The 182,803-nt window shown below is 45.4% G+C and carries 167 protein-coding genes, 9 tRNA genes, 3 pseudogenes and 1 riboswitch (1 of these 180 only partly in view); of the genes and pseudogenes, 57 read left to right on the plus strand and 122 right to left on the minus strand.

Features of this window, described 5'->3' with window-relative positions; genetic code table 11:
- The 4 genes from JJQ88_RS04920 to JJQ88_RS04935 form a co-directional block, all read right to left on the minus strand.
- Positions 1–42: the beginning of a fumarylacetoacetate hydrolase family protein gene (locus JJQ88_RS04920; protein WP_210364624.1), read on the minus strand. It extends 864 nt beyond the left edge of the window; the window shows 42 of its 906 coding nt (coding positions 1–42); it begins with the start codon at positions 40–42; its stop codon lies beyond the left edge, outside the window.
- A gap of 9 nt (positions 43–51) precedes the next feature.
- The gene (locus JJQ88_RS04925; protein ID WP_210364625.1) at positions 52–573 is read right to left on the minus strand and encodes a DNA topology modulation protein; all 522 of its coding nucleotides are present in this window, start codon (positions 571–573) and stop codon (positions 52–54) included.
- A complete protein-coding gene (locus tag JJQ88_RS04930) occupies positions 570–1,757 on the minus strand; it encodes a DUF418 domain-containing protein (RefSeq protein ID WP_210364626.1) in 1,188 nt (395 codons plus the stop codon). The genes JJQ88_RS04925 and JJQ88_RS04930 overlap by 4 nt, the downstream gene beginning before the upstream one ends.
- A 382-nt stretch (positions 1,758–2,139) precedes the next feature.
- Positions 2,140–3,732, minus strand: a complete 1,593-nt coding sequence (locus JJQ88_RS04935) for a long-chain-fatty-acid--CoA ligase (protein ID WP_210364627.1) — start codon at positions 3,730–3,732, stop codon at positions 2,140–2,142.
- A gap of 192 nt (positions 3,733–3,924) precedes the next feature.
- Between JJQ88_RS04935 and JJQ88_RS04940 the strand changes: the two genes are divergently transcribed.
- The 6 genes from JJQ88_RS04940 to JJQ88_RS04965 all read left to right on the plus strand — a co-directional run bounded on the left by JJQ88_RS04940 (position 3,925) and on the right by JJQ88_RS04965 (position 6,111).
- The gene (locus JJQ88_RS04940; RefSeq protein WP_210364628.1) at positions 3,925–4,146 is read left to right on the plus strand and encodes a spore germination protein; all 222 of its coding nucleotides are present in this window, start codon (positions 3,925–3,927) and stop codon (positions 4,144–4,146) included.
- Positions 4,147–4,161: 15 nt separating this feature from the next.
- A complete protein-coding gene (locus tag JJQ88_RS04945; protein ID WP_210364629.1) occupies positions 4,162–4,395 on the plus strand; it encodes a spore germination protein GerPB in 234 nt (77 codons plus the stop codon).
- 270 nt (positions 4,396–4,665) lie between these two features.
- The gene (gene gerPC / locus JJQ88_RS04950) at positions 4,666–5,283 is read left to right on the plus strand and encodes a spore germination protein GerPC (protein WP_246860940.1); all 618 of its coding nucleotides are present in this window, start codon (positions 4,666–4,668) and stop codon (positions 5,281–5,283) included.
- Positions 5,280–5,462: a spore gernimation protein GerPD gene (locus JJQ88_RS04955; protein WP_210364630.1), complete on the plus strand. Its 183-nt coding sequence runs from the start codon at positions 5,280–5,282 to the stop codon at positions 5,460–5,462. The genes gerPC and JJQ88_RS04955 overlap by 4 nt, the downstream gene beginning before the upstream one ends.
- Complete coding sequence (locus JJQ88_RS04960; protein WP_246860941.1) at positions 5,463–5,849, plus strand: spore germination protein GerPE; 387 nt, start codon at positions 5,463–5,465, stop codon at positions 5,847–5,849.
- Between the two features lie 43 nt (positions 5,850–5,892).
- Positions 5,893–6,111 carry a spore germination protein gene (locus JJQ88_RS04965; RefSeq protein WP_210364631.1) on the plus strand — a complete coding sequence of 73 codons (219 nt, stop codon included), beginning with the start codon at positions 5,893–5,895 and terminating at the stop codon, positions 6,109–6,111.
- Positions 6,112–6,345: 234 nt separating this feature from the next.
- Here the strand turns inward: JJQ88_RS04965 and addA are convergent, their stop codons facing one another.
- The 9 genes from addA to JJQ88_RS05010 form a co-directional block, all read right to left on the minus strand.
- Positions 6,346–10,110: a helicase-exonuclease AddAB subunit AddA gene (gene addA / locus JJQ88_RS04970; RefSeq protein ID WP_210364789.1), complete on the minus strand. Its 3,765-nt coding sequence runs from the start codon at positions 10,108–10,110 to the stop codon at positions 6,346–6,348.
- Position 10,111: 1 nt separating this feature from the next.
- A complete protein-coding gene (gene addB / locus JJQ88_RS04975) occupies positions 10,112–13,687 on the minus strand; it encodes a helicase-exonuclease AddAB subunit AddB (RefSeq protein ID WP_210364632.1) in 3,576 nt (1,191 codons plus the stop codon).
- 492 nt (positions 13,688–14,179) lie between these two features.
- Positions 14,180–14,512 carry a hydrolase gene (locus JJQ88_RS04980; RefSeq protein ID WP_210364633.1) on the minus strand — a complete coding sequence of 111 codons (333 nt, stop codon included), beginning with the start codon at positions 14,510–14,512 and terminating at the stop codon, positions 14,180–14,182.
- A 289-nt stretch (positions 14,513–14,801) separates the two neighbouring features.
- Positions 14,802–15,542 (minus strand): 3-oxoacyl-ACP reductase FabG, encoded by a 741-nt coding sequence (gene fabG, locus JJQ88_RS04985; protein ID WP_210364634.1) that lies wholly within the window; start codon positions 15,540–15,542, stop codon positions 14,802–14,804.
- A gap of 240 nt (positions 15,543–15,782) precedes the next feature.
- Positions 15,783–18,236: a YhgE/Pip domain-containing protein gene (locus tag JJQ88_RS04990; RefSeq protein WP_210364635.1), complete on the minus strand. Its 2,454-nt coding sequence runs from the start codon at positions 18,234–18,236 to the stop codon at positions 15,783–15,785.
- A gap of 408 nt (positions 18,237–18,644) precedes the next feature.
- Positions 18,645–19,202: a signal peptidase I gene (gene lepB / locus JJQ88_RS04995; RefSeq protein WP_210364790.1), complete on the minus strand. Its 558-nt coding sequence runs from the start codon at positions 19,200–19,202 to the stop codon at positions 18,645–18,647.
- Between the two features lie 31 nt (positions 19,203–19,233).
- Positions 19,234–19,845 carry a TVP38/TMEM64 family protein gene (locus JJQ88_RS05000; RefSeq protein WP_210364636.1) on the minus strand — a complete coding sequence of 204 codons (612 nt, stop codon included), beginning with the start codon at positions 19,843–19,845 and terminating at the stop codon, positions 19,234–19,236.
- A 162-nt stretch (positions 19,846–20,007) separates the two neighbouring features.
- Entirely contained in the window at positions 20,008–20,949 is a 942-nt protein-coding gene (locus JJQ88_RS05005; protein WP_210364637.1) for an LCP family protein, read from the minus strand.
- A 145-nt stretch (positions 20,950–21,094) separates the two neighbouring features.
- The gene (locus JJQ88_RS05010; RefSeq protein WP_210364638.1) at positions 21,095–23,083 is read right to left on the minus strand and encodes a S9 family peptidase; all 1,989 of its coding nucleotides are present in this window, start codon (positions 23,081–23,083) and stop codon (positions 21,095–21,097) included.
- A 216-nt stretch (positions 23,084–23,299) separates the two neighbouring features.
- Between JJQ88_RS05010 and JJQ88_RS05015 the strand changes: the two genes are divergently transcribed.
- Complete coding sequence (locus JJQ88_RS05015) at positions 23,300–23,686, plus strand: YhjD family protein (RefSeq protein ID WP_210364791.1); 387 nt, start codon at positions 23,300–23,302, stop codon at positions 23,684–23,686.
- A 62-nt stretch (positions 23,687–23,748) separates the two neighbouring features.
- On the opposite strand, the gene JJQ88_RS05020 is transcribed toward JJQ88_RS05015, so the two are convergent.
- A complete protein-coding gene (locus JJQ88_RS05020) occupies positions 23,749–24,330 on the minus strand; it encodes a competence protein ComK (RefSeq protein WP_210364639.1) in 582 nt (193 codons plus the stop codon).
- Between the two features lie 190 nt (positions 24,331–24,520).
- Between JJQ88_RS05020 and JJQ88_RS05025 the strand changes: the two genes are divergently transcribed.
- Positions 24,521–24,757, plus strand: a complete 237-nt coding sequence (locus tag JJQ88_RS05025) for an IDEAL domain-containing protein (RefSeq protein WP_210364640.1) — start codon at positions 24,521–24,523, stop codon at positions 24,755–24,757.
- 454 nt (positions 24,758–25,211) lie between these two features.
- On the opposite strand, the gene JJQ88_RS05030 is transcribed toward JJQ88_RS05025, so the two are convergent.
- The 7 genes from JJQ88_RS05030 to JJQ88_RS05060 form a co-directional block, all read right to left on the minus strand.
- The gene (locus JJQ88_RS05030) at positions 25,212–26,489 is read right to left on the minus strand and encodes a M48 family metallopeptidase (RefSeq protein WP_210364641.1); all 1,278 of its coding nucleotides are present in this window, start codon (positions 26,487–26,489) and stop codon (positions 25,212–25,214) included.
- Positions 26,490–26,969: 480 nt separating this feature from the next.
- Positions 26,970–27,275: an AzlD domain-containing protein gene (locus tag JJQ88_RS05035; protein WP_210364642.1), complete on the minus strand. Its 306-nt coding sequence runs from the start codon at positions 27,273–27,275 to the stop codon at positions 26,970–26,972.
- A complete protein-coding gene (locus tag JJQ88_RS05040) occupies positions 27,268–27,996 on the minus strand; it encodes an AzlC family ABC transporter permease (protein ID WP_481748281.1) in 729 nt (242 codons plus the stop codon). The genes JJQ88_RS05035 and JJQ88_RS05040 overlap by 8 nt, the downstream gene beginning before the upstream one ends.
- A 153-nt stretch (positions 27,997–28,149) precedes the next feature.
- Complete coding sequence (locus tag JJQ88_RS05045) at positions 28,150–28,926, minus strand: enoyl-CoA hydratase-related protein (protein ID WP_210364643.1); 777 nt, start codon at positions 28,924–28,926, stop codon at positions 28,150–28,152.
- A gap of 187 nt (positions 28,927–29,113) precedes the next feature.
- The gene (locus JJQ88_RS05050) at positions 29,114–30,664 is read right to left on the minus strand and encodes a fatty acid--CoA ligase family protein (protein WP_210364644.1); all 1,551 of its coding nucleotides are present in this window, start codon (positions 30,662–30,664) and stop codon (positions 29,114–29,116) included.
- Between the two features lie 167 nt (positions 30,665–30,831).
- Complete coding sequence (gene lplA, locus JJQ88_RS05055) at positions 30,832–31,821, minus strand: lipoate--protein ligase (RefSeq protein ID WP_210364645.1); 990 nt, start codon at positions 31,819–31,821, stop codon at positions 30,832–30,834.
- A gap of 15 nt (positions 31,822–31,836) precedes the next feature.
- Positions 31,837–32,571 (minus strand): MBL fold metallo-hydrolase, encoded by a 735-nt coding sequence (locus JJQ88_RS05060; RefSeq protein WP_210364646.1) that lies wholly within the window; start codon positions 32,569–32,571, stop codon positions 31,837–31,839.
- A 168-nt stretch (positions 32,572–32,739) separates the two neighbouring features.
- On the opposite strand from JJQ88_RS05060, the gene yhfH reads away from it, so the two are divergent.
- A complete protein-coding gene (gene yhfH, locus JJQ88_RS05065) occupies positions 32,740–32,874 on the plus strand; it encodes a protein YhfH (protein WP_210364647.1) in 135 nt (44 codons plus the stop codon).
- A 275-nt stretch (positions 32,875–33,149) separates the two neighbouring features.
- Here yhfH and JJQ88_RS05070 read toward each other — a convergent pair whose 3' ends face one another.
- The 7 genes and pseudogenes from JJQ88_RS05070 to hemE form a co-directional block, all read right to left on the minus strand.
- Complete coding sequence (locus JJQ88_RS05070; RefSeq protein WP_210364648.1) at positions 33,150–35,351, minus strand: YhgE/Pip domain-containing protein; 2,202 nt, start codon at positions 35,349–35,351, stop codon at positions 33,150–33,152.
- A gap of 73 nt (positions 35,352–35,424) precedes the next feature.
- On the minus strand, positions 35,425–35,997 hold the full coding sequence (locus JJQ88_RS05075) for a TetR/AcrR family transcriptional regulator (RefSeq protein ID WP_210364649.1): 573 nt from the start codon (positions 35,995–35,997) through the stop codon (positions 35,425–35,427).
- 1,757 nt (positions 35,998–37,754) lie between these two features.
- Entirely contained in the window at positions 37,755–37,982 is a 228-nt protein-coding gene (locus JJQ88_RS05080; protein ID WP_246860943.1) for a hypothetical protein, read from the minus strand.
- Positions 37,957–39,192, minus strand: a pseudogene (locus JJQ88_RS21800) (IS91 family transposase). Before JJQ88_RS21800 ends, JJQ88_RS05080 begins: the two are co-directional and overlap by 26 nt.
- 100 nt (positions 39,193–39,292) lie before the next feature.
- Positions 39,293–40,711 (minus strand): protoporphyrinogen oxidase, encoded by a 1,419-nt coding sequence (gene hemY / locus JJQ88_RS05095; RefSeq protein ID WP_210364651.1) that lies wholly within the window; start codon positions 40,709–40,711, stop codon positions 39,293–39,295.
- A gap of 26 nt (positions 40,712–40,737) precedes the next feature.
- A complete protein-coding gene (gene hemH, locus JJQ88_RS05100) occupies positions 40,738–41,676 on the minus strand; it encodes a ferrochelatase (protein WP_210364652.1) in 939 nt (312 codons plus the stop codon).
- Positions 41,677–41,767: 91 nt separating this feature from the next.
- The gene (gene hemE, locus JJQ88_RS05105) at positions 41,768–42,814 is read right to left on the minus strand and encodes a uroporphyrinogen decarboxylase (RefSeq protein ID WP_210364653.1); all 1,047 of its coding nucleotides are present in this window, start codon (positions 42,812–42,814) and stop codon (positions 41,768–41,770) included.
- A gap of 231 nt (positions 42,815–43,045) precedes the next feature.
- Between hemE and JJQ88_RS05110 the strand changes: the two genes are divergently transcribed.
- From JJQ88_RS05110 to JJQ88_RS05120, 3 genes are all read left to right on the plus strand, one after another.
- A complete protein-coding gene (locus JJQ88_RS05110) occupies positions 43,046–43,552 on the plus strand; it encodes an antibiotic biosynthesis monooxygenase family protein (RefSeq protein WP_210364654.1) in 507 nt (168 codons plus the stop codon).
- Positions 43,553–44,191: 639 nt separating this feature from the next.
- Complete coding sequence (locus tag JJQ88_RS05115) at positions 44,192–45,583, plus strand: hypothetical protein (RefSeq protein ID WP_210364655.1); 1,392 nt, start codon at positions 44,192–44,194, stop codon at positions 45,581–45,583.
- A 118-nt stretch (positions 45,584–45,701) separates the two neighbouring features.
- A complete protein-coding gene (locus JJQ88_RS05120) occupies positions 45,702–46,910 on the plus strand; it encodes a M20 family metallopeptidase (RefSeq protein ID WP_210364656.1) in 1,209 nt (402 codons plus the stop codon).
- A 394-nt stretch (positions 46,911–47,304) separates the two neighbouring features.
- Here the strand turns inward: JJQ88_RS05120 and JJQ88_RS05125 are convergent, their stop codons facing one another.
- Together JJQ88_RS05125 and JJQ88_RS05130 are read right to left on the minus strand one after the other, a co-directional pair.
- Positions 47,305–48,516 carry an ABC transporter permease gene (locus tag JJQ88_RS05125; RefSeq protein WP_210364657.1) on the minus strand — a complete coding sequence of 404 codons (1,212 nt, stop codon included), beginning with the start codon at positions 48,514–48,516 and terminating at the stop codon, positions 47,305–47,307.
- Entirely contained in the window at positions 48,509–49,249 is a 741-nt protein-coding gene (locus JJQ88_RS05130) for an ABC transporter ATP-binding protein (RefSeq protein ID WP_210364658.1), read from the minus strand. The genes JJQ88_RS05125 and JJQ88_RS05130 overlap by 8 nt, the downstream gene beginning before the upstream one ends.
- A 574-nt stretch (positions 49,250–49,823) precedes the next feature.
- Between JJQ88_RS05130 and JJQ88_RS05135 the strand changes: the two genes are divergently transcribed.
- From JJQ88_RS05135 to JJQ88_RS05145, 3 genes are all read left to right on the plus strand, one after another.
- Complete coding sequence (locus JJQ88_RS05135; RefSeq protein ID WP_210364659.1) at positions 49,824–50,255, plus strand: HIT family protein; 432 nt, start codon at positions 49,824–49,826, stop codon at positions 50,253–50,255.
- A gap of 114 nt (positions 50,256–50,369) precedes the next feature.
- A complete protein-coding gene (gene serC / locus JJQ88_RS05140; RefSeq protein WP_210364660.1) occupies positions 50,370–51,452 on the plus strand; it encodes a 3-phosphoserine/phosphohydroxythreonine transaminase in 1,083 nt (360 codons plus the stop codon).
- 121 nt (positions 51,453–51,573) lie between these two features.
- Positions 51,574–52,092: a tryptophan transporter gene (locus tag JJQ88_RS05145; RefSeq protein ID WP_210364661.1), complete on the plus strand. Its 519-nt coding sequence runs from the start codon at positions 51,574–51,576 to the stop codon at positions 52,090–52,092.
- 64 nt (positions 52,093–52,156) lie between these two features.
- Here JJQ88_RS05145 and yhzF read toward each other — a convergent pair whose 3' ends face one another.
- Positions 52,157–52,333 carry a membrane protein YhzF gene (gene yhzF, locus JJQ88_RS05150; RefSeq protein WP_210364662.1) on the minus strand — a complete coding sequence of 59 codons (177 nt, stop codon included), beginning with the start codon at positions 52,331–52,333 and terminating at the stop codon, positions 52,157–52,159.
- 185 nt (positions 52,334–52,518) lie between these two features.
- Here yhzF and JJQ88_RS05155 point away from each other — a divergent pair, with 185 nt between their 5' ends.
- The 3 genes from JJQ88_RS05155 to JJQ88_RS05165 all read left to right on the plus strand — a co-directional run bounded on the left by JJQ88_RS05155 (position 52,519) and on the right by JJQ88_RS05165 (position 54,343).
- Positions 52,519–52,872 carry a YtxH domain-containing protein gene (locus JJQ88_RS05155; RefSeq protein ID WP_210364663.1) on the plus strand — a complete coding sequence of 118 codons (354 nt, stop codon included), beginning with the start codon at positions 52,519–52,521 and terminating at the stop codon, positions 52,870–52,872.
- A gap of 234 nt (positions 52,873–53,106) precedes the next feature.
- Complete coding sequence (locus JJQ88_RS05160) at positions 53,107–53,682, plus strand: HTH-type transcriptional regulator Hpr (RefSeq protein WP_210364664.1); 576 nt, start codon at positions 53,107–53,109, stop codon at positions 53,680–53,682.
- Positions 53,683–54,151: 469 nt separating this feature from the next.
- Positions 54,152–54,343, plus strand: a complete 192-nt coding sequence (locus JJQ88_RS05165) for a hypothetical protein (protein WP_210364665.1) — start codon at positions 54,152–54,154, stop codon at positions 54,341–54,343.
- 77 nt (positions 54,344–54,420) lie between these two features.
- Here the strand turns inward: JJQ88_RS05165 and JJQ88_RS05170 are convergent, their stop codons facing one another.
- From JJQ88_RS05170 to JJQ88_RS05180, 3 genes are all read right to left on the minus strand, one after another.
- Complete coding sequence (locus JJQ88_RS05170; protein WP_210364666.1) at positions 54,421–54,510, minus strand: YjcZ family sporulation protein; 90 nt, start codon at positions 54,508–54,510, stop codon at positions 54,421–54,423.
- A gap of 74 nt (positions 54,511–54,584) precedes the next feature.
- The gene (locus JJQ88_RS05175; protein WP_210364794.1) at positions 54,585–54,668 is read right to left on the minus strand and encodes a YjcZ family sporulation protein; all 84 of its coding nucleotides are present in this window, start codon (positions 54,666–54,668) and stop codon (positions 54,585–54,587) included.
- Between the two features lie 92 nt (positions 54,669–54,760).
- On the minus strand, positions 54,761–54,841 hold the full coding sequence (locus JJQ88_RS05180; RefSeq protein WP_210364795.1) for a YjcZ family sporulation protein: 81 nt from the start codon (positions 54,839–54,841) through the stop codon (positions 54,761–54,763).
- 193 nt (positions 54,842–55,034) lie between these two features.
- Between JJQ88_RS05180 and JJQ88_RS05185 the strand changes: the two genes are divergently transcribed.
- A complete protein-coding gene (locus JJQ88_RS05185; protein ID WP_210364667.1) occupies positions 55,035–55,910 on the plus strand; it encodes a peptidylprolyl isomerase in 876 nt (291 codons plus the stop codon).
- A gap of 44 nt (positions 55,911–55,954) precedes the next feature.
- On the opposite strand, the gene JJQ88_RS05190 is transcribed toward JJQ88_RS05185, so the two are convergent.
- The 8 genes from JJQ88_RS05190 to JJQ88_RS05225 all read right to left on the minus strand — a co-directional run bounded on the left by JJQ88_RS05190 (position 55,955) and on the right by JJQ88_RS05225 (position 69,618).
- Positions 55,955–56,137 carry a sporulation YhaL family protein gene (locus JJQ88_RS05190; RefSeq protein WP_210364668.1) on the minus strand — a complete coding sequence of 61 codons (183 nt, stop codon included), beginning with the start codon at positions 56,135–56,137 and terminating at the stop codon, positions 55,955–55,957.
- Between the two features lie 214 nt (positions 56,138–56,351).
- Entirely contained in the window at positions 56,352–57,296 is a 945-nt protein-coding gene (gene yhaM / locus JJQ88_RS05195) for a 3'-5' exoribonuclease YhaM (RefSeq protein ID WP_210364669.1), read from the minus strand.
- 71 nt (positions 57,297–57,367) lie between these two features.
- On the minus strand, positions 57,368–60,373 hold the full coding sequence (locus tag JJQ88_RS05200; RefSeq protein WP_210364670.1) for an ATP-binding protein: 3,006 nt from the start codon (positions 60,371–60,373) through the stop codon (positions 57,368–57,370).
- A gap of 17 nt (positions 60,374–60,390) precedes the next feature.
- Positions 60,391–61,617: a metallophosphoesterase family protein gene (locus JJQ88_RS05205; RefSeq protein WP_210364671.1), complete on the minus strand. Its 1,227-nt coding sequence runs from the start codon at positions 61,615–61,617 to the stop codon at positions 60,391–60,393.
- 173 nt (positions 61,618–61,790) lie between these two features.
- On the minus strand, positions 61,791–65,903 hold the full coding sequence (locus tag JJQ88_RS05210; RefSeq protein ID WP_210364672.1) for a phosphodiester glycosidase family protein: 4,113 nt from the start codon (positions 65,901–65,903) through the stop codon (positions 61,791–61,793).
- A 491-nt stretch (positions 65,904–66,394) separates the two neighbouring features.
- Positions 66,395–67,099, minus strand: coding sequence for a Type 1 glutamine amidotransferase-like domain-containing protein (locus JJQ88_RS05215; RefSeq protein ID WP_210364673.1), 705 nt, complete (start codon positions 67,097–67,099; stop codon positions 66,395–66,397).
- Positions 67,100–67,475: 376 nt separating this feature from the next.
- Positions 67,476–68,726, minus strand: coding sequence for an ABC transporter permease (locus JJQ88_RS05220; protein WP_210364674.1), 1,251 nt, complete (start codon positions 68,724–68,726; stop codon positions 67,476–67,478).
- Positions 68,719–69,618 (minus strand): ABC transporter ATP-binding protein, encoded by a 900-nt coding sequence (locus tag JJQ88_RS05225; RefSeq protein WP_210364675.1) that lies wholly within the window; start codon positions 69,616–69,618, stop codon positions 68,719–68,721. The genes JJQ88_RS05220 and JJQ88_RS05225 overlap by 8 nt, the downstream gene beginning before the upstream one ends.
- A gap of 143 nt (positions 69,619–69,761) precedes the next feature.
- Here JJQ88_RS05225 and JJQ88_RS05230 point away from each other — a divergent pair, with 143 nt between their 5' ends.
- The gene (locus JJQ88_RS05230) at positions 69,762–69,947 is read left to right on the plus strand and encodes a YhzD family protein (RefSeq protein ID WP_210364676.1); all 186 of its coding nucleotides are present in this window, start codon (positions 69,762–69,764) and stop codon (positions 69,945–69,947) included.
- A gap of 101 nt (positions 69,948–70,048) precedes the next feature.
- Here JJQ88_RS05230 and JJQ88_RS05235 read toward each other — a convergent pair whose 3' ends face one another.
- From JJQ88_RS05235 to JJQ88_RS05250, 4 genes are all read right to left on the minus strand, one after another.
- A complete protein-coding gene (locus JJQ88_RS05235; RefSeq protein ID WP_210364677.1) occupies positions 70,049–70,840 on the minus strand; it encodes an enoyl-CoA hydratase in 792 nt (263 codons plus the stop codon).
- A 234-nt stretch (positions 70,841–71,074) separates the two neighbouring features.
- Entirely contained in the window at positions 71,075–72,592 is a 1,518-nt protein-coding gene (locus JJQ88_RS05240; protein ID WP_210364678.1) for a coproporphyrinogen III oxidase, read from the minus strand.
- Between the two features lie 415 nt (positions 72,593–73,007).
- The gene (locus JJQ88_RS05245; protein WP_210364679.1) at positions 73,008–73,880 is read right to left on the minus strand and encodes a Cof-type HAD-IIB family hydrolase; all 873 of its coding nucleotides are present in this window, start codon (positions 73,878–73,880) and stop codon (positions 73,008–73,010) included.
- Between the two features lie 338 nt (positions 73,881–74,218).
- Positions 74,219–74,578 carry a YlbF/YmcA family competence regulator gene (locus JJQ88_RS05250; protein WP_210364680.1) on the minus strand — a complete coding sequence of 120 codons (360 nt, stop codon included), beginning with the start codon at positions 74,576–74,578 and terminating at the stop codon, positions 74,219–74,221.
- A 181-nt stretch (positions 74,579–74,759) separates the two neighbouring features.
- Between JJQ88_RS05250 and JJQ88_RS05255 the strand changes: the two genes are divergently transcribed.
- From JJQ88_RS05255 to JJQ88_RS05280, 6 genes are all read left to right on the plus strand, one after another.
- Positions 74,760–75,881, plus strand: coding sequence for a YheC/YheD family endospore coat-associated protein (locus tag JJQ88_RS05255; RefSeq protein ID WP_210364681.1), 1,122 nt, complete (start codon positions 74,760–74,762; stop codon positions 75,879–75,881).
- Positions 75,878–76,963, plus strand: coding sequence for a YheC/YheD family endospore coat-associated protein (locus JJQ88_RS05260; RefSeq protein WP_210364682.1), 1,086 nt, complete (start codon positions 75,878–75,880; stop codon positions 76,961–76,963). The genes JJQ88_RS05255 and JJQ88_RS05260 overlap by 4 nt, the downstream gene beginning before the upstream one ends.
- Positions 76,960–78,327, plus strand: coding sequence for a YheC/YheD family endospore coat-associated protein (locus JJQ88_RS05265; RefSeq protein ID WP_210364683.1), 1,368 nt, complete (start codon positions 76,960–76,962; stop codon positions 78,325–78,327). The genes JJQ88_RS05260 and JJQ88_RS05265 overlap by 4 nt, the downstream gene beginning before the upstream one ends.
- Positions 78,324–79,538 carry a YheC/YheD family endospore coat-associated protein gene (locus tag JJQ88_RS05270; RefSeq protein WP_210364684.1) on the plus strand — a complete coding sequence of 405 codons (1,215 nt, stop codon included), beginning with the start codon at positions 78,324–78,326 and terminating at the stop codon, positions 79,536–79,538. The genes JJQ88_RS05265 and JJQ88_RS05270 overlap by 4 nt, the downstream gene beginning before the upstream one ends.
- Positions 79,539–79,575: 37 nt before the next feature.
- Positions 79,576–79,788, plus strand: a complete 213-nt coding sequence (locus JJQ88_RS05275) for a YheE family protein (protein WP_210364685.1) — start codon at positions 79,576–79,578, stop codon at positions 79,786–79,788.
- 63 nt (positions 79,789–79,851) lie between these two features.
- The gene (locus JJQ88_RS05280; protein ID WP_210364686.1) at positions 79,852–80,034 is read left to right on the plus strand and encodes a hypothetical protein; all 183 of its coding nucleotides are present in this window, start codon (positions 79,852–79,854) and stop codon (positions 80,032–80,034) included.
- Between the two features lie 82 nt (positions 80,035–80,116).
- On the opposite strand, the gene JJQ88_RS05285 is transcribed toward JJQ88_RS05280, so the two are convergent.
- Positions 80,117–80,377 carry a metal-sensitive transcriptional regulator gene (locus JJQ88_RS05285; RefSeq protein WP_210364687.1) on the minus strand — a complete coding sequence of 87 codons (261 nt, stop codon included), beginning with the start codon at positions 80,375–80,377 and terminating at the stop codon, positions 80,117–80,119.
- Between the two features lie 167 nt (positions 80,378–80,544).
- Here JJQ88_RS05285 and JJQ88_RS05290 point away from each other — a divergent pair, with 167 nt between their 5' ends.
- Entirely contained in the window at positions 80,545–81,444 is a 900-nt protein-coding gene (locus tag JJQ88_RS05290) for a PucR family transcriptional regulator (RefSeq protein WP_210364688.1), read from the plus strand.
- Between the two features lie 126 nt (positions 81,445–81,570).
- Positions 81,571–82,668, plus strand: a complete 1,098-nt coding sequence (locus tag JJQ88_RS05295) for an ABC transporter ATP-binding protein (RefSeq protein WP_210364689.1) — start codon at positions 81,571–81,573, stop codon at positions 82,666–82,668.
- Between the two features lie 51 nt (positions 82,669–82,719).
- Here the strand turns inward: JJQ88_RS05295 and JJQ88_RS05300 are convergent, their stop codons facing one another.
- The gene (locus tag JJQ88_RS05300) at positions 82,720–82,893 is read right to left on the minus strand and encodes a hypothetical protein (RefSeq protein ID WP_349237099.1); all 174 of its coding nucleotides are present in this window, start codon (positions 82,891–82,893) and stop codon (positions 82,720–82,722) included.
- A gap of 381 nt (positions 82,894–83,274) precedes the next feature.
- On the opposite strand from JJQ88_RS05300, the gene JJQ88_RS05305 reads away from it, so the two are divergent.
- A complete protein-coding gene (locus tag JJQ88_RS05305) occupies positions 83,275–83,478 on the plus strand; it encodes an alpha/beta-type small acid-soluble spore protein (protein WP_210364691.1) in 204 nt (67 codons plus the stop codon).
- Positions 83,479–83,549: 71 nt separating this feature from the next.
- Here JJQ88_RS05305 and fumC read toward each other — a convergent pair whose 3' ends face one another.
- From fumC to sigY, 6 genes are all read right to left on the minus strand, one after another.
- Positions 83,550–84,929 (minus strand): class II fumarate hydratase, encoded by a 1,380-nt coding sequence (fumC, locus tag JJQ88_RS05310; protein ID WP_210364692.1) that lies wholly within the window; start codon positions 84,927–84,929, stop codon positions 83,550–83,552.
- 946 nt (positions 84,930–85,875) lie between these two features.
- A complete protein-coding gene (locus tag JJQ88_RS05315) occupies positions 85,876–87,891 on the minus strand; it encodes an ABC transporter ATP-binding protein (protein WP_210364693.1) in 2,016 nt (671 codons plus the stop codon).
- The gene (locus JJQ88_RS05320) at positions 87,888–89,645 is read right to left on the minus strand and encodes an ABC transporter ATP-binding protein (RefSeq protein ID WP_210364694.1); all 1,758 of its coding nucleotides are present in this window, start codon (positions 89,643–89,645) and stop codon (positions 87,888–87,890) included. Before JJQ88_RS05320 ends, JJQ88_RS05315 begins: the two co-directional genes overlap by 4 nt.
- A 586-nt stretch (positions 89,646–90,231) precedes the next feature.
- Positions 90,232–90,438 (minus strand): sigma-Y antisigma factor component, encoded by a 207-nt coding sequence (locus tag JJQ88_RS05325; protein WP_210364695.1) that lies wholly within the window; start codon positions 90,436–90,438, stop codon positions 90,232–90,234.
- Positions 90,435–90,782 carry a YxlC family protein gene (locus JJQ88_RS05330; RefSeq protein ID WP_210364696.1) on the minus strand — a complete coding sequence of 116 codons (348 nt, stop codon included), beginning with the start codon at positions 90,780–90,782 and terminating at the stop codon, positions 90,435–90,437. Before JJQ88_RS05330 ends, JJQ88_RS05325 begins: the two co-directional genes overlap by 4 nt.
- On the minus strand, positions 90,751–91,299 hold the full coding sequence (sigY, locus tag JJQ88_RS05335; protein WP_210364697.1) for an RNA polymerase sigma factor SigY: 549 nt from the start codon (positions 91,297–91,299) through the stop codon (positions 90,751–90,753). The genes JJQ88_RS05330 and sigY overlap by 32 nt, the downstream gene beginning before the upstream one ends.
- Positions 91,300–91,502: 203 nt before the next feature.
- Between sigY and JJQ88_RS05340 the strand changes: the two genes are divergently transcribed.
- The gene (locus tag JJQ88_RS05340; RefSeq protein ID WP_210364698.1) at positions 91,503–91,826 is read left to right on the plus strand and encodes an HPr family phosphocarrier protein; all 324 of its coding nucleotides are present in this window, start codon (positions 91,503–91,505) and stop codon (positions 91,824–91,826) included.
- A gap of 425 nt (positions 91,827–92,251) precedes the next feature.
- Here JJQ88_RS05340 and JJQ88_RS05345 read toward each other — a convergent pair whose 3' ends face one another.
- Together JJQ88_RS05345 and JJQ88_RS05350 are read right to left on the minus strand one after the other, a co-directional pair.
- On the minus strand, positions 92,252–94,555 hold the full coding sequence (locus JJQ88_RS05345; protein WP_210364796.1) for a transglycosylase domain-containing protein: 2,304 nt from the start codon (positions 94,553–94,555) through the stop codon (positions 92,252–92,254).
- Between the two features lie 244 nt (positions 94,556–94,799).
- Positions 94,800–94,985 (minus strand): hypothetical protein, encoded by a 186-nt coding sequence (locus JJQ88_RS05350; protein ID WP_210364699.1) that lies wholly within the window; start codon positions 94,983–94,985, stop codon positions 94,800–94,802.
- 227 nt (positions 94,986–95,212) lie between these two features.
- Here JJQ88_RS05350 and JJQ88_RS05355 point away from each other — a divergent pair, with 227 nt between their 5' ends.
- Complete coding sequence (locus JJQ88_RS05355) at positions 95,213–95,731, plus strand: universal stress protein (protein WP_210364700.1); 519 nt, start codon at positions 95,213–95,215, stop codon at positions 95,729–95,731.
- 53 nt (positions 95,732–95,784) lie between these two features.
- Here the strand turns inward: JJQ88_RS05355 and JJQ88_RS05360 are convergent, their stop codons facing one another.
- The 4 genes from JJQ88_RS05360 to JJQ88_RS05375 form a co-directional block, all read right to left on the minus strand.
- The gene (locus tag JJQ88_RS05360; protein ID WP_210364701.1) at positions 95,785–96,246 is read right to left on the minus strand and encodes a helix-turn-helix transcriptional regulator; all 462 of its coding nucleotides are present in this window, start codon (positions 96,244–96,246) and stop codon (positions 95,785–95,787) included.
- Between the two features lie 497 nt (positions 96,247–96,743).
- A complete protein-coding gene (locus tag JJQ88_RS05365) occupies positions 96,744–96,905 on the minus strand; it encodes a FeoB-associated Cys-rich membrane protein (protein ID WP_210364702.1) in 162 nt (53 codons plus the stop codon).
- Between the two features lie 23 nt (positions 96,906–96,928).
- On the minus strand, positions 96,929–98,938 hold the full coding sequence (feoB, locus tag JJQ88_RS05370) for a ferrous iron transport protein B (RefSeq protein WP_210364703.1): 2,010 nt from the start codon (positions 98,936–98,938) through the stop codon (positions 96,929–96,931).
- On the minus strand, positions 98,938–99,168 hold the full coding sequence (locus tag JJQ88_RS05375; RefSeq protein ID WP_210364797.1) for a FeoA family protein: 231 nt from the start codon (positions 99,166–99,168) through the stop codon (positions 98,938–98,940). Before JJQ88_RS05375 ends, feoB begins: the two co-directional genes overlap by 1 nt.
- A gap of 590 nt (positions 99,169–99,758) precedes the next feature.
- Between JJQ88_RS05375 and JJQ88_RS05380 the strand changes: the two genes are divergently transcribed.
- Positions 99,759–100,889, plus strand: a complete 1,131-nt coding sequence (locus tag JJQ88_RS05380) for a histidine kinase N-terminal domain-containing protein (RefSeq protein WP_210364704.1) — start codon at positions 99,759–99,761, stop codon at positions 100,887–100,889.
- 71 nt (positions 100,890–100,960) lie between these two features.
- Here the strand turns inward: JJQ88_RS05380 and JJQ88_RS05385 are convergent, their stop codons facing one another.
- Positions 100,961–102,226, minus strand: coding sequence for a dicarboxylate/amino acid:cation symporter (locus JJQ88_RS05385; protein WP_210364705.1), 1,266 nt, complete (start codon positions 102,224–102,226; stop codon positions 100,961–100,963).
- A gap of 118 nt (positions 102,227–102,344) precedes the next feature.
- On the opposite strand from JJQ88_RS05385, the gene JJQ88_RS05390 reads away from it, so the two are divergent.
- A complete protein-coding gene (locus tag JJQ88_RS05390; RefSeq protein ID WP_210364706.1) occupies positions 102,345–102,914 on the plus strand; it encodes a GNAT family N-acetyltransferase in 570 nt (189 codons plus the stop codon).
- A gap of 359 nt (positions 102,915–103,273) precedes the next feature.
- Positions 103,274–104,623, plus strand: coding sequence for a hemolysin family protein (locus tag JJQ88_RS05395; RefSeq protein WP_210364707.1), 1,350 nt, complete (start codon positions 103,274–103,276; stop codon positions 104,621–104,623).
- A 342-nt stretch (positions 104,624–104,965) separates the two neighbouring features.
- Here the strand turns inward: JJQ88_RS05395 and JJQ88_RS05400 are convergent, their stop codons facing one another.
- From JJQ88_RS05400 to sugE, 6 genes are all read right to left on the minus strand, one after another.
- Positions 104,966–105,922 (minus strand): cation diffusion facilitator family transporter, encoded by a 957-nt coding sequence (locus tag JJQ88_RS05400; RefSeq protein WP_210364708.1) that lies wholly within the window; start codon positions 105,920–105,922, stop codon positions 104,966–104,968.
- Between the two features lie 293 nt (positions 105,923–106,215).
- On the minus strand, positions 106,216–108,012 hold the full coding sequence (locus JJQ88_RS05405) for a TIGR04190 family B12-binding domain/radical SAM domain protein (RefSeq protein ID WP_210364709.1): 1,797 nt from the start codon (positions 108,010–108,012) through the stop codon (positions 106,216–106,218).
- 670 nt (positions 108,013–108,682) lie between these two features.
- Positions 108,683–109,204 (minus strand): hypothetical protein, encoded by a 522-nt coding sequence (locus JJQ88_RS05410; protein ID WP_210364710.1) that lies wholly within the window; start codon positions 109,202–109,204, stop codon positions 108,683–108,685.
- Positions 109,197–111,932, minus strand: coding sequence for a DUF3289 family protein (locus JJQ88_RS05415; RefSeq protein WP_210364711.1), 2,736 nt, complete (start codon positions 111,930–111,932; stop codon positions 109,197–109,199). The genes JJQ88_RS05410 and JJQ88_RS05415 overlap by 8 nt, the downstream gene beginning before the upstream one ends.
- A 799-nt stretch (positions 111,933–112,731) precedes the next feature.
- Positions 112,732–113,091 (minus strand): hypothetical protein, encoded by a 360-nt coding sequence (locus tag JJQ88_RS05420; RefSeq protein ID WP_210364712.1) that lies wholly within the window; start codon positions 113,089–113,091, stop codon positions 112,732–112,734.
- 141 nt (positions 113,092–113,232) lie between these two features.
- Positions 113,233–113,556: a quaternary ammonium compound efflux SMR transporter SugE gene (sugE, locus tag JJQ88_RS05425; RefSeq protein ID WP_210364713.1), complete on the minus strand. Its 324-nt coding sequence runs from the start codon at positions 113,554–113,556 to the stop codon at positions 113,233–113,235.
- A 52-nt stretch (positions 113,557–113,608) separates the two neighbouring features.
- Positions 113,609–113,705, minus strand: a riboswitch (guanidine-I (ykkC/yxkD leader).
- Between the two features lie 125 nt (positions 113,706–113,830).
- Between sugE and JJQ88_RS05430 the strand changes: the two genes are divergently transcribed.
- The 4 genes from JJQ88_RS05430 to JJQ88_RS05445 all read left to right on the plus strand — a co-directional run bounded on the left by JJQ88_RS05430 (position 113,831) and on the right by JJQ88_RS05445 (position 116,349).
- Complete coding sequence (locus JJQ88_RS05430; RefSeq protein WP_210364714.1) at positions 113,831–114,109, plus strand: hypothetical protein; 279 nt, start codon at positions 113,831–113,833, stop codon at positions 114,107–114,109.
- Positions 114,110–114,297: 188 nt separating this feature from the next.
- Positions 114,298–115,020, plus strand: coding sequence for a F0F1 ATP synthase subunit A (atpB, locus tag JJQ88_RS05435; protein WP_210364715.1), 723 nt, complete (start codon positions 114,298–114,300; stop codon positions 115,018–115,020).
- A 17-nt stretch (positions 115,021–115,037) separates the two neighbouring features.
- Complete coding sequence (locus tag JJQ88_RS05440) at positions 115,038–115,424, plus strand: ATP synthase F0 subunit B (RefSeq protein WP_210364716.1); 387 nt, start codon at positions 115,038–115,040, stop codon at positions 115,422–115,424.
- A complete protein-coding gene (locus tag JJQ88_RS05445; protein WP_210364717.1) occupies positions 115,405–116,349 on the plus strand; it encodes a DUF3939 domain-containing protein in 945 nt (314 codons plus the stop codon). The genes JJQ88_RS05440 and JJQ88_RS05445 overlap by 20 nt, the downstream gene beginning before the upstream one ends.
- Before the next feature lie 109 nt (positions 116,350–116,458).
- On the opposite strand, the gene JJQ88_RS05450 is transcribed toward JJQ88_RS05445, so the two are convergent.
- On the minus strand, positions 116,459–116,827 hold the full coding sequence (locus JJQ88_RS05450) for a YidH family protein (protein WP_210364718.1): 369 nt from the start codon (positions 116,825–116,827) through the stop codon (positions 116,459–116,461).
- Positions 116,828–116,966: 139 nt separating this feature from the next.
- Here JJQ88_RS05450 and JJQ88_RS05455 point away from each other — a divergent pair, with 139 nt between their 5' ends.
- Both JJQ88_RS05455 and JJQ88_RS05460 read left to right on the plus strand, forming a co-directional pair.
- Positions 116,967–117,674, plus strand: a complete 708-nt coding sequence (locus JJQ88_RS05455; RefSeq protein ID WP_210364719.1) for a DUF421 domain-containing protein — start codon at positions 116,967–116,969, stop codon at positions 117,672–117,674.
- Positions 117,675–117,748: 74 nt separating this feature from the next.
- Complete coding sequence (locus JJQ88_RS05460; RefSeq protein WP_210364720.1) at positions 117,749–118,072, plus strand: ArsR/SmtB family transcription factor; 324 nt, start codon at positions 117,749–117,751, stop codon at positions 118,070–118,072.
- 60 nt (positions 118,073–118,132) lie between these two features.
- Here the strand turns inward: JJQ88_RS05460 and JJQ88_RS05465 are convergent, their stop codons facing one another.
- The 3 genes from JJQ88_RS05465 to JJQ88_RS05475 all read right to left on the minus strand — a co-directional run bounded on the left by JJQ88_RS05465 (position 118,133) and on the right by JJQ88_RS05475 (position 121,242).
- On the minus strand, positions 118,133–119,062 hold the full coding sequence (locus JJQ88_RS05465) for a cation diffusion facilitator family transporter (RefSeq protein ID WP_210364721.1): 930 nt from the start codon (positions 119,060–119,062) through the stop codon (positions 118,133–118,135).
- A gap of 373 nt (positions 119,063–119,435) precedes the next feature.
- Positions 119,436–120,839, minus strand: coding sequence for a SpoVR family protein (locus JJQ88_RS05470; protein WP_210364722.1), 1,404 nt, complete (start codon positions 120,837–120,839; stop codon positions 119,436–119,438).
- 82 nt (positions 120,840–120,921) lie between these two features.
- Positions 120,922–121,242: a DUF3889 domain-containing protein gene (locus tag JJQ88_RS05475; RefSeq protein ID WP_246860944.1), complete on the minus strand. Its 321-nt coding sequence runs from the start codon at positions 121,240–121,242 to the stop codon at positions 120,922–120,924.
- A gap of 186 nt (positions 121,243–121,428) precedes the next feature.
- Here JJQ88_RS05475 and JJQ88_RS05480 point away from each other — a divergent pair, with 186 nt between their 5' ends.
- The gene (locus JJQ88_RS05480) at positions 121,429–121,683 is read left to right on the plus strand and encodes a YhdB family protein (protein WP_210364723.1); all 255 of its coding nucleotides are present in this window, start codon (positions 121,429–121,431) and stop codon (positions 121,681–121,683) included.
- 1,124 nt (positions 121,684–122,807) lie between these two features.
- On the opposite strand, the gene JJQ88_RS05485 is transcribed toward JJQ88_RS05480, so the two are convergent.
- The 4 genes from JJQ88_RS05485 to JJQ88_RS05500 all read right to left on the minus strand — a co-directional run bounded on the left by JJQ88_RS05485 (position 122,808) and on the right by JJQ88_RS05500 (position 128,610).
- Entirely contained in the window at positions 122,808–123,443 is a 636-nt protein-coding gene (locus JJQ88_RS05485; RefSeq protein WP_210364724.1) for a response regulator, read from the minus strand.
- A 41-nt stretch (positions 123,444–123,484) separates the two neighbouring features.
- Positions 123,485–124,603, minus strand: coding sequence for a GAF domain-containing sensor histidine kinase (locus JJQ88_RS05490; protein WP_210364725.1), 1,119 nt, complete (start codon positions 124,601–124,603; stop codon positions 123,485–123,487).
- Between the two features lie 280 nt (positions 124,604–124,883).
- On the minus strand, positions 124,884–126,629 hold the full coding sequence (locus JJQ88_RS05495) for a phospho-sugar mutase (protein ID WP_210364726.1): 1,746 nt from the start codon (positions 126,627–126,629) through the stop codon (positions 124,884–124,886).
- A 442-nt stretch (positions 126,630–127,071) separates the two neighbouring features.
- Positions 127,072–128,610, minus strand: a complete 1,539-nt coding sequence (locus JJQ88_RS05500) for a bifunctional GNAT family N-acetyltransferase/carbon-nitrogen hydrolase family protein (protein ID WP_210364727.1) — start codon at positions 128,608–128,610, stop codon at positions 127,072–127,074.
- 190 nt (positions 128,611–128,800) lie between these two features.
- Here JJQ88_RS05500 and JJQ88_RS05505 point away from each other — a divergent pair, with 190 nt between their 5' ends.
- Together JJQ88_RS05505 and JJQ88_RS05510 are read left to right on the plus strand one after the other, a co-directional pair.
- Positions 128,801–129,238 (plus strand): disulfide oxidoreductase, encoded by a 438-nt coding sequence (locus tag JJQ88_RS05505; protein ID WP_210364728.1) that lies wholly within the window; start codon positions 128,801–128,803, stop codon positions 129,236–129,238.
- Position 129,239: 1 nt separating this feature from the next.
- Entirely contained in the window at positions 129,240–129,710 is a 471-nt protein-coding gene (locus JJQ88_RS05510) for a thioredoxin family protein (RefSeq protein ID WP_210364729.1), read from the plus strand.
- Between the two features lie 286 nt (positions 129,711–129,996).
- On the opposite strand, the gene JJQ88_RS05515 is transcribed toward JJQ88_RS05510, so the two are convergent.
- Entirely contained in the window at positions 129,997–130,395 is a 399-nt protein-coding gene (locus JJQ88_RS05515) for a YhcU family protein (RefSeq protein ID WP_210364730.1), read from the minus strand.
- Between the two features lie 170 nt (positions 130,396–130,565).
- On the opposite strand from JJQ88_RS05515, the gene JJQ88_RS05520 reads away from it, so the two are divergent.
- Entirely contained in the window at positions 130,566–131,486 is a 921-nt protein-coding gene (locus tag JJQ88_RS05520; RefSeq protein WP_210364731.1) for an RluA family pseudouridine synthase, read from the plus strand.
- A 314-nt stretch (positions 131,487–131,800) separates the two neighbouring features.
- Here the strand turns inward: JJQ88_RS05520 and JJQ88_RS05525 are convergent, their stop codons facing one another.
- From JJQ88_RS05525 to JJQ88_RS05535, 3 genes are all read right to left on the minus strand, one after another.
- Positions 131,801–132,058 (minus strand): GlsB/YeaQ/YmgE family stress response membrane protein, encoded by a 258-nt coding sequence (locus JJQ88_RS05525; protein WP_210364732.1) that lies wholly within the window; start codon positions 132,056–132,058, stop codon positions 131,801–131,803.
- Positions 132,059–132,441: 383 nt separating this feature from the next.
- The gene (gene wrbA, locus JJQ88_RS05530; protein WP_210364733.1) at positions 132,442–133,056 is read right to left on the minus strand and encodes an NAD(P)H:quinone oxidoreductase; all 615 of its coding nucleotides are present in this window, start codon (positions 133,054–133,056) and stop codon (positions 132,442–132,444) included.
- Positions 133,057–133,305: 249 nt separating this feature from the next.
- Positions 133,306–134,088, minus strand: a complete 783-nt coding sequence (locus JJQ88_RS05535; RefSeq protein ID WP_282597666.1) for an aldo/keto reductase — start codon at positions 134,086–134,088, stop codon at positions 133,306–133,308.
- A 431-nt stretch (positions 134,089–134,519) separates the two neighbouring features.
- Between JJQ88_RS05535 and JJQ88_RS05540 the strand changes: the two genes are divergently transcribed.
- Entirely contained in the window at positions 134,520–135,137 is a 618-nt protein-coding gene (locus JJQ88_RS05540) for a DUF47 domain-containing protein (protein ID WP_210364735.1), read from the plus strand.
- Between the two features lie 12 nt (positions 135,138–135,149).
- On the plus strand, positions 135,150–136,148 hold the full coding sequence (locus JJQ88_RS05545) for an inorganic phosphate transporter (RefSeq protein ID WP_210364736.1): 999 nt from the start codon (positions 135,150–135,152) through the stop codon (positions 136,146–136,148).
- 41 nt (positions 136,149–136,189) lie between these two features.
- Here JJQ88_RS05545 and JJQ88_RS05550 read toward each other — a convergent pair whose 3' ends face one another.
- Both JJQ88_RS05550 and JJQ88_RS05555 read right to left on the minus strand, forming a co-directional pair.
- Positions 136,190–136,573 carry a DUF302 domain-containing protein gene (locus tag JJQ88_RS05550; RefSeq protein ID WP_210364737.1) on the minus strand — a complete coding sequence of 128 codons (384 nt, stop codon included), beginning with the start codon at positions 136,571–136,573 and terminating at the stop codon, positions 136,190–136,192.
- A gap of 247 nt (positions 136,574–136,820) precedes the next feature.
- The gene (locus JJQ88_RS05555) at positions 136,821–137,000 is read right to left on the minus strand and encodes an H-type small acid-soluble spore protein (RefSeq protein ID WP_210364738.1); all 180 of its coding nucleotides are present in this window, start codon (positions 136,998–137,000) and stop codon (positions 136,821–136,823) included.
- A gap of 128 nt (positions 137,001–137,128) precedes the next feature.
- On the opposite strand from JJQ88_RS05555, the gene JJQ88_RS05560 reads away from it, so the two are divergent.
- The 3 genes from JJQ88_RS05560 (at position 137,129) to JJQ88_RS05570 (ending at position 141,053) form a co-directional block, all read left to right on the plus strand.
- The gene (locus JJQ88_RS05560; RefSeq protein WP_210364739.1) at positions 137,129–139,003 is read left to right on the plus strand and encodes a dihydroorotate dehydrogenase; all 1,875 of its coding nucleotides are present in this window, start codon (positions 137,129–137,131) and stop codon (positions 139,001–139,003) included.
- 95 nt (positions 139,004–139,098) lie between these two features.
- Positions 139,099–140,400 (plus strand): NCS2 family permease, encoded by a 1,302-nt coding sequence (locus JJQ88_RS05565; RefSeq protein ID WP_210364740.1) that lies wholly within the window; start codon positions 139,099–139,101, stop codon positions 140,398–140,400.
- Between the two features lie 86 nt (positions 140,401–140,486).
- On the plus strand, positions 140,487–141,053 hold the full coding sequence (locus tag JJQ88_RS05570) for a YitT family protein (protein WP_210364741.1): 567 nt from the start codon (positions 140,487–140,489) through the stop codon (positions 141,051–141,053).
- Positions 141,054–141,150: 97 nt separating this feature from the next.
- Here the strand turns inward: JJQ88_RS05570 and JJQ88_RS05575 are convergent, their stop codons facing one another.
- From JJQ88_RS05575 to ytvI, 4 genes and pseudogenes are all read right to left on the minus strand, one after another.
- Positions 141,151–142,539, minus strand: a complete 1,389-nt coding sequence (locus JJQ88_RS05575; RefSeq protein ID WP_210364742.1) for an L-cystine transporter — start codon at positions 142,537–142,539, stop codon at positions 141,151–141,153.
- Between the two features lie 504 nt (positions 142,540–143,043).
- Positions 143,044–143,268, minus strand: a pseudogene (locus JJQ88_RS21805) (glutaredoxin family protein); the annotation flags it as partial.
- 138 nt (positions 143,269–143,406) lie between these two features.
- Complete coding sequence (locus tag JJQ88_RS21450; protein ID WP_210364743.1) at positions 143,407–143,550, minus strand: ATP-binding protein; 144 nt, start codon at positions 143,548–143,550, stop codon at positions 143,407–143,409.
- Positions 143,551–143,769: 219 nt separating this feature from the next.
- Positions 143,770–144,801 (minus strand): sporulation integral membrane protein YtvI, encoded by a 1,032-nt coding sequence (gene ytvI / locus JJQ88_RS05590; protein WP_210364744.1) that lies wholly within the window; start codon positions 144,799–144,801, stop codon positions 143,770–143,772.
- A 172-nt stretch (positions 144,802–144,973) separates the two neighbouring features.
- Between ytvI and JJQ88_RS05595 the strand changes: the two genes are divergently transcribed.
- On the plus strand, positions 144,974–145,618 hold the full coding sequence (locus tag JJQ88_RS05595; protein WP_210364745.1) for a DNA-3-methyladenine glycosylase: 645 nt from the start codon (positions 144,974–144,976) through the stop codon (positions 145,616–145,618).
- A gap of 2 nt (positions 145,619–145,620) precedes the next feature.
- Positions 145,621–146,148, plus strand: a complete 528-nt coding sequence (locus JJQ88_RS05600) for a D-glycero-alpha-D-manno-heptose-1,7-bisphosphate 7-phosphatase (RefSeq protein WP_210364746.1) — start codon at positions 145,621–145,623, stop codon at positions 146,146–146,148.
- 142 nt (positions 146,149–146,290) lie between these two features.
- Here the strand turns inward: JJQ88_RS05600 and JJQ88_RS05605 are convergent, their stop codons facing one another.
- From JJQ88_RS05605 to JJQ88_RS05640, 8 genes are all read right to left on the minus strand, one after another.
- Complete coding sequence (locus tag JJQ88_RS05605) at positions 146,291–146,833, minus strand: 2-oxoacid:acceptor oxidoreductase family protein (RefSeq protein ID WP_246860946.1); 543 nt, start codon at positions 146,831–146,833, stop codon at positions 146,291–146,293.
- Complete coding sequence (locus tag JJQ88_RS05610) at positions 146,833–147,591, minus strand: thiamine pyrophosphate-dependent enzyme (RefSeq protein WP_246860947.1); 759 nt, start codon at positions 147,589–147,591, stop codon at positions 146,833–146,835. The genes JJQ88_RS05605 and JJQ88_RS05610 overlap by 1 nt, the downstream gene beginning before the upstream one ends.
- Positions 147,588–148,652: a 3-methyl-2-oxobutanoate dehydrogenase subunit VorB gene (locus tag JJQ88_RS05615; protein ID WP_210364747.1), complete on the minus strand. Its 1,065-nt coding sequence runs from the start codon at positions 148,650–148,652 to the stop codon at positions 147,588–147,590. Before JJQ88_RS05615 ends, JJQ88_RS05610 begins: the two co-directional genes overlap by 4 nt.
- Before the next feature lie 17 nt (positions 148,653–148,669).
- Positions 148,670–148,900: a 4Fe-4S binding protein gene (locus JJQ88_RS05620; protein WP_349237101.1), complete on the minus strand. Its 231-nt coding sequence runs from the start codon at positions 148,898–148,900 to the stop codon at positions 148,670–148,672.
- 14 nt (positions 148,901–148,914) lie between these two features.
- Positions 148,915–149,592, minus strand: a complete 678-nt coding sequence (locus tag JJQ88_RS05625; RefSeq protein ID WP_210364749.1) for a P-loop NTPase family protein — start codon at positions 149,590–149,592, stop codon at positions 148,915–148,917.
- Positions 149,593–149,730: 138 nt separating this feature from the next.
- Complete coding sequence (locus JJQ88_RS05630) at positions 149,731–150,051, minus strand: hypothetical protein (protein WP_210364750.1); 321 nt, start codon at positions 150,049–150,051, stop codon at positions 149,731–149,733.
- A gap of 604 nt (positions 150,052–150,655) precedes the next feature.
- Positions 150,656–151,564, minus strand: a complete 909-nt coding sequence (locus JJQ88_RS05635) for a Gfo/Idh/MocA family protein (protein ID WP_210364751.1) — start codon at positions 151,562–151,564, stop codon at positions 150,656–150,658.
- Between the two features lie 94 nt (positions 151,565–151,658).
- Positions 151,659–152,504, minus strand: a complete 846-nt coding sequence (locus JJQ88_RS05640; RefSeq protein ID WP_210364752.1) for a DegV family protein — start codon at positions 152,502–152,504, stop codon at positions 151,659–151,661.
- 718 nt (positions 152,505–153,222) lie between these two features.
- Between JJQ88_RS05640 and JJQ88_RS05645 the strand changes: the two genes are divergently transcribed.
- Complete coding sequence (locus JJQ88_RS05645; protein ID WP_210364753.1) at positions 153,223–154,581, plus strand: IS1182 family transposase; 1,359 nt, start codon at positions 153,223–153,225, stop codon at positions 154,579–154,581.
- A gap of 137 nt (positions 154,582–154,718) precedes the next feature.
- On the opposite strand, the gene JJQ88_RS05650 is transcribed toward JJQ88_RS05645, so the two are convergent.
- From JJQ88_RS05650 to JJQ88_RS05670, 5 genes are all read right to left on the minus strand, one after another.
- The gene (locus JJQ88_RS05650) at positions 154,719–154,946 is read right to left on the minus strand and encodes a thioredoxin family protein (protein WP_210364754.1); all 228 of its coding nucleotides are present in this window, start codon (positions 154,944–154,946) and stop codon (positions 154,719–154,721) included.
- Positions 154,947–155,199: 253 nt separating this feature from the next.
- Entirely contained in the window at positions 155,200–156,198 is a 999-nt protein-coding gene (locus tag JJQ88_RS05655) for a permease (RefSeq protein ID WP_210364755.1), read from the minus strand.
- The gene (locus JJQ88_RS05660) at positions 156,191–156,556 is read right to left on the minus strand and encodes an ArsR/SmtB family transcription factor (RefSeq protein ID WP_349237102.1); all 366 of its coding nucleotides are present in this window, start codon (positions 156,554–156,556) and stop codon (positions 156,191–156,193) included. Before JJQ88_RS05660 ends, JJQ88_RS05655 begins: the two co-directional genes overlap by 8 nt.
- A 125-nt stretch (positions 156,557–156,681) precedes the next feature.
- Positions 156,682–157,323, minus strand: a complete 642-nt coding sequence (locus tag JJQ88_RS05665; RefSeq protein WP_210364756.1) for a hypothetical protein — start codon at positions 157,321–157,323, stop codon at positions 156,682–156,684.
- Positions 157,301–158,743 (minus strand): SEC-C metal-binding domain-containing protein, encoded by a 1,443-nt coding sequence (locus JJQ88_RS05670; protein WP_210364757.1) that lies wholly within the window; start codon positions 158,741–158,743, stop codon positions 157,301–157,303. Before JJQ88_RS05670 ends, JJQ88_RS05665 begins: the two co-directional genes overlap by 23 nt.
- 159 nt (positions 158,744–158,902) lie before the next feature.
- Here JJQ88_RS05670 and JJQ88_RS05675 point away from each other — a divergent pair, with 159 nt between their 5' ends.
- Positions 158,903–159,733 carry an aldo/keto reductase gene (locus tag JJQ88_RS05675; RefSeq protein WP_210364758.1) on the plus strand — a complete coding sequence of 277 codons (831 nt, stop codon included), beginning with the start codon at positions 158,903–158,905 and terminating at the stop codon, positions 159,731–159,733.
- Between the two features lie 205 nt (positions 159,734–159,938).
- Here the strand turns inward: JJQ88_RS05675 and JJQ88_RS05680 are convergent, their stop codons facing one another.
- Both JJQ88_RS05680 and JJQ88_RS05685 read right to left on the minus strand, forming a co-directional pair.
- Positions 159,939–160,700 carry an NRDE family protein gene (locus JJQ88_RS05680; RefSeq protein WP_210364759.1) on the minus strand — a complete coding sequence of 254 codons (762 nt, stop codon included), beginning with the start codon at positions 160,698–160,700 and terminating at the stop codon, positions 159,939–159,941.
- Positions 160,701–160,716: 16 nt separating this feature from the next.
- Entirely contained in the window at positions 160,717–161,598 is an 882-nt protein-coding gene (locus JJQ88_RS05685; RefSeq protein ID WP_210364760.1) for a winged helix-turn-helix domain-containing protein, read from the minus strand.
- A gap of 175 nt (positions 161,599–161,773) precedes the next feature.
- Between JJQ88_RS05685 and JJQ88_RS05690 the strand changes: the two are divergent.
- A pseudogene (locus tag JJQ88_RS05690) lies at positions 161,774–162,574 on the plus strand (alpha/beta hydrolase fold domain-containing protein).
- A 488-nt stretch (positions 162,575–163,062) separates the two neighbouring features.
- On the plus strand, positions 163,063–163,821 hold the full coding sequence (locus JJQ88_RS05695) for a GNAT family N-acetyltransferase (RefSeq protein WP_210364762.1): 759 nt from the start codon (positions 163,063–163,065) through the stop codon (positions 163,819–163,821).
- A 161-nt stretch (positions 163,822–163,982) separates the two neighbouring features.
- Here JJQ88_RS05695 and JJQ88_RS05700 read toward each other — a convergent pair whose 3' ends face one another.
- The 6 genes from JJQ88_RS05700 to JJQ88_RS05725 all read right to left on the minus strand — a co-directional run bounded on the left by JJQ88_RS05700 (position 163,983) and on the right by JJQ88_RS05725 (position 171,723).
- Positions 163,983–165,197 (minus strand): NupC/NupG family nucleoside CNT transporter, encoded by a 1,215-nt coding sequence (locus JJQ88_RS05700; protein WP_210364763.1) that lies wholly within the window; start codon positions 165,195–165,197, stop codon positions 163,983–163,985.
- A 239-nt stretch (positions 165,198–165,436) separates the two neighbouring features.
- The gene (locus tag JJQ88_RS05705; RefSeq protein WP_210364764.1) at positions 165,437–166,384 is read right to left on the minus strand and encodes a sugar-binding transcriptional regulator; all 948 of its coding nucleotides are present in this window, start codon (positions 166,382–166,384) and stop codon (positions 165,437–165,439) included.
- Between the two features lie 221 nt (positions 166,385–166,605).
- Complete coding sequence (locus JJQ88_RS05710; RefSeq protein WP_349237103.1) at positions 166,606–167,175, minus strand: TetR/AcrR family transcriptional regulator; 570 nt, start codon at positions 167,173–167,175, stop codon at positions 166,606–166,608.
- Positions 167,172–168,587 (minus strand): efflux RND transporter permease subunit, encoded by a 1,416-nt coding sequence (locus tag JJQ88_RS05715; RefSeq protein ID WP_210364766.1) that lies wholly within the window; start codon positions 168,585–168,587, stop codon positions 167,172–167,174. The genes JJQ88_RS05710 and JJQ88_RS05715 overlap by 4 nt, the downstream gene beginning before the upstream one ends.
- Complete coding sequence (locus JJQ88_RS05720) at positions 168,574–170,076, minus strand: MMPL family transporter (protein WP_210364767.1); 1,503 nt, start codon at positions 170,074–170,076, stop codon at positions 168,574–168,576. The genes JJQ88_RS05715 and JJQ88_RS05720 overlap by 14 nt, the downstream gene beginning before the upstream one ends.
- Positions 170,077–170,205: 129 nt before the next feature.
- The gene (locus tag JJQ88_RS05725) at positions 170,206–171,723 is read right to left on the minus strand and encodes a glycine betaine uptake BCCT transporter (protein ID WP_210364768.1); all 1,518 of its coding nucleotides are present in this window, start codon (positions 171,721–171,723) and stop codon (positions 170,206–170,208) included.
- A gap of 499 nt (positions 171,724–172,222) precedes the next feature.
- Here JJQ88_RS05725 and JJQ88_RS05730 point away from each other — a divergent pair, with 499 nt between their 5' ends.
- Positions 172,223–173,137, plus strand: coding sequence for a diacylglycerol/lipid kinase family protein (locus JJQ88_RS05730; RefSeq protein ID WP_210364769.1), 915 nt, complete (start codon positions 172,223–172,225; stop codon positions 173,135–173,137).
- A 171-nt stretch (positions 173,138–173,308) separates the two neighbouring features.
- Here JJQ88_RS05730 and yhbH read toward each other — a convergent pair whose 3' ends face one another.
- From yhbH to queG, 7 genes are all read right to left on the minus strand, one after another.
- Entirely contained in the window at positions 173,309–174,475 is a 1,167-nt protein-coding gene (yhbH, locus tag JJQ88_RS05735; protein ID WP_210364770.1) for a sporulation protein YhbH, read from the minus strand.
- A gap of 219 nt (positions 174,476–174,694) precedes the next feature.
- On the minus strand, positions 174,695–174,871 hold the full coding sequence (locus JJQ88_RS05740) for a hypothetical protein (protein ID WP_210364771.1): 177 nt from the start codon (positions 174,869–174,871) through the stop codon (positions 174,695–174,697).
- 86 nt (positions 174,872–174,957) lie between these two features.
- Positions 174,958–176,853 carry a PrkA family serine protein kinase gene (locus tag JJQ88_RS05745; RefSeq protein WP_210364772.1) on the minus strand — a complete coding sequence of 632 codons (1,896 nt, stop codon included), beginning with the start codon at positions 176,851–176,853 and terminating at the stop codon, positions 174,958–174,960.
- A 418-nt stretch (positions 176,854–177,271) separates the two neighbouring features.
- A complete protein-coding gene (gene nfsA / locus JJQ88_RS05750) occupies positions 177,272–178,021 on the minus strand; it encodes an oxygen-insensitive NADPH nitroreductase (protein ID WP_210364773.1) in 750 nt (249 codons plus the stop codon).
- A gap of 64 nt (positions 178,022–178,085) precedes the next feature.
- Entirely contained in the window at positions 178,086–178,559 is a 474-nt protein-coding gene (trmL, locus tag JJQ88_RS05755) for a tRNA (uridine(34)/cytosine(34)/5-carboxymethylaminomethyluridine(34)-2'-O)-methyltransferase TrmL (RefSeq protein ID WP_210364774.1), read from the minus strand.
- Positions 178,560–178,626: 67 nt separating this feature from the next.
- Positions 178,627–179,502, minus strand: coding sequence for an amidase domain-containing protein (locus tag JJQ88_RS05760; protein ID WP_210364775.1), 876 nt, complete (start codon positions 179,500–179,502; stop codon positions 178,627–178,629).
- Positions 179,503–179,595: 93 nt separating this feature from the next.
- Positions 179,596–180,747: a tRNA epoxyqueuosine(34) reductase QueG gene (gene queG / locus JJQ88_RS05765; protein ID WP_210364776.1), complete on the minus strand. Its 1,152-nt coding sequence runs from the start codon at positions 180,745–180,747 to the stop codon at positions 179,596–179,598.
- Between the two features lie 108 nt (positions 180,748–180,855).
- Here queG and JJQ88_RS05770 point away from each other — a divergent pair, with 108 nt between their 5' ends.
- A complete protein-coding gene (locus tag JJQ88_RS05770) occupies positions 180,856–181,524 on the plus strand; it encodes a B3/B4 domain-containing protein (protein WP_210364777.1) in 669 nt (222 codons plus the stop codon).
- A 337-nt stretch (positions 181,525–181,861) separates the two neighbouring features.
- On the opposite strand, the gene JJQ88_RS05775 is transcribed toward JJQ88_RS05770, so the two are convergent.
- From JJQ88_RS05775 to JJQ88_RS05815, 9 genes are all read right to left on the minus strand, one after another.
- Positions 181,862–181,935, minus strand: a tRNA-Gly gene (locus tag JJQ88_RS05775).
- A gap of 40 nt (positions 181,936–181,975) precedes the next feature.
- Positions 181,976–182,057: transfer RNA gene (locus JJQ88_RS05780), tRNA-Leu, on the minus strand.
- Between the two features lie 52 nt (positions 182,058–182,109).
- A tRNA-Cys gene (locus tag JJQ88_RS05785) sits at positions 182,110–182,184 on the minus strand.
- An 8-nt stretch (positions 182,185–182,192) separates the two neighbouring features.
- Positions 182,193–182,267, minus strand: a tRNA-Gly gene (locus JJQ88_RS05790).
- Between the two features lie 3 nt (positions 182,268–182,270).
- Positions 182,271–182,345 (minus strand) — tRNA-Gln (locus tag JJQ88_RS05795).
- 40 nt (positions 182,346–182,385) lie between these two features.
- A tRNA-His gene (locus JJQ88_RS05800) sits at positions 182,386–182,461 on the minus strand.
- An 11-nt stretch (positions 182,462–182,472) separates the two neighbouring features.
- A tRNA-Trp gene (locus JJQ88_RS05805) sits at positions 182,473–182,546 on the minus strand.
- A 10-nt stretch (positions 182,547–182,556) separates the two neighbouring features.
- Positions 182,557–182,641: transfer RNA gene (locus JJQ88_RS05810), tRNA-Tyr, on the minus strand.
- Between the two features lie 84 nt (positions 182,642–182,725).
- Positions 182,726–182,801 (minus strand) — tRNA-Phe (locus tag JJQ88_RS05815).
- Between the last annotated feature and the right edge of the window lie 2 nt (positions 182,802–182,803).

A 182,803-nucleotide genomic window follows, 5' to 3' on the forward strand; every position in this document is an offset into this window, starting at 1 on the left:
GGTAAAAGTGCTTGATCCGTTTTGAAAAGTGGCGAATTTCATTTTTTCCTCCTAATCATTTATTGCCGAAAGCTGCTCAAATAATTGATCTGCTTCCCGCCTTGTCTTTAGATGATACACTTGTTTGCCCTCTTGCTGATAGCGTTTTAATTTTTCGCGGATGGCAGGAGCTTCTTTCCGCTTATACTGTGCGACCCATTTAATAAATTCCCAATCAAGCTTTTCTGGACAGCCAGATGCCATATCCGGCCTTCTTTTTCCATGGAATATGACCCTTCTTTTCAATATACCGAATAGGCATACAGACGTTGGGTAATCAAGAAAAATAATAGTGTCACAAGCTTTTGCCCTGATGTCCATACTACTTCCGAAATTGCCGTCCATGATCCAGGACTCTTTTTTGATTAGTCTAGAAAGGATTTCAAACCAAACTTTTTTGTCTGTCATTTTCCATCCTGGCTTCCAATAGAGGACATCAAGATGGTGCACCTCAACGCCCATCATCTTTCCCAGTTTCCTTGCCAGTGTCGATTTTCCGGCTCCTCCGCTGCCGATGATGATGATTTTTTTCATATCCGGCCGCCTCTCTTTAATGGCTGTTTCTTCATATATGTCCCGCTGCGCCACAGCCATTCGACCGGGCCGTAAAAAAACCTCCGGACCCACAAGCCGCTCGCTGCAAGCTGGATCGTGTAAATCCCGATTGCCAGCATCGTTCCTTCAAAAAGTGAAACCTTGCCAAAGTATCCGAGTCCATAACTGTAAAAGATCATAGTCGAAAAGACAGATTGAAATAGATAATGGCTGATCGACAGCCTGCCTGCTGCCTCAAGCGGCGCAAAGAGGCGATCCATCTTCCGGTTTTCTGATGCAAGCGCAATCCAAAGTGCATAGGAAACCGAGAGCAACGGTCCTCCAAATGTATCCTGCGCATAATCGGTCACAATGTTCCTCACTGTGAGATAAGGAATCACCTTTAACAGAAGTCCAGCTGCTGCCATGACGACAGCAAAGCTGGCCATTCCTTGCTTTTTTGAAGAAACGTTCTCGAAAAGCCGCCACTTGGCCGCTGCCGCTCCAATCAGGAATAGCGGCAGGATGGTGATCAGATAAAACAGCAAACCTGGGATATTATGATGTTCATCCCACTCTTTGATTCTTTGTTCCGTAATTTCCATGAAGCTACCGGTTTGATAGATTTCGATTGCCTGTTCCGCGGCTTCTCTGTCATATATCGAAAATGAAGCGTTTGGTTCGGCCAGTAAAGACAGCGTAAGCATCATAAGCAGGAGCAGGTTTGGGATAATATAGAGCGCCAGCCCTGCAAACAGCAGCCTTTTTGCACCCCAATCGATGAAAAACAGGAAAACAAATCCGCATATTGCATAGGTTATCAGGATATCGCCGGACCAAATCAGAAAAGCATGCACGATTCCAAACGACAGCAAAATCGAAAGCCTGCGGAATGCGATCGGATAAAATGGCATCCCTTTGTCAAGCGTCCTCTCCCTCAAAATGACAAGCCCATATCCAAACAGCATCGCAAACAGCGGGTAAAAGCTTGCCTGGACGAACAAATCGATAAGCTTATATGTAATCCGGCTGCTTGTCCCATCCCACCATGTTCCAGGATCGATATAAAAAAATGGGGAATGGAACGAAATCATATTGACGAGGAAAATCCCCAGTAAAGAAAAACCCCGCATCCGGTCAATGGAAACGATCCGATTTCCCCCCGGCCGATCATTTGCCTGCATACTCCCCCTCATTCCATCGTTTATTTTAGATTATCATACTACAAGAAACCCTCCGGAGGTAAGAGCATGGACCCTGGCCAATAAGAATGAGGATAAACCTCGCAGCAGGGCATTTTCGTTTCAATGATTGGCAAAAGCAGCTGGACTTTTCTCTTTAGCCATTCTTTCTCCAGGGAGCTTCACTGGCTGCTTTTCGGGTATTGAGGCTGCCAAAAAACACACAAAAAACGCTGATTTGGAAAATAGCATTTTTTGTGTGTTTCTATTCCCTATTATACTAAGCTGAATCTCTTAGTGCATTTGCTGGTACTGCCCCCGGATAGCCGCCATGCATAACCAAACCGGGAACGTTCGCAATAACTATTATTCTGTTCTTTTGCCGCTAATTTACGAATCTTCCTGCCGTTCCTTTTGACTCCCAATATTCATTGCGCAGATGGACTTTCTGGATTTTTCCAGATGCGGTCTTTGGCAGTTCTTTTACAAAGGTCACACCAGTGATGGCTTTGAAGTGTGCAAGCTTCTCCCTTGAGAAAGCGATCAAACCCTTTTCAGACACATTTTCATTTTCCCTGAGCACAACATAGGCATGAGGGGTTTCGCCCCATTTTTCATGAGGGACAGCGATGACCGCAGCCTCCAGGACAGCCGGGTGCTCATATAGTGCTCCCTCTACCTCGATGGAGGAAATGTTTTCACCGCCGCTAATAATGACGTCTTTTTTTCGGTCGACGATGTCAATGTTGCCGTACTGGTCGACTGTAGCCATATCCCCAGTGTGGAGCCAGCCATCCCGGATTGTTTCCATTGTCGCCTCTTCATTCTTCCAATACCCTTTCATGACACCATTGCTCCGTGTGACGACTTCCCCGATTTCCGTTCCGTCATGCGCGACCTCTTCACCGTAATCGTTCACTACTTTCACTTCACAGCCAATCATCGAGATTCCTGCTTTGGCTTTCATCCGGTATTGTTCATTTAGCGGAAGATCTTTCAGATGTGACCGGACTGTTGAAATTGTGCTCAACGGAGATGATTCCGTCATGCCATAAACCTGGATGAATTCCCAGCCAAGCTCTTTCTCGACTCTTGTGACAAAAGCTGGAGGCGGTGCGGATCCCGCAATGACAACCCTTACTTCCTGCTCAATCGCCGGCACATTCTTTTCATAATATTGAAGCAAGGAATTGAGAACTGTCGGCGCCATATGCATGATTGTTACTCCTTTTTTTTCAAGCGCATGAAAAATGGCTTCCGGTGTTGTCTTCCTCAGGCACACCTGTGATGAGCCATTGGCCGTGTAATAGAATGGCGAACCCCACCCATTCACATGGAACATTGGCAGGACGTGCAGAAGGACGTCTTCATCGCGAACCCGCAAATGATGCATTGTACTAAGTGCATGAAGGTAGTTATTCCGGTGGGTGAGCATGACGCCCTTCGGATTTCCTGTAGTCCCGCTGGTATACAGCAGGCTGCAGACATCGTCTTCCTCGAGCTTTTCCCGCTCGAAGGCATCTGGTGACTGAAGGGCTAGCCAGTCATCATATCCGGTTTCTGGAGTGCTTTCTTCCTTATAATGGACGATGATATGCTTGACGGTTTCGAGTTTGTCTTTAACAGGCATGATGAGATGGTACAAATCCTGGTCGACGAACAGTACCTTCGATTCGCTGTGGTTCAAAATGAACAAATAATCCTCCGGCTTCAGGCGGATGTTCAACGGAACCATCACTCCGCCTATCTGGAAAACGCCGTAAAAGCCTTCGAGCATTTCAATCGAATTTGGTGCTAGGTACGCAATCCGGTCTCCTTTTCCCGCCCCAAGCTTCCTCAATCCATCGGAAAGCCTGTTCACCCTTTCGTTCAATTCGGAATATGTAAACGCCCGGTCTTCTGAAAGAATAGCTTTCTTGTCCCCATAAAGGGAAACGGCCCGATCTAAAAATTGGTTCAGCAACAAAGGAACATTCATAAACTGTCTCCTCTCGAATAAATTTAAAATTCGGAATATATAGATATAGTATCACATTTTTGTTGCTGTTCTATATCTTTTTATCTGTTGTATAACAAATCTTGTTCCAGCCTTGCGGATATAGGCATTTTAATCACATTCTTCCCTTCGTCGCATACGATAAAAAAGAAACTCATGCAAAGGGTGTTGCTCATGCCGGCAATCGTTGGTGTTGCCCAGGTCGTCACCCTGGGGAATAGCGCAGTATTCCACATTGGAGATGTCTATAAAATCATGCCCGTTTCCAATGCAAAGACATTCTCTGGCGCAGGATCTTTCAATACCGGGGATGGGCTGACAATCTATAATAACCAAAGTTCTACGAATACCTTTGATAATGATGGCTTGGATCAGGGAAATTACTTTAATGCGTAACGCAGGTGATGGCGAATGAACTTTTATATCCAACAATCCATCCACATAAACCTATTGAAAATAGGCGGTGTGACCAACTCCTCCGTCCTGCAAATTGGCAGTGCCGGTATCATCAAGCCCTCTTCCCATCTATTCAATACCGGCGGATTCACTGAACCTGCCCCAGAGGCACAAGCGGGAGGCATTCCAAGTCCCGGACTCCTTTTATCCCCTGCTGTTCCGCTCCACCCTCCTGTCCGGAATGACTGATCGGTTTCTATCCGCTTGGGTGGGGTACGTGTTAGCTTCCGCCCCCTTGGGCTTTCACTTTCCATTTCCGGCGACTCATCTGTCGCCTGTCATGCCTCCGGGACCTAGGCAGGCACTAAGGCGGAAGCATCTGGCCTGCTGTTGCCATCCGCAAGAGAGGCTAACCGGGCTCTACACGGAAAAGAACAGGAATGGGAGTACGCCACCGCTTGCAACAAGGTTTACGAAAATTACCTTTTAAAAATACTGGTTTGATTCGAGGTGATTCGATTGTATGCTGGATTGTATCAATATTTAACCAGGCTGCATTTGTTTGTTGAACACCAGAATAATAAGATTGCCAGGCTGGAGAAGATGGTCCTCGCCCTTCAAGAAGATGTTCAAGCACTTAAAGAGCGGCCTCCAGTCCAAATTGGCAATATTGAATATAAATTTGACCAGTTGAAAGTAGAAACTCTTGAGGGAACCCTGAATATTGGCCTGAATCCTACTGACCTGGAGGATATTGACGACTTCAGTGTCGATCAAAAGACGATGAATGTACCCGTTCCGCCAAATCAGATTTTCAAAAGGACAATTAAGATCGAAACTGCCATCCAACAATATTTAGAAACTGACCTGGAGACAATTTACCGAGATGCCAAGGAAAAATTGGGCATCCAGGTCGAGGACTCCTACTTTGCCTTTATCAAAGAGGATATCAAAAAACAGCTATCCGGCAGGGTCGCTGCACATCTGAAGGATCAGCATGTCGCAGGGCGCAGTGAAGAAACGAGCAAGGAAGCTGATGACCAAATAATTGAATTGTTGAAGCAGGAAATCCAGAATGGGGTTTATCTATTCCTGAAAAACCTGCCCGACAATATGAAGGAAGGAAAGGAAGAATGAATTTTCACGTATACAATCGGGATGTTTGTGTCGATAATATCAGGATTATCGGTGTTTCCAGTTCTTCCGTTTTCATGGTAGGCGACGCCCAAACCATCCAGCTTGCAGCGATATTCGATACTCCAGCAGAATCATTGATCATCGGGCCGTTCGTCCCGCTTGCACCGGAAGTGAGATAAATGGTGCTGCAAAGAACATCTTGTGTCGATCATCTTAAAATCGACGCTGTCACTTTTTCTTCAATTTGCCAAATTGGTGATTCAGTTCAAATTTGCGGGTTTTCACGGGCACTTGCCGTACAAAGAGAAGCTGACGTTTTTTTCGGGAATGAAGGACACTTTGCCAATTACCCGATTTTTTCTGAAGAAATCCCTCTTTTGCCGATTACCGAAAGATTCGCCTCCTTCACCCATAACCTTAATCCTTTAATAAAAGTGAAAAACGTCGATATCATCGGTGTTTCCGCCTCTTCGGTAGTCCACATCGGGAACAGCTGCCAAATTTGCATGGAGGCAAGGGTAAAACACATCCGGCAGTTGCTGCCCCGTGAGGAACAAAACGATTAATCTCAACATATTGTTTAACAACAACAGAAAAAGGATGTTTTCAATGCCAGCAATTATAGGCCCGGTACAAATAGTGAATATCGGCGGCGGTACTGTACAGTTTGGAGACAGCCTGTACATAGCGCCAAAGGCTAATTCAAAAACCAACTCCGGCCAGGGTGCGTTCAATACAGGCGGCTTTATCATCACGAATAATGGCTTGAGTTCTAGCAATGTCCTGGATTGTAATGTCATCGACCAGCCGACAGTAGGGAATAATTAACACCTTCTTCGCCTGCTTCCATTCGATGCCGATATTTTTGTCAGCCTAGTTGAAGGCTGTTTTCTATTCCTCAAAAACCTTTGGATGTACAAATCGATCATGTCCTACGGATTTGCAGGACCTCCAACGCGGCTGGCCTTTTGATATTGCCAATCATACTTGATATGAAGTTCCACCTGCCATGGAAAAAACAAAAACCGGCCGGATTCCAGCTATCCGACCGGTTTTCTATTCCTATTCCTGGCCAAGCTCCAGAAGATGGCCACCATCGAAGAAATACAAATATTTCTCGCTGACCGGCTGTTTCCATACTTTTTCAATAGCTTTTGCATATAAGCCAATCTGGATCCGATACCTTCCTTCCAGGATTGGCTTTGCCTGTGCATAGCCGCCCTTGAAACGGTCCTGGATTCCATCTGTCTTGAAATCGAGGAGTACAGTGCCTCTTTCGTCCTCGAAGATACAATCTACCACCCCTTGGACAAAGAGAGGCTCGCTGCTGCCCTCCCAGTCAGGATACACTTCACTTGCTTGCAGGGAGAGATAGAATGGAACCTCCCGATTGACTGTTCTTGCGTTAAGAAGGCGCTGGCCGATTTCTGTTTCAAAAAATGCCAGGATCCACTTTCTTTCAACTGCATCCCTTTGTTCAGGGAATAGCAGCTCCCTTTCCACCATTTTTTCCAGCTGTACTTCAAGGCTTTGTTCCGTAACTGGCTGGGAGAGGTCGATATGCTGCATGACCATATGCATAGCGGTCCCCCGTTCCGCAGGGGTGAGCTTCTTTTCCTGCATGAATCTCGGCCTTCCAAGAATCGGCCTAGTCATCTGGCGGATGATTTGCGTCCCGCTTTCACCTTCCCTAGCTTCATGGTTCCGCTTCAGTTCTGACACCGATTGTTTCGAACGATGCGTGGCCGCTTCCGTGAAACCGTACTTCCAGGAAAGCTGATAACGGACTTTTTCTGACAGGGCTGATTCGATCTTGACAGGCTTGCCTGCCGCGACTGACTTCATCAAGTTTTCTTGTTCTACAACCGTATCCTCTATATACGAGGCGACTTCCTCAGCAGGAATCGCTGCAATTTTCCATCGGGATGGGTGGCAGGATATCTCATGTTCCAGAGCCTCGCTCTGCCCGCTGCCCTTCAATTGCTGGCAATCCTGATGGCGGATTACTGCCGGGCCAATCCAGTCGATATAGCCCATGGCTGACGCTCTCAAGTATTCGTCCAGAAGCCACCTGTCGTGACTTGCTGCATCTTCCCATTTGTTTATTGTTTTTTCCGAATCCTTCACGGTTCCAATCAAATACAGCTTTTCCTTTGCCCGGGTCAGGGCGACGTATAAGACACGCATTTCTTCAGCGAGCATTTCCATCTTATGCTTTCGCTTGAAGGCAAGCTGTGGAAGTGATGGGTATGAAATCCGCTTTTCAGGATTGATATATTTAGCCGCAAAACCGAATTCTTTATCAAGCATATAAAATTTTTTCAAATCCATCGTATTGAAACGCCTTGCTAGGCCCGCAACAAAAACAACCGGAAATTCCAAGCCCTTGCTGCTGTGGATCGTCATGATCCGGACAACATCCTCCTGCTCTCCAAGCGCCCTAGCTGCCCCCAGGTCATCCCCCCGTTCGCGCATTCTTTCGATGAAGCGCAAAAAACGGAACAAGCCCCGGAAGCTGGTCGACTCATATTGCCGCGCGCGGTCATACAGAGCCCGCAGGTTTGCCTGGCGCTGCTTTCCTCCCGGCATGCCGCCGGCAAAATCGTAAAATCTTGTGTCCCTGTATAATTGCCAGATCAAATCAGATACTGAACCTTGGCGCGCAGCCGTCCGCCATCCCTGCAAATTCTCAAAGAACATCCTTGCCTTCGCGTATATGGCTTCATGCTTTCCAGGCGGGTTCTGTTCGCAAAAAGCAGTCAGCGCCTCATAGAATGATCCCCGTTTCTGGCTTACCCTGATCACGGCCAGCTCCTCCTCATCCAGGCCGACAATCGGCGACCTGAGGATACCGGCAAGCGGAATGTCCTGGTACGGATTATCAATCACCTTTAGCAGCGAAAGCATGACTGCTACTTCGGTCGCCTGGAAGTAGCCTGTCGAGAGATTCGCGTATATTGGAATGCCCTGCTGCTTGAATTCTTCCATGATTTGCGGAGCCCAGGTCATCGAACGGAGCAGGATGACGATATCCCTGTAATTGACCGGTTTTGACTGCTTCAGCTTTGGATTGTAAACCCCCCGGCGCTCTTCTACCATCTCCCTGATTTGCTTCGCCATCAGCCTTGCTTCAAGCTGTGACTGTTCAAGGTCGTCGGCGTCGAATTCGGCGGATAACTTGCTTTCTTCCGATTCCTTTTCTGGCTCGTTTCCTGCCCCCTGATCGATCAGCAAAAGCTCCACTGGATATGGTTCATCCTCAGGGTAAGCGGCTCCTTTCTTCAGTTCCGCATTCTTGTCGTAATGGATTTCGCCAACCTCGATGCCCATGATTTGCTTGAACAAATAATTCGTGGCGTCAAGCACTTCGCTCCGGCTCCTGAAATTCTTCGCAAGATCGATTTTCAGGCCAGTCTGTCCCCCGTCTGAACTAAAGCGATTATACTTTCCGAGAAAAAGATTCGGCTCCGCGAGCCTGAAGCGGTAGATTGACTGCTTTACATCACCAACCATGAACAGGTTGCCTGCTGCCTCGCCATCGGCGGTCACCAGCTGGAGGATCGCTTCCTGGACCATGTTCGTATCCTGGTATTCATCCACAAGCACTTCTTTGAACTTCCTGCGGTATGAAACTGCCGCTTCTGACGGCCGGACATCACCAGATTGATCCCCGCTTGCGGACAGGATATCAAGCGTATAGTGTTCAAGGTCGGAGAAATCGACAAGGCCCCTTTCCTCTTTAACCTTTAAAAAGCGCCTTGAAAATTCCTTCACGAGATCGATCAGGACAGCAATCAAAGGCTTCATTTCCTGCATATCCTTCAGGAAGCTTTCCGGTTTCCTGGAAAACAATTCACTTTTCAGGTCCAGGACGATCTTCTTGGCCCTGTCCCTTAGCTTTGCCGCCTTGTCCACAAGCTCTTTATCATAATCTTCCCCCCTGCATGCCTTTGCCCGGCCAAAATCGGCTAGCTGCATGGCATCAAAAAGTGCAGTCCATGACTGTTCTTTGGCCTGCAGGAGGGTTTCGACCACATGCAAGTCATCTGTGAAATTGGCAGCTCGCGGCGCAGGGCCGCCTGGCATCCGCGTAAGTTCCAGGCCCTGCACTAGAAGCTGTTTCGCTCCCTGGAGCTGCAGTTCCACATCATCCACCAGCATTTTTATGAATGGCAGATCCTCGATGCCTGTGTCCCCTGAAACATCGTACATTAATACAATCGCATCCAGGTAAGCTTCAGGAGATGGATTCGACCTTGCAAAATCAAACAGGTCGACGATAATGTCCTTCAGCCCTTCATCGCTTCGGTCATTCGTGAACGCGTCAACCAGGTTGAAAAATGGCTGGTTGCCGGCCTTCCCGTATTCCTCTTCAAACAAGTCTTCAATCACTTCATCCCTTAACAGCTGGCCTTCTGTTTCATCGGCAATCCGGAAGCCGGGATCGACATCAATCAAGTAATAGTATTTCCTGATCACATCAAGGCAGAAAGAGTGCAATGTCGAGATCGAAGCCCTGTTCAACAGACTCAGCTGTTTTTTTAAGTGGATGGAATCCGGGTACTCATCAATCGCTTTTTCAAGCGCCTCCCCAATCCTGTGACGCATTTCCGCAGCCGATGCATTCGTGAACGTCACGACGAGCAGTTCATCGACATTGATCGGGTTGTGTTCGGATGTGATTTTTCTTATGATCCTCTCAACAAGGACAGCCGTCTTTCCTGATCCCGCGGCTGCAGCTACAAGGATATCCTGGCCGGAAGCCATGATTGCCTTCCACTGGTCCTCTGTCCATGTAGCCCCTTCAGGTACAGGTGGAATATTCATTTTAGCCAAGATCCTCATCCTCCTCTCCTAGTGATGACAGCAAGTCTTGTTTCTTGATCTCTTCCAATCTGCCAGATTTATTCGCAAATCCGTAAGAGGATTTAAGATTCTCATCCTGGCGGAGCGCCTCGAGCAAGTCTTCCTTCTTGATTGGAGGAAGTTTGCGGAAATCATTCGACTCCATTCCCTGGTCAAACTGGCAGACAGGTTTGAAGGAACAGAAAGTGCACGGTGCGCGTTCCTTTAGCTTGTATGGTGAAACATCGACGATTCCACTGATGATTCCATTGCCCGTTTCAATATATTTATGGCGTACAAACTGCCTTAGATTCTCGAAATCTTCCTTGCTTGCGACTTTCGAGCTCTTCAGCAGGCTTCCATCCTTCTTGAACCCCGCTGAGATGATTTGCGAGCTGCCTGTTTCGATGCTTCGGTCCATCATCCTGATCACATGCTCATCGTTCAGCAGCAATCCGTTCATTTTAAATCGTTTAAGGATTTCTTTCTCAATTTCTTCGATCGTCAGCATTTTTGAAGCCTGGATGATCGGGTTGTGGACATGGAAGTACAATACACCTGCAGGATCTGCTGGCCTCCCGACCAGTAGAGGCGAATGGGTGATGATGATATCGAGGTATGTGAGCATCTGGAGTGCGACTCCATAATACACCTCTGTCAAGTTGACGTCCTTCACGCTCGATTTGTAATCAACAACCCGCAAATACACACCATGGTCATCCTCTGCTTTATCGACGCGGTCGATCCGGCCCATCAATTCCATCCTCGCGCCATTTTTCAGTGAAAACGACAGTGGTGGAAGCTTTCCCTGGCGGCCAAAGCCAAGTTCAAGGCCCACAGGCGAGAAACCGCTGACCTTTGCATGTTCGCTCAATACGAGTGAAGCCCTGCTAATGATGCTTTGCAGCTTCTGCTTGATGTAATGGTGCCTGTTCGAGCTGAGCAAAATCTCGTTTTGCAATCTTGGAGCCAGCTTCTGGACGGCATCCCGAGCAAGCTCTTCCGCCTGGGTCTTCGTCAGGCTAGCCCAGTTCAAGTTGTTCTCCATGACCGTTTCCGCGATTTCCTTCAAAGCCGCATGGAATAACTCGCCGATATCAGGCGCCTCGAGCCGAAAAATCTGCCTGTCCCTCAATCTGAGGCCGTGCTGGGCATAATGGGAGAACGGGCAGCTGTTGAAAAGCTCCATCCTTGAGACACTCGCTTCGAGTTGTTCCCCATACAATTCCTTGGCAACGGATTCGGACAGCCGTTTGGTCCTGTTTTCGTAAAAAAGGCTCGAGAGCACTTTCCTGGCCGTATCCGCCCAGCGATGACTGTCAATATAGTGGTTATAGACATCCCACCAAAAGTCATAAACAGGATAATTGCGTTTCTTTAACTGCAGTTGGGCCGTCAAGTATGATAGGGCGACGTTTTCGCTAGCTACATATTCAAGCTGCTGACGCTCAGGAAGCTCAAATGGATCAGGAAGGAAGAAATGCTGCTGATGTCCTGGGAAAAGGTCGGCAATCCTTTTGATATAAGATGAAGGCATCAATGCCTTTCCTTCTTCATTGGCAATCGGATAGCTTATGTAAAGGCGCTCTGATGGCGTTACAAAAGCCTTATAGGCAATGAAGTTTTCATCCAGCAGCTTGGTACGGCTGTCTGGCGCAAGCTTCATTCCTCTTTCCTGTAAAATTTCCCTGTCATCGTCCCCGAAGATTCCTTCCTCCGAAACCTTCGCCGGCAGCACGCCTTCATTGACGCCAATCACGAATGCTACTTTGGTGTCAGCCAGCCTTGTTTTCTCGACATCCGCTACCAGGACCTGGTCAATCGCCGGTGGAATCAATGAAAACTTAAGAGATTCGAAGCCGGCATCTAGAATCGTGACAAATTTGCGCGGATCTACATTGAAGTCGCCAAGCATCTCAACAAATTGATCCAACAGGTCAATGATCCCATCCCAGGCCTGTTCATGTTCCCTTGCCTCGACAAGCCTGCCGTCTTCTTCTGCAGCCCTTCTCCAGATTTCAAGCTTTGCTGGTATATCAAGCTCCTCCATGAAAAGATAGACTGCTTCCGCAAGCTTCCTGCCGCTATCCGCCCTTTTCAGGCGGCGGGCCATCCGCAGCAACGGCGCGGTAATCAAAAGCCGCAGTTCGTTAAGTTCCTGCTCCATTTCTTTTTCTGCATCCGTCTGGACGGCATTGTCAAATTCAAGCCCCCTGATCCTCCGGTATTTCCAGCGCTGTTTCTTTGTCCATTTGTCTCCCTGGATCCCATAGGCAAGGACATAGTTTTCCAGCACATCCATTTGCTCACGCATTTTATGGATATCTGTTCCTGCCGGAAATAACAGGTCTGTTTTCACCGCCCTGAAAATCGGCTCATAACGCCAGTTGCCCAGCACCGTTTCCAGGCTTGAACGTATGAGTTCGACCAGCGGATGGTGGAGCATATCCTTCTTTTGGTCAATGAAATATGGAAGGTCATAGTCGCCAAAAATCGTTTCCAGCACTTCCCGGTATTCGCTTCCCCGCATGAGGACAGCAATATCACGATAACGGTAACCCTCTTCTCTTGCCAGGGACCTGATTTTCCGGGCAATCCCTTCAATTTCAGCCCTTTTGTTTGCCGCCTGGCAAATGTGGATGGATGCTTCACCTTGATACCTGCTGGCCGGCCTGGAATCGAATTCCCTCTCAAGATGCCGCAGCGACTCATCTTCCCAGCGCCTTTGCCCTTCCACAACAATTTCATCTTCCAATACGTAACGTTTTGTCCTGATGATTTCGTGAATATTCTTGCACGTTTCACCCGTCAGCCTGAACAGATGCAACTCATCCGGCAGTTCTTCCTTGAAATTCCGGTCGACCGGCAAGGCGATCGTCACTCTCCTGGCCGAGGCGATCAGCTGATCAATGATCATCAGCTCAAGCGGCGTGAAACTATAGAAACCATCTATATAAACCTCTGCATCTTTTAAATACTCAGAGACTGGAATTTTTTCGGCAAGGAGCCTGAAATAATCTTCGGAATCGATATACTTTCCGTACAGTTCATCCTCGAATTGGCGATAGACAAGCTCAAGGTCATGGAGTTTGTCCTGCAATACCTTGTGGCTTTCCGCCCCGCCAGCGATTTTATCCGCAAGCTCTTCAGGTTTGATGGCGTAGCGCTTGAATTCTATCAGCATCTGTTCCATTTGCTGGATGAATCCATTTTTGTCTGCGGCGCGCTGGAAAATCTTCAGCTCGTCCTTCTTATCCTCGATGATCTTGCGGATCATCATGCTGATTCCGACACTGTCAAGGTGCTGGCGCGTGAATCCGCCTGTTTCCTGGAGAACCCTCCAGGCAAGCCGAGGGAAACTGTACACCTGCGCCCTGATCATCCCCCCAATTTCAGGGTCGGTCGCAAGCCTGTATTCCGAAAGGAACGACATTTGTTCCGGAACCAGATAGACAACAGGTGCACCCTTTGGGTCTGCGATGAGCCTGTCCTTGATTTCACGGAGGATCAGCTCCGTCTTACCGCTCCCCGAGCGTCCCAATACCATACGTACGGACATCGAACTTCCCCTTTCTCCTGTCAAGAATCTTTATATGTCGATGATAGCATAATAGATTTATTGGACAAAATAGGCGCTGCACACGCGGCACCCAAACCAAACAATTGTTCTGCCCAATTTCATTATACCTTTTTTCCAGCCTGTTTTGTAAGGGCATCATTCGTTATTTTTTGGCATTACAAAAGCGCAAGCGCCCTGGTCAATCCCGTCAGGCATAAGAAGGATCGCCAAGGGCAGTTTCTCAGCCAGGCTGCAGTGCCTGAATAGGCTTCCTTGCAGCCTGGCGAGCAGGGCGGCTATAGCCGCCCGAGCAAACTTGCTCCTTCGATCAGCTTGGGTATGGCTTAGAGCTGCCCAAAATTAACGCTTCTTCGGGACATTCAAGGGAATGGATAAGGATTGCCCAGGCGCAGGAGCTGTTCATTTCTCGATGCAAATTTCCCGCTTTCTTATCGCATCAAAAAACCGCGGCCGGTTGCCGCGGTTCCTCCGCTATCTGTTTAGCTTGCTTTCATCCAATATTCCCATGCTGAGGACGTGGTTCTTCGCTTCCTGGTCACCCAACTCGTAAATCATCGCGTAGATTTCCTTCATGGTATTATCGTATTCAACATTCTCTTTATCTTTGTGGTATTCCTTGAATGGTATATGGGCGCGGCCGAATGTTTTCAGATCCGCTTGATAATTTTCCGCAAGGGACTCTCGCAAATGCTTGATTTCCTCTCCTGTGGCATAGAGAGTAAAATGGCCCTCTGGCTCTGCTGGTTCATCCAGGACCTCTCCGCTTTCTATGTTAAGGTAATACTTCCTTTTCTGTTCTTCCATTTGAAACACCTCATTCTTTTTTATTATCATTTACCACTTTCCTCATAGAGTTAACCTTTTAAAATGCGCCGACAGCGGTACAAAGGCGCTTCATTCCATGCAGACCAAGAAGCGAGGGAAAGCCCTGTTCTGAACCAGGAAGATGGCATTTATTTTTAAAAATCTAGGTTAATTGTTATTGGTAAAAAAATTTCAAATTCACGATAAGGTGTCGGAGCACCCTTAACCGGAAAAGCATGTGACATTTAAGGCTAAACAATAAAGAAAGCGCATATTCTGCGCTTTCCCATTACATCATGATTCCTCCGTCCACATGGAGGACGGTTCCATTCACATAATTCGATTCGTCTGAAGCAAGGTACAGATAGGCATTGGCTATATCTTCCGGCAAGCCTAGCTTGCCAAGCGGAACCAGCACCTTCATCTGCTCAATCAATTGTTCCGGTACCTTTGCAGTCATGCCTGTTTCGATGAACCCGGGAGCAACCGCATTTACATTGATTCCCTTCCTGCCAAGCTCTTTTGCCCATGTTTTGGTCATCCCGACTACACCAGCTTTGGCCGCGGCGTAATTCGTCTGCCCTATATTCCCGTACAAGCCTGATACAGACGATGTGTTGATGATTTTTCCAGCCCCCTGCTGGATCAATGACGGAAGGACAGCCTGCGTGCAGTTGAAAACCCCTGTCAGATTGACATCGACTACTTTTTGAAAATCCTCGACCGTTAGCTTATGGAGCATTCCATCTCTCGTAATTCCAGCATTGTTCACCAAAATATCGATCTTGCCAAATCTTCGAAGCACACTCTCCACCATTTTGTCCACGCTTGTCCTGTCGGCGACATCAACCTGGAAAAATCCTGTATCGCAGCCATCCCTGGATAATTCCGCGGCCTGCTCGTTCCCGGCTGCCTCATCAAAGTCCGCCATTGCAACCTTTGCACCTTCCCTGGCAAAAATCCTGGCAGCAGCCAGGCCAATCCCATTTGCGGCCCCAGTGATAATGGCGACTTTATCCTTTAACCTCATGATAACATCCTCCTGTTTTTAAAATCTTTTCTTGAGCATATTCAACATTTCTTTATAAAACCCTCTATTTTTCAGAAGCTTGCATTCTATGTCAGGGATGTTAGCAGGCAGCAGAATGAAGTTTAGCTACGAAAAAGAAAGCTGCTTCCAATCTTTCTTCATCCAAAAGGGACGATTCAGTAACCGGCTGTTTGATTCGCTAAAAAGACTCCAAAAGCAAGTGCTCTTGGAGTCTTTCGGTTATGTCTCGATGGTTCGGGAAGAATCTATTCCTCTCGATTTCACTATCGCCACTGCTGCTGTCAAGGCCAGCCCGATGATCAGGAAGATGCATAGAACCATGATATTTGCCCAGCCTTCTCCAGCGTTATTAAGGGATATAATCGACCTGAAGCTTTCTATTGCATAGGTCATCGGCAAGAAATGGCTTAAAGCGCGCAAGCCGGATGGCAGCATGTCTACCGGAAGGCTTGAACCTGTGGTTGAAAGCTGCAATACAAGGAAAGCCAGGGCAAGTAGCCGGCCGATATTCCCTGCGGCAGCCACCAGGAAAAATACGATCGCCAGGAAGGAAAGACTTGCGATCACCGAAAACAAGACCAGCAAAATGCTATGATACACCGTCAACTCCAGGAAGAACAGGACGAAGATACTCATAGCCAAAGCCTGTAGCACTGCCACTCCTGCCATCCGGGCAAACACATTCCCATACCAGGAGATCCCAGATACCATGCTGTCCTCCGGCTGCCTGATCTGGAACAGGACAGTCATAATCAACACACCAACAAACAAGGCAAGCGCAAGGATGTAAGGAGCGTTGGCATATCTGTACATTGGGTAGCGATTTAAGACGTTCTTTTTCAACTCAACTGGTGCGGCAAATTGGGCAATATTTTCGTCGTTTGCCTTGATGCCGCCCACTTTTTCAGCACCGCCTTCCAACCCTGTTTGCAGTTCTTTTGTCCCATCTTCAATCTGTCCAACTCCGCCGTCCACTTGGCGGACACCGTCCGTTAGAGTGCCCCAGCCAGTTGCAACAGATTGATTTCCTTCGCTGACCTGCAGCATCCCATTGTCAATCTGCCTTGCTCCATCCGTCAGCTTTGTCCATGATCCTTTAAGGGAACCATTTCCATCCGCGACCTGGCTGGCACCGCTTACAAGCTCAGGAAGACGGCTCGCAAGCTTGCTGTTGCCAGCAGCCAATTGGCTTGAGCCTGCAGCCAGCCGGTCTGTCCCGTTTGCGAGATCGCTCGCTCCTCTGGATAAAGTGTTTGTGCCTGCCGCAAGATCTGAACTCCCCTTCTGAAGCGCTTCAGACCCTTTCAGCAAAGTTCCCATCCCGGTGTCTACCGCAGTCTGACCAGCGACCAGCTGCTGGATGCCGGATGAAAGGGTTGGGGTGGTGGCGCCTTCCTTGTCAATCCCGGCAGCAAGCTCATTGGCACCTGCACTGAGTTTGCCAGCTCCATCCTTCAGGAGTGTCATGCCAGCCGCTAAATCCTTGCTTCCCTGCCGCAGCCTTTGAAAATCCTTATCCGCTGCTAATATCGGTCCAAGCAATGGATGCTTCGCTAACTGCTCGATTCCATCAGCGACCTGGTGCGCACCTGGCTCCAGGAGTCCGCTGATTTTGGAATTCGCTTCATTCATACCTTTAGCGAGCTCGCGGCTCCCGGGCGCAAGCTTTCCATCAACACTTGCCTGCAGGGATTTCAACCCTCCAAGGACCTGCCCCGTTCCAGCCTTCAGTCCTTGCGCGCCCTCATGAAGGCCTGTGGCTCCTTTATTCAGGGCTGTTGCGCCTTCATTCACGGCAACCGCCCCACTCCCTATTTTCTTTGCTCCATCGTCTACCTGGGTAATGCCTTGGTCCAGGTCCTTGGCGCCTTTTGAAAGCTCCTTGGCGCCCTGGTAAGCTGTCCCCACACCATCGGCCACTTTTTTAGAGCCGTCGGCAAGCTTATTGACTCCGCTTGTGCCGCCCTGAATGTTGCCTAGAAGTTCTCCAGTCCCCGCTTTCAGCTTTGTGGAGCCTTCTGCCAGCTTCGTGATATCGCCTGATTTTTCTTCAAGCGATCCAAGGATCTGGCCGGTGCCATCCCTCAATTTGACTGAGCCTTCATTCAGTTTCCTAGACCCATCGGCCCCATCCTTGAAGCCCGCAGCGACCTGTTCAAGCTGTGAGAACATGTTTTTTACATACGTCTCGGTAATTTTGTTTCCAAGCTGCTCGCGAATCTGGTCGGCCGCTTTTCCTGTCACCTGCGCTGCCATGAAATGAAGCCCTTCATTCTGCGTGATATTGATTTCCGGGACTTTTGGTTCGGCATCAAGCACGGTCGTGATCTTTTCTGAAAAATCAGCCGGGATTTCAATCACCATATAGTAGGACATGTCTTCAATGCCCTGCTGCGCTTCCTTTGCACTTACAAACTCAAAACCTAAAGATTTGCTTTCTTTGAGAGTTTTGACGAGGTCCTCGCCCGCATTGATTCTTTCTCCCCCGGACATCGCTCCGACATCATCGTTCACAACCGCCACCGGGAGATTGGAGAGATTGTCGTAAGGTCCCCAGGAAGCAGTAAGGATGATCATCGCATACACTAGGGGAACAAGGATAACAGCAATTAGGGCTATCAACGTTCCCTTTCTTTCCTTTAAAGCCGAAAGTGATGTGGTGAAATTTTCCATTCTTTGCCTCCTTCTTTGATTGTTAGAAAAATGAATGATTATTCATTTTTCCTACAAACTATATAATTCTAAATTATTCGGAAAATTCCTTCTAAAAAATTAAAAAATTCTGTTTTTTCTAATTATTATGAATTATGGAATAAAAAATAAGTTTTCCTTGCATATAACAAAAGCCCCCATGCTAGGTGGGGGCTTTTGTTATAGAATTTTCGCATGAAATAAAGAAAAGGCAGCTAATCCCTTTAGAAAACACTCGCCGGAAACTTAAAAATTCGTCAGCTATGCCTTAGACAGAATGATTTAGCAAACTTCTCTTTTTTACGCTTATTTAACTGAAATCCATTCCTTCAGGGAAATGTTGATTCGAAACCATAAAGATAAAGTTAGGCGGATTGCCTGCTCCCGCCTTTAGAAGGAAACTGCCATTTCCTCAAGCGGCCAATAACGCAAATTGACCTTCCCAACTACCTGGTCAGCGGATATGAAGCCAAATTGCCTGCTATCCCAGCTTCCAAGCCGGTTATCGCCAAGAACAAACAGTTTCCCATCGGGCACCCTTTCTTTCCCAGTCAAATCCTTAAGCGTAAAATCGCCCGTTTGATAACCTCTGCTGTCTTCATCCCTGTGCTGTTGATCCAAAAAGGGCTCGTATACTTTTTCTCCGTTGACATACAGCCGATCTTCGCGGTATTCAATTTTATCTCCAGGAAGCCCTATGATTCGCTTGACGAAGTCCTCGGATTCATTGGCATGGAAAACGATGACATCGAAACGTTCCAGGTCGCCTGTATCGTATCCAAGCTTATTGACGACTACTTTATTGCCTTCCTCCAATGTCGGTTCCATCGATTCGCCTTCGACGACATAATTCGAAAAAAAGAAAATCCTGATGAAAGCGAATATCACCATTCCAATAATAAAAGCCTGCAGCCATTCCATTCCTTCCTTCTTGATTCTAGCTCTCATAGATTTTGTCACCATCCATTCTCCAGCTGCCTCAATGCTCATCTTTTTTTACACTCATATTCATTTTCACTTCTATCCGCTTGCCGACATACCATAGAACAGCGATGATTACCAGGACGACCGCCGTCCTGGATGGATTTGTAACCAGGGAACGAATGTCATATCCAACAAAACTGATTGTGAAAATCATCACCATTTTTCCGGCTACAACTGCCAGCATGTATTGAGCCATGCTAATATTTGATAATCCAGAGACAATGTTGACGAGGGCGGAAGGCGTAAATGGGAAGCACAGAATCAGGAAGAGCGGCCCGAAGCCGCGCCGCTCGATCCAATTCATCCCTTTCTGGACCTTCGGATGCCGATGGATAATCCGGAGCACCCGTGCCTGTCCATACTTGCGGAAAATCCAAAATACGAGCAAAGCACCCGCCACTGCACCTATCCATGAAAAAAGGAAGCCAAACCACAAGCCAAAAGCATTTGCATTAGCCATCACAAATAAGAACAGCGGCAAAAACGGCAGGAATGCTTCAAGCATCGGCAGCAAGATTCCAGGAATCGGCCCGAATGACCGATACTCGCTCAGCAAGTCCATTATATTTTCGATCGTAAACCAAGCTTTAATTGATTCAAGGTCCATTGAAGTCTCCTTCTCCAGAAGCTTCAGGCAAAAAACCGCACGAAAAACACATTCCGGGGATTCCTACTCCTCAGCAGGCTTCTGCCATCACTCTTTCTTCCTATTTACCTCATTGTTTATAATGTACACCTAAATTTTATTTAAAGGCTAGCTTTTCAAGCCTTATTCTTCCAAAAATTTCTGCAATGCCTCCCTGTTTTCCTCAAGGTCAATTGCCAGGACCGCTCCCACACCGGGAACCCTTTCATCCGCAAAGGAATTTTCGACCGGAATCCTCAACGTTTCGATATCCCTGTTCTCTTTCGACAGGAAGCCCTTCCCTACCGACAGGATTTCCATACTGTTCATATTTGTGTTGATATACGGCGCTACTACTCCAATAAGCTTTGGCAGCTTTGGCACAGTCTGGATGCTGGCCATTTCCTTGCCCACTTCTTTGATGACATTCTGCTGGCGTTCAACTCGCCCGAAATCTCCTACCGCATCCTGGCGGAAACGGACATATCCCAATAAATGCTTGCCATCCAGCTTTTGGACTCCCGGCTCTATCGTTACCCCGATATTCTCCGACATTCTTTTTTCGACATTGACCTCCACTCCTTCTGGAAAAGCCTCATCAATCAGCCGGACGAACCCTTCGAAATCAACAATTGAATAATATTCCAACTCTACATTGAAATTTTCCTTAATTGTTTTCCTTAACAGTTCAGGCCCTCCAAGAGACAATGCAGCATTGATTTTATTCATCCCATGACCGGGGATGTCAACATACGTATCTCGCATGATGGAGGCAATTTTATACGTTCCTTTTTTCGGGTCATAGCTGGCAATCATGATTGTATCGGCCCGAGAGCCTCCATTCTCCCTTGCATCACTTCCAAGGAGGAGGACATTCGTCGCTCCATTCGGAGCCTTTTCCCCATTGAACTCATATTCCGGCTTGTTTTGTTCCACCAGTTTTTCCGAATCCTTCACTCCGGCGCGATATTGAAAATAAGAATAAGCAGCCGCGATCAGCGCAAAGAGGAGGAAGAGCGCAAAGAAAACTCTCCGCCATCTGACTTTTAGCTTCTTCTTCTTATAATGGTGTCGTTCAGATCTCATAGTTAAAATTCCTTCCTTACAAGTTTAAGAGTTAGCAACCTATATTATTTTCCTTCTTTCTATATAACCTTAAACTCCTAAAAGGAATTTTTCAAAAAATAATCATGCAGCCCGCAGCATTTTTTTGCTGCGGGCCATTGTCTTTTTATTTGAGATATTCATTAAACCAGCCGGCAAGGTACTCTAGGCGCTTCAAACGAAGATCCGGTTTCCCGCTCCTGGACAGCTCGTGATTCGATTCCGGGAAACGGATGAGTTTCGCGGTTTTTCCTTGCCTTTTCAAGGCTATGAACATCTGCTCAGCCTGCTCGATCGGACAGCGGTAATCCTTTTCACTATGGAGGATCAGCAATGGGGTGTCGATTTTATCCGCATAAGCAAGCGGTGAATGCTTCCACAGTGTTTCATGATCATTCAAATCCGCTTTTATTTGCCATTCCGTGAAATAATACCCAATATCACTCACACCATAGAAGCTGATCCAATTCGAAATGGACCGCTGGGTTGCTGCTGCCTTGAAACGATCAGTATGGCCAACGATCCAGTTTGTCATGAATCCGCCATAGCTGCCGCCCGTCACGCCAAGCCTATCCTTATCGATAAAATCATATTGCTCAAGAGCAAAATCAACAGCATCCATCACATCCTGATAGTCTCTGCCGCCATAATCCCCCCGGACTGCGTCGACAAATTGCTGTCCATATCCATGGCTGCCCCGGGGATTGATGTATAACACTGCATATCCTTCAGAAGCAAGGACCTGGAACTCATTGAAATACGTATTCGCATACATGGCATGCGGCCCGCCATGAATTTCGAGGATAAGCGGATATTTTCTGCCTTCCTCATATCCTGCTGGTTTCATGATCCAGCCGTGAAGCCTTGTTCCATCGCTGGCCGGAATAGAAATCGATTCAGGCTTTGACAGGGAAACCGATTCAAGGAAGGCGTCATTCACGTTCGTCAGCTGCTTGCTCTCCCCTGTCGTCACTTCTAGCTGGAATAATTCACCCGGCAGCACCGCATTGCTGACCGCTGCAATGATCCTTTGATTCCTCCTGTCAAGTGTATAGCCGTACACATGCTGTTCACCCAATAGCGCCGGATAGATTTCCCCTGAAAGATTCCCAAAATAAATGACTGTATTTCCCTGGTCGGTCGCAAGGAAGTAAAAGCTTTTGCTATCCTCTCCCCATATAAGACCAGGGCTGTCCGCCCCTTGCTGGAAATCGGCAACAACTGCATCCCCGACATAGATGTCCAGATTCTCAGTCATGCATTGAACATACCCTGTACCCATCTCTTTGATCCAAAGCTTGGAAATAGTAGCATTCTCAAACTCTCTTTCATGTCCGGTATAGCCCAGGTACTTGCCATCCGGGGAAAAGACTGCGCTGCTGAAATACCCGGTTCCCTCCGTCAAGGTCTTTGCCTTCCCTGTCTCCACTTCCACAAGCAGCAAATCACTTTTGAAAGAGAAATCGCGGCCCGCCGTTTCGTCCGCAGACAGCACGATCGCTTTCCCATCAGGCGACCAGCATTGCAGATGGTAGTCTGCCTCCCCTTTCATCAGCAGCCTGGCTTCGCTATCCTCAAGGCCGATGATGGCCGCCTGCTTGTACTTTCCATCCCAAAAACCTGCAGCGTCGGATTTATATTTCATCCCTTCCACGACCAGCGGTTCTGGCCGTTTCTCATCCTTCTTGCCATCCTCATCATCCAGCAGGTCTTCGCCCGGCTTCAACGATACCGAGCAGGCAATCCTTTTTCCATCAGGCGACCAGAGAGGCTCGCTTGCCCCATTCTTGAAATGGGTAACCTGCTTGGCCTCCCCTCCTTCAGCATCGAGGATAAATACCTGGTTGTCGCCAGTCCTGTTCGATACGAACGCGATTTTTGACCCATCCGGCGACCATCTAGGCGAGTGATTCCGGAATTCGCCAAATGTCCATTGTCTGGCCGTTTCTTCTTTTTCCAGGTCAATGATATATAGGTTAGAGGAATAATCATTCTTTTTCTTCAGCATCCCAGTTTCGACAAAAACACATTTTCTGCCGTCAGGTGAATATTGCGGGTCTGTCAACGATTTGAGCATGAATAAATCTTCTGGTTTGATAAATCTTCTTTTTCCCATCTATCCAGCCTCCCATTCATGAGCGTAATAATCATCCTAAAAATTTCGACAACAGAAATATTTTTCCTGCTTGCATTACTCGATTTTTCAACGCATTTTTAAAGGCGGATGGGAAATAATGAGGAGGAAATTTGTTTCCCTCTTGAAAACAGCCGCATTTTCCAGTACGATAGTATCGAACAAACGTTCTATAATGATGAAAAGGGGCAGAGCAAGATGACAAGGATTCCTGAGCACGAACGCGATATAATGGAGCAGGCCATTTATTTGCCGATGGTACTGACCGTGCTTAACCGGGATCTTTCTGTTGTGGAAAACAGTCCATTCAAACTAAAAAAGCCATACCTGGAACTAATCGAAGAAACAATGAAAGCCGTCCAGAAGGAACTCGCGAAAGTGAAGAGCTATTTAAAGAGGAATGACCTGAAGGTTGAACAGGTGCGGCATGATGAGGCATTCACGATGTTCCTCTTCATCTACCATGGCTATGAGGAACACCACAATTACTTCAATCCCCGGATCCGCAACAAAGTCCAGGAATTGATGCTATATTATCTTTTCAAGCGATATAAATCCATTGGGGCCCCTGCCGGAAAAAATTGAAGGGGAACCCGACCTGACCTCGAGTTCCCCGAAATCGCTATCAATACATACAGTCTTGTTTTTTATAAGTCTTTAAAAACTTCACTTACCATTCCTGCGTGATGGTAATCCTGGGATTCGGCGAATTTACGTCCATGAAGCAAGTATAACGCCTTTCGTTCGGTCTCTTTCATGCGCTGCATGAACTTGGTCCTGAGCATGGATGTCCGCAGGAGCTGGTTTTCAAATGAATGATGGGAAACAGGGAGGATGATTGACTTTTTGTTCCTGAAGGTAACCTTTGTGCTCTGGGAGTCCACCCGTTTATGGAACAATACATGTTCATGCGACACCCAAATGCAGCCCGGTTTTGTAGGTGAGCTTGTAGGCAGGAAATAAATGGAGCTCATGGGGTCGATGATGATCGGGACTTTATGGGTGATCCCGGTCAGTTGCTTCGTCCCCTCTTTTCTTCCTTCGTAACTGGATCCAAAATAACGGCAGCTTTTTTTTACAATCTCAATCGGCTTAAAAGGCGACAGATATTCCGTCTCCAATTCAATCACCCTCGAATAAGTCCGGCTTCCATACTCTTCCGGAAGGATGATCATGGTAAAAGGATTTATTTCATATTCTTCTACTAAATTCTTTTGGATTTCTATCATTCCTTCATCTCCTAAAATACCGTATACCCTATTTTATCATAATTTGTAAGCGCATACCCAGTAACACAAAAAATTCTAATTTTAGTCACATTTTCCTTATTTGAATTAGTTATCTAAAAATTATAAAAATTTAGTTGATTCTCTGGAGTTTCCTCCATATAATAAAAAAAAGGTCTAAGAGGTGAGGTCAATGAAAGAGAAATCATATTCCGAAATGATGAAATCTACTGTGATGAAACGGATAAAAGCTAAGGAATCATTTGTTCTGGACCTGTATGTGGATATGCTGATCTCTGAGATCCAGCTAAATACAAAAAAGGAAAAACTGATGGCAAAGATTGATAAGGCAATAGATGACCGGGATCAGCCATTATTTTTATCGCTGACAGAAGAGTTGAAAGTCCTCAATAAACAATTTGGAACCTAAATGAGTGAAATCCCCTATGCAGGGGATTTTTTGTTATTTTACAATAAGGCTTTGTAAAACCTGGGTGTTGATTTCCACTCCAGGGACATGCTTTCCGCGGAGCGTCAGTGGAGCTGGTCCAGCTTCAGCGCTTAGCCCCTCCGAGTCGCTTCGCTCCTGCCAATGAAGTCAAAGAGCGATTTCACTGTCAGGCCCTTCGACGGACAGGACGTCCTAGTGCCGACGTTGCCGCAGGACGCGGCGGTCTTAGTCGGCCAGCGCTTGTCGGGGCTGACCAAAGCGCTTCAGCTTCCCTATCTCCTCGGCACTAAGGGAGCCTGCGGGGTCTCCACCTTGCCACTGCATCCCGCGGGGCGTCAGTCCCTTCCCTTCAATCAACTCTTTAAAAAACAACATTCAGCTTTAACACAGCCTGCAATAAAAAAACAATCCCCGGTTGAACCGGGGATGACCGTCATTCCTGCTTGTTCCGCATTTGTACTTCATACTCTTCAAGTCTCGAAATCCTTTCGAGCATCGTTGGATGCCCATATCTGAACACCTTGACCAATAACGGCGGATTAACCTGGCTGAGCCCCGCCCTAGTCAGCTCCTGGAAAGCGCCAATGGCCGCATTGGTATTCTCTGTCATTTCAATTGCATACTTATCCGCACGCGACTCCTGGTACCGCGATACAAGGTTCGATAATGGACTGGCTGCGAACATGAGCATGGATAAGAACATGAGGAATAGTGGCAGGGAGCGGATATCGCCGGGATCCTTGACCTTGAGTTCCGCTCCCCAGCGCCCGATCGCCCAGTTCATCAATCTCGAGACAAGATAGAGTCCGGCGAGTGAAAGGAGCAGATATCCGGCAATTCCAATATATAAATGCTTTTCGACATAGTGCGCCATTTCATGGGCCATGATGAACAGGATCTGATCATCGCCCAGTCTGTTCAATGTTGTATCCCAGAGGACAATCCGCGAATTTGACCCAATCCCTGTGACATAGGCATTAAGTGCATTTGTCTTCTCAGCCATGTTCACTTCGAACACATGCTCAGCCGGAATATTCGCATTGTTTGCCAGTTCCAGGATTTTTGCTTCAAGCTCCTTGTTTTTCAACGGATAAAAGTCATTGTAAAGCGGATCTATCACAACCGGCTGCAGGAACATGATAAACAGCGTGAACGGGACAGACAACAGCCAGGCAAAAAGCCACCAGAATCGCTTGAATTTATTGATCAGCCAGTACAGGACAAGGACAATGATAAACATCATCGCATAATTGACCCAGAAATCAATCAATTCATCCCGCATCCAGGAAGCGAATGTCTGAGTGGATATATTGTAAATTTTCGATAATTTATAGCTGATATAACTAAGAGGGAATGTTGCAGCAAATGCGAAAAAAGAGAGCCAGATCAAGTAGATCGCCATTTGCCCATAGCTATTTTTAACTGACTGTTCGCTCCACTTTTTAAATGCCTTTGATAGCCCCAGCAAAAGGATTAAAAAATAGAACAGCCATTCAAATGGAGTCGAAAGGAAAAATAATAAATTCCTGACTTTCGAATATTCCTCACTAAGCATCAACTCCCTGCCATTCAGGAAAGTGGCCGGGTCCGCCTTCGACCCCTCGAACTCAAACGGAAGGCTTGTATCCGCAAAATAAAACAAATACCAATATACAGCAAAACCATAAAGGATATAGGCGATCACCCCATAAAAGCCCAATCTTCTCGCCATCGTTTTTCCCCCTATCGTGAACAACCTGTCTATAACTATTTTAGTCCATCCCGCTGAAAATAGAACAAGTTATTGCCAGGAGATAAGCAATGTACTTTCGGGAGATGGACGATGCATGGTGCCTGCGAAGAGTGATTTTACCAAAGTCGCAGCGGGTGGCCGGATCGCTGCGAAGGGACGAATGGCTGTGTGGAGGCGGATGGATGCAAGGGATTCATGAAATGCGAATGGCAACTCTGACCCCGTCCATTACCTTTTGGGACTTCTTTTGGGAACGAGACAGCTCTATTCGTTACCTTTTCACCTCCCCGGGGACCCTGTTGAGCGCGAGACAACCCTATTCGTTACCTTCTGCCTCTCCTGGGGACCCTTTTGGGCACTATCCGCGCCTGACATGCTTATTTCACTTTTTCGGGACCCTCCTTTAAGCATTATCTTTTCCTGTTAATCTCATAAAAATAGACCCGCACACCTGCGGATCTAAAAAAAATAGGAATACAATGTGAGCACAGAGATTGAACCGATGACGACAACAATGACATTGGCGCCTAGGAAGGCAACGATAAAAGCTGCCGCGGCTCCCAGGATGCCATACCATATGTCTTCCTGAATGAACAGGATGGCAGGGAAAATGAGCGCTCCCAAGGTGGCATAGGGGACGTTCTTCAAGACTCCCTGAAGGAATGGGGGCAGTTCTTTTCCTTTGAACATCACAAATGGAAGCATTCTTGGAATGTAGGTGACGATTGCCATTCCGATGATCATGATGAGGATTTCTTTATCCATTTGTTTTTGCCTCCCTTCGTTTTTTCACTGTTTCCACCCACTCAATGATGATGGCAGACAGGAGGGTCGCCGAGACGATTGCCCAACCGGTTGACATCATTTTTCCGAGAGTGAAAGTGGAATTGAAAGCAGCAGCAAGGATGGCAAGGAATACGACCTTCACACTGCTTTTCATCGAGGGTACGAGGAGTCCGACAAACATCGCGTAAAGGGCGACTGACATGCTCTCCTGCAGGGTCTGCGGCAGTCCCGCCCCAATCAGGAAGCCGACACCAGAGTTGATTACCCAGCTTGAATAAGAGATGAGAATCAATCCGAACATATATCCGGCATTGACAGTCCCGTCACGGGTGGCCGCAACTGAAAAAGTCTCATCCGTGATTCCGAATGAATACGCCATTCTCGCCCCAATGCTGTCATCGTCCGCTGTTTCATTCAAAGAGGCAGACATAAGGAAATGCCGGATATTCACGATGAATGTGGTCAATACGATTTCGAACATCCCAATTCCCTGCGTCAGCAGGCTTAAGGATATGTACTGGGCCGCGCCGGCGAAAACGAGCAGGCTCATTAAAACCGTTTCACTAAAGGCTAGGCCGGTCGTCTTCGCGATCAATCCAAATGTAAGCGCAACCGGCATATAGCCTATTGCAATACTGATGCCTGACTGGATCCCCTTCTTGAATTCTGTTGCCTGGTTAACTGCCAATATACTCTCCACCTGCTTCCCGCCTTTCCTTATTGCAAATTTTACAAAATCCTTTAGTCAATTAAACTATCGAATGGATTAAAATATATTATACATACTATCAGTTGTATGGCAAAGAGGTTTGTTAACCTAAATGGAAAAAGCACGGCCTCGGCCGTGCTCCGATTACTTGCCTTTGAAAAGCGGCTTCCTTTTTTCGCTGAAAGCGGCCAGGGCTTCAAGCCGATCCTCTGTCGGAATCGTTACCTCGTATGCTTTACGCTCGATTTGCAACCCTGTCTGCAGGTTAGCATTCATCCCCTGCTTGACTGCAAATTTTGCCTGTTGCAGCGCGACAGGCCCGTTTCCAAGCATCACCTCTGCGAGCTTCTGGCATTCGTCCAGCACGTTTTCTTTTTCGGCGACAGCATTGACAAGGCCATATTGGAGGGCTTCCTCTGAGCTGATTCGCCGGCCAGTCAGGATAAGCTCCAGGGCCTTTGCCTGTCCGATTAGCCTCGGAAGCCTCTGGGTCCCGCCCGCTCCAGGGATGATCGCAAGACTCGTTTCCGTCAGCCCCATCAAAGTTCCGGCTGCGGCAATCCGAAAGTCGCAGGCAAGCGCCAGCTCCATTCCCCCTCCAAAAGCAAAACCATTGATGGCAGCAATTGTAGGCTGCGGCAGCTGGTCAATCGCAGTAAAGACCTCTCCGATCTTGTAGATATTCCGTTTTACTTCCTCATCTGACAGGGTGCGTCTTTCTTTCAAATCAGCCCCCACACTGAACGCTTTCCCACCTGCTCCTGTAAAAATCACAATTCGGACTTCACGATTTGTTCTGATCGCTTCCACTGCCTTCTGCAACTCTTCAAGTGTCTCAAAATTAAAGGCATTCAGCGCATCGGCGCGGTCCAATGTGACAACCGCAATATGCCCTTTCAATTCATAACGGATATGATCCAAGCAATTCAGCTCCTTTCCTCATTCTCATCATTCGCCAGCTGGCCGTGAAATCCTTCTGTTTATTTTTTCGCATTCCGGAGCCTTGGACGGCAGATGCTGCCAACGGAATCCATAAATGACTGCTGACTTCCGGTTATTAGCATCGCAAGCAAAAAAGGCAAGCCTGTAAGCCTGCCTTTATCGTTGGTTATTGTGACTGGTATACCTGGGTTCTGAGGGCTCTCCTCAAAATCTTGCCGGTCGTGTTCTTCGGCAGCTCTTCGAGGAACTCGATTGAACTTGGCAATTTATACTTTGCAAGATGTTGACGGCAGTAGTCCATCAGTTGGTCTTCAGTGAGTTCAGGATTGCGGCTGACGACATAGCAGCGTACCGATTCTCCAAGGTTTGGATCTGGAACTCCAAGTACTGCTACCTCGACGATATCCGGATGGTTATAAAGAACCTCTTCGACTTCTCGTGGATAGACATTATAGCCGCCTACAATGATCATATCTTTTTTGCGGTCAACAATATAAAAGTATCCCTCGTCATCCATACGGGCCAAGTCCCCGGTATACAGCCAGCCATCCTTAATGGTTGCAGCCGTTTCCTCCGGCATCTTGTAGTAACCTGCCATCACGTTCGGCCCGCGGACGATCAATTCGCCGACTTCTCCTGGTTCCACCTCATCACCGAGTTCGTTGACTACCTTGTTTTCGACATTGATGATTGAAGTACCGATCGAACCTGGCTTCCGAGGACGGTCAAGCGGGTTGAAGCACGTGACCGGCGATGCTTCAGATAATCCGTATCCCTCAGAGATCATTACATTGAATTTCCGTTCGAAATTCTCCAGCAGGGCTACAGGGAGAGAAGCGCCTCCCGAAATACAAAGGCGCAGGCTTTTCAGGTCTTCCTGTTTTCCTTCTGGATACTGGAACAAGAAATTGTACATGGTCGGAACACCTGCAAACACGGTCGCTTCATACTTCCTGGCAATCCTGAAAATTTCTGCAGGGCTGAATTTCGGCACGATTATCAAGGTGCCTCCGTTCATGAGAGGAGCATTAAGAGCGACCGTCATGCAAAATACATGGAACATTGGCAAGGCTGTGATGACTCGGTCTTCTTCATTGATTTTTAAGTAATCGCTTACATCTTTTGCGTTGCTGTAAAGATTTTTATGGGTAAGCATAGCTCCCTTCGGCTTCCCTGTTGTTCCGGATGTGTAAAGTATGACGGCTACATCCTCATCGTTTACTTCTGGTCCCTTGAAGTCAGGCTCACCAGAAGCAATCACATCTGTAAACGGTTTCATTTTTTGCCCCAATGTCAGCTTTGAGAAATCCACTTCTGCAGCCTGTCCTGTTTCACAGATAATAAAGTGATCCACCTTAGGCAGCTGATGGTGGATTTTTTCAGCAAGCGGCACCATCATATCCAGCCCAACGACTACTTTCACATCCCCGTTGTTCAGGATATAGCCGATCTCGTCTGCGGTATAAATCGGATTGATTGGAATGACAGTTGCTCCGAGCCTTAAGGCCCCGTAGAAGCTGATGACAAAATGCGGAGAGTTTCCCAGCAAAAGCGCAACATGATCCCCTTTTTCCACCCCTAATTTCTTAAGGCCTGAAGCGAACTTGGTGATTGCGCCATCCAGTTCAGCGTAGGTACTTGCCTTGTCCATAAAAAAATACGCTGGCTTATCTCCAAGCTTTGCGGCAGTGAGTTGAAGCTGTGATGAAAGATTCATTAACTCCCTTTCCCCCTTTGCGGTGATAAAATCATCACCAATCTTGTTAAAAAATTTTCTAAATATATTATATTGAAAGAAAATTATGTATTCAAGAGAAATATATCCGGCTCTCTCCATTTTTAAAAAGAAAAACGCGCTGTAATGGCCAGCGCGCCTGCATTTGCTCAATAAATTAAACTGATGAAATCTTCCTTTGAAATATTTCCGAAATAATGTTTGATGTCGAGTCCGTCCAAAGCCTTGGTGATTTCGGCCTTTTCGTATTTTACCCCTATCAGTTTGTCCTCAATTTCGTTGACATCGCCTACTCCGAAGAAATCCCCATAAATTTTGCAGTGCTCGATGACTCCCTTGTTCACTTCAAAGCGGACATCAATTTGTCCGATGGGGAACCGGTGTGAGTGCTGTAAATTGAACTTCGGCGACCTTCCATAGTTCCAGTCCCAATTCTGATATCTTTCTTTTGAAAGTTCATAAATATTTGCCCAATCCTGTTCTGTGAGAACGTATTCAGGAATTTCTTCCCTGTCCTCAAAGATGTTTTTCAGCAGCAGGCTGCGGAATTGTTCAATTCCCATCTTTTCTGATAAAAATTCTGAAATATTGGCAACGCGGCTGCGGATGGATTTAATCCCTTTGGATTCAATCTTGTCTTTTTTAACATTAAGAGCGGATACGACATTTTCCATTTCCGAATCAAACAGCAAGGTTCCATGGCTGAACATTCTCCCCTTGGTCGAGAATTGCGCGTTACCGGAAATTTTCCTGCCTTCGGCCAATAAGTCGTTCCGCCCGCTTAACTCGGCATTCACTCCAAGTTTTTTCAAGGCAGTGACAACCGGCTCAGTGAACTTCCTGAAATTGTGGAAGCTTTCCCCGTCATCCTTTGTGATGAAGCTGAAATTCAGGTTTCCCTGGTCATGGTATACAGCTCCTCCTCCGGAAAGCCTGCGGACGACGTGGATTCCGTTCTTTTCAACATACTCTGTATTGATTTCTTCAATCGTGTTCTGGTTCTTGCCGATGATGATCGATGGTTCGTTAATGTAGAACAATAGGTAAGTTTCGTTGATATCAAGGTTCTTCAATGCGTACTCTTCAATCGCAAGGTTAATCCTTGGATCGGTAATTCCTTTATTGTCAATAAATAACATCGTTTGGCTCCCCTTTTATAATGTAATTACAAGCCCTTCCCTGGCCAGGGCAATCAGGCCATCATATTCAGCTGATGCTTCGGAAACAAGTTTTTCCAGCTCGCCGTAATGCGGCAGATGTGTCATCACAAGCTGTTTCACTTGAGCGCCGCGCGCCAGTCTTCCATTGTCGAGGCTGTTCATATGGCCAGCCCCTTTGCCGTCCTGGTCCCCGTAAAAGTTGCATTCAGACAGCAGTAAATCAGCATTGGCTGCGAACGGCACGAATTCTTCCTTGAAGGAAGTATCTCCTGTATAGACCAGCGACTTGCCATCCGCCTCGATTCTCATTGCATAGCATGGGACCGGATGTGCTCCAAGCGTGAAGTTGATGGTGAATGGACCGACTTCAAGCTTTTGGTTAGGATTGTAGCCGACACCCTTTGTGATTTTTTTGTATGTAAGTCTTTCAAATTCATGCTTGTCCTGTGTATGGCCATAAATCGGGAGCTGTGGCGGCTTCTTGCCCAAAAACCCCTGGATCAGCCGTGCATGCTGCAAGACCCCGATATCAGCAACATGGTCGGGATGGTAATGCGAAAGTACCAGGGCATCAAGTGCCCCGGGTGCGACATAGTTCGGCAACTTCGCCAGGACCCCGCTTCCAAAATCAATCATTAATTTAAAGCCATCATGCTCCAGCAAATATCCGGCGCTTGCTTCATTGGCTTTTGGATAACCGCCCCAGCAGCCTATAATCGTCAGCTTCAACAATATCCCTCCTTCAATCACGCATTTGCTACCACTATACTTCATTTTACCCATTTTTTCACTTCAAGGATTTTTTCAGAAAATTTCGTTGACAGATCATTACTGTTATAATACAATGTCGTTAAAGCTAAATCTGTATCAAAACACACGATAAATGGAGGGAACAGCATGATTGAAAGTATAGTAGAATTCTTTCGCAATTTACCTCAGAAACAGTGTATGGAGTGTGGAGAGCCGATCAACGAACAACATGAATGCTATGGAAACAAATGCGATCGCTGCATGGATCCTGGCAAGCTGTAAAATTAAGATGTTTGTCCTTCCCCGGGCTTTTCCGGGTGTAATACAATCCCTTTCCCGCAGTAGATGCTGCACAATCAAAAAGCCAGCTCGTTCATTTTGAACGGCTGGCTCTTTTTTCTGCCAAAAAACATGGAATTGGCACCTTGCCTGGAGTTTGGCTAGTGGCCGCACCTTAAGTCAGGTCATCCTATATCCTGGACCCCGGCTGGGAAAACTGCCAAGAGTTTCGGCCGTTTTCGCCGGCTTCCTACAAACAAAAACGCGTTTCGCTTTCCTTATGCTTCAGCGGCGGCAGAATATTTCTTTTTGTGCATGAGAATGAAATATAGCCATGTGCCAATCGAAAGGAATGCGATAAACCCGCCAAGAATAGCGGCATTGTACCACATGAAGCTGATGTCTCCGCTTGAAATGACGGCTTTGTAACCTTGCACGGAATAAGTCATCGGCAGGAACGCATTGAACTTTTGCAGGATTCCAGGAATCAATTCGAGCGGGAATGTCCCCGCGCTGGTAGTCAACTGCAAAATAAGGATAAGAATCGCCATGAAGCGCCCTGGGTCGCCGAATAATGTCACAAGGAATTGAATGAGTGTGATGAACGTAAGGCTTGTTACAATCGAAAACAGTATGAACAGCGGCACGCTTTCCACTTCAATCCCCAGACCTGCAAGCATGATCGCATCGGCAATCAGCGCCTGCAAAATTCCGATGGACGCGAGAATCAAAAACTTGCTTGCGAACCAGCTGGTTCCGCTGGCCGGAACTCCTGCAGGTTCCCTTAATGGGAACACAATCGAAAGCAGCAATGCCCCGACGAAAAGTCCCAGGCTAAGGAAATATGGCGCGAAACCAGTTCCATAATTCGGTACTTCATTCATTTTTTCATTATCCAGTTTTACTGGAGCTGCAAGCATATTATAAGCATCATCCGATGGATCGATCTTTGCTTTTTCGGCACCATCCTCAAGCTTGCCTGCAAGCTCGGATGTGCCCTCAGCGACTTTTTCGTTTCCTTCAGCAAGCTTGCCTGCCCCATTCGTCAGCTTGCCCGCTCCATCCGCCATCGCCGAGGAACCTGCGGACAGCTGATCCATCCCGCCGGATAGCTTTGCTGATCCATCAGCAAGCTTTTTGGAGCCTGCGCTCGCTTCACCAAGCTTTTGACCAAACGTTCCAAGCCCTGCATTGAACTGTTGCTGTCCGGAAACAAGCTTGTTTGTCCCTTCTTCAAGCTGGGCACTACCTGCTGACAGGGCGTCCAGTCCTTTATGGAGCTGTGCCTGTCCCGCTGCCAATTGATCGAGACCGCCTGCAAGCTGTGTTGCTCCTCCGGCCAGGGGACCTGCTGACTTTGAAAGTGAGTTTGTTCCCTCTGCAAGCTGGGAACTTCCTGCTTCCAATTTTCCAAGGGCCTCAGCCAGTTGTTTCTGCTGTTCAGGATAAGCACTTAAGAGTGGCTGCATTGCCTGCATTTTCGCCTGAAGCTCCTGGATACCGGCATGCAGTTCAGCTGCTCCGGAGGCTGTCTGATCCGCGCCCTGTTTCCACAAAGCAAGGTTATTGGCCAACTGTTCGGACCCTTGCTTGATTTCTGCAGTCCCACTCTCTAGCGCCGGCATCTTGCTGCTTGCTTCCTGCAGGCCAGCGTTCAGCCTTGCGGCGCCAGCGGATAACTCTTTTTCTCCAGCCAGGAGCTCTTCAGAAGAAGACGCAAGCTTTCCATGGCCTTCTTCCAGCTTCCCAAGTCCTTCTGAAAGGGCCCCTGCTCCGCTCGCGACTTCTTTGATTCCAGTATTCGCCGATTTCATACCATCGTTGAATTCAACTGATTTACCGGCAAGGACAGCAAGGTTCTGGTACAATTCTCCAGATCCATTTTTCAATTCCCCGGCTCCTTCAGTAAGCTCCGAAGCACCCTCACTCGCCTTGGCTAACCCATCCGAAAGCTCGCCTATCTTGTCAAACATCGTTTCCGCATAGGTTTCAGATACTTTTTCAGAAACAGATGCCTTTATTTTCTCGACTGCGGTTTCCCCGATCTGTGCTGACAGAAAGTTGAAGCTTTCATTCGGCATGTAGATTAGTTCGAGTTTTTGCGGCTGCTCATCCAGCAATGTTGTGGCATTCTCCGAGAAATTTTCAGGGATTTTGATCAGCATGTAATATTTCTGATCCTGCAGACCTTTCTTTCCCTCTTTTTCACTTACGAACTCGAACCCGAAATCTTTACTTTCCTTTAGCTTTTCGGTCAATTCATCCCCGAGCTCAATCCTTTCCCCGTCCAGTTCCGCTCCTGAGTCCTCATTGACCACTGCTACAGGCAAATCACCAAGGCGGTCGTATGGATCCCAAAAAGCCCATAAGAACATTCCGGTATATAAAACAGGAATGAATAAAACAGCAAGCACAGGAATCAAAAGGCTTTTATTCCGGAAAATTGAATGCAGTTCTTTTGACAATAGTGTCTTTTTCATTGATGTCCTCCCCTTAAATAACAAATGACCATTTTGGCCATTTGGTCATTCTTACTCAATATTTAAGGATTACCTAGTTGGATAATCCTTTGAAAATATATAGCTCAAACAGTCGGGAAATTTCTTCTTTCTCAAGGGGCTCATGTCTTTTTTCCCAGTCGAAGATCAAGGCAATGTAAAGCTTCATCATGATGAACGAAGTGATTTCCGGATCGCATTTCTTGATTTCTCCCTTTCGGATAGCTTTGATGACCTTTTCCTTGATGAAGTTCAAAATCGCAAGCTCAAGTCTTTCCATCACTTCCAGCACAGTCGGTGTTCCGAGATCCCTCGCTTCCTGGGATAACTTGATCGTCAGCTGATGTTCTTTGCGGAACTCAAGAAGCTTATAAAGGGATGTATGCACATTTTCATAAAAGGAACGAGTGGGATCGACCGATTCTTCAGCGACCTTCTTCATTTCCTTGATCAGCCTGCCAATGATCTCATCGAATAGTTCTTCCTTGTTTTTAAAAAAAGTATAGATTGTTCCCTTTCCGACATTCGCCATCCTTGCGACCTGATCAATTGTAGTCGCTTTATAGCCAAACATCGAAAATGAATTTGTCGCTGCATCGATTATTTGCTGCTTCCTGTCAATTGCCATGCCCTCACCTCTGTCTGAGTAAAATGACCAAATGGATAAAACGGTCAGTTAGTACGGTAATAAATTTAACACATCTTTTCCAAAGTTTCAAGACATTTATCATAATTTTTTTCTAGCATTAATCCTAGATAAAAACTAAATATTTTTGCGCAACGCACTCGGGTGACCTGTCAATAATCACAGGGATCAACTGTTATCGCCACTGCTGACTTCGGTTCCATGGAGCGCTTCTTAAAATACGGTCTCCTTCGGCATAACAGCTTGCCTCCACAAGCTTTCGGATCGGCTTCTCCTTGCTGGCATCGCTCGTTTCCCCACCTCAAGAATCATTTAAAATTTCCAACGAGAAAACCCCTTGCGTTACCTTTTCGCTCTCTCGGGAACCCGTTTGGGAACGAAAGACGCCCTTGCGTTACCTTTTCGCTCTCTCGGGAACCCGTTTGGGAACGAAAGACGCCCTTGCGTTACCTTTTCGCTCTCTCGGGAACCCGTTTGGGAACGAAAGACGCCCTTGCGTTACCTTTTCGCTCTCTCGGGAGCCCATACCTTGCGTTACCTTTTCGCTCTCTCGGGAACCCGTTTGGGAACGAAAGACGCCCTTGCGTTACCTTTTCGCTCTCTCGAGAACCCGTTTGGGAACGAAAGACGCCCTTGCGTTACCTTTCGGCTCTCCTGGGAGCCCGTTAGGTCACTAGAAGACCCCTTGCGCTACCTTTTCGCTCTCTCGGGAACCCGATTGGGCGCGAAAGACGCTCTTGCGTTACCTTTTTCGCTCTCTCGGGAACCCGTTTGGGAACGAAAGACGCTCTTGCGTTACCTTTTCGCTCTCTCGGGAACCCGTTTGGGAACGAAAGACGCCCTTGCGTTACCTTTTCGCTCTCTCGAGAACCCGTTAGGTCACGAAAGACGCCCTTGCGTTACCTTTTCGCTCTCTCGGGAACCCGTTAGGTCACGAAAGACGCTCTTGCGTTACCTTTCGGCTCTCCTGGGAGCCCGTTAGGTCACTAGAAGACCCCTTGCGTTACCTTTTCGCTCTCCCGAGAACCCGTTTGGGAACGAAAGACGCTCTTGCGTTACCTTTCGGCTCTCTCGGGAACCCGTTTGGGCACGAAAGACGCTCTTGCGCTACCTTTTCGCTCTCTCGGGAATCCGTTTGGGCACGAAAGACGCCCTTGCGTTACCTTTTCGCTCTCTCGGGAATCCGTTTGGGCACGAAAGACGCCCTTGCGCTACCTTTTCGCTCTCTCGGGAACCCGTTTGGGAACGAAAGACGCCCTTGCGTTACCTTTTCGCTCTCCCGGGAACCCGTTTGGGCACGAAAGACGCTCTTGCGTTACCTTTCGGCTCTCCTGGGAGCCCGTTAGGTCACTAGAAGACCCCTTGCGTTACCTTTTCGCTCTCTCGGGAACCCGTTTGGGAACGAAAGACGCTCTTGCGTTACCTTTCGGCTCTCTCGGGAACCCGTTTGGGCACGAAAGACGCTCTTGCGCTACCTTTTCGCTCTCTCGGGAATCCGTTTGGGCACGATCCAGCGAATTCCGTTCCCTTCCACTCTTTCCCGCACCCGCTTTGTGATAGGACCTGTGACTGGTAATTTTCCTTCTTGTACCAACCTTTGAATTCTGAACAATCAAGCATTCGTCCATTTATTTCCGGCATCAAACCTTAAATAAAATTCAGGCTACAGAACAAAATCGCTAACGCGACTTAAAGGACGTCCCTGGTGAGATTGATTCACTTGGGACTTTCTTTCGCCCTCAGCATTGTCCCACCACAAAAAGGACATTCAATTTCAACATCTTCCCCTTCTTTTTATCCACTTGAAAATCAGCCACAACAAAATCAGGAACATCGTCAACTTTCCGACAATCCTTACATTTAAACAGAATGGTATTTATATCTTCATTCAATCCGAAGGGATCTTCCTCCTCCAACCATTTTAAAAGGTCTTTACTCATTTCATCCGGCTCGTTGTTTTTTGGCATTGCCGTGATACCTCCTTGTTTTCACACACTCCATGTCTTCCATATAATGATAAAGGAATGGTCGGCTTGCCATATCTCCACCAAATCCATCTGCCGATGGCAACAAGGACACTGGAATGGATCCTGATCAAAGGCTTCTATCATTCGTTGACGATAGGTCTTCCTTTTCTTCTTCCCTTCTAATAGCCAAGATAGTTGCTTAGTCCTCATAAATGAGTAAAGGTCCAAAGCAATTCTCGCCCTTTTGTAAGTTCGCCTACTGTACAAACCATAACGCCCAACCATTCGAAAATGCTTGGGAGAAATGTGTTGTATTAGATTGAAAAGGAACTTGTAGACTGGAAGGACTTCCTCCACCCGTTTTTCTGTTTGGTGGTCTTCATACCAGAAACGAACCGATTGTCCATCGTATTCTTCTATTCGATATTCAGCGACAGCCGGTCTGGCTAAATAACGGCCAATATATTTAGCAGCCCCTTTGGCGTCCCTCATTCGTTTTTCAGCATTTACATAAAATCCTTTCGGATAACGCAGATACAACTCATCAATAAGATTATTAACCGTTTTATTTTTCGGGAACCATTGTTTCACCGAATCAAGCAGAACCTTTTGCCAAGATTTCCTGAGATACTCATAAGGTATGAAATCGCTAGAAACCCATTCGTTCCTATTGTCTAAAGCCCCCTCTGTCACCTGGGCATGGATGTGAGGATTAAATTTAAGATCTCTTCCAAAAGTATGTATGACCGTTATGATTCCAACTTGAAGATCTCGCTTCTTGCTTTTCCTCCGATAATAAAACTGGAATACCTCGGATACCTTTTTACTTAACTCGTTTAGCTTCTTCCTATCTTGAAAAAAATTTTTTCAGCTCTTTAGGAACAGTAAATACCATATGCCGATGAGGAACATTAAGAATCAATTCCTGTTGTTTGTCCGACCAATCGTCCGTATATTTCTTTCCACACTTTTGGCAAAACCTGCTTTTACAAGTAAAACAAACAGAAACGGGAGAAGGATTTCCCTCGCACCCGAGACATTCGTACCGTGAATACCCTAAGTCACGCGTACCGCAACGAATTGCCTTTTGAACAGTCTCTTCAATATCTTTCCGATAGCTTACAGGAAAGAGGGTTGAATGCATCTTCCAGAAGCCATCAAAATGGTCTCTCAACATCCGTTTGATAATGCCACTGTTTTGTTTAGCCATTGTCATTCACCTTGAAAAATGATACCAACATTTTAGCGAACGTTTATCCACAAGTACAGAATTTTATAATTTCCTAAACAAAAAAATCCTAAACCGGAATTTAGGATTTTATCTTCAGATAATCAAGTACTTTTTCAACGGCTGCCTCTCCCTGATCGATGCAGTCGGGCATGCCGATACCTTCATATGAACTGCCGGCAACAAAGATGCCTGGCAATTCATTGGAGAGGCCAGCTTTCAATTTTTCCACACGTTGTTTATGGCCAATTGTATATTGGGGCATTGATTCCTTCCAACGGGAAACAACGGCAAAATCAGGTTGCGCCTGGATATCCATTGTTTTCCTTAGATCTTCGAGGACAATATTGACGATTTCATCATCGGGGAGTTCAACGACTGCTTCGTCACCTGGTCTGCCAACATAGCAGCGGAGCAAGACTTTCCCTTCCGGTGTCGTATGCGGCCATTTTTTATGCGTCCATGTGCACGCAGTGATCGTATAATCGCTATTCCGCGAAACAACGAAGCCAGTGCCATCTATATCTTCCTTTACCGCACTCTCTGGAAAAGCCATGGCCACAGTGGCTACAGATGTTGAAGGCATGTCCCGGAATTGTTCGAATAGATGGTCATGATCTGAGAACATATGCATAGCTGCTTCATGTGGAGCTGAAACGACCATGCTGTCAGCAATGAGCATTTGTCCATTGCTCAACCGCAGCCGGTAGCCTTCCGTTTCCTTGATGACTTTATCGACTCTGACTCCCTTTATGACCGATCCAGTTTCCAGTTTAGCTTCTATTGCATCAACGAAAGATTGTAGCCCTGAGGAAACGGTCAGAAAGATTCCTTTTTTCTTTTCGCTGCCACTCGCTTTTTGGGGAGCTGGCATGATTTTCTTCATACCGCGGATTAAACTGCCATACTTTTGCTCGACCTGGTAAAACTGAGGAAACGTCGACAAGAGGCTGAGGTTATCGATATCGCCTGCATAAATGCCTGACAGCAGCGGTTCAATCAAATTTTCAACAACTTCATCGCCAAGCCTGCGCCGGAAAAACTCGCCGAGTGACTGATCTCCCTGCTCTTTTGATGGAGGCAGGAAGAAGTCAGCCGCCGCACGGAATTTTCCTGGCCAGCTGAATAAGCCTGTTGTAATGAAAGGGGCAATTTCAGTTGGAATGCCCATCACCGATCCGCCCGGCATAGGATGGAGGCGGTCCTTAACGAGAATATATGATTTCCCGGTGCTATTATTGACGAGCCTGTCTCCAAGCCCCACCTCGCGGACAAGACGGCCAGCGCTTTCCTTCCGTTCGAGGAAGGAGTCTGGCCCTCTTTCGATTACAAACCCATCTTTGACGTACGTCTGCATCTTCCCGCCAAGACGGTGCGATGCTTCGACAAGCTTCACATCAAGCTGCAGCTTTTTATCCCTTGCAAGCTTCTGCAGGTAATAGGCAGCAGTCAGGCCAGTGATGCCGCCTCCTGCTATCACAATTCTCTTTAAGTCTGTCACGGTAAATCGCCTTCTTTATTCTAGTTTTAACGGGAAGCTTCCAGGTGCTTAAGAATGACATTTGCCATGGCATCGATGAATTCGGGCTGTGCATTCGGCATTGGCGGCCTGTAATAGCTCACACCTAGTTCATCCGTGACGATTTTGCATTCATAATCATTGTCATACAGTACCTCCAGATGGTCAGATACAAACCCGGCAGGTACATATACAAATGCTTTATAAGCATTCTCATTGAATAATTCCCGCGTCAAATCCTGGACATCCGGGCCAATCCATGGCTCTGGAGTATTTCCCGCACTTTGCCAGCCTAACGCGTAATTCTTTACATTAGCACTCTCGGCAATCATTTCTGCTGTTTTTTTCAGCTGCTCAGGATACGGATCACCCATTTGGAGAATCTTCTCAGGCAGGCTGTGGGCAGATACAATCAGGACAGCATGGTCCCTCTCCTCTGCCGGCATTGAAGCGAAGGTCTCCTTAACACGGTCCGTCCAGTATTTTATGAACTTCGGCTCATCATACCAGCTTTCAACGGATACGATATCCAGTCCTCCCAGCTTTTCCGCCTCTTCCTTCACACGGCCATTGTACGATTTGACGCTGAAGGTGGAAAAATGCGGCGCAAGTACGATTGTGGCCGCTTCCCTGATTCCATCTTCATACATCTGTTTAACGGCATCTTCGATGAAAGGCTCAATATGCTTAAGCCCAAGATACATCTTGAACTCGATTTCATCCTGGATACTGTTCAAATGCTGCTCAAGCTTCTCCGCTTGTTCCCGGGTGATTTTCGCCAGAGGGGAAATTCCGCCGATTGCCTCGTAACGTCGCTTCAGATCCTCAAGCAGCTCCGCGGACGGTTTTCTGCCGCGGCGGATATGTGTATAGTAACGCTCAATATCTTCTTCTTTATAAGGAGTGCCATATGCCATAACAAGCAACCCCATCTTTTTCTTTGCCATGTTTCCACACCTCATTTTTCATGTCTCCAAGTTATTCTGCCAAAAACCTGGCTGGTTTACCAATCGTAATGTTCCAGGGCTGAAAAAGAGGTTATTTGCCGAGCCTGGATGCAGAATATTCATGGATGAACGAAGTCAGCCTCTTCAAGGTTTCAGGATTCACTGACGGGAAAACACCATGGCCAAGATTAAAGATGTAACCTGGCTGTGCCATTCCCTGGTCAAGGATGGCTTTTGCCTTTTCTTCGATGACTTCCCATGGAGCCAGCAGGATTGCAGGGTCAAGGTTTCCCTGGACCGCCTTATTGACTCCCATTCCTCTCGCCTCGCTGATTTGCAGGCGCCAATCGAGCCCGACGACATCAAGCGGAAGGTCGTTCCATTCCAGTGCCAGATGGCTTGCGCCAACGCCGAACATGATCAGCGGTACATTTTCTTCCTTAAGGGCTGAAAAAATCCTGTTCATGACCGGCTTGATGAAAGTACGATAATCCTGGACATTGAGAGCGCCAACCCAGGAATCGAAAATCTGGATGGCTTTTGCCCCTGCACGGATCTGGGCTTTCACATATGTAATGACCATATCGCCAAGCTTCTCCATTAATGCGAACCATGCGTCAGGCTGAGCATACATGAAAGCTTTCGTTTTATTGTAATTCTTGGATGGTCCGCCCTCGATCATATAGCTTGCAAGGGTGAATGGCGCACCGGAAAATCCAATCAGCGGCACTGAAAGCTGTTCCTGGGTCAACAGCTTGATGGTATCAAGGACGTAAGGAATATCCTGTTCAGGATTGATTTCGCCAAGCTTTTCAACGTCATCAAGCGACTTCAGCGGGTTTGCGATGACCGGCCCGATACCAGGTTTAATTTCTACATCCAGCCCCATTGCTGGGAGAGGTGTCATGATATCCTTGTAAAGGATGGCAGCATCCACATCATATTGTTCGACTGGAAGCCTTGTCACATAAGCGCAAAGCTCTGGCTGGTGGGTGATTTCGAACAATGAATATTTTTCTTTGATTGCTCTATATTCAGGCTGGGACCTGCCTGCCTGTCTCATATACCAGACAGGAACATGATCCGTTTGCTCTCCTCTTGCTGCTCTTAAAAAAGTGTCATTGAATTTTTTGTTCATTAAAAGAAATCCACCTTTCAGTAAATGTCTGTCTCTCATTGTAATATAAATTTAACAAAATAAAAAACACCTATTTTCCGCTATATACACTATATCCTGTTTAACTGTCAATTTCATAGGAGAAGGCTCCAAGTGTCAATAAATTGACGATATTTAGTTTTCAAATTTTCAATTAAAGGGAAAAATGCTGTATGCTTAGTAGAAGTATGAATATCAAAATGAGGTGAAAGCATGAATTTGTATTTGACTTCCGGAACAGTAGATTATCTTCTTCGCTTCAAGGAAAAGCAACCTGAGGAAACAATGGTGTTGATGGCCAATAATGAATCTGCACTCCTTGTTCATGAAACAGACGGGGATAGTGTCTTCAATGAACCAAGAAAATATGAAGTAATCGATTCATCCGGTTCTCTCGACCAGGAAGGGTTTGCCGTCTTGAACAATATCCCTGTCACCGACGAAGGAAGGCCGCTTTTCGAGGACCGGTTCCTGAACAGGCCAAGGCTGATCGAAAATGAACCTGGTTTCGTTGCCATCAGAGTGCTGCGCCCGCTCTCATCCAATACGTATATCATCCTGACCGTTTGGGAGAATGAAGGAGCATTCGAGAACTGGCAAAAATCAAAGGCATACGAAAAAGCCCATAAAAATCGGGGAACGAAGGCCGGCATCGACGGAGCGAAGCCGAAAATTTTCGAAAGTGCTTCCTATGTAACAAAGTATTATATCAATGAGTAAGGGAAGGGCAGAAGCCTTCCCTTTTTTAACGTTCTTTCTTAAGCGAGATATTAGCAAGACACCTCCTGCTTCAAAATGAAAAAACAGAATGCCATCAATTTTGAAGCCATTAAGAACGATTGTTATTTTTTCTGGACAATGGTCCAAAATCCAGAACTTTTCCACCTTTCGCAAACATTTTTCATCCATGCCGATTATCCCCGAAGACGCAACCGTGCTCCGCTGTCCCCATAGCAGATCTGATTTTCCTCTATAACTTCTGGCTCCGTAGGGTTCAAGAATTATCTCTCATTCTGCAACATGGATATTGGTGGTTGTCTATTTCACCCTAACACCGTTCCATCTTTCGTTCGCGAGATTCACTGAAAAAATTTGTAGCGCTGATTTTAGGATCCTGTCTTCTTCAGTAGGACTCTTTTTAGGGCTTAGGCATCGGAAACAGGTTAAAGATCTCTTTCCTTCTTTCTTCCCATTCATATCACTCGCTCTCTTCAAACAGACTGCTTCCTTTATTTCATTCGAATCCTTCCATCGCTGGACGGGACGAATAAAGATTCTTCGGCAAGCTCTCACAACTTAAAGTCTTCATCATATCCTGTAGTACGAATTGGGTTATTGCCCATTGAAAGGAGAGGGCTTATGGGAGTAGAATTAACCGCACTTCATTGGATATACGTCATTTTTATTCTGTTGATCATTGCCCTGATGGTCATGAGAAGGGATACAGCACTTGTGTCGATCTGCGGCATCTTCATGCTGGCCGCAGTCTCTACCGGATCCCTTAGCGGTTCAATCAGCAGCATCTTCAATAGTTTCATTTATGCTATTACTGAGCTTTTGCCTACTATTCTTGTTATTTCAATCATTGTCGGGATGAGCAGGACTTTGACTGCCACCGGAATCAATGACGCCATGATTTCGCCATTTTCCAGGCTGATCAGGACGCCGTCGCTTGCCTACTGGACAATCGGGATTCTGATGATGCTGATCTCCTGGTTCTTCTGGCCTTCCCCTGCCGTCGCGCTGATGGGTGCTGTATTGCTCCCGGTCGCTGTACGAGTAGGACTGCCAGCATTGGGGGTAGCTGTTGCCATGAACCTGTTCGGACATGGCATTGCGCTTTCAGGCGACTTTGTCATCCAGGCTGCTCCAAAACTGACCGCTGACGCAGCAGGCCTTCCTGTCAGCTCAGTCGTGGAAGCAAGCATCCCTCTGGTGATCGTCATGGGGACAGTCACCACGGTGACAGCTTTCTTATTGTTAAAAAGAGATATGAAGAATGGCAGGCTGGCGGAAACTCTCCCTGCTGTATCAGGAACGGAGGAAAACAAATCGGAATCGCTGCTGCCCCAAAAGGTGAAAAGTTTTTTTGCTCTGCTGATCCCGCTGCTCTTCGCTGCAGACGTAGCAGCCATGTCTTTGTTCCGCCTGCAAGGCGGAGATGCCACCGCATTGGTCGGCGGCACTTCGATGTTCATCCTGATTCTCATCTCCCTTGCTGCGCATAAAGGCAAAGGACTTGAGAAAACAACAAGCTACCTGGTTGAAGGTTTCCAATTTGGCTTCAAGGTTTTCGGGCCAGTGATTCCCATTGCTGCATTCTTCTACCTTGGAGATTCCGGGTTTACGCATATCATCGGAGATTACCTTCCGAATGCCTCACTGGGAATCGTCAATGACCTTGGCGTGGCGCTTGCGTCCACCGTGCCATTAAGCCAGGGAGTAGGAGCGGTGACGTTGACTGCGGTAGGAGCGATAACTGGACTTGACGGCTCAGGCTTCTCCGGCATTTCTCTGGCGGGGTCGGTAGCAAGCATCTTCTCTGCGGCAATTGGGACAGGAGCAGCAACTTTGACCGCGCTAGGCCAGATTGCTGGAATCTGGGTCGGGGGCGGCACCCTTGTCCCATGGGCGCTGATTCCTGCTGCAGCGATCTGCAATGTCGACCCTTTTGAACTGGCCCGGCGGAACCTCCTCCCTGTTGCGGTCGGCCTGGGAGTTACCACGATTGTTGCCATGTTCCTGATCTGAAGCCCCGGTAAAAGACTTGCTGCATCGAAGCACTTTTTTATGCAAGAACAAATGCTTTCATTTCCCGAAAGTGTTATAATAGTAAAAATTATCAAAATATATAAAAGGAGTGGCGCCGATGCAGGCTCAGCTTTTCAGCAAGTTAGATAGCTTATATGCAGAAATGGTGGAAATCCGCCGTTATCTGCATCAGCACCCGGAACTGTCCTTTCAGGAAAAAAACACTGCCGATTATATTCGAACATTTTATGAGCAGCTTGGAATTGAAGCACATGGGAATGTCGGCGGGAATGGTGTTGTTGCGACAATCCAGGGTGCCAAGCCTGGTAAAACCGTAGCGCTGAGGGCTGATTTCGACGCATTGCCTATCCAGGATGAAAAGGATGTACCATACAAGTCGCTTGTACCCGGAGTCATGCATGCATGCGGCCACGATGGCCATACTGCGGCTTTACTGATCCTTGCAAAAGTATTGCATGAATCGAGGGAGTTTCTCAGCGGAACCTATGTGATGATCCATCAGCACGCAGAGGAATACGCGCCTGGGGGGGCCATTTCGATGATCGAGGATGGCTGCCTTGATGGTGTGGATGCGATATTTGGAACCCATCTTTGGGCAACCGAGCCGACTGGGACAATCCAGTACAGGATTGGTCCGATGATGGCCGCGGCAGACCGGTTTGATATCGTAATCAAAGGGAAGGGCGGCCACGGTGCGCAGCCCCATAAAACAAAGGATGCGATCGTCGCCGGTGCACAGCTCGTCACGACATTACAGCAAATCGTGAGCAGGCGGGTAAACCCGGTTGACTCTGCTGTTGTAACAGTTGGTTCATTCGTTGCTGACAATGGGTTCAATGTGATTGCCGACAAAGCAAAATTGATCGGTACGGTCAGGACATTCAATGAGAATATAAGAGAGTACATCTCGGCTGAAATCGAGAGGGTCACAAAAGGCGTATGCCTTGCCTCTGATTGTTCCTTTGACTATGTATATAACCGCGGCTATCCAGCCGTTGTTAACCATGCAGCCGAGACCGAATTCCTGATTGATTGCGCTTCTCGGGTGCCGGAAGTGAAAAAAATCGAAGAAACCGAGCCTCAGATGAGCGGGGAGGATTTCGCCTATTACCTGCAGAAGGTGAAGGGAACTTTTTTCTTTACAGGAGCAAAACCAGAAACAGGCGAAGCATATCCTCATCATCATCCTAAATTCGACATCAATGAAAAGGCAATGCTCATTGCAGCGAAAACGTTGTGTTTGGCTGCAATCCAATATCAGGATCATGAGCAGGCCAGCAAAGAAACATTAAGTTCAATGGCTTGATGGCCAAGGGAAAAACTAAAGGAATGATAGGCGTGCACCCCCTGCAGCATCAATGCTTCGGGGGTGTTTTAATGCTATGCCGATAAGCAATCATCGCTGTTTCCCCCTTCCGGTTAGGAAGATGCCATTTGCAAACACCCCCCGATTACCAGCAGCGGCTGCAGCATCATCCCCAATGACGATGTCTCTGTATTCCTGCTGTAAATTTGTCAGCCGAGCCCTCCTTTTTTCTCCCTCCCAATTTTCGATTAGCCAAAAGCTCCGTCCCTTTCCACCGCTTGATAAATGCTAGCTGGAAAACATAAAGAACGAGCAGCCTTTGTCCATGGCTTGATGCATCACATCTTCATCACAAAAAACCCTCCCTGCTTTTACGTTTAGGGAGGGTCTGAAATCAAGACTTAAGTTTACCTTTGCTGTAGATATTGACAAAAAACCATGAGAATACGGTGCCTGCAGCAAGTATTCCGGCTGCCATCAGCCACTCACCTTTTAACGTGATGATAAGGGCAAAAACCAGCGATTGAAAAAAGAGGATGGCCAGCAGCAGCATGTTGAATGATTTCCAGCGCGCTTCTTCAGGTACAGGGTAAAGCGTGATCCATAGCTTGTTCTGATGATGGTTCCATAGCGGAAGCAATTGGAATCCAGTCAAGTATAGGAACAGGAGCGCGATCAATAATTGTCCTGGACCGAATGTGAAAAAGTACAATGCCGCCCCGCCGATAATCGTCAGCCTGACAAGCAGCCCGAAGTAGTCCCCGGAACGGAGGAAAGTCCTTGCATAAAGATGGCTGAAGGCCGCATCCTGGCGGTAATGCAACAATTTCGGCATCCAATCCAGCCATGCCCTCCTTTTTGTCCTATCCTTTAATTTAGGGACATCCGTGAATAAGTTCGCAATCCTGTAAAAGGAATTCATCCGCCGTTCTTCATCTTCAATCAGCTGTTCCCATTTAAGCCCCTTGTACTCTGTCTGTTTCTTAAAATAAACAAAATGCAGGAGCAGGATGGCAGCCGGAACAACAGCGAAAACTGGCCGAGTCCCTGCGAACAGGAAATACAGGAGGACCGTATTGATGAAAAAACGGATAAGGACATCGGCAACCTTCATGCTTCTTTCGATATAATGCAGCACTTTCCAGCGGATTGCCGCATTTACCGATTTCACAAGGACAAGTACAGCCAGCAGCCAAAAAAACGACTTGAATCCAGCCCCATGCACCTTGACATGCATCGGCATGAGAACGGCCAGCAGCATTAGCAGCAAATAAGACTGCAATGCAATGCTGAAAACGATCGATTTCCTGAAATAAATAGAAAGCCGCGTTTCAAGCGGAAGCAGGAAAATCTTGTCGGCTTCAGTCAAAAAGGTCTGGATCGGGGTGTGTGCAAGCATAGCTCCCAGGATCAGGGCCATGATCCATGCAGCTGGAAAACCGGGCTGCAGCGATTCAATCCATTCCTGATAGTAAAAAGCTGCGGAACCGATCAAAAACAGGAGGACGATAACAAGATGCCCATTGAAGATGTACCGTAAATAACTTCCTGTTTCTTTAATGAATCTGCCAAAACGTTCTTTCCATAACGCCTCCGGACTAAACATAGTCTTCTTCCTTTGTCAGCTGGATATACAAATCATCCAGCGTGGCGCCAGGCATGGAAAATTGCGATCTCAATTCTTCCAAGTTCCCCATTGCCCTTACTTCGCCGTTATGTAATATCACAAAGCGGTCGCAATATCTTTCAGCAGTAGCAAGGATATGAGTGGACATCAGAATCCCTGCACCGCTGTCCTTCATCTTATCCATCATATCCAGCAAGGACTGAATACCAAGCGGATCAAGACCAACGAACGGCTCATCAACAATGTAAAGGGGAGGCTGGACAAGGAATGCGCACATGATCATGACCTTCTGCTTCATTCCTTTCGAAAAATGCGCAGGAAACCATTTCAGCCTCTTTTCCATCCGAAATTCCTTAAGCAATTCGCCTATCCGCTGTTCATATATTTTTTCATCAAGGCCGTATGCCATCGCAGTCAGTCTCAAATGCTCCTCAAGCGTCAGTTCATCATATAGGATCGGCGTTTCCGGAACGAACGTAAATTGTTTTCTGTACTGCTCCTTTTCTTTTTTGAATGTTATCCCATTGATTTCAATGTTGCCCTGGTGTGGTTCCATTAGCCCGATGACATGCTTTATCGTCGTGCTCTTTCCAGCGCCGTTCAAGCCGATCAAACCGACTATTTCTTTTGGATTGACAGTGAACGTGACATTTTTCAGGACCGGATTCCTAGTATAGCCTCCAGTCAATTGATTGATTTCCAATAAAGACATTGGCAACGCCCTTCCAGTTCATATTTCGTGTAAATTCATTTTATCAAATCATCAAGAACCTGCAAATAAATGCATACCTCAAAAAGAGCAGGGCATGATAGTCCTTGAAGGGGAATACAAAACAATCGAAAATGAGGTGTCTGTTAAAGACAAATTATTCGATTCCTAAAACTGTCTCGTCGTTTTCATGCCAGGACAGCATTGCTCGCTCGGGCAATCTGGACCAGCCGTTCAGCACTCCACATTCTGAAATGAGGTGTGTGTCGCAGATCACGCTCCGCTTTATATGTTGTAAACCTATAAAGAAGACAGGGGATGGTCAGCTTGAACAAGGAAATGAATCACCGGCCCATTTAAACTGCCACTTTTGCTCCCTATGCAAAACCTGGCAGGAAGAAATTCAATTGAATTTTGAAAATGAGGTGTTCATCAAAGGTATACCTGTGGAAAAACGCATCTGAACAGTCCATTATTCCCCTTCAGGACAGGATTCCCTCTGAATCCTGTCTTCTTTTTCTTTCTTATCGCTGGCAAATTATGATAAAATACGGGAAACAAGGAAAGGGTGGATGAAATGAGCGATTGCATTTTTTGTAAAATAATCAATGGCGAGATCCCTTCTGCCAAAGTATATGAGGATGAGCATGTCCTTGCTTTCCTGGATATCAGCCAGGTTACTAAGGGACATACCCTTGTGATTCCTAAAGTACATAAAGAAAATGTCTATCAACTTCCCGAAGAAGTTGCGGCAAATGTGTTCAAGGCTGTTCCGAAAATCGCCAGCGCCATACAGTCTGCCTATGAACCGATTGGCTTGAACATCCTTCAAAATAACGGGGAAGCTGCTGGCCAGTCTGTTTTCCATTTCCATATGCACCTGATTCCACGCTTTGGAAAAGGGGATGGTTTCGGCGCTGTCTGGAAGACCCATCAGGACCAATATACACAGGACGACTACAAGCAGATTGCTGTTGAAATTAGCAGCCATTTGGGAACTTCCGTTTAAACGGAAGTTTTTTTAATTTTTCTGATAGATATGGAATTCCGGTCCTTTTTTTGATAGCATGGATTTATCTTTAATTCTTTAGTGTATTGATGCATTTAAACAGGGGGGATCTAGTTGAAGCGCGCTTTGAATTTTAATGCCGGGCCAGCCACCTTGCCCGAGACAGTACTGGAAAGAGCAAAGAAAGAAATGATGGATTACAATGGCAGCGGAATGGCTGTCATGGAATTAAGCCACCGAAGCAAAGAGTTTGAAGAAATCATCGATCGCACAAAAAACTTGTTATCCAGGCTTCTTTCCATTTCGGAAGAATACGACATTCTCTTCCTGCAGGGCGGCGCAAGCCTCCAGTTTTCAATGGTTCCGATGAACCTGCTTGAAACTGGGAAGTCTGCCGGTTATGTCCTAACCGGAACATGGTCTGAGAAAGCATTGAACGAGGCAAGGAAAATCGGATTGGCGTACGAGGCAGCATCAACAAAGGACCAGCGATTCAAATCGATTCCGAGCCTTGCCGATATTAAAATCGATCCTGGTTCCTCCTACCTCCACATCACGACAAATAACACGATATTCGGAACACAATGGAATGACCTTCCCGATAATTTAGACATACCGCTTGTCGCGGATATGTCGAGTGATATCCTGAGCAGACCGTTGAATATCCCATCATATGGACTGATTTATGCCGGAGCCCAAAAAAACCTTGGCCCCTCAGGCGTGACCCTTGCCATCATCCGCAGAGACTTGCTTGAACGTTCCAGGGATGACCTGCCTTCCATGCTCAACTACAAAGTCCAGGCGGGGTCGAATTCCATGTATAATACACCTCCAACATTGTCGATTTATTTTCTGATGCTTGTACTGGAATGGGCGGAATCGGCAGGCGGAGTAGAACAGCTTGAAAAAATGAATGAACAGAAGGCATCGCTGTTGTACGAAACCATCGATCAGAGCAGAGGCTTCTATCAGGGCCATGCGGCTAAGGATAGCAGATCCCGGATGAATGTAACCTTTACTTTGAATGATGAGCCACTTACTGCTGCTTTCCTGGAGGAAGCAAAAGCGGCGGGTTTCGTTGGGCTCGGGGGACACCGTTCTGTCGGCGGCTGCCGGGCATCGATCTATAATGCCATGCCTCTGGAACACGTAGAACAGCTGGCGCAATTCATGATTGATTTTCAGCGCAAAAATTAACAGAATTTTTTCCTTTACCCGGTAAGTATATATGATATAATAATAGCAAGTTTTTCGCTGCAGGCACAGGCGCACTGCAGGAGAAGCATTTTAGCCCAGATTAGCAGAGGAGAGATGAGAATTGAATACGAGGAATCTTGTAGCATTATCGCTTTTAGTTGGAATGGGAGCTGTGCTGCATGCAGTTATTCCAGGGTTTTTCCTTGGGATGAAACCGGATATGATGCTTACCATGATGTTTCTTGGAATCATGCTGTTTCCTGATAGAAAAAGTGTTTTATTGGTCGGTGCCGTAACCGGACTGATTTCAGGATTGACGACAACTTTTCCAGGAGGGCTTGTGCCGAACATCATCGACAAACCTGTCACAGCGTTCGTGTTTTTTGCCCTGTTGCTGGCAATGAAACGATTCCAGGGTTCCCTTTATGCTGCGGTTGCCCTTACAGCTGCCGGTACCATCGTTTCAGGGATTGTTTTTCTTGCATTAGCATATTATATTGTTGGCCTGCCAGGACCTTTCACAGCTTTGTTCGCAGCGGTTGTTCTTCCTGCGGCAGCTTTCAACGCCGTTTTCATGGCTATCCTGTACCCGGTCGCGACAATGATTTTCAGACGTGCAAGACTTGCCGAAGCCAAATAATCATAGAAGATACAATTGCCCCTGGCCAGTATGGTCAGGGGCTTTCATATTTTGATTATTTTGATCAGCGAAAAATCACGCCGAGGATCAAAAGGATCAGCGCTCCAGCTGCCAGTGAGCCTGCTCTTTTTCGTAACAAATGCTTCGGAGGGTACATCCCGCGTTTTTTCAATGCAAGGAGGTTATAGACCGCCCCAGCAAACAGGACAAAGCTAGTGATCAATAGTATGTTTGAAAACATCCCCGCTCCCGCCTCTCCATTCTGATTGCGAACCATATTTCATCTTTATGCCTGTTCATTTGCTGCTATGAAAACTTAAGCGGTTTAATTAATCAAGAATCAGGAAAATAAATAATAAGGGCTGAAGGAATCTTTTTGTCTTTTGAAGAAACTTATAATAGAAAGAACGACGAGGTGAATAAAAAATGAAAGCAAAATCGTTATTGTTGGGCTTTTTTGCGGGCAGTGCTGCCGCTGGGATTGCAACCCTGCTTGCGGCCCCTGTATCAGGCTATGAAACGAGAAGAACTTTAAAGGCAAACAAAGAAGAACTTGCCGGTTCAATCAAGGACATAAAAAACGCAGCGGTTGAACTGAAAGATTCAGTCGCATTCGCTTCAAAGGAAGGAAAAAAAGTGATCAAGTCATTCGTTACCGATGTGAAAACCGCGCTATTCGAATGGCGATTGCAGACGGAAGAGAATAAAATCGAACTGCAAAAAGATATAAAGCAATTAGAACAGACAATTAAAGAACTGGAAACAGAGCTGGCGAAGTAGTCTAAAAAATCCTTCCCATTAAGGAATTTCACTTCTATGGGAAGGATTTTCCTTTTTTATAAAGAAAGATATATTATGCAAAAGGATTTGTCCGTGGCTATTCTTGGAAGAAATCAACCGGAGACAGACTTTAGATGCATTTTGAGAAATTCTAAAAATTTTGTAAATTTATATCTTTATTAATTTTTGTTTTATTGGCATAATGAAAATAGAATCAAAAAAGTAGGTGATTGGATGGCAGATAAAAATTATTCAATGAAAGAAGCGATGATGTTCAGCCAGCGGATTGCCCAATTGAGCAAAGCTCTGTGGAAGTCTGTGGAAAAAGACTGGCAGCAATGGATCAAGCCCTATGATTTAAACATTAATGAACACCATATTTTGTGGATTGCCTATCATTTGAACGGAGCATCGATTTCCGATGTTGCCAAGTTTGGGGTCATGCATGTTTCCACAGCCTTCAACTTTTCCAAAAAGCTTGAAGAGCGTGGTTATTTGACATTTTCCAAAAAGGAAAGCGACAAAAGGAATACGTATATCAAGCTTACCGAACAAGGTGAGGCTGTATTGCTTGACTTGATGGAAAATTACCAGCCTGATAAAAATGCAGTCTTTTCTGGAACGATGCCGCTAAAGGAATTGTATGGGAAATTCCCTGACATCATTGAAATCATGGCGATTGTCAGGAATATATATGGAGATGACTTCATGGAAATCTTCGAGAAGTCGTTCAAGAACATTGATTGCCAGTTCATTGAAGAGAGCGGGAAACTTCGCAAAAAAGATGCAGTCGAGAAGGAGTTTGTTTAATTATCGTGATCCTATCCATCTCCATCGTAAGAGGAAGGAATAAGCCTTTTGATCAACGGGCATCGATTACTTCCTCTCGCTGCGGCTTCAGCTTCAGCTTAACGGAAGCTGAAAATTGTGATAAAGCGGATGAAAGACATCAATCCTTCCGCTTTTTGTTTCCAGTTTTATGCTCAAATCCTCACATGCCATTTCCCAATGGCTTGGCCGATCCGATGATCAGCCGGTGAATGGCTCCATTGAACCTCCGGCAGTTTTCGGCATCAACCCCAGCGGAACTCCAGCATACTTACTTTTTTATGAAACCTTTTTCATCCGTCCCCTGAATTTCCTACCAATACTCCAGCCTGCCTCGATTGTATTCTTAGTGGCCATTGCAAATTTGCTGCTAATATAAAAGACTATCTTTTTCTTAAATTATTTGGTATTGTATTTAAGATAAAAAAGATTGCTAAGGAGGGATTCTTCGATGATCTCCATTGTTTTAATGGTGTTTATCTTGTTTGCTTTTTTCATCCTTTTCTATATTAATAAATTGACAGATTCCCTCTGTATCCAAAAGGAAATCCCGGAAGATAAACACGGCAAAATTTTTCGGACGATCAATATCTTAGTCACTATCCTGCTTGTCTCATCATTCATTGAAATTTTGTATGCATGACTACATAAATGAAGCGGTGAGGCCACCCTCACCGCTTTTTATTGGGCCTGTGCCCAGTATGATCTCTTGGATTCTGATTACAGCCATGCCGCACCGATGATGATCAGCAAAATGAATAAAACGACCACCAGCGCGAAGCCGCCGCCGTATCCGTGTCCTCCAGACATAGGGAATCCTCCTTCCTGCTGCAGTCTAATTGAAATATGGGGGTGTCCAATCCCCCATATTTTTCATTTGCAGATTAGAACCAAGATGCACCCACAATGATTAACAGAATGAACAGCACGACAATTAAAGCGAAACCTCCGCCGTATCCATGACCCATACTAACACCTCCCTCCAAAGTGGCTAAAATATCTTATTCAACTTAAGGCTTTTACGCATAGGCGGTTAACCTGTTTTCTTGTCTTTTATTGTTCAATAAAAGGAAGCACCGACGATGACCAGCAAAATAAACAGGACTACGATTGAGTCAAAACCTGATTTGTAGTGACTCATAATGAAATACCTCCTTTTTACACTTCATTACATCGTATGCATCCCGAAAAATTTGGTCTGGATGTTTGCCCATCTTCCTTTTGCTGTCAAAAAAATCAGTGAATATTTTTTGTTCAGCCAAGAAATTGTGATATAGTAGAACCTGTGGAAATAGAAACGCCCACTAGAATTTTGTTTTTAGGAGATGTTCATCATGAAAAAATGGATAATAACCCTGTCAGTAGCTGCTGGCGTTATTGGATTATCTGCATGCAGCAGTGACAATAGCGGGTCTTCAGAAGTCATTGTGGAATCCAAAGCTGGAAATATAACAAAAGAAGAGCTTTATGAATCAATGAAGGATAAATATGGAGAGCAGGCATTGCAGGAACTGTTATATCAGAAGGTCCTTTCAGAGAAGTATAAAGTGACAGACAAAGAAGTAGACGCGAAAGTGAAGGAGCTCAAGGATGAACTGGGAGATAATTTCGAGCTTGTCCTTCAGCAAAACCAGATCAAGGACGAAAAAGAATTCAGAAAAATCCTTAAGGACCAGCTTCTAATGGAGAAAGCTGCCCTGAAAGATGTAAAAGTTTCAGAGAAAGAAGTCAAGAAGCGTTACGATGAGTACAAACCTGAAATCAAGGCAAGCCATGTACTTGTGAAGGATGAAAAAACCGCACAGGAAGTAAAGAAGAAGCTTGAAGGCGGAGCCAAATTCGAGGAAGTCGCCAAGGAATACTCAACTGACCCAGGCTCCAAGGAAGCCGGCGGAGACCTTGGTTTCTTCGGTCCTGGAGAAATGGTGCCTGAATTCGAAAATGCGGCTTATGCCCTTAAGGTCAACGAAATCAGCGATCCTGTAAAATCCCAGCATGGCTGGCATGTCATCAAAGTAACCGAGAAGAAGGAAAAGGAATCTTACGATAAAATGAAGGACAAGCTGGAATACGAGCTGAAGATGTCAAAAATCGATGCATCCAAAATCCAGGAAACTCTTCAAGAAGAATTAAAAGATGCTGATGTTAAAGTAAAGGATAAAGAATTGAAAGGCGTGCTTGAAACACCTGAAGCACAGCCGCAGCAATAAACTCCATAAAAAGAGCGGCCCGCAAATTGGCGTGGCCGCTCTTTTTATGCTTCCAGCGTTTTTTCACGCTGTTCTTTTTCCTCTTCAAGTCTCTTCATATAAATCTCGCCTTCGCGTTCGATGCTCTCGATTTCTTCCTTCCTTTCTTCCTTCCCTGTTTTCACCGCCATCAATGCACTGAATACAATACCTGCCGCGACTACTAATACCCATACTGGAATTTCCATGTCCCGATTCTCCTCCTATTTAACAGGTTGTCCAATTTCCGCCTTACTGTATTAGTATGAAAAGAATTGCTGAATATTCCAGATGAGGTGAGTTTTTTCCGAAGCTTCTCTTGATGGGGTATACAACAAAGCCGGACAACAAGGTCCTCTCCATCTACAACGGAGCCGCCGCAAGAACAAAAAGCCTTCTGGCATGGAAGGCTTTTTGCTGGGATTACTTATGGAAAACTGGTTTGTAGAAGGAACGATTGTCGAGCGCGAACACCCTTTCAGAGAATTCTCCGGGTTTCACCCTCACCAGGGCGCGATCGAGCATGTTCATTTTGGCATCGAGATTGTCGATGTAATGGAGGATTTCCGCCTCTTTGATTAACGGCGGTTTCGGGCTTCCCCATTCAGCTTTTCCATGATGGGAAAGGACCATATGCTGAAGGATAATTACCTCTTCCCCACTGATTCCTAATTCATCCGCTGCCTTGCCAATTTCATTGACCATGATGGAAATGTGGCCAAGCAGATTGCCTTCGACGGTATAAGTAGTAGAGACAGGTCCGGACAGTTCCATTACTTTTCCAAGATCATGGAGGATGACGCCTGCATACAATAAATCCTTGTCAAGGCTCGGATAAAGGGCAGCAATCGCTTTCGCCAGGTCAAGCATGGAAATGACATGGTAAGCAAGGCCGGAAACGAATTCATGATGGTTTTTCGTCGCAGCAGGATAAGCCATGAATGCCTGATGGTGCTTCTTCAGCAAATGCCTCGTAATCCGCTGGATATTCGGATTTTTCATCTCGAAAATATATTGTGTCAGTTTGCCAGCCATTTCATCCTGGCTTAAGGGAGCTGTTTCCAGGAAATCAGATAGTTTAACAGAATCAGCGGCTGAAGCGGAACGGATCTGCCTGATTTTCAATTGGTTCCGGCCGCGGTAATTCTGGATTTCCCCTAATACTTTGACAATACTTTCGGCACTATAGGTGCTTTCATCTGTCTCGGAAACATCCCACAGCTTAGCTTCTATCTCTCCGCTCTGGTCTTGGAGGATAAGTGTCAAAAACGGCTTACCATTGCTGGCAATCCCTTTTGAAGCATGCTTGATCAGTAAAAATTGATCTACATGTTCACCTGTATCATAGTTCATAATTCCTTTACTCATCTCTATCCGATCTCTCCTCTCTGCACAAGTATACCACATAGAGCTTTTACTCTTTTAATCTCAATTCAGAATTATTCATATATTGCCTTATCCCGTGTTTTCCCGAGCTGAAGGATTTCTGATTCGCTGAAATGATCAAGAATATGTCGGTGGCAAGTGAAAATCAAGATCTGGTTGCCACTGAATTCCCTAAGCAACTCCATCATCCTGGCGGCTCTCTTGTGATCGAAGTTGACAAAGCTGTCATCGATGATCAGCGGCAGCGGATAACGGTCAAAATAAATGGCCGCCAATGCCAGCCTTATGGAGACATATACCTGCTCAGCTGTTGCCTGGCTCAGCTCATTCGCTTCGAACAATAGATGATCCTTACGTTCCACGAAAAAGCCAGCGCCGGCATCCTGGGGAATGACACGGATGTAATTTCCTTCCGTCAAGTGAGCCAGGAACCTCTCTGCTTCTGCCAGCATCTTTGGCATTCTTTCATTCTTATAGCGATCGATTGTCTTTGAGAGCAGGTCGCGCGCAACCGCGTATTTTGCCCACTCCTTCGCATCCTCTTCGAACTCATGCTTCAGCTGCCTATACTTATGAAGCAGTTCGCTAAAGATTCCTCCCGCCTCCAGAAGCTGCATGCTGTGCTTGACATGAGCAAACTGGCCGAGTAGATCTGTCTGTTCCTTTTTATACTGATCGATCAAACCAGCTTTTTTATCGAGCTGGTCTTCCAGGGGTTCACCGTTCAGGATCGCCAGCTTATCTTCAGGGGTTATTCCCGCCCCTTCGAGCTGATGGCCTACATCTACCAATCTTGATGACCAATCCTTCTTTTGCCTGTTCTTTTGGGCATACATCCTGAATTGATCCTCGTCTGCTGCATCAGCCTGGGCGAACAGGTCTTGTTTTTCATTTGTCAGCATTTGCAGTTCTTTTTCAAGGATCGTGTATTCTTCATCCAATTCTTCAAGCTTTGCCATTAATCCCCTGTACCTTGCCTTGTCGGCGACCGCCTCCCTGATTTTCTTTTTCAACAATGTCCCCGTCTCCCCCGGCGGCAGATCAGGATTTTGCAGGAATTGCCTTCCCAATTGGCTGAGTGACGTTTCGATTTCCGCCAATGTTTCCGATATGGCTCCAAGCCTGTCTGCTATTCTTTTCCGTTCGCGGAAAAGCTGTTTTTGCTTCTCAATCAATACATAGGCATCAAATACCTTTTTCGGACTTGAAGATCCCCTAAGGCCAAGCTTTTCAATCAATTCCTTCCTGTCTTTCCTGAGTTCCGAAACCTCGAATTCCCATTTTTCAAATTGCTGGATGACTTTTTCATACCGTAGATTTTGCTGCTGGATTTTAACTTTCAGTTCCCTGTGCTGCTGTCTCAGTTCATCGTCCTTTTGCAGCAAACTCTTGATTGTAAAAAGATCCCCATCAGGCTGTCTGCCAAGTTTTTCATTCAGCAGCCTTTCACGTTCGAGTAGCCTCGTAGTTCCTTCATCCCTGGTTTCTTTCTTTGAATCAGCGGAGGACTTGATATAAATGGCGGAAATGGCCAGGATTCCAATCGCACCGGTAGTTGACAGCAGGAGCTGCCCATTCATGAAGCCCCAAATCACAAGAATCAAAAAGATGCTGCCAAGCAAAACAAGCTGGTAAAAATCTTTCTTCCTCTGCCTTTTTAATCTTATCTGCTCATTATTCACCATTGCCTTATAGGCAGCAATCTGTTCTCTTACCTGATTCAATTCCGACTTGATTGATTCATGGTTCTCAGCTGCATCCAGTTCCCTGGACAACTGTATCCTTTTTTGCTCAGGCAGCCGCTCTTTTTCGAAACTTGCCGCTTGCTTTTCCAATTCGACCAGAGCTGCCTTTTCTTCTTCGAAGGCAGCTTCAAGCTCAAGCTTCTTCTCGTCCAGCCGCTGCTGCCGCTGTTGGACATTTTCAGCCTTTTCCTTTATGAAAATGCTGGTGTTGACATCCTGGATTTTTTCCTCAGTCAATTCGGTATGTAAGCTGTCATTGATCTGGCTGATTTCCTCTAATAATTCCTCAAGCTTCAAATCAAGCAAGTTTTTTTCCTGCACTAATTGTTCGTATATTGGCTGTTTTTCGATCCTTGCAGAAATTTCCGTTTCCATGTCAAGCAATGCAAAATCTGGCTTGCAACCCTCTGCTTCCTTCAGGAGGGATACTCTTTTATCCTCAATCCAGAGCATCCTTGCCCTGATCGGTTTGATCTGTTGCCCAATTTTCTCCAAACGGCTCAGTCCGTCCTCCGGAAAAATAAAAAGGCCGGTCTCTTCAAGTCTTTTTATCAATCTTGCTTCCTCGATGACAAGATGTTCATTGCGCTTATAATCCCTGAGCCTGGCTGTCTCCATTTCCAGCTTCGCTATCTCTCCTTCGAGCTGGCCGATCCTGCTGTTGATTCTATCCTTTTCAGCCTGGAACTGGGAGTAATGCTCATTTTGCTTCTCCGCGTTCTTGAGCGCAGCCTTTACTTCCTTCAGTTCCTTCAGCTTCTCGTTCAATACTGGCTTTTTCCCGCTTGGCTTGAATCGCTGTTCCATTTCTTTCTGAAGGACGCCCTCCGCCTGTAAAAGCTTGTCCGTCCCTAATGTCCCTGCCGAAAACAAGTATCTTCCCAGGTCTTCCCCCTTCATGGCCTGTACATTCTGGAGTCCATGGACATTGAAGGAAAATATCCCCTGGAAAATGCTTTTATCAATCCCTCCCAGGAGGTCCTTGAGCAGTTCTTCGCCTCCAATAGTTCCGTCCTGCATCGAAACGGTCACATCTCCGGCTGCCCTGCCTTTCACTCTTTCGATTACAACAATGCCTTTTCCAGGAAAAAAGGCCTTTAATTTGCCTCCATACTTCGAATGATTTTTCGGTTCGTAACGCAGCTCTGAGCTGTGCTTTCCAGGAAAGCCAAACAGGATGCTGTGGATAAAGGACATGACCGTCGATTTTCCAGCTTCGTTTTCCCCATAAAAGACCTGCAAGCCACTCAAGGAGGAAATATGGTAATTTTCTAGTTTCCCATATCCGTAAACATGGATATCAATGATGTTCATGCCGGAACCTCCTTTCCTCAATTTTTCAGCAGCAGCTTAAGCAGGAGCTGCTCGGCCTCATCCAAAAGCTCGTGTTTTTCGTTTTCCGTCGGTCCGGAAAGATGCCTCCTAGCCTGATGGTGGCGGAATAAAGTAGAAATCGCTTCATCGAGGTCATTATATTGGTCGATGGTGTTGAACAGTTCCTGATAAAAGTCACTTTGCCGGATCAATTCGGCTCGGTTCACCGTGACAGTTTCTACGTATGACAGACGGTATGTCCAAACGAAGGATTCTTCATCCTTTTCATCCTCCTGCAGCAGTTCGAGCAGCTCACCGTTATCGATTTTTTCTTTTACATCAAGGAGTTCGGTCCCCATGCCGTCTATCCGGATCGATAACAGCGCCCCTTTTGATTCTCTCCTTTTCTTCTCTACTGCAATCCGGCAACTTTCATAAATATCATTGAAACTTCCTGCTCCTGTACCGTCTATAACCGTTTCCTCCCAGGTAACCGCAGCTGTTTCGAAAAACTTCAGTGCCGCTCCGGCCTCGGTCAGGTCAACTATATACGCCCCTTTTTTCCCCTGCTCTTTCCGGTTGCGTCCCTGTGTGTTTCCCGGATAGACAACTGGAGGCTGCTCGTTCAGGATCGCTGCCTTGTGGATATGGCCAAGTGCCCAGTAGTCGTATCCCTTTTCCAGCAATTCCGTTAGCCGGAACGGCGCATACCTACCGTGATCGCTGCTCTCTTCTTCCATATGTCCATGGAGCAAACCAATATGGAAATCTGAGCCCTCTTTCAAGTCATATTTCTCGATCCATCTCTCGGTGACATGCCGATCAGGGTAACTGAACCCATATAAATGGACAATGGTACCATCCTCTTTTTCAAACACTGCAGTGGCAAGCTCGGCCTTGAAAAAATGAACATTTCCAGGAAAGTCGAGGCCAACCCGGTGTCCTCCAAGATAATCATGGTTGCCATGGATCACAAACACTTTGATGCCCACATCATCTAGCCGGGACATTTCATTTCGAAACGCGGCCTGGGCCCGAATGCTCCTGTCTTCCCCATCATAGAGATCACCAGCAATCACGACAAAGTCAACACCATGGCTGATGGCGGCATCTGTCATGTTCCTCAACGCCTGGAAGGTGCTTTCCTGCAATTTTTCAAAAATCCGTTTTGGCAAATGCCTGAGACCGACCATGGGACTGTCAAGGTGAAGGTCCGCTGTATGTAAAAATCTCACCTGTTTCATAAGGAAATTCCTTTCGTTCTATTTTCCTTTATTTTATCATCTAAAAAATACGAATGCACGTTCTTAAGTGAAGCATGCAAAAGAGGTGCGGAGTGCACCTCTTTTATTGATGGTATTTTGAGTTTTCCGCCTTTAAGCCATTTGGCTGGTTGCAAAGGTCTGATTGCCTTAATTCATTCTTCTTCCAAATCATATTCTTTATTGATGACTGTAAATTCATCAATTATTTCTCCATCTGATGTTACAGTCGTGAAGGTGATTCGATCTTTATCTACTTTAGCACGCATAGAGATGGCGATTTTCTCCATGTTGACGTATTCGAATTTCTCGTCAGCTACCGCGTCATAGTGTTTTTTGCCCGTTGTACCGGCTACTACATAGACGGTTCCGTTCGCATTCTCCTCCCCTGCCTTCAGCTTTTTCGTCCTGCCATAGGAATGGTCATGTCCCGAGAAGACAATATCGATTCCTAACTCATCGACAACTGGGGGAAGCTTTTCCTTCATGATCTCGTTTCCGCCAAACGGATTCGTGAAATATGGCGGTTTATGTGTCACGAGGATTTTCCATGGTTTATCCGAGTTTTTGACATCCTGTTTCAGCCATTCCAGCTGTTGTTCCAGGATTTTTTCCTCACTTGAAAATCCTAACACGCTGATATGCATATTGTTGTAATCAACGGAGTATGTTCCTCCTTTATCTGCATCAGGACCATTTCCCGGTGAGTTGAAAATGGCTTTTGCCAGACTTCCATCCGGATCTCCCATGTATTCATGGTTACCCAAAGTTCCTAAGAAATCAGTTGACTGAATCTTATCGTACCGGCTAAGGTTAGCCAATGTGTCATTCCATTGCCCGAACTTGGATGATTCATCAATCAGGTCTCCAACATGGATCATGAACGAAAGATCTTTTTTATTCAGATCTCCTAGGATTTTATTAAAATCACTCAAGTCTGATGGCGATTGAGTATCTCCAAGTACCGCGAATTCAAAGTTTTGCTTTCTTTGCCGCGTTGTGAATTCATCAAGTTCCGACCAATGATCCCCGTCACCGACACGATATACATAGGTTGTATTCTGTTGCAGTTTTTGAAGCTTCACTTCATTTATCCTGATAATCCCATTTTTCTTGATATCCTGCTCTCCCGAGAATACATGGCTGCTCGTGGTGCCAGAAACCGTTACAAAAGCGGCTTCGCCCTTTCTGTCGTAGTCCTGCTTTCTGGCAAATTGAATGACAGTTGCTTCTTTGGCTAATGGACTGGACATCCAGGTAAAAGCTTTTTCCTTGTAGGAATCCCCTGTCGGAGTGGATATAAGATTTTTAATTTCATTGGCACTTGCCAGCGGAGGATACGTTTGTGTGTTCCATTTGAACGAATACTTTCCATCTTTTACTGCATAAATGGCTACCTTCTTTATTTCATCTGTTATTGATTCAATCTCCAGCTTTCCATGCTCGTCTGTTTTCCCTAATAACAGTGGTTCCTTTTTTCCATCCACACTCGCATAAACTTCAACATCTTCTTCTGCTTCGTTGTTGTGGTTATGAACTGTCAAGTTAATCGGCTTTCCTATCAGGATCGGATTTCCCTTGACAGTATAAGCACCTGCAACGCCGAGGCTGGCGGGTTCCATAGAATAGGTGGAGACAAAGTTGTCCTCTTTAGGAGTTTGGTAGTTTAACTGGGCTTCTAAGATTTCATAGGTTAACTTTGTACCTTCCTTAATTGATGCAGGAATTCTTATTTTGATCGACGCAGCATCGACAGTTGCAGCTGTGTCACCGCTTTTTATAATATCCAATGTAAGGATGCCTGTTTCTGCATCATAGCTTGATGTACTGTTTTTAAATGCTTCCCCAAACTGGACATCTTCAACTGGGAAGTTCTTATCTATTTGCAGTTTGATAGAGGAGCCAGAAAAATCATGAGTATTAGCAGCCCTGACCGATAAGTTGAAGGCATCACCGAGAAGTGCCATCTCTTGATTCCTTGCCAAATCTACCTTAGCCGAGCCTGTCTCTACAGTGAAATAAACCGTTTTGATCGCCTGGTTTCCAAATTTATCGGGAACCATTAACGTGACTTTGTGGGTGCCATCAGCCCATTTCAATCCGGTTAAAGAGATGCTTCCATCCATGTCATAGGAGAAATGCCCTTCGGCTTCTGAATAATTTTTCCCATCAACAAAGACATTGATTTTCTCCCAGTCGATTCCTGTTTTAAAAGGATCATTCACGTATTCATTGACTTCGGCCCGGATGTTGACCGCACTTGTTGTAAAATTCTTGCCTTCCACATTTATGGACTGTATCTCAGGGGGATACAGATCATCCATTTTTTCACCATATACGGCGCGGATATTATCAACATAGATAGAACCCTTGGTCATTGGGCCAGTGATTCCTGATTTCGTTGACATTAATCTTATGGTCTGAGTTCCTGATAATTTGAAAGGGCCGGTAAAAGAAGCCGGGATTTCCGCCTCGACGTACTTCCAGCCGGTCCAATCAATCCCCGGTTTCTCATTCGTCAGGTTAATTGTCTGATTCTTGTTATTCCCGTCAACGATAAGCATCCTCAGCCAATAGCCCTGGGCTTCTGGCGTCGCATACACCCACATTCCAATACCAGTCGGGTTATCGCTGATTGCCGTGTGCTCACCTGGACCGGCATAAACGCCAAGAGTTGTTCCCACGGGAGAATTAGTGAAATCAAAATCCATTTTTAAAGACTGACTGCCGAAGCGAACAGGTGAAGGGTATTTAGAGATTCCTAAAACGCCTTTTTCCCCCCGGTTCGCCGTGGAGGTTTTCCAGTTGCCAAGCCCTGACTCAAAGTCAAAAATGACCTCAGGAAGTTTCCCAACCGAAACCTTAATCTGAGCAGAAATTTCCGTTCCTTTTAGATGGGCTGTAATCATTCCAGTTACATTTTTATCACCTGTGTGCAGTACACCTGCTTCATCGATCGTCCCCATTCCTTCAGGGATGTCAAACTCGATGTCATTCAGGTTCCAATCAACTTCCCGTTTTTGATACTTTGTGATTAATCCGAGATTCACTTCACTGTTTCTGGCTGCAGTCAACTCCGCAGAAGAAAACGACATTTCATCGGGCTTTGCAATTTCGATGATACTTTTTCCAACTTCTTTCCCTTCATGCTTTAACAGGACATGGAACTGGCCTGTCTTGCCATTCGAAACAAATGTTCCGTTTTCCATGATTGTGCCAACAGAAGGATCCGAAAGTTCCCAGGTTAAGCCTGTTTCAGGCAGGGGCGCGGATGCCATTGACTTATCTCTTCCCTTTGCTGTGAACGAAATAATTGAACCCGGAGTAAACGATTTGTCGTATGGTTCGATATGGGCCGTATTAAAAATATGGTCTGAAGGTTCTGTCGTAACAACCAGCCAGGAATTTGCTACACTTCTTTCCACCCGATCGGAAGGCTTGTTGTCGACCTCAAGCTCATCTCCGCCCAATTGGCGAGTAGTAAAGGTCGATGAACCGCCTCCGTCCAGATTCAACGCACTCACCGCTCCCATGTCAATCATGAGCTGGGCGAGGTCCGGCATGGAGATTCCAGCTGAATAAGGTTCCTGCCTTCCGTCGATCACGGCAAAAAATACATTGCCATCCTCCTTGATTCCAACTGCTGTCCGCGGCTCCCTATCAGCGCCAGTCTGGGGTGTTTGATAGATTTGTCCGTTTTTCACGAGAATGGCGTTTCCGCCAAGTGCTTCCTTAACCTCATCCTTAATAGATTCAAAATCTGCAGCCGTCCCTATGACTGCCTCACCAGTCTTTTTTATCGCAAAGAACTTTTGGGAAGAAGCAGACGTATTTTTTATTGCCTGGCCATCTTTATAAACATAACCAAGTGGTTCTCCAGTCGCCATATTATAGAAATCTGCATTGACCGCCGCTACTACTTTATGATTTTCACCGTTCGCTTTACTCGCCTGCTGTCTGACTGGCTGGAGTCCGAAGGCTGGTCCATCATTAGGTGTACCTGCCTCAATCGTGACACTTGGATTCTGCAAATCAACATCAACCACAAAACTTTCAATCTTTTTTCCATCCTTGCCCTCAAAACTATAGTGGTGTTCCTTCACACCGGGAGCCAGATCTGCCCGATAATGATTAATGGGGGTTTGGACAACTGAGGATTGTAAATCAAAACTCCCAAGTGCAGATGTCAAACTTGGGAAAATCATGCTGCTCGCCAAAGTAAATGTCAGGATAATAGGCCCAAGCTTCTTTTTCCAGTTCTTCTTCATTGTACTCCTCCTAGTAAATTTTTATTAACTATGTATTTAATCTGCTGTATTCATGATAGTCCAAGACTATTAAACTAGTATTAATTTTATATTAAGGAATTAACCAAGCAGGCAAAGTGAGAAAATGCCCAGGTGCAGGTTGGGAAAATATGGGGCAAACATATTCCTGAAGTTAGCGGGGAAATTCAATTAGGAAGGCACAAGCGCCTTGATCAGTTACAGCAGGCGGAAGTCGAACATGAAAAAGGCAAGTCCTTTTGCCAGGCACCTGCCAGCATACTTCCTTTCTGCTTCCGCATCGCCGTGAATACTGGGGGCTCTCATATAAATCTTCAGCGGCTGGCAGATAAACGAGCTACTCGAAGCTGACGCTTCCGCCAAGATACTAAACGAAGTCAATCAATGGATGGAAACTGGCAAGGTGCTGGCCGGACATTTATCGCCCTACCAAATAAAAAGGCTGCAAACCCATAAGGATTCACAGCCTTGTCTCAGGAAAGCGATCCCAAATAGATCGTTTCCAATTCTTTTTCCTGGATTGCACCACCGCCAAGGTAAACATGGTAAGCCTTCGCCTTAGGCCTCGAGCTTACCGCTTTGTGCAATTCAGTGCCGAGGAAATGGAGCGCTGCACCATCATCTACAGCAAACCCGCCGCCTACCTGGCCTGAAAAAGTGAATCTTTTGTAGGCCGGCCTGCGGTTAGCTTCTCCGTCATAATGCGGACAATTGCTTCCCTTTAAAAAACCCAGGCTTTTGATTGGTTCAAGCCCATCTCCGTAAGAATCCGTAATCCCTTCTTCAAACCAGCAAATCGAGCCGGCACTGATTCCAGCCATCACGATCCCCTTCTCCCATGCATTTGCTAGAATTCGATCAAGCCCCCATTCCTTCCAAAGTGCCAGCAGATTCTTTGTGTTCCCGCCGCCAACGTAAATTATATCCTTGTCCAATACATAATCCTCCAGGTCCCTGGTCGGAGGGCTAAAGAGTGACAGATGGGATGGAAGGCAGGAATGATGCCCAAAGCTTTGATAAAAACGTGAGATATAACCCTCCGAATCACCGCTTGCAGTCGGGACAAAACATACCTTAGGCTGCATTTTCCCTGCTTGTTCCAGGATATACGAATCCAGTAAGTGGTTCTCTGGTTCCATCGAAAACCCTCCGCCCCCAAGGGCAATAATCTGGCGCATAGCTAACACACCTTCCAATCTCTTATTCCTGAATTCCATATTATCACAAACAAATAGAAAGACTGTGTCGTAAACAATGCATTCCATAACCAATGGATGATTCCCTCTCCTGGTTACCCGTTTTCGTGCAGGCGTGCCGCATGCCAACATGTAACGCAGCCCCCTCAGGTGCCGCTGTCGCGCTTGCAACTGGATTTTCTCCTGTGGACTGATCAACGAATGGAGTTCGGCAGCCCTTTTTAGGAGTCTTCCCCCGTCTGTTATACTCGGTTTTCACCAAATGATTTGTTCGCGTTCATTTGAAAAGTAATTATCTTTTTGAAGTAGGGGAAAAGCAGAAAAAAACAGCAGCCATGCGGCTGCTGCCTGTTTCGCCCTATTCACTCTTCGTCAGCTGCAATGCCTTCTTGATATCCTTGAAGGAATTGGATTTTCCATACATCAGGACCCCGCCACGGTACACCCTTGCGCCGAATACCGCAAGGAAGGCAATCGTTGCCACAAGGATAGCAATCGACAGCGAAATTTCCCAGAAAGGGACCGTGATCATGCCAACCCTCAAGAACATCAGCATCGGCGAAAAGAACGGGACGAAAGACATATAGGTGATGAACGGCGCTTCCGGCTGTCCAAGCCCGAACATCGCCATCAAGAAACCAGCGACTACGAGCAGGGTCATCGGCGTGATCATCTGCTGCACATCCTCGATCCGGCTGACAAGCGATCCAAGAAATGCAGCCATCGTTGCATAAAGGAAATAGCCAAGGAGGAAAAAGATGACGGCATAGACAACGGTAGCGGCAGGAATATTGCCGAATCCAAAGAACTCAAAGATATCCCCATCAAGAGATTCGAGGTTTTGCTGAATCGAGAAATATCCGACCAGCAAAAGGACGGCGAGCTGCGTCAGGCTCAGAAGTCCGACACCGAGAATTTTCGCGAACATCTGCTTGATCGGTGAAACACTTGAAATCAAGATTTCCATCACTCTTGATGATTTTTCAGTAGCGACCTCCATCGCAATCATGTTCGCATACATTAGGACAGCAAAGTAGATAGCGAATAGCAGGACATATACAAGGCCCCTTGCCTGGTTCAGTTCTTCCTCTGTCTTGGCGTCCTTGGCCAAAGCAGCTTTTTCAAACTCAACCGGCTCATATAGCTTTTCCAACTGTTCCGGGGCAATCTTGATCTGGGTTGAAGCCATCATCGTCTTGATCTGCTGCAAGGCTGCCTGAAGATCAGCCGGGATCGATGAGTCGGCAATGCTCATTGCTTTATAGGAAGCAGCAGGAAGATTTTGGCCATTCAGAGACAGCTCAAGCACACCTTCATATTTCCCATCCTTCACATCTTTTGCTGCAGCCTTGGCCGTCCCTTTATACTTTTCAAACTCCACATCCTTATTGACTGCCTTCATCTGTTCCATAAGGGGCTGATAGAGCTGGCCTGTTTCATCGATGACTGCCACCCTGTCTGCTTCACCCTTGTTAAAAAACTCGATGATATTCGGCATACTTGTCAAGGCTAGCATGATGGCGGCAGTCAGGATAGTAGTGACCAGGAAAGATTTTGTCTTCAGCTTGCTCATGTATGTATGAATCAGGATAATGAAGAAATTATTCATAGGAATCACCTACTTTCTCTATGAAAATATCATTCAAGCTCGGTTCTTCAAGCACAAATTTGCGGGCGAAGCCCCTGGCTACCACTTCCTTCAGAATTCCCTCGGCAACCGGCTCTCCCTCTATTTGCAGCTGGATTCCCTCTGCTGTCTGCTTCGCTTTCGTGACACCAGGATAATCCTTAAGGAAAGCTGTATCAAAATCCGCATGGATGACAAGGTTCTTTTTCCCGAACGATCGCTTGATTTCCTTCAGGGCTCCGTGGACGACCGGCCTCCCCTTATGCATGATGCAAATATGCTCGCACATTTCCTCGACATGCTCCATTCGGTGGCTTGCAAAAACAATCGTTGTTCCAGCTTCCTTCAGGTCTATAACCGCTGCCTTCAATTGTTCAACATTGACTGGGTCCAATCCGCTGAATGGCTCATCAAGAATCAGCAGCTTTGGTTTATGTATCACAGCAGCAATGAACTGGATTTTCTGCTGGTTCCCTTTTGAAAGCTCTTCAACCTTCTTGTCTGCATATTCCGGGACTTTGAAACGATTCAGCCATAGGTCCAGTTCCCTCAATGCCTCTTGCTTTGTCATTCCCCTCAATCTTGCAAGATAGACAATTTGATCACGGACTTTAAGCTTTGGATAGAGGCCCCTTTCTTCCGGCAAATAGCCTATCAAATTGCTTGTTGAATAGTTGATGGGTTTGCCATCCCAGGTGATGGTGCCATCTGATGCATCCAGGAGCCCAAGGATCATCCTGAAGGTCGTAGTCTTGCCCGCTCCATTCGCGCCCAGAAAACCGAACATTTCCTTTTCCGGGATCGTAAGCGATAAACCATCCACAGCCGTGAAGCTGCCAAACCGCTTTGTGACTTTTTCGAGCCGTAAAACCATATGTCTTCTCCTCCTTATCCACTTAATTACTACGAAAGTCCATTGTCGATAGTTTCATTAAAGGCTTATTTTCTTTGCATATTCGCAAAAATTATGCAAAAATAATAGTAATGATCAGAATTTTCAATAAAGGAGTTTGTATGATGGAAACTTATAAGCTGACGGCTTTTGAAGCAAACGGGGAGAAATTGCTTGATGAATCCTTCCAGGCAGGAAGCGATGAAGAAGCAAAAGAAATCGGCTCAAAGATCCTGGAAGAAAAAGATCTTATGGATCAGACACATCGCTGCACGTCGCCTAGAGGGAAACTGGTCCTGTTCCATCCGTAAGGCAGTTCACCAGCTGGCAAGCCGCACGATGGAACGGAACAGCTGTATTTTCCGGAGTAAAAAAGCAAAGAGGAAAATTGCTCCTCTTTGCTTTTTTGTTGTTAGTTCCCCTTGAATACCGGTTTTCTTTTTTCGAGGAACGCTTTGATTCCTTCCTGATGGTCTTCTGTCTGGCGCATTTTGAACTGGCCATATTTTTCAAGTTCCAGAATTTTCAACAAGTCTGGCCTGTTTTTTTCAGCAAGGATTTTTTTCGTCTTGATCATTGCCTGGATTGGTTTTCCAAGCCACTCCTGTACTTTGCTTTCAACAGCACTTGCGAAATCCGCCTCTGGAACCTCATCGATCAGCCCCAGCTTGAGCGCTTCGCCTGCAGATAATGTCTTCCCTTCCCATATCAGCTGCTTCGCTTTTGTTTCGCCAAGGCGGCTTTCCATGAAAAAATGCCCTCCGCCATCCGGGATCAAGCCAATACCGATAAAGTTCATCGCGATCTTGCTTGATGGCTCAGCGATAATGTAGTCAGTGGCCAGCGCAAGGCTCAAGCCCAGGCCAGCAGCCGCACCTGTTACAGCGCTGATGGTCAGTTTCGGCATGCAGTATAGAGTGATAATCAATTCATTAATACAGTCCATCACGTTGTAGAAATCGCTTTCATTCCCATTGGCAAGCATGGTCTTGATGTCGCCGCCTGCCGAAAAGGCACGTCCAGCTCCTTTAATGACCACCACATTCACTTCATCAGAATTGGATATTTCCTTCAAATTCCAGTTAAGTTCTTTAATCATATCAACATCAAGCGCATTCAATGAGCCCGGCCTGTTCAATTCAACGACCGCAAACCGCCCATCAACAGTCAATTTCACACTTTCAGTCGATGATTCAATCGTCACCTTCCATCTCCTCCTAATATTAATCTTTCTTTATTATATAGGGAGACGCTATATTTAAAAACCTTTTTTCTCATAATTTTGACTTTTTAAACACTAATGAGTGGTGCCAAAAAGTAACTTTGCTCCTAATTGCGAGGTTTCGACAAATTACTGAGGGAATTCGACAAATTCACTCGGCCTCCTCCAATGTAAAGCATCCATCCAGTTCGACTCATAAAGCAAAAGGCCCCCCTATCATACCTGGGAGCCCTGTTTATTGAACAATGAATCGAGGATTTCTATCTTTTTTTCCGCATATTCGCTGAAACTCTCATTAAAAGTCTTCGGATCCTTTGGATTGGAGAATTGGGTAATCACGCCTGTGTCCGGATCGATGAATTTACTGGAAGCTCCGCAGCCAAGTCCGATGATTGTCTGCTGTTCTTCCATGATGATGATATTATACAAGCTTTCCTGGCCAGCCAATGAATACCCTACGTTCTCGAGGTTGCCAAGGATGTTTTTCTGGCGGTACAGATAATATGGTTCATAGCCATGGTCCTTCGTCCAGACTTCAGCCATCTCCATCATCTTTTCGATTTCATCTCGTCCGGCAACTTTGTACTTCTCCTTGTTCCTGGTCATTTCCGATGCCCGTTTGAAGCTCAGGGTGTGGACAGTCAAGGACTCAGGTATGAGCTTTTCCGTTTCAGCCAGTGTATGGGCGAATTCCGTTGTCCCTTCGCCTGGCAGCCCGATGATCAAGTCCATGTTGATGTTGTTCATTCCCATCTCCCTGGCAAGGTGGAACTTCTCAACCGTTTCTTCGACGGTATGGTGACGTCCAATCGCCTTAAGTGTTTCCTGGATATAGGACTGCGGGTTGATGCTGATGCGGTCGATGTTCCACTTCTTCAATACTTCCAGCTTTTCTGGCGTGATGGTGTCGGGCCTCCCAGCTTCGACGGTAATTTCCCTTATGTTCCGGACATCCGGGAACGATTGCTGCACTTCCTCATATAACATGTCCATCTCCTCTGCAGTAATGGAGGTTGGCGTGCCTCCGCCATAATAGACGGTCGTGATTTTGATGCCATTTTTCTTAAGCCAATCGCCAATCTGGCGGATTTCGTAATGGAGCCCGCCAAGGAAAGACTCGACAGAGCCTTGCCGGCCGTTGATTGCGTATGCGGGGAATGTGCAATAAGCGCATTTAGTCGGACAGAATGGAATCCCGATATAGATGCTGACTTCATTTTTAAGATCATAAAAGTCCGGCAGCACTGAAAGTTGACGATCAACAATCTGCTGCATGAGGTTTATTTTTTCTTCTGAAATCAAGTATTGTTCTGCAAGCTCTCTGTGTGCAGCCTCTTTATCCATGCCATCATGCAATTTTTTGTGCAGCAGCTTGGTCGGCCGGACTCCCGTCAGGATTCCCCACTTCTGGATGATACCGGTCCATTCCTGGAGGAGCTGCAAATATGCATTGGAAGCGACATTTTTCAGCAGCTTGAATACTTCTTTTTCACTTAGTCCTTCCGGGATTTCTTTTTCGGCATTTGCAGAAAACTCTGCTCCGTCGCTGGATGCCAATACTGCATGCACGGAGATTGACTTGTCCATTTCGATTTCAAAGGCGATGACCGCATCTGCTTCGCCGCCTTCCTCCTGTCCAACGATTACTTCTGATTCCTCGAAAAACAGGTCCGCTATCAAGTGAAATGGCCGCCTGAACCTGTCATCGTCTATTCCTTTTATATAAATTTTCATTCATATCCACCTTTTCGACTTACCTTGCTCCATTTAGTTTAATAGAATATTGATTGCAAGGTCAAGGCAGTGTAAAACTGCCACTTTCCAATAAGAAAAGCGCAAGCACCCAGGCGAGCCCCGACAGGCATAAGCCGAAGCTTGGAAAGGCAGTTTTCCAGCCAGGCAACTGTCCCAAATACACTATCCTGCTGACTTCCGACACGGCGTAAGCCATGGGAAACAAATTACCCATGTGAACATTAACCAGTAATCTTATGTCTAAGATCCTCAAAGCTGGCTCTTCTCGTAAATTTCTCAAAGGAAGTCAATCCATGTGGAGGCTTGCTAAGCGCTGGAGCAGGCTATTTTCTCAAACTGAATTTCAACCTTTCAATCAGAAAAAACAAGCCTGCATGTACAGGCCTGCTCTTCCTTACATTTTGATGATATTCATTTTACGCAGGAAATCGATTGGCTGTTGCTTGCGGAAATGCTCCTTGATCATATAGCTGACTCCGTGCTGGTCATTCGAACGCGTGACCCAATCGGCAGCTTTTTTCACTTCGGAGCTGGCATTGCCCATCGCAACCCCAAGTCCGCTAGCTTTGATCATTTCAATATCATCTTCACCATCTCCGATTGCTACCATTTCCTTCAAGGGTATTCCAAGATGGTCTCCGAGATGGAGCAGGCCAGTCAGTTTTGAGACCCCTTCAGGCAGCACATCAAGCCTGTAGTCATTCAGCTTGGAGAGGGAGATCTCAGAAAACATGCCCTTGATCGCCTGCCGGGCGTCCTCTAGATCTTCCGCAAATTCAAAATATACCTCGATTTTCGGCGGAGAGATTGGCTCATTTGCAAGAGTTTCGCTGATTGAATCGGTGAACTGCTGAGAATAAAAGATCGGGTCACCTGAAGTGAATACCGTTTTCGCCAGCAGATTATGGTTTAATTTATATTTATTCGCAAGGGAAAATTTCTCATGGACGAGGCGAATCTGGCATGGAAAGCCCTCAAGGAACCTTGCCAGCTGGAACGTGACATCTTCAGGGATTCGCTTCGCCAGCAGTGGACCGGTGCGCATATCTGCAGAAATGAAAGAACCCAGGTGAGTAATAATATGGGAATTTATTTTCAGCGCTTTGGCTACCTTTTTAGCCGAAGCAAAACTTCTGGAAGTTACGAGAGTAACATATACCCCCTTTTGCTGGACATATTCAATCGCATCTCTTGTGGATTTATGGAGCTTTCCATTCGATTGAAGGGTCGTGCCATCCACATTTAGTGCGAGCAGACGGTAAATCATTTTCATGCCCCCATTTCTTCGGTGTTTTTGTCTTATTTAACTTGTATGATAGAAAGCAAAGGATTAGAACAAGGGGGACTTCCCAACCCTTTTCTTAAAAGAAGGCAGTTTTCGTAAGGCTGATTCCCACTCCGTGCTTCCCGCTTTCCGTGGGCTTGAGGGGACCTTCTTTTTTAGATCTCTCCAGAGAGATATTGATTATTCTCATTGTGCCGGCCCGCCCAATGACAGACAGCTTCCTTTTCAATCCACTCTCCGCCTTCAAATCTTTGTTGAAGAACCATTAAGTAAAACAAAAAAGACTCCCTGCCTTAGAGGGCAAAGAGCCTAAAAATTCTTTATTGCTGGTTATCAGGGTTTCCGTATAATTCTTCCAACGGCTTCATGATGATCTGGTTCATCTCGGCAATCACCATGCTCATTCTTTGTTCCGCCTCCATCAGCTTCGAAACCATTTCATGCTGCTGGACAAGGGCCACTGTCTTTTGAGCCTGCTCTACTTCTTCCTGCGTAATTTCCTGGCCCATCATCTGCTTTTCTTGAAGCTGCATCTGGATGTTCCTGAAATTTTCAAACATTCTCCTTGCAGACTCATCATTATTCACTTCATCATACATCTTTTTTAGATTTGAATATTCTGAACTGTTCCTGATTGCCTTTTCAAGGTCATAAGCTGAATCGTAAAGATTAATTGCCATGTGAATCACTCCTTCTCCATTAAACACTCCATTTCACTATAACAAACTATGCAGGCAATTGCGAGAGGTTCAAAAACAGCGGGAAGCAAGCCTTTTTCCAATGAAAAGCACCACTCCCGGCCTTTGTTCATAAGATGGGATATGTGTGTTCGCCTATAAATATTGTAAATGGGGAGAGGCTATGGCTTCAGCAATAAATTCCCACAATCACATCGGTCCCCTTATCGCTTTGCTTACGGAAGTTAAAGAAACAGATAAACCAGACTTTGGAAATGTTCATGCATTTTGCGAAGAACTCCATCAGGGGATTTCGGAGCTGGGGGGGAGATTTTTTGTTTTCTCATTAGACGGCTTCGATGAAGAAGGCATCACCGGCTATTATTACGAAAATGATGAATGGAAAAAAGGTGTACTCCCGCTCCCCCAGGTCATCTATAATCGCTTATCTTCACGGCGAACCGAATTTGGAAACCGGTATAACGCTTTTTTGGAAAACTTGAATACATCTGGAATAAAGATATTCAATCACCGCTTTCTTTCTAAATGGGAAATCCATGAGACTTTAAGTGCAGAACAACACCTCCGCCCTTTCCTTCCCGAAACCCGATTATATAACCGGGATGCATTGAAAGAAATGCTTGAACATCATGACCTATTGTATATAAAGCCCGTCCACGGCAGCCAGGGCCGCCGCATCATCCGGCTTTCCAGACTGGAAGGGAACGTTCACGTGTCTTTCTCTTCCTTTCCGGAAAAAGAAATGCCAGTATTCCGTGATGTTGAAAACCTGGCCAGGTCACTTGCTTCAAAAGCGGAAAAGCAGCAGTGTATCATCCAGCAGGGTATCCATCTATCGGACTTCAATGGCAGGAAGATGGATTTCCGGGTGCTATGCCATAAAAATGCCCAGCATTTCTGGAAGACGACATCGGTTGTGGCCCGCGTCTCTGCCGAGGACTGCTTTGTCTCGAACATAGCCAGGGGTGGAGAAGCGATACGCCCTCTTCAGGTCCTTTCAGGTATATTCGGGAAGGAGCAGGCCCATCAGCAAGTCGCGCTGATGAAAGAATTAGCAATTGAAGTCGCCGATGCCATCGGCCGCTATTCACAAGGGCACACAGCTGAACTGGGTATCGATATCGGGATCGATGTGAGTGGGAAACTATGGCTGATCGAGGCAAATTCGAAGCCATCAAAGAATTTTGAAGAGCGAGGAGAAAGGATCCGCCCTTCGACAAAAGCAATCATCGAACATTGCTTCGGCTTGTCCGGAGCAGGAGGAGCAGGAGGAGAAAACAAATGATTACATTTGGAATGATGACCATGAACCCAAAGTATGAGCTTGCTTATTTTACCGAAATTGCCCGCCGGGCGAATCCCGATTTAATCACATGCTACAAGTTTTCGCCCGCTAACATACACCCAATCAGCCAATTGGCTCGTGGAGAACGATACGATCATGCACAGGCGGCCTGGCTAGAAGAAGAGTTCCCAATTCCTCAAATTTTGTATGATCGCTGCTTTTATTCGGATGACTTCGATTCCAAACAGACGATGGCCATTGTAAAGTGGCTTAAGAACAAGCAGGACTTGACTTTTCTAGGGAATGGCCTTCCAAATAAGTGGGCAATCTACGAGATTCTATCGACATCATCACTCTCTCCCTATATCCCGGAGACACGTAAAGCCTACTCGGGCAAGAATGCACTTAGCCAACTTAAGGCATGGAGGAAGATGCTATTAAAGCCAGTATCCGGCTCAGGAGGAAAAGGAATATTCAGTCTCGAAAAGACGGCTTCATCCATCCAGGCAAGGATGGATATTGGCGGGGAACTCATGGAAAGGAAATTTCACTCTGAGCATGAGACCGAAGCATGGCTTGACGGAATATTCCATAAAACAGAATATATGCTGCAGCGTTTTCTCAACTTGACGGATTCACAAAATCGTCCTTTTGATATCCGTTTTTTCCTCCAGAAGGACATGGAGGGAAGATGGGTAGTCAGAGGGAAAGGAATCCGCCGGGGAAAAATGGGTGGCCTTCTTTCCAATCTGAATGCCGGTGGCGAAGTAATGGCATTTGATGAATTTATCCACTCACTCGACCAAAAGACAAAAAAGTTCTTGCTGATTGAGATGAGGGAAATCCTCATGAAGGTTCCACATGCGCTCGAAATGGCTTTTCCTCCTCTATTCGAGCTTGGGATTGATCTAGGCATTTCAAAGGATCATGCCATCTGGATCCTTGATACCAATTCGAAGCCCGGAAGGAAGGTTTTATACGGAACAGACCCGGGGAGTAAGGAGATGCTTTACAGAGCACCGCTGGAATACGCGCTTTTCCTCGCCAAAAAACAGTCAGAAAGAGAGGAACAAACATCATGAGAAAACGGTATCCGATTGACATCATCCACCATTCCAAACAAACCGTCTTTCTTCCAGATGAGATTCCCAACTGCAAGGCTATCAGCAAAATCGCTTTCGGGAATAAGGTGGTGGAAGCTGCCGTTGCCCCGCATCCAAAAGGAAGGAAAGCGATTATCATGAGCAATGATGTTCAGAAGAGCCTTTCATTGCCTGAACTGTCGATTCCGCTGCACATTTTCACCGCGGATGACACGCTATTTATCGGACCGCTAATCGGGATCCTCACTTCTGGTTTCACCCCTTATCCGCTGCGGCCGATTGGAGAAAGGTCGATGTTTTTTGCCAAATTGCTGTCCGTAAACAAGCTGGTCGGCGCCCTCCCTTTCGTCTTCGGCGAAGAGCATATCGATTGGGAAAGCGGCCTGATTGAAGGCTATTTTTTCATTGACTCAGGATGGAAAACGATGAAAGTGCCGTTTCCGAATGTTGTATATGACCGGCTCCCAAACCGTAAGACTGAACGGAAATCCGAGCTTCAAAGACTGAAAGAAAGGATGCAGTCTGATTATTTGATTCCCTGGTACAATCCGGGATTTTTCAGCAAACTTGATATCTTTGAACGGCTTGGACAGGACGGACGCGCCCTGGATTACCTGCCTGAAACACATCCGCTTACCTCTTTTTCCATCATCGAAGAAATGTTATTAAAATATGGGAATGTGTATATCAAACCTTCAAATGGCAGTCTTGGCCTTGGTATCCACCAAATCCTCTTCGACAGGCAGACAGGCGATTATTATTGCCGGTACCGTGACCGGGAAGGAACAAATAAACTGACAAAGTTCAACCATCTCGAAGCCTTGATGAAAAAGTTGTTTAATGGGCGCCGCCTTGCCCATATGCTGGTACAGCAGGGCATAAGCCTGTTGAGGAATGATGGCAGGCTTGTTGATTTCCGGGTCCATACGAATAAGGACGGGAACGGCGAATGGCAAATTGCCGCGATTGCAGCAAAAATCGCCGGTTCCGGCAGCGTGACAACCCATGTGAACAACGGGGGAACAGTCAGGTCACTTGATGAATTATTCAAGCAGGAGGAAGAGAGGCAGCAGTATGAAAGTAAACTGAAGGAAGCCGCACTTATCCTTAGCTCGATTTTAGAACAGACGATAGATGGGATCGTGGGCGAACTCGGCTTCGATTTTGGCATCGATAAGGATGGGAATGTGTGGCTGTTTGAGGCGAATTCAAAGCCTGGCAGGTCTATTTTCAAGCATCCAAAGATGAAGAACTTCGACTTGCTGTCAAGGAAATTATCGCTGTCCTTCGGTGTGTTCCTCGCCGAAAAAGCCATCACCTCACCAGAGGAAATTTTCAAATGATCCTTTGCTACAATCCGCGGTCAAAGGAATGGCAGCTTGGAGCCGAAGCAGAAAAAAAAATCTGCTTCGGTTCAAACAAAAGAACGGTTTCTTCCATACCGCGGCCTTCCGCCATGGATTGCTTCCAATTTGAATTGAATGTCCAGAACGGCAAGGCTGGTCCGCTGATTGGCATCATGTCGGCAATAAATAACAAAGCAATCCTGTCAGGTAATGGTCCTCTGTTCCGTTCGCTGCAGGAAGAAATTCAAAAGAGAAACGGGATGGCCATCATCTTCCCTCCTGATAAGCTTACGCTGGATTCAGTGGAAGGAGTTGTATTTGTACCAAAAAGTAAAACTTGGGTCCAGGTCACCGCACCGCTCCCCGATATTGTCTACAATCGTGTTCCTTTCAGGAAGGCAGAAGGGCTCCCTGCCTTTCATGATGCTGTAGAATTTTTTTCAGCGATGGGCATCCCATTTTTCAATCCTGGCTTCATCAATAAAAACACACTGTATTCTTTATTCGCAGGACATGGAAAACTGCAAGGCTTAATGCCTGAAAGCATCTTGATAGACTCCTTGGCAAATCTGGCTGCGTTTCTTAAGAAGAACCCTAGGGTCTATATCAAGAAAGCTTCTTCATCAAAGGGGGCCGGAATCTACCGGCTTAATAGCGAGAATGCACAAATCATTTTTTCCAGCCATTCACAAAGAACATCTTACCCATCACTGGAAAGCTTCTGGAACGTAATGGGCGATCAGTTGTTAAAGGACGAGTACCTTGCCCAAAAGGAAATCTCCCCTTCCTGCCTCGGAGGGAGGCGATTCGATTTCAGGATTCACGCCCATGACGGCCCGAGCGGATATCAAATAACCGGGATAGGATTACGCCAGTCGGGCGAACAGGATTTGACTACTCATCTTCCAAATGGGGGCCGGATTGTGCCATATGAGCTTGTCAAGAACGAAGCGCATGACTTTTTTTTCAGCAAGATTGTGAAGGTGATCGGAGAATTGCTGTCAAAGGAATTAGGGTATTTCGGAGAATTCTCGGTTGACGCAGGGCTTGATGAAAACGGAAATTATGTAATATATGAAGTAAATTCAAAACCCATGAGTTTTGACGAACCAGAAATCGAGAAGAAACGGATTTTTGCGCTTGCCGATTTGCTATTCAGGAATGCCGGGTATCCAACAACTGTCATCAAACGGAAATCTACTATATAATGAAGACGAGAAAAACGATTTTACAGGAGGAGCCATTTTGATCACTCACTTTCAATTCAAGCCATTGTTCGCTAATAAGGAAATGCCCGGCTGGCGTTTTTCTTTCTATCACAATAAGCTGAAATATACCGGGATGTACCATCGGAATGGGGACATCGAATGGACTTCGAACAAACCGCCAGAGCAGTATGAAGAAGCTCTGAAAACGCAAATCCATGAACTGATGCTTTTTCATGTATATGATCAATAAAGCATGCATGAAACCCTCTCCTATCCGGAAAGATAAGCAAGAGACAGCATAAGGAGGGAAGACATGGATAAAAAGCAGCCTGAATTTGCAAAAGATGTTGAATATGAAGGACGGGACCGGTTGTATCTCGATGTTGACCGTATCATCAATGAAGGGATGGCCGGAGGAAGCGTGTTCCGTTCCGAGAAAACACCAAATATTGAAGAAAGCCGCGACCTCTCCCCTGAAGATCCACCGAATGAATAGAAAGAAACGAATCCACTCCTTGCGGATGAGGACGCCCCTCCCCGCGAAAAAAGACACCGCATCCTTTTGGATGCCGGTGTCTTTATCTGCTTTTTACAATCATGTTGACTGCCTCTTTTATCGCCTCATCAGCATTTTTCCCTTCATTTGCCGCCTCCGTGATGCAGGTTTCAAGGTTTTTCGCAACGATGAAGCCAATGGCACGGTCTACCGCTGAGCGGACTGCTGACAACTGGGTGACTACATCCTTGCAGTCGTTTTCTTCTTCCATCATCCGGATGACTCCCCGGACCTGTCCTTCCAACCGCTTTAAGCGATTTTTCATTTCTGTTGAGTATTCCATTTCTGTACACCTCTTCTCTAACGGTACCCCGTATTGTATCTATTATACCAGCTCTTTATTACTTTTTCTCGCGGGAACAGACCGCCAAGCCTTGAACAATTAAGCAGTACACCTGTTATAATAAAAGAAATGGCATGTTTAATCAAACTAAATCTGAGGACATTCATATGATTAATAAAATATTAACTTATTTCCCCAATTCTGTCACGCGGGATTTCCCTCCAGCGGATCCTTCCTCTGTCTATCACTGGTTCAAGGAAACAGAGAAAGGCAGCAAGTGGATCGGGATCCCGCAGGAGAGCATTCCTGACACCCAGCTGGAGCTTTTGAAGGTACTCTTTCATTATGTTCGATCAGATGACCAGTCCAATCTTGATGGGAAGGCACTGGCCTGGCGCCAGTTTCTCTTCAGCAAGGGGTCCATCCCTCCTTCCGAAAGCTCCGAAGCAAGATTTATACAATTCCGGATTCTGGATGCGGACACGGACCAAAAAGATCTCCTGGAAGCCTTGAAGGGTTTCCTGCCGGACCACTTCATTATCTTTGAGCAAGCGTCATATGGCGTGCTTGTTGAAGAGAAACGAGGGCTTCCGTCCACGCTGGAAGAACTGGAATCGATTGCATCTACTTTCGAAAGTGACTTTTTCACGAAAATAGTTTTCTATACAGGGAAATTCCAGCCAATCAGTGAAGGGCTACCTGGCTTTTTTGAACATGAACAAAAATTATTTTTTGAGGTCATGGGGATCGACAATAGGACTAGGGTGTTCACATTTGAAAAAACTTCCCCACTTCTGCTGGCAACAAATCTGCCCGATGTTCTTGCAGACATCCTTGAAAAGACCATCATCCCAGCTTTCGATGAGGACAGGGAACTGATGGCGACCATCAAAGTGTTTCTTGAAAACAATTCGAACGTTTCACATGCAGCTAAAAAATTGTACATCCATCGTAACACGCTTCAATACCGGATTGATAAATTCACAGAAAGGACTGGAATCAGCCTTAAGGATTTTGATAGTGCCGTGATGGTCTACCTCGCCTGCCTTTATGCTGGAAAACGATGATTTTCCTTGGGTTCCTGCAACATGCATAAAGTACCATGTCCGATTTTTGTGCACCGTGCCGATGAAGAATGGAAACGTTTTAGGTATAGTGGGCAATATAGACAAACATTTAGGGAGGCAAGGCACATGGCAGAATTAAAATTAGAACATATTTATAAGGTTTATGATAATAAAGTGACTGCTGTCGAAGATTTCAACCTTCACATCCAGGACAAGGAATTCATTGTATTCGTCGGGCCATCAGGCTGCGGTAAATCCACTACACTTCGCATGATTGCAGGTCTGGAAGAGATTTCAAAAGGAGATTTTTATATTGATGGCAAACGGGTGAACGATGTTCCCCCAAAAGACCGCGACATTGCGATGGTTTTCCAGAACTATGCGCTGTATCCTCATATGACTGTATATGATAATATGGCTTTCGGATTGAAGCTCCGCAAATTTCCAAAGGACGAAATCGAACGCCGCGTAAAAGAAGCTGCCAGGATTCTCGGACTCGAACCGTATCTCGACAGAAAGCCAAAGGCACTTTCCGGAGGGCAACGCCAGCGGGTAGCGCTTGGACGCGCAATCGTCCGGGATGCAAAAGTATTCCTGATGGACGAGCCATTGTCAAACCTTGATGCTAAGCTGCGCGTCCAGATGCGCGCTGAAATTGCCAAGCTGCACCGCCGCTTGAACACTACTACCATTTACGTTACGCATGACCAGACGGAAGCGATGACAATGGCAACACGCCTAGTCGTCATGAAGGATGGCGTCATCCAGCAGGTCGGTGCTCCTAAAGATGTGTACGAGAAACCTGAGAACGTGTTCGTGGGCGGCTTCATCGGCTCTCCTTCAATGAACTTCTTTACCGGCAGGCTCGAGGAAGGAAAATTCAATGTCAATGATTCTTCGGTTTCCATCCCGGAAGGTAAAATGAAGGTCCTCCGCGACCAGGGATATGTTGGCAAGAACATCATCCTGGGCGTCCGTCCTGAAGACCTCCATGATGAACCGGTATTCATCGATGCAGCACAGGGCGCTGTCATAAAAGCGACGGTCGAAGTATCTGAATTGACTGGTGCTGAAACAATGATCTACTCAACATTCGAAGGACAGGACTTTGTCGCTCGCGTCGATTCCCGTACTGACATAAATCCTGGCGAAACAATCGAACTTGCATTTGACATGAACAAGGTCCACTTCTTCGACGCGGATACAGAAGCTAGAATCCGATAATAAGCAAAAAAGCAGCTCCTCACAAATAGGAGCTGTTTTTTTCCTCTTGTTCTATTCCTTGATGAATAGTACTTTGCTGGTCCCACAAACAGGGCAATTGAATATATGCGGGCATTCCTCATTTGCATAATCATCCGGATACCCATCCTCAAGCTTCATCTGGTCAATTGGCATATAAGGACTATAGTCATCGTATAATTCGGCCTCCCTGCCCATATTTTTCATCTTTCTTCCACAATCAGGGCACGTCGGCGAGATGGTTTTCAAGCCATTGCAGATAGGGCACATCCCCATAGTACTTCAATCCTTTCCTCCTGCTCTATCGCTAGTGTATGTGGTCAAAGTCCCCTTATACAGGAAGCATAAAATGGAATTAAATACCTATCCTTATCAATGAATAAACAAAATTCTTTAAAACATACTAGTTATTAATAAAGAAACGGACATATTGGGTTAAGCCTTAGAAGGCAGCTTATCGCATGCCGGTGCAAATCCGGCTAGCCCAGCCTACACACGGGTTAACCAGGCGGCATGGCATCGCCATGATTGGTTCAATTCCAAACTAACCCAAAATACAACAAGGAAAACACGAAGGAGGAAACATTAATGGCTAGAAGCAACAACTCTAATCAATTATTAGTTCCTGGTGTTCAACAAGCTCTTGAGCAAATGAAGTACGAAATTGCTACAGAATTTGGCGTTCAGCTTGGCGCTGATACTACTTCCCGCGCTAACGGATCTGTTGGGGGAGAAATCACTAAGCGTCTTGTCCAAATGGCTGAGCAGCAGCTTGGCGGTTTCCAACGCTAAATCGCAACAACAGTAATAAATAATATCATACAATGGCGCAGGCCCCCTTTTAATAAGGGGGCCTTACATCGTTAGATCATTTTTTCAGGCTTGACCCATTCATCGTATTGATCGGCAGTCAGGAATCCGGTCTTGACCGCTGCTTCTTTCAAGGTCGAATTTTCCTTGAAAGCCAGCTTGGCGATCTGAGCGGCTTTCTCGTATCCAATATGCGGATTCAGAGCGGTAACGAGCATGAGCGACCTTTCGACATGGCCTTTGATCACATCCAGGTTCGCCTCGATTCCCATAGCACAGTTATCATTGAACGACCTCATTCCATCTGCCAGCAGTCTGGTGCTCTGCAGGAAGTTATAGATGATCACCGGTTTGAAAACGTTCAATTCAAAATTGCCCTGGCTCGCTGCGAATCCAATTGCTGCATCATTTCCGAACACCTGGGTTGCCACCATTGTCAATGCCTCGCTTTGTGTCGGGTTTACCTTCCCTGGCATGATGGAGCTGCCAGGTTCGTTTGCAGGAATCGACAGCTCGCCAATCCCGCTTCTTGGCCCGCTCGACAGCCAGCGAACATCATTCGCGATTTTCATCAAATCCGCAGCAAGTGCTTTAAGGGAACCATGAAGGAAGACAAGTTCATCATGCGAAGTCAATGCCTGGAACTTGTTCGGCGCTGAGTTGAAAGTTTCACCTGTCTGATCTGCCAGCTGATTCGCCATCTTATTTCCAAAGTCCTTCGATGCATTGATTCCCGTTCCGACAGCGGTGCCGCCAATCGCTAAATCACGGACATACTTAAGGCCATCGGAAATCATTTTTTCATTTTTCTCCAGCATCGCCCGCCAACCGCTTATTTCCTGGCCCAATGTCAGTGGTGTCGCATCCTGGAGATGTGTCCGGCCAATTTTAATGACATCCTGAAACTCTTCTTCTTTTTTCTTCAATGTATCCTTGAACAGTTGGAGTGCCGGAAGAAGTTCGCCTGTAACTTTTTTGACAGCAGCAATGTGCATCGCTGTAGGAAAAGTATCATTCGAGCTTTGGGACATGTTCACATCATCATTGGGATGGACTCTTTCCTCAGAGCCTTCCTGCTCAAGGAATTCATTTGCCCGTTTTGCGACAACCTCATTCACATTCATGTTTGATTGAGTTCCGCTGCCTGTCTGCCAAACAACTAGCGGAAAGTGTTCGTCGAATCTTCCTGCAAGGACCTCATCGCATGCAGCGACAATCACTTTGCTTTTTGCCTCAGACAGCTTGCCGGAAGCAGCGTTGGTGATTGCTGCGGCTTTTTTGACTTCAGCAAATGCATAAATGACATCAAGCGGTATTTTTTCCGTGCCAATCTTGAAATTCTGCTTACTTCTCTGCGTCTGTGCCCCCCAATATTTATCAGCAGGCACTTTTATTTCGCCAATAGTGTCTCTTTCAATCCGATAATCTGACAAAACAATCCCTCCTCAATCTCATTATTGGATTAATTTACTTTTTTAAAACCATTTCCGCCTTAAGAATACCGCTTTTTTTCGTGACTTTACAGAAAAATGCATAAAAAGGGCCGGGAAGAACCCTAACTAATGAAAAAAGCTGTTCTCTCATTCACTGGAGGGATGTCCTCCTGGCAACAGCTTTTAATCTTCGATACAAGCGCCTTGACCAGCCCGACAGGCAATTGCGAACCGAAAGGAGGTTCTCCCATGCTGGTGCCACTGGATAGGCTTCCCGAAAACAGTAGAGGAAGATAATCAAAGGATGAAAACTGGCTAGGGGCTGGACATTTGCCGATGGTTTCCTATCCCATAAAAAAACTGAAACAGCCTTTGTGGCCGCTTCAGTTCATATGCTTCCGTCCATAATGTAGGTTTGATTAAGCTTTAAGGATGGCATATCCGATATAATAGCCCAGGATCATGATACTGGCAATCGATAATGTGACTGTGAGTTCCTCCATAATGAAACCTCCCCGATCTATATATTTTAAAATTAACACAGGGAAATCGTTCTTTCTGGAGGAATTCGCAACATTTTGTGACATTTAAATGAACGTTAGTGAGTTTCCTCATATAACTCCCAGTAATGGCTTTCCATTCCTCATCCTTACGCAGCTTCCATGGGGCATGTGTTGAACCTCCTCTGTGCAATATCGCCTGTTAGGTTTCAACTTTCCCGCTGATTCCGCTGGACACTGATATTGGCTTCTGTAAATACACCCACGCGCGAAGAAAATGCTTTATCATTTATGGGGGTCTTCCACCTTCCGTTCCAATCAACCTTTTAGGACTCTTTTTGATTTCTCTTAAAATTGATTCAGAAAACAACAATCTTTTGGAGAACAGCTTTTTCCTTATCATGATGTGAAAGACCACACCCTGAACAACCTTGGGCAGGCAGCATTTATCCGGCCTTTGGCTTATTTCCAATCTGGATCTGGTACATTTGATAATATTTCCCTTTAAGCTCCATCAGTTCATCATGGTTGCCCCTCTCAACAATACTGCCCTTTTCAAGGACAAGAATCTGGTCAGCATTGCGGATTGTTGACAGCCTGTGGGCGATGATGAACGTCGTTCTCCCTTCTTTCAGGACCTCCATCGCATCCTGGATGATCGATTCTGTCTCTGTATCGATACTCGACGTTGCTTCATCGAGGATCAGGATAGCCGGATCGAAGGCGAGTGCCCGTGCGAACGAAATAAGCTGGCGCTGCCCGCTTGATAAGGTGCTTGCTTTTTCAATCACCGGCTCGTCATATCCATTCTCAAGGCCTTTTAACACACGGTCTGCCCCTACGCTGGCAAGTGCTTGCTCAACCTGCTCGCGGGTAATTGAAGGATGTTCGAGGCTGACATTGGATGCAACCGTCCCTGTGAACAAGAATGGATCCTGCAGCACAATACCCATATGCTGTCGGAGGGTTTGCTTTGGGATATCGCGAATATTCATGCCGTCAATCGTGATCCGCCCCTCCTGGGGATCATAAAATCTGAACAGCAGATTCATGATCGAGCTTTTCCCGGAGCCCGTATGGCCTACTAGCGCGACCGTTTCTCCCTGCTTAGCTTCAAAACTAATATCATTAAGGACATATTCCCCTACTTTATAGCCAAAGGAAACATGTTCGAAAACAACATTCCCTTTGTATCGCGGCATCCTTTCTTCGCTGACGTCAATTCCCTCCTCATCCATCAACTTAAAAACCCTTTCCCCCGCGACAAGTGCCTGTTCCAGGTTGGGAAGCTGATTGACAATCCCCTGCACAGGATTGAATAACCGGTTGATATAATCGACGATTGCATACAGCATTCCAAGGGATACCGCAGAGGATGGCTGCAGTGCTTCCGCCCCGAAGTACCAGATGAAAGCAACAAAGACAATATTCCTCAGCACTTGGACAAGGTTATGTGATGTCATTGAATTCAGGTTCAAAAGCTTATTTTGATACATAAAATGTTCTTTATTCAGCACTTCGAATTCCTGCTGTGTTTCCTTTTCCCTGCTGAAAGCCTGGATGATGTTCATCCCCTGGATCGATTCATTGATCATCCCGTTGATGTCACTGACTCGTGAACGAATGACATGGTTATACTTCGAAGCGTATTTCCGATAAAGCTTCGACCAAAGAAACAGGATCGGCAGCAGCAGCAGACAAATTGCTGCCAGCTTCGCATTGAGGATGAACAACGCGATGTAAATGCCTGTTATATAGATAAAACTCGTAAAAAAAGTTGATAGGACAGTAACATACAATTCGCGGATTGCCTCTGTGTCATTGGTAATCCTTGCGACGACCTTCCCCGCAGGAAGGTTATCAAAATACTGGATCGGCAGACGCTGGATTTGCCGGTACACATCCTCCCGGAGCTTCTGGATGATTCGGTTTGCAGATTTTTGCAGATAGAATCTCTGTCCGTATTGGAAAATCGCGGCAAGGACGAGGAGGCCGAAATAGAATGCCAGGAGCTTGGCGATTCGCGGGATTTCCGGCTTGTAAAACTTCATCAAGTCTTTTCCCGTAAGGACTTCTGCTTCATAGCGAGTAGCTTCGCTTCCTTTGCTGATTGTCAGGATTCCGTCCTCATAGCTTCTGCTGCCGTCAAATTTAATGTCCTGATCCATAAAGACAAACTTCCTGCCGACCTGTAAAATCCGCACTGTGTCCGAATCAGTGTGCCTGCTTTCAACAATGCTGTCCTTTATATAATGCCTGCCGCCATATTCAACAGAAGCAGGTCCTTCCTTGGTTTCATGCCAGACAGATTCGATGCCAAGAATGTGATCATCTATCACCTTTTTCGCGATAAATGGTCCTGCCAAGTCGGCGGCAACCGCAATTGACAGCATCACAAGGGCGGCTCCGATGACCTTTTTGTAAATTAACGCATAGTGGAACAATCGTTTTCCTGTGCTCATATGGAGTCGGCCTCCTCTCTGGCTGACTCAGCTTGCTGCTTTAGATACTGTTCGTAATACCAGCCGCCGGCAGCCATTAATTGTTCATGTGTTCCTTCCTCAATGATCCTTCCATCCTCAAGCACAACGATGTGGTCGGCGTGCTCCACAGCAGATAATCTGTGTGTCGTGATGATTGTCGTTTTTGCGTTTCGCTCACGGCGAATGTTATCGATGATTTTCTTTTCGGTTTTGGCATCAACTGCGGATAATGAATCATCAAGAATCAGGATTTCAGGATCTTTGATCAGTGCCCGAGCAATCGAGATCCGTTGTTTCTGTCCTCCTGAGAGCGCGACCCCCTTCTCGCCTACAAGGGTTTCCAAACCAGCCGGAAGCATTTCCACATCTTTGCGGAAGGCTGCGAGGTCGATGATTTGCTCAAGCTCTTTTTCTGATGCATCTGGGTTTCCAAATAGAATATTCTCTCGCACTGTGCGTGAAAAAAGAATATTTTCCTGCGGTACATACCCCATCCAGCTGCGTGTCTGCCTGAGACTGTGATTTTGGATAGGGATACCTGAAACGAGCAAATCTCCGTTTCCTTCTGGGTACTCTCTGAGCAGCTGTTTGATCAGCGTCGTCTTCCCGCTGCCGGTCTTTCCAACAATCCCGAGTGTCTCTCCCCGATTCAAGTGCAGCTTGATTCCTTCAAGATTGTTTGTGGTGGAGGATGGATATTTAAACGTCAGCTCGGACATCCGGATATTTTCAGGTACGTTTGCATCGACTGGATTTTCGGGATCAGCCACGTCCTCTCCGTAAGATAAGGTCTCATTCAAGCGATCAAGCGAGGCATTGCCGCGCTGCATGACATTGATCAGTTCACCGATAGCGAACATCGGCCAGATCAGCATGCCCAGGTAGACATTGAAGCTGACCAGCTCCCCAAGGGTAAGTTTTTGCTGGAAGACCAAATAAGCTCCGTACCCCAATCCGATCAAATAACTCAACCCGACAAGGATCTTGATTGTAGGCTCGAATAGGGAATCAATTTTTGCGACTTCGATGTTTTTGCGGTAAACATCCTCTGTTAGATTGTGAAATCGATGCTCTTCCGCTTTTTCCTGGACATAGGCACGGATGACCCGGACACCGGATACGGATTCGAGAACCCTGTCATTCAATTCGCCGAACGCGTCCTGGGCAGCAGTGAACCTGGCATGGATTTTCTTTCCGTAAAGGTTTATGAGCATCGCCATGATTGGCAACGGCACAATAGAAAAAAGTGTCAGCTCCCAGCTGATGAAGAAACCCATCGTGAACAAGATTGTCAGCATGAAGATACTTGAGTCCACAAGAGTCAGGACACCAAACCCTGCCGTGACAGAAATAGCCTTCAAGTCATTTGTCGCCCTTGCCATCAAATCACCGGTTCGGTTTTTCTCGAAGAATGCAGGGGTCATTTTCAACAAATGCTGCATGAAATTCGTGCGAAGCTTTCTTTCAATCAAGAACGCCCCACCGAATAGTTGATACATCCAGATGTAAGTAATGGCATAAGTGATGGCTGTAATGGCGACAAGTGCCCCGATATATTTCAGGATCAGGGTTTGCGACATGGTGCCAAGCTGGATTGAATCGATTGCCATCCCGACAATTTTTGGCGGAAGCACATCAAGGATCCCGGCTATGGTCAATAAGATGACCGCAACACTATATCGTTTCCAATTTTCTTTAAAAAACCAGCTTAGTTTAGATAACACTGATAACAAAGTAAACAGCTCCTTCCGATTTACCGGACAATTCTAACCGCTTTCCAGCTTTTCAATTTTGATTGCTTCTTTGTCAATTGCCTTGTTCATTTCAATTCCTCCTCGTTCGGTGAATAAGGAATGGTCGTCTAACGGAATGTTAATGCTGAATTTCAAAATGGACTTAAAATGCCCTTACACGGAATCAACGAAGGTCACCTTTAAACCGAACACTGTGGCCCAATCGTTCGTCCACGACTGGTTACGGCTTGCCTAGTTGAACCATCATTCCTGGGAAGAACATAACTTTCCCTAAAAAAAGACATACCGCAGCATGCGATATGTCTTGTCATGGCATTGAAGACAGAAAAAGGCACACGTCACGTTTTTATGCGTAACCGGTGCCTTCATAGCTCAAAAAGTTATCCGCATTTGAAAGTCAGCAAAAACAAAAGGGCAGGTTACGAATATTCAGTTGGCCGTTGTTTTCGTTCCAGATCTTGAACATTCCGTAACCCTCCTTTTTAACGTAAATTTCCATTCCTTTTTTAGGTTATCACCATAGAAGCAGAGTGTCAATTCTAATTTTTCTAAACCTTCAGTAACATCACGATTTACCGGAGTGGCCCTTGAATATTTTACGGGCGAAGATTAAATAGAAAAGGAGCGGCATCGGTGCCTGGATCAAGCCAAGAATTCCCCAAAGCCAATAATTATGCCCATGTTTTCGGGCATTCACGAACAGAAAGATGCTTTGCGACAAAAGAATGCCGGCAATCAGGGTAATCTGCCACAGTGCCAATTCGTCCTTCATAGTCTCTCCACCTGCTTCTTGGTTTCTTTATAGCTATAAAGAAAAGCAAAAACGGAAACAGCCCCTTGAAGGACCAGGAAGATTTGCGGCAGCTCCCTCATCACAAATAAAACCACGCTTAAAATAAACAGGGCGCTTAGGATGAATAAGGTCAATTCTCTTCGGTATCTCTTTCTGAGCGCCTCCTGCTCATCGAGTACCAGCTGCTCAAACCATTGCTGATTCGGTGTGGCGGGGGCAAGGGAATCGAGCTGCTCCATTGCTTCATCAAGCTTGAAGGGTGGTTCACTAAATTCCTTCTCTCTTATTTCACTATTTGGTCGTATTCGTTTTTGGTCTGTCATCCAATTTCAACTCCCTTCGCACTGCCAGAAGAGCATGGTGCACCCTGGATTTTGCCGTTCCTGATGCAATATTCAGGGTTTCTCCGATTTCATCATATGAATAGCCGTAATAATGCTTAAGCACAAGCGGAATCCTCATTTCCTCCCCAAGCTTGCCAAGTGCTGCCAGCGCATCCGTCCATTCCTCATTCCTTGACTCCATCTGCCACTGGAGCCTGCGGATTGCTGCCTCTCCTTCATTCCATTCCCGCTCCCGTTTTTTCCTGCGCTGCTGATCGATATATATATTCGTAGCAATTGTGATCAGCCACGAAGAAAACTTTGATTTCCCGCTGAACAGATGGATTTTCTCGACGCATTTAGCCATTGCTTCCTGAGCGATATCCTCTGCCAGATCAGGATTCATTGTGATTTTCATCAAATACTTAACCAATATCGGATAATGGCTCCGAAAAAGGATGGCAAATGAGCGGTGGTCCCCTTTTTTAGCAGAACGGATCAGTTCTATCTCATTCATTGATCAAGCCTCGCTTTCCAGCCAACCTCTTACGTGATTTCTTTTAATTTACTACTTATTAGACGGATAGGGCAAAATTTCGTTCAAAGAAATTTAACAGTCCATACTAAAAGCCTACCCAATCAGGTTTCTTTTATTAAAAGACGGGTAATATTTTACTAGCTTATAAAAATAACAAATTGTTATCCAAAGGAGTCATAGATATGAAAGAAATCATGTCATCAAATGTGATGGTTCAAAAAAGGTTCACAATGAAAAAGATGCTTGATATATACCAGGCAGCAAAAAAGCTGAACGGAACAACCTATTTATACAGCCGGCAAAAGGCTGTAGAAGCCTCTTCTTTATCGAAGTTGGTATCCTTCCTGCTGACAGTTGAACCAAACACAACTTTGAAAATTATCATGGAAGGCAATGATGTCGAGCCGCAACTGGGAAAATTAACAAAAATGCTGACAAACGAAGCATCCGTATTAAGCGTAAACCGCAAGCGGATCCTTGATTCTACTGGTTCATTCCAAGTTTAAAATAGAAGTCCGATAGATATGTATTGAGGTGAATAAGATATGATTAGAACTATTCTAATGATCATCGGCGCGATCGTCGTCATCAGCGCTATCATTAACTGGTTATAAACCAATAAAAGGACCTGCTCAAAAAAGCAGGTCCTTTTTCTATGTAATCCTCAGCTGGTCCTTGTTATTGCTGGTTTATTCTCAGCAAGCGGGGCAACCAAGGATTGGTTAAGGCTTTAGCGTCCATCCCCCTAAAGTTCTCCAATCTGTTCATTGCTCTCTTCCCATACACTATTGTTAACTAACAGCTATTTGGTAGTCGTTCCATAGTCCCTCTGAACTTACTACTGGAAGCTTTTACATATAAAAAGGGATGGATGTGCTTCAAATAGCCATCCGTCCCTTTTTTGTGTGAAGCTCACATCTTCCCACTAGTTTTAGCCGTCCCCAGTCCCACCAGTATCTCCCTCGCTAGTATCGCTTCCGGTTGTATCACCAGTATCTCCCTCGCTAGTACCGCTTCCGGTTGTATCACCGGTATCTCCCTCATCGCTCCCATCAGTGCCGCCAGTGTTGTTTCCATCACCGCTCCCGGTTACAGGTTCCTCTCCTGTACTGCCGCCATCGCCTTCAGCAGCGGAATCACCATTATTGGTGCGTGATTCACCATCATTTCCATCCCCCGTCACGGCCGCTCCAGTTCCTGTTGTCGAAGCTTTAGATTCTTTTTCTTTTCTGCCTTTTTCCTCTTTATTTTTCTTATTCCATTTTCCCTTCAATTTCTTTGCTTCTTTCTTCATTTTTTCTTTAAATTGATTTACCGTTTTTGCGTGCTTTTCGCGCTTAATTTCCTCTTTATACTTAGATATAGGCGGGACATTGAATGATTCTGCCTTCTTGCCTTCCAGGGCTCCAGACATGAAATCTTTGAAAACCAAGGCTGCTCCTTCGCTGCTTGTCGTCGTCAAATAATGTTTTTTATCGGTTTTGTCATAGCCTACCCAGACCGCACCTACAAGCTGTGGTGTGTAGCCAACAAACCATTGGTCTTTCGTTCCCTTGATGCCTTCGATTGGCACCTGGGTGGATCCGGTTTTTCCCGCTACCTCCCTTCCTTCAATCCGTGCACCTTTCCCTGTCCCTTCTTCGACTGCTTCCATTAGCATGGTTGTCATCTTGTCGGCTGTCTCTTTTGAAACGGCCCTGTTCTTCTTGCCCTCCCACTCAGCGATTATCTTTCCTTCTTTATCCACTATTTTTGTAATCGCATGGGCTTCATTCCGTTCTCCTTCGTTTGCAAATGCCGAATAGGCCTCGGCCATCTTCACTGGCGAGACACCATGTGACAAGCCTCCTAGCGACAATCCAAGAGTCCGGTCTTTCTGCGGATCCAGGCTGATTCCAAAGCTTTTTGCCGATTCCATTCCTTTCTCAATGCCGACTTTATCCAATAGCCAGACAGCCGGCACATTCAATGAATCCCTGAGCGCCTCATACATTGGTACTTCCCCTCGATATTCCCCTTTATAATTTTTAGGCTTGTAATCTTCAAACTCAAATTCTTCATCCTTCAGCAAATCCGTTATCTGCCATCCTTCTTCCAAAGCAGGCGCGTAAGCAGCAAGAGGCTTCATTGTTGAGCCGGGCTGCGCCTTTAATTGGGTCGCCCTGTTGTAGCCACGGAAAACATGTTCACCTCGGCCGCCAACAAGGGCCCGGATTCCACCCGTTTTCGGGTCGAGCAGGACCGCGCCACTTTGTACCAATTGTTTGTCAGTTCCCTCGGGAAAGAGCTCATTCTTTGCATACGTGTCTTCGAGTGCTTTTTGCATCGACACATCAAGCTCGGTATAAATATGGAATCCGCCTGTCAAAATCTCCTCCTGGGTCAAACCGTACCTTTTGATAGCTTCATCGATTATATGGTCGAGATAATATGGATACTGTCCAAGCAGCGGATCACCATCATTCTTGTTCAGCACAATCTTCTCCGCTGTGGCATCGTTGTATTCTTTTTCCGTGATGAAACCGTGTGTTTTCATCATTAAAAGCACAACATCTCTTCTTTCCATTGCCTTTCCGTAATTCTTGTAAGGATCCAGGGCTGATGGAGCTTTAATCAAGCCAGCAAGCGTTGCGGCTTCACTTAGGGACAAATCCTTGACATCCTTGGCGAAATACCCCATTGCCGCCCGTTTGATTCCCCAGCTGCCATTTCCAAAGTATATTCGGTTCAAATACATTTGCAGGATCTCATCTTTCGAATATTGCTTTTCGATTTCCCTTGCGAGGAAGAATTCTTCCAGCTTTCTTTTATATGTTTTCTCAGCTGTTAACAAGGCATTCTTGGTTAGTTGCTGCGTGATTGTACTTCCCCCCTCAACCACTTCACCAGCTTTGACATTTTGGACAAAAGCCCTGGAGATCCCAAGCAAATCAACACCCTTGTGCTCGTAAAAACGGTGGTCTTCAATTGCGATAACCGCATTTTTCACATGTTCGGGAATCTCCTCAATCTTCACGCCTCCATTTTTTGAAGATGATGGCTTGCTGGCCACTTTTTCATTAACATCATAAATAATGGTTGACTGGGCCAAATCTGCATTCAGTTCGCTTATGTCCGCTCCTTCTGAATAAACATGGAAGAAGCTTAAAAAGGCCAGAACAGCAGTGGAAATGGACAACATCACAATCTGTGTCATATGCATCCTTTTCCAGCCATGAAGAAAACGGCTCGTCATTGAATTTTTTCTCACTGGACACCCCAACCTTTTAAAATAGTTTAGAAAATATGACATTTTCATTTACCCATTTTTCAAAAGGTATAACACATATTGCCTATAACCAAGGCAAAAAGGCATATAGAAAACTTGCCAGGAGGTGGGCCGAGGGACGTAGCTGAACGAGGCCGATTGGCTGCTTTGATTTACTGAATGCTGTTTGTAAATAAAAAAACCAATCGGTCATCCAAGCCGATTGGTTCATCTACTTTTCCACTAGCACGTCTGGCTTTCCTTGCTTGCAGTCCTCGGGGACAGCAACATTTCGCTCGCGTAAAAGTGTTTCCATATACATATAGACAATTTGTTTCGTTTGGTCATCTGCCTGGATGATATCCAAATGCTGCAGGCATTTCCTGATTGTCGGATGAACCGTCATTTGTGATGCCATACGACCCCCTCCTTTCTTTTCTCTTTTTCGGCCGACTCTATCATACATTTCTTGTTATTAAAAAATTCGCCATTCACCTTCTATTTCAGGGGGTGCAAAAGTCCCAAGTGATATTTTTAGTTAAAAACGGGTATTGAACATGTAAACCCTTTCAAGTTTGTGGTGGACGGGAATCATTTGGAAAGTCTGGCACAGCCGATAAATAAATAACGGGAGTGTGAAGTTGCATGTCTGAGTTCAAGAAAGTGGTGGTTGCGTATGACGATTCTGAAGGCAGCAAGAAGGCCCTGCGGTTGACTAAGGAGATGGCGAAGGTCCGTCCGGAGATGATGATTATCGTTGTCCATGTATTTGAAGATAAAGTCAAGAATGTTACGGTTGAAGCAAATGAGCAATCAATGGAGCCCCTGCCAATCAATAACTATCCCGCAGATGGAATCCAGGTGCCTCCCCTCGCGTTTGAACAAAGATCGGTTGAAAAAGCTGAACATGCCATTGTCACAGATAGCACGGAACAGGCAGAATACAACGCTAGATTGGAGCTGTCTGCTATTAACGCAGATGTGAAGTTCAAAGTTTTGGAAGGGAACCCGGCTGAGAGCATTTGCGATTATGCAGGGGAAGTGGACGCCGACTTGATCATTATCGGCCATTCATCCACCGAGGGCCTCAAGCGAAAGCTGCTTGGGGGCGTCAGCCAAAAGGTTGCCAACCATTCTCCATGCCATGTCCTGATTGCAAAATAGCCTGCAATAGGTCTGAAGCAAGAAAAGCCAGCTTTGCTGCTGGCTTTTCTTCATCATTTTTTTCTTTCATCGGCGAGTTCCACCAACCGTTCTTTTGTTTCTTGTTCTTCAAAACTGCTGAAGATCCGAAAATCATCTTCATCCAGGATCCTGTAATGCTGGCTAATAATATTCTGCTGCATGACAAATCCTCCAGCCCTTTCAATCTCTCGCCACCAGACTTTGCCACCGAGCGTTTTTTCCTTACGATAGTCTGTTCCCTCATGCGCTACTGTCTCCAACACTTCAAGAGGTTCGTCCCCAAAAAGGAATTGAATGGTCTCTGTTTCCCTGAAAAGTGCGCAGATCGTTACAACTGTCGACCATCCTGCTTCGACCCTGCCTTTTTCAATCTGAACAAGCGTTTTTTTTGAAATCCCAATGATATCAGCCATTTTATCCTGTGTATAACTTACTTCTGCCCGCAGGACTTTTATTTTTTCGGAAACCCTCATGATGATTTCTTCTCTTGTCATCAGCTTCATCCCTTTAGTTCTTTTAGTGTAATATTACACCCTTTATAACCATTTGAAAATGAATTTAATCCTATTTCAGCCTTTTTTCTTGATTACCGTTAAGCATCCTGGTTTCTGAGAATCATTCCGAAACCTTCCAAAGCGCTTTGGTATGCTTCCCAAGAGATACCACAAATCAGGATCGTACCGAAAAAGCGACATACCTCCGCAAAACGCTGTTTTCGTAAACTTTGTTGTTTTTAATAAATGATTAATTGCAACTCCAGGTTGCTCGCTTTCCGAGGAGCTTGAGTTGAGCCTCCTTTGCGCAAAAGCACCTGTGTGGTCTCAACTTTCCCATTGATCCTGCCGGAGTCTTGCACCCTCCGTTCCAATCAATCTTTTCGAACGATTTGTTTCTATTAAAATTGATTCAGAAAACAACAATCTTTTCGAAAGCGGCCTTGCAAAAAGACGGGGACAAATGAAAAAGGATGCAAAAGCGCATCCATCCCTTCTCACTTTCCATGTTGATCCTTTACCGTGCTGCAGCTGCTCGAACAGGAGCTTTGGAGCGAGCAGGCTGCACACTTACCTTGCTTTGACTTGCTGATAAAACGGTAAAACGCCCAGCCGGCATATCCAAAAATCGCTGATCCAATCAATATATTCACCAACATTTTTACATTTCACCTCTTCAAGTTCAACTTAATCCAATAAGCTTTCCACCTTGATAGATTAGCAGTGACAAACCATACGCAATGGCTAACGCATATCCAATCGAAAAAGCAGTCCATTTCGCTGAGCCAGTTTCTTTATAGATCGTTGCCGTTGTCGCTAGGCATGGAATGTACAGCAAAATGAATACCATGAAGCTGTAAGCGGCTAGCGGTGTATAGTGAGTTGCCAGAAGCCCCTGCAATCCTGCTTCATCCGGTACAAAATAAATGATATTCATGGTAGAGATGATGGATTCTTTGGCCAGGAAGCCTGTCAACAGCGATGCCCCGGCCTGCCAGGTGCCAAAACCGAGAGGCGCAAGCAATGGAGCGAAGAGCCCGCCTATCGCAGCCAGGTAGCTGTCATCCATATGGACATTTGCTCCTTCAGGTCCTGCATATGCCAGGAGCCAAATCAGGACTGATCCTGCAAAAATGAAAGTTCCAGCCTTTTTCACGAAGCCCTTTCCTTTGTCCCAAGTGCTTCTCCATAAGGCTCTTGCTTGTGGAAGCCGGTATGGAGGAAGCTCAATGACAAACAGTGACGTTTCCCCTTTTAAAAGTGTTTTTGAAAAAACCTTGGCAAGAATCAACGCAATTGCCACTCCCAGTACATAAAGGCTTAATACGACAAGCGCCTTGTACTTTAAGAAAAATGCCCCTACAAACAACGCGTAAACCGGAAGACGGGCTGAACAGGACATCAAAGGAGTAAGCAGGATGGTCATAAGCCTTTCCTTGGGTGTCTCGATCGTCCTTGCCGCCATGATCCCTGGAACATTGCAGCCAAAACCGATCATCATTGGAATGAAGGCTTTCCCATTCAGTCCCACCGTTTCCATGAGCCGGTCCATCACAAGTGCCACTCTGGCCATATAGCCTGAATCCTCCAGCAAGGAAATGAAGAAGAACAAGATAAAGATTTGCGGTACAAATACAAGTACGCCACCGACACCAGCAACAATCCCATCAATGACCAGATCCTTGATGAACTCTGAGGCCCCTGCAGCGGAAAGCGCTAAAGAAATCCCTTTCGTGACCGGTCCTGATAACAGGGAATCGAGCGCATCTGACAGCGGGAAACCCAACCAGTCAAAGGTAAGCATGAACATCAGATACATCAGGGATAGAAAGATTGGGATCCCGAGGAAACGATTCGTGACGATTAAATCAATCCGCTCGGTCAGCGGAATCTTTTTGTTGCCCGTCTTCGACGTTGAGAGCGAGACAATTTTATCAATTGCTTCACTCCTCTTTCTATATATGGCCTGATCAAGTTGTTCGCTTTTGCCCTCCATCCTTCCATGGGCGGCAGAAACAGTTTCGATAAGGGCTTCTATGTTATCAGCCGAGATGATTTCCTCCAGGTAACTCCTTACATAAGGATTCCCTTCAAAGAGCTGTAAAGCCAGCCAGCGAACGGAAAGATCGGTAAGATCGGAGATTTCATTTTCTAGCTTGTGAACCCCATCCTCGATGGCTTTTCCGTAATAAACAAGATTCGGATTGCCCGGTCCTGCCTTCTCACTAGTCAGCATCTCCGCTAGGTTGTCGCAACCCTTTCCAGTCCTCGCGACAACAGGTGCTACTGCAACTCCCAATGATTCGGAAAGAATATCGGAATTGATATGGATTCCCCGGCTTTTGGCGACATCCAGCATATTTAATCCAATGATCAGGGGAGCTCCGTATTCCAACAGCTGAATTGTCAAGTGCAGGTTTCTTCTTAATTGGGAAGCATCGAGAATATTGAGGAGCTTCTGGAATGGCTCATTCAAGAAAAATTTCGTCACGACCCCTTCATCCTTTGAAAGAGGGTTCAGTGTATAAACACCTGGAAGGTCGATCAGCTGATCCTTGCCATTTTTGAAGACTCCGACTTTCTTTTCGACAGTCACACCGCTCCAGTTCCCTACATATTCATACGAACCTGTCAGGTTATTGAACAATGAAGTTTTCCCGGTATTCGGGTTGCCAATCAACGCAATATCCATCATACTCTCTCCACTTCGATCCTGAGTGCTTCCTTCCTGCGGATGCCTACACACTGCCCGCATGATTCAACCATTACAGGTCCTCCAAAAGGAAGGATACATTTAACGCAGACCTCTGAACCTTCTGAAATTCCCAGGTCCAGCAGCCTCCTCCTGACAAACTTATCTGCTCCTGCAGTATTCATGATCCGGCCCTTTTCACCAGTTTTAAGTTTTCCCAGCACAGCCATCACCTTTTTCAAAAATAATATGAATCTAATTGAGAACCATTCTCTCTTTTGAGTAGACCCGTTCAACTTCACAGAACTTTTATTCCCAGCCGGAATCTAAATGAGAATGATTATCTTTATTTAACCAAGATTCAAGCAAATTCACTGTGATATAAATCACAAAATTAACCTGTAACCCATCCATTCACCCGAAAATCCATATAATTGACACTAATTCCTTGTGGTTACAAGTCGAATTCCAGAAAAGCAAAAAAACTTACGAGGCACAACTAACTCATCGGTTTGTTGTGCAGCGTATAAATAAAGAGCTGATGATGCAATTGGTTAATCAATGGACCCTTGGATCGGATGAAAGATTTGCGACAGACCACGGATGAATTGCAGGAGACCAAGCAGAAAAATAACAAGGATATCTTTTCCCCTATCCCTGTCCATACGACAAAAACAGCCAACAATGCCTAAAAACATAAGTCTTTAGTCCCCTTTTTCAGATTCGACTCTGTCCGCTATATGTTGTTGATTTTCGACAAAGGGAATCCTTCTCACACACCGAATCTTTTATTGAATAGCAAAATGGGGGATTTTTAATCATGAGGCCAATAACTCAAAATCGGCTCCTTGGCTTTCTGATCAATGAAAAAGAAAGCCTGATCAGTGAATGGAATGACAAGATCATTATCTCGGTGGAGGATCCTTTCAAGGACAAGATCATCAGAAACGCGGATGGAATGTACCATATTATCCTGGAGATATTCTCCAAAGGAAATGATGAAATCGATGAACAGCTTCAAAGATTTGCTTTTATCGTAGGGGAAGAGCGTGTACGTGCAGAAATCAATATCGGGGACTTTGTCTTTAATGTGAACACAGGCAGGTCCGTGATATACAGGCATTTATACAAGCTCAACATGGAATGGGAGGAGCTTCAGGAAACGATTGATCGGATCAATTATTGTTTTGATATGTTCCTGTATTATGCCGTTTCTTATTACAACGAGCAGAAAAACAAAATCATCGAGGAAAAAAACCAATTCATCGACTCAACACATAAAGACCGGCTGACATTGCTTGGGCAAATGACCTCGAGCTTCATCCATGAATTCCGGAACCCACTTACATCCATACAGGGGTTCATCCAGCTGTTGATGGCTGACAATCCTGAAATGAAGTACCTGGACATTATTTCCAGCGAACTGGAACAACTGAACTTCAGAATATCTCAATTCCTGCTGCTTTCAAAGAAAGAATTGATTGGCAAGGAAAAAACGTCTTTTTCCCTGAACAAAATGCTCGATGAAGTATTAAATTTCCTTTACCCTAGTATACTTGATACAAATGTCAGGATCATCAAGGAAGTCGTTGATGAAATGATGCTGTTCGGATATGCTGATGAAATCAGGCAAGTCCTGATCAACATCGTTTTTAACGCAATAGATGTATTGAGCCAGTATCGGGATGACCCAAAGATTGAAGTAAAAGGTTATTTCGTCAATGAAACGCATATCAAACTAGAAATTTCCAACAACGGGCCAGTCATACCGGATCATATGCTCAAGACGATTTTTGAACCATTCGTTACGACCAAAACACTGGGTACCGGCCTTGGATTGTTCGTTTGCCGGGAAATCATAGAAAAACATAAAGGAATCCTTGCCTGCTCTTCAGAGCCTGAGAAAACCTCATTCATCATCCTGCTGCCAATCAACAGGCATGAAGAATGACGGCTATCTAACACCGACTAAAAGCCCGTCCTTTGCTTGAAAGGAACGGGCTTTCCAATTGCAGTCTTCCATTACTCTGTATATTCAAATGATTGGCCGGATCGTATCCCGCTGATCGATGTTTTTTCAACATGTTTTTTCTCGGATTCCGCGACGATGACAGCACATGCAGCATCGCCAGTAATGTTCACTGCTGTTCGAGCCATATCAAGCAAACGGTCAATTCCCAGGATCAGCCCTATCCCTTCCACTGGCAATCCGACCGATTGAAGGACCATTGCAAGCATGATCAATCCGACACCCGGTACTCCTGCAGTTCCAATGCTGGCAAGTACGGCTGTCAATACGACCGTGGCAAGTTCCCCAATGGAAAGGTCGATTCCATATACCTGGGCGATAAACAATGTTGCCACTCCCTGCATGATGGCGGTTCCATCCATGTTGATGGTAGCCCCAAGGGGCTGCACGAAGCTGCTGACAGATTCAGGTACTTTAAGATTCTTTTGCGCTGTTTCCATCGAAACCGGCAGTGTGGCGTTACTGCTTGAAGTACTGAAAGCAATTCCCATGGCCGGCGAGAATCCCTTGAAAAATTTCAAAGGGTTCATCCTTCCCAGGAAGTAGACACTTGAACCATATGTGGCCAAAGCATGGAGAACCAAAGCAAGGATCACGACAAGCATATATATTCCCATAGCCTGGATCGCATCAAGCCCCTGGCTGCCAATCGCCGTGGCAATTAAGCCGAATGTTCCATACGGTGCAAACTTCATGACGAGACCGACAAGATACATCATGATGTCATTCCCTTGTTCAATCAGCCTGAAGATGCCTTTTGTTTTTTCGCCAAGCGCTGTCAATGCTAAACCAATGAAAATCGCAAAAACAATGATCTGAAGCATATTTCCAGATGTAAGAGCTTCAAACGGGTTGGCCGGAATCAAATTCAGCATCGTTTCGCTGACAGGCGGCGCTTCTTCCGCTTTAAAGTCTGTACCCTTTGTATCGAATTCTCCGATCATTCCAGGCTTGATCAGGAATGAAAGCGAAAGTCCGATAATAATCGCGACCGCGGTTGTCATCAAGAAATAACTGATTGTTTTAAAGCCAATCCGTCCCAGTTTCTTGGGATCGCCAAGACCTGCTGTCCCGAGAATGATGGAAAATAACACAATTGGCACAACAAGCATGCTGATTAGGTTGATAAAAATCTTCCCAAGCGGCGTGAACAGAAATTTATCTAAAATTGAGAATACTTCAGGTGAAAAAATATTCAAAATCAATCCTGTCAAGGCACCCAGACCAAGACCTATTAAAATCTTTGTTGTTAATTTCATGTGTTTCCTCCCCAGAAAAAAGTTTAAAAATAGACGTAAATTCTTTTTCCCCTATTTTAAACGCTTAAACCTCATCAACCCAATATGAAATAAGTACCATTCTTTACAGGAGGATGTCATGTTGACCTTAACGATTGATTCTGAGCTTATGCTTCAAGCTTTTCAGACTTATCATGCCGAAGAGCTTTTCCGGTTGGTAGATGACAACCGTGAACATTTGCGGAGATGGCTGCCATGGGTCGATGATATGGTTTTTCCTGGCCAATTCCAATCCGTCATTCGTGCATGGGAGCAGCACTTTTATGAAAAGAAAGGTTATTTTCTGGCAATCCGCTACAAAGGAGAGTTAGCAGGTACAATCAGCCTCCATGGTATAGACTGGATCCATTCACAGACAAGCATCGGTTATTACCTTGCGAAAAAAATGGAGGGAAAAGGCATCATGCATAGAGCGGCCAGGACAGCCATTGGGTTGGCTTTTTATCACCTTGGCTTGAATCGAATCGAAATCCGCTGCGGTCGGGGGAATCTTAAAAGCCAGGCGATCCCTTTGAAGCTTGGTTTCAAGCCTGAAGGAATCATCCGGGATGGAGAATTTTTAAACGGAAACTTCCACGATTTATTTGTATATGGAATGCTGGCGAGAGAATGGCATTCGCACCAGTCAGAAGGGAGGTTTCGCTTATGAATTGATAAATTCAGAATTTTCTAATATAATATATCCAGTACTTCATACTTTATGGTATTGTTTCATACACTTATAACAACCATATTTTATTCTCACATTCCATTTACTTGATATGGTATAATAATTCTTAAATGATTAGAGCTGAGGTGGTATGATGGGGTAATCTATCGTATCAGGAAAATAACAGCAAAAGAATCGGAGTAAGCCGCTTACGATGATCCTGGCCCTGGCTGCAAAGCCGATCGGGAAGGGCCGCAATAATATTTAAGAAAGAAATACGCCTGCTCTATGGCAGGCTTTATTTTCAGTTTATCAGGAGGTGACTCCTTACCCGTACCATTCGGGCTAAGGGAACTTATTTGGACATATTTAACTTGGTTTGGATAGCCATTTTAATTGCTTTAACGGCATTTTTTGTTGTCTCGGAATTTGCAATCGTTAAAGTGAGAAGTTCCAGAATCGACCAATTAATCGAAGAAGGGAATAGAAAAGCTGTTGCTGCCAAAAAAGTGATTTCCAATCTGGACGAATACTTATCCGCCTGCCAGCTTGGGATTACTATTACAGCGCTGGGAATCGGCTGGCTTGGCGAACCGACAATCGCGGCTGGGCTTGAAACGATTTTCCATCGCTTCGATATCCCGGAATCACTTGTTTCAGTTTTATCAATCGGGATTGCTTTTGCCATCATTACATTTTTGCATGTCGTGGTTGGCGAACTGGCACCAAAAACATTGGCGATACAAAAAGCTGAACTTGTGGCCCTTAATACTGCCCGTCCATTGATCCTTTTCTACAGGATCATGTACCCATTCATTTGGGCTTTGAATGGATCAGCTCGCCTGGCAACAGGCCTTGTCGGCTTAAAGCCTGTTTCTGGACATGAGTTGGCTCATTCTGAAGAGGAGCTTCGAATTATCCTTTCTGAGAGCTTCAAAAGTGGCGAAATCAACCAGTCAGAGTTTAAGTATGTAAATAAAATCTTTGAATTCGACAACCGGATCGCGAAAGAAATCATGGTGCCAAGGACGGAAATTGTATCTCTGTCCAAAGACCATACGCTCGAAGAGTTCCTTCAAATTGTCAAAGAAGAGAAATTCACCCGCTACCCAATCATTGATGGAGACAAGGACCATATCGTCGGCTTGGTCAATATCAAGGAAGTAATGACGGATTTGATCAACGAGCAAGGCCAATCAAGAAAATCGCTGGATTCGTATACCCGCCCGATCATCAGGGTCATCGACAGCATCCCAATCCACGATTTGCTTGTCAAAATGCAAAAGGAACAGATCCATATGGCGATCCTTATGGATGAATACGGCGGGACTTCAGGACTGGTGACAGTTGAAGATATTCTTGAGGAAATCGTCGGGGATATCAGGGATGAATTCGACCTGGATGAAGTCCCAATGATCCAAAAGATAAAAGACGGCCATTTTATCATCGATGCAAAGGTTCTTGTCAGCGAAATCAATGACCTTTTTGAACTGGATATTAACGACGAAGACGTCGACACAATCGGCGGCTGGATGCTGACCGAAAATTACGAAGTGAAGCAGGGCGATGTGATTGACTTCAGCCCCTATCTTTTTAAAGTCCTTGAGATGGAGGACCATCATATTAAATATATTGAAGTCATAAAACAGCAGGAACCAGAAAAATCTGCTGAACCAATCCTTATCAATAACACAGAGGTTTTATCATAAGCAGAGGCTGTCCAAATAACTTTGGGCGCCTCTTTTCTTTTGCTTGTAAAACAACCCGATGATTTGCGCTCCAGGCACTTCGACGGACAGGAGGTCCTAGTGCCGACTTTGCCGCAGGATGCGGCGGTTTCAGTCGGCCGCTTTCCGCATGCGTGCCGGATTGTCCACACCGCTGGGGACAGACTGGACTCCGGCGTGTTCCTTCCTCTCTACAAAGGCGGCGGCCGTCCGGCATTCCATCCAAGGATGATGTTGAAAATCATCCCCTATGCCATGAGACTCTACTCTTCCCGCATCATTTGCCCAACAGCTGGAGCTTTTGGGGCAGCCTCTCAGTTTTCATTATTCAAGCTTCCAGGTCTGGATGTCGTCCGCTTCGATGATTCCCATTATGACATCATCAACATCGGGATCTTCCAGCACCGTGTCCCTTACCCTGAACTTAATGTCGTCCGCATCTGCCAATGTCAGCCCTTTGCGAAGCTCAAGATAGCTTTCAACGTGGTATTGCCGTCCTTCCTGGACAACCCTTAACGTATTGATGTCAATCACATCCGGATCCGAGAGGATTGCTTTTGCAATCCGGTCCTCCACTACCTTCGGCGCAGCAACGCCAATCAAGCCAATTGTATTCTCATAACCGATTTTCAAGGCAATCACAATCAAGAGTATCCCAATCAGCAATGTACCGATTCCATCCAGCAAGTAGAAACCGGTCACATGTGCGAGGACAATTGACAGCAATGCCAGCAATGCACCCGAAGTGGCAATCAGATCTTCATAAAAGACAAGCCTTGTCGGCGGTGATGCGAGGCTCACATTCTTGAATGCATGGGTTACGATTCCGAATCCTTTGGCATCACTCCGTGTTTCATGGGCAATTTCCTTCATCGCCTTAATCAGGATCCCGCCATCGACTAGCACAGCGAGAATCATGATTGCCACATTCAATGCCAAATTGGATGAAGCTTTTGGATCCTGGATAAGCTGCCAACCCTTTAACACAGTTTCATAAGCCATGATGGAAATGATGATGACAGCAATCAGGACAAACAAATTCACTACCCTTCCGAACCCAGTCGGAAAGCGCTTCGTCGCTTCTTTCTCAGAGATTGAACTTCCGATGAATACGAAGAATTGATTCAGCGCATCCGCAACCGAGTGGAGGGTTGTTGCCATCATAGTGCCACTGCCGCTGATGCTTGCTGCAACACCCTTGCATACTGCAAGAAAAGTGTTGCCAAGGGCTGCAATCCCCGAAGATTTATTTCCTCTTTTAAAAAAGTCAATCAATCCCATTGCTTCACCCGCTTCATAGTTTTTCGTTTTTTTACATTTTTCACGTACTACCCGACTTTAAACCTTTTTTGAAATGTTGAAATGTTGAGATAAGAAAAACCCGCCAATGGCGGGCCATAAGTCGATGAGGCAGCATGACGCGGAAGATCCCTATTTTTCTTATCTGGACTGGGCACTTGGCCGCACAGGACCCGGATCAGGAGCGCATCATTCCAGTTCAAAGAATCATCCTGTACCTGCCACAAAAAAAGCCCATCAGGAATATCCCAATGGACCGTTAAGATGGACACCAATCATGTTCGGCTTTTGGACGCTTGTGCGACCCTGCGGTTATTCGAAAAGAGCCGCTGCTTGATATTTACATAAATATCCTCAACAAGCAATTCTATGCCAATCGCTGTCAACGAGAAGATGTTCGCGTAGTGTTTTTTGACCTCCCATTTCAGTTCATGCTTACCGCAAATACTGTATTTGTTCACTTCCTCCATTTCCTTGCTCAGCAAGGCAAGCTGCTTGCTTTTTTCCTGCTCTGGCAAGTTGATGATTCCATCGATTTTTTCAATGTATTCAAGCGACTTGGCGATTTTTTCGTTGACTTCATCGTGGGTTTTCTTATCTACGAGATTGTATTTCAGCTTGAAGGCATTCAAGTTTTTGGCTGATTCGTAGGTAGATTTGACGATTTCGTCCCTCGTCATATAGTCGGTTTCAAAGCTGAGCATATACTTCCAGGAGGGCTGTGTGATTGCCTTCCGGTGGTCTTCGATTGAATGGCAAAACTTCTTGTAACCGTATTTCTCTGGATGCTCGAAAGCAGGGCTTGCAGGGTCAAGGAACGGCGCCAGCGGTGCGACAAAGTAAGACAGCCTTTTATCCTCGCCGCATGCGTTATGGATTTCTTCACAAAAATCGACATTATCAAGGGCGCTTTGGTAATCCTGATGCGGAATGCCAACCATGAAGAAAATATCGATTTTCTTGCAGCTATGCTTCAATGCTGCCTGTAGTGTTTCAATCACTTTCGCATTCGTGCAATTGAACTTGCCATTAAATCGGCGGATTTTCTCATCATGCGTCTCAAGGGTCAATTCAATGCTGTATTTTGGCACGACCTTTTCGATTTTCTTGAAAAAGTCTTCATTCGCGTATTGGAATAACTCAAAGACAAGTTCATTCTTCAGGTTGATTTTTCCAAGGCGCTCGAAAAACTCATCAACGTACGCATTGCCCGCCTGGCGGATATCATGCAGGATGAAAATCGGCGCCCTGCTGAATCTCTGGATAAAGAGGATATCTTCCACCAGCTTCTCAGGAGACCGGACCGCAAGCTTTTTCCGGTTGCAGTTATCTTTGTATGATTGCTTGGAGCCCCCGCAAATCAGGCAGCCCTGCGTACATCCCTTCGCTGTCAGGATGGCGGTGTTCGGGTACTGGAGCCATCCATTATAGGGAAGAGGATCTAGGAAGTTTTTGTACTTGAAAACCGATTTGATCGTATAGCGATAACCAGGAATATCGAATTCGTCCAGACTGTCAGGGACATGGCTCAAAGGATTATAGACTGGTTTCCCGCCGTCCTTCCAGGTCAGATTCGGGATGCCTCCGAAAAGCCGGGAGCCATTCTTGAACTGATTGATAAGAAGGAGCATTAATTTTTCAGTCGCATCCCCTCTCATAACAAAGTCAATGAACGGATATTCGATTAGTTCTTTATGATAATACGTTGCAGATAAACCGCCAAAAATCATTGGAGTATCAGGATGGAAGCCCTTAACGATTTTTGCCAGTTCAATGCTGCCATGGGCATGCGGCAGCCAGTGCAAATCGATTCCAAAAGCTTTAGTCTTTATTTTTTTCAATTTCTTCTCGACATCGAATTTCTCATCCATCAGCATCCGGTTGGCAATGTTGATGATTTTCACCCGCAGCCCTTGCCGTTCAAGGTATTCTGCAATGCTCGTCAATCCGATCGGATACATTTCAAAAACAGGGGATGACGGGACCACATCACTGATTGGCCCAGCAAGGAGCGCGTTTTTCCTGAAATCATAGACGCTTGGGGCATGAAGCAATACTAAATCGTATTTCAAAGGAATCACCTCGACAGAAAATTTGCTTCAATAAATAGGTAAATGTATGATTACACTTTAATCATAACCCTTTCGCTCTGCGCCCCATCTCCGCAATGATATCGATTTTGTGAACACCAACAACCACCTCGGAATGTAAGCGTTATCAATGCATATATATAGAGGTTTAGGGGATTTTTGAAAGTTTTGTGCATAAAGAATAACGTATGGCATGCATCAAGCCACTCACAGCAACCCAGCCGTACCACGCCAGATTTATTATTCCAGCCTGACTTAGTCCGGGGAGAGTATACATCCTCTTGCTGAAAAAATTCACTGTGAATGTATTCGATAAGGATAAGTAGCATATAAAATAACAGTCAATTAATACAGCCGCATTTTCCTTAAAGCTGCCGCTTCGTTTATGTTTTGTGGGCGCTGACACCAGCCTCTTCCAGACAAGTCCCGAAGATAAGCAATGTAATGATAACCCTTATCCCAAGAACTATAAGGCTGCTTTTCCATGAAATAGCAGCTGTATTTTTTATATTATCGTTTTAATAAGCTATGGATTCGAATCGGAAAAATGAGGGGACCATCATGGAAAATATCCATGATGGCCCCCAGTCTTTCATACAGTTTTCCTATCGCGTCTTCTCACAATGATCATTTCCGGTAGATGGATAGTGTCTCACTCAACAAGTTGGTCCTCAATAAAACGCAACCTCTTAATAATCTTTCCTTCCTTATTTTTAACATAAACATTGTATTCTTTTTCTGATTCAGCATCTGACCAAATTACATAAGCAATTAGATCATTTTTATGATGTTCCAGCCGATCTGTATTCATATAACTTTCATCAGGCTGCCAGTCTCTTGGCAAATCCTCACTTTCCCTATAAAAGGACAGATCAAAAATTCTGTTTTTCCCCTCCATTCCTTTCACTTCTTCTTCCACCGGATGTTCCTTACTGTATTTTCCTACTAATTCTTTCAGTTCTCTTGGATCTTTAGGTGGATTTAGAATCAGATAATGCTTTTTAACAGTCACATTTTCTTCACCCTTTTTATCCAAGATCTGTTCTGTATTGTCAATTTCGAAAACTCTTGTTTCCCCGCTATATACCTCATTATTTTCGCATCCAATTAAATTCATTGGAATTAAGAATATCCCAATCATTAAAACAATCATATTAAAATTCATTTTAATCACTTAATTTCCCCTCAAATGGGACATCCATTTCCATTACAGTCACAAAAGGCTTATACTTCCCATTGTATTCATCATAATGCTGTAAGACAAACCAGGAACGGAATCCTGCTAAATTGACATATACCTTCTCAACATCTGGCTGATCCAACCCAAAATGATCATATAGACGAACACGCATAACTCCTTTAAAGTGATTATCCTTTACAGAAAAATCTTTTACAGATACCGTATTCCCCCAGGTATCATTTACTGTAATGGTAAGTCCGCCTACTCGGTCACTCCAAGAGCTAAACGTTGGGTAACTAGCATTTCTCTGTATATTATTATAAAATTCATTTGTATCCTTTGTGCTTTTATCAAACTTAAGTGCTGCCAAGTTTCCTCCATTTTTCTTTAGCTCGTCGACTAAGGCATTTTTGACAAATTCGACATAGGCTTTCGTTGTTTCATGCTCACTTGCTTCTTTGGTTAAAGTCTCGTTACTGTAATGTTCACCACTTCCCTCCCTGAAATGATTGATCATGTCTAAAATGACATCTTCCATCTCCCCCATAGAGAACAAGCTTGTAGACATATCCTCGAACTCGTAAAAGAGAATACCCGGGAAATATGATTCAAGTAATTGGAGTCTGAACATCCAGCTAATGTCTTTTATTTGATCGTCGGTATAGTCATTTGTTTTCATATCATTGGCTACATTCCCATTTTCATCATGACCTTCTGGCCGGTCTGATTGAAAAATCACTGTATCGGTAAAATCAGAGTACAACGGTCTGGAATCTTCATTATCAAACTTGCCATCTCCGTCACTATCTTTTTGGTCAGGGAAACTGGTTGGAAAGAAACCTTCAAAATGAATTTTAACGCCAAAAATTTCTATCGTAAATGATTTTATTGGCCCCATTTCTTGCCCATCGGTCAAGCCGTCGCCGTCACTATCTTTCTTGTTCGGATCTGTGAAAATGATACCATATGGTGTTTTCATCCCCAGGATTTCATGGATGTCGGATAAGCCATCCCCATCTGAATCTTTTGTATCGATTCCTCCATCACCTGGCTCTTCGCTTGTGATATTGTTATCGCTGCTTGCAGCTTGGCCATCCATATCTGAGTAGTCCATTTTCTTGTTCCAAAGCTCCAACCATTTAGCCTTATCAACAACCAGATATTCACCAAAAGTGTGAGTTTCCGCACTTATCGTATTTTTACTTGTATCCACCACAGCGTTAAGGCTTTCGAACATTTCCTCGGCTTCATTGTAACGGATGATAGCCAGATCATCTTCCGACGTGTCTCCTAGCTTCGCTTCATCATACGTAAACGTAATGCTTGCCTTCTCAAATGTTGACTGGGTATTGATGCTTACAGGAGGGCCAACAATGCCGTGTAAATTAGTTGTTTTATGATTTACTTTGTTTGTACTGCTAATTCTAGTCGTTTTATTAATGTTATCCTTTGCGCTAAACTCCACTTCTACACTTTTGATTTCCGGTTTATCTGGCTGGATCAATGATTTGCTAATTGATTGTTTATAGAGTTCTTGAGAATCCCCGATTCCGTTATTGTCGCTGTCAGCAGCATTCGGATTTGTCTTTAAAGAATATTCATCTCCATCGCTTACCCCATCGTCATCTGTATCATACTTATTAGGCAATGAATTGAACTGATGTACTTCAAATCCGTCGGTTAAACCATCTTGGTCTGTATCTTCCTTAATCAAACTTGTTTGATACGCTTGCTCGTCTTTATTGCTCAGACCATCTTCATCGAGATCTTCATCTGCATCACTTATGCCATTTCGATCTGAATCATATTTTGTCGGGGAAATGGATGATTTAACCTCATATTCAATATTGTCCTGCAATCCATCACCATCTGTATCCTTCTTAAATGGATTCATTCCCTCAAGGAATTCTGTTCCATCTGTTATAGTGTCGCCATCCGTGTCAGCTGGGGATTCAAAGAACTCTTCGCTGAATGAATAGCCTGCTTTTTCAAGTCCGAATAACACTTGTTTATATGCATTCTGATAGGATTTTGATGCAGGGATATCCAGGTCTTTTTCAAGAAAATCATTACCTTTTTCAGACATTTTAATAGCATTATTCAAATGGGCTTTATGCCTATTTCCTTTGTGATCTGCTTGGTCGGAGATATCCTTTAAGATGCCGATCGCATTTTTATTGACAATTTTATCCGATAAATAAAAGTTAAAGAGTATATCTGCAAGTAAGACTTTAGTTGGTTTGTTAAAATCGTTATTTGCCGCATAGCCCGATAGATAGATCGTTAACTTGTGTTTGATTTGCAAGAGCCGATCACTTTTCAGAACCACCTCTTGTATGTACTCCTCTTGGACAGCCTGTTCATATTGGTTAATCAATCGTTGAAGTACAGCAGGGTCATTAAGATCTTTTTGTTTAAAGATCCCCGTCTCATCCTTTTCCGCCACCAGTTTAGGATCAAACTTAGCACCGGTTTCTTTCATTACTTTCTGGAAACGCTTTAATTCATTTATTGCAGTCTGATCATAGATTTGTGCGATTCTGGTGTCCTCATAGAATTCAAAATCACTTAACCACTGCTTTACATTCTCCTCACTAGACGCCTTCTTTTTTCCTTGTTCACCATTGTTATTGCCCTTGGCAACAACCGCTTGCCCAAAACTGCCAAAAATCATTGCAAAGATCAATAAATAACTCAACATACGTTTCACTTTATTTTTCATCGCAATAATCTCCTTTTAAAAGATTCATTGAACCTATTTACGAAATCGCAGTCCCCATCAAAAGAAAAATTGTCAAACTTCTTAAGATGGCGTCATTAAATCAACTCCCTACAAGTTTCATTTTCAATTGCGATAAAGGATGATTGAAAATTTATTACAAAAAAATGGAGAAGATGAATCGTCTGAAAAAACAAATACGGATATTTAAAATTCACCGGATATTCTTTGACCCTAAAATATTTTCGGCCAGTAAACTCATGATGAATCCCGTTTTGCTTCCCGCTGTTATTTATGAAACGGGTCAGGGGGGTGATGTTTTTAGTCCTTAGACTGTGGTGAAATGCAAAAAACAATGAAGAAGGATTAATTAAACAGTAATAATTCTTATAGTTGCTTGAGGGAAAAATTCATTTTTCTCCTTTCCTCCCTAAAAAGTAATTTTAAAAACTAATTATAAGTTTACAGATTTAAAAACTGGATTTTAAGGGAAGGATTTCCTAAATGCTTCCATCAGACTAAAGCATTAATGATTTTGATTAATGCAGCCGATTTTCCTCCAATACAAAATGGACTCTTTACTCCTCCTTGATCGACTACGCTGAGCGCTGGCTGACTAAGACTGCCGCATTCTGATGAAACATTGCCAATTGTACGTCCTGCTCGGCAAAGGGCTCAACTAGTGAATTCATTCCTTTGATATCATTGTGCGGACGATGGCACCTGGACCTGGAAATTTGCACAGGGAAATTCTATACTTCCCCACAAAAAAGACTGCCCTCCTGGAGCAGCCTTTTGCCATTCATCGTTTATCCTGGTCCACCATCAAAACCTGTTCTTCCATCCTTCCAATTTTGAGAAGATGGGAATCCAGTCGCTTATGGATTGTGTTGTATTCCGCGCTATTCCTTACTTCCGTTTTTTCCATCAATTCATGAAGTGCTTTTTCAATCCTTGCACTTTGCAATTCTTCCATCCGTTCAAGCGCCTCTTTGATATCGGTAATGTCTATTTGGTTTGAAGTAACACGGTGCTCAATGCTGTCAACTTTCTCCAGCCGTTCAAGCCGTTTTTCGATTCCCGCAGCCCTTATGTTCAACGCCTCAATCGAGTCTTTTATCCCTTTCAATGTATCAAGGATTTCATTGAAATTCCCTTCCATTATGCATTGCTCCCCTTTTTATTGGCTTAGGGTAATTTTATCACCATAAGACACATTGGTATGTTACAAAACTGGGAACAATCATTGTCTTTGTTCGAAGTTTCGCCACAAAATCCCCCAATATGATCGTAAAAAAATGGATTATTGGTTTCCGGAAGTGACCTTCAATCCAACAATCCCGATCAGTATAAAGGCGACAAACATCAGCCTGAGGATGCTCCTTGGTTCGCCAAACAGGACAATGCCCAAAATGACCGCTCCAGCCGCCCCGATTCCGGTCCAAACGGCATAAGCAGTCCCGATTGGCAGTGTCTTGACCGCCATCGATAAAAAATAAAAGCTGATCACCATGCCAATGGCCGTAACAGCCGATGGAACAAGTTTCGTGAATCCTTCCGTATATTTCAATCCGATTGCCCAGACAACTTCAAAAATACCTGCGATGACTAAGTAAAACCAGGCCATCTTCCTCTCCACCTTCCTCTTCACGAAAAAAACCCGAAAGATATCAACTGATATCTCCCGGGTTTTTGTCCCTCCGTGTACACAGGTGCTCCTGTGCGCCCTCTCTCGGACCAGGCCAGCTCAGCTGCGGAACCCTAGAAGACTTTTCATAGTAGGAATCGTAACATAATAGATCGAAGCAGTCAAAAAAAGCATATTTAGTCATTCCTGGGGAAGGGCACCTTCTAGCCATAATAAACCGTGAAAGGAATCCTGAGGGGTGCATCACAAATAAATGAGGCAGGCTAAAGACCAGTGTCAGCAGCGGATAAAAGAATTGCTTGCCCTGTTCCTTCCTTCCTCCCAATTATGCCTGGTGATTTCCACAGCCGCCATGGTCGGCAAGAGAGAAAAAATGATCATTAAAGCCTTGTTTTATGATCAAAAAGCGAATCCATGGAGCATCATACTGCAATCGTGCTTTCTTTATTATACAATGGTAGCAGGAGGGTTATTCCCTAGCTTGGATTCATGGTCCAAAACGGAAAACACTATTGCCATCATTTTTTATTAACCAAGTATTAAACCTGTAAAAACTGTACATAGATAATAATTCAGAATTTTTAGATTTTAAAGTCGTTTTCTGTTCCAGTTTCTCCGTTGATTAGATATAATAGAAGTAGGATAGGTAAAAAGAACCATAAAACATTTTTGCCTCTAAAGCTTTTCTGTTCTCCTGTCCACAGAAAGGGGGAACTTGTCATGCATTCAAATCCGCCGATCATTGAAATGTTCAATCTGCACTTCGACCTTTCGATTCTGCTGGCCAGTACAACATCCGCATTTTTGGTGATCCTGTTTGCATGGGCAGCGACTCGTCATTTAACTTCAGGCATGCCAGACCCTATGCAGAATTTGTTTGAATGGCTGATTGAAGTGGTCCAGAATATCATGGTGAATACAATGGGAAACAAAGACAACTTTTTCGTCCTCTCCACGGGTGTGTCATTGATGATGTTCCTGTTTATCGCAAATATTCTCGGTGTCCCATTTTCACTCACCGTAACCGGCGATGAACATGTCAACTGGTGGAAGTCCCCGACAGCGGATGCCCACGTGACCATGACCCTAGCCTTCATGATGATTGCCTATACCCATTTTATCGACATCAAGCTCCATGGTTTCAAGGGATATGCTGCAAGTTATTTCAGGCCCTTCAAAGCCATGCTTCCCATCAATCTCCTGGAACAGTTCTGCATGCCTTTAACGCTTGGAATGAGGCTGTTCGGCAATATCTATGCTGGTGAAGTCATCCTCGCCATTCTTGCCGGCGCGGTGGCCAAAGGCTGGCTTTACGCATTTTCGGCAGCGCTTCCAATGATGGTTTGGCAGGCATACTGCATTTTCATAAGTGTCATTCAATCCTACATCTTCGTCACGTTGACAATGGTTTATATTTCCCAGAGGGTCAATGGTATACATTGAAAGGAGATGAACATGAAATGGGCGATTTTAAGATCTTCAATCTGTCTGTTTCGCTCGGCACAATGATTTACCAGGCATTGTTATTCACGATTTTGGTCTTTATCCTCAAGAAATTTTTCCTCGGCAAATTGGTTGCTGTGATGGAAAAAAGGCAGAATACAATTGACGAACAATTACATCTGGCCGAAAAATGCCGGGTCGATTCAGAAAAAATGCTTTTTGAACAGCAGCAAGCAACTTCAAGGGCAAGACGTGAGGCCAAAGAACTCATCCTCCAAAGCCAGAAGCAGGCTGACGCCATTTTGTATGATGCCCGCAAAGATGCCATGAAAATCCGCTCCCAAGCTTATGAGGATTTAAAAAAACGAAGGGGCGTGAATAATCATGAAAAAAACATTTCTTAAGGAACACGGCACGATTTCCGAGATGCTTGAATTGACAAATGAACCAAAATGGTTCTATCTTGCGTATCGCAAGGGGGATTTCGAGAAAGCAACCTATATCTTGAAGAATGACCCCGAAGCAGCTTCAAAAGCCCTTGAACAGTTTTTCAATGAATACCATGTTTCAGAAAATATCAGAAAGGATGTGGAAAATTATTTGAAATCGAACCAGGACAGTCATTCCACATGGCAGGATTTCCTCCACTTCCTCGTCCAGATGCTCAGCCTGAACATTATGGCCGGCGCGATTTTCATCCTCGCCATATTTGGAGGCTACAAGCTCGGTGCCTCGTTCGACCTGAACCAGGGGATGTTCCCGCTGTTCACGATCATCGGCGTGCTTGGAGGAATGGTAGTGGGTGGTTTGGCTGGCTATTTGCTGATCTATAAGCACACCGCAGCGAAAAAGCGGAAAACAGAAACCAAGACCGAGAAGGTGGCTACCAAAACATGGCCAGTGATTGAAGCAGATATCCATGATGTGCGGAAGGCTATCAGGGTTTATTCAGATAAATTGCCAAAAGGCGTCTATCGGACCATCCTTGTCAAGGATGACAATAGCATTGATTTTGAACCGCTTGCTCCCTACTTGGGCGGAACCCCCTCACGCAAATTTTACATGTCAAAAGAAACCTACGATATTTTTGAAGAAAACCAAAGAGAAATCGCCGTCACGATTGATAGAGTCCAGAAAGCCGTCGACATGTACGTGAAGGAGCACAAACAATATCCGATGCTACCTTATGATCCGCTCAACAGGGTGAATTACTATCAGCTTCTTCAGACGAAATGCCTTGATTCACAGCCGGAAATCGAGCTGTATATCACGGATTATGATGGACTGGTTACACATATCAAACCGAAAAAAAAGAGTACCGGACAATAAAACGGGCTTCCAGTTACGGAAGCCCGTTTTATTTGCATGCTCCTCCTCTTTTGCAGGCACACCTTACATCTAATACTGCCATCCATGTCCTTTCCTAAAGATTCGCGGTTCAAAATAAGCTGGTAAACAAATACAACCCGAGTAAGAGAAAAATCATAAAAATAATAGCTGTTGACAGCTTAATCAGCTTGTTTGCAGATATGAATTTCTGGCTATTGATGTTTTTCCTTACCGTAAAATAATGCATAGTCGCAAAAAATAATATCACCAAACCGACCAGCAATGAAAAAATACTCACGAACACAGCGATTGTATCGGCAAACTGGCTTATAGAACGAATGTTGTTAAAATGGAGGCTTGACGCCAGAAAGCCAATTCCGATGATGGCAATCGAGGTCCTGACCCAGGCAAGATAGGTACGTTCATTCGCCAAGTGCTGCTGGATATATTTGGACTCCTCGCTTCTGCTCTCTCCCATACTTCTCATCCTCCTCCCTATCAGTTTAACATCAAGGACTGTTCCTAAACCTGTATATGCAAACCCACTTCCTTCCTGTTTGGCTTGCCAGTCCCAAGGGAATTAGTTTTCCATCGAGACTAAGGGAGTGAATGAACAAATGACTTATGGCTTGATCGCTTTGAAATTGATTCTTGGCCTCGCTGCCCTGGTCATCGTGACAAGGGTGCTTGGAAAAAAAGAAATGTCACAGATCACCCCATTTGATTTTGTCTATGCCCTTATACTGGGAGGACTAGTTGAAGAAAACCTCTTTAAAAAAAAGCCGGCTTCCATCTGGGAGATGTTATTTGGAATTGCCGTTTGGGCTGTATTGATTTACATTGTTGAAAAAGTCACCCAGAAGTTTGATAAGATGCGACCGATATTAAAAGGGCGGGAACAGAGTCTGATCGAAGATGGGGAAATCCAATTGGATAATCTTGATAAAGCAGAACTGGAAATGGACCAGTTACGGGCCCTGCTGAGACAGAAAGGGGTCTTTTCACTGAACCAGGTGAAACATGCCATTCTCGAAACAAGCGGTACCATCAGCGTGATGCTCAAGCCAGAGGAACAGCCGGTGACCTATTCGGGTATGGACATCAAGGCTCCAAACAGCGATATATCCGTCATAGTCGTGGATGAAGGGAAACCAAGGCATGAAAATTTGAAGAAAATCGGAAAGGATGAAAAATGGCTGGTCCGGTCATTGAAAGAGCATGGCATAAATGACTTACCAAATGTTTTTTTCGCTGAATGGTCAGAAACGGATGGTTTCTTCATCCAGCTAAACAAGAAAGGAAATCACGGCCGGCTGGAGCGGTGATTTTTCTTTTTGCCTGATGCGTTATAATAAAGGAAAAACGATTTCAAGTTGATTTTTAAAAGGGGGATGCTGATTTGGCCGAAAATGAACATAATGAATTACCAGTGTCCGAACTTGATGAGGAAACATTATTCATCGTTTCCCAGACCTTCAAAGCTCTTTCCGACCCTACAAGGCTGAGGATTTTGCACCTGCTGTTCCAGGGAGAGCATTCTGTTAACGAGATTGCTGAAAAGCTTTCCCTGCTGCAATCCACTGTCTCACATCAGCTGCGGTTTTTGAAGAATCTGAGGCTGGTCAAGTTCAGGCGTGAAGGGACAACACTTTTTTATACACATGATGATGAACACGTGATCGACCTTTTGAAGAAGAGCATAGAACATGCCAGCCATCATTGATCGGCTGGCATGTTCTCATTGGAATAAGGCTGCCCCCTTATAATCGAACCTATCCATATATTAGTTGCATGGCCTGTGTACACACGGACAGCCGTCTTGGTTTCCTTCAACCTGCAAGGTACTGTGCTCGATACCAAAACTGTCATGAAGCAGTTCCTGCGCCTCGTGAAGGACTTGGTCATGAAGACCTTCCCCTTCAATCGCGATATGGCCGCTCAGCATGAAAACACCTGAAGTGATCGACCACACATGGATATCGTGTACATCAGCCACATTCGGGATTTTCATCAGCGCAGCCCTTACTTCCTCCAGCTTGATTTCATCTGGGGCACCTTCCATCAAGACATGGAAGGACTCCTTTGTTACCCTCCATCCACTTATAATGATAAGGATAGCCACAGCAATACTTGCAATCGGATCTGCAAGCCCCCATCCGAAAAAGTAAATCAGCAAGGCAGCCGTGATGGCTCCTACCGATCCCAGCATATCCCCCAGTACATGCAGGAACGCACTTCTGACATTCAAGTTCCCATCCTTGTCCCCGCTCATCAGGATCCATGCAGCAGCGATATTGACAAGCAGGCCAATCACCGAGATTGTCAGCATCCCTAAACTCTGCACCTCCGGGGGGTTCAATAATCGATGGTATGCTTCAAAAAAAATGTAGATAGAAATGATGATTAGCGTCAGCCCATTCAAAGCCGCAGCAATAATCTCGAACCTTTTATAACCGTATGTCTTGGTATAAGTGGCTTTCCGTTCCCCCAACTTCATTGCGAACAGGCTCAAACCGAGAGCAGCCGCATCGCTTAACATATGTCCCGCATCGGAAAGGAGGGCAAGGCTGTTCGTCAGCGCCCCTCCAATCACTTCCACAACCATGAATGAAGCAATTAACAGAAAAGCCCAAAATAGCGCTTTTTTATTGTTAGAATGGTGGTGATGGCCATGTCCATGGCTATGGCCGTGGCCGTGCGAATGAGTTCCCATTCTCTGACCGCCTTTCTCCTTTACTTTTCTCTTTATATGAATATATGTTCATATATTTAATTATGACCCAGTAATGAAAAAGGTGCAATCTTTTTTATCATTCACGGGCTTCCTTCTTCTAATACCATTTTACTTGCGGCTTTACACTTCAAAAACCACTTTTAAATGAGTCCCGAATTAATGAAGGGACAAACATGGCCGAAGCAGAATATAACGGATATACTCGTTTTCCTTCCCTTCCCTGGCATCGTCTTCCGTTTGCGTCTTCATTTTCCTGATATTTGTCGTCCTCTCACTCCCAAGGAAATACCTTTTTTTCCACACACACAAAACCGGCTGCATTCACATGCAGCCGGCTACACCTTTTTTTGCTTTATAAATATTTCCGGTGAACCCCTTTTCCATCGTATGTGTAAAGCATCTCCCTGCCTTCCACTACCGTTTCGATATGGCATTTACGGCCCCAGAGCTGGTAAATGTAAGGAAGAACTTTCTCAAGATATTTAATATCCAGTTCGATTCCCTCGTAGCTGTGCATGATATACAGTTCCCCATTTTTCAGGTAGTCCCCATTGGTGACGGTCAAATACGGAAAACCGCCGTTTACCCTCATGCTGACAAGCTGGTCCCTGATCTGCTCCCAATCTTTGTCGACCACTTTATAGTCACGGCCCTGCTTTTGGAACAAATACATATCTTCACGCATGACTAGATCCTTCGTCAAATAATTGCGCAGGAAGGAGATGTCTGATTCAATTTCCCGTACCTCAAACATTTTATTACGCCCGGAGTCTGGTTTTACCCCGCGGCGTTTCATTTCCTCATCCGGATTATTATAACGCTCTTCAATATCTTCAAAAATCTTTATTCCTAAATAATATGGATTGATTCCCGTCTTTGATGGCTGGACAACACCTGCATTCAGCTTCGCAAATTCAATCGCTTCTCCGCTCGTCAGATCCATTTCCCTGAGGATCCGCTGGTGCCAGTAGGAAGCCCAGCCTTCGTTCATGATTTTCGTTTCCAGCTGCGGCCAGAAATAGAGCATTTCTTCGCGCATCATGGTGAGGATGTCCCGCTGCCAATCGCTCAGCTCCCTGCTGTAGCTTTCAATGAAAAGCAACAAGTCTTTTTCCGGACGCGGTGGAAATATTTTTTGTTTTGGGGCTTTTTCTTCATGCTTGCTGGAATCCAGGTTCCATAAATCATCGTAAGGCGTGGACGCTTGCTCTGGAACATCGTCTTCTTCATCCTCTATGGACCAGCTGAGTTTCGGTCTCATCAAGGATGGATCAATATGTTCCTCAATCGCGAGGACTGCATCAAGGAAAGCTTCCACAGCTTGTTTGCCGTGTTCGATTTCATATTTCCTGATCCTTTCAGCTGTCGCAGCCATACTTTCGACCATATCACGCTTCGTATTTTGAAAGCGGACATTATTTTTAAAGAAATCACAATGCGCCAGGACATGCGCGACAATCAATTTATTCTGGATCAGCGAATTGGAATCAAGCAAGAAGGCATAACAAGGATTTGAATTAATGACAAGCTCGTAAATTTTGGAGAGGCCAAGGTCATAATGGAGCTTCATTTTATGGAATTGTTTTCCGAAGCTCCAATGGGAAAATCGCGTTGGCATCCCATATGCTCCAAATGTATAAATGATTTCAGCAGGACAAATCTCATATCTCATCGGGTAAAAATCCAACCCGAAACCTTTCGCGATTTCGGTAATTTCTGCAATGGCATGTTCCAATGATTTTTGATCTTCTGACACCTTCTCTCCCCCTTTCCGTGTCTTACCACAATGTATGAAAGAAAAGGGAGAAAGATGAGCGGCTTACAGCCATCAAAAAAAATTACTCGCCAGGTTCCTCTGTGACAACTAATTGGAGTGTCTTCTTATCCTTCAGATGATGGCTGATTTGGACTGTGACAAGTTTCTGTCTGCCCCCTTCCATGACTTTGAAATGAAAGGAATCAACCACTTCATCAGCGCTGACTTGTCTCCTGCCTAAATACTCGTAGTCACGCACTTCCTCACCAGGGAAATCTTCCTTGATGACAGAGGTGGCAATCCGCCCATACTTTTCGTACCCTGGTTCCTCTGCCCATGCCGTTCCAATCACATTCAAAAAAAGAACGATTGTCGCAAAAATTGCTCCCATAAAATTTCTCATGTACTTCCTCCTTTCTTTTTCGTTAGTGTTCTGCATTTTTCAACTGAATATGTAATCAGGAACATCATCAACAATATACAGTTAAAAGTTGATAATCCTCCAAAACCATGTTGCCCAACATTTACTGAGAAAGTTCCCGACTTAACTCCATATAATATAATCAACTCCTTACAAGGAGGTACGGATATGAGCCATTCGGATTATGACCGGGCTTTATATTATACGCATCGGTCTGAATGGGATAATCTTCTCATTCTAATGGTCAGGACAGACGACCACTTCCTGGCCAAAAGGATTGAACATTTTCTACACGCCTATAATTTTGAAAATGATTATTCCATTATTGAAAAGCGCCTGTATTCCTTGCTTAGATATATCGATCACGCCAATGAAGCCGCCGATGATGACTTCCTGGAAACCGCTGTCCCTGGTTTAATTTAACAAAAGAATTCCACCAAAAAACACGGTCGCCTTCTTTAAAGGTGCCGTGTTTTCTTTTTTTTATTCCCTTCATCTGAAGTTCCCTTTTCGGCTAATCGAGCACCCGTTAAGGTAGGATCTGATTAGGATCGTTCCCTTCTTGCCTTTTGGGGGATCCTTATTGGTAGGTACTATCTGACCAATTTAACGTGTCCGTTTTTTAGTGTAACTTTATATCTGACCCCGCTCGTTTCCGTTTTTCAGGCCGATTACCACTTTGGGCTCGATTGGCGGCTCCCTTTCGTTCCCTTTTGGCCTTCCCGGGAGTCCCTTTGGGCACAAGAAGACCTCTTGCGGTACCTTTCCACCTTCCCGGGAGACGATTTGGGCACCGCTCTTGCGGTACCTTTGGGCCCTCCCGGGAGACGATTTGGGCAAGAAAGACGCTCTTGCGGTACCTTTCCGCCCTCCCGGGAGACGATTTGGGCACGAAAGACGCTCTTGCGGTACCTTTCCGTCTTCCCGGGAGACGATTTGGGCGCGAAAGACGCTCTTGCGGTACCTTTCCACCTTCCCGGGAGACGATTTGGGCGCGAAAGACGCTCTTGCGGTACCTTTCCGTCTTCCCGGGAGACGATTTGGGCACGAAAGACGCTCTTGCGGTACCTTTCCGCCCTCCCGGGAGACGATTTGGGCACGAAAGACGCTCTTGCGGTACCTTTGGGCCCTCCCGGGAGAAGATTTGGGCACGAAAGAGGCTCTTGCGGTACCTTTCCGCCCTCCCGGGAGACGATTTGGGCACGAAAGACGCTCTTGCGGTACCTTTCCGCCCTCCCGGGAGACGACTTGGGCACGAGAAGACCTCTTGCGGTACCTTTCCGCCCTCCAGGGAGACGATTTGGGCACGAGAAGACCTTTTGCGTTACCTTTCCGCCTTCCCGGGAGTCCCTTTGGGCACGAGAAGACCTGCATCGTTGCCTTTTAGCTTTTTCAGGATCGCATTTGAGCTCGATCGGCTCCCTTTCGTTCCCTTTCCGCCTTTACCAGCACCTTTACCAGCACCTATTTGAATACGATCATCTCTAAATCATTCCACCATAGGATTTCTGTTCTTTTGTCTCTCAGATTAAAGGCGGCTACCAGCCTCACAGATCATTTTTCACAGCAAAAAGTGCAGCCTGAGTCCGATCGGCAAGCCCAAGTTTCGCAAGGATATTGGATACATGGGTTTTCACTGTTTTTTCTGTGATGAACAATGACGAAGCAATTTCTTTATTGCTTTTTCCTTTGGCGATTTCCTTCAGTACTTCCAGTTCTCTTTTTGTCAAATCACTGATTGGATTCTTCTCCTGTCTGCTCCTGCTGGTAAGATGCTTCAATACCAGGGAGGTTGCCTTCGGATGAAGCTGATCTTCCCCCTCCACAACCTTTATCAGCGCTGCCGCCAATTCATCCGGTTCGATATCTTTCAGCTGATAGCCGGATGCTCCTGCCTCTATGGCAGGTATGACATGTTCCTGATCGGCAAAGCTCGTCAGCATCATGATTTTCACATCAGGCATTTCTGCTTTTATCAATTTGGTCGCCTCGATTCCATCTATTTCAGGCATGATCAAATCCATCAATATAACATCGGGGCGAAGCTCCCTTGCCAGTTCGACAGCTTCCTTCCCGTTTACTGCTTCACCAACAACCTCGATCTTTTCCCTGGTTTTAAAGAAGAAAACCAGCCCCCTGCGTACGATATGGTGATCGTCTGCAATCAAGACCCTTATTGCCATAAATCACGACGCCCCTCTCTTTTTCAATCACTGCTCTCGCTTCAAACAGGAAGGGAGACGGAGATTTCCGTTCCCTTGCCAAGGCTGGTGTCCAGCACGAACTTGCCTCCCAACGCTTCTGTCCTTCCCTTCATGCTTTTTAAGCCAAGAGACGGAATCGCTTTTTCCGGATCGAACACAAAACCGCAACCGTCATCCTTTATTGTCATCCGGATTTCCTCCTTGCTGTTTTCCAGCTGGAGGATGACACTGCTTGCCTGGGAGTGTTTTTTACAATTCGCCAATGCTTCTTGGCCAATACGCCAGAGAGCCTCCTCGACCTTTCCTGGCAAGCTGGAAACCCCTTTAACTTCTGTTTCAAGAGACAAACCGATCATTTCAGCATATCCAGCAAGTGCACAGACAAGGCCGTTTTCAAGTCCAAAGGGTCTTAGCTGCCAGATCAACGCTCTCATTTCTCCTTGGGCTTTCTGTGCAAGATCCTGGATATAAGAAAAGGTATCCTTAATATTTGGAATATCTGTCATTTCCGCTCCGGCGCGTGCTGTGAGGCTAAGCGAAAACAATAGCTGGTTCACAGAATCATGCAAATCTCTTGCAAGCCTGTTCCTTTCGGCTGCCAAGGCGAGTTCCTGTTCTTGCTGGGTCAGCCTGATTCTTTTGATTGCTGTTCCAATCTGGAACGCGACGGCTTCGAGTAAGGCAAGCTCCTCTGCTTTAAAATGCGTTTTATAAGGCGATCCTACATTTAGAACGCCGAATTTTTCATCCCCTGCTCTTAATGGAACCGTAGCGTGGTGGGTCAAGCCGTTTGTTTCCCCTGTCTTGTGGTGGATCGCATCTTCAATCCGCTTGCATTCAAAGATATTCGTCGCTTTATTGAGGCGGCCATCGTTGAATCGGTCCACGCACCAACAGTCGCCGCTGCACATCGGTGCATATTGGTCCAAGGACAGAGCAGGCGGCAATTCCGCTTTTGCTGCAAGCTGAAAATCGCCATCCTTGTCGATCAAAAAAATCCATCCGGTTTCAAGCCCGATGATGTTCAGAAGCTTCTTCAAAACCTCAGGAAGCACATTCCTGATTTCCGTGCCTTCATTTAATAGCTCGGCGATTTCTTTCAATATTCCAATTTCTGTTTTGTTCTGTCCAACTGCCAAATCTTTTCACCTCATTTCTTCCATTATATCCTTTCCTGAAAAAATCCGTCTTGAAAAAAAGTCTGATTTTTCCTCAGTCAAAAGTCGCAGAAAAAGCGACCCAGGACAGGAGATGAAAATGGTAACTTTGCTTAAGCTATTTTCGATGGACAAGGACAGAATCCAGTTAAGAAAAAATCCGAAGAGAAGACCTCTTCGGATTTTTCCATATTGAGCGGTCTGCTGATGCAGGCCTCGGCTGTAAATGCCCGTTCCACATCCAAAATGGAGATGGTGGGTTCTATAATTTTTTCGCTTCTTCCATTTTTTCTTCGACTAGCTTCATGAAATCCTGCTCGATCATTTGCAGCTTTTGCTTGCTGGCGAAAAGGCTGCTGTCCTTCACGCCAAAATAAAACTTAATTTTCGGCTCTGTTCCGGAGGGGCGAAGGCATAACCATGAACCATCCTCGAGATGATATTTAAGCACATTCGAAGGCGGCAGGCCGATTTTTTCTTCTTTATTGTCTTCCGTTACCCTGACCCTTGTGAGATAATCCTCAACTGCAGTCACTTTCAGGCTGCCAAGATGTTTTAACGGCTCCAAACGGAATACACCAAGTGTTTTCTGAATCAGTTCTGCGCCCTCTTTTCCTTTTAGGGTAAGGGAACGGAGACCTTCCTGATAATATCCGAACTCCTTAAATACACTTATTAGAGCTTCATATAAGGACATCCCCTTCTTTTTATAATAGGCACAGACTTCCACTGCAAGCATTGCAGCCTGGACAGCGTCCTTATCACGGGCAAAATCACCGATCAGATAACCATAGCTTTCCTCATAGCCAAACAGGAACTTATATTCCCCGGATTCCTCATAAGACTTGATTTTTTCAGCGATGAATTTGAACCCCGTCAATACATCGATTGTCTCAGCACCGAAAGAGGATGCGATTGCCCTGCCAAGTTCAGAAGTAACGATTGTCTTCAAGACAACGCCATTAGCCGGCAGTGTTCCTTTTGCTTTCTTTTGTTTCAGGATATAATGGAGCAGCAATGAACCAGTTTGGTTTCCAGTCAGGACAACATACTCTCCCTCAGGATTTTTCACAGCTACTCCGAGGCGGTCTGCGTCAGGATCTGTGGCGATCAATAAATCTGCATCTATTTTTTTCCCTTCCCGGATAGCGAGTTCAAAAGCGGCATGCTCTTCAGGATTCGGACTCTTCACCGTGGAGAATTCGGGATCAGGCTTTTCCTGTTCCTTGACAACGACCACATTTTGATACTTCATAGCTGTAAGGATATTCCTCACCGGAGTATTGGCTGTACCATGAAGAGGGGTGAATACAACCTTGACATCAGTCTCATCTGCTAATGAAGGATTTTCGGAAATCGTCATCAATTTTTCCAGATAAGCCCGGTCGACTTCTGGTCCGACCATCTTGATCAAGCCCTTTTCTTTGAGCTCCTGTTCAGCTAGCACTTCAATGGATAGTTCGTTCTCAATTTCATTCACTTTGGCGATGACCCTGTCGGCACCCGCAGGAGGCAGTTGGCCGCCATCATCTCCATATACTTTATAGCCATTGTATTCAGGCGGATTGTGGCTTGCGGTAATGACAATCCCGGCAATTGCATGAAGGTGTCGGACAGCGAAACTGAGCTCCGGGGTTGGCCTCAGCTCCTCGAATACATAAGTCTGGATCCCGCGAGTCGCGAGCGTCTTTGCTGCTTCCATCGCGAATTGCGGTGATTTGTGCCGGGAATCATACGCAATCACGACTCCGCGCCGCTTTGCTTCTTCCCCATTTTCCTCTATGTATGCAGCAAGGCCAGCTGATGCCTTCCTGACCGTATATAAGTTCATCCTATTTGTACCCGCGCCAATTTCTCCACGCATGCCGCCGGTGCCAAACTCCAGATCCTTATAAAAGCGTTCTTCCAGTTGCTGTTCATTCTGTTTAATGGACTCAAGCTCTGCCTTAATTTCTGAATCCAGTCCAGAAAAAACCAGCCATTTCTCGGCCTTTTGTTTCCAATCCATTGGACGCCCTCCCTATCATAGTTTTTGATCTCATTGCCATTATAAAGCAAGACGGGGCAAGAGTTGAAACGTTATTTATTTTACGCCTGAAATAAACCTACTCTTCTGGTTGGAAAAAGAATGAACTTTCATGTATGCCCATTCTTTCGACAGCCCAGGGGAAGCTCCCTATTATCTTCTGCATAGCGGGCTTGCGAGGATGTCTAAGTTTGATGTTGCCGAACTTCCGGCCCAAGCTGCATCCCTGCTGTCATGAGTACACAGCGCATCAGCAAATGCTGCATTCCGTTCTCCATTCTCTTCGTCTCAGGGGGCTCATCAAAGCAGGAACGCCCATTCGCAAACTTTTCAACGTAAAAACTGGTCGGGCAATGATGCTTGACTCGTTCTTCCTCCTTTTCCTTTTCAGTGAAAAAGGCATGCCCTCGGGCTGCCTTTTCGGTTATTTTTTATACTGGATGCTATATATATCATGGCGGCGATCTTTGAGCTGGCGGACTGTTCCATCCTGGCGCTGGCGCCTTAGCACTTCCAGGTCAACGTCCCCAATCATGACCATTTCGATATTCGGGTTCGTTTCCCCGACAATCCCATCCCGCGCGAATTCAAAATCAGATGGCGAGAAAATTGCCGACTGCGCATATTGGATATCCATATTTTCCGTTTGCGGCAGGTTCCCTACTGTTCCGGAAATGACAGTATAAACCTGATTCTCTATTGCCCTTGCCTGTGAACAATAGCGAATCCTTAAATAGCCATGGCGATCCTCTGTACAAAATGGCGTGAAAATGATTTTCGCCCCCATATCAGTCGCAAGTCTGGCCAGTTCCGGAAATTCGATATCATAACAAATAAGGATTGCAATTTTGCCGCAGTCTGTATCAAATACTTTTAGTTCATCACCGCGGCTGATTCCCCACCACCTCCGTTCATTCGGCGTGATGTGAAGCTTGTATTGTTCCTCGATCGTGCCATCACGGCGGAACAAATATGAAATATTATAGATTTCTTCATCTTCTTCTTTTACAAAGTGGGAGCCGCCGATGATATTGATATTGTAGCGGACCGCTAAATCCGTGAACAACTCGATATATTGCTCTGTATATTCCGTCAGTTTGCGGACTGCAAGGGAAGGGGTCTTCTCATCAAGGAAAGACATCAGCTGTGCTGTGAAAAGTTCTGGGAATACAGCAAAGTCCGAGCCTGCATCTGAAGCCACATCCGTAAAGTACTCAACTTGATGGGCAAAATCTTCAAAGGAACTGATCTGCCTCATCATATATTGGACCACGCAAATGCGGACCGGATTGCTGGTTTTGAAGAAGCGCTTCGTCGTCGGCTGGTAATCGACATTGTTCCATTCCATCAAAGTCGCATATTTATTGGACTGGAGATCATCCGGCAAATAATTTGGATTGATCCTCATGAGCGTGAAATCATTCCTTAGCTGGAAGGATAACACGGGATCATATATTTTATGGGAAGCTACCTGGCGGACATATTCCCTGGGGGACATCTCACCGGAATATAAATGGTAGTTCGGTATCCTTCCCCCAATGATGATGCTTTTTAGATTCAGCTGTCTCGCAAGGTCCTTCCTTGCTTCATAGAGGCGGTAGCCTACCTTCATCCGCCTGAATTCAGGATGGGTCATGACTTCGATTCCGTAGAGATTATAGCCATCGGGATTATGGTTCGTTATATAGCCATTATCTGTAACATCGTCCCAATTATGCCGATCGTCGTACTCATCGAAATCGATGATCAGGCTTGAGCATGATCCAACAATTTTCCCATCATATTCAGCAACGAATTGTCCTTCGGGAAAAATTTCAAGATGGCTTTCAAGCTGTTCACGCTCCCATGGGATCATTCCTGGGAAACAACTGCTTTGCATTTTGATGATTTCATCCATATCCTCATGTCTTGTATTACGGATGATCATTCTCTTCTCAAATTTGGAGAGGTCCAATTCCGACATACAGTCTTACACACCTTTCATCTATCTATAAATACATATACCTATACCCTATCTTGCTCATATTTTAGCTTCCCCTTCAATATTTTTTAAAAATCAGCCGTTTCAAAATCATGAAATCCTGATTGAAAATTTCTGAGGTTTTCCTTAAGATGTAATGAGGGAGACAGTCTATACCAGAGGAGAGATAGAGATGGCGGATGAAAAGAAGGATTCAAGGGAGACTTTTTTATTTACAGCTTGGGCTGCAGCTATCATTGCGATGTTCGGCAGCCTTTATTTTTCGGAAATCCGCCAGTATGAACCATGTGAATTATGCTGGTACCAGCGTATATTGATGTATCCTTTCACAATCATCCTCGGGATGGCGATTGTCAGGAAAGATTATCGGATTTCCCTGTATTCTATGGTGCTGGCTGCAATTGGTGCCATCATTTCGCTTTACCATTATTCATTGCAAAAGGTTCCATTCATGGCAGATAACGCTGACACTTGCGGAAGGGTTCCTTGCACCGGCCAATACATCAACTGGTTCGGCTTCATTACGATTCCCTTACTGGCACTCACAGCATTCATCATCATTTTTTCCATGAGCCTGCTGATATGGAAAAAGACTAAGGAGGCAGCATAGTATGAAAAAAATCATCATTTTCCTCGTTATCATAATTGGTTTATTCGCTGCTTTATTTTTTGTGAATAATGCGCAAAAGGAAGAGAAATCCAAAGGGAATCCTTATGGAAAAAGCTCTTTGCACCCGGAAACGGTTAAACAGCTGGACGATCCAAATTACCAAAACATCATCACGCCTGATGAATTGGATGAAATCATTGAAAATGGCGAAGATGCTACAGTCTATTTTTACAGTCCGACATGCCCTCACTGCGTGCGTACCACACCTGTCGTTGCTCCGCTAGCAAAGGAGATGAAAGTTGACCTGCTTCAATTCAATCTGCTTGAATTCGAAAAAGGCTGGAATGACTATGGCATCGAAGAGACGCCAACCATCGTCCAATATAAAGATGGAAAAGAAGTGAACCGGATTGTCGGTTATAACGAAGAGCCTGTCTTTAAATCCTGGTTCGAAGAAAATAGTGTTAAATAATATGGAATGTGATTGCTGACATATCGTTTGAAAGCAAATCAAAACGATGGAGAAGTAATGAAGGTGTGAGACGCTGGCGGGAGCAAGTTGGACAAGCGGTACCCGGCAGGCGCTGTGCGCCGCAACTTGCCTTTTGGAAGGCGACAGCCTAAGAGAGGAGGTCCGTGACATTACTTGAAGAGCAGCAATGTTTACGAAGAGAGCCTATGAAAAAGAACACGCCTGCATGAAGCAGGCGTTTGTATTTGGCGTCATACATTTCATAAGTACTGTTTTGATGATCCTTTTAAAGCAGCAATCTGTTTGCTGCTTTAGTGTATGTACTTATATAGTCGAGATGGACGTGTCTGGATTCAGAGAACTGATGATAGTTGAATGGGAAACAGATCCCGTAATCTGTCAATGTCTGGACATTCCGGCGGAACATTTGCTGGTATCTCTCCGGTATATGCCCTGCCTCTAGTATCGAGATCAGCGTCTGCATGCACGTGATGACCTTGAAAGCGTCGCCTAATGTACTGAACCGATCAAATTGGTCAGGCCTGGTCTGCAATATTTCCAGCCTTTCAAATTCTTCAATGTCTTCGTCGCTGAAGTATAGCGGGAACACATCAGTATAAAAATACCTTGACAGTTCACGGATTTTCTCTTCCTGTCCTGGTGTAGATGAAAAAACGATTTTCAATGAGGGACCCACCTTTATAACAATTGAAATCTTTCCGTAATATATACCTAAAGAATAACATATCAGTTGCTGGCAAAAGAGTGGTAATTATGCCCATAGAAAGAACCAAAATGATTGCGCCACCCAGGCAATATCTTTCACATCATAACTATACATAACAGGAGACGATTATGATTCAAACTTCAAAAAAAGGGGATTGGTTTGAACTGACCATCCCGGAAGAATGGCAACATTACACACTCGAAACCCTTTTCAGGGACTGGTGGAAGGCACCGAGAAAGCTTGTCCATCTTTACCGCATGGACAAACTCGTTTTATTGAACAGCAAAATCCCTGATTGGACCGTGCCATTGGCCAAAGGCGATAAGCTGAGAATAAAGTTTTTTGCAGAAGAGCCGTACGATGTTATTCCTGAATACCGGGAAATTGGCGTACTTTACGAAGATGAACACCTGATCGTATTCAATAAGCCTGCCGGGATGGATACCCATCCAAATCAAGCAGGACAAACCGGCACCCTGGAAAACGTAGCTGCCTTTCATTTGCAGGCAAACGGTGAATTGACCCGTCCCCGACACATTCATAGGCTTGACCGCGATACGACAGGTGCAGTGCTTTTTGCCAAGCATGCATTCATGGCAGCGATCCTCGATAAAATGCTTGAGGAGCGCAGCATCAACCGAACATATCTGGCATTGACGGACGGAATCATAAAGCAGAAAAAAGGGACAATTAATCAACCGATTGGACGGGATCGCCATCATCCGACTAGAAGGCGGGTTTCAGAAACAGGCCAGAGCGCATCCACTCATTTTAAGGTGATCGAGCGGCTTAGGCAGAAGGAGCTGACGCTTATTGCATGCACGCTCGATACTGGAAGAACCCATCAAATCCGTGTGCATTTAAGCTATCTTGGCCACCCGCTTGCTGGAGATAACCTTTATGGAGGGAGCAGTCTTTTCCACAGGCAAGCGCTTCATGCCGTGAAGCTTGAATTTGTCCATCCTTTCACCGGGGAGAAAATCAACTGCCATGCGCCCTTCCTTGATGAGCCGCCAATTTTCAAAGGGATTGATCCATTCACGATTTAAGAGAGATATTTCAGTGGCTATCTTTTTCATGCCTTAGAAAAGAAGGAAAGGTGAAAGGAGCCTAAGACTGGAGCCATATAAAATCAGTAGGAAATCAACATCGTCGATTTCCCGCTTCATGAGGGGGCAGCTGTGCAGCTTTTATCGCTTCGCCACTGCTTCTAAAGGGAATGGAAAAGCTGGCAATATAACCTTTCCCTACAACTGTGAGATTTTGAACTTTAGTCTGGGTCGGCAGGAAAAAAACAGATGCAAAATGAAAGGCGAATAACAAAGACGAAAAAAAATCCTTCCGATCGGAAGGATTTTTCTTATTAATCAGCTTTACGCATGCTGCGCATAATCAAGCTTACAATGAAGACTAGCGCGATAGCACCAATCAAGGCTGGGATGATCGCAAAGTCTGCGACAATCGGACCCCAATCTCCGAGGATTGCTTGTCCAATCCAGGCACCAACAAAACCTGCAATGATGTTTCCAATGACTCCGCCAGGAATGTCTCGGCCTAGGATTAAGCCTGCCAACCAACCAATAATTCCTCCGATAATTAATGACCATAAGAATGCTAACATAGTGTACTTCCTCCTTAGAGTTCGAAATTTAAAATCAAGTAGTTAGAAGTGCTAAGGGATCAACACCCTATTCAAGAGTTCAACTGCAGTGATTTTTTTAGATTAAGCATCGCTGAATCCCGGGATTATCTTTCAGCTAGCTTTAATCTTAAGTTACCTCTTAATCGATGTTTTTAAACCCTTATTTTTGCAGAATGCCAAGCGATGGAAATTTGTTGGAGGTCCATTGGCCCTCACCGTATGTCCCGCTTGTACACCTACAATACCACCTTCTTGAAAAGTTAAAACATCCTCGGAAACCAGGAATTTCAACTCTTGGTTTTAATGTATCCAGTTTTCAAAATTAAAAACGGACTGAATAAAACTTCAGTCCGGAAATTGTGTTAATTGTTCAATCCTTGTTTTATCCATCCAGCAACCTGGATGGTACGGGCAGCCTGATGCTTGACTGCTGCTTCTGCATCCTCTGCCATCTTGCCCTCCTGCCCTACGGTCACTGAAGTTCCATATGGGTTTCCTCCGGCTGCGAAAATCGACTGATCCGTATAGCCTGGCGCAGCAATAATCGCCCCCCAGTGCATCATTGACGTATACAGATGGTTGATGGTCATTTCCTGTCCTCCATGAGAGTTGCTGGCTGAAGACATCGCGCTGACGACCTTGTTTGCCAATTTCCCTTTGGACCACAGCCCTCCTGTTGTATCAAGGAACTGCTTCATCTGTGCAGGCAGATTGCCAAAACGGGTCGGAACACTGAAAATAATCGCATCTGCCCACTCCAGGTCATCAAGGGAAACGACTGGTACGTCCTTCGTTTCTTCCATGTGTTTTTTCCATGCAGGATTAGAATCAATCGCGGTTTGGGGTGCCAGCTCCTCAACCTTCCTAAGCTTCACCTCAGCTCCAGCATCTTTTCCAGCTTGCTCCGCCATTCTTGCCAGCCTGTAATTCGTTCCTGTCGAACTGTAATAGATGATTGCAAGGTTCACATTTGCCATGTCATCGCCTCCGTTTTTGTTGTAATCATTTCTTGTCTCATCAATGCAAAAATCTTGAAATCGAGATACCAAAAACAAAAAAATACACCTGTTATCTGGTGCTATCTTTCCGGGTAAAGGCTAAAATTCCTTAGCATCACCACTCTCCTGCATTGGTTAGCGGACCAGAATCCTTTATGGAATTCTGCAGGAGGAAGTGTGTAATCCACACGGCTCCCTCCTACCATTATTTTAGCCAAACCAGCCCTTTTAAAACTCAAAATGATCCGGATCCGCTCCAAAACGTTGATTTCTGTTAAGTCCGTTCATCTCTTCCATTTCCTCGGTATTCAATTCAAAATTGAAAATATCGGCGTTTTCTTTTAGCCTTTCTGGCGTGACAGACTTCGGGATTGCGATTATCGCATTTTGAAGATGCCATCTTAAAATCACTTGCGCGGGTGTCTTTCCATGCCTGGAGGCAATCATCCTTAAGACCGGCTCGTCGAAAAACCTGCCTCTTGATAGTGGGGACCAGGCTTCCACTTGAATACTTTTCTCGCGGCAGTAGTCCCTTAAGGGTTCTTGAGACAGCAATGGATGCAGTTCTACCTGATTGACTGCAGGCTTCTCACTGCTATTGTTCAGCAAATCATCGAGGTGGTGTTCTTTGAAATTGCTGACCCCAATCGCTCTTACCCTGCCTTCTTTATAAAGCTTCTCCAGAGCGCGCCATGTACCTAAGTATTTTCCTTTTACAGGCCAATGAATCAAATAGAGGTCGATGTAATCAAGGCCAAGCTTCCTCATGCTCTCGTCAAAAGCCTTCAAGGTTGTTTCCTCTCCCTGATCGCTATTCCATACCTTTGTCGTTACGAATATTTCCTCCCGCGGAATCCCGCTTTCCTTGATTGCTTTGCCAACCCCCTCTTCATTCTCATAAAATGAGGCGGTATCAATCAGCCGATAACCAAGCTTGAGGGCAGTTTTCACGGTCTCGGTCACCTGGTCGCCTTCCTCCACTTTATAGACACCAAGCCCGAAGACAGGCATTTTCACACCATTGCCCAATGTCACGGTATCAAATATAGATGCTGCCAACTCCATCACTCCTTTTCCTTCATTTTATCCAGTTTTACGGGCACAAACAAATTAAAAGCGGCCATCTCTGCGGCCGCCAATTTATATGAACGGCATGAAGCCGGCATTTTCTCCTGTAGATTCCAAAGTTCCCGGCAAAAATTTGTCCTAAACCGCGTGATGGGCATTATTTCAAATAAGGGTCTGTCATCCGAAAGAGGTTTTCAACCCATCGAAAAAAGGAAAGAAATACTATCTTCCCGATCGAATGTAAATTTAGAAAGATGTTATTTGTTAAAAATTTATTATTTTTGTAAAAACATGCTTCTTATTTCGACAACTTTCGGCTAAAATTAATTTCGCCTATAAAATATTGCAGTTTGGATAAAAGTGGGGGTTTTAAAATGGTTTTCAGGAAAAAGGACAAGTTCGCTGTTTTACTTACGGATATTTCTATCAACTTGAAGGAAAGCAGTGAGTATTTCGCAGATTATAAGCTGAATAATGTTAGCGATCTGAAAATCTTTACCGAGAAAATGAAGGATATGGAAACAAAAGGAGACTCTTTGATACATGAAGTTATCATGGAGCTTAACAATGCCTTCATCACACCGATTGAAAGGGAAGATATCCTCGCGCTTTCCATGTCCATGGATGATGTCCTCGATGGCATGGAGCAGTGCGCAAATTTATTCGATGTTTATTCCATCGTGAAAGCCGATGACTTTATGCTGCAATTTGTCGCAGCAATCAAGAGTGCCTCATTTGAAATCGAACAGGCGGTCCAGCTGCTTACGACGAAAAAATTGCCGAAAATCAGGGAACACGCTATCAGGATCAAGGATTTGGAATCTAAATGTGATGGCGTCCTCCGCCAATCAATCAAGCATTTATTTTCTGTTGAAAAGGACCCGATCCGTATTATCCAGTACAAGGAAATTTATGAAGCACTTGAGGAAATCGCGGACAGCTGCCAGGATGTTGCCAACACGCTTGAGAGCATTGTCATGAAAAATGCGTAAGGAGTTTTACAAATGGATACATTACTCATCTTAACGTTTTTGATTGTCATCGGCGCACTGGCGTTTGACTTCATTAACGGTTTCCATGATACGGCCAACGCAATCGCAACATCCGTATCGACAAAAGCATTGAAACCTCGTCATGCCATTATGCTGGCTGCAGTAATGAATTTTGTTGGCGCCATGACTTTTACGGGTGTGGCAAAGACCATCACAAAGGATATCGTCGACCCTTTCACGCTCGAAAATGGCTCTCTCGTCATTCTCGCTGCATTGATCGCCGCGATATTCTGGAACCTGCTGACATGGTATTATGGAATCCCAAGCAGCTCTTCCCATGCCATCATCGGTTCGATAGCTGGAGCCGCGATTGCGGCTGCAGGAGTAAATGCATTGAATTACAGCGGATTCTTGAAAATTATCGAGGCGCTGATTATTTCACCGCTCCTTGCATTCACGGTTGGTTACATTGTCTACAGCATCTTCAAGGTCGTTTTCAGGAATCATAACCTTGCGAAAACCAATAAGAATTTCCGCCTATTCCAAATCGGGACAGCTGCATTGCAGGCGTTCACCCATGGAACGAATGATGCACAAAAGGCAATGGGAATCATCACGATGGCGTTGATCGCCAATAACTTCCATTCAACTGATGAAATTCCTTTCTGGGTCCAGTTCTCCTGCGCGCTTTCCATGGGCCTCGGAACGTCGGTCGGCGGCTGGAAAATCATCAAGACAGTTGGCGGGAATATCATGAAAATCCGTCCTGTCAATGGAGTAGCCGCTGACCTTACGGGTGCGATGATCATCTTCGGGGCAACGTTCATTCATCTGCCTGTAAGTACGACCCACGTAATTTCATCTTCGATCCTTGGGGTAGGCAGTGCCCATCGTATAAAGGGTGTCAAATGGACAACAGCCCAGCGGATGATTATCACCTGGGTCATCACTTTACCCATTTCGGCACTAGTGGCAAGCATTGCTTATTTCATTTTGAACGCTTTTTTTTAAAAAACGAAAAAAAACCCGGGAAATTCCCGGGTTTTCATGTTTTACTTCAGCTTGTCAATGCTTCCAATCAACCTTTTTTCAATATCTCCTGCAATGGATTGCAACTCCTGGTTATCAACATTTTTGATCAGTTCCGTCGGTCTGGCCATTCCAATCTTGGTTGTACCATTGTCAGAATAAACGACGATTTTACACGGAAGGAAATAGCTTACCAGCGGATTTTTTTCAAGGACGCGTTTCGCTTCATGCGGGTTGCATACCTCAAGGATTATATAATCCCCATCAAGCTCGACACCTTTTCCTGCCAGTGTCTCCTTCATATTCAGGGACCAAAGGACACCGAACTTTTCTTCCTTAAGGCTGGCTTCCAGTGCTGATGCCGCTTCATTCAATGGTTTGTTCACTTCAATAGTATAATGGAACATACTAATCTCCCCTTTCCTTATTATGAATACCACTCCAACCTACCAAAGAAACCTCTGGAGGTATTTATCCTCATAGTGCCATATTACAGTCCGGCTGTACACAGAAATGCTCCAGGCAAAACTCCTGATTGAAACTATTTGTTTAGTTTCACATGGCGGTTGGGTTCATATTGGAAATTGCGTTCCCTGAATCCCCTTCCAAAAGAAAAACCGCCGTCATCCCTGCATGGCGGTCCAACTGAAGCCATCATCTTTCCTCCAGTTCGGAAATCTCTACGATCGTCCTTTCTTCCAATGGCCCCCTAAGATGGACTGTAGCCGTCCTGCCATCCTCATTCAGCTTATCGATCCACACCTCTGCCCCGTTATACACCACGTCGATATCTGCCGGAGATGAAAGTATTTGTTTGATTCGCTTAACATCCATTTTGCCGTTCCCTCCACAATCATTTTTCCCATTTATCTTCTCAAGAAAAGATCCTTTTTATTCGAGTTGTTTGTCCAGAAGGAAATTTTTTACGTTAAAATAAAGGAAAACGATTCAGGAGGGATTGTATGCCCGATTGGTCTTATCATCCATTATTCAAGCCATGGTTGTCCCATTTGCCAGGAAATAAAGGACGTGAATTCATCCATAGAGGAATGTCGGCGATATCCAGGCTTCCTGGCGGGATGCATTTCATTGAATTCCTTGGCCATATGGCCCCCTCTGATAGACTTACAAAACGATTATTCTCTCTGACTTTCAGCAGCCCTGTAGGATTAAGCGGCAAGATAGACCCGCTGTTATCCGGGATAGACGCTTTTCCTCACTTGGGATTCGGCTTGATTGAAGTAGGGCCGGTAACCACCTTGCCTTCGAGGCCTGACTTTGCAGCTAGGTATTCAGCTAACGATCACGCCATTTTGTACCCAATCACCCCCGAATCAATCGGACTCGAGATGACAGTTAAAAAGTTGGCAAGATTTCGGAATCACCATGCCAGGACGATGATCAGACTTGGCGGAGAAGACGCAACGCTTTTATCAGCTGCAAAAGCTCTAGCTGACAGCGGAGATTTATTCGCGGTAGAAATTAGCCAAATTCATTCAAATGAACACTTGCTGGCTTTAAAAAACGAAATAGGGCCAAAACCATTGCTGGTGGCGATAAAAGCTTCTGAAACAAGATCCTGTCTTGAACGGTTACAATCGTTCGGAAAAGTCATTAGCGGCTTTGTCATTGAGGAAGACGCCCTTCCAGAAGGAAAGGCAATGAGCGTCCCTTTAAAGCAGGCAGATACGATGGTGACTGCCATACAATTGATCCGGGCACTTTCTCTTCCAGTAATTGCGTCCGGTGGGGTAGAGGAGCCCGAAGATGCCCTTGCCTTCTTTGAAGCGGGTGCCGATCTTGTATTGCTGTCAGGCGGATATGTCGCTTCAGGGCCTGGCCTCCCGAAAAGAATCAATGAAGCATTGCTTGATCGAATGGTGGATCAGAACCGAAGGACAGAGGCGTCTATTGGAAAGGGCAAATACTTCAAGGGCTGGATTTGGTACTGGCTTTTTGGTCTATCCATCCTTATTGGAGGCGTTGCCGCTCTTGTCTTCAGCCTGACAAAAGTCATCTTGTTTTACGATGAGGACTTCTTGCAAATGTCAAGACTGGAACTTATAGCATTTAGTCCCAGCCTATATAAGTTCATGTCCCATGATCGGATGACGCTTGCCGGCACGATGGTTTCGGGTGGTTTTGTCTATATGCAGCTGGCCCGGCATGGCGTGCGCCACGGCATCCACTGGGCGAGGAAAGCCATCAATATTGCCGGCACTCTCGGATTTCTTGGTATCTCGCTTTTCCTAGGTTATGGCTACTTCGACTGGCTTCACGGGGTATTTTGGCTTATTTTGTTTCCGCTTTTTTTATTGGGCTGGCGGTCTACAGTGGATGCAGACCAATCACCGGAATCCGCAAACAGGAAAAACCATCCAGCATGGAAGAAGGCTAATTATGGCCAGCTGGCTTTTGTGCTATTAGGATGTGCGTTTGTCGCAGGGGGGGCAGCAATTTCGGTAATCGGAGCCACAAGCGTTTTTGTCGATACCGACCTTCAATACATTTGTATGACACCAGACCAGCTCACTCAGTTTAATGAAATGCTGATTCCGGTCATCGCCCATGACCGCGCAGGGTTTGGCAGCGCCCTTTTCAGTGTTGGTCTTTTAGTTTTGATGCTCGCTCTCTGGGGATTTCATGAAGGAGATTCATGGGTATGGAATACCTTCCTATTCGGCGGCATGCCTGCTTTTTTCACAGGAATTTACACACATTATTATATTGGTTATACTGATTTCATCCATTTGCTCCCAGCTTACATTGCCATCATTCTTTACATAATAGGCTTATTTTTTTCCAGGGATTTTCTGAGGAAGAGAATTGAAGGCTAATGAATCATTTTTTCTTGTTTTCCACTTGTATTCTAACCTAAAAACGAATATTATTGTTAATGTGTTTAAAAATCGTTCGTTTTTTGGAGGAACTTATGTTTAAATTAAAAGAAAACAGCACGACTGTAAAAACGGAAATGATGGCGGGCATTACAACCTTTTTCACGATGGTATATATTGTCGTCGTAAACCCCATTATCCTTGCAGACGCGGGAGTTCCATTTGAACAAGTCTTTACAGCGACAATCATCGCTTCGGTCATAGGGACACTTTGGATGGGTTTATTCGCGAATTACCCAATTGCTATTGCTCCTGGAATGGGCCTCAATGCTTATTTTGCCTATTCAGTCGTAGGAAACCATCAAAACCTTACATATGAAACAGCTTTTGCCGCCGTGTTCATTGCCGGACTCATCTTTGTCATCCTGTCGCTGACCTCCTTCCGGGAAAAGCTGATTGAAGCGATACCTTCCAATCTTAAACATGGAATCACTGCAGGAATCGGCCTTTTCATCGCATTCATTGGATTACGGCTGACAGGCATCATTACCGATCATCCTACAAACCTTGTTGGTTTAGGAGATTTGCATTCGCCTTCCGCCCTGCTTGCCCTTGCCGGCCTGGCGGTTACCCTTATCCTGATGATGCTGAATATCAATGGCGCTCTATTCCTTGGTATGGTCTTTACCGGTATCATCGCGTTTTTTACTGGCCAATTATCTTTCGAACAGGGTTTCATGTCAATTCCGTCCCTGCCAGAAGGCTTTATCGTCCTTAACCCATGGACAGCTCTGATGGATGTAGTCCAGAACAGTCTGTATGCGGTCGTCTTCTCGTTCATTCTTGTCACGATTTTCGATACGACAGGAACGATGATTGGCGTCGCGCACCAGGCGGGATTAATGAAAGGCGGTTCGATGCCGCGCGCCCGGGAAGCCTTGCTCTCCGATTCGATCGCGACTGCAGCAGGTGCCATGTTCGGGACAAGCCCAACGACTGCCTATATTGAATCTTCATCAGGCGTAGCTGCCGGCGGCCGGACTGGCCTGACTTCTGTTACAGTCGCAGTCCTTTTCATCGCTGCAGCATTCTTTGGACCCCTGGTCAGCGCCGTTTCAGGCCTATCAGCCATCACCGCTCCGGCATTGATCATCGTTGGAAGCCTGATGATGGGAAGCATAGCTGAGATTAAATGGGGAGAGCTCGACGAAGCTTTCCCGGCATTCCTGATCATTCTGAGCATGCCGCTTACATCAAGTATCGCAACAGGTATTGCGCTTGGCTTCATCTCTTATCCTTTACTGAAAGTCGTCAGGGGAAAATGGCGCGAAGTCCCCGTACTGCTTTATATTTTCGCAGTGCTGTTCTTCTACCAGCTTGCCTTCCTCCCCCACTGACTTATTCTTTGAGCCCGTCCTTGGACGGGTTCTTTTTTTGTTTTCCTTTCATAAAAATAAGAAGGACAAAGGCGGGTGAGGTGACGATGTTAGCGAAAATAACAGCTGTCCTGATCGGCAGCCTTCTTTTGGGGATTGGGGTCAACGGCTTCCTGGTCCCTCACCACCTGCTCGATGGAGGAATGATCGGGCTAGGCTTGATTTTACACTATTTCCTGGGCTGGCAGACTGGAATGGCAATCATCATTCTGAGCGCCCCACTCTATTTGCTTGCCTGGTTTATAGAGAGAAAATACTTTTTCCACAGTCTTCATGGGCTACTAGTTTCAAGCCTCTCCATCGATCTGTTCTCATCGTCCAATCAGCATATGGGAGTTGGCATCCTGCCAAGTTCTCTCCTTGGGGGAATTCTTGTCGGTTGCGGGATCGGCCTGATGCTGCGCTATGAAACCAGTACTGGAGGAACGGATTTACTCGCCCAGCTATTCAATAAATTCCTCTCAGTCAATGTCGGCATCCTGATTTTTGCCATAGACGGGCTTGTGGTTATTTCAGGATTAAAAGTGATTGGTTTTGAGAGGTTCGCTTATTCGCTGCTGACGATTACCTGTGTTGGGCTGATGACTTCCTTGTTCGTGATCAAGCGGACGTGAAATCACGCAGAACCGGTAAATTTACAGTGGATTTCAAGTGTAGGCTTCCTTAACTTCCATAAGAAAGGAGGCTGCCCAAGGACAGCCTCCTCATCAATCAGATTTCCGCTTCAATTTTCTGGTTCATATCCGTATAGACGGCAGAATCGATTTCCTTCGTGATGCGGCTCGTCAGGATACCTGATGTCATCGATCCACTGACATTGACCGCTGTACGGCCCATATCAATCAGTGGTTCAATGGAGATCAGCAATCCGGCAAGACCGACTGGAAGATTTAGCGCTGAAAGGACAAGCAGCGCTGCAAATGTCGCTCCCCCTCCTACCCCTGCTACACCGAATGAACTTATCGCAACAATCGCGATCACGGTAGCAATGAAGGAAGGGCTTAGCGGGTCAATGCCGACCGTCGGAGCAATCATGACGGCAAGCATTGCCGGATAAATACCGGCACAGCCATTCTGGCCAATGGAAAGGCCAAACGACCCGGCAAAGTTGGCAATTCCTTCTGGAACACCTAGTGACCTTTGTGTCTGGATATTCAAAGGCAATGCCCCCGCGCTCGTTCTGGAGGTAAATGCGAAAGCCAAAACCGGGAATGCCTTCTTGATGTATGTGACAGGATTCAGTCCGGCTGCACTCAGTAACAGCAAATGGATGAGGAACATAACAGCAAGTGCGACATAGGAAGCGAGGACAAATTTACCAAGCTTCAAGATTGCATCAATATCACTCATCGCCACAGTTTTCGTCATGATTGCCAGCACGCCGTATGGTGTCAGGCGCAAAACCAAGGTAACCACTCTCATGATGACTGCATAGAAAGCATCAACGATTTTCGCAAAAAGCTCAGCTTGTTCTGGTGACTTTCTCCTGACTCCCAAATATGCCAAACCAATGAAAGCTGCAAAAATCACGACCGAAATAGTAGAAGTTGGACGAGCTCCTGTGAAATCCAGGAATGGGTTTGCTGGAAGCAAATCAAGAATCTGCTGTGGCATTGTGCGCCCTTCGATTCCTCCATATGTCTCTTCCAGTTGTTCGGCGCGTGCCTGTTCAGCCTCCCCTTGCGTGATTTGGACGGCTTCAAGGTCGAAACCTACTGCTGTGGCAATCCCTACAGCTGCGGCTATTGCCGTTGTCCCAACAAGCAGGCCGAGAATCAACGTACTTATTTTGCCGATGTTATTCGTCAGCTTCAATTTCGTGAATGCTGTCAGGATCGATATGAATACAAGCGGCATGACAACCATTTGCAGGAACTTCACATAGCCGCTCCCGACAAGGCTGAACCAGTCCCCACTTTTCGTGACGACTTCAGAAGCCGGCCCGTAAATGGATTGCAGGGCAAGCCCGAAGACAATTCCGACCCCCAATGCGATGAACACACGTTTCGAGAAGGATAAATGTTTCTTTTGCAAGTAAAACAGGCTGCCAATAATGACAAGCATGATAGCAATATTCAAACTAACAAGAGCAGTCGTCATCTTTTTTCCCCCTTCATTCTTTCTTGAATCAATATATTACATGTATTCCAATGTGTCAACTAGGAATTAATATTCCTCTCCTCGATAATAAATATATTTTCATCCTATTTTTGGAGACGGCAAAATGTTCCGAACCATTACATAAATTTTTTATACAAACGCTGTTTTCTAAAAGATTGTTGTTTTCAAAACCAATTTTCAGAAAAACAAATCGTTTTCGAAAAGATTGATTGGAACGGAAGACGCGAAGGCTCCTCGAAATTGCTACCGCAATTCCTTCGTGCGTGGGCAAACTCAAAGAAGCTAATTCAATGTCCTGCGGGAGTAACGTGTCAAAGGGAGACCCCACAGGAGCGAAGCCACGAGGAAGCCCCCTGACCGCCCGCGGAAAGCGAAGCCCCTGGAACGGCAATCAACAGCCACTGCCCAAAAGAAAAAAAGACTGTAGACAAAGCCGATTTTCTTTGGCTTTGTCTGCAGTCTAAGCCAATCATTTGATGGCTTTTAGCTTTGAATTCCCTTTACGAGTTCTTCAATTTTTTCCCTGTTCTGTTCAAACCCGATCAGAACCTTTTTTTGCTTCAGGAACAGCAATTTTGTTTGTGTAAAAATAAATGCTGGAACTATGATCGTACCCGTCTCTGCCTTTAACTGCTTTTCCTTTTCAGGCTCTCCCTGGACATTGATCTCCTGATAAGGGGCATTGGTTCGCGAAAGAAACTCCTTCGCATCCTGGCAATCGCTTCACATCGGCCTTGTGTATAAGACAAGCGAACTCTTTGCCATTTCTATGTCCTCCTCTGCTGGATGCTTTTATTGATATTATACCTTTACTGCCACATCGGCATCCAGTTGGATGCGTTCCCGTCAATCAAAACTCCCGGCTTCCGGCAAAGAAATGATGAATTTGCTTCCAACCCCATACTGGGACTCTATTTTTATTTCACCGCTGTCGCACATGCTGATTTCTTTGACAATTGCCAATCCAAGGCCAGTCCCCCTATTGAACACAGATCAGAGTTGTCGATTGCCTCCCTGGGAATGCCCAACCCTTCATCATTGACTTCCATAATGACTTTTCCTTCCTCCATAAACCTTTGCCCGAACTTCCCCACCTTCGGGAGAGTACAGGATTTCGTGGATCGAATTCGTCAGGGCCTGTTTAAGTTATTCCCCGTCATGGACTTAAAAAAGCTGGCCAACGAAAAAAACGGGAATCCCTTTCCCGTTTTATATCTTGAATTTCAATTGAATGATATTGGCTTTTCTCAATGTGTCATAAATAATCACGAGGATCGGACCGACAAAGATTCCTGCGAGGCCCATCAGCTTCAGTCCAATATACATACTGACCAGGGTGGCAAGAGGGGAAATCCCCAGGCTCGTGGAATAGATCTTTGGTTCGATGACACGGCGGACAACTGTTATCACTAAAAACAGGATGATCAAGCCTATTCCGAGGAAGTTATTCCCCTGTAAAATGACTATCACTGCCCATGGAACAAGGACAGAGCCTGTTCCGAGAATCGGCAGGATATCGACAACAACGATCAACAGCGACAGCAATAAGGTGTATTTTACTCCAAGTATGCTTAACCCTGCTGCTGCCATCAGGAAGGTGACGAAGCTAAGGATAACCTGGGCTTTCAGGAATCCCAATCCCGCCTTATTAAGCTGGCTTCCTACCATGAAAACCTTTTGCCTAGTCGTTTCCTTCAGGTGTGACTCAAGCTTCAGCTTCAGCCTTGGCAATTCAAGGCTGAACAGGAAGAGCGCAATCAAATATACAAGCAGTTCAATGAGGAATCCAGGGATTGCTGTCAGCAGATTAATCGTGCTTGCAATCAATTGCTGAAAAAACGAGTCCAATGTATTGATATTTTTTTCGATAGTATCCTCGATTTGCGCAATGACCTCTGGGGGGAAATTTTTTGAGTAAAACTCCCATTTCCTCATCAACGGCAAAATCCCTGTCCGGTAAAAATCCTTAACAAACGTAGGCGTCCTCTGGGAAAGGGAGACGGTCTGATGGGCAATGACTGAAATCAGGTTGTAACCCAAAACAGCGATCAGCAAGACATAGCTAATGAAAACAGACACAACAGCCTGGAACCTTTTCAGTGAAAAACGATTGATGATCCTTTGAACCAAACCTTCAAGCATCACAGCTGTTATAAAAGCAAAAATGAGCGGAAGGCTGTATGGGACAAGGAAAAGTACGACTAATAGGACAGCAGCTGTCCATCCCCATTTTTTCCACATGTATCTCGCTACTCCTCTAATTGTATTTTCGATTTTTCATGATGTTTTATAAAAATAACTATAAACCAAATGGATTTTATTCGCTATCCATTTAGCTGATTGTTGTGCTGATGGAGGATGCCCCTGCTAAACTAAGGGTATACAGTGGATAATAAGGAATCAAGGAGGCATCATGAAAAAGAACAGCACCTTTTACACCCCAGTGGACATTGCATACTTTCAGCAGCCTACTTTGGAGCTTGCAGCCTCTCTGCTTGGCTGTCTGCTTGTGAAACAAACGGAGGATGGAACTGCTGCCGGCAAAATCGTCGAAACGGAGGCATATCGCGGGCCGATGGATCAGGCAGCGCACAGCTTTAACAATCGTAGGACTAAACGGACTGAAATCATGTTTCATGATTCAGGATTGGCTTATACTTATGTGATGCATACCCATTGCCTTTTTAATGTCGTCAGCGGCGGTCCTGAAAATCCAGAAGCGGTATTGATCAGGGCTATCGAGCCTGTGGCCGGGCTGGAGCTAATGATGGAAAGGCGCGGGATCGAGGATACGCCCAACCTGACAAACGGGCCTGGCAAATTAACGAAAGCCCTTGGCATAAAGATGTCAGATTACGGGCATCCCTTAACAAGGGAACCACTTTTCATCGCAGCTGGCAGCCAGCCGGCCAGTGTTTCCATCGGAAAGAGAATCGGCATCGATAATGCCGGTGCAGCCCGGGATTATCCATGGCGCTTCTGGATCACAGGAAACCGTTATGTATCAAGGCATCAAAAAGCTATGAAAATAATAACCACAGAACCTTCGGAGGGGTAAGAATGAAAAAAGCGATTTTTCTGGACCGGGATGGTGTCCTTAATGAAGTGTTGACAGAACGGGTTAAATTCGTAAACCGGCCTGGCCAGCTCTTCTTGCTTGATGGAGCAGCGGAAGCAGTCGCGGAACTCAGCAAGGCAGGATATGAAATCTTTGTTGTCACGAATCAGGGCGGAGTAGGCCTTGGTTTCATGAAAGAAACGCAACTCCAGGAAATCCATGGCAGGATGATTGAAATGATCAAAGAACATGGCGGCGAAATTAAGGAGGTGGCTTATTGTCCCCATAAACCAAAAGAAGGCTGTGAATGCCGGAAGCCGAATGCCGGCATGTTGATTTCCCTTGCCAATCGCCATAATATCCACCTTCCGGGCAGTGTGATGGTCGGCGACCATGAAAGGGATATTGAAGCTGGAAAAAAAGCGGGCTGCAAGACGGTCTTTATTGGTACGGAAGAAACAGGCGCCGATGAGAAAGCTCCTTCCCTGAAGGATGCCGTTCCGATAATCCTTCATTTGATTGAAGCATGAGTGGTGTTCGCATTGTCTTTACATGGCCTTGAGCATAGTGAAAGCAGCCCAGTAAATCATCATGGACTGCTTGATAATTTCATATTGGGGATGGTTCCGTTTCAATACGAATCTTGGAAAGTCTGAAATTCGTGTACGGATATCACATCGTCACTTGAACAAGTGATCTTCCAAGCGAAAGTGCGCGCTGGTTTAGTTCGAGAAGGGAATGCTTTTCGGGAGAGAGCACTTTCTTCAGTGCATCTAATATCGCACTGTCAGGAAGAAGTCCTGTTTCTCCAAGGAAAGCGCCAAGCAGGATCATGTTGGCCACCTTCGGGTTCCCAAGGTCGTTCGCAAGGTCTGTCGCTTTGATATCCAAAACGTTGATATCCGTTCTTTTTGATGACTTTGAAACGAGTGAGGCATTCACTATCAATAATCCTCCCGACCGAACGGACGGCTCGAATTTATCGTAGGATGGATTGTTCAGGACAATCGCGGTTGTCGGTTGAGAAACAAGCGGCGATCCAACCTGCTCCCCGCTGACAACGACAGCGCAATTCGCTGTGCCGCCCCTCTGTTCTGGACCATAGGATGGCAGCCATGAAACATGCATGCCTTCGCTCATCCCGGCATAAGCAATCAATTGGCCCATTGACATCACGCCCTGGCCGCCAAAGCCTGCAATCAAGATTTCTTCCATTATCGGTTCCCCTCCTTGTTCACATCCTTATATACGCCAAGAGGATAAACCGGGACCATATTTTCCTTGATCCAGCCAAGCGACTCAGCAGGATCAAGTCCCCAGTTTGTTGGACAGCTGGATAAAATCTCGACCATTGAGAACCCAAGCCCCTGCTTCTGCGTTTCAAACGCTTTGCGGATTGCCTTCTTCGCTTTTATGATATTCTGTACATCATGTGTCGACACACGTTCAATATAAGCAGTTCCATCAAGAGTAGAAAGCATCTCAGCTATGCGGATTGGCAAGCCCTGGAGAGCCGCATCCCTGCCGGCAGGGCTGGTGGCGGTTTTCTGTCCAATCAATGTGGTGGGGGCCATTTGCCCTCCAGTCATTCCGTATATCGCATTATTGACGAAGATGACTGTAATGTTTTCCCCTCTTGCCGCAGCGTGTACGGCTTCAGCAATGCCAATCGACGCCAGGTCGCCATCCCCTTGATAGGTAAAAACAAACCTGTCGGGCAGTACGCGTTTGACCCCTGTCGCCACGGCGGGTGCACGGCCGTGTGCTGCCTGTGTCATGTCACAATTGAAATATTCATATGACAGGACCGAGCAGCCAACGGAAGCGACCCCTACGGTATCCTCAAGAATGTCCATTTCCTCTAGAACTTCGCCGACCATACGATGGATAATGCCATGGGTGCAGCCAGGGCAGTAATGTGTCTCGGTATCGGTAAGTCCAGTTGTCTTCTCAAAAACCGTCTTCATTGTCATACTTCAACACCCCCGGCTGTCCTTATAATCTGTCTGTAGATCTCTTCCTGCGTAGGAACGACCCCTCCTGTCCGCCCAAAAAACGATACAGGTGCATGCCCATTGACAGCTAGCCTGACATCCTCGACCATCTGCCCTGCACTCATCTCGACGGATAAATAGCCTTTTACCCGCTCCCTAGTTTCAATGAATGGCTCTTCCGGGAATGGCCATAAAGTGATTGGGCGAATCATGCCAACCTTCACTCCCTGCTGGCGCGCTTTGTTGATGGCATTCATCGCAATCCTCGCGGTTGTTCCATAGGCAGTAATGATATACTCAGCATCCTCCGTTTCATATGTTTCATAGCGAGCCTCCTGCTGTTTGATCAGGGCAAACTTCTTTTGCAACTGCTCATTCCGCTTCTCAAGCGCATCAGCATTCAATTCAAGCGAAGTAATGACCCGCGGCCTTCCATCCCCGCGTGTGCCTGTTGTGGTCCATTCCTTCTCTTCGCGCACCCTTTCTTCCATTCCATCGAATTCTACCGGCTCCATCATCTGCCCGAGCATGCCATCGCCAAGCAGGATTACCGGTGTCCGGTACTTATCCGCCAGATCAAATGCGATTGCTGTCAGTTCTATGATCTCCTGGAGGGTAGATGGTGCCAGGACAGGGGTGTGGTAATCTCCGTGTCCGCCGCCTTTCGTTACCTGAAAATAGTCCGATTGGGCAGGCTGGATATTGCCAAGTCCGGGACCCCCTCGAACAACGTTGACAATCAATGCCGGAAGCTCTGCTCCGACCAGATAGGAAATACCTTCCTGCTTAAGGCTGAATCCCGGGCTGGACGAAGATGTCATCACCCGGACTCCCGTCCCTGCCGCTCCATATACCATATTGATTGCCGCAACTTCGCTTTCAGCCTGGAGGAACAAACCGCCGACTTCCGGCAGGCGTCTAGCCATATATGCAACAAGCTCACTTTGAGGTGTGATCGGATAGCCGAAAAAGTATTTGCAGCCAGCATGGACTGCTGCTTCCGCGATAACTTCATTTCCCTTCATCAGTACTTTTGCCATTGTCCTAGTCTCCTTCGCTATACAGTTTGCCTTGCCTTTTCCGGCCTGTAGACAGTAATCACTGAATCAGGGCACATTTGGGCACATTTCCCGCAGCTGATGCAACTATCCTGGTCGGTTACGACTGCCGGCCGATACCCCTTTGCATTCAAATAATCAGCAAGATATATGACATTGGTCGGACATGCCTTCACGCACAGCTGGCATGACTTGCATGTCTCTTCCTTAAAAACGACTCTCTGCTCCACTGTTTTTGCCTCCTTTACAGTTCCCATGGCAATTTCAAGTATCTCGACATCACCTTTACTGGATGGCCGGGATCAAAAGATTCGGCTTTTTCCTCAAGATGTCCGGACAAAATCGTCTGTTTTATCGGAATGCCCAGTTCACCTGACAATTTTCGGCTGAGTTCAACCCCTTTAAGCACATCCTCAACCCTTGTATCGGATCCGACATTCGAATTGTTGACCAGCCCGGTAACTTTTAACCTTGAGGCACTCTCGATTTTCAGAACCGTATCAATGGCTCCCTCCAGTGTACTTACATATGGCCTGTTGGCATTCAAGATGAATAATACCTCTGGCTGCATCCCTGCCCAGTCATTATAAAACTGGCCTAAAGCCATTGCCCCGTCTTTATCCCCGCCAGCGTCGATGATGACTTTATATTCCGGGTCATAAAGGACCCGATAGATATCTCCGGTTACAATCGGCAAATCTGATTGCGCCAGCTTCTCTGCAGGAGCAATCAGTTCAATTCCGTTTTCTGCGAATAATGCCCTTACATCCCTCGCCCTATAATAGGGATTGACTATATCGAGATCGGCGACGGCTACTTTATCATGCTTCTTTTTCCATTCGAAAGCGAGATTGATTGCCGTTTCTGTTTTTCCACTGCCAAAATGGCCGGTGATGATCGTGATATCAGCCCCATTATCCAACCTGTTCTCCTCTCCTTTCTTTGTAAGCGTTTTCATTAATGCCAGTTTAATTATATAAATTTCTTCCAACTTCTTCTTTGATAAAAGTCACGATTAGCGTAATTGGGATAAAAAAAAGAAGTTCGGAAAGAACTTCTTTTATAAAACGAAACTGAGGATGACTTTTTGAGGCATGTCCTGCTCGCTGTATACATCTTTTTTCAATCTTTCGCATGATGGCATTTCATAGGAGAAAGCCTCCACTGACTCAGGAATCACTCCATCACCCTTCAGCTGGTTGAAAACTCTTTCCATTGCTTCATCGGTTGGGATGCATTCCTCAGATCCATCATATTTAAAACAATCCACACAAGTCTCAACAATATTAGAGTCAATTTGTTCCTGCGTAAAAACCAGTTTTGCGCCAGTCATCTTTTCAACTTCGCGGTTTTCCAATTCAATAATCGTTGTCACGTTCATTATCGGCACCTCCGTTTGTATTACACTATCATTATAGTGGTTTAGAATCCATCCAGGGGTTTTTTAAAGTTTAATTCATGTATTCTTCACATCTTTACGACAAAAAGTTGTCAATAACATGATTTCACGTGGATTACTTATCATTTTTACTTTTTGGCTCTACCCTGTTAAACCTGGGTGTTGATTTCCACTTTAGGGACATGCTTTCCGCGGGGCGTCAGTGGAGCTGGTCCAGCTTCAGCGCTTAGCCCGTCCGAGTCGCTTCGCTCCTGCCAATGAAGTCAAAGAGCGACTTCACTGTCAGGCCCTTCGACGGACAGGACGTCCTAGTGCCGACGTTGCCGCAGGACGCGGCGGTCTTAGTCGGCTAGCGCTTGTCGGGGCTGACCAAAGCGCTTCAGCTTCCCTATCTCCTCGGCCCTTTGCGCCTTCGGGGTCTCCACCTTGCCGCTGCATCCCGCAGGACACTGAAAGGCTCCGGCGAATTCGCCCACGCACGAAGGAAGTGCATGCATTAGCATTTTCGAGGAGTCAGTCCCTTCCGTTCCAATCAACTCTATTAAAAACAACATTCAGCTTTAATACAGCCTACTTTTTAAAATTGCTACAGCCTTTCCATCTCCTTGACAATTTTCTCGCATAGTTCATGGGTTTCAAGGCTTTCCCTGGCCGAGATGAAGGGAGCCCCTCCAGTATTGACTGCCTGCAAGAAGTCGAAAATGATCTGCTCGAAGCCGCGCTTCCTTAAGGTTGGCTCCCAGTCGCTTCCCCCTAACCTTGTTTCTTCCCGGTCTTTTTGGATCAGCAGCTCTGAAACATTGATTGCAATTCTTTTTTCAGAAGGGTGGTAAACCTCTACCTTTTCCTCGACCACCCCGCTGTCACGGTTCATGATACCGATGGCGGTTCCTTCTTCGGCGATCAGCTGCAGCACAAGTTGATTTAAAAATGCGCCATTTTTCTTTCCTGTGACATTCACACGCTTCACTGCATATGGGAATAAAAACTTAAGCGTATCAACGACATGGATAAAATCATCGAAAATGAAAGTCCGGATTTCACCAGGCAGTGACCTCCTGTTCTTCTGCATGATGACCATGTTCGGTTCCTTCAGTTCTCTCAGCCGTTTGTATACCGGGGCATACCTCCTGTTAAAGCCGGTCATCAAAATCAAGCCTTTTGCTTCTGCTATCTCTGTCAATTCCCTTGCTCTTTCAAATTCATAAGCAATTGGTTTGTCGACGTAAACATGGATCCCTGCTTCCAGCAGCTTCAGGACAATCCCGTAGTGCGATTCAGTCGAACTGTGGACAAAGGCCCCCTTGATTCCACTAGCGATCAGCTCGTCCAAACTTGAATGGACATGTGGGAATCGATACTTTCCTGCCAATGTTTCCAGCTTTGAAAGATTGCGCGTATACAAATGGAATTCCGTCTCACCCTTTTCCGCAAAAACAGGAAGGTACGCTTTTTGGGCGATATCCCCTAATCCGATGACCCCGATTTTCAACATTCCGGCTTCCCCCTTACGAAAACTTTCTTAAAATCATCTATTTGTTATTGTCCCCTAAAAAGAAATTGCCCGCCAATGCTCCTTCCTCCATTGATTATCCGTTTATCCAGGCAAGGCCGATTGTCCCTTGCCCTGTATGAGTGCCGGCAACCGGACTGAAGGTGGTCGTCACAAATGAAATTTCCGGGAACTTCAGCTGCAGTTCCTGGCGCCATTCTTCTGCTAGCTGTCCCGCATTGCCATGGATGACACTTGCCTCTTTAATATGGTTTGCCGTCTCCTCGAAAATTTGGAACAGCCGTTGTTTCACCTTTTTCTCTGTCCTGATTTTATCAAAAAGAACGACCTTTCCGTCTTCAAACCGGACAACCAGCTTTAACCTGATCAAGCTTCCGATAATCACTTGGCTTGTGGACAGGCGCCCCCCTTTGTGAAGCTGTTCAAGGCTTCCAGGTACCATGTAAAGATTGGCTCTGTCGGGGAGAGTCCTCAAAGCAGCGACTATTTCTTCGTAGGATTTCCCTGCTCTATGCAACTCAACACCTTTCTCGATCATCTTTCCAAGCGGATAGGAACCAATTTTGGAGTCAATGACATCTACTTTGTATCCCACTATATTCGATGCGGCAACCGATGACTGGTATGTACCTGTCAGGGAACTGGAAGCATGGATGGCAACAGCATATTTATATTGGTTTTTAAGCTTCCGATAAAGCTCGACGAAATCACCGATAGCTGGCTGTGAAGTTTTAGGAAGGAACTTGGATGCAGCAAGCTTAGGGTAAAAATCCTCAGCGGTGAGATCTACTCCTTCCAAAAACGTTTCGTCTCCAAAAATGATGCTCAACGGAACTACATATATATGATTGTTTTTTATGAATTCCTCGTCAAGGGAAGCCGTACTGTCTGTAATCCATGCGATTTCATTCGGTGTTGTCATAATATCTCCTGTTCTTCGAAAAAATTTGGCTAGAATAGTCTTATATTTACTAAGTCCTATCATAAAGGAGGAAGCCTAATGAAATCTATCAGGAATTTTTTAAAACCTGCTTCATTTTCAAAAAAGGCTGTTTCCTAAAAAGATTATTGTCTTCTGAATCATTTTAATAGATTCTATTATTCACGCTATCTATTCCCTGTCTTTACTGGCTTTATTCCTTGTGGGACTAACTTTATCGATGTCTTCCGGATTCTTGACCTATTGGAAATTTCTCGTTAGGCACACACTGCCGCAATACTTCGCAAACATGTGCAAAGATTCCTGCCTTACCCAACATAATGCAGCACCAGCAGCTTTTAGCTGTTCGTTCTGAATTCTCCCCGTGAGTAAAAGCCTTCCCTGGAGAAAAAAAGCTGGTCTCTGATAGAAGCGAGACCAGCTCAGACTGTAGACAAACTCGATGAAATTCGAGCTTGTCTACAGTCTTTTTGTTTGGTTGAGAAACGAGGCTGTTGATTTCCGTTCCAGGCGCTTCGCTTTCCGCGGGCGGTCAGGGAGCCTCCTCGTCGCTTCGCTCCTGCGGGGTCTCCCCTTGACGCGCTGCTCCCGCAGGAGTCTTCGCGCCTTCCACTCCAATCAACAGGACTTCTAAACTTAACGTGGCACTATGCCCAAGTCTATTTTAAAATGAATACATATAACGCTTGAGGTGATGAAGATGTTATCCAAAAAGAGTTCCACAGCACGCGATCAGTTAGAAATGGTTACCGTCGACCAACTTGTTCCCCAAGACCATCTGGTCCGGAAGCTGGAAGCAGCCATCGACTTCTCTTTCATCTATGATCGGGTAAAGGATCTCTATTCGGAAGTGGGCCGCCCAAGCATCGATGCAGCACTGTTAATCAAACTCCCATTCATCCAGTATATCTTCGGCATCCGCTCCATGCGCCAGACAATAAAGGAAACCCAGACAAACATGGCTTATCGCTGGTTTTTGGGATTGGGATTCCATGATCCTGTTCCTCACTTCTCCACCTTCGGGAAGAATTATCAACGTCGGTTTGAAGAAAGCACATTGTTCGAAGATATCTTCATCGAAATCCTGAATATAGCGATTGAAAAGAAATTGATCAGTGCCGATCACGTCTTCATCGATTCCACACATGTAAAAGCCAGTGCCAATAAACATAAATTTGAAAAGAAGATGGTCGAGAGAGAAACACGTGCTTATCAGGATCAGCTTCAAAAAGAAATCAACCAGGATCGCGAAGAACATGGCAAGAAGCCGATTCCATCAGAGAAGTTCGAAAAGGAAGAAACAAAGGAAATAAAGGAAAGCACCACAGATCCTGAGAGTGGTTACTATGTGAAAGACGAACGGACAAAACAGTTCGCTTATTCCTTTCACGCCGCATCAGATCGAAACGGATTTGTCCTCGGAACCATTGTGACTCCCGGCAATACCCATGACAGCCTCATGCTTGAGCCACTGGTAAAGAAAGTGGAGGAGAATGTGGGAAAGCCTAAAGCAGTTGCGGCAGATGCTGCTTATAAGACACCTGCCATCGCGAAGTATCTGTTTGATCAGGAAATCACACCGGTCCTGCCATATACACGACCACGGACCAAAGATGGTTTCTTCCGGAAATATGAGTATGTCTATGATGAGTATTTCGACTGTTACCTATGTCCTGCCGGGGAAGTCCTCAAGTATTCAACCACCACGAAAGAAGGATATCGTGAATATAAATCACCAAAGCACGTATGCGCAAACTGTCCATTCCTGGCACAATGCACAGAAAGCAAGGACCATCAAAAGGTGATTACCCGTCATATCTGGCAAGAGTACCTTGAGGAAGCCGACCATCTCAGGCATACACCAGAGGTCAAAGAAATTTATTCAAAGCGGAAGGAAACCATTGAGCGAGTTTTCGCAGATGCAAAAGAAAAGCATGGCATGCGTTGGACAACCCTAAGGGGGCTTAAAAAATTGTCCATGCAGGCGATGCTTACTTTCGCTGCCTTAAACCTGAAAAAGATCGCCAACTGGACATGGAAGGGTCCAGTTAAAGCCTAGAAATGGCCGTAAGAGGAGTCTATCCTCTTGAGAAATTCAAAATTATGACAAAAGAGGTTCGGAATGAAACCATTCCGAACCTCTTTTGTCTACAAACTGAGCTGGTCTCTGATAGAAGCGAGACCAGCTTTCCTTTTTCACAACATTTTCTTGAGGTCTTTTACTGACAGTAATTTGCCCGTGGAAACTACTTTATCATCAATGACGAGTGCTGGCGTGTTCATTACTTTGTATTTCATGATTTCCCTGATATCATCTACCTTCTCGACAATAGCCGAAACACCTGACTCCTGTATCGCTATATGAACATTTTCTTCCAATTCCCTGCACTTCTTGCATCCAGTACCCAAAACTTTTATTTCCATGCCTTTCTCTCCTTTTCATATGGGCTATGTAAAAATTCACTCTTCAGTTTTGCTCCAGGCAGCTCATGTGTGCCTGGGAATCTCCTTTTTGCTTTGCGCATCCGGGATCTCCCCTGCCATCTACTCCCTCTGGACACCGAAATGGGCTTCCGTGAATTCACCCACTCACGATGGCATTTCGAGGGAGCTTCGTGCCTTACGCTCAGTCCAACAGGCATTCAAAAAACCAACACTGGTTTTAAAAATCGCCTTCTTATAAAATCAAATTGAATAAATAACCAATCAGTATGATACCGATTGATACTACACCAATAAAAACAGCAATCAATTTAAGCTTAATCACCTTTCGGAGCAGGATGATTTCTGGCAGGCTCAATGCGGTGATGGCCATCATGAATGCAAGGGCCGTTCCTGCAGCAACGCCTTTATCCATCAATGCTTCAATGATCGGGAGTGAACCTACTGCATTTGAATACAATGGTACTCCGATTGCTGTCGCTATGGGAACAGCCAGCCAATTATCCGCTCCTGCATATTCCACAAGGAGACTTTCAGGTGCATAGCCATGGATGAAAGCACCAATTCCAATTCCCAGTAAAAGATACAGCCATATTTTCCTTACTGTCTCCTTCACATTCCCTGCTGCAAAACGAACTCTCGATTTGAAACTTTCAGCATAAAAGAATGATGAAAACTTCTCCTTCCAGCTAAGTTCTCTGCTGCCTTCTTTGGAAAACTCATTTGATGACGCGATTTCATAGACATACGACTCGACTTGATTTTCCATTTTTGCCTGGCCGATAATCAGGCCGGCCCCAATCGCAAGGGCCATTCCCATCAACACATATAAAGTGGCAATTTCCCAGCCGAATATCGAGAAAAGCATCACAATCGAAATCTCATTGACAATCGGCGAGGCAATCAAGAACGTAAAAGTGATGCCCAAAGGAATACCAGCCTCGACAAACCCAATGAATAACGGTACAGTTGAGCACGAGCAGAAAGGTGAAAGAACGCCGAGAATCGCAGCCATGACACTTGCCGCTCCCTTTCGCTTTCCTTCAAGCCAGCCCTTCACTTTTTCTGGAGGAAAAAAGCTGCGCAGGAAAGAAATCGCAAACACCATAGCGATCAACAAGAACAGTATTTTTGTTGTGTCATATATAAAAAAATGCAACGCTCCCCCAAGCCTTGAATCCCCATCAAGCCCGACCAAATCAAAGACGATCCAATCAGCAAGAGCTTCAAACATGCGATACGCCTTCTTTCAGCAATTTCAGTAACTTCCCAGCTTGCTCATCCAGACTGTAGATCGTGAATTTCCCCTCCCGTCTAGAATGGATCACCTTTCCTTTTTCCAAAATCCTCAAGTGGTGACTGATTGTCGAAGGAGCTGCTTTCAATGCAGAAGTGATTTCACACATGCATAAATCGTGATTCAAAAGCATTGCCATGATTTTTAGCCTTGTTTCATCACTCAGCCCCTTAAAGAAGGAAGCAAAAACCTCGAGTTCACTTTCTGCAGCTGCAATTGGCCAATCTCTCTTCGCTTCTTCAAGGATTTCAGCCATCTTTTCATTCGATTTGATGATCCATACGTTATCCTTCACTTCAATTACTCCTAAAAATTGATCATATTAAGATTATAAAACTAAAAACATAGTTTTGTAATTTACTTCTGTGTAAATTTCATGAAAAATCATCCTTCGAATCATCGAAGGAGGAGGGCTCGCTATCATAGAAAATGTCTGGCAAAGCTAGGAAATACCCTTTCAACGGTTTCAAATCCCCATGAATTTATATTGGTTTTCCTAATGCTGCCTTCAATCAATTGCCCTAAAAACACATTCTCCATAACATCCCGAGGCAATGAAACTGTATAGGTTTTGCGGGATTTGTCTATTATCTCTTTCACCCTCACTGAACTGGCATTTATTGATTGGATCTGAAATACACCAATGATTCCGCTCCTAAGCCTCAATTCAGCATCATAAAAAGGACTTCCATACTTACGCACCTGGTATGGAACAAATTGGTCCAGCATCGAAATGCATGAGAAGATTTCCTGCTCTGACTCGTCAAGCAGCTGTTTAAGAAATTCCGAATGGCTCGTTTGGTATTTACGATCGACATATTTCAGGAATTTCTTCAGAACAGATAAAAACGATTTCGCATGGTTGATGCTCGTATCAAAATTGCGTTCGAAATAAAAGCTGCCGATCAGCTCAGCCCAGTCCCGGCCTGATAACTCTCCCCAATCTTCTGCTTCTCTCCATTCAAGATACCCAGCAAGCAGCTCCAGGCTTTTTTGGTATTTTGTCACTGTAGCGGCTGACTTTCCTTCTATATGTTCCTTAAGGCGTAAAACCGAGATCACGATAGACAGGGATATCCTGTTCGCTAAGATATCGCGGTCGGGCAAATGGGTATGCAACCTTCACGATACATGACTTGCGCTTTTCTCCCCCAGTGACGAAAGGGGAAAGCGACAAACCAAGTTGTCGTCTGACACTATTATAATCGGCTGTAGGAGAACCCTCCTCGATCAGATTCCAGAAATGATATTCCCTGGCCTTCAGCCACCATTCCGCATCTCCTGAGCGTCCATCCGCAATGAGCTCTTCTACAGTGAGATGATCCAGCATCTTGATTGGTTCTTGAATCAACAGCTGTTCAAAGGCAATCATGCCAAAACACTGGTCCACTCCTTCTTCTACATGAAAGATGAAGGAATTCAGTTCAACTTTCCCATAGTTCTGGAATGGTTCTTCCTCCTTTCTCACTTCAGAAAGAATGTATTTGACTGGTGAGAGCCAATCATGAAAAAGCCTCAATCCGTTTTCCAGCCCGCTGAAGCTGAAGAGATTCCCCTCTACTTCCAACCTTCCATAAGCCTTTGCCATATAGAGTTTGCCAGGAGCCTCGCTGTCTTCGTACCTGTACCACTCCCCAGTTAAGTCAGCATAACCGTCCTCGTTCTCCCACTCTTGAATATGGATGTTTTCATGGACGAAGAAGTAATGAAGAAACTTGGATTTATCGGAAATCTCGTAAGTAATCTTTGTGTAGACCCCCGTTTTTCCTTCTACTGTCTCGCTTCGTTCCCGTCCAAGCAAGACAGAGAAAATCTCAGGGAAATAATCTAATACCACCTCAGAATATGAAAGCTGTTTTGCTTCCATCAGCTGCTCAATTTTCTTTTTTACTTCCAATAAACAATCAGGACCTTCATACACAGTCACTCCATTGATCATGTATCCAACATCAAACTCTTCGAGCAAGGCAAAGCTTCCTGCCCATGGGATGGCTGTTGAAAAACTCTCCGATTTAATAAGAAGCACTCGCTCGCCTGTGAACAAGTCTTCAACCATCGCCCCTTTTGGATGAGGCTCCACTACTTGGAACAGTGCAGGCTTAAGCTTCGTCCATTTGGAAGCAAGCTTCGCTTCGCTGGCATTCCCGCTTCTTCCTTCCATGGCAAACCATTCAATCCCGCGCCGCCCATTCTTGAAACGCCGAAAAAAAATAAGCCAGAAATGAAATAGCCCTACATACATCGGATGCTGTTGCGACAGGGTTATCCGCTTCCGGAACCCCGCCTTGAGGCTGTCCATCTCCTGAAAGTCGATTCTTTTATATACAAAGTCGATGATGTCCATTACCAGCAAATGCTTTTGTTTTGAGAACTCTTCCTCTTTTGCTTTCCCTAGTTCGACCACTCGTGACTTTTTCATGCAGCATTTCTTATATTTTTTCCCGCTTCCGCAGTAACAAGGATCGTTTCGCCCGATGTTCATTGGTTTCCCCCTCCTTAAAGAGCCTGTAAACAAGATGCATCATAAACATTATACAAGACAAACTTATTGATGAAAGTGATAACCTAAAGTAAAATTCTTTTTCCTGCAGTTATAATATGAGAAAATGGATTGACAAACCAGTATAAAGGAGGAAATTCGATGCCACAAAGCCTGCAGGATACAACCACTTTACACAACGGTGTAAAAATGCCATGGTTTGGACTTGGTGTGTTCAAGGTACAGGAAGGATCAGAGGTGATCGAGTCCGCAAAGGCAGCGATCAAGAATGGCTATAAAAGCATTGATACAGCAGCCGTCTATAAAAATGAAGAAGGGGTCGGCCTGGCGATCAAAGAATCCGACGTCCCGCGTCAGGAATTATTCATCACTACAAAAGTGTGGAATTCTGACCAGGGCTATGAGTCTGCTTTAAAAGCGTTCGAAACAAGCATGGAGAAACTAGGGCTCGACTATCTTGACCTTTACTTGATCCACTGGCCGGTTGAAGGAAAGTACAAGGATACATGGAAAGCACTCGAAAAGCTTTATCGGGATGGACGGGTTCGGGCAATCGGTGTCAGCAACTTCCATGTCCACCATTTAAAAAATTTGATGGCGGACGCTGAAATCAAGCCAATGGTCAACCAGGTTGAGTATCACCCCCATCTCTCGCAAACAGAGCTGCTGGCATTCTGCAAAGAGGAAGGAATCCAGCTGGAGGCCTGGTCGCCACTGAAGCAGGGTGAACTGCTGTCAGAGCCTGCAATCGTGGCAATAGCAGAAAAACATAAGAAAACCCCTGCTCAGATCATCCTGCGCTGGGATTTACAAAATGGCGTTGTCACCATCCCAAAATCAGTCAAGGAACATCGCATCATCGAAAATGCCGATATTTTTGACTTCGAGCTTTCTGCAGAAGACATGGAGAAACTGAACAGCCTGAACAAGAACGAAAGAGTAGGGCCAGATCCGGATCATTTTGATTTCTAGGATAGCGAAAACGCGGACAACTGTCCGCGTTTTCGCTATCATCATCACCAGCTTGCCGTATTTCTTTTTAAAATCCCGGCTGGCTTCCTAAAGTCCAGCCGGGATTAGCGGGAACATACGGTAACATCGAATTCTTGCAGATATCCTCGATAATGGAAATGGATGGATATCCCCATAGCCCCCATAGCCCCCATAGCCCGTCATTCTATCCCTTTATCTTTATCTCAAACTCCCGGTCACTATGCCCAGCGCCATTGAATACCCGTTCCTTGAAGAAGATTTCCTCATCATTCATCAAGATGACAGTCGAACTTCTCGTCCCATAGCCTTCACTCCTGATGAACATTGGTGACAGCAGCCGTTCCCATTCCAAAGAAACTCCTGTGGAAGGTAGAAAGTGATCCTCTGCCGGGTCGGCGTTTGCCAAATGGTCAAAGAGATTCTCCGCCAGGGAGGATTCGTTTTTTTCAATGGTGTCAGCGAGCCCTGCTTTCCCGAGTTTGACCTTTGGCCAATCCGTATCCAGCAAATGATTGCTGACCCCATGGATTCCTGGCTGTACTTCATGTACAGCGCCGTTCTTATTCGAATAATAGTACAGCTGGGACTGGTCTCCTGCCAGCAGATTGTAACCGGGGTATAATTCGCGTTTCTTGGCCGCCTCCTCCAAATAGGTCCGGGGATCATCCTTTCCTCTTAGAAAATCGGCAACAAGCTCGCCGCGCGACCGCTTGCCTTCGGTTACTTCAGAAGGGTCACGAAAATTTGTCAACGCTGCAAATCGTCCAGTCGATGTTACGCCCATCCATGTTCCCAGCTTTTCAAGATCACGGCCAGCGAGAATTGTAGGTTCATCCTTCCAAAAACCTGCAGGGGCAGTCGGGCGATGGTAAAATTCATCTCTATTCGCTGCGATGATAAGGCTATACTTCGGATGTGACTTATAGGCAAATAAAATCAAACACATATCTTCCACGACCTTTCTATCCGATTTTCAGCAATAAGCTTAAAAGTGCTTCAACCTGGCTGGTCCTGAATCCATAAAGAAAATAATCCTGTCTTGTCGGGATGATTCTTAGGAGACCAGCGGACCTTAATAACAAAAGGTGGTGATGGATGTTCCCTTTGGACATCCCCATAATGCCGACAAGCTCTGTGAATGTTTTTTCCTTCGATTTCATATGGCTGAGCATTTCCAGCCGTTTTTCTTCCGCCAGCGCTTTCGTTATGAGCAGGGCCTCTTCCTTATCTCCCATAGAACATGGAAAAGTAAGCACTGCTTTGTGATTGAAAACATCGATCAGCGACAGTGGACGGAAATGCCACGATGGAAACAACACTGCTTCGCTGCAGCCGAGCCCTTCAATTTGAAAGCCTTTAGTGATTTCTTCTATCCATGAAAAGGACTTCCCATTTATAGCAGTCTCCTCAACTTGTTGGCTCTCCGCTTTAAGGACAGCAGCCAACTCTCCCTCGATTTCCGAAAAATATTCCTCATACCACATTGATAAAAGGGTCAAATGCTGCTGCTTCCTTTGTTCGAGATTGGCAGGCATTGGCCTCTTTTCGTTCACAAATGGCGACAGCATTTCATATAGTGCGCCTAAGGACAATCCGGCAAGCCAGGAGCAGTATCCCGAAAAATCTTTAGAGGGGCAATTTTCTATTAGATGGACCGATAAATCCTCAAATTGCAAATCCTCAAGGCCTTCTATTCCATTATGCAACTCTTCCGATATCTTCTCCTTCGTTTCTATGAACCAATTTTTAGAAATCCCTAAATATTTCAGATGGGTCTGCCTTTTATAAAGTGACAGGCTAAGGAGTACCTCGTAGACAATGGAGTCAACAACTTTAATGCGCATAATAGACCTCCGCAAAAAGATTTTCGAAATCAATTTAACACATATTGACACATTTTAATAGTTCAATTATTATTGAACCATTAAAAGGATGGAGGATATTTATGGAAAAATATGAAGTGAGGAAATAGCAGACATTGTTTACGGTCATACAAAGGAACGGGAGCTTACACTCGATATCTTCAAATCGGTCTCTGAAAACGAAAAATTCCCTGCACTTATTAATATACACGGAGGGGGCTGGATGTCTGGAGATAAATGGAAAGCAGGCGGAGGCTGAAACGCTTCGTTCGCGAAATCCGGATTCGTTTGCATCAATATTAATTTCAGGCTGAGCAGAGAGGCTGTTTTCCCAGCTGCTTTATTGGATATCAAGACAGCAATTCGCTGGGTTAAATCGAATGCCGGGAATTATGGGATCGACCCGGACAAAATCGGGATTTGGGGACATTCTTCTGGAGGGCATCTTGCCGCATTAGCAGCATTCAGTGCAGGACATCCTTTGTTCTCAACCGGGACACCGGAATTGGAAAAAGTACATGCTGTTGCTACTTTAGCAGCTCCTGTTGACTTGTTGTCAATGGGGGACTGGCATGACAACCCTAATTCTCCTGAATCGAAGTTTCTCGGCGGAATGGTCCAGCAGCAAACGGAAAAAGCGCAGCAGGCAAATCCCCTAACCTACCTGAATGGAGACATACCGACAACTTTAATTATCCACGGGGAGACAGATGATATTTGCCCCGTGGAGCAAGGCAGGCTCCTTCACCTGGCACTTGAAGACTCATCTTATCTGGAGATAAAAGGTGCCGACCATGATTTAGTTGGCGGAGTATTAACGATGGATGAAATCCTCATCTTGATTCAATCCTTTTTCACAAGAAATTTGAAAATAGGCCTGCCAAATAAGGACTCTCTCGAAAAACATCGTGAAGAAGTAAAGCTCGCAGTGAACTGGTTCAAGGAAAACAGCAAATAATCCTGGGCACATCATTTTTAATAATGGACAAGAGTTGAAAACAATGGATTGCGAACTGGAAAACTAAATCACCAGGTGATTCAACTATTGCTTCGTCCACATTTCCAGTTCAGAGTCATCACAGATTGAGATTCAAGGCTTGAACAGCCTGCCCACCATGGCTCGCTGTTTTTATCAAATTGAAAGGCTGCAAAAAATAACAGAATTTTGATTATTTAATCTCGAACATACTCATAGTTCATTTCTATATTGAATTCACACAGCAATCCGGACAAATCCAATGAATAAAGTGATATTCAGGGACGGAACGTACGAGTTGAAAGTAAAATAGAACATTATAATTAGTTTTGTTGGAGTGATGGCTCGTTTTTAAAGGAGGAACATGCTATTCATCAAAAAACAATAGCGCTTCTTCACGTAAAGGGTGTTATCCTTTTAGGTAAGCGTATTTTAACTCAATCATTCATCATCAAGGAGGCAAGGTATTTATGGAACATTTATCTTTCGGGCATATTTATAAGCTTGGAAATATAGTAGTTGAAAATTCCAAATATAGGCACTACCATTATCCTGAGATGTTAACCAGGTATGCCAGTAATTTCATTGAATTTAAAGTTCTTCCGTCTCTAACTGAATTTAAAGACGCTGAAAGTTACCTGGAAGAATTTCATCGGAAGAAGGGGCAAAAACATTTGAAGTTCGTCTTTCCGGCTAATATCAAGCCAACAGGCGAACTAAATGCTTACTTGGCGGATATGGGTTATGAAACAGGTTTCCTTGAACTGTTTTCCATCGACCCTGAAGACTTTCCAAAGGTGAAAAACAATCCAGATATCGATATTCAAGCAGTGACGGATAAAAATTTGGAAACCCTTCTTCGTTTGCAATATCAGCATGATTTATCCTTTAGCAGTGAATTTGCCCAACAGAAGGCGGATTTGATAAGACGTCAATTTAAGGATCGGCATATCCAGCAGGTTTTAGCTTTTTATCAAGGATCTGCAGCAGGCTACGTAGATGTTATTATCTCTGATGAAACAGCAGAAATTGATAATTTGACTGTTGATGAGCAGTTCCGGAACAAAGGGATTGGCAGCAGCTTACAGAAATTTGTAATGGAATCATATCCTGAAAAGAAAGTCATATTAGTGGCTGATGGAGAGGATACCCCTAAAGAAATGTATAAAAAGCAAAATTATCAGTACCATGGATATCAATATGAAGCACAAAGACTCATTCAAGATTAGGCAGCGACATAGGTTCACTGGTACAAGCAGAATTTGAAGGGGGCGTCCAGATTAAAACGCGCGTTGAGTTGATTGTATCCATTGCAGCGAAAAGAGAAAGGGCGATTCATCCTACAATTGAAATTGCAGGGTGAATCGCCCAAATTTCTGTAAACAGATTATTAGAGTAACATTCCGGCAATTGCGGCACTTAATAGTGAAGCAAGCATACCGGCAATGACTGCTTTGATTCCAAGCTTAGCAATATCACCACGGCGATTTGGCGCCAGGCTTCCTAGTCCGCCAAGCAGGATGCCCATTGAAGACACGTTCGCAAAACCACATAGCGCAAAGCTGATGACTGCAACAGTCTTAGCTGAAAGCTGATCGATTTGCGGTGCGAATGAAGAGTAAGCAACAAACTCGTTAAGGATCAGCTTCTGTCCGATGAATCCGCCAGCCTGTACAGCTTCGGACCATGGAACACCGATTGCGAATGCGAGTGGGGAGAATAAATATCCCAGGATTTTCTCAAGCGTTAAGCCATCGACATTGAACCATCCGCCTACAAAGCCCAGTATTCCATTGATCAATGCAATCAGGGCGATGAACGCAAGGAGCATGGCACCGATATTCAAAGCAAGCTGGAGACCTGTGCTCGCTCCACGTGCAGCAGCATCGATCACGTTTACTGAATCTGTGTCTTTTTCCATTTGCATATCGTCAGATGTCTCTGATTTTTCAGTTTCCGGAATCATGACCTTTGCCATGATCAAGCCTGCGGGTGCAGCCATGAAGCTCGCTGCCAGCAAATATTCAAGTGGCACGCCAAGCATCGCGTAACCGACTAGCACAGAACCAGCAACGGATGCCAGGCCGCCGACCATTACGGCAAAAAGCTCAGATTTAGTCATTTTAGCAAGATACGGCCTTACGACCAATGGTGCTTCAGTCTGGCCAACGAAAATGTTGGCTGCTGCTGATAAGGATTCAGCTTTGCTTGTGCCGAGAAGCTTTGCAAGAGCGCCGCCGATGAATTTAATGACAAATTGCATGATTCCAAGATAGTAAAGAACAGAAATCAAAGAAGAAAAGAAAATAACGACTGTCAAGACTTGGAAGGCAAATATGAATCCAATGTTTTCAGCCTGGAACAATCCACCGAAAAGGAATTGCACACCTGCATCTGTATAATTGATGATTTCCGTTACACCAAGCGAAAGCTTCTTAAGTGCAAGCTTGCCTGTTTCCCATTTCAACACAGCGAACGCAAATAAAAGCTGAATCGCCAAACCACCAAGAATTGTCCTTAAGTTGATTGCCTTGCGGTTATTGGAAAAAATCAAAGCAATCCCGAACACAACCGCAATACCCATCAAGCCCCATAGTATATTCATTACTGGTCCACCTCTTGTTGTATTTTTATTAAACTCTGTTAACGTTTTCACATCACCTGAAAAAAATTTCATTAAAACGTTTACATTTGTTTAAATAAACTTTCTATAGTCAATATACCAAACAAAAAGAACTTTTGTAAACCAATTTTTAAGCAAATGTAAAATGAAAAAAATGACTTTTCACCTTTTCGTCAAAAAAATACCCGTCAGGCTCTAGTATGAAACCTGACGGGCACACTTTATGCTTCCGTTTTATCAATTAAAAACTTTGCTGTGATTTGATCGGTGATGAGGACATTCGTGTATTTCCCCTTCAATGCCCCATATATGCCTTCAATTTTATGGGCTCCGCCCGCAACCAGGATCGAATATTCTTTCTTTTTCAATTCATCCAATTCGATTCCCAGCGTCCTTGCATCCAGATTCTCGCTGCAGACATTTCCATCCTTATCAAAGAATCTGGAGCAAATGTCCCCTACGGCCTTTGAATAAATCACTTTTAAGTCCTCATCCGTAAAGTAGCCTAGTTGGAATAATAGAGATTCGGATTTGATAGGACCGATTGTATAGACGGCGATATTCGCCTGTTTTCCCATATCAAGTATCCTTTTGATATGCCTGTCGGCTTCCATCGCCTGCTTGACGATGACATGGTCGACAATCGCTGGCAATGGCAGATGGTGGGGAGCACTATTGAACGCTTTTCCAAACAAATAGAGGATTTCATTTGCGTATGTGTTAGTCTCGGAATGGCTGACACCGCCCTTCAGCTGGACAACCTTCACATTTTTCAGCGCCTTCTGCTTCAATTCCATTGCTATGTGATAAAGCGTGGTTCCCCATGTCACCCCGATGATATCATCATGGCTGACAATCTCATGCAAATAGGCAGCTGCCCTCTCACCCAGGAAGTTCTTAATCACACTATCCTCATATTGAGGGATATGTGTCACAATCGCCTTTTTAAGGCCAAACTTCTGTTCCAGCTCATATGCCAGATTTTCCACATCTTCTGTTGGATCCATGATTTTGATATCGACGATGCCCTCCTGCTTGGCGATTTGCAAAAACCTCGATACAGTCGGCCTCGACACCCCGAGTTCCTTCGCAATATCGTTCTGGTTGTAATCAAGTAAATAATAGAGCTTTGCAGCCTGGATAATCTTTAACAGCTTCTCTTTTTCCATTCTTCTTCACCTTCGGGAATCGAAATAATGAACAATCTAATTTTAGCAAAAAAAGCTTATGAAAACATTTACATTTATAAAAAGCATAAAAAGTTCATAAATAAGAAATTCTTTACAAATGTAAAAATATCACCTTTACATTTTTATTAATTGTATCATATAACACATTTTTTACACACTAAAAGAGGCAGGTATTTCCCCGCCTCAGACAGAAGACATATTTACATCAGCGAAAGAACCGCTCTTGCATATTGCCTCGCTTGCTGATGTTTCACCTTTTCCTCTAATTGATGGTATGGCTGCTCAGCAGGGAATACAACCTGGCTCAGGAAAATCCCGCTTAATTGTCTTGCAAGCAATTCGGTATCAGCTGTTTTCCCTGTGGCTTGAAAGTGCCTTGACAGACCTTTTTCTATGCTGGAAAAAATCATGTTTGGAAGATTCACTTCGTCCGGCAAGTTCCCCATTAGGCTTTCTGAAACCAGCATTTTTATAAGCGCAGAGTTCTTCGACAGGATTTCCAAACGATTTTCGATGATCTTCACAAGGAACTCCTCTGTGTCCTTTTCTTCTGCCAGCTTAAAGAGATGTGAATCGAATTGTTTTTCCAATGCATTCTTGATGACTGTAACGAACAAGTTTTGCTTCGTGGCAAATTTCCTGAAGAGTGTAACCTCAGCGACATCCGCTTCTCTTGCTATTTCCTGAGTAGTGGCCTGCAATCCCTTCTTTATAAATACCTTCACTGCTGCATTTATGATTTGTTCTGTTTTGTCCTTCAACCCTTTCACCCCGCGTTTGCTGCTTCAACATTCTTGTCCTCATGTTTTATTTTCACAAATCGGTCGAGAATAATCAAGATGGCCGGCATGACAATCATGGTGCTGATAAGAGCAAGCGATATATTGATGAGTGTCATCAGCCCAAAATTGCTTAAGATCACAAAGTCGGAAATCAGCAGTGCGCTAAATCCACCAATTGTTGTAAATGCTGAAGCGAAAATTGCTTTGCCTGCCTTTTGATTAGCGATGCCTATCGCCATTCTGCTTGCTCTTCCCTTTTTCCGTTCTTCAAAATAACGTTCCATGATCAGAATAGTGAATTCTGTCCCTATCCCAATGATCAGCGCACCCAATGTTGCGGTCAGAGGTGTATACTCCATTCCCATCATGTGCATAGCCCCGCCTGACCAGCCGACGATCAGGATGATGGGAAGGAGGGGTAGGAACGCTTTGACAGGATGACGATAAATAGCCAGCAACCCTACAAATACAAGCCCCATGCCAAGAAGTGTCATTTTATATCGGCCTGATGTAAGAGCGATCACCATTTCCGCATCCAACACCGCCTTGCCGGTCACTGTCGTTTCAATCCCATTTACTCCTTTTCTTTCTAAATAATCATCCAAGCGTTCAAGGAAACCTTTCAATGGTTCTCCCTCAAGATGCTTGATTCCAACTGCTATGACTCCTTTCGTCTGCGTTTCATTGATTAGCAGCTTCCGCTGGTTTTCCGGCATATCGTTAATTTGGATGTCCAAACTTTCCTGCTGAGGCAATTTCCCTTCGTTCATTTGTCTCAACGCGCTGGTGATCGAACGTGAGCCGACAATTGTTTCTGGATAATCTTCAGAGAGTGATTGGGTTATATGATCGACCCATAAGATAACTTCTTCTTTCGTCACGTTATCTGCTTCATATATGATTGAAATTTGATCTGTTGTTCCAAGGATTTCCCGCAATCTTTGAATGTCTTCAAGTTCCTGTGTATCCTGCGGCATGAAATTTTCAACATCTGTTTCCGCCCCTGCCTCCAGATCAACCCAGATTCCCAGTCCTGCTGTGAGGAAGGCGATAATGATAATGCTCCATCTAAATGTAAGCAATTTCTGCGTGAGAGAGCTCAGTATTTTTTCTGCAGTACCCCGATTATTTTTCGCACTATTTTCATTCTTTCTTGAATGGAAGAAATGATCTCTGGTGAAAAGAACAGGAATCAGTATGAAAACGCCCACTATAAAGCTGACTGCCATGCCTAATGTCAGCATTTTCCCAAAATCCTTAATCATTGGGACAGGCGATGTGTACAAAGCGATAAATCCCAGAGCTGTTGAAATCAAAGCTGTCAGAACAGCCGGCACCATTTTCATAACTGTTTGGTAAAGGCTTTTTTCTGCTTTTCCTTTGTGTTTACTCATATTCATTTGGATCCGCCTCCACTTCCATTTCTTCGGAATATCTGCTCTGGAATTGAATGGCATAATCTATTCCAAGTCCGATCAGTATTGGAAACACTGCCATCGATACCATCGTTATTGGGATTTGCACCCAGCCCATAAGGCCAACTGTACCCATCACAGCAACCAAAATAGCTGATAAAGAAAGTAAGCGCCAACTAACTTTCATGGTGAACAATAAGACGACTACCATGAACATAAGCGACAGTATCATCATTTTCTGCATGCTTTCTTTCATGGAAGAACGGATTGCATCATCCAATACAGGCTTGCCTGAAACCATCATTTTTGTTGATGCTAGTTTCTCATCAGCTAAGTAATTTTTGATGAGTGCTGTTATTTCGCCTTTGGAAGCATCACTGGCATTCCCTTCAAATTTTATGATCATCGCCATTGTCTGATCGTCCATAACTACTTCTTCAAAAATTTCTTTAAGCTTGCCATCTTCATCGTATACTAGATGGTCAAGAGTCTCTTGCTGATCGGGCAGGGCAGGATGCATCGTATCAGCATACTGGTTCATCGTCTCAAGATGATCACTGATTGCTCCTAGCTTATTTCCCATTTCCCCAAGGCCGGTCCCCATTTGTGACAATTCCTTTTTTTGTTTTGCCTGCTCTTCCTGCATTTTTCCAAACTGGTCCTGCTGCCTTGCCAGTCCGCTTTCGACTTTCAGGTCATTGATAGTCTGACTGGAAGCCTGTGGAAGGGAAGCAGACTTCTCTGATACCTGAATCATTTTTTCTGAAAGCTGGAATAACTGCATGCTCATTTTTTTAAGCTGGACTTCCTTCTCTTTTTGCTGGGGATTCGCTGGCTCCATCATTGATGCCAATTCACCAGGCTTGATGCCAGCTTCCTTTGTCTGGCTGCCAAACTGGACATAGCCATTAACTAGCTCATCCTTGTCTCCCTTTAGCTTTTCCTGGCCTTCCATCATCCTGGTCATTTCCTGATTTAATTCCTGCATCTGACGATCAAGGCTAAGTTGGTCCGCTCCTCCTGAAGTGCTATCATTCACCTTATTTCCAATATCTATCAATGAATTACCCATCTTTTCCAGGCTGTCTGCAATTTCATTGATGCCTTCATGGTATTTCTCTCCCTGCTTTGCTGACATTTGCTCGATCACTGAAATCGGGCTGATGATACTGTAAATATCCTGATTGACATTCAGTTTCTCTTCAAGATTCTTCATATGCTTGAGCCGGTCAGTCGCAAGGATATTTCCAGGACCAGTCGCTTCATATAATACGACAATGGATTCGCCTCCGAATTCCTCTTCAAGCTGTTGATTATTCTTGTAAACCTTCGAATCTCTGCTAACAAGGGTATCATTTCCGGTATTCATCTCGATATTTCTAACGCCTCCTGCAAGGATCAAGATAGCCAGCAAGGTGAACAACATCGACTTAATTGGATATTTCGCCAGCAATCCTGCAAGTCTATTAAGCATAAGCGGATTCCCCCTCCTTTTAATGAGTGTAAGTAGTTACTTACATGTTACTCATTATAAGTGAAGGACTTCCTCCTGTAAATAAAAAAAACACCTTCCGATTAGAGTGCGGAAGGTGTTTTGCAATGACTATTCATGCTTGTGCTTCGGGATCCTTCCGATGCCAAGCTCTTTTGCCTCCTTGCTCAAAGCCTTGACCAAACTGATTGCCATCAGTCCCATAATTAGAGAAAACGGCAAGGCGGCGATGATCATTGTGTTTTGCAGCGCCTGCAGTCCTCCCGTATAAAGAAGTACCAATGAAGTAGCAGCAAGCAGAACCCCCCATGTCAGCTTGATCCTGTTGCCAGGGGTAAGTGATCCATTTGTCGTCATCATTCCAAGCACATAGGTACCGGAATCTGCCGATGTAATGAAGAATGTCCCTACTAATATGATAGCCAAAATGGACATGACGGAACCGAGAGGAAAATTAGAAAATACGCCAAACAAGGATTCTTCAACAGCAAGTTCCGATATTTTGGCAACCCCTTCGTGTTCAAGCAGCATTGCTGTCCCACCAAAGGTAGAGAACCAGAAGAAGCTTACAACCGACGGTACAAGCAATACACCGAACACAAACTCCCGAATAGTCCTGCCTTTAGAAACTCGAGCTATAAAAATGCCTACAAACGGAGCCCATGCAATCCACCAGGCCCAATAGAATATGGTCCAGCCATTGATCCATGATCGTACATCATCATTCAGAGGAGAAATCCTGAAGCTCATTGCTGGGAGATACTGGATGTAAGTGCCAATCGTATTGGTGAAAATATTCAGGATGAACTTTGTCGGCCCCAGGACAAACATGAGGAACAACAGGAGAACGGCTAAAATCATATTCGTGTTACTTAGAATTTTAATTCCTTTGCCAAGTCCAGTCATTGCAGAAATCATGAAAAGTACGGTTACGATGAGGACAATGACAAACTGGGTTAAAAAGCCTGCAGGAATTCCAAAAAGGTAGGTTAACCCACCATTTATTTGTACAGCTCCAAATCCTAAAGTGGTCGCTACGCCAAAGACGGTCGTGACAACAGCAATAATGTCGATTACTTTACCAGTGACTCCGCTTGCATGCCTGCCCAGTACAGGTTCAAGAGCAGCACTGATGATTCCCGGCTTTCCATGTCTGAAATTAAAATAGGCAAGAACCAGGGCAACAATTCCGTATATCGCCCAGGCATGGATGCCCCAGTGGAAAAACGTGTATCTAAGCGCATCCCGCAGTGCCTGGTCCGTTCCCGGTTCTCCGCCGGATGGCGTCTGAACCATAAAGTGGCTGATTGGTTCTGCCGACCCGTAGAACACAAGCCCGATCCCCATGCCGGCACTGAACAGCATCGCAAACCACGTCGGCCTTGAAAACTCAGGTTTTTCATCCTGCCTCCCAAGCCTGATTTTTCCTAGCGGACTGATCAAAAAATACAAAGTTACAATCAACAACAGAGAAACAATAATTAAATAATACCAGCCGAATGAATCAGTTATGAATGTCTGGATATTTGCAGTGATTTTTTCCAGCTTATCCGGAACAAAGATTCCAAAAAGAACCATTAATAACAGGATTCCAGCCGATATTAGAAATACCGATGAAGTTTTCTTCATCAAAAAACTCCCTTCTTCATTTCTATACGTTTGCTTTTATTTATTGGCCCTTTAATACCCTATCACAAAGTTTCACATTTTTGAAACATAGTACTCGCGACATAGGTATTATTTCCGTTTTTTAGTAAATATGTTCATTTTTCGCCGATTTTTATAATTATTTGGATAAGATGGGAGGATTTCCAATGGAATCCCAGCAACGATTAGTCCTTTTCGTTTCGTGGACCCAAAGGATATTATCATAACCTCCGGGTATCTAGAGTGCTTCCGGGTCAATTGCCAAGGATTTTTTGTCTCAACCTTCTTTCTTTGTGCTGAAGACATTCACAACATCTGAAACTCCCGTCTGAATCCATTCTGGAATATTCCGGGATTTCTCCGTTCACACATTTTTACTTTTTAATAAGGTTGGATCCTGCCTTTCGGTGGAAAAGAATAAGCGACTCAATACTCTATTGTCTGGGTAAAATAGTTAACGAAGTCTCAGGATGTGAAAAAAATGGAATTCAAGAAAGCTATCTTAATCTATAATGGCTCAGCGGGCCAAAAAGACATTGAACAAATACTTGGGCCAACTGTTCCGATTCTAGCTGCTGCCGTCCCGGTTTTACAGATTTTCCAAACCCAAGAGCAAGGCCATGCAAGAAAACTTTGTGAAACATATGGTGAACAGACCGACCTCATCATCATCCTCGGAGGCGATGGGACGGTCCATGAATGCATCAATGGCCTTGCAGGACTGGAACACAGGCCGGCAGTAGCGATTTTGCCTGGAGGTACTTGCAATGACTTCGCAAGGACATTGGGAATCGACATGGACCTCCGGATGGCAGCAAAACAATTGATGGATGGCGAGATAGCGTCCGTAGATATCCTAAAGGTGAATGATCACTATAGTTTGAATTTTTGGGGGATTGGATTGATCGCTGAAACTTCAATGAATATCAATCAAACGGAAAAAGAACGGCTTGGGAAGATAAGCTATATGCTTAGTGTCATGCGTACTATGAAGGAAATGAATCCTTTCAAGTACGAACTGGAGGTTGACGGAAAGAAAGTGGATGGCGAAGCAGTGATGATTTTTGTTGCTAACGGAAAATATGTTGGAACAAACCCATTGCCATTTCAAGCAATCGAATATGATGACGGCCTGGCGGACGTGTTTATTATCAAAAATGCCAATCTGGTTCTTCTTAAAGAAGTATCGACAGCCGATGTCACAGTCGATGGCAATGAAGCAAGCAGGGAGCTTGACCATTACAGGGGGCAGGCCATAACAATCAAAACTGAAAACGAAATGGAAGCTGATATGGATGGCGAAGTCTATTTGAATACCCCTGGCTATATCCAGGTATTGAAGCATCACTTACGCATACTGAAACCCCAAAATGAAAACGTCCAAACCAATAATTAGACGGCAGGCTCGGAGCCTGCCGTCATTCATTGGAAATAAAGCAAATCCTTCCTATTGAAACCTGGAATGCTTTGCATTTTTACGTAAGGATGAAGCAACTGAATGATAATCGGAACCTCCATTAGCACGGATAGGTCTCTTTTTTTACCTGGCTGCCTCCCCTGCCTGCCGTTACGCATAAAGCTTATTCTCTTCTTTCTTGAAAAAGCTTTTCATCGCATGGAACACATCGGCTTTTTGCTTGAGGATATAGTAACGGAAGTTTTCGTCTTTGATGTTTTTATATGCGGACATAAGAGTCGAGTGGCGGTTGTACTGATTGACTTCCCCATAGCCGAACATATTGGAGACTTTCATCAGTTCTTCAACTAATTTCACGCAGCGGGCGTTATCGGAGGTCAGGTTATCACCATCAGAAAAATGGAACGGATAGATATTGAATTTGTTCGGATTGTATTTAAGATCTATAAGTTCTAAAGCTTTTTTGTATGCGGATGAGCAGATTGTTCCGCCGCTTTCTCCTTTTGAAAAGAAATCTTCCTCAGATACTACCTTTGCTTCAGTGTGATGGGCAATGAACTCAATCTCTACGGTTTCATATTGTGAGCGAAGGAAACGGGTCATCCAAAAGAAAAAGCTTCTCGCCATATATTTTTCCCATAATCCCATGCTACCGCTCGTGTCCATCATCGCCAGCACGATGGCTTTTGAATCCGGCTTCATGACTTCGTTCCATGTCTTGAACTTAAGGTCCTCACGGTAAATCGGATGGAATGAGGGCTTTCCAGCCATGGCATTCCGTTTATAAGCAGTCATCATAGTCCGTTTTTTGTCGATATTGCCCATCAATCCTGTCTTCCTTATATCATTGAATTCCACGTTTTCAACCAGATGTTCCTGGTGCTCTTTGCGTTTCAGGTTTGGCAGTTCCAATTGCTTGAACAGCGCTTCTTCAATCTCCATCATCGATACTTCAGCTTCATAATAGTCTTCCCCAGCCTGGTCACCTGCTCCCTGGCCTTTTCCGGGACCCTTTTGCCCCGAACCGTCCCGGGCAACGACATCACCGACTTTGCTGTCACCGTTCCCCTGGCCGACATGCTTGTTTTTATCGTAATTATATCTGATCTTATATTCATCCAATGATCTGATTGGAATTTTCACGACATCCCTGCCATTGGACATGATAATGCTTTCTTCCGTGATCAAATCTGGCAAATTATTGCGGATGGCATCCTGCACCTTCTCCTGGTGGCGCTGTTGATCATCATGCCCTTTGCGGTGGAGGGACCAATCTTCCTGTGAAATCACAAACTGGCGGCTGCTGTCATCGGTCATTTTCAACCCCTCCTAAAAAATTCTCACAAGTCTGTAACACAATGGACCTGACTTTCATACAATAACCCGATGGCAAAAATCCAAAAGGGAAATGTAATTACTCTATCATATGCAGTCAGCAAAAATAATTTACAAATAATTTCGACAATTAGGCAATCTATCCAAGAATGGACAAGCCCGTTTTAACAGCAAAAAATAACCTTTGCCAATTGGCAAAGGTTATTTTTTATCCTGATCAAATTGCACCGGGTCCGGAGCTTTGTCATAATCTTCCTTCAGTACTTGTCCTGTACGGCGGTTTTCCATCTGTTTACCGAGGTTTTCCATCTCCTCTTCATTAGAGGCCATAGAGCCATTCTTGGGAGTATAGTTTTTCGGCAATTCTTTTTTATCCATCTTTATCACCCCTTGCCTCTACTATTCCCTGATAGCTCGTTCTGTAAACGTTCAGGGAGCCAGCAACTTTACTGGCTCCCCATGCTTTACCGATTCAGCAGGCTGCCTACATAACGCAGCAGTTCATTAGCAGACGTTGAGTTATATCCGTGCTCGTCAATCAATCTTTCCACGACACTGTTGATTTTCTTCAATTGCATCTCATCCGGAGTCTTAGTGGAAGTCGTGATTTTCACCACATCCTTAAGATCAGCAAACAGCTTCTTCTGGATCGCTTCACGTAGCCGGTCATGCGAGTTGTAATCGAACCTCTTTCCTTTCCTTGCATAAGCGGAAATCCTAATCAGGATTTCTTCGCGGAACGCCTTTTTGGCATTTTCCGAAATGCCGATCTGCTCTTCGATCGAACGCATCAGCTTTTCGTCAGGGTTGATTTCCTCCCCTGTCAGCGGATCACGGAGTTTTGCCTTATTGGCATAGGCCTCGACATTATCAAGGTAATTATCCATAAGGGTCTTGGCTGATTCTTCATATGAATAGACGAATGCTTTCTGTACTTCTTTTTTGGCGATCTCATCGTACTCCTTGCGGGCGATGGAAATGAAGTTCAGATAGCGCTCCCTCACCTCATTAGTGATGGATGGGTGCTGATCGAGACCTTCCTTCAGGGACCTTAGTACATCCAGTGCGTTAATGGACTTGATTTCTTTCCGGATGATCGTAGACGAAATCCGGTTGATGACATAGCGTGGATCGATCCCGCTCATCCCTTCATCCTGGTATTCTTTTTTGAGTTCATCAACATCAGCACTGTTATATCCTTCCACACTCTCCCCGTCGTAAAGCCGCATTTTCTTGATCAAGTCAATGTCGCCTTTTTTCGGGTCCTTCAGACGAGTAAGAATCGTGAACATTGCCGCGACCCTAAGGGTGTGGGGAGCAATATGGACATCGCTGACATCACTTTCCCTGATCATTTTTTCGTATATCTTCTCTTCCTCGGTGACCTTAAGATTATAAGGAATCGGCATGACAATGATCCGGGAATGCAACGCTTCATTTTTTTTATTTGAAATGAACGAACGGTATTCAGTTTCATTGGTATGCGCGACAATCAATTCATCGGCACTGATCAGCGCGAACCTGCCCGCCTTGAAATTGCCTTCCTGTGTAAGGCTCAACAAATGCCAGAGGAATTTTTCATCACATTTCAGCATTTCCTGGAATTCCATCATGCCGCGGTTCGCCTTGTTAAGCTCACCATCAAACCGATACGCTCTTGGATCGGACTCTGAACCATATTCGGCAATGGTCGAAAAATCGATGCTGCCTGTCAGATCGGCGATATCCTGTGATTTTGGGTCAGACGGGCTGAAGGTGCCGATTCCAGTTCGCCGGTCCTCCGAGAAGAAAATTCTCTCGACCATCACATCCTCAATCTTCCCTTCATATTCCTGCTGAAGCCTCATCATATTCAAAGGCGATAAATTCCCTTCGATACGGATGCCATATTCATCATAAAAATCCTTCCGCAAATGGTGGGGAATCATATGAAGCGGGTCTTCATGCATCGGGCATCCCTTGATGGCATAGATTGCTCCTCTATCTGTATGGGAATAGGCTTCAAGCCCCCGTTTCAGCATTGTGACAAGTGTGGACTTACCGCCGCTCACCGGTCCCATCAGCAAGAGGATCCTTTTCCTCACATCAAGCCTCTTGGCGGCAGGATGGAAATACTCTTCCACAAGACGTTCGAGCGCCTCTTCAAGCCCAAAAAGCTGTGAATTGAAGAATGAATAGCGCTTCTTTCCTTTTACCGTCTCTATTCCTGCATCCTTGATCATATTATACACACGAGAATGTGCCGATTGCGCAACCCATGGCTGTTCCTTCACTATTTCCAGGTACTCCCTGAACGTCCCTTCCCATTTCAGCTTCTCTTCATCCTGGCGATACAACTCAATCTTTTTTAAAATATCCATATGGACCTCCCCATGTAGCGTAATCAAGAGACGATTACTATACTGTATGCAGCAGGTAGATTGAACATGCGTCAACGCACGGCAGTCCATATCGTCCTTTTTTCCTTTGCGCTTGTAAGGAAATCCCTAAAAAGATAGGATATTTTTTCCTTGACGGCAGGATTGGATTCAAACATGGTGGGCAGGATATTTTCGTTGTCCCAGGCATAAAAAATACTGCCCATTCCTTCACAGTTTCGAATTATTAGGCTATAATGGTTCCATATGGACAAATTCCAATCAAAGGGAGGCTTACATACATGAAACTTCTATTGATATTGGGCGTTTCCGTTGCATTCCTGTCTGCGATCTTCACTGCAGGATACAATGATAAGCCGGGGATGAACAAAAAATAAAAAGGCTGCCGTTTGGCAGCTTTTTATTTTTTGTTCATCATTTGATTTTCCACGAATCGCCTCATGTACATGCGAGATTTCCGTCCGAGCATTTTCGCCATTTGCCCTGTCCAGGTATCCTCACGCTTTCCGCCTGTCCTTTCCCGATAATACTCCGATATGATCCGGTTGTATTCAGAAAGCTGGACTTTGTACTTATCCTCATCCTGCTCATATTCATTCTCCATATAGATATGATCCAGCGGCAGCCTGGGCTTCTTGTCGTTCTGCTCGTCCGGATACCCTACTGCCAAGCCGAAAAGTGGTACAACATATTCCGGTGTCTTCAACAGTGCTTTAACCCCGTCAAGATCATTGCGGATTCCGCCAATATAGCAAATCCCAAGTCCCATCGATTCCGCCGCGATTGCGGCATTCTGGGCAGCCAGGGCCGTATCGATCAAAGCTACCATGAACTTTTCCGTGCTTTCAATCGAATCGTTGAGGTCGGTCTCCTCGATTTTGCCTATGACCCGATGGCGATTAAGATCGGCACAAAAAACAAAGAAATGGCCATTTTCAGCCGCATAAGTTTGATTGCCAGCGATCTCTGCAAGCTTCTGTTTTTTTTCCCTGTCCGTAATCCCGATGATGGAATACGCCTGGATAAAGCTTGATGTAGAAGCGGCCTGGGCGCTCTGGACAATCATATCGATTTCTTCCTTGCTTAGACGCTTGTCCTGGAACCGCCTAACAGAACGGTGGTTCAGGATTGTTTCGATTACCTGGTTCATATACCGTCAACTCCATGTCTAGGATGGTGATGAAAAAGAGACCGGTCTCCCGGTCTCCCCCATTTTAACGTAAATCCCTGTAACCCTGCTGCCTCAACGCTTCATAAATCAAAATCGCAGCCGTGTTCGACAGATTCAGCGACCGGATGTTCTCATTCATCGGCAGCCTTAGGCACCGGTCCATATTTTCTTTGATCAGTTCTTTCGGCAGCCCGGTCGTTTCCTTGCCAAAAACGAAGAAGAAATCTTTTTCAGCAGCGCTATAATCGAAATCAGAATGGGCTCTTTGCCCGAACTTCGTAATATAGTAAAATTGCCCGCCCTGATTCTTTTCAAAAAAATCATCAAGAGAATCATAATAATGGATCTTAACGTGTTCCCAATAATCCAGTCCTGCGCGTTTAAGCATTTTGTCGTCTGTTGAGAACCCAAGCGGCCTGATCAGGTGCAGGGCTGTATCCGTTCCAGCGCATGTACGCGCGATATTGCCTGTGTTCGCTGGAATCAGTGGCTGATATAATACTACATGCAATGCCATGGTTTCACCTCAAATTAAACTCTAACAGCTATTATACCATTTTGGACCCGTGCGACAAACACGTTTACTAGTCATCCATGATCGTAAAAAACTTATATTTCATGTTTGGCGTGTAGGCGGTCGAATCCTCATATGCCCAGTACCGCTTCCGGCTGTTGTACGTATGGGCATTGACAAGCGGCATGCCATTGGCATCATGTCCGGTGACAATCGTCGTATGGTCAAACCTGCCGTCTCCCTGGAAATCATAGCAAATGACATCCCCGAGTTTCAGCTGTTCTGCTCCATTTACCTCCCTTGCCCTCAGGCCAAGCTTCGAACCCGGAAGATACCAGCGCATCGCATTGGCGACTGACCAGCTATAGCTCCAGTTACTGCTCTGCATCCACCAGCCATTGCTACGGTTCGGGTACCCCCTCATTGGAGCACCTCCGGCATGGAGGCACTGGGAGATATAATTCGTACAATCCACTTCGAACTTTTTGTATGCAGGATTATAATCATTCCACCATCTTTCCGCATACTGGACAGCTTTAAGCCGGTTGTATTCATATTGGATCCGGTCCAGACTGTCATCCTGTCCTTGCTCGGGATCTCCTTCAAATTCTAACCCGGGCCGATATTCATCCAGTTTTTTATCCTTCACAAGGACCCTTTTGTAGAACTCAGCGCATCTTTGTTCCACTTCTTCCTCAATGTAAAACAACCCTTTTTGGCTGATCAAGAATTGAAAGTGAACCTCGTATAAGACTTTCTCTGATTCCCTTTCATTGGATGTACTTTTAATTCTGCCCTGCGCAGTTGCTTTGACGATATCAGCAGCCCTTCTTGCGCAGCTCTGCTTCTTTTTCTCTATTTCCGGACATTCATGAAGCTGGCTCCGCGGCATCGAGACACATTGAAGAACACGCTGCTCAAGCAGCTCCATCAGTTGATCACGCACTTTCATCCCTCCCGCTCCTTCCATCATTCATATGTATGAAAGAGAAGGCGATTTCACGCATAAAAAAAGAATGGATATTGCATCCATTCTTAGTCAGGCATTCACTTCCGCTCTGTCCCGGTAAAAATCCAGCCCTTTACGTATTTCGTTCTGTACCTCTTCATCTTTTTCCGTTTCCAGAGCGTCCCCTAAAGCTGTAAACGCAGCAGGACCTCCGATTTTACCAAGTGCCCATGCTGCTGTTCCTCTAAGGACCGGTCTGGGATCATCCTTCATCACCGCAATCAGTTCCTGGACAGCAGTATCATCCTTATAGTGGGCAAGTGCGATGACTGCATTTCTTTGAATCGGCTTTTTCCCTCTCCATGATCCCGAAACATGGCCGAATTTTTCTTTGAATTCACGATTGCTCATTTTTAAAAGTGGCTTTAGCAGCGGTTTAGCTATTTCCGGATCAGGCTCCATCTCCGGATGGAAATGAAAATCCTTCCCTTTATTTTCAGGACAAACAGTCTGGCAAGTATCACAGCCGTACAAACGGTTACCCAGCTTACCCCGGAACTCATCCGCAAGAAAACCCTTCGTTTGGGTCAGGAAAGCTATACACTTTTGCGAGTCAAGCTGGCCGCCCTGGACTAGCGCCCCAGTTGGACAAACGTCCACACACATGTTGCATGTCCCGCATTTATCTTCCATTGGCTGGTCAGGCTCGAAAGGGATATTTGTAATCATTTCTCCAAGATAGACATAAGAACCGAATTCTGGAGTGATAATCGAGCAATTCTTGCCGCTCCATCCAATCCCTGCCCGCTCAGCCACTGCCCTGTCAACCAGTTCTCCCGTATCGACCATCGATTTGAACCTTGCACCCGGTACGTTTGAAGCAAGATATTGTTCCAGCTTTTCCAGCCGCGCCTTCAGGACTATGTGATAATCCGTTCCCCATGATGCCCGGCAGAAGATACCTCTTCTTTCCCCCCTCTTGCTGACGACCTTTGTCCCCATTTTCGAGGGATAGGCAAGCGCGATCGAAATGATTGATTTAGGCTTATCAAAAATCAATCCTGGCTCTGTCCTCTTTTCAATATCCTTTTCTTCGAAACCAGATTGATAATTCAGCTCCTGCTGCCTGTACAGCCGTATCTTCATTTCCTCAAAAGCTGTCGGAGCCGCAAATCCGATTTTATCTATCCCGATCTCTTTGCTATAGTCGATTAGCTCTTGTTTAAGCTTATTTACATCCATGGTATCCCTCCTTTCTTTTAAGCTGATCTATTCATAAGAATCCATTGATTGTAAAAGCAAATCCCTTTTATGATAAACTATTTTAAAGCAGTTTTGGAGGTGGAATCAATGGAAATTAAAGTTTCCAACACAGTATGCACGCTCATTCCCCGATTCTCCATCGGAGTCATTGAGTATGACGGTGTCAAGATAGGAGCTTCGCCGCAAATGCTTAAAGGCAGGCTGCAGTTCTTTCAGGAATCGATTTACTTTGATTTGTTGGAAAAGAATGTGACAGATCTTAAAGGAATAAAAGAGTGGCGCGAAATTTTCAGAAAGACCGGAAAAGATCCGAACCGTTACAGACATTCCGCTGAAGCATTGTACCGGAGGGTCAAGAAGCAAAATTATCTTCAGTCAGTACACAGCGCCATCGACCTGAACAATTTCTTCTCCCTCCAATACCAGCTGCCAATCGGGGTTTATGATCGAGACAAAATAAATGGCGAAGTCCAGATCAAACTTGGAAAAGAATCAGAAGAATATCTAGGCTTGAATGGCAGATCGAACAATCTGGCCAACCTGATTGTTTCAGCTGATGACCATGGTCCTTTTGGCAGTCCCTTTGTGGATTCTGAACGGACACTCGTCACCGAAGCAACGACAAACGCTATGCAAATCATTTATTTAAGACCCTCTGAGCCAAGAGAAAACCAAGAAAAAATGACCAAATCACTGATGGACATGTTCACACAAATACATGGAGGGAATGGTACCTATAAAGTCATCACATGCTAAGGCATCTATATTGCGTGGATTGCCTCTCCCTTCCTGTTGCAGCCAAAACTGCGGAAAGGGACATGGTATGGTGGTCCGGCGCCAATTTTGACTAAACCAGGACAATGCTAATGGGTGTGGGTACACTAAACCCTCGCCCAAGTTATCCAGGGCACTCCCAGTGGATTTCGAGACATTCAGACACACCTCCTTTGGCATTTTAAAACGAACTCATTGTGGACGTGAAGGGCTTTGCCTTTGATGACGGAAATTTTGGTCAGATGCGGAAAATGAGGATAATGAAAAAACGCAACACCTCGTTTTCTGGAAACGAAATGCTGCGTTAGTCACGTATGTATGGAGCGGGTGATGGGAATCGAACCCACTACATCAGCTTGGAAGGCTGAGGTTTTACCAGTAAACTACACCCGCATGAAACAAAGAAAACAGGCAAACCTGTTTATAAAATGGATACCGGTGGTCGGGATCGAACCGACACTCCTTACGGAACACGATTTTGAGTCGTGCGCGTCTGCCTATTCCGCCACACCGGCATATTAAGATTTTTAGCAATGGTTCTTCCATTGCTAATCCACTAAGAATCAATGGAGGCGGCAACCGGATTTGAACCGGTGAATAAAGGTTTTGCAGACCTTTGCCTTACCACTTGGCTATGCCGCCATATATTCTGGAGCGGAAGACGGGATTCGAACCCGCGACCCCAACCTTGGCAAGGTTGTATTCTACCACTGAACTACTTCCGCAAATGGCTGGGCTAGCTGGATTCGAACCAACGAATGACGGAGTCAAAGTCCGTTGCCTTACCGCTTGGCTATAGCCCAATAAAATCTTATTCAGATACCCACGAAATTATGAATATAATGGGGCGACTGATGGGAATCGAACCCACGAATGTCGGAACCACAATCCGATGCGTTAACCACTTCGCCACAATCGCCATTATATAATTGGCAGGGGTAGTAGGAATCGAACCCACACCAAAGGTTTTGGAGACCTTCGTTCTACCGTTAAACTATACCCCTGTAGTAAAAATGGTGGAGGGGGACGGATTCGAACCGCCGAACCCTGAGGGAGCGGATTTACAGTCCGCCGCGTTTAGCCACTTCGCTACCCCTCCGTATTATAACATGAATCCTCTTGTTGAAAAACCACTATACCAGCATTTTTCAACCTTGAAACCCGGAGTATCCAGTCCAAGGAATGGTGGCTCAGGACGGAATCGAACCGCCGACACAAGGATTTTCAGTCCTTTGCTCTACCGACTGAGCTACTGAGCCAT

The sequence above is a fragment of the Bacillus sp. REN3 genome, assembly GCF_017912555.1.
GTDB lineage: Bacteria > Bacillota > Bacilli > Bacillales > Cytobacillaceae > Mesobacillus.

Excerpts from the sequence above, each read along its gene's own strand:
- JJQ88_RS05225 (WP_210364675.1), bottom strand. The coding sequence starts at position 69,618 with ATGGTTTTACGGCTCGAAAAAGTCACAAAGCGGTTTGGCAGCTTCACG.
- JJQ88_RS05645 (WP_210364753.1), top strand. The coding sequence starts at position 153,223 with ATGTTATCCAAAAAGAGTTCCACAGCACGCGATCAGTTAGAAATGGTT.
- JJQ88_RS05030 (WP_210364641.1), bottom strand. The coding sequence starts at position 26,489 with ATGGCGAGAAGATTGGGCTTTTATGGGGTGATCGCCTATATCCTTTAT.
- trmL (WP_210364774.1), bottom strand. The coding sequence starts at position 178,559 with ATGGCATTGCATGTAGTATTATATCAGCCACTGATTCCAGCGAACACA.
- JJQ88_RS05115 (WP_210364655.1), top strand. The coding sequence starts at position 44,192 with ATGGGAGTAGAATTAACCGCACTTCATTGGATATACGTCATTTTTATT.
- JJQ88_RS05485 (WP_210364724.1), bottom strand. The coding sequence starts at position 123,443 with ATGGCAATAAGGGTCTTGATTGCAGACGATCACCATATCGTACGCAGG.
- JJQ88_RS05555 (WP_210364738.1), bottom strand. The coding sequence starts at position 137,000 with ATGGATGTTAAGCGAATCAAACAAATACTTTCATCTCCGGCAGATATC.
- JJQ88_RS05000 (WP_210364636.1), bottom strand. The coding sequence starts at position 19,845 with ATGGACCTTGAATCAATTAAAGCTTGGTTTACGATCGAAAATATAATG.
- JJQ88_RS05705 (WP_210364764.1), bottom strand. The coding sequence starts at position 166,384 with ATGGAAAAAGAGAAGCTGTTAAAGATTATCCAGGCTGCAAAGCTCTAT.
- JJQ88_RS05050 (WP_210364644.1), bottom strand. The coding sequence starts at position 30,664 with ATGAATCTTTCATCACAGCTTCAACTCACTGCCGCAAAGCTTGGAGAT.
- JJQ88_RS05240 (WP_210364678.1), bottom strand. The coding sequence starts at position 72,592 with ATGAAAATTTATATAAAAGGAATAGACGATGACAGGTTCAGGCGGCCA.
- JJQ88_RS05380 (WP_210364704.1), top strand. The coding sequence starts at position 99,759 with ATGAGGCCAATAACTCAAAATCGGCTCCTTGGCTTTCTGATCAATGAA.
- JJQ88_RS05355 (WP_210364700.1), top strand. The coding sequence starts at position 95,213 with ATGTCTGAGTTCAAGAAAGTGGTGGTTGCGTATGACGATTCTGAAGGC.
- JJQ88_RS05330 (WP_210364696.1), bottom strand. The coding sequence starts at position 90,782 with ATGACAGACCAAAAACGAATACGACCAAATAGTGAAATAAGAGAGAAG.
- JJQ88_RS04955 (WP_210364630.1), top strand. The coding sequence starts at position 5,280 with ATGAATTTTCACGTATACAATCGGGATGTTTGTGTCGATAATATCAGG.
- JJQ88_RS05270 (WP_210364684.1), top strand. The coding sequence starts at position 78,324 with ATGATCCTTTGCTACAATCCGCGGTCAAAGGAATGGCAGCTTGGAGCC.
- JJQ88_RS05300 (WP_349237099.1), bottom strand. The coding sequence starts at position 82,893 with ATGAAAAATATGGGCAGGGAGGCCGAATTATACGATGACTATAGTCCT.
- JJQ88_RS05615 (WP_210364747.1), bottom strand. The coding sequence starts at position 148,652 with ATGGCAAAAGTACTGATGAAGGGAAATGAAGTTATCGCGGAAGCAGCA.
- JJQ88_RS05740 (WP_210364771.1), bottom strand. The coding sequence starts at position 174,871 with ATGGATAAAAAAGAATTGCCGAAAAACTATACTCCCAAGAATGGCTCT.
- JJQ88_RS04925 (WP_210364625.1), bottom strand. The coding sequence starts at position 573 with ATGAAAAAAATCATCATCATCGGCAGCGGAGGAGCCGGAAAATCGACA.
- fabG (WP_210364634.1), bottom strand. The coding sequence starts at position 15,542 with ATGAGGTTAAAGGATAAAGTCGCCATTATCACTGGGGCCGCAAATGGG.
- JJQ88_RS04930 (WP_210364626.1), bottom strand. The coding sequence starts at position 1,757 with ATGCAGGCAAATGATCGGCCGGGGGGAAATCGGATCGTTTCCATTGAC.
- JJQ88_RS05670 (WP_210364757.1), bottom strand. The coding sequence starts at position 158,743 with ATGAACATCGGGCGAAACGATCCTTGTTACTGCGGAAGCGGGAAAAAA.
- JJQ88_RS05685 (WP_210364760.1), bottom strand. The coding sequence starts at position 161,598 with ATGCGCATTAAAGTTGTTGACTCCATTGTCTACGAGGTACTCCTTAGC.
- JJQ88_RS05285 (WP_210364687.1), bottom strand. The coding sequence starts at position 80,377 with ATGGAATACTCAACAGAAATGAAAAATCGCTTAAAGCGGTTGGAAGGA.
- JJQ88_RS05280 (WP_210364686.1), top strand. The coding sequence starts at position 79,852 with ATGGATAAAAAGCAGCCTGAATTTGCAAAAGATGTTGAATATGAAGGA.
- JJQ88_RS05770 (WP_210364777.1), top strand. The coding sequence starts at position 180,856 with ATGGAAATTAAAGTTTCCAACACAGTATGCACGCTCATTCCCCGATTC.
- JJQ88_RS05200 (WP_210364670.1), bottom strand. The coding sequence starts at position 60,373 with ATGAACATCATTGATATCCATGTTTACGGATATGGGAAACTAGAAAAT.
- JJQ88_RS05430 (WP_210364714.1), top strand. The coding sequence starts at position 113,831 with ATGAGGCAGGCTAAAGACCAGTGTCAGCAGCGGATAAAAGAATTGCTT.
- JJQ88_RS05125 (WP_210364657.1), bottom strand. The coding sequence starts at position 48,516 with ATGTTTAGTCCGGAGGCGTTATGGAAAGAACGTTTTGGCAGATTCATT.
- JJQ88_RS05305 (WP_210364691.1), top strand. The coding sequence starts at position 83,275 with ATGGCTAGAAGCAACAACTCTAATCAATTATTAGTTCCTGGTGTTCAA.
- JJQ88_RS05715 (WP_210364766.1), bottom strand. The coding sequence starts at position 168,587 with ATGAATATGAGTAAACACAAAGGAAAAGCAGAAAAAAGCCTTTACCAA.
- JJQ88_RS05695 (WP_210364762.1), top strand. The coding sequence starts at position 163,063 with ATGGAACATTTATCTTTCGGGCATATTTATAAGCTTGGAAATATAGTA.
- JJQ88_RS05535 (WP_282597666.1), bottom strand. The coding sequence starts at position 134,088 with ATGCCTGTCTTCGGGCTTGGTGTCTATAAAGTGGAGGAAGGCGACCAG.
- JJQ88_RS05025 (WP_210364640.1), top strand. The coding sequence starts at position 24,521 with ATGAAAGAGAAATCATATTCCGAAATGATGAAATCTACTGTGATGAAA.
- JJQ88_RS05390 (WP_210364706.1), top strand. The coding sequence starts at position 102,345 with ATGTTGACCTTAACGATTGATTCTGAGCTTATGCTTCAAGCTTTTCAG.
- addB (WP_210364632.1), bottom strand. The coding sequence starts at position 13,687 with ATGTCCGTACGTATGGTATTGGGACGCTCGGGGAGCGGTAAGACGGAG.
- lplA (WP_210364645.1), bottom strand. The coding sequence starts at position 31,821 with ATGTTATTTATTGACAATAAAGGAATTACCGATCCAAGGATTAACCTT.
- JJQ88_RS05215 (WP_210364673.1), bottom strand. The coding sequence starts at position 67,099 with ATGCGCCAGATTATTGCCCTTGGGGGCGGAGGGTTTTCGATGGAACCA.
- atpB (WP_210364715.1), top strand. The coding sequence starts at position 114,298 with ATGCATTCAAATCCGCCGATCATTGAAATGTTCAATCTGCACTTCGAC.
- JJQ88_RS05600 (WP_210364746.1), top strand. The coding sequence starts at position 145,621 with ATGAAAAAAGCGATTTTTCTGGACCGGGATGGTGTCCTTAATGAAGTG.
- JJQ88_RS05170 (WP_210364666.1), bottom strand. The coding sequence starts at position 54,510 with ATGTCTGGAGGACACGGATACGGCGGCGGCTTCGCGCTGGTGGTCGTT.
- JJQ88_RS05565 (WP_210364740.1), top strand. The coding sequence starts at position 139,099 with ATGTTTAAATTAAAAGAAAACAGCACGACTGTAAAAACGGAAATGATG.
- JJQ88_RS05175 (WP_210364794.1), bottom strand. The coding sequence starts at position 54,668 with ATGGGTCATGGATACGGCGGAGGTTTCGCTTTAATTGTCGTGCTGTTC.
- JJQ88_RS05075 (WP_210364649.1), bottom strand. The coding sequence starts at position 35,997 with ATGGCAATTGACAGGAAGCAGCAAATAATCGATGCAGCGACAAATTCA.
- JJQ88_RS05295 (WP_210364689.1), top strand. The coding sequence starts at position 81,571 with ATGGCAGAATTAAAATTAGAACATATTTATAAGGTTTATGATAATAAA.
- JJQ88_RS05655 (WP_210364755.1), bottom strand. The coding sequence starts at position 156,198 with ATGTTTGAAGCTCTTGCTGATTGGATCGTCTTTGATTTGGTCGGGCTT.
- hemH (WP_210364652.1), bottom strand. The coding sequence starts at position 41,676 with ATGGCAAAGAAAAAGATGGGGTTGCTTGTTATGGCATATGGCACTCCT.
- JJQ88_RS05505 (WP_210364728.1), top strand. The coding sequence starts at position 128,801 with ATGGCGGATGAAAAGAAGGATTCAAGGGAGACTTTTTTATTTACAGCT.
- JJQ88_RS05650 (WP_210364754.1), bottom strand. The coding sequence starts at position 154,946 with ATGGAAATAAAAGTTTTGGGTACTGGATGCAAGAAGTGCAGGGAATTG.
- lepB (WP_210364790.1), bottom strand. The coding sequence starts at position 19,202 with ATGAGAGCTAGAATCAAGAAGGAAGGAATGGAATGGCTGCAGGCTTTT.
- JJQ88_RS05475 (WP_246860944.1), bottom strand. The coding sequence starts at position 121,242 with ATGAGAAATTTTATGGGAGCAATTTTTGCGACAATCGTTCTTTTTTTG.
- JJQ88_RS05595 (WP_210364745.1), top strand. The coding sequence starts at position 144,974 with ATGAAAAAGAACAGCACCTTTTACACCCCAGTGGACATTGCATACTTT.
- yhbH (WP_210364770.1), bottom strand. The coding sequence starts at position 174,475 with ATGACCGATGACAGCAGCCGCCAGTTTGTGATTTCACAGGAAGATTGG.
- JJQ88_RS05745 (WP_210364772.1), bottom strand. The coding sequence starts at position 176,853 with ATGGATATTTTAAAAAAGATTGAGTTGTATCGCCAGGATGAAGAGAAG.
- JJQ88_RS05605 (WP_246860946.1), bottom strand. The coding sequence starts at position 146,833 with ATGGAAGAAATCTTGATTGCAGGCTTTGGCGGCCAGGGCGTGATGTCA.
- wrbA (WP_210364733.1), bottom strand. The coding sequence starts at position 133,056 with ATGGCAAATGTGAACCTTGCAATCATCTATTACAGTTCGACAGGAACG.
- yhfH (WP_210364647.1), top strand. The coding sequence starts at position 32,740 with ATGATTGAAAGTATAGTAGAATTCTTTCGCAATTTACCTCAGAAACAG.
- JJQ88_RS05385 (WP_210364705.1), bottom strand. The coding sequence starts at position 102,226 with ATGAAATTAACAACAAAGATTTTAATAGGTCTTGGTCTGGGTGCCTTG.
- JJQ88_RS05525 (WP_210364732.1), bottom strand. The coding sequence starts at position 132,058 with ATGTTAGCATTCTTATGGTCATTAATTATCGGAGGAATTATTGGTTGG.
- JJQ88_RS05005 (WP_210364637.1), bottom strand. The coding sequence starts at position 20,949 with ATGAGATCTGAACGACACCATTATAAGAAGAAGAAGCTAAAAGTCAGA.
- JJQ88_RS04935 (WP_210364627.1), bottom strand. The coding sequence starts at position 3,732 with ATGAATGTTCCTTTGTTGCTGAACCAATTTTTAGATCGGGCCGTTTCC.
- JJQ88_RS05560 (WP_210364739.1), top strand. The coding sequence starts at position 137,129 with ATGCCCGATTGGTCTTATCATCCATTATTCAAGCCATGGTTGTCCCAT.
- JJQ88_RS05500 (WP_210364727.1), bottom strand. The coding sequence starts at position 128,610 with ATGTCGGAATTGGACCTCTCCAAATTTGAGAAGAGAATGATCATCCGT.
- JJQ88_RS05400 (WP_210364708.1), bottom strand. The coding sequence starts at position 105,922 with ATGGGATTGATTGACTTTTTTAAAAGAGGAAATAAATCTTCGGGGATT.
- JJQ88_RS05015 (WP_210364791.1), top strand. The coding sequence starts at position 23,300 with ATGACAAGGATTCCTGAGCACGAACGCGATATAATGGAGCAGGCCATT.
- nfsA (WP_210364773.1), bottom strand. The coding sequence starts at position 178,021 with ATGAACCAGGTAATCGAAACAATCCTGAACCACCGTTCTGTTAGGCGG.
- JJQ88_RS05220 (WP_210364674.1), bottom strand. The coding sequence starts at position 68,726 with ATGAATAATTTCTTCATTATCCTGATTCATACATACATGAGCAAGCTG.
- JJQ88_RS05610 (WP_246860947.1), bottom strand. The coding sequence starts at position 147,591 with ATGACAATGAAGACGGTTTTTGAGAAGACAACTGGACTTACCGATACC.
- sugE (WP_210364713.1), bottom strand. The coding sequence starts at position 113,556 with ATGGCCTGGTTTTACTTAGTCATCGCAGGTATTTTTGAAGTTGTCTGG.
- JJQ88_RS05420 (WP_210364712.1), bottom strand. The coding sequence starts at position 113,091 with ATGGAAGGGAATTTCAATGAAATCCTTGATACATTGAAAGGGATAAAA.
- JJQ88_RS05730 (WP_210364769.1), top strand. The coding sequence starts at position 172,223 with ATGGAATTCAAGAAAGCTATCTTAATCTATAATGGCTCAGCGGGCCAA.
- JJQ88_RS05245 (WP_210364679.1), bottom strand. The coding sequence starts at position 73,880 with ATGATTTACCGTCTGCTCGCACTAAATGTGGATGGCACGACCCTTCAA.
- JJQ88_RS05160 (WP_210364664.1), top strand. The coding sequence starts at position 53,107 with ATGGCAGATAAAAATTATTCAATGAAAGAAGCGATGATGTTCAGCCAG.
- JJQ88_RS05375 (WP_210364797.1), bottom strand. The coding sequence starts at position 99,168 with ATGGCTGTGCTGGGAAAACTTAAAACTGGTGAAAAGGGCCGGATCATG.
- JJQ88_RS04940 (WP_210364628.1), top strand. The coding sequence starts at position 3,925 with ATGCCGGCAATCGTTGGTGTTGCCCAGGTCGTCACCCTGGGGAATAGC.
- JJQ88_RS05130 (WP_210364658.1), bottom strand. The coding sequence starts at position 49,249 with ATGTCTTTATTGGAAATCAATCAATTGACTGGAGGCTATACTAGGAAT.
- JJQ88_RS05675 (WP_210364758.1), top strand. The coding sequence starts at position 158,903 with ATGCCACAAAGCCTGCAGGATACAACCACTTTACACAACGGTGTAAAA.
- hemE (WP_210364653.1), bottom strand. The coding sequence starts at position 42,814 with ATGAACAAAAAATTCAATGACACTTTTTTAAGAGCAGCAAGAGGAGAG.
- JJQ88_RS05725 (WP_210364768.1), bottom strand. The coding sequence starts at position 171,723 with ATGAAGAAAACTTCATCGGTATTTCTAATATCGGCTGGAATCCTGTTA.
- JJQ88_RS05570 (WP_210364741.1), top strand. The coding sequence starts at position 140,487 with ATGTTAGCGAAAATAACAGCTGTCCTGATCGGCAGCCTTCTTTTGGGG.
- JJQ88_RS05545 (WP_210364736.1), top strand. The coding sequence starts at position 135,150 with ATGGATACATTACTCATCTTAACGTTTTTGATTGTCATCGGCGCACTG.
- JJQ88_RS05205 (WP_210364671.1), bottom strand. The coding sequence starts at position 61,617 with ATGAAACAGGTGAGATTTTTACATACAGCGGACCTTCACCTTGACAGT.
- JJQ88_RS05155 (WP_210364663.1), top strand. The coding sequence starts at position 52,519 with ATGAAAGCAAAATCGTTATTGTTGGGCTTTTTTGCGGGCAGTGCTGCC.
- JJQ88_RS05635 (WP_210364751.1), bottom strand. The coding sequence starts at position 151,564 with ATGTTGAAAATCGGGGTCATCGGATTAGGGGATATCGCCCAAAAAGCG.
- JJQ88_RS04945 (WP_210364629.1), top strand. The coding sequence starts at position 4,162 with ATGAACTTTTATATCCAACAATCCATCCACATAAACCTATTGAAAATA.
- JJQ88_RS05260 (WP_210364682.1), top strand. The coding sequence starts at position 75,878 with ATGATTACATTTGGAATGATGACCATGAACCCAAAGTATGAGCTTGCT.
- JJQ88_RS05250 (WP_210364680.1), bottom strand. The coding sequence starts at position 74,578 with ATGGCAATTAATCTTTACGATTCAGCTTATGACCTTGAAAAGGCAATC.
- addA (WP_210364789.1), bottom strand. The coding sequence starts at position 10,110 with ATGAATATTCCACCTGTACCTGAAGGGGCTACATGGACAGAGGACCAG.
- JJQ88_RS05290 (WP_210364688.1), top strand. The coding sequence starts at position 80,545 with ATGATTAATAAAATATTAACTTATTTCCCCAATTCTGTCACGCGGGAT.
- JJQ88_RS05495 (WP_210364726.1), bottom strand. The coding sequence starts at position 126,629 with ATGGATTGGAAACAAAAGGCCGAGAAATGGCTGGTTTTTTCTGGACTG.
- JJQ88_RS05630 (WP_210364750.1), bottom strand. The coding sequence starts at position 150,051 with ATGAACGTGACAACGATTATTGAATTGGAAAACCGCGAAGTTGAAAAG.
- JJQ88_RS05440 (WP_210364716.1), top strand. The coding sequence starts at position 115,038 with ATGGGCGATTTTAAGATCTTCAATCTGTCTGTTTCGCTCGGCACAATG.
- JJQ88_RS04965 (WP_210364631.1), top strand. The coding sequence starts at position 5,893 with ATGCCAGCAATTATAGGCCCGGTACAAATAGTGAATATCGGCGGCGGT.
- JJQ88_RS05210 (WP_210364672.1), bottom strand. The coding sequence starts at position 65,903 with ATGAAGAAGAACTGGAAAAAGAAGCTTGGGCCTATTATCCTGACATTT.
- JJQ88_RS05120 (WP_210364656.1), top strand. The coding sequence starts at position 45,702 with ATGCAGGCTCAGCTTTTCAGCAAGTTAGATAGCTTATATGCAGAAATG.
- JJQ88_RS05575 (WP_210364742.1), bottom strand. The coding sequence starts at position 142,539 with ATGACGACTGCTCTTGTTAGTTTGAATATTGCTATCATGCTTGTCATT.
- JJQ88_RS05165 (WP_210364665.1), top strand. The coding sequence starts at position 54,152 with ATGATCTCCATTGTTTTAATGGTGTTTATCTTGTTTGCTTTTTTCATC.
- JJQ88_RS05135 (WP_210364659.1), top strand. The coding sequence starts at position 49,824 with ATGAGCGATTGCATTTTTTGTAAAATAATCAATGGCGAGATCCCTTCT.
- JJQ88_RS05450 (WP_210364718.1), bottom strand. The coding sequence starts at position 116,827 with ATGGGAGAGAGCAGAAGCGAGGAGTCCAAATATATCCAGCAGCACTTG.
- JJQ88_RS04980 (WP_210364633.1), bottom strand. The coding sequence starts at position 14,512 with ATGGAAGAACAGAAAAGGAAGTATTACCTTAACATAGAAAGCGGAGAG.
- JJQ88_RS05255 (WP_210364681.1), top strand. The coding sequence starts at position 74,760 with ATGGCTTCAGCAATAAATTCCCACAATCACATCGGTCCCCTTATCGCT.
- JJQ88_RS05265 (WP_210364683.1), top strand. The coding sequence starts at position 76,960 with ATGAGAAAACGGTATCCGATTGACATCATCCACCATTCCAAACAAACC.
- JJQ88_RS05510 (WP_210364729.1), top strand. The coding sequence starts at position 129,240 with ATGAAAAAAATCATCATTTTCCTCGTTATCATAATTGGTTTATTCGCT.
- JJQ88_RS05230 (WP_210364676.1), top strand. The coding sequence starts at position 69,762 with ATGGAAACTTATAAGCTGACGGCTTTTGAAGCAAACGGGGAGAAATTG.
- JJQ88_RS05315 (WP_210364693.1), bottom strand. The coding sequence starts at position 87,891 with ATGAGCACAGGAAAACGATTGTTCCACTATGCGTTAATTTACAAAAAG.
- JJQ88_RS05700 (WP_210364763.1), bottom strand. The coding sequence starts at position 165,197 with ATGAATATACTATGGGGCTTGATGGGTATTGCGGTTGTGTTCGGGATT.
- JJQ88_RS05415 (WP_210364711.1), bottom strand. The coding sequence starts at position 111,932 with ATGAAAAATAAAGTGAAACGTATGTTGAGTTATTTATTGATCTTTGCA.
- yhzF (WP_210364662.1), bottom strand. The coding sequence starts at position 52,333 with ATGTTTTCAAACATACTATTGATCACTAGCTTTGTCCTGTTTGCTGGG.
- queG (WP_210364776.1), bottom strand. The coding sequence starts at position 180,747 with ATGGATGTAAATAAGCTTAAACAAGAGCTAATCGACTATAGCAAAGAG.
- JJQ88_RS05080 (WP_246860943.1), bottom strand. The coding sequence starts at position 37,982 with ATGCCAAAAAACAACGAGCCGGATGAAATGAGTAAAGACCTTTTAAAA.
- JJQ88_RS05365 (WP_210364702.1), bottom strand. The coding sequence starts at position 96,905 with ATGTTGGTGAATATATTGATTGGATCAGCGATTTTTGGATATGCCGGC.
- JJQ88_RS05070 (WP_210364648.1), bottom strand. The coding sequence starts at position 35,351 with ATGAAAAAGACACTATTGTCAAAAGAACTGCATTCAATTTTCCGGAAT.
- JJQ88_RS05185 (WP_210364667.1), top strand. The coding sequence starts at position 55,035 with ATGAAAAAATGGATAATAACCCTGTCAGTAGCTGCTGGCGTTATTGGA.
- JJQ88_RS05680 (WP_210364759.1), bottom strand. The coding sequence starts at position 160,700 with ATGTGTTTGATTTTATTTGCCTATAAGTCACATCCGAAGTATAGCCTT.
- JJQ88_RS05520 (WP_210364731.1), top strand. The coding sequence starts at position 130,566 with ATGATTCAAACTTCAAAAAAAGGGGATTGGTTTGAACTGACCATCCCG.
- JJQ88_RS05180 (WP_210364795.1), bottom strand. The coding sequence starts at position 54,841 with ATGAGTCACTACAAATCAGGTTTTGACTCAATCGTAGTCCTGTTTATT.
- JJQ88_RS05480 (WP_210364723.1), top strand. The coding sequence starts at position 121,429 with ATGAGCCATTCGGATTATGACCGGGCTTTATATTATACGCATCGGTCT.
- JJQ88_RS05455 (WP_210364719.1), top strand. The coding sequence starts at position 116,967 with ATGACTTATGGCTTGATCGCTTTGAAATTGATTCTTGGCCTCGCTGCC.
- JJQ88_RS05190 (WP_210364668.1), bottom strand. The coding sequence starts at position 56,137 with ATGGAAATTCCAGTATGGGTATTAGTAGTCGCGGCAGGTATTGTATTC.
- JJQ88_RS05540 (WP_210364735.1), top strand. The coding sequence starts at position 134,520 with ATGGTTTTCAGGAAAAAGGACAAGTTCGCTGTTTTACTTACGGATATT.
- JJQ88_RS05350 (WP_210364699.1), bottom strand. The coding sequence starts at position 94,985 with ATGGCATCACAAATGACGGTTCATCCGACAATCAGGAAATGCCTGCAG.
- JJQ88_RS05720 (WP_210364767.1), bottom strand. The coding sequence starts at position 170,076 with ATGCTTAATAGACTTGCAGGATTGCTGGCGAAATATCCAATTAAGTCG.
- JJQ88_RS05345 (WP_210364796.1), bottom strand. The coding sequence starts at position 94,555 with ATGACGAGCCGTTTTCTTCATGGCTGGAAAAGGATGCATATGACACAG.
- yhaM (WP_210364669.1), bottom strand. The coding sequence starts at position 57,296 with ATGAGTAAAGGAATTATGAACTATGATACAGGTGAACATGTAGATCAA.
- JJQ88_RS05020 (WP_210364639.1), bottom strand. The coding sequence starts at position 24,330 with ATGATAGAAATCCAAAAGAATTTAGTAGAAGAATATGAAATAAATCCT.
- JJQ88_RS05640 (WP_210364752.1), bottom strand. The coding sequence starts at position 152,504 with ATGACAACACCGAATGAAATCGCATGGATTACAGACAGTACGGCTTCC.
- JJQ88_RS05010 (WP_210364638.1), bottom strand. The coding sequence starts at position 23,083 with ATGGGAAAAAGAAGATTTATCAAACCAGAAGATTTATTCATGCTCAAA.
- feoB (WP_210364703.1), bottom strand. The coding sequence starts at position 98,938 with ATGGATATTGCGTTGATTGGCAACCCGAATACCGGGAAAACTTCATTG.
- sigY (WP_210364697.1), bottom strand. The coding sequence starts at position 91,299 with ATGAATGAGATAGAACTGATCCGTTCTGCTAAAAAAGGGGACCACCGC.
- JJQ88_RS04960 (WP_246860941.1), top strand. The coding sequence starts at position 5,463 with ATGGTGCTGCAAAGAACATCTTGTGTCGATCATCTTAAAATCGACGCT.
- JJQ88_RS05360 (WP_210364701.1), bottom strand. The coding sequence starts at position 96,246 with ATGACAAGAGAAGAAATCATCATGAGGGTTTCCGAAAAAATAAAAGTC.
- JJQ88_RS05110 (WP_210364654.1), top strand. The coding sequence starts at position 43,046 with ATGAATTTGTATTTGACTTCCGGAACAGTAGATTATCTTCTTCGCTTC.
- JJQ88_RS05340 (WP_210364698.1), top strand. The coding sequence starts at position 91,503 with ATGAAAGAAATCATGTCATCAAATGTGATGGTTCAAAAAAGGTTCACA.
- JJQ88_RS05445 (WP_210364717.1), top strand. The coding sequence starts at position 115,405 with ATGAAAAAAACATTTCTTAAGGAACACGGCACGATTTCCGAGATGCTT.
- JJQ88_RS04990 (WP_210364635.1), bottom strand. The coding sequence starts at position 18,236 with ATGGAAAATTTCACCACATCACTTTCGGCTTTAAAGGAAAGAAAGGGA.
- JJQ88_RS05325 (WP_210364695.1), bottom strand. The coding sequence starts at position 90,438 with ATGAAGGACGAATTGGCACTGTGGCAGATTACCCTGATTGCCGGCATT.
- ytvI (WP_210364744.1), bottom strand. The coding sequence starts at position 144,801 with ATGTGGAAAAAATGGGGATGGACAGCTGCTGTCCTATTAGTCGTACTT.
- JJQ88_RS05465 (WP_210364721.1), bottom strand. The coding sequence starts at position 119,062 with ATGGGAACTCATTCGCACGGCCACGGCCATAGCCATGGACATGGCCAT.
- JJQ88_RS05035 (WP_210364642.1), bottom strand. The coding sequence starts at position 27,275 with ATGGATAAAGAAATCCTCATCATGATCATCGGAATGGCAATCGTCACC.
- JJQ88_RS05550 (WP_210364737.1), bottom strand. The coding sequence starts at position 136,573 with ATGTTCCATTATACTATTGAAGTGAACAAACCATTGAATGAAGCGGCA.